At 71.2% G+C, this 230,686-nt stretch carries 182 protein-coding genes and 7 pseudogenes (1 of these 189 only partly in view); 96 read left to right on the top strand and 93 right to left on the bottom strand.

The features are described from left to right. From P8A20_RS33695 to P8A20_RS33660, 8 genes are all read left to right on the top strand, one after another. Positions 1 to 551 carry the 3' portion of a hypothetical protein gene (locus P8A20_RS33695; RefSeq protein WP_147962684.1) on the top strand. The gene continues 454 nt to the left of window position 1, outside the view, so 551 of the gene's 1,005 nt are visible here — the last part of the coding sequence; its start codon lies beyond the left edge, outside the window; the stop codon is at positions 549 to 551. A gap of 39 nt (positions 552 to 590) precedes the next feature. Further along, positions 591 to 1,037, top strand: coding sequence for an NUDIX hydrolase (locus P8A20_RS33690; RefSeq protein WP_147962683.1), 447 nt, complete (start codon positions 591 to 593; stop codon positions 1,035 to 1,037). Beyond that, on the top strand, positions 1,030 to 1,674 hold the full coding sequence (locus P8A20_RS33685) for a hypothetical protein (RefSeq protein ID WP_306104867.1): 645 nt from the start codon (positions 1,030 to 1,032) through the stop codon (positions 1,672 to 1,674). Before P8A20_RS33690 ends, P8A20_RS33685 begins: the two co-directional genes overlap by 8 nt. A 39-nt stretch (positions 1,675 to 1,713) precedes the next feature. After that, positions 1,714 to 2,490, top strand: a complete 777-nt coding sequence (locus P8A20_RS33680; RefSeq protein WP_306104866.1) for a class I SAM-dependent methyltransferase — start codon at positions 1,714 to 1,716, stop codon at positions 2,488 to 2,490. Positions 2,491 to 2,782: 292 nt separating this feature from the next. After that, positions 2,783 to 3,283: a DUF6643 family protein gene (locus tag P8A20_RS33675; protein WP_147962680.1), complete on the top strand. Its 501-nt coding sequence runs from the start codon at positions 2,783 to 2,785 to the stop codon at positions 3,281 to 3,283. 45 nt (positions 3,284 to 3,328) lie between these two features. Beyond that, a complete protein-coding gene (locus P8A20_RS33670; protein ID WP_147962679.1) occupies positions 3,329 to 4,153 on the top strand; it encodes an MOSC domain-containing protein in 825 nt (274 codons plus the stop codon). Positions 4,154 to 4,280: 127 nt separating this feature from the next. Next, on the top strand, positions 4,281 to 4,898 hold the full coding sequence (locus tag P8A20_RS33665; RefSeq protein ID WP_147962678.1) for an Rv1733c family protein: 618 nt from the start codon (positions 4,281 to 4,283) through the stop codon (positions 4,896 to 4,898). Positions 4,899 to 5,103: 205 nt separating this feature from the next. Next, on the top strand, positions 5,104 to 7,542 hold the full coding sequence (locus P8A20_RS33660; RefSeq protein WP_306104865.1) for a right-handed parallel beta-helix repeat-containing protein: 2,439 nt from the start codon (positions 5,104 to 5,106) through the stop codon (positions 7,540 to 7,542). On the opposite strand, the gene P8A20_RS33655 is transcribed toward P8A20_RS33660, so the two are convergent. Next, entirely contained in the window at positions 7,512 to 9,935 is a 2,424-nt protein-coding gene (locus P8A20_RS33655) for a hypothetical protein (RefSeq protein ID WP_306104864.1), read from the bottom strand. The two genes, P8A20_RS33660 and P8A20_RS33655, sit on opposite strands and share 31 nt — an antisense overlap. 226 nt (positions 9,936 to 10,161) lie before the next feature. Here P8A20_RS33655 and P8A20_RS33650 point away from each other — a divergent pair, with 226 nt between their 5' ends. Both P8A20_RS33650 and P8A20_RS33645 read left to right on the top strand, forming a co-directional pair. Further along, positions 10,162 to 10,992 (top strand): DeoR/GlpR family DNA-binding transcription regulator, encoded by an 831-nt coding sequence (locus P8A20_RS33650; protein ID WP_147962675.1) that lies wholly within the window; start codon positions 10,162 to 10,164, stop codon positions 10,990 to 10,992. Between the two features lie 70 nt (positions 10,993 to 11,062). Next, entirely contained in the window at positions 11,063 to 11,497 is a 435-nt protein-coding gene (locus tag P8A20_RS33645) for an SRPBCC family protein (protein ID WP_147962674.1), read from the top strand. A gap of 26 nt (positions 11,498 to 11,523) precedes the next feature. On the opposite strand, the gene cds1 is transcribed toward P8A20_RS33645, so the two are convergent. Beyond that, entirely contained in the window at positions 11,524 to 12,657 is a 1,134-nt protein-coding gene (gene cds1 / locus P8A20_RS33640; RefSeq protein WP_306104863.1) for an L-cysteine desulfhydrase Cds1, read from the bottom strand. A 327-nt stretch (positions 12,658 to 12,984) separates the two neighbouring features. On the opposite strand from cds1, the gene P8A20_RS33635 reads away from it, so the two are divergent. The 5 genes from P8A20_RS33635 (at position 12,985) to P8A20_RS33615 (ending at position 16,253) form a co-directional block, all read left to right on the top strand. After that, the gene (locus P8A20_RS33635) at positions 12,985 to 13,266 is read left to right on the top strand and encodes a hypothetical protein (protein ID WP_147962797.1); all 282 of its coding nucleotides are present in this window, start codon (positions 12,985 to 12,987) and stop codon (positions 13,264 to 13,266) included. Between the two features lie 214 nt (positions 13,267 to 13,480). Next, positions 13,481 to 14,008, top strand: coding sequence for an ATP-binding protein (locus tag P8A20_RS33630; protein WP_187282347.1), 528 nt, complete (start codon positions 13,481 to 13,483; stop codon positions 14,006 to 14,008). A gap of 168 nt (positions 14,009 to 14,176) precedes the next feature. Next, positions 14,177 to 14,752: a TetR/AcrR family transcriptional regulator gene (locus P8A20_RS33625; RefSeq protein WP_261988924.1), complete on the top strand. Its 576-nt coding sequence runs from the start codon at positions 14,177 to 14,179 to the stop codon at positions 14,750 to 14,752. A gap of 32 nt (positions 14,753 to 14,784) precedes the next feature. Beyond that, complete coding sequence (locus P8A20_RS33620; protein WP_147962671.1) at positions 14,785 to 15,366, top strand: DUF4865 family protein; 582 nt, start codon at positions 14,785 to 14,787, stop codon at positions 15,364 to 15,366. Next, a complete protein-coding gene (locus P8A20_RS33615) occupies positions 15,363 to 16,253 on the top strand; it encodes a phosphotriesterase family protein (protein ID WP_147962670.1) in 891 nt (296 codons plus the stop codon). The genes P8A20_RS33620 and P8A20_RS33615 overlap by 4 nt, the downstream gene beginning before the upstream one ends. Before the next feature lie 45 nt (positions 16,254 to 16,298). Here the strand turns inward: P8A20_RS33615 and P8A20_RS33610 are convergent, their stop codons facing one another. Beyond that, on the bottom strand, positions 16,299 to 17,513 hold the full coding sequence (locus P8A20_RS33610) for an ROK family protein (RefSeq protein ID WP_147962669.1): 1,215 nt from the start codon (positions 17,511 to 17,513) through the stop codon (positions 16,299 to 16,301). Positions 17,514 to 17,635: 122 nt separating this feature from the next. Here P8A20_RS33610 and P8A20_RS33605 point away from each other — a divergent pair, with 122 nt between their 5' ends. The 3 genes from P8A20_RS33605 to P8A20_RS33595 all read left to right on the top strand — a co-directional run bounded on the left by P8A20_RS33605 (position 17,636) and on the right by P8A20_RS33595 (position 20,077). After that, positions 17,636 to 18,859 carry an MFS transporter gene (locus P8A20_RS33605; RefSeq protein ID WP_306104862.1) on the top strand — a complete coding sequence of 408 codons (1,224 nt, stop codon included), beginning with the start codon at positions 17,636 to 17,638 and terminating at the stop codon, positions 18,857 to 18,859. Positions 18,860 to 18,938: 79 nt separating this feature from the next. Further along, the gene (locus tag P8A20_RS33600) at positions 18,939 to 19,307 is read left to right on the top strand and encodes an SCO4225 family membrane protein (protein ID WP_306104861.1); all 369 of its coding nucleotides are present in this window, start codon (positions 18,939 to 18,941) and stop codon (positions 19,305 to 19,307) included. Positions 19,308 to 19,330: 23 nt separating this feature from the next. Further along, complete coding sequence (locus tag P8A20_RS33595) at positions 19,331 to 20,077, top strand: maleylpyruvate isomerase family mycothiol-dependent enzyme (protein ID WP_147962666.1); 747 nt, start codon at positions 19,331 to 19,333, stop codon at positions 20,075 to 20,077. 219 nt (positions 20,078 to 20,296) lie between these two features. On the opposite strand, the gene P8A20_RS33590 is transcribed toward P8A20_RS33595, so the two are convergent. Beyond that, a complete protein-coding gene (locus P8A20_RS33590; RefSeq protein ID WP_147962665.1) occupies positions 20,297 to 20,698 on the bottom strand; it encodes a MarR family transcriptional regulator in 402 nt (133 codons plus the stop codon). 149 nt (positions 20,699 to 20,847) lie between these two features. On the opposite strand from P8A20_RS33590, the gene P8A20_RS33585 reads away from it, so the two are divergent. Next, positions 20,848 to 21,144: a DUF6332 family protein gene (locus tag P8A20_RS33585; protein WP_147962664.1), complete on the top strand. Its 297-nt coding sequence runs from the start codon at positions 20,848 to 20,850 to the stop codon at positions 21,142 to 21,144. A gap of 112 nt (positions 21,145 to 21,256) precedes the next feature. Here P8A20_RS33585 and P8A20_RS33580 read toward each other — a convergent pair whose 3' ends face one another. After that, positions 21,257 to 21,985, bottom strand: coding sequence for a TetR/AcrR family transcriptional regulator (locus P8A20_RS33580; RefSeq protein WP_147962663.1), 729 nt, complete (start codon positions 21,983 to 21,985; stop codon positions 21,257 to 21,259). Between the two features lie 126 nt (positions 21,986 to 22,111). Here P8A20_RS33580 and P8A20_RS33575 point away from each other — a divergent pair, with 126 nt between their 5' ends. Next, complete coding sequence (locus P8A20_RS33575) at positions 22,112 to 22,567, top strand: nitroreductase family deazaflavin-dependent oxidoreductase (protein WP_147962662.1); 456 nt, start codon at positions 22,112 to 22,114, stop codon at positions 22,565 to 22,567. Here P8A20_RS33575 and P8A20_RS33570 read toward each other — a convergent pair. Continuing rightward, a complete protein-coding gene (locus P8A20_RS33570) occupies positions 22,551 to 23,816 on the bottom strand; it encodes a geranylgeranyl reductase family protein (protein ID WP_147962661.1) in 1,266 nt (421 codons plus the stop codon). The genes P8A20_RS33575 and P8A20_RS33570 overlap by 17 nt on opposite strands. 194 nt (positions 23,817 to 24,010) lie before the next feature. Between P8A20_RS33570 and P8A20_RS33565 the strand changes: the two genes are divergently transcribed. Next, positions 24,011 to 25,375, top strand: a complete 1,365-nt coding sequence (locus tag P8A20_RS33565; protein ID WP_306104860.1) for a dipeptidase — start codon at positions 24,011 to 24,013, stop codon at positions 25,373 to 25,375. A 358-nt stretch (positions 25,376 to 25,733) separates the two neighbouring features. Here the strand turns inward: P8A20_RS33565 and P8A20_RS33560 are convergent, their stop codons facing one another. Continuing rightward, a complete protein-coding gene (locus P8A20_RS33560; RefSeq protein WP_306104859.1) occupies positions 25,734 to 26,777 on the bottom strand; it encodes an NUDIX hydrolase in 1,044 nt (347 codons plus the stop codon). 195 nt (positions 26,778 to 26,972) lie between these two features. Here P8A20_RS33560 and P8A20_RS33555 point away from each other — a divergent pair, with 195 nt between their 5' ends. Then, complete coding sequence (locus P8A20_RS33555; RefSeq protein WP_187282346.1) at positions 26,973 to 27,149, top strand: DUF8839 family protein; 177 nt, start codon at positions 26,973 to 26,975, stop codon at positions 27,147 to 27,149. A 19-nt stretch (positions 27,150 to 27,168) separates the two neighbouring features. Here the strand turns inward: P8A20_RS33555 and P8A20_RS33550 are convergent, their stop codons facing one another. Beyond that, the gene (locus P8A20_RS33550; RefSeq protein WP_306104858.1) at positions 27,169 to 28,137 is read right to left on the bottom strand and encodes an ROK family protein; all 969 of its coding nucleotides are present in this window, start codon (positions 28,135 to 28,137) and stop codon (positions 27,169 to 27,171) included. Positions 28,138 to 28,320: 183 nt separating this feature from the next. Here P8A20_RS33550 and P8A20_RS33545 point away from each other — a divergent pair, with 183 nt between their 5' ends. Next, positions 28,321 to 29,349 (top strand): LacI family DNA-binding transcriptional regulator, encoded by a 1,029-nt coding sequence (locus tag P8A20_RS33545; protein ID WP_147962658.1) that lies wholly within the window; start codon positions 28,321 to 28,323, stop codon positions 29,347 to 29,349. A gap of 4 nt (positions 29,350 to 29,353) precedes the next feature. Here P8A20_RS33545 and P8A20_RS33540 read toward each other — a convergent pair whose 3' ends face one another. From P8A20_RS33540 to P8A20_RS33520, 5 genes are all read right to left on the bottom strand, one after another. Next, on the bottom strand, positions 29,354 to 30,652 hold the full coding sequence (locus P8A20_RS33540; protein ID WP_147962657.1) for a DUF6986 family protein: 1,299 nt from the start codon (positions 30,650 to 30,652) through the stop codon (positions 29,354 to 29,356). Positions 30,653 to 30,823: 171 nt separating this feature from the next. Further along, positions 30,824 to 31,786 carry an electron transfer flavoprotein subunit alpha/FixB family protein gene (locus tag P8A20_RS33535; protein ID WP_014157751.1) on the bottom strand — a complete coding sequence of 321 codons (963 nt, stop codon included), beginning with the start codon at positions 31,784 to 31,786 and terminating at the stop codon, positions 30,824 to 30,826. A 58-nt stretch (positions 31,787 to 31,844) separates the two neighbouring features. After that, positions 31,845 to 32,630 (bottom strand): electron transfer flavoprotein subunit beta/FixA family protein, encoded by a 786-nt coding sequence (locus tag P8A20_RS33530; protein ID WP_147962656.1) that lies wholly within the window; start codon positions 32,628 to 32,630, stop codon positions 31,845 to 31,847. 201 nt (positions 32,631 to 32,831) lie between these two features. Next, the gene (locus P8A20_RS33525; protein ID WP_147962655.1) at positions 32,832 to 33,338 is read right to left on the bottom strand and encodes a flavin reductase family protein; all 507 of its coding nucleotides are present in this window, start codon (positions 33,336 to 33,338) and stop codon (positions 32,832 to 32,834) included. A 196-nt stretch (positions 33,339 to 33,534) separates the two neighbouring features. Continuing rightward, positions 33,535 to 33,861 (bottom strand): TlpA family protein disulfide reductase, encoded by a 327-nt coding sequence (locus P8A20_RS33520; protein ID WP_147962654.1) that lies wholly within the window; start codon positions 33,859 to 33,861, stop codon positions 33,535 to 33,537. A 219-nt stretch (positions 33,862 to 34,080) separates the two neighbouring features. On the opposite strand from P8A20_RS33520, the gene P8A20_RS33515 reads away from it, so the two are divergent. Beyond that, positions 34,081 to 34,803, top strand: coding sequence for a lysophospholipid acyltransferase family protein (locus P8A20_RS33515; protein WP_147962653.1), 723 nt, complete (start codon positions 34,081 to 34,083; stop codon positions 34,801 to 34,803). A 217-nt stretch (positions 34,804 to 35,020) separates the two neighbouring features. On the opposite strand, the gene P8A20_RS33510 is transcribed toward P8A20_RS33515, so the two are convergent. Genes P8A20_RS33510 through P8A20_RS33500 form a run of 3 tightly spaced genes read right to left on the bottom strand, consistent with a single transcriptional unit; the run spans position 35,021 to position 38,273 of the window. Further along, on the bottom strand, positions 35,021 to 36,106 hold the full coding sequence (locus tag P8A20_RS33510) for a threonine aldolase family protein (RefSeq protein WP_147962652.1): 1,086 nt from the start codon (positions 36,104 to 36,106) through the stop codon (positions 35,021 to 35,023). Next, positions 36,085 to 36,849: an SDR family NAD(P)-dependent oxidoreductase gene (locus tag P8A20_RS33505; RefSeq protein ID WP_147962651.1), complete on the bottom strand. Its 765-nt coding sequence runs from the start codon at positions 36,847 to 36,849 to the stop codon at positions 36,085 to 36,087. Before P8A20_RS33505 ends, P8A20_RS33510 begins: the two co-directional genes overlap by 22 nt. 26 nt (positions 36,850 to 36,875) lie before the next feature. Further along, positions 36,876 to 38,273, bottom strand: a complete 1,398-nt coding sequence (locus tag P8A20_RS33500) for a DUF6421 family protein (RefSeq protein ID WP_147962650.1) — start codon at positions 38,271 to 38,273, stop codon at positions 36,876 to 36,878. 280 nt (positions 38,274 to 38,553) lie between these two features. Here P8A20_RS33500 and P8A20_RS33495 point away from each other — a divergent pair, with 280 nt between their 5' ends. After that, complete coding sequence (locus P8A20_RS33495; RefSeq protein ID WP_147962795.1) at positions 38,554 to 39,204, top strand: glycerophosphodiester phosphodiesterase; 651 nt, start codon at positions 38,554 to 38,556, stop codon at positions 39,202 to 39,204. Here the strand turns inward: P8A20_RS33495 and P8A20_RS33490 are convergent. After that, entirely contained in the window at positions 39,165 to 39,782 is a 618-nt protein-coding gene (locus P8A20_RS33490) for a GNAT family N-acetyltransferase (RefSeq protein ID WP_306104857.1), read from the bottom strand. The two genes, P8A20_RS33495 and P8A20_RS33490, sit on opposite strands and share 40 nt — an antisense overlap. Before the next feature lie 174 nt (positions 39,783 to 39,956). On the opposite strand from P8A20_RS33490, the gene P8A20_RS33485 reads away from it, so the two are divergent. The 5 genes from P8A20_RS33485 to P8A20_RS33465 all read left to right on the top strand — a co-directional run bounded on the left by P8A20_RS33485 (position 39,957) and on the right by P8A20_RS33465 (position 43,318). Then, positions 39,957 to 40,550: a DUF5134 domain-containing protein gene (locus P8A20_RS33485; protein WP_147962649.1), complete on the top strand. Its 594-nt coding sequence runs from the start codon at positions 39,957 to 39,959 to the stop codon at positions 40,548 to 40,550. Between the two features lie 87 nt (positions 40,551 to 40,637). After that, entirely contained in the window at positions 40,638 to 41,573 is a 936-nt protein-coding gene (locus P8A20_RS33480; RefSeq protein WP_147962648.1) for a M56 family metallopeptidase, read from the top strand. A 34-nt stretch (positions 41,574 to 41,607) separates the two neighbouring features. After that, entirely contained in the window at positions 41,608 to 42,303 is a 696-nt protein-coding gene (locus P8A20_RS33475; protein WP_147962647.1) for a phosphatase PAP2 family protein, read from the top strand. Between the two features lie 30 nt (positions 42,304 to 42,333). Beyond that, the gene (locus tag P8A20_RS33470; RefSeq protein ID WP_147962646.1) at positions 42,334 to 43,035 is read left to right on the top strand and encodes an HAD family hydrolase; all 702 of its coding nucleotides are present in this window, start codon (positions 42,334 to 42,336) and stop codon (positions 43,033 to 43,035) included. 103 nt (positions 43,036 to 43,138) lie between these two features. Then, positions 43,139 to 43,318: a hypothetical protein gene (locus P8A20_RS33465; protein WP_147962645.1), complete on the top strand. Its 180-nt coding sequence runs from the start codon at positions 43,139 to 43,141 to the stop codon at positions 43,316 to 43,318. A 174-nt stretch (positions 43,319 to 43,492) separates the two neighbouring features. Here P8A20_RS33465 and P8A20_RS33460 read toward each other — a convergent pair whose 3' ends face one another. Beyond that, a complete protein-coding gene (locus P8A20_RS33460) occupies positions 43,493 to 44,983 on the bottom strand; it encodes an LVIVD repeat-containing protein (RefSeq protein ID WP_147962644.1) in 1,491 nt (496 codons plus the stop codon). Between the two features lie 181 nt (positions 44,984 to 45,164). Between P8A20_RS33460 and P8A20_RS33455 the strand changes: the two genes are divergently transcribed. Together P8A20_RS33455 and P8A20_RS33450 are read left to right on the top strand one after the other, a co-directional pair. Continuing rightward, a complete protein-coding gene (locus P8A20_RS33455; RefSeq protein WP_306105229.1) occupies positions 45,165 to 45,818 on the top strand; it encodes a DUF305 domain-containing protein in 654 nt (217 codons plus the stop codon). A 103-nt stretch (positions 45,819 to 45,921) separates the two neighbouring features. After that, positions 45,922 to 47,298, top strand: a complete 1,377-nt coding sequence (locus P8A20_RS33450) for an FAD-dependent oxidoreductase (RefSeq protein ID WP_306104856.1) — start codon at positions 45,922 to 45,924, stop codon at positions 47,296 to 47,298. Here P8A20_RS33450 and P8A20_RS33445 read toward each other — a convergent pair. The 8 genes from P8A20_RS33445 to P8A20_RS33410 all read right to left on the bottom strand — a co-directional run bounded on the left by P8A20_RS33445 (position 47,263) and on the right by P8A20_RS33410 (position 55,859). Continuing rightward, complete coding sequence (locus P8A20_RS33445; RefSeq protein ID WP_187282345.1) at positions 47,263 to 47,694, bottom strand: ArsR/SmtB family transcription factor; 432 nt, start codon at positions 47,692 to 47,694, stop codon at positions 47,263 to 47,265. The two genes, P8A20_RS33450 and P8A20_RS33445, sit on opposite strands and share 36 nt — an antisense overlap. A 21-nt stretch (positions 47,695 to 47,715) precedes the next feature. Beyond that, positions 47,716 to 48,444, bottom strand: coding sequence for a class I SAM-dependent methyltransferase (locus P8A20_RS33440; RefSeq protein WP_147962641.1), 729 nt, complete (start codon positions 48,442 to 48,444; stop codon positions 47,716 to 47,718). 29 nt (positions 48,445 to 48,473) lie between these two features. Further along, entirely contained in the window at positions 48,474 to 49,574 is a 1,101-nt protein-coding gene (locus P8A20_RS33435) for an NADH:flavin oxidoreductase/NADH oxidase (RefSeq protein ID WP_306104855.1), read from the bottom strand. A gap of 135 nt (positions 49,575 to 49,709) precedes the next feature. Continuing rightward, complete coding sequence (locus tag P8A20_RS33430; protein WP_306104854.1) at positions 49,710 to 50,129, bottom strand: hypothetical protein; 420 nt, start codon at positions 50,127 to 50,129, stop codon at positions 49,710 to 49,712. Between the two features lie 194 nt (positions 50,130 to 50,323). Next, complete coding sequence (locus P8A20_RS33425) at positions 50,324 to 52,726, bottom strand: beta-xylosidase/alpha-l-arabinosidase (RefSeq protein ID WP_147962638.1); 2,403 nt, start codon at positions 52,724 to 52,726, stop codon at positions 50,324 to 50,326. Positions 52,727 to 52,778: 52 nt separating this feature from the next. Continuing rightward, a complete protein-coding gene (locus tag P8A20_RS33420) occupies positions 52,779 to 53,678 on the bottom strand; it encodes a carbohydrate ABC transporter permease (RefSeq protein WP_147962637.1) in 900 nt (299 codons plus the stop codon). A gap of 4 nt (positions 53,679 to 53,682) precedes the next feature. Further along, positions 53,683 to 54,612 (bottom strand): carbohydrate ABC transporter permease, encoded by a 930-nt coding sequence (locus P8A20_RS33415; protein ID WP_306104853.1) that lies wholly within the window; start codon positions 54,610 to 54,612, stop codon positions 53,683 to 53,685. Between the two features lie 2 nt (positions 54,613 to 54,614). Next, positions 54,615 to 55,859, bottom strand: a complete 1,245-nt coding sequence (locus tag P8A20_RS33410; protein WP_306105228.1) for an extracellular solute-binding protein — start codon at positions 55,857 to 55,859, stop codon at positions 54,615 to 54,617. Between the two features lie 215 nt (positions 55,860 to 56,074). Here P8A20_RS33410 and P8A20_RS33405 point away from each other — a divergent pair, with 215 nt between their 5' ends. Together P8A20_RS33405 and P8A20_RS33400 are read left to right on the top strand one after the other, a co-directional pair. Then, positions 56,075 to 57,136, top strand: coding sequence for a LacI family DNA-binding transcriptional regulator (locus tag P8A20_RS33405; protein WP_306104852.1), 1,062 nt, complete (start codon positions 56,075 to 56,077; stop codon positions 57,134 to 57,136). Positions 57,137 to 57,362: 226 nt separating this feature from the next. Next, entirely contained in the window at positions 57,363 to 58,448 is a 1,086-nt protein-coding gene (locus P8A20_RS33400) for a WD40/YVTN/BNR-like repeat-containing protein (RefSeq protein ID WP_147962632.1), read from the top strand. 91 nt (positions 58,449 to 58,539) lie between these two features. Here the strand turns inward: P8A20_RS33400 and P8A20_RS33395 are convergent, their stop codons facing one another. From P8A20_RS33395 to P8A20_RS33380, 4 genes are all read right to left on the bottom strand, one after another. After that, positions 58,540 to 58,956 carry a universal stress protein gene (locus P8A20_RS33395; RefSeq protein WP_306104851.1) on the bottom strand — a complete coding sequence of 139 codons (417 nt, stop codon included), beginning with the start codon at positions 58,954 to 58,956 and terminating at the stop codon, positions 58,540 to 58,542. 1 nt (position 58,957) lies between these two features. Beyond that, entirely contained in the window at positions 58,958 to 60,451 is a 1,494-nt protein-coding gene (locus tag P8A20_RS33390; RefSeq protein WP_147962630.1) for an APC family permease, read from the bottom strand. Positions 60,452 to 60,576: 125 nt separating this feature from the next. After that, complete coding sequence (locus P8A20_RS33385; RefSeq protein WP_306104850.1) at positions 60,577 to 61,797, bottom strand: saccharopine dehydrogenase family protein; 1,221 nt, start codon at positions 61,795 to 61,797, stop codon at positions 60,577 to 60,579. A 379-nt stretch (positions 61,798 to 62,176) separates the two neighbouring features. Continuing rightward, complete coding sequence (locus tag P8A20_RS33380) at positions 62,177 to 62,854, bottom strand: uracil-DNA glycosylase (RefSeq protein ID WP_147962628.1); 678 nt, start codon at positions 62,852 to 62,854, stop codon at positions 62,177 to 62,179. A 187-nt stretch (positions 62,855 to 63,041) separates the two neighbouring features. On the opposite strand from P8A20_RS33380, the gene P8A20_RS33375 reads away from it, so the two are divergent. Together P8A20_RS33375 and P8A20_RS33370 are read left to right on the top strand one after the other, a co-directional pair. Further along, positions 63,042 to 64,034, top strand: coding sequence for an N-acetylglucosamine kinase (locus P8A20_RS33375; RefSeq protein WP_147962627.1), 993 nt, complete (start codon positions 63,042 to 63,044; stop codon positions 64,032 to 64,034). A gap of 138 nt (positions 64,035 to 64,172) precedes the next feature. Beyond that, positions 64,173 to 65,096: a sirohydrochlorin chelatase gene (locus tag P8A20_RS33370; RefSeq protein ID WP_147962626.1), complete on the top strand. Its 924-nt coding sequence runs from the start codon at positions 64,173 to 64,175 to the stop codon at positions 65,094 to 65,096. A 99-nt stretch (positions 65,097 to 65,195) separates the two neighbouring features. On the opposite strand, the gene P8A20_RS33365 is transcribed toward P8A20_RS33370, so the two are convergent. The 4 genes from P8A20_RS33365 to P8A20_RS33350 all read right to left on the bottom strand — a co-directional run bounded on the left by P8A20_RS33365 (position 65,196) and on the right by P8A20_RS33350 (position 69,248). Then, positions 65,196 to 66,266: a lactonase family protein gene (locus P8A20_RS33365; RefSeq protein WP_306104849.1), complete on the bottom strand. Its 1,071-nt coding sequence runs from the start codon at positions 66,264 to 66,266 to the stop codon at positions 65,196 to 65,198. Between the two features lie 91 nt (positions 66,267 to 66,357). Continuing rightward, complete coding sequence (locus P8A20_RS33360) at positions 66,358 to 67,869, bottom strand: FUSC family protein (RefSeq protein ID WP_306104848.1); 1,512 nt, start codon at positions 67,867 to 67,869, stop codon at positions 66,358 to 66,360. 213 nt (positions 67,870 to 68,082) lie between these two features. Further along, positions 68,083 to 68,535 (bottom strand): hypothetical protein, encoded by a 453-nt coding sequence (locus P8A20_RS33355; protein ID WP_306104847.1) that lies wholly within the window; start codon positions 68,533 to 68,535, stop codon positions 68,083 to 68,085. A gap of 68 nt (positions 68,536 to 68,603) precedes the next feature. Continuing rightward, positions 68,604 to 69,248, bottom strand: coding sequence for a TetR/AcrR family transcriptional regulator (locus P8A20_RS33350; protein ID WP_371606806.1), 645 nt, complete (start codon positions 69,246 to 69,248; stop codon positions 68,604 to 68,606). A gap of 181 nt (positions 69,249 to 69,429) precedes the next feature. On the opposite strand from P8A20_RS33350, the gene P8A20_RS33345 reads away from it, so the two are divergent. The 4 genes from P8A20_RS33345 to P8A20_RS33330 all read left to right on the top strand — a co-directional run bounded on the left by P8A20_RS33345 (position 69,430) and on the right by P8A20_RS33330 (position 72,995). Then, the gene (locus tag P8A20_RS33345) at positions 69,430 to 70,197 is read left to right on the top strand and encodes an SDR family NAD(P)-dependent oxidoreductase (RefSeq protein WP_147964255.1); all 768 of its coding nucleotides are present in this window, start codon (positions 69,430 to 69,432) and stop codon (positions 70,195 to 70,197) included. Between the two features lie 181 nt (positions 70,198 to 70,378). Further along, a complete protein-coding gene (locus P8A20_RS33340) occupies positions 70,379 to 70,858 on the top strand; it encodes an Lrp/AsnC family transcriptional regulator (protein WP_306104846.1) in 480 nt (159 codons plus the stop codon). Positions 70,859 to 70,882: 24 nt separating this feature from the next. Then, a complete protein-coding gene (locus tag P8A20_RS33335) occupies positions 70,883 to 71,572 on the top strand; it encodes an HAD family hydrolase (RefSeq protein WP_306104845.1) in 690 nt (229 codons plus the stop codon). Positions 71,573 to 71,813: 241 nt separating this feature from the next. Further along, the gene (locus tag P8A20_RS33330) at positions 71,814 to 72,995 is read left to right on the top strand and encodes a serine/threonine-protein kinase (protein ID WP_371934424.1); all 1,182 of its coding nucleotides are present in this window, start codon (positions 71,814 to 71,816) and stop codon (positions 72,993 to 72,995) included. Positions 72,996 to 73,004: 9 nt separating this feature from the next. On the opposite strand, the gene P8A20_RS33325 is transcribed toward P8A20_RS33330, so the two are convergent. Continuing rightward, positions 73,005 to 73,997 (bottom strand): aldo/keto reductase, encoded by a 993-nt coding sequence (locus P8A20_RS33325; protein ID WP_306105227.1) that lies wholly within the window; start codon positions 73,995 to 73,997, stop codon positions 73,005 to 73,007. A 54-nt stretch (positions 73,998 to 74,051) separates the two neighbouring features. Next, positions 74,052 to 74,972, bottom strand: a complete 921-nt coding sequence (locus P8A20_RS33320) for a glycoside hydrolase family 16 protein (protein WP_306104843.1) — start codon at positions 74,970 to 74,972, stop codon at positions 74,052 to 74,054. 261 nt (positions 74,973 to 75,233) lie between these two features. On the opposite strand from P8A20_RS33320, the gene P8A20_RS33315 reads away from it, so the two are divergent. Together P8A20_RS33315 and P8A20_RS33310 are read left to right on the top strand one after the other, a co-directional pair. Beyond that, complete coding sequence (locus P8A20_RS33315) at positions 75,234 to 75,755, top strand: DUF4232 domain-containing protein (protein WP_261988524.1); 522 nt, start codon at positions 75,234 to 75,236, stop codon at positions 75,753 to 75,755. Positions 75,756 to 75,896: 141 nt separating this feature from the next. After that, entirely contained in the window at positions 75,897 to 76,451 is a 555-nt protein-coding gene (locus P8A20_RS33310) for a DNA polymerase ligase N-terminal domain-containing protein (protein ID WP_261988523.1), read from the top strand. Between the two features lie 4 nt (positions 76,452 to 76,455). Here the strand turns inward: P8A20_RS33310 and P8A20_RS33305 are convergent, their stop codons facing one another. The 4 genes from P8A20_RS33305 to P8A20_RS33290 all read right to left on the bottom strand — a co-directional run bounded on the left by P8A20_RS33305 (position 76,456) and on the right by P8A20_RS33290 (position 82,842). After that, positions 76,456 to 77,277 (bottom strand): HEAT repeat domain-containing protein, encoded by an 822-nt coding sequence (locus P8A20_RS33305; protein ID WP_306104841.1) that lies wholly within the window; start codon positions 77,275 to 77,277, stop codon positions 76,456 to 76,458. Beyond that, a complete protein-coding gene (locus P8A20_RS33300; protein ID WP_306104840.1) occupies positions 77,231 to 80,965 on the bottom strand; it encodes a HEAT repeat domain-containing protein in 3,735 nt (1,244 codons plus the stop codon). The genes P8A20_RS33305 and P8A20_RS33300 overlap by 47 nt, the downstream gene beginning before the upstream one ends. A gap of 264 nt (positions 80,966 to 81,229) precedes the next feature. Then, positions 81,230 to 81,919 carry a class F sortase gene (locus P8A20_RS33295; protein ID WP_306105226.1) on the bottom strand — a complete coding sequence of 230 codons (690 nt, stop codon included), beginning with the start codon at positions 81,917 to 81,919 and terminating at the stop codon, positions 81,230 to 81,232. A gap of 173 nt (positions 81,920 to 82,092) precedes the next feature. Further along, a complete protein-coding gene (locus tag P8A20_RS33290) occupies positions 82,093 to 82,842 on the bottom strand; it encodes a hypothetical protein (protein WP_306104839.1) in 750 nt (249 codons plus the stop codon). 258 nt (positions 82,843 to 83,100) lie between these two features. Between P8A20_RS33290 and P8A20_RS33285 the strand changes: the two genes are divergently transcribed. From P8A20_RS33285 to P8A20_RS33245, 9 genes are all read left to right on the top strand, one after another. Then, a complete protein-coding gene (locus P8A20_RS33285; RefSeq protein WP_147960554.1) occupies positions 83,101 to 84,114 on the top strand; it encodes a formylglycine-generating enzyme family protein in 1,014 nt (337 codons plus the stop codon). Positions 84,115 to 84,192: 78 nt separating this feature from the next. Continuing rightward, positions 84,193 to 85,089 (top strand): ROK family protein, encoded by an 897-nt coding sequence (locus P8A20_RS33280; protein ID WP_306104838.1) that lies wholly within the window; start codon positions 84,193 to 84,195, stop codon positions 85,087 to 85,089. Positions 85,090 to 85,124: 35 nt separating this feature from the next. Then, positions 85,125 to 85,430 carry an ROK family protein gene (locus P8A20_RS33275; RefSeq protein ID WP_306104837.1) on the top strand — a complete coding sequence of 102 codons (306 nt, stop codon included), beginning with the start codon at positions 85,125 to 85,127 and terminating at the stop codon, positions 85,428 to 85,430. After that, entirely contained in the window at positions 85,427 to 86,257 is an 831-nt protein-coding gene (locus P8A20_RS33270) for an ABC transporter permease (protein ID WP_306104836.1), read from the top strand. Before P8A20_RS33275 ends, P8A20_RS33270 begins: the two co-directional genes overlap by 4 nt. Further along, positions 86,254 to 87,033 carry an ABC transporter ATP-binding protein gene (locus P8A20_RS33265; protein WP_306104835.1) on the top strand — a complete coding sequence of 260 codons (780 nt, stop codon included), beginning with the start codon at positions 86,254 to 86,256 and terminating at the stop codon, positions 87,031 to 87,033. The genes P8A20_RS33270 and P8A20_RS33265 overlap by 4 nt, the downstream gene beginning before the upstream one ends. Positions 87,034 to 87,080: 47 nt before the next feature. Then, positions 87,081 to 88,064, top strand: coding sequence for an aliphatic sulfonate ABC transporter substrate-binding protein (locus P8A20_RS33260; protein ID WP_147960558.1), 984 nt, complete (start codon positions 87,081 to 87,083; stop codon positions 88,062 to 88,064). Further along, on the top strand, positions 88,061 to 89,584 hold the full coding sequence (locus P8A20_RS33255) for a sulfatase family protein (protein WP_306104834.1): 1,524 nt from the start codon (positions 88,061 to 88,063) through the stop codon (positions 89,582 to 89,584). Before P8A20_RS33260 ends, P8A20_RS33255 begins: the two co-directional genes overlap by 4 nt. After that, positions 89,581 to 91,983 (top strand): glycoside hydrolase family 43 protein, encoded by a 2,403-nt coding sequence (locus P8A20_RS33250; RefSeq protein ID WP_306104833.1) that lies wholly within the window; start codon positions 89,581 to 89,583, stop codon positions 91,981 to 91,983. The genes P8A20_RS33255 and P8A20_RS33250 overlap by 4 nt, the downstream gene beginning before the upstream one ends. A 243-nt stretch (positions 91,984 to 92,226) precedes the next feature. Beyond that, a complete protein-coding gene (locus P8A20_RS33245; protein WP_147960560.1) occupies positions 92,227 to 94,404 on the top strand; it encodes a discoidin domain-containing protein in 2,178 nt (725 codons plus the stop codon). A 117-nt stretch (positions 94,405 to 94,521) separates the two neighbouring features. Here the strand turns inward: P8A20_RS33245 and P8A20_RS33240 are convergent, their stop codons facing one another. From P8A20_RS33240 to P8A20_RS33230, 3 genes are all read right to left on the bottom strand, one after another. Then, the gene (locus tag P8A20_RS33240) at positions 94,522 to 95,808 is read right to left on the bottom strand and encodes a COG1361 family protein (RefSeq protein ID WP_147960561.1); all 1,287 of its coding nucleotides are present in this window, start codon (positions 95,806 to 95,808) and stop codon (positions 94,522 to 94,524) included. A 163-nt stretch (positions 95,809 to 95,971) separates the two neighbouring features. Beyond that, entirely contained in the window at positions 95,972 to 97,609 is a 1,638-nt protein-coding gene (locus P8A20_RS33235; protein WP_306104832.1) for an FAD-dependent monooxygenase, read from the bottom strand. A 119-nt stretch (positions 97,610 to 97,728) separates the two neighbouring features. After that, entirely contained in the window at positions 97,729 to 100,428 is a 2,700-nt protein-coding gene (locus P8A20_RS33230; RefSeq protein WP_371934423.1) for a cellulose binding domain-containing protein, read from the bottom strand. A gap of 775 nt (positions 100,429 to 101,203) precedes the next feature. Between P8A20_RS33230 and P8A20_RS33225 the strand changes: the two genes are divergently transcribed. From P8A20_RS33225 to P8A20_RS33210, 4 genes are all read left to right on the top strand, one after another. Beyond that, entirely contained in the window at positions 101,204 to 101,431 is a 228-nt protein-coding gene (locus P8A20_RS33225; RefSeq protein WP_147961210.1) for a type A2 lantipeptide, read from the top strand. A gap of 82 nt (positions 101,432 to 101,513) precedes the next feature. Further along, positions 101,514 to 102,320, top strand: coding sequence for an HlyD family efflux transporter periplasmic adaptor subunit (locus P8A20_RS33220; RefSeq protein WP_306104831.1), 807 nt, complete (start codon positions 101,514 to 101,516; stop codon positions 102,318 to 102,320). Continuing rightward, complete coding sequence (locus P8A20_RS33215; RefSeq protein ID WP_306104830.1) at positions 102,317 to 104,581, top strand: NHLP family bacteriocin export ABC transporter peptidase/permease/ATPase subunit; 2,265 nt, start codon at positions 102,317 to 102,319, stop codon at positions 104,579 to 104,581. Before P8A20_RS33220 ends, P8A20_RS33215 begins: the two co-directional genes overlap by 4 nt. Before the next feature lies 1 nt (position 104,582). Then, positions 104,583 to 107,438, top strand: a complete 2,856-nt coding sequence (locus P8A20_RS33210) for an NHLP bacteriocin export ABC transporter permease/ATPase subunit (RefSeq protein ID WP_306104829.1) — start codon at positions 104,583 to 104,585, stop codon at positions 107,436 to 107,438. A gap of 37 nt (positions 107,439 to 107,475) precedes the next feature. Here P8A20_RS33210 and tkt read toward each other — a convergent pair whose 3' ends face one another. Next, positions 107,476 to 109,656: a transketolase gene (tkt, locus tag P8A20_RS33205; RefSeq protein WP_147961214.1), complete on the bottom strand. Its 2,181-nt coding sequence runs from the start codon at positions 109,654 to 109,656 to the stop codon at positions 107,476 to 107,478. A gap of 305 nt (positions 109,657 to 109,961) precedes the next feature. On the opposite strand from tkt, the gene P8A20_RS33200 reads away from it, so the two are divergent. The 3 genes from P8A20_RS33200 (at position 109,962) to P8A20_RS33190 (ending at position 113,715) form a co-directional block, all read left to right on the top strand. Beyond that, positions 109,962 to 111,686, top strand: a complete 1,725-nt coding sequence (locus tag P8A20_RS33200) for a serine/threonine-protein kinase (protein WP_261988807.1) — start codon at positions 109,962 to 109,964, stop codon at positions 111,684 to 111,686. Between the two features lie 82 nt (positions 111,687 to 111,768). Beyond that, on the top strand, positions 111,769 to 112,479 hold the full coding sequence (locus P8A20_RS33195; RefSeq protein WP_147958025.1) for a TetR/AcrR family transcriptional regulator: 711 nt from the start codon (positions 111,769 to 111,771) through the stop codon (positions 112,477 to 112,479). A gap of 90 nt (positions 112,480 to 112,569) precedes the next feature. After that, entirely contained in the window at positions 112,570 to 113,715 is a 1,146-nt protein-coding gene (locus P8A20_RS33190; RefSeq protein ID WP_147958024.1) for an FAD-dependent oxidoreductase, read from the top strand. Positions 113,716 to 113,752: 37 nt separating this feature from the next. Here P8A20_RS33190 and P8A20_RS33185 read toward each other — a convergent pair whose 3' ends face one another. After that, entirely contained in the window at positions 113,753 to 115,414 is a 1,662-nt protein-coding gene (locus tag P8A20_RS33185) for an IclR family transcriptional regulator domain-containing protein (protein WP_147958023.1), read from the bottom strand. A gap of 193 nt (positions 115,415 to 115,607) precedes the next feature. Between P8A20_RS33185 and P8A20_RS33180 the strand changes: the two genes are divergently transcribed. From P8A20_RS33180 to P8A20_RS33165, 4 genes and pseudogenes are all read left to right on the top strand, one after another. Then, entirely contained in the window at positions 115,608 to 116,378 is a 771-nt protein-coding gene (locus P8A20_RS33180; RefSeq protein WP_147958022.1) for a CoA transferase subunit A, read from the top strand. Further along, positions 116,378 to 117,025 carry a CoA transferase subunit B gene (locus tag P8A20_RS33175; RefSeq protein WP_147958021.1) on the top strand — a complete coding sequence of 216 codons (648 nt, stop codon included), beginning with the start codon at positions 116,378 to 116,380 and terminating at the stop codon, positions 117,023 to 117,025. The genes P8A20_RS33180 and P8A20_RS33175 overlap by 1 nt, the downstream gene beginning before the upstream one ends. Then, a pseudogene (locus P8A20_RS33170) lies at positions 117,022 to 117,663 on the top strand (thiolase family protein); the annotation flags it as partial. The gene P8A20_RS33175 and the pseudogene P8A20_RS33170, both read left to right, overlap by 4 nt. A gap of 128 nt (positions 117,664 to 117,791) precedes the next feature. Beyond that, positions 117,792 to 120,048, top strand: a pseudogene (locus P8A20_RS33165) (Tn3 family transposase); the annotation flags it as partial. A gap of 174 nt (positions 120,049 to 120,222) precedes the next feature. Here P8A20_RS33165 and P8A20_RS33160 read toward each other — a convergent pair. Next, entirely contained in the window at positions 120,223 to 120,777 is a 555-nt protein-coding gene (locus P8A20_RS33160; protein WP_306104828.1) for a TetR/AcrR family transcriptional regulator, read from the bottom strand. Between the two features lie 236 nt (positions 120,778 to 121,013). Between P8A20_RS33160 and P8A20_RS33155 the strand changes: the two genes are divergently transcribed. After that, positions 121,014 to 122,195, top strand: a complete 1,182-nt coding sequence (locus P8A20_RS33155; protein WP_306104827.1) for a 4-hydroxybenzoate 3-monooxygenase — start codon at positions 121,014 to 121,016, stop codon at positions 122,193 to 122,195. 148 nt (positions 122,196 to 122,343) lie between these two features. Here P8A20_RS33155 and P8A20_RS33150 read toward each other — a convergent pair. Then, positions 122,344 to 123,318: pseudogene (locus tag P8A20_RS33150) on the bottom strand (tyrosine-type recombinase/integrase). A gap of 203 nt (positions 123,319 to 123,521) precedes the next feature. Between P8A20_RS33150 and P8A20_RS33145 the strand changes: the two are divergent. Both P8A20_RS33145 and P8A20_RS33140 read left to right on the top strand, forming a co-directional pair. Next, positions 123,522 to 124,100, top strand: a pseudogene (locus tag P8A20_RS33145) (thiolase family protein); the annotation flags it as partial. A gap of 506 nt (positions 124,101 to 124,606) precedes the next feature. After that, a complete protein-coding gene (locus tag P8A20_RS33140) occupies positions 124,607 to 126,430 on the top strand; it encodes a SpoIIE family protein phosphatase (protein ID WP_147960899.1) in 1,824 nt (607 codons plus the stop codon). A gap of 367 nt (positions 126,431 to 126,797) precedes the next feature. On the opposite strand, the gene P8A20_RS33135 is transcribed toward P8A20_RS33140, so the two are convergent. Continuing rightward, positions 126,798 to 128,264, bottom strand: coding sequence for an L-fucose/L-arabinose isomerase family protein (locus P8A20_RS33135; protein WP_147960898.1), 1,467 nt, complete (start codon positions 128,262 to 128,264; stop codon positions 126,798 to 126,800). A 200-nt stretch (positions 128,265 to 128,464) separates the two neighbouring features. Between P8A20_RS33135 and P8A20_RS33130 the strand changes: the two genes are divergently transcribed. Next, on the top strand, positions 128,465 to 129,226 hold the full coding sequence (locus tag P8A20_RS33130; protein WP_147960897.1) for a DeoR/GlpR family DNA-binding transcription regulator: 762 nt from the start codon (positions 128,465 to 128,467) through the stop codon (positions 129,224 to 129,226). A 115-nt stretch (positions 129,227 to 129,341) separates the two neighbouring features. On the opposite strand, the pseudogene P8A20_RS33125 reads toward P8A20_RS33130, so the two are convergent. Next, positions 129,342 to 132,733, bottom strand: a pseudogene (locus P8A20_RS33125) (CARDB domain-containing protein). Between the two features lie 345 nt (positions 132,734 to 133,078). Here P8A20_RS33125 and P8A20_RS33120 point away from each other — a divergent pair. Next, positions 133,079 to 133,594, top strand: coding sequence for a DUF402 domain-containing protein (locus tag P8A20_RS33120; protein ID WP_306104826.1), 516 nt, complete (start codon positions 133,079 to 133,081; stop codon positions 133,592 to 133,594). Positions 133,595 to 133,847: 253 nt separating this feature from the next. On the opposite strand, the gene rpsN is transcribed toward P8A20_RS33120, so the two are convergent. Together rpsN and rpmB are read right to left on the bottom strand one after the other, a co-directional pair. Next, positions 133,848 to 134,153 (bottom strand): 30S ribosomal protein S14, encoded by a 306-nt coding sequence (rpsN, locus tag P8A20_RS33115; protein ID WP_147960894.1) that lies wholly within the window; start codon positions 134,151 to 134,153, stop codon positions 133,848 to 133,850. Further along, a complete protein-coding gene (gene rpmB / locus P8A20_RS33110; RefSeq protein ID WP_147960893.1) occupies positions 134,153 to 134,389 on the bottom strand; it encodes a 50S ribosomal protein L28 in 237 nt (78 codons plus the stop codon). Before rpmB ends, rpsN begins: the two co-directional genes overlap by 1 nt. 70 nt (positions 134,390 to 134,459) lie before the next feature. Here rpmB and rpmG point away from each other — a divergent pair, with 70 nt between their 5' ends. The 5 genes from rpmG (at position 134,460) to P8A20_RS33085 (ending at position 137,309) form a co-directional block, all read left to right on the top strand. Then, on the top strand, positions 134,460 to 134,624 hold the full coding sequence (gene rpmG / locus P8A20_RS33105; RefSeq protein WP_147960892.1) for a 50S ribosomal protein L33: 165 nt from the start codon (positions 134,460 to 134,462) through the stop codon (positions 134,622 to 134,624). 43 nt (positions 134,625 to 134,667) lie between these two features. Next, positions 134,668 to 134,922 (top strand): type B 50S ribosomal protein L31, encoded by a 255-nt coding sequence (locus P8A20_RS33100; protein WP_147960891.1) that lies wholly within the window; start codon positions 134,668 to 134,670, stop codon positions 134,920 to 134,922. Beyond that, entirely contained in the window at positions 134,922 to 136,076 is a 1,155-nt protein-coding gene (locus tag P8A20_RS33095) for a CobW family GTP-binding protein (RefSeq protein ID WP_147960890.1), read from the top strand. The genes P8A20_RS33100 and P8A20_RS33095 overlap by 1 nt, the downstream gene beginning before the upstream one ends. A gap of 30 nt (positions 136,077 to 136,106) precedes the next feature. Then, positions 136,107 to 136,349, top strand: coding sequence for a 30S ribosomal protein S18 (gene rpsR, locus P8A20_RS33090; protein WP_147960889.1), 243 nt, complete (start codon positions 136,107 to 136,109; stop codon positions 136,347 to 136,349). 252 nt (positions 136,350 to 136,601) lie between these two features. After that, positions 136,602 to 137,309: a DUF2470 domain-containing protein gene (locus P8A20_RS33085; RefSeq protein ID WP_147960888.1), complete on the top strand. Its 708-nt coding sequence runs from the start codon at positions 136,602 to 136,604 to the stop codon at positions 137,307 to 137,309. 38 nt (positions 137,310 to 137,347) lie between these two features. On the opposite strand, the gene P8A20_RS33080 is transcribed toward P8A20_RS33085, so the two are convergent. Together P8A20_RS33080 and P8A20_RS38830 are read right to left on the bottom strand one after the other, a co-directional pair. Next, positions 137,348 to 137,941, bottom strand: a complete 594-nt coding sequence (locus tag P8A20_RS33080) for a hypothetical protein (RefSeq protein WP_147960887.1) — start codon at positions 137,939 to 137,941, stop codon at positions 137,348 to 137,350. Positions 137,942 to 138,057: 116 nt separating this feature from the next. Next, a complete protein-coding gene (locus P8A20_RS38830) occupies positions 138,058 to 138,135 on the bottom strand; it encodes a 50S ribosomal protein bL37 (RefSeq protein WP_370443954.1) in 78 nt (25 codons plus the stop codon). Positions 138,136 to 138,539: 404 nt separating this feature from the next. Between P8A20_RS38830 and malX the strand changes: the two genes are divergently transcribed. The 3 genes from malX (at position 138,540) to P8A20_RS33065 (ending at position 141,973) form a co-directional block, all read left to right on the top strand. Further along, entirely contained in the window at positions 138,540 to 140,147 is a 1,608-nt protein-coding gene (gene malX / locus P8A20_RS33075; protein ID WP_306104825.1) for a maltose/glucose-specific PTS transporter subunit IIBC, read from the top strand. Between the two features lie 2 nt (positions 140,148 to 140,149). Next, positions 140,150 to 141,334 (top strand): MalY/PatB family protein, encoded by a 1,185-nt coding sequence (locus P8A20_RS33070; RefSeq protein WP_306104824.1) that lies wholly within the window; start codon positions 140,150 to 140,152, stop codon positions 141,332 to 141,334. 147 nt (positions 141,335 to 141,481) lie between these two features. Beyond that, on the top strand, positions 141,482 to 141,973 hold the full coding sequence (locus P8A20_RS33065) for an ATP-binding protein (protein ID WP_147960884.1): 492 nt from the start codon (positions 141,482 to 141,484) through the stop codon (positions 141,971 to 141,973). Here the strand turns inward: P8A20_RS33065 and P8A20_RS33060 are convergent. The 24 genes and pseudogenes from P8A20_RS33060 to ectA form a co-directional block, all read right to left on the bottom strand. Continuing rightward, a complete protein-coding gene (locus P8A20_RS33060; protein ID WP_306104823.1) occupies positions 141,960 to 143,747 on the bottom strand; it encodes an MMPL family transporter in 1,788 nt (595 codons plus the stop codon). The genes P8A20_RS33065 and P8A20_RS33060 overlap by 14 nt on opposite strands. After that, a complete protein-coding gene (locus P8A20_RS33055) occupies positions 143,689 to 144,276 on the bottom strand; it encodes an MMPL family transporter (RefSeq protein ID WP_306104822.1) in 588 nt (195 codons plus the stop codon). The genes P8A20_RS33060 and P8A20_RS33055 overlap by 59 nt, the downstream gene beginning before the upstream one ends. After that, the gene (locus tag P8A20_RS33050; RefSeq protein WP_371934422.1) at positions 144,273 to 152,075 is read right to left on the bottom strand and encodes a beta-ketoacyl synthase N-terminal-like domain-containing protein; all 7,803 of its coding nucleotides are present in this window, start codon (positions 152,073 to 152,075) and stop codon (positions 144,273 to 144,275) included. The genes P8A20_RS33055 and P8A20_RS33050 overlap by 4 nt, the downstream gene beginning before the upstream one ends. A 43-nt stretch (positions 152,076 to 152,118) precedes the next feature. Then, positions 152,119 to 158,118, bottom strand: coding sequence for an SDR family oxidoreductase (locus P8A20_RS33045; protein WP_306104821.1), 6,000 nt, complete (start codon positions 158,116 to 158,118; stop codon positions 152,119 to 152,121). A gap of 71 nt (positions 158,119 to 158,189) precedes the next feature. After that, positions 158,190 to 159,773, bottom strand: coding sequence for a PfaD family polyunsaturated fatty acid/polyketide biosynthesis protein (locus P8A20_RS33040; protein WP_371606641.1), 1,584 nt, complete (start codon positions 159,771 to 159,773; stop codon positions 158,190 to 158,192). A 64-nt stretch (positions 159,774 to 159,837) separates the two neighbouring features. Continuing rightward, positions 159,838 to 160,956 carry an SDR family oxidoreductase gene (locus P8A20_RS33035; RefSeq protein ID WP_147961656.1) on the bottom strand — a complete coding sequence of 373 codons (1,119 nt, stop codon included), beginning with the start codon at positions 160,954 to 160,956 and terminating at the stop codon, positions 159,838 to 159,840. A gap of 381 nt (positions 160,957 to 161,337) precedes the next feature. Beyond that, positions 161,338 to 162,069 carry a FadR/GntR family transcriptional regulator gene (locus P8A20_RS33030; RefSeq protein WP_306104819.1) on the bottom strand — a complete coding sequence of 244 codons (732 nt, stop codon included), beginning with the start codon at positions 162,067 to 162,069 and terminating at the stop codon, positions 161,338 to 161,340. Between the two features lie 206 nt (positions 162,070 to 162,275). Then, a complete protein-coding gene (locus P8A20_RS33025; protein WP_147961655.1) occupies positions 162,276 to 163,265 on the bottom strand; it encodes a sugar kinase in 990 nt (329 codons plus the stop codon). After that, a complete protein-coding gene (locus P8A20_RS33020; RefSeq protein WP_261988857.1) occupies positions 163,262 to 163,942 on the bottom strand; it encodes a bifunctional 4-hydroxy-2-oxoglutarate aldolase/2-dehydro-3-deoxy-phosphogluconate aldolase in 681 nt (226 codons plus the stop codon). The genes P8A20_RS33025 and P8A20_RS33020 overlap by 4 nt, the downstream gene beginning before the upstream one ends. Before the next feature lie 51 nt (positions 163,943 to 163,993). Further along, positions 163,994 to 165,139: a galactonate dehydratase gene (dgoD, locus tag P8A20_RS33015; protein ID WP_147961654.1), complete on the bottom strand. Its 1,146-nt coding sequence runs from the start codon at positions 165,137 to 165,139 to the stop codon at positions 163,994 to 163,996. Between the two features lie 76 nt (positions 165,140 to 165,215). Beyond that, a complete protein-coding gene (locus P8A20_RS33010; RefSeq protein WP_147961681.1) occupies positions 165,216 to 165,482 on the bottom strand; it encodes an SDR family oxidoreductase in 267 nt (88 codons plus the stop codon). A gap of 154 nt (positions 165,483 to 165,636) precedes the next feature. Further along, the gene (locus tag P8A20_RS33005) at positions 165,637 to 166,236 is read right to left on the bottom strand and encodes a transglycosylase SLT domain-containing protein (RefSeq protein ID WP_371606805.1); all 600 of its coding nucleotides are present in this window, start codon (positions 166,234 to 166,236) and stop codon (positions 165,637 to 165,639) included. A 559-nt stretch (positions 166,237 to 166,795) separates the two neighbouring features. Next, positions 166,796 to 168,121: an MFS transporter gene (locus tag P8A20_RS33000; protein WP_306104818.1), complete on the bottom strand. Its 1,326-nt coding sequence runs from the start codon at positions 168,119 to 168,121 to the stop codon at positions 166,796 to 166,798. A 163-nt stretch (positions 168,122 to 168,284) separates the two neighbouring features. After that, complete coding sequence (locus tag P8A20_RS32995) at positions 168,285 to 169,943, bottom strand: PucR family transcriptional regulator (protein WP_306104817.1); 1,659 nt, start codon at positions 169,941 to 169,943, stop codon at positions 168,285 to 168,287. Positions 169,944 to 169,977: 34 nt separating this feature from the next. Next, positions 169,978 to 170,745, bottom strand: coding sequence for an ABC transporter ATP-binding protein (locus tag P8A20_RS32990; RefSeq protein ID WP_306104816.1), 768 nt, complete (start codon positions 170,743 to 170,745; stop codon positions 169,978 to 169,980). Further along, positions 170,742 to 171,542 carry an ATP-binding cassette domain-containing protein gene (locus P8A20_RS32985; protein ID WP_306104815.1) on the bottom strand — a complete coding sequence of 267 codons (801 nt, stop codon included), beginning with the start codon at positions 171,540 to 171,542 and terminating at the stop codon, positions 170,742 to 170,744. Before P8A20_RS32985 ends, P8A20_RS32990 begins: the two co-directional genes overlap by 4 nt. After that, complete coding sequence (locus P8A20_RS32980) at positions 171,539 to 172,393, bottom strand: ABC transporter permease (RefSeq protein ID WP_147962015.1); 855 nt, start codon at positions 172,391 to 172,393, stop codon at positions 171,539 to 171,541. The genes P8A20_RS32985 and P8A20_RS32980 overlap by 4 nt, the downstream gene beginning before the upstream one ends. Then, complete coding sequence (locus P8A20_RS32975) at positions 172,390 to 173,355, bottom strand: ABC transporter permease (RefSeq protein ID WP_147962016.1); 966 nt, start codon at positions 173,353 to 173,355, stop codon at positions 172,390 to 172,392. Before P8A20_RS32975 ends, P8A20_RS32980 begins: the two co-directional genes overlap by 4 nt. Further along, the gene (locus P8A20_RS32970) at positions 173,355 to 174,872 is read right to left on the bottom strand and encodes an ABC transporter substrate-binding protein (RefSeq protein WP_147962017.1); all 1,518 of its coding nucleotides are present in this window, start codon (positions 174,870 to 174,872) and stop codon (positions 173,355 to 173,357) included. Before P8A20_RS32970 ends, P8A20_RS32975 begins: the two co-directional genes overlap by 1 nt. 38 nt (positions 174,873 to 174,910) lie before the next feature. Further along, positions 174,911 to 175,650: pseudogene (locus tag P8A20_RS32965) on the bottom strand (DUF1684 domain-containing protein). 318 nt (positions 175,651 to 175,968) lie between these two features. After that, complete coding sequence (thpD, locus tag P8A20_RS32960) at positions 175,969 to 176,865, bottom strand: ectoine hydroxylase (RefSeq protein ID WP_306104814.1); 897 nt, start codon at positions 176,863 to 176,865, stop codon at positions 175,969 to 175,971. Positions 176,866 to 176,868: 3 nt separating this feature from the next. Beyond that, complete coding sequence (locus P8A20_RS32955; protein ID WP_306104813.1) at positions 176,869 to 177,267, bottom strand: ectoine synthase; 399 nt, start codon at positions 177,265 to 177,267, stop codon at positions 176,869 to 176,871. A 116-nt stretch (positions 177,268 to 177,383) separates the two neighbouring features. Then, on the bottom strand, positions 177,384 to 178,655 hold the full coding sequence (gene ectB / locus P8A20_RS32950; protein WP_306104812.1) for a diaminobutyrate--2-oxoglutarate transaminase: 1,272 nt from the start codon (positions 178,653 to 178,655) through the stop codon (positions 177,384 to 177,386). Continuing rightward, entirely contained in the window at positions 178,652 to 179,209 is a 558-nt protein-coding gene (ectA, locus tag P8A20_RS32945; protein WP_147962019.1) for a diaminobutyrate acetyltransferase, read from the bottom strand. The genes ectB and ectA overlap by 4 nt, the downstream gene beginning before the upstream one ends. A 1,053-nt stretch (positions 179,210 to 180,262) precedes the next feature. Here ectA and P8A20_RS32940 point away from each other — a divergent pair. The 7 genes from P8A20_RS32940 to P8A20_RS32905 all read left to right on the top strand — a co-directional run bounded on the left by P8A20_RS32940 (position 180,263) and on the right by P8A20_RS32905 (position 191,793). Beyond that, entirely contained in the window at positions 180,263 to 181,213 is a 951-nt protein-coding gene (locus tag P8A20_RS32940; protein ID WP_147962020.1) for a hypothetical protein, read from the top strand. 208 nt (positions 181,214 to 181,421) lie between these two features. Beyond that, positions 181,422 to 182,390: a sugar phosphate isomerase/epimerase family protein gene (locus P8A20_RS32935; protein ID WP_147962021.1), complete on the top strand. Its 969-nt coding sequence runs from the start codon at positions 181,422 to 181,424 to the stop codon at positions 182,388 to 182,390. Positions 182,391 to 182,476: 86 nt separating this feature from the next. Continuing rightward, on the top strand, positions 182,477 to 185,776 hold the full coding sequence (locus tag P8A20_RS32930) for a PQQ-dependent sugar dehydrogenase (RefSeq protein ID WP_261988894.1): 3,300 nt from the start codon (positions 182,477 to 182,479) through the stop codon (positions 185,774 to 185,776). 247 nt (positions 185,777 to 186,023) lie between these two features. Next, entirely contained in the window at positions 186,024 to 187,250 is a 1,227-nt protein-coding gene (locus P8A20_RS32925) for an ROK family transcriptional regulator (RefSeq protein ID WP_147962022.1), read from the top strand. Positions 187,251 to 188,043: 793 nt separating this feature from the next. Then, on the top strand, positions 188,044 to 189,471 hold the full coding sequence (locus P8A20_RS32915; RefSeq protein WP_147962023.1) for a family 2B encapsulin nanocompartment shell protein: 1,428 nt from the start codon (positions 188,044 to 188,046) through the stop codon (positions 189,469 to 189,471). Between the two features lie 99 nt (positions 189,472 to 189,570). Beyond that, positions 189,571 to 190,884 (top strand): family 2 encapsulin nanocompartment cargo protein terpene cyclase, encoded by a 1,314-nt coding sequence (locus P8A20_RS32910; protein ID WP_306104811.1) that lies wholly within the window; start codon positions 189,571 to 189,573, stop codon positions 190,882 to 190,884. A gap of 15 nt (positions 190,885 to 190,899) precedes the next feature. Beyond that, the gene (locus P8A20_RS32905) at positions 190,900 to 191,793 is read left to right on the top strand and encodes a geranyl diphosphate 2-C-methyltransferase (RefSeq protein WP_147962833.1); all 894 of its coding nucleotides are present in this window, start codon (positions 190,900 to 190,902) and stop codon (positions 191,791 to 191,793) included. Positions 191,794 to 191,911: 118 nt separating this feature from the next. On the opposite strand, the gene P8A20_RS32900 is transcribed toward P8A20_RS32905, so the two are convergent. Further along, positions 191,912 to 193,873: an acyl-CoA dehydrogenase family protein gene (locus tag P8A20_RS32900; protein ID WP_147962834.1), complete on the bottom strand. Its 1,962-nt coding sequence runs from the start codon at positions 193,871 to 193,873 to the stop codon at positions 191,912 to 191,914. A 277-nt stretch (positions 193,874 to 194,150) separates the two neighbouring features. On the opposite strand from P8A20_RS32900, the gene P8A20_RS32895 reads away from it, so the two are divergent. Continuing rightward, on the top strand, positions 194,151 to 195,356 hold the full coding sequence (locus tag P8A20_RS32895; protein WP_306104810.1) for an oxygenase MpaB family protein: 1,206 nt from the start codon (positions 194,151 to 194,153) through the stop codon (positions 195,354 to 195,356). 134 nt (positions 195,357 to 195,490) lie between these two features. Here the strand turns inward: P8A20_RS32895 and P8A20_RS32890 are convergent, their stop codons facing one another. Continuing rightward, on the bottom strand, positions 195,491 to 196,654 hold the full coding sequence (locus P8A20_RS32890; RefSeq protein WP_187282371.1) for a TetR/AcrR family transcriptional regulator: 1,164 nt from the start codon (positions 196,652 to 196,654) through the stop codon (positions 195,491 to 195,493). 205 nt (positions 196,655 to 196,859) lie between these two features. Here P8A20_RS32890 and P8A20_RS32885 point away from each other — a divergent pair, with 205 nt between their 5' ends. Beyond that, entirely contained in the window at positions 196,860 to 198,038 is a 1,179-nt protein-coding gene (locus P8A20_RS32885; protein ID WP_147962837.1) for a PP2C family protein-serine/threonine phosphatase, read from the top strand. A 51-nt stretch (positions 198,039 to 198,089) separates the two neighbouring features. On the opposite strand, the gene P8A20_RS32880 is transcribed toward P8A20_RS32885, so the two are convergent. From P8A20_RS32880 to P8A20_RS32850, 7 genes are all read right to left on the bottom strand, one after another. Beyond that, positions 198,090 to 200,360 carry a serine/threonine-protein kinase gene (locus P8A20_RS32880; RefSeq protein ID WP_306104809.1) on the bottom strand — a complete coding sequence of 757 codons (2,271 nt, stop codon included), beginning with the start codon at positions 200,358 to 200,360 and terminating at the stop codon, positions 198,090 to 198,092. A 160-nt stretch (positions 200,361 to 200,520) separates the two neighbouring features. Next, positions 200,521 to 202,176, bottom strand: coding sequence for a heparinase II/III domain-containing protein (locus P8A20_RS32875; RefSeq protein WP_306104808.1), 1,656 nt, complete (start codon positions 202,174 to 202,176; stop codon positions 200,521 to 200,523). A 61-nt stretch (positions 202,177 to 202,237) separates the two neighbouring features. Continuing rightward, positions 202,238 to 203,014, bottom strand: a complete 777-nt coding sequence (locus tag P8A20_RS32870) for a hypothetical protein (protein ID WP_306104807.1) — start codon at positions 203,012 to 203,014, stop codon at positions 202,238 to 202,240. Between the two features lie 3 nt (positions 203,015 to 203,017). Beyond that, the gene (locus P8A20_RS32865; protein ID WP_306104806.1) at positions 203,018 to 203,929 is read right to left on the bottom strand and encodes a carbohydrate ABC transporter permease; all 912 of its coding nucleotides are present in this window, start codon (positions 203,927 to 203,929) and stop codon (positions 203,018 to 203,020) included. Then, complete coding sequence (locus P8A20_RS32860) at positions 203,926 to 204,870, bottom strand: carbohydrate ABC transporter permease (protein WP_147962621.1); 945 nt, start codon at positions 204,868 to 204,870, stop codon at positions 203,926 to 203,928. Before P8A20_RS32860 ends, P8A20_RS32865 begins: the two co-directional genes overlap by 4 nt. Then, on the bottom strand, positions 204,867 to 206,135 hold the full coding sequence (locus P8A20_RS32855) for an ABC transporter substrate-binding protein (protein WP_187282343.1): 1,269 nt from the start codon (positions 206,133 to 206,135) through the stop codon (positions 204,867 to 204,869). The genes P8A20_RS32860 and P8A20_RS32855 overlap by 4 nt, the downstream gene beginning before the upstream one ends. Positions 206,136 to 206,187: 52 nt before the next feature. Beyond that, positions 206,188 to 207,207, bottom strand: coding sequence for a hydroxyacid dehydrogenase (locus P8A20_RS32850; protein WP_306104805.1), 1,020 nt, complete (start codon positions 207,205 to 207,207; stop codon positions 206,188 to 206,190). Between the two features lie 199 nt (positions 207,208 to 207,406). Between P8A20_RS32850 and P8A20_RS32845 the strand changes: the two genes are divergently transcribed. Then, complete coding sequence (locus P8A20_RS32845; protein ID WP_147962619.1) at positions 207,407 to 208,594, top strand: substrate-binding domain-containing protein; 1,188 nt, start codon at positions 207,407 to 207,409, stop codon at positions 208,592 to 208,594. Positions 208,595 to 208,644: 50 nt separating this feature from the next. Here the strand turns inward: P8A20_RS32845 and P8A20_RS32840 are convergent, their stop codons facing one another. Further along, positions 208,645 to 211,623, bottom strand: a complete 2,979-nt coding sequence (locus tag P8A20_RS32840; protein WP_306104804.1) for a GH59 galactosidase — start codon at positions 211,621 to 211,623, stop codon at positions 208,645 to 208,647. Between the two features lie 362 nt (positions 211,624 to 211,985). On the opposite strand from P8A20_RS32840, the gene P8A20_RS32835 reads away from it, so the two are divergent. Further along, positions 211,986 to 212,579 carry an LURP-one-related family protein gene (locus tag P8A20_RS32835; RefSeq protein ID WP_306104803.1) on the top strand — a complete coding sequence of 198 codons (594 nt, stop codon included), beginning with the start codon at positions 211,986 to 211,988 and terminating at the stop codon, positions 212,577 to 212,579. A 51-nt stretch (positions 212,580 to 212,630) separates the two neighbouring features. Here P8A20_RS32835 and P8A20_RS32830 read toward each other — a convergent pair whose 3' ends face one another. Beyond that, a complete protein-coding gene (locus tag P8A20_RS32830) occupies positions 212,631 to 214,208 on the bottom strand; it encodes a hypothetical protein (protein ID WP_306104802.1) in 1,578 nt (525 codons plus the stop codon). Positions 214,209 to 214,476: 268 nt separating this feature from the next. Here P8A20_RS32830 and P8A20_RS32825 point away from each other — a divergent pair, with 268 nt between their 5' ends. Together P8A20_RS32825 and P8A20_RS32820 are read left to right on the top strand one after the other, a co-directional pair. After that, positions 214,477 to 215,985, top strand: coding sequence for a DUF4246 domain-containing protein (locus P8A20_RS32825; protein WP_306104801.1), 1,509 nt, complete (start codon positions 214,477 to 214,479; stop codon positions 215,983 to 215,985). Positions 215,986 to 216,248: 263 nt separating this feature from the next. Beyond that, a complete protein-coding gene (locus P8A20_RS32820) occupies positions 216,249 to 216,674 on the top strand; it encodes a spore-associated protein A (protein ID WP_147962614.1) in 426 nt (141 codons plus the stop codon). 40 nt (positions 216,675 to 216,714) lie between these two features. On the opposite strand, the pseudogene P8A20_RS32815 reads toward P8A20_RS32820, so the two are convergent. The 4 genes and pseudogenes from P8A20_RS32815 to P8A20_RS32800 all read right to left on the bottom strand — a co-directional run. After that, positions 216,715 to 217,086: pseudogene (locus P8A20_RS32815) on the bottom strand (methyltransferase domain-containing protein); the annotation flags it as partial. Positions 217,087 to 217,127: 41 nt separating this feature from the next. Next, positions 217,128 to 217,568 (bottom strand): ATP-binding protein, encoded by a 441-nt coding sequence (locus P8A20_RS32810; protein WP_187282364.1) that lies wholly within the window; start codon positions 217,566 to 217,568, stop codon positions 217,128 to 217,130. Between the two features lie 132 nt (positions 217,569 to 217,700). Next, the gene (locus P8A20_RS32805; RefSeq protein ID WP_306104800.1) at positions 217,701 to 220,586 is read right to left on the bottom strand and encodes a helix-turn-helix transcriptional regulator; all 2,886 of its coding nucleotides are present in this window, start codon (positions 220,584 to 220,586) and stop codon (positions 217,701 to 217,703) included. Positions 220,587 to 220,726: 140 nt separating this feature from the next. After that, positions 220,727 to 221,245 carry a hypothetical protein gene (locus tag P8A20_RS32800; RefSeq protein WP_147962611.1) on the bottom strand — a complete coding sequence of 173 codons (519 nt, stop codon included), beginning with the start codon at positions 221,243 to 221,245 and terminating at the stop codon, positions 220,727 to 220,729. Positions 221,246 to 221,563: 318 nt separating this feature from the next. Between P8A20_RS32800 and P8A20_RS32795 the strand changes: the two genes are divergently transcribed. Beyond that, positions 221,564 to 221,818, top strand: coding sequence for a hypothetical protein (locus P8A20_RS32795; RefSeq protein WP_306104799.1), 255 nt, complete (start codon positions 221,564 to 221,566; stop codon positions 221,816 to 221,818). 183 nt (positions 221,819 to 222,001) lie between these two features. Next, positions 222,002 to 222,502: a hypothetical protein gene (locus tag P8A20_RS32790; protein WP_147962610.1), complete on the top strand. Its 501-nt coding sequence runs from the start codon at positions 222,002 to 222,004 to the stop codon at positions 222,500 to 222,502. Between the two features lie 145 nt (positions 222,503 to 222,647). Here P8A20_RS32790 and P8A20_RS32785 read toward each other — a convergent pair whose 3' ends face one another. Then, a complete protein-coding gene (locus P8A20_RS32785) occupies positions 222,648 to 223,145 on the bottom strand; it encodes a GbsR/MarR family transcriptional regulator (protein WP_306104798.1) in 498 nt (165 codons plus the stop codon). 131 nt (positions 223,146 to 223,276) lie between these two features. On the opposite strand from P8A20_RS32785, the gene P8A20_RS32780 reads away from it, so the two are divergent. The 6 genes from P8A20_RS32780 to P8A20_RS32755 all read left to right on the top strand — a co-directional run bounded on the left by P8A20_RS32780 (position 223,277) and on the right by P8A20_RS32755 (position 230,318). Continuing rightward, positions 223,277 to 224,839 carry a GMC family oxidoreductase gene (locus tag P8A20_RS32780; protein WP_306104797.1) on the top strand — a complete coding sequence of 521 codons (1,563 nt, stop codon included), beginning with the start codon at positions 223,277 to 223,279 and terminating at the stop codon, positions 224,837 to 224,839. 81 nt (positions 224,840 to 224,920) lie between these two features. Next, the gene (locus P8A20_RS32775; RefSeq protein WP_306104796.1) at positions 224,921 to 226,345 is read left to right on the top strand and encodes an aldehyde dehydrogenase family protein; all 1,425 of its coding nucleotides are present in this window, start codon (positions 224,921 to 224,923) and stop codon (positions 226,343 to 226,345) included. A gap of 11 nt (positions 226,346 to 226,356) precedes the next feature. After that, positions 226,357 to 227,496, top strand: coding sequence for a M20 family metallopeptidase (locus tag P8A20_RS32770; RefSeq protein ID WP_147962606.1), 1,140 nt, complete (start codon positions 226,357 to 226,359; stop codon positions 227,494 to 227,496). 234 nt (positions 227,497 to 227,730) lie between these two features. Beyond that, positions 227,731 to 228,156 (top strand): FKBP-type peptidyl-prolyl cis-trans isomerase, encoded by a 426-nt coding sequence (locus P8A20_RS32765; protein ID WP_306104795.1) that lies wholly within the window; start codon positions 227,731 to 227,733, stop codon positions 228,154 to 228,156. A 218-nt stretch (positions 228,157 to 228,374) separates the two neighbouring features. After that, positions 228,375 to 229,589 carry a metallophosphoesterase gene (locus tag P8A20_RS32760; RefSeq protein ID WP_147962604.1) on the top strand — a complete coding sequence of 405 codons (1,215 nt, stop codon included), beginning with the start codon at positions 228,375 to 228,377 and terminating at the stop codon, positions 229,587 to 229,589. Between the two features lie 288 nt (positions 229,590 to 229,877). Continuing rightward, positions 229,878 to 230,318 (top strand): hypothetical protein, encoded by a 441-nt coding sequence (locus P8A20_RS32755; RefSeq protein WP_147962603.1) that lies wholly within the window; start codon positions 229,878 to 229,880, stop codon positions 230,316 to 230,318. Positions 230,319 to 230,686 lie beyond the last annotated feature (368 nt).

The following is a 230,686-nucleotide window of genomic DNA, read 5'->3' as shown; positions in this document are numbered from 1 at the left end:
GACGCGACGGAGACCGGATCACCAGGGTCCGCGTCGTGATGATCGATCCCCGGTCCGAGGAGGCCCTGTCCGCCCGGGCCGCCGATCGCTTGAGCAACCCCAAGTACGCGGGAAGAACACTTCAGCAGATCAAGGACGGGCTACGGGAGGAGACCTTCAGCTCCCTCGTCTCGCTCCATGGGATCTGCAGCCGCGTCCGCGTGGAAATCGGGCTGAGCGCCGCTGTCTCCTCCGTCATGCGCGTGGAGATGTTCGACAGCGACGTGTACGTCTCGATCTACAACATGGATGCCGGTCTGCGCTCCCACTTTCCCGGAACCCAGCGCTACTCGAACGAGTCCGTCGTCTACATGCTTCAGCGCCTCGAGGGCGAGCGTGTCTACGACCTGTGCGGAAAGAAACTCGTGTTTGACCGCCGGACGACGGACGAACAACTTCTACGGGCACTCCGGCTCAGCGGCATGTCGCAGGCGGACGAGGGGGTTCTCGCAGCTATCCGAGAACGAAATGGCCGGTTCGAAGAGGCGTTCATCAGGGACGCGCTGAGCTGAGATCTCGAACATCAGCAGCAATCAGAAAGGCGTCAGCACATGCCAGGTCAGCGATTCAGTGTGCTCGTGGCGGCGATCGCGGTGCGCGACCGCCGTGTCCTGCTCCTGCAGAGGAGTGAGCGGGAGAAGTTCCTGCCGGGCGCGTGGGGCGTGCCGTGCGGAAAGATCGAGTTCGGGGAGGAACTGGAGGACGCGGTGCTGCGCGAGCTGAAGGAGGAATCGGGGCTCAGCGGCACGGTCCGGTCCCTGGTCGGATCCTCCCGCTTCATGAGTGAGAAGGATGGCGTCAGCCTGCACAACGTCCAGCTCAACTACGTCGTCACGGATCTGGACGGCTCGGTGCAGTTGGACGAGTCCAGCCAGGACCACCGCTGGCTGAGGCTCTCCGAGCTCCGCCCGTTCGGCCTGGAGCCCTTCATCATCGACACGATCGAGCAGGGCCTGTCCTGCCTGCAATCCCTGGAAGCGGCGGGCAGACATGGATGAGGACAGACTCTACGGTTCGCTCATGGACATCGTCGCCGGTTCGCCTGGCGGCACGTTCCCCGCCACCGGGATCGCGGGGCTGCTCCACGAGGCGTTCAGCCACCGCGCCTCGCTCCTGCGGCAAATTTTCTCCTGGGAGGCCGGCCGTTACGGCGAGGTGGAACGGCGGTCGCACGAAACCCCTACCCACTTCAAGTGGAACCTCGCCGACCTGACCGCAGGTGCGGGAAATCCCATACGGGTATGGCTGCACCAGTACCGCCCACCTGAGGAACTGCGCGTGCGCTACGCCCAAGTGCCGCACAACCACCGCTACCCCTTCGTGTCCGTCGTACTGAACGGCGGTTATCGCAACGATAGTTACCGCTCGCTGCGCGGGCTGGAACTGCCGACGGGGCCGCCGGAACCGGTGGACTCCCGTACCCTGCGGCCGGGCGACACCATCGTCATGCACCCACTGGAGGTGCACCGGCTCGCCGAGATCCGGAAAGAGACCCTCACCCTGCTCGTCCAGGGCGCACCGGCCACCGACCGAAGCTTCAGCTACCGCGAGAGCACGTCGAGCTGGCTCACCCACCGCGACCTACGGGCTCAGTACCGCACCCTGCAACAGATCGAAGCCGGCACCGCCGGATGAGCCATGTGGAAGACAACGGGAACGGTGGAGGGTGGATCCATGGCAGACGCGACGTACGACGGCCCGGCCTCGCAAGACCTCGTGACTTGGGATCGGATCGCCGACCGCTACATCGAACTCGCGGACGGGCGCGCCACGTCCAGTTTCCATCACCTGACGGATTTCTTCCACGAACGGCTGCGGCCGCTGTCCGGCAGGTCCGTGCTGGACGTCGGCTGCGGTCACGGCTGGCTCGCCCAATCGCTGGCGGCCCTAGGCGCGGAGGCCAGCGGGGTCGACGGGAGCGAGTCGATGATCGCCCAGGCCCGCTCGCGGTATCCCGGTCTCACCTTCCACACCGCCGACCTGGTGGACGGCCTCGGGTCTGCCCGAGCGGTCGCCGGGTACGACGCCATGGTCGCCAGGTTCTCCCTGCAGTGCATCGCCGATCTCGACAGGCTGCTGCGGGACGCCGTCGTCGCCCTGCGCCCGGGAGGGCTCTTCCTCGCCTCCATGCCGCATCCAGCGTTCTACATGCGTGAGCGCGTGGAGGACCCGGTCACCAGAGAGCGCTACAGGAAGGTCACCGGCTACCTGGAGCACGAAACCCGCATCCTCCCGGACTTCGGTGGGCACCGGTACTTCCACCGGCCCGTCAGCTGGTACGTCAACGCCTTCGCACGGCACGGGCTGCATCTAGACGACATGCGGGAACCACCCCAGCACCCGGACACCGCAGGAGACAGGGGGCAGGACGAGTGGACCGACTTCGAGACGTGGTGGAGCACCATCCCCGTATTCCTGGGGCTCTGCTTCCGAAAGGCCCCCACCGGCTGACCGAAGCCGCCCGGTGCGATCACAAGCCCGCAGCTACAGCACGAGGGGTGTCGAAGTCGGGGCCTCTCCGGCCCACGAAGTCCCCGTCCCTGCGAACGTCACCCAGGCGTCCGTCTATCGCGGCCCGTCCGCCGCTTCGGGTCGGCCACAGGGTCCACCAAGGAAAATGCCCCGGTGTTAACAGAGGCTTTACCCGTGTCCATGCAGGTCAGGCCGACAAATGCAGCGTAAACCGGATAACCCCAAGATTGGGGCTCCCCAACCGGCACATCGTGGGCTTAACTTATGTCTCATGACCTCCCCCCGCTCCACCTACGGCAGCGGCTACTACGCCGCGCCGTCGTTCCCCGACACCCCGATCTACGACTCCCTGGTAGCCGAGCGGGGGACCCCTCAGATCGCGCCGATCCGGGTCCCGGCCGCCTACGACACCGGGAACAGCTACCTGCCGGCCCTGCCGTCGGCGCTCCCCGCCCTGCCCGCGGCCCCGTCGCAGCAGACCGGTTCCTACGGCTACCCGCAGCAGCCGGCGCAGCCGCAGTACCAGAGCGCCGGGATGCAGCAGTCGCCGATGATGCAGCCCGCGCAGCTGCAGCACGCCCCGGCGCCGTACATCCCGCAGCAGCCGTCGGCGCCGCGCGGCTACCAGCAGCCGCAGCAGCAGCCCCAGCGGCCCGGCACGGGGTACGAGGCGATGCGCCCCGCGTCACCCAGGCCGGCCCCCGCTCCGGCACAGTCGCAGTCGCCGTACGAGGACCCGTACAACCGGCCGTACCAGAGCCGGGGGTACTGACGGGCGCTGCCGAGCACGGCCGGTGACGGCTGGCAGGATGGAGGCATGCTCTCCCCCGCACTCGGCGCCGTGTTCGTTCATCCGGTCAAGTCGCTGGCCGCACGTGCGGCCGACGAGGCCGTGGTCGAGCCGTGGGGACTCGACGGCGACCGCCGCTGGATGCTGATCGACGCCGAGAACAGGGTGGTCACCCAGCGTCAGCAGCCCCGCATGGCGCAGCTGTCCGCCGAGGCCCTGCCCGGTGGCGGAGTGGTTCTGTCGGCGTCCGGGAGTCCGTCGCTGGTGGTGGAGGTGCCCGGCCCGGACCGCTCGGTCGTCGCGGAGCTGCACCGGAGCAAGGTCGAGGTGACCGTGGCGGCGGGGTCGGCGCACGCCTGGTTCGGCGCGCGCCTCGGTGCGGAGGTCCGGCTCGTCCATCTCGACGCGCCGTCGCACCGCAGGCCCGTCGATCCGGAGTTCGGCCGGCCCGGCGAGACGGTCTCGCTCGCCGACGGCTATCCGCTGCTCCTCACCACGCGTGCCTCGCTGGACGCACTCAACTCATGGGTGGCCCTGGGGGATCATCCTGAGGAAGGCCCGCTGCCGATGGACCGGTTCCGGCCGAACGTTGTCGTGGACGGCACGGCGCCCTGGGCCGAGGACGGCTGGAAGCGGATCGCGATCGGGGAGGTCGTCCTCCGCGTCGTGAAGCCGTGCGGCCGGTGCGTCGTCACGACCACCGACCAGCGGACGGCCGAGCGGGGCAAGGAGCCGTTGCGCACACTCGCGCGGCACCGCAGGGACGGCAGGCATCTTCTCTTCGGCCAGAACATGATCCCGGAGGGCACGGGGACGGTCAGGGTCGGGGACCCGGTGCGCGTGCTCGACTGACCTCCAGGACCGCGATGGGGAACTCCGGCGCGTGCGAGGTGTGTTGACCGCGTGAGGTTGCTCTCTCTTCGCCGCCCGGGGAGGCATTCGCAGCCCTGTCGGGTTATCACGGAAGGAAAGGGGGTGCATGACTGTGCGAACGGTTCTGGGAATCCGGCGGTGGCGGCGCAATCCTGTGTGCCGGGCCACCGACCGTCACGAGGCATGGGTGGCGCTGGCCGCGCTGCTGCTGATGCTGCTCGCGGCACCCCTGCTCGGCTGGAAGGCCGGTTCACTCACGGACGACGCCCTCCGGCAGGCCGTGCGGGCCCAGCACGAGCAACGCCGTCTCACCGCGGCCGTCGTGGTGCGCGCGGCCCCCGGCACATCCCGCTTCGCCCGGGACCCCGAGGCGGCCGTCGCCGAGGACTCCATGCGCCGGTCGGTGGTAGCGGACTGGCTCGCCCCGGACGGTACGACACGTACGGGCACCGTGTCGACGGCGTCCACGGAGACGGCTCCCGGCACCCCGATCGAGGTCTGGACGGACGCCCGGGGAAACCTGGTGATGCGCCCCATGGACCTCTCCTCGGCCCACACCCACGCGGTGCTCGCGGGAATCGGTGCGGCGCTGCTGGCGGGTGGTCTGACCGAATCGGTCCGCAGGCTCGTCGTATGGCGCATGATGCAACGGCGGTACGCCCGGCTCGACCGCGCCTGGGCCGAAGTCGGCCCCGACTGGGGCAGAACGGGTACGGGCAGCTGACATCCGGGGCGCGGGTTTCCCTCTCGCACGGCTGAGTAGGGCTTCGGGCCGCCGACCCGTCAACTCACACCCGTCGCGCGCGCTACGGTGGACCGGCCCGCCCGACTCCTCGGCAGGCGGGCGGGAGCGCTGCCGGTGGACCGGCGGCTCACGCGGACAGGTACGAGGCAGCGCACACGGCACGAGGTGGGGGCACAGCAGCACCATGGCACAGGGCACGGTCCAGGTGACGCACACCGGCACATCGCGATGGCGGCGCCGCACGGGCGAATACGCTTCCCTCACAGCCGCCCTGGAGGCCGCAGCGGACGGTGACGTCCTCACCATCGCCCCGGGCACCTACCGGGAGAATCTCGTCGTCCACCGCGCCGTGACACTGCGCGGGCCTGAGGGGTCCGCCGGGTCCGTACGCATCGCCCCGGCCGACGGCGTCCCCCTGACCGTCCGCGCCTCCGCCGTGATCCAGGACCTGCACGTGGAGGGCCAGGACTCCGCCGCACCCGCACTGCTGGTCGAGGAGGGTGCTCCCGAACTGTCGGACGTGCGCATCGTGACCAGGTCGGCCGCCGGCATGGAGGTGCGGGGCGCGGCACGGCCCACCGTGCGCCGCTGCACGGTCGACAACCCGGCGGGCGTGGGCATCGCCGTACTCGACGGCGCCGGCGGGGTGTTCGAGGAGTGCGAGATCGTCTCCTCGGGGCAGTCCGGCATCGCGGTGCGCGACGGCGCCCACCCGAGGCTCGAACGCTGCCGTGTGCACCACGCCTCGGGTGCGGGACTGAGCGTGACCGGGGAGGGCAGCGGCCTGGAGGCGGTGGGCTGCGAGGTGTACGAGATCAAGGGCAGCGGTGTGCAGGTCACCTCCCGCGGCACCGCACACCTCACGGACTGCACCGTGCACCGCACGTCAGCCGACGGGGTCACCCTGGACACCGACGCGGTCCTCACACTGGCGGACTGCGACATCCACGATATTCCGGAGAACGCGGTCGACCTGCGGTCCCGTTCGGTGCTCACCCTGACCCGCTCGACCGTCCGCAGATTCGGCCGCAACGGTCTCTCGGTCTGGGACCCGGGCACCCGTGTCGACGCCAACCAGTGCGAGATCCACGACAGCACGGGCGACTATCCGGCGGTGTGGGTCAGCGACGGGGCCACGGTGATACTCGACTCGTGCCGTGTGCACGACGTGCCCGACGCCCTCTTCGTCCTCGACCGCGGCTCGCGTGCGGATGTCGTGGACAGCGATCTGTCCCAGATCCGCAACACGGCGGTCTCGGTCAGCGACGGGGCCACCGCCCAGCTCGACGACTGCCGGATCCGGGAGGCGTCCACCGGCGCGTGGTTCCGTGACCACGGCAGCGGCGGCACGCTGAACAACTGCACCATCGACGCGGCGCAGACCGGTGTCATCGTGACCAAGGGCGCCGACCCGACCATCGAGCGGTGCACGGTCACCTCGCCCGCGGAGGCCGGGTTCTACGTCTCCGCCGAGGGCCGGGGCACCTTCGACAACTGCCGGGTCACGGGAAGCGAGGGCTACGGCTTCCATGTGATGGACGGCTGCCGGTCCACGCTGACCCGCTGCCGCACGGAGCGCTGCGCACGCGGCGGTTACGAGTTCCCGGACACCTCCGGCGGCGACGGGCACACGGTGGGTCCCGTGGCACAGGACTGCACCAGCGACGAGAGCGGTCTGCGCGGCGCCACTCCCCCGGCCCCGGCGGTCCTCACCGCGACGCAGACCACACCCGGGCTGCTGGGTGCGTTGCCGGGCCGGCGAACCGCCGAGCCCGCCGCCGTCACCCCCTCACCGCCCGTCGAAGAACCCGCGCGCGACGCCGGCACCGTGCTGGGTGAACTGGACATGCTGGTGGGCCTGGACAGCGTCAAGCGCGAGGTGCGGGCGCTGACCGACATGATCGAGGTGGGCCGCCGCCGCCGGCTGGCAGGCCTGAAGGCGGCATCGGTGCGCCGGCACCTCGTCTTCACCGGTTCCCCCGGCACGGGCAAGACTACGGTCGCCCGGCTGTACGGGGAGATCCTGGCCTCGCTCGGTGTCCTGGAGCACGGCCATCTCGTGGAGGTGTCCCGCGTCGATCTGGTCGGCGAGCACATCGGATCCACGGCCATCCGGACCCAGGAGGCGTTCGACCGGGCGCGCGGCGGGGTCCTGTTCGTCGACGAGGCGTACGCCCTGTCGCCCGAGGACTCCGGCCGCGACTTCGGCCGGGAGGCCATCGACACTCTGGTGAAGCTGATGGAGGACCACCGGGACGCCGTGGTGGTGATCGTCGCCGGGTACACGCACGAGATGGAGCGCTTCCTCACCGTCAACCCCGGTGTGGCGTCCCGTTTCTCGCGGACCATCACCTTCAGCGACTACGAGCCCGAGGAGCTGCTGCGCATCGTCGGGCAGCAGAGCGACGAGCACGAGTACACCCTGGCGGAGGGGACGGGGGAAGCGCTGCTGAAGTACTTCACGGCACTGCCCAAGGGCCCCGCCTTCGGTAACGGCCGGACCGCGCGTCAGACGTTCGAGTCCATGGTGGAGCGGCACGCGGGCCGGGTCGCCCAGCTCACCGAGCCGAGCACGGACGACCTGACCATGCTCTACCCGGAGGACCTCCCGGCGCTGCCCTGAGCGAGGCCGTCCCGGCCCTCGGTGCCCCCGCCCGCTTGCTGGGGCACGACGGGCCCGAGCCGTTCCAGGAGCGCGGTGCGCTCGACGGCGAAGACCGGGTCGGCCTGGTAGTCCGAATGCCCGAGGACCGGCTCGGGCAGCGGGTGTTCGACGGTGCGTCCGTAGACCAGCGGATCCTTCAGCGGGCCTCGGTCCACCTCGTGGCCGCCAGGCCCCTCGTCGATCAGGACGGGGCCGCCGATCGGGTCGGTCGCACGCCAGAGGTTGCGCCAGCAGTGCACGGACCTCTGGAGTCCTTCGAGGGGGACCCGGCCGAAGTAGGCCGGGAACCAACGCCCGTAGAGCCGCTCGATCGGGGAACCGTAGGTGAGCAGCGCGACCCGGCGCCGCACCGGGTCGGGGAGCTGCCACACCGCTGCCGCGGCGAGCACGCTGCCCTGGGAGTGCCCGGAGATGACCAGCCTGCCGCGGGTGCTGCCCGTCCACGCGCACATCCGGGAGGAGAGGTCCGGGACGGCCCGCTCGGCGTAGCAGGGAGGCGCGAAGGGGTGTGCGGCGCGCGGCCAGAACGTACCCACGTCCCAGAGGATGCCGATGGTGCGGCGGGCGGAGACGTCGCGGTAGGCGCGGCGGCCCCAGGTGACGAACAGTATGACCCCGAATCCGGTCAGCCAGGAACCGGTCGACTGGGCCGTCTCGGCGAGCGATTCGACGAAGGGGCCGGTGCCGTCCGCGGCGAGACCGGGGACCTCGCCGGTGAGCCAGGAGCAGGTCACCGCCGCGATGCCGAGCAGCAGGGTGGCGGCGGAGAGCAGTCCGAGAATTCCGGGTGCGGCATCGGTGAGTGCGGCGGTGGCACGCGTGCGCGCGATCTGCCGGGTGCGTCCGGGCTGGGGGTGCTTCTCCGCGTACTCCGCCTCGATCCCGGGTCCCGTGCGGCGGGCGCGGCGCAGGGTGCGGACCGCCAGCCAGAGGACCGGCGGGACCAGGAGCAGCAGCAGGACCGGGATGACGGAGGCCTGCCAGCTGAGGAGGACGGGCGGTCCCTCTATGTCGGCTCCCGCGCCCATGCCGGGGGTGCCGGGGCCGTCGAGCCAGTCGGCCACCCGCTGGGCGATCCCGCCGGTCATCACGCCCCCGAGGGCGCAGGCGAGCATGGCCACCGCGGGGCCGCCGAGGCCGGCCAGTGTGGTGCGGGCCTCCGGGGCGCGCCGGTAGAGGCTGAGGGCCACCACGGCGAGCGCGACGACGAGCAGGCCCTGGCCGAGGGCGAGTGAGCGGAATGCGGCCTCTCCGGGAAGAGCGCCCGTGGACACCCAGTCGGGACGCGACCAGCCGGCGTGGACGACCGCGCAGAGCAGCAGGGCGAGCGCGGTGCCGGGCAGGAAGGTGGTGACGGCCCGGTCGACCCTGTTGTCGAGGCGTCGCTCGCTGCGCCCGCGGTGGCAGACGACGGTCACGACGACGAGTCCGCACAGGACGAGGCCGGCTTCGACCAGGTACCCGGCCACCGCCGGCACGGGGCTCTCGGCGGACCGGTCGTACCGGGCCGTCGTGGCAGCGACCGCCGCCGCGGCGGTGAGGAATCCGGCCGCGGTGTGCGCGGCGCGCAGCCGGGCCACGAGCCTGCGTCCGTACCAGAAGCCGGGCCTGCCGAGGGCCGGGCGCACCAGGGGTTCGCCGGTCCGGGTGGCCGCCTCGGTGTCCTCGTCCGCGCCGGCGTCGACGTCCGTCTCCGTGTCGGCCGGTTCCTCCCATGTGAGGGGGCGCTGGGACTCGTAGGCGCTCCAGGTGCGGTTGGACAGGTACCAGAGCAGTCCCACCAGCGCGGTGGGCACGAGTGCGGCGACGGCCAGGCGGCGTCCGGGCTGGGCGAACCACCCGTCCTGCCGGGCGGACAGGAAGCCGAGCCAGGAACGCTGCACGGAGCACTCGGGGGTCCCGGCGCACTGCCAGGCCACCAGGTCGAGGGCGACCTCGCAGGCGGCCGCGGTCAGCAGCACGGTGAGGCTGAGGGCGACGAGCCGCACCAGGACGCCGTAGAGCCTGACCGCCCGGATGTGCCCCCGCGTGGCGGGCCTCATCCAGTGCGCGAGGTTGACCACCATGAAGGGGAGCAGGAGCAGCCACAGGGCCCGGGAGCCGTTGCCCGAGGTGAGGTTGGACCAGCAGTAGGCCTCGGCGACGGGCCCGTCCCGGTGGCGTTCGGGGTGCTGTTCGGCTCCGACGTCCTCGGTGCGGCGGTACACGGCGGCCGTGGCGTCACCGGTGATCCTGGTGGTACGCGGGTCACCGAGCATCTCCTGCGGAGTCGCTCCGCCGACACCGTGGACGAGCAGTTCCAGTGCGGGGCCGCCGGTCTGCGCGGCCTCGGCCCGGGGTGCAGGGGGCAATGTGGTGACTCGCTCTCTGGTCCGTCCGGCTCTCGGCCGGTGGGAGGGGGCGGACAGGGTCCGAACTGACGCGCATTCACCACCATCGCGGACGGAAGGCGTCCGCCGCACCGGCTCTCACCGAATCTCCCCAGTGGGACGGTCCGTGGGGGTGCGTGGGAGGATGGGGCGTCCCGCAGGACCGCTGCCGGACCGTGCGGACAGAGGGAAGGGCCGGGGCCCGGCGTTGAGCGACAATCAGAACCTGCTCGCGGAGCAGCGGCGCGCGCTCATCCTCGACGATGTGCGCAGGCGCGGCGGGGTCAGGGTCAACGAGCTGACCCGCAAGCTGAGCGTCTCCGACATGACCATCCGCCGGGATCTGGACGCGCTTGCACGTCAGGGCGTCATCGAGAAGGTGCACGGCGGGGCCGTGCCGGTCGTCGAGGCGAGCACCCACGAGCCCGGTTTCGAGGCCAAGTCGACACTGGAGCTCAGCGCCAAGGAGGACATCGCGCGGGCCGCGGCCTCGATGGCGCTGCCCGGCAGCGCCATCGCACTCTCCGGCGGCACGACGACGTTCGCGCTGGCCCGTCACCTCCTGGACGTACCGGGGCTGACGGTCGTGACGAACTCGGTGCGGGTGGCCGATGTGTTCCACGGTGCCCAGCGTCCGACGGCGACCGGCGGGGCGCGGGCCGGAGCGGCCACGGTGGTGCTGACCGGCGGGGTCCGGACGCCCTCGGACTCGCTCGTGGGACCGGTGGCGGACCGCGCGATCGGCTCGCTCCACTTCGACGTGCTGTTCCTCGGTGTGCACGGGATCTCGGTCGAGGCCGGTCTCTCCACGCCGAATCTCGCGGAGGCCGAGACGAACCGGCACTTCGTGCGGGCGGCACGGCGGGTGGTCGTGGTGGCCGACCACACCAAGTGGGGCACGGTGGGGCTGAGTTCGTTCGCGGCGCTCGACGAGGTCGACGCGTTCGTCACGGACGCGGGTGTGCCTGACGCCGCCCGGCAGGAGATCGAGGAGCACCTTCCCGGCCTGGTGGTGGCGGGCGGGCCCCCGGACGAGTAGTCCGCCGCCGCGCCGCACCCGCGGCCTCCGTTCCGTGCCCGGCGGGTGCCGGACGTCCTAGGATCGGGCTGTGGCCGTATTCCGTATCGAGCGCTTCACTCCCCTTCCCGCCGCCGAGGCGTGGCGGCGGGTCACCGACTGGGAGCGGCACGGCGGGACCGTTCCGTTCACCTCGGTAACCGTCCCGGCGGGCGGCTCCACCCGGGCGGGGACGGTCTTCGTGGCCCGCACCGGTGTGGGACCGCTGGGTTTCGACGATCCGATGGAAGTGGTGCGCTGGACCCCGCCCGCTGCCGGCCGGGCCGGGGTGTGCCGGCTGGAGAAGCGGGGTTCCGTGGTGCGCGGGCGAGCGGCGATCGACGTCTGCCCGACCGGCTCCGGCTCGCACGTGATCTGGGTCGAGGAGCTGCGTGTGCGGCTGTTTCCCCGCTGGGCCGATCCGTTGCTGGCGACGGCGGGCCGACGCGTCTTCTCCCGGGAGCTCGGCGTCCTCCTGGAGGACTGAGGGCCCGCCGGGGAGTTCCGTCCGGGTCAGGAGGGCCAGGTGCCGGTGGCCAGGAAGTGGTCGATCGTGCCGGTGTACGGCCGGATGTCCAGGCCCTGCTCGCGCAGCCAGTCGTCCGAGTAGTACTTGTCGAGATAGCGGTCGCCGGGGTCGCAGAAGAGCGTGACGACGCTGCCCGTGCTTCCCTTCTCCACCATCTCGGCCACGAGTCTGAACGCGCTCCACAGACCGGTGCCGGTCGAGCCTCCCGCCTTCCTTCCGATGGCGCGTTCGAGCACCCGGACCGCGGCGACGCTCGCGGCGTCGGGCACCTTCATCATCCGGTCGATGGCTCCGGGCACGAAGCTCGGCTCCATCCTCGGCCTGCCGATGCCCTCGATGCGTGAGCCGCAGTCGGCGGTCGCCAGCTGGTCGTTGCGGGTCCATCCGTCGAAGAAGCACGAGTTCTCCGGGTCGGGCACGCAGATCCGGGTGTCGTGCTGCATGTAGCGGACGTAGCGCCCGATGGTGGCCGAGGTGCCGCCGGTTCCGGCGGTGGCGACGATCCAGGCCGGCTCGGGGTAACGCTCCAGGCGCAGCTGCTGGTAGATGGACTCGGCGATGTTGTTGTTGCCCCGCCAGTCCGTGGCGCGTTCGGCGTAGGTGAACTGGTCCATGTAGTGCCCGCCGCTCTCGGCCGCGAGGGCCGCCGACTCCTCGTACAGCCGTCGGGAGTCGTCGACGAAGTGGCACCGGCCGCCGTGGAATTCGATCAGGCGGCACTTCTCGCGGCTGGTGGTCCGCGGCATCACCGCGACGAACGGCACACCGATCAGCTTCGCGAAGTACGCCTCCGAGACGGCGGTCGAGCCGCTGGACGCCTCGATGACCGGCTTGCCGCGCCGGATCCAGCCGTTGCAGAGCCCGTAGAGGAACAGCGAGCGGGCCAGCCGGTGCTTGAGACTGCCCGTCGGGTGCGTCGACTCGTCCTTGAGATAGAGGTCGATGCCCCAGTGTTCCGGAAGCGGGAAGCGCAGGAGATGGGTGTCGGCCGAACGGTTGGCGTCCGCCTGGACCTTGCGCACCGCCTCCTTGAGCCAGGCCCGGTAGTCCGGGTCGCTCCGGTCGACGTCCACGGTGTCCATGACGTCGCCGCCGGGTGTGTGCTCACCGGTGTCCATCAGGGGTCTCCTTCGGGTGACGGCGTTCCTGCGTGCGGTACCCACGATATTCCCCCCACCTGCACAAACGTTTACTTTGACGGTCCATAGCCCTTCCTTGGCCCAGGTGTTCGAGCTTGCGGGCCCCGGGGACGGGAACTGATCCCGGTCGCTGCCGAAATCGGTGATGAGGCCTGGTGCAGGGGCCCCGTCCGCGGGCAGACTTGCAGAAGCTGGCACAAGGGGGGCGAAGTGGCCGAGACAGAGTTCAGTGCTGCGGATTTCGGTGCGCAGGAGTTCGCGACGCCGGAGTTCGGCGCGGCGGAGTTCCGCGCGAGCGACGTCAGGATCCAACGGTGGGCGCGGTCGCTGACCCGAGCCGGCCAAGTGATCGTCAAGGACGGCAGGATCGTGCTGCTGACGAGCAACGGGCGGGAGATCGCCAGCGCCCCGGTGACGTCCGTGAGCGCCGGGAAGCCGTGGTTCCTGGCCGCCGACTCGGCGATAGCCCGCATCAATGGGGTGCGGTACCGGCTGACCATGGGCCAGCGCAACCGGCGGCCCGGCGGGGCCGCACCGGTCCGCAGATTCCTGGACGCGCTGAGGAGTGCCGCCGTGCGGCGCATCTGACGCTGCGGTCCGTCCCGGGCACCGCGAGTTGCGGAGCCCAACCCCCTGAGTCACGCTGGTCACACGTCACTGAAGGTGCACCGGCGGTGACAGCGGAAGCCGCCCCCGCCGGGAGCCGAGCAGGGCGGACCACGCGTGACCAGAAACAGCAGTCAGCAATCTGCTGGATCCGTTCCTTCGTCTTCTTCCGGACCTATTTCGGGGAGTCGCAGCCGTGATCAGCGAGCCAAGCAGGCACTGCGCGGTGGAGCTCCAGGCCCTGCCGTCGCGGATCGGTCAGGTCCGCAGAATAATCTCGGCGCAACTGCGCTACTGGCATCTCGATCCTCTGATCGACCATGCAGCGCTCGGCGTCACGGAACTGCTGACCAATGTCCACCGGCATGCACAGCCGGACAAATCATGCACCGTCGAGATCGAGCTGCTGCTCGACCGGCTGACGGTCTCCGTCCACGACCACGACCCCCGGCTGCCGACCATGTCCTTCGCCGATTCGTCCGCCACCTCCGGGCGCGGGCTGGCGATGATCGCCGCGGTCAGCGAGAGCTGGGGCGTACGACCGAGCGAAGACGCGGGGAAGGTCATCTGGTTCACCCTGCCCGCGCCCTCCTTCACCACCGCCGCGCTGCACCCCCTCCCGGTGTACGGGTCGACGACCGACGGGCCGTTCGGTTCGAACGCCGCCGGACTGCTGGAGCCGTCGGCGACACGGACGCGGGTCAGGTCGGCCGTCGTCGGCTGACGGGGCCGCGCCCGGCGCACCCGGAGCGCGCCGGTCCACCGTGACCGACGCGCTCCGGTCCTTCCACGCACGGCACGGGCACTCCTGCGCCGTTGCCGCTCCGCACGGATGTCGCGGTGGTGCAGCGAATCCGAGACTTCTGTACCTACTGGTATGTACAGTGTCGTGATGAGCACTCCGGAGCGGTTGATCGAAGCCACCCAGGAACTCCTCTGGGAGCGCGGCTACGTGGGCACCAGTCCCAAGGCGATCCAGCAGCGGGCGGGAGCGGGCCAGGGCAGCATGTACCACCATTTCGCGGGCAAGCCCGGTCTGGCGCTCGCCGCCGTCTCCCGTACCGCCGCGGAGATGAGGGGGACCGCCGGGCGTCTGCTGGACGGCCCCGGATCCGCGTACGAGCGGATCGCGGCCTATCTGCTGCGCGAGCGCGACGTCCTGAAGGGCTGCCCGGTGGGTCGGCTGACGATGGATCCCGAGGTGATCGCCAGCGACGCGCTGCGGGCCCCGGTGGACGAGACGATCGACTGGCTACGGGGGCGACTCGCCGAGATCATCCAGGAGGGCCTGGATCAGGGCGAGTTCTCCCCCGGCCTCGCAGCCGGAGAGGTCGCCGCCGCCGTGGTGGCCACCGTCCAGGGCGGCTACGTCCTGGCCCGCGCGTCCGGATCGACGGCCGCCTTCGACTCCGCCGTCCAGGGACTGCTCTCCCTGCTCGCCCCCGCCGCACCGGCCGGCCTGGCCTGAGACCGGCCGCCCAGCGGCCCGAGGAGAACGCGATGCACGCGATGCAGTACGAGATCACCCTTCCCGCCGACTACGACATGGAGATCATCCGCGAGAGGGTCGCGACCAGGGGCCACCTCCTCGACGCATTCCCCGGCCTCGGCCTGAAGGCGTACCTGGTCCGGGAGCGCGGTGGCACCTCACCGGTCAACCAGTACGCCCCGCTGTATCTGTGGTCGGCGCCCGAGGGCATGACCTCCTTCCTCCGGGGCCCCGGATTCCAGGGCGTCGTGGACGATTTCGGCCGCCCCGAGGTGCGGCACTGGACCGGGCTCTCCTACCGGGAGGGGCCCGACCCGGAGGCACGCCCGCGCACCGCGGTCCGCCGGCGCGAGCGGATCGGGGACGACGTCCGGCCGGCTGCGGCGATGGAGGCTGCGCTGGAGGAGAGTCACCGGCTGGCGGACACTCCCGGGGCCGTCGCCACGGCACTGGCCCTCGATCCCCTCCACTGGGAGCTGCTCCACTTCAGTCTCTGGGAACACGAGCCGCCCCGGATGCCGGGCGACCGATACGAGGTGCTGCACCTGTCCGCCCCGGAGCGCGGCCGGCTGGGGCGGGGGCATCAGCGGTGACCCGGGTCCGTACCGTGCTCGGGGACGTCCCCGCCGGGGAGCTGGGAGTCTGCGACGCGCACGACCACCTGTTCATCCGTACCCCCGCGCTGCCCGGGCTGGAGCTGGACGACCCCGCCGACGCCCGCGGCCGGCTGAAGGAATTCCACGCACTGGGCGGGCGCGCGGTCGTCCAGTGGACCCCCTACGGGATGGGCAGGCGGCCGGAGGATCTGGCTGCTCTCTCCCGGGAAGGCGGAACGCGGATCGTCGCGGCGACCGGACTGCACCGCGCGGCCCACTACGCACCCGGACTGCTCGACCGGATCATGCCGGGGCTGGAGGAACTGTTCGTCTCGGAGATCACGGACGGGATCGGCGCCACAGGGGTGCGGGCGGGCCTGATCAAGGTGGCCGGCGCGTTCCACCGCGTCGACACCCACGCGAGGCACACGATGGTGGCGGCTGCCGGGGCCCATCACCGTACGGGGGCTCCGATCGCCGTCCATCTGGAGCTGGGCACGGCCGCGACGGACGTACTGGATCTGCTGTGCGGAGAGCTGGGGGTGGAACCGCGACGGGTGATCCTCGGCCATCCGGGACGGTTCCCCGACGCCCTCGCACAGCTCGACATCGCGCGGACGGGCGCCTTCCTGGCGTTCGACGGGCCTTCCCGGGCCCACCACGCCACGGACTGGCGGCTGCCCGAGCAGTTGGCATCACTCGCGGAGGCCGGGTTCGGCGGGCAGTTGCTGCTCGGCGGCGACACCACGGTGCCGGAGACACCGGGGATGCCGTACCTGTTGCGGCGACTGCGTCCGCGTCTGGCGCGGTCCCTCGGTGAGGAGGCGCTGGAGGCGGCACTCGTCGCCAATCCGGCGCGGGCGTTCGCCCTGGCCACCGGCTGAACGGGGCCGCACTCCGACCGGCGGTACCCTCCCCCGGCCTGCCGGTCAGGCCAGCGCCGCCAGCGGGTCGTCGAGTACGGGCTGCCAGGCCATCTCGGCGGCACCCACCAGGCTGTTGTGGTCCAGCGTGCAGGAGAGGATCGGCACGCTCCCGCTGCGGCCCCACAGGCTGCGGTCGGCGACGACTGCCCGCAGCCGTTCGGGGTCGGCCTGCAGGAGGTCGCGGTGCAGCCCGCCCAGGATGACGCGGTCCGGGTTGAGGATGTTGACCAGTCCGGCGAGGCCGAGGCCGAGCCGGTCGATCAGCTCCTCCGCGGCGGCACGCACATCGGGGTCCCCGTACTCCGTGCGCAGCAGGTCGCCGGACTGCTTGAGGAGGGACTCCTCGGGGCCGGGCTCCCTGCGGGCCGCGGTGAGGAAGGCGAGAGGGTCGGTCTCGACGTCGAGGCAGCCTCGTCCGCCGCAGTGACAGGGGCGGCCCTCGGGGTTCACCGTGAGGTGCCCGACCTCCAGGGCGAGTCCCGAACTCCCGCTGTGCAGGCGGCCGTCGAGGACGAGGGCGCCGCCCACCCCCCGGTGGCCGGTGGCGACACAGAGCAGGTGCTGAGCACCGCGCCCCGCCCCGTGCCGGTGCTCGGCCAGGGCGGCGAGGTTGACGTCGTTGGCGGTGAAAGCGGGGCCGGGAATGCCCGCCGCGCGTACACAGGCGGAGAAGATCTCCCGGACCGGAGCTCCGGCCGGCCAGGCGATGTGCAGCGGGTTGAGCGCCGTACCCTCGGGTTCGGCCACGGCGGAGGGTACGGCGAGACCGGCGCCGACACAGCGCAGCCCGCTCTCGCGCAGGAGTTGGGCCCCGGCCTCGACGACTTCGCCGAGGACCTGGGCGGGGTCGGCCATGACGGCGACGCAGCCGGGCGCGGTGGCCACGATCCGGCCCCCCAGCCCGACCAGCGCGGCACGGAAGCCGTCGGAGTGCACCTGAGCGGCGAGGGCCACGGGTCCGCCGTCCCGGACGGACAGCCTGTGGGACGGACGGCCCTGCGAACCGGCCGCGGAGCCCGGGCTGGAGTCGACCTTGATGAGCCCGAGGGCCTCGAGCTCCGCGGCCACCGCGCCCGCCGTGGCACGGGTGACACCGAGCTCGGAGGTCAGTACGGCACGGGTGGGGGCGCGTCCTGTGTGCACGAGTTCCAGGGCGGGCCCGAGCGCGCTGCGGCCCCTCTCCAACTTCGTCCGCGTGCTGGTCGACTTGCCGTTCATGGGGGCGAGTCTCCCACGATCCGGGGGCGTTGCGGACGCTTCGGCACCCCGCACCGTTCACCTGCCCGTCACGGGGACGGTGCCCCTTGCGCGCGGTCTCGGGGCCACTCTATGCTCACTTTGTGCCGCGAGTAAACAAACTGCGGACGGCCCCGTCGGGGGGACCTGGCGGAGACACCGCCCCGCTTCCGCCGGCCCGCCTCCGTACCGCCCTGACCGTCTTCTTCGCCCTCGACGGCTTCCTCTTCGCCGGCTGGGTGGTCCGCATCCCGGCCATCAAGCACCAGACGGGAGCCACGGCCTCCACCCTGGGGCTCGCCCTGCTCGGCGTCTCCGCGGGCGCGGTGATCACCATGATGCTCGCCGGAAGGCTCTGCCGGCGCTACGGAAGCCACGCGGTCACCGTGGTCTGCGGGGTGCTGCTGTCACTGAGCATCGCCCTTCCCGCGCACACGGGTTCGGCCCTCACCCTCGGTCTCGTGCTCCTGCTCTTCGGTGCCGCGTACGGCGGCATGAACGTGTCGATGAACAGCGCGGCCGTCGATCTGGTGACCGCTCTACGGCGCCCCGTGATGCCGAGCTTCCACGCCGCGTTCAGCTTCGGCGGCATGGCGGGCGCGGGCCTCGGCGGCCTGGTCGCCGGCGGCCTGTCGCCCGCGACGCACCTCGCCGCCCTGACGGGCGTCGGGCTCGCCGTCACCGCGGTGACCGGCCCTGTGCTCCTGCGCGGTGGCCCTGCCGCGCCTTCCGTGGAGCAGGGGGCGGAGAACGCCCCTGAGCAGTCGAAGGGCACGAGCACCCAGGCACGCCGGATCGTGATCCTGTTCGGCGTCATCGCTCTCTGCACGGCCTACGGCGAGGGAGCACTGGCCGAGTGGGGCGCGTTGCACCTCGGTCAGGACCTTGGGGCCTCCCCCGGTCCCGCCGCCGCCGGATACTCCCTGTTCGCACTGACGATGGCCGTCGGCAGGCTCAGCGGCACCACGCTCCTCGAACGCTTCGGGCAGACCCGCACCCTGGTGACGGGCGGGGCGACGGCCGCGGCGGGGATGCTGCTCGGCGCGCTGGCCCCGGTCCTCTGGCTCGCGCTGCTCGGCTTCGCGGTGGCCGGTCTGGGCCTGGCCAACATATTCCCCGTCGCGGTCGGCCGGGCGGGCGCGCTGGCCGGGCCCAGCGGGGTGGCCGCCGCGTCGACCCTGGGCTACGGCGGAATGCTCCTGGGGCCGCCGGTGATCGGCTTCCTCGCGGACTGGATCTCCCTCCCGGTCGCCCTCACCACGGTGACGCTGCTCGCCGCCACGGCGGCGGTCCTCGGCTACTCGGCCCGCAACGCGACGAACAGCTGAGCGATTGAGTAGGTGTACTCAGGCGCCGTCGGACGCTCCGGAGCACGATGGAAGGATCAGCCATCGACGGGGAGCGGACATGAACCACCGGCTTTCGATCTCGCGCCACCTGCGCGCGTCGGCACGACTGACCTTCGGCAACACGGCTTCGCGGATCTACCTGGGCCTCGTCCTGGCGGTCGCGGTGTTCGTCGCGGTGGACACTCTGTTCGTGTCCCACGACGACGCCTCGTTCGCCGGTGTCTGGCTGTTCTTCCTCGCCGCGCCGACCGTGTTCGTCTTCCTCCTCGGCAGTTCGATGGCCGGTGCGGACGCCGGGGGCCCGGCCTGGTTCGTCTATCTCGCGCTGGTGGTGTTGGTGCTCGCACAGGCCTGCGCTCTCGGCTGGTTCTCCCGACTGGTGCGGGGCCCCCGCCGTGGCCGCTCGGCGCATCCCCAGGGCGCCTGACGCGGCTCTGGCACAATCGCGGCGTGGAGATCCCCGAGCACATGGACGTTCTCGCCGCGGAAGGCCTCGCACTCGCCTCCGCCGCCCGCGAAGCGGGAACCGACGCCCAGGTTCCGACCTGTCCGGACTGGCGGGTGCGCGACCTGCTCCGGCACACCGGCATGGTGCACCGCTGGGTGACGGGGATGGTCGTCGAGGAGAGCAGTACCTGCCATGAGGCGGCCGACGAACCGACGCTGGACGGTGAGGCACTGTTCGAGCGATTCGCCGAGGGGCACCGGCTGCTGGTCGAGGCGCTGCGTGCCGCGCCGGCCGGCCTGGAGTGCTGGACAGTCTTCCCCGCGCGCTCGTCGCTCGCCTTCTGGGCCCGTCGGCAGGCGCACGAGACCGCGATCCACCGCGTGGACGCCGAATCGGCGCGGGGCGGCACCCGGACCCGTATCGCGGCGGCTCACGCGGAGGACGGCATCGACGAACTGCTGGCGGGCTTCCACGCACGCGACAGGAGCCGGGTACGCACGGACTCCCCGCGTACCCTCCGGATACGGGCCGTGGACACGGACGCGGTGTGGACCGTGCGGCTCTCGGCCGGGCCACCGCTCACGGTGCGTGGGGCAACCGGGCTGGACTCGTCCGCCGACTGCACGCTGAGCGGCACGGCGGAACAGCTCTACCTGGCGCTCTGGAATCGACTGCCGCTCTCGTCCGTCGACTTGGAGGGAGACCGCTCGGTCGCGAGGCTGTGGGAGGAGAACTCCGCCGTCGTCTGACCGGGAAGCGGTCGGGGGCGCTGGGTGCGGGAGTGCTCTGTACAGGAGCGCTGTACGGGAGCGCTGTACGGGAGCGCTGTACGGGAGCGCTCTGTACGGGGATCCTCGGTACGGCGGTCCTCGGTACGGGGGTCCTCGATGCCGGATCCGGTTCGGCTCTCGGCCGGATTCGCCCGAGGGCCGCTTCGCTCGGCGCCCAGGCCCGGCCATCGGCCGAGCTCAGTCCTCGCCCGGGTCGAGCATCCGGGACAGTACCGCCCGCCGGAGCGGTCTGGCCTCGGCGTGACGGGATCGGCCCGCATCGGTCAACTCCACACGTACACCCCGGCGGTCCTCGCTGCACATCGCCCGGCGCACCAGGCCGTCCCTCTCCAGGCGCGCGACGAGGCGCGACAGCGCGCTCTGACTGAGGTGGACCCGCGAGGCGATCTCCTGGACGCGGAGACAGCCACCGTCGTCCCCCGCCGCGGCCTCCGCGAGGATGTCGAGAACCTCGAAGTCACTGGCTCCCAGACCGTGCCGGTCCAGGGCCCGGTCGAGCTCGCCCACGGTCCTGGCGTGCAGCGAGAGCATCTCGCGCCACTCGCCGACGAGTGCCTGCTCGGACTTCTTCGCTGCCATGGCCGCACGCTAGCAGAGGCCCGAAGCACTCGTGCGTACGCAATGGATGCGCGCGCATCCGTGGTTGGGGCCCACGGATCCGGGTGCGAGGAGCGGGGAGCGGGGAGGCGTGCTTGCCGCAGGCCCATCCTCCCTGTGACACTCCGGACATGTCACGACGCACGCAGGCGGAGCGGGACGCGATGACCGTCGAGATCGGCTACGCCTTCGTCGGCGGAGCCCTGCTGGGCGTGGCGACGTTCGCCGGGATACTTCTCCCTGCCCTGCTCATGGATCTGTCGAACGGTGCCGAACGAGTCCTGTTCCGCACGGGGGCCGTGCTCGGGGCGCTGGCGTTCGCCCTCCGGGTCGCCCATGTGCTGTGGCGGTTTCCCCGTACGGCCGAGGAGGGACGCCTGCCGCCGGCTCAGCCGAGTCGTCCGGAGCGCACGAGCCCCGACCCGTAGGCCGACAGGACGAGTTGTTCCCCTCAGGCCGTCGGGCCCCGGCCGGCGGGGCTCCCGGGCTCCCGGCCCGAAGGAGCACCGCTCCGGGCGGTGGATCCAGGCCGCCCCTGTGTCAGCCGCTCCTGCGGCCGGCGCCGGCGGACCGGCCGTCGAGCAGGCCCACCGAGCGACCGAGCTCCTGGACTGCGTGCCGGAAGAACTGTTCACGAGCCTCGACGACCCGGTCGAACTGGCCGAAGAGCTCGAATGAGATCAGCCCGGACAGCTGCGCCCACGCGGAGACCAGGGCGACCACGACAGCCGGCGGAAGGTCGGCGGCCAGGTCGGCCGCCATACGTGCCGCCTCGGGACGCAGTTCGGCGGCCGGCGGAGGAACGGCGACACCTTGGGCGCGGTGGGCGTCGCGTACGAGACCGATGAGGACCTGACCCACACGTGAGGCAGGGCCGACGGTATCCAGCGGCGCGGTGTAGCCGGGGACGGGCGAACCGTAGATCAGCGCGTACTCATGGGGATGGGTGAGAGCCCAGTCCCGTACGGCACAGGCGACCGCCACCCAGCGGGCGGGGTGGGGGGCCGCCGCGTCACGGGCACGCGCCCAGGCCGTCTCCGCGGCTTCGCCCACGGCGTCGTAGGCGTCGACGATGAGAGCCGTCAGCAGGTCGTCCCGGCTGGGGAAGTAGCGGTAGAGCGCGGAGGACACCATCCCCAGCTCCCGGGCCACGGCGCGCAGGGAGAGCTTGGCGGCGCCGTCGGCCGCGAGCTGGTTCCTCGCCTCGTCCTTGATCGCCGCGGTGACTTCGACGCGGGCGCGTTCCCTGGCTCCTCGCACGGTGCTCATGACATCAGTCTGCCATGCGATCAGAGCACCGCACACGAATGAGAGCACTGCTCTTGCTTCAGCGCACCGCACTCGTGCACACTGCTCTCAAGCGAGAGCAGTGCTCTCAGAACGGCGGGAGCCATCATGTCGCAACAGCCGTACTACCTCCAGGCAGGCACCTTCGCGCAGCGGCTGAACGGCGTCGTCGGGTGGCTCGCCCGCCACGGCGTCAGCCTCCTCGGCTCCGCCGAGATGTCGGTGCGGGGCCGCCGGAGCGGCCGGATGCAGCGCATCCCCGTGAACCCCCACCGCCACGGCGGCGATCGGTACCTCGTCTCCGCCCGCGGCCACTCCCAGTGGGTCCGCAACATGCGTGCGGCCGGAGGCGGAGAGCTCAAGGTGGGCCGGAAGGTCCACGTCTTCACCGCCACGGAGATCGCGGACGACGAACAGAAGGTGCGGATCCTGCGCGCCTACCTGAAGCGCTGGGGCTGGGAGGTCAACCAGTACTTCCAGGGGGTCACGGTGAAGTCGACCGACGCCGAGCTCCTGGCCGCCTGCCCCGACCACCCCGTGTTCCGGATCACGGTCGGGAGCTGACCCGGTCCGCCCCCTGACGGTCCATCGCGTGCAACGCGCGCTGGGCCAGCGGATGGGAACGGACCAGCTCGGCCAGCGACGTCGTCCCCCGGGTGATGCCCGCGAAGGCGTTCCAGGCGGGACGGAAGCCCGTCAGCACCGCGTGCAGGAGACCGGGGCGCCGCTCGAAGAGCCTGAGCATGCGGCGTCCGACGCTCATCTCCACGCCCAGTCCCGCCTTGATGGCGAACGCGTAGTTGAGTGCCTGCCGCCGCGCGTCGACGGCGTCGTGCGACTCCGCGATCCGCACCGCCCACTCACCCGCGAGCCGCCCGGACCGCAGGGCGAAGGAAATGCCTTCCCTGGTCCAGGGCTCCAGCAGCCCGGCGGCGTCGCCACAGACCACGACCCGTCCGCGGGAGAGCGGCGAGTCCTCGCTCCGGCAACGGGTCAGATGACCCGAGGAGACCGTCGGCTCGAACCCGGCGAGGCCCAGCCGGCCGACGAAGTCCTCCAGATACCGCTTGGTGCCCGCCCCGTCGCCACGCGCCGAGATCACTCCGACGGTCAGGGTGTCGCCCTTGGGGAAGACCCAGCCGTAACTCCCGGGCATCGGACCCCAGTCGATGAGCACCCGGCCCGCCCAGTCCTCGGCGACCGTCTCCGGGACGGGAATCTCCGCCTCGAGCCCGAGGTCCACCTGGTCGAGCTTCACACCGACGTGAGCCCCTATCCGGCCCGCGCTCCCGTCCGCACCGACGACGGCGCGTGCGAGCACCGTCTCACCGCCGGCCAGCACCACGGCGACCGTGCGCCGGTCGGGCACGGCGGTGCCGTGCTGCTCGACCCGCGTCACCGCCACGCCCGTGCGCAGCTCGGCGCCCGCCTTCTGTGCCTCCTCCACCAGACCGGCGTCGAACTCCGGCCGGTTGATCAGCCCGAAGAGCATCCGCTTGGACTTGCGGGTCCGCGCCAGCTTCCCGTTGAGCGAGAAGGTGACCGCGTGGATCCGGTCCTTCAGGGGCAGTTCGAACCCCGGGGGCAGGGAGTCCCGCGAGAACCCGATGATTCCGCCGCCGCATGTCTTGTAGCGGGGGATCTCCGCCTTCTCCAGCAACAGCACCCGACGGCCTGCGACTGCCGCCGCGTACGCCGCGGAAGCTCCGGCCGGGCCCGCGCCGACCACGACGACGTCCCATACCGAGGACTCCTGCGGTACCGACGACGACTCATCCGGCTCACGTCCGGCGTCTGCGTTCTCGCTGCTCACGATGTGCTTCTGCTCCCGATCCGACCAGTGGCCCCAACTGCTCACGGCATCCTACGGCGCGCCACGGCCGAACTCCGCTGTGGGAGGATCAGCCATGAATTCGTCGTACACGCGACACCGCGACCACGGCGTCGCCCCCGGCCGCGTACACAGCGCGCCACAGTCCTAACGTCGCACCCACCAGGAGCGTGCCCATGACCGCCCGTCCGATTTCCGAGACCGTCGCCTCGCTGATGCCCCGCGCGAAGACGGAGCTCGCCGAGCTGGTGGCCTTCCGGTCGGTGGCGGACCCCGCGCAGTTCCCCCGGAGCGAGTGCGAGGCGGCGGCCGGCTGGGTCGCCGACGCGCTGCGCGCCGAGGACTTCCAGGACGTCGCGCTGCTCGACACCCCCGACGGGACCCAGTCGGTGTACGGCTTCCTCCCCGGCCCGGCCGGAGCTCCCACGGTGCTGCTCTACGCGCACTACGACGTGCAGCCTCCGCTGGACGAGTCCGCCTGGCTCTCCCCGCCGTTCGAGCTGACCGAGCGCGACGGCCGCTGGTTCGGCCGGGGTGCCGCGGACTGCAAGGGCGGCTTCATCATGCACCTGCTCGCGCTGCGCGCCCTCAAGGCGAACGGAGGCGTTCCGGTCTCCGTCAAGGTGATCGCGGAGGGCTCCGAGGAACAGGGCACGGGCGGCCTCGAACGCTACGCCGAGGCTCACCCGGATCTGCTGGCCGCCGACACGATCGTCATCGGCGACACCGGTAACTTCCGTGTCGGGCTGCCCACCGTCACCGCCACGCTGCGGGGCATGACCATGCTGCGGGTGCAGTTGGACACCCTCGAGGGGAACCTGCACTCGGGGCAGTTCGGCGGCGCCGCCCCGGACGCGCTGGCCGCGATGATCCAGCTGCTGGCGTCGCTTCGCGCGGAGGACGGCACGACGACGGTGGACGGACTCGCGACCGACGCGGCGTGGGAAGGACTCCAGTACCCGGAGGGCGAGTTCCGCGCGGACGCCAAGGTGCTCGACGGCGTCGGGCTGATCGGCACGGGGGCGGTCGCCGACCGCATCTGGGCGCGCCCCGCGGTCACGGTCATCGGCATCGACTGCCCGCCGGTCGTCGGCGCCACCCCGTCGCTGCAGGCGAGCGCCCGGGCCCAGATCAGCCTGCGGGTCCCGCCGGGCCAGGACGCCGCCGACGCGACGAAGCTGCTGACCGCCCACCTCGAGTCGCACGCCCCCTGGGGGGCACGGGTCTCCGTCGAACAGGTCGGCCAGGGGCAGCCGTTCCGCGCCGACGTCACCAGCCCCGCCTACACGTCGATGGCCGAAGCCATGCGGCTCGCCTACCCGGGCGAGGAGATGCAGGCCTCCGGCATGGGCGGCTCCATCCCGCTGTGCAACACCCTGGCCGCCCTGTACCCGCAGGCGGAGATCCTGCTCATCGGGCTGAGCGAGCCCGAGGCGCAGATCCACGCCGTCAACGAGAGCGTCTCCCCCGAGGAGCTGGAGCGGCTCTCGGTCACCGAGGCGCTGTTCCTGCGGAACTACGCGGAGTCCAAGAAGGGCTGAGAGCCCGCAGGGGGCTCTCGGAGTACGCGCTGAGCGAAGTCGCCCGGAGCAGATCTCCGGGCGGCGGGCGGGGTGATGCCGGGGGTGTTCGACACGGGCCACGCGCGCGCCGCGGCTTCCTTCCGCCGCCTGACCGCTCTCGGACCCGCAACGGCCTGCTTCGGCGACGTCGATCCGCTGCGGGTCGACGCGCGGTCGGCAGCGCCGAGGGATCGCGGCTGAGCCGGACGGTCGTGCCCCGCCCCGGACGTCGGGGCACGACAGGCGAAGGCCAGGCACCCGCGTCCTCCGCTCCCGGGGCTCCCGTCTTCCGGGTGCCCGGCACGGACGTCACGGGCGGCAAGCCGACGGCAGGACGCTACGGGCCGCCCACGGGCACCCCGGCCTCCAGGTTGAGCACGGTGGACCGCTCACGGGCCCGCAGCGCCCTGCGCAGCCGCTCGAAGCGCGTCGGCGGGAGCATTCCCGCCGCCTCCTCCTCGGTGACGAAACGCCAGCCACGCAGCTCCGAGCCCGGCAGCAGCAGCGTCGCCGCCTCCTCGCCCCTCAGGCGGCCGCCGTCGAAAAGGAAGCGCAGGCCTCCGTACGCGGGTGGCTTCGGTGCCTCCCAGTCGACCACCAGGAGCTTCGGCACCGTGTCCAGGTGGAGCCCGATCTCCTCGGCGACCTCCCGTATCCCCGCCTGCGCCGGGGCCTCCCCGGGCTCCACCACGCCACCGGGGAACTCCCAGCCGGGCTTGTAGGTGGGGTCGACGAGCAGCACCCGGTCCTGCTCGTCGAAGAGCAGCACCCCCGACGCGACGGTCTCCGCCCGCGGTTCAGGCGTCTGCACGATGCCGCACTCCCTGGCCGCACCCGTGCGCAGCGCCTCGGCGATCCGCTCGGCCGTCTCGCACGGGGTCAGGGAGCTGGTGTCGATCGCGTGGGCGTCCGCGGAGATCCACCCGAGAGCCGCCCGGTAGGGCTCGATGTGCTCGTACGCCCATTGCCTGATCCGCTCACTGTGCCCAGGGTCGTCGGCGTATTCCTCACGCTCGGCGATCCGTCTCCGCAGGATCGTTTCCTCAGTTGAGAGCAGTACATGCCGCACCGGTATGCGCCGCGAGGCGAGTCCGCCGAAGATCTCGTCGCGGTAGTCCTGCCTCAGCAGTGTCATCGGCACGACCAGCACTCCGGGGAGTTCGGCGAGAAGCGCCGCCGCGGTGTCGACCACGAGGCGCCGCCATATCGGCAGGTCCTGGAAGTCGGTCACTTCGGCGAGCCTCTTCTGGGGCAGCAGCCGGCGCAGTTCCGCGCCCGTCAGCCCGGGGTCGTACAAGGTGCTGTTCGGGATCAGATCGATCAGTTCGCACGCGGCGCCGGTCTTGCCCGCACTGAACGCACCGTTGATCCAGACGATCACGGTTCCCCCTCTTCCGTAGCCCCCTGTGGCTTGCCCGCAACACCCCGCTCCGGAAACCCGCAGGGGGCATGCGGTTGCGCCGGCGCGTCCGCCGGGGCGCCTCACCGTGCGGGTCCGCCCGGGTGCGTCGCCGTGACGGCGGGTGGCCGGACGTCGTTGGAGCAGGCAGTCACCGGAACGACGAGGGGGTGTGCGGTGCGCCGCACGGTACTTGAGCGATTTCCCGCCGGAGGGCCACGGGGCAGCCGTCCCGCGGAGGAGTTCGCCGCGGCCCGCCGCGGCGAGGGGATGGCCGCCGAGGTCGTGATGGACCTGGAGCAGGACGCCTTCCTGGTGGTGGTCCCCCAGCAGCCGACGGACGGGGGTCACTGACCCGCGGGCCCGGAGGCGGCTACGGGGCGGCTACCGCCCGCACGCCGTTCGAGGCACCGGCACGGACCGTCGAGGCCGCTGCCGCCGCGCCGACCAGGCCCGCGTCGGTGCCCATCACCGCGGAGGTCACGGTGAGGCCCTGGACGAAGGAGAGCGTGGCGTAGTCGCGCAGGGACGCGCGCAGCGGCGCGAAGAGCACCTCGCCGGCGCCGGCGACTCCCCCGCCGATCACCGCGATGTCGATGTCGGCCAGGGTCGCGGTGGCGGCGATCCCGGCGGCGAGCGCCTGGGCGGCCCGCTCGAAGGAGGCGGCCGCCACCGGGTCCCCCGCGCGTGCGGCGGCGGCCACGGCCACGGCCGTGGTGTCGCCGTCGGGGCCCGGGCGCCAGCCGTTCTCCAGCGCGCGGCGCGCGATGTTGGGCCCGCTGGCGATACGTTCGACACAGCCGCGGGCGCCACAGGGGCACGGGTCGCCGTCCAGGTCGACACTGATGTGGCCGATGTGACCGGCGTTGCCCGAGGGGCCCGGGTGCAGCTTTCCACCCAGTACGAGGCCTCCGCCGACGCCGGTGGAGACGACCATGCACAGGGCGTTGTCATAACCGCGTGCGGCGCCCAGCCAGTGTTCGGCCGCGGTCATCGCGACCCCGTCACCGACGAGTGTGACCGGCAGCCCGCCCGTCGCCGCGGCCACCCGGTCCACCAGCGGAAAACCGCGCCAGCCAGGGACGTTGACCGGGCTCACCGTGCCGGCCGAGGCATCCACGGGCCCCGCGCTGCCGATGCCGACCGCACGCGCGCGGTGCCACGACGGTGAGGCCGCCAGCTCCGCCAGGACGTCGCTCACCGCACCCATGACGGCCTCGCCGCCCTCGGTGGCGGGCGTCGGGCGCTGCGCCCGTACGAGGAGGGATCCGCCGCCGTCCACCAACGCCCCGGCGATCTTGGTACCGCCGATGTCGAGCGCGGCGACGAGGTCGGTATGCATCGGTGTGGACTCTCCGGAGGGGTGAGGCGCAGGACCTGCGACTTCAATCAGATGGTCCTCCTAGTCTCCATTCTCTTGACAACGTTGTCCAGGGCCTATGCTCGACGCCACAGCTCCCGGCCCCTCCCCGGCACCGACGGCGAGGGGCGGAACGCCCCGTTCCCGACGACAGGACAGCGCACCGTGGCCGAGACCGCCCGCCATTCCGAGTCCCGCTACGGCAACAGGCCGACCATGAAGGACGTGGCAGCCCGTGCCGGAGTGGGCCTCAAGACGGTCTCACGCGTGGTGAACAGCGAGCCGGGAGTCACCCCCGACACCGAGCGCCGCGTCCAGGAGGCCATCGAGGCGCTCGGTTTCCGCCGCAACGACAGCGCACGCGTCCTGCGCAAGGGCCGCACCGCGTCCATCGGCCTGGTCCTGGAGGACCTCGCGGACCCCTTCTACGGCCCGTTGAGCCGCGCCGTGGAAGAGGTGGCGCGCGCCCACGGCGCACTGCTCATCAACGGTTCCAGCGCCGAGGACCCGGAGCGCGAGCAGGAGCTCGTGCTCGCGTTGTGCGCCCGCCGGGTGGACGGCCTCATCGTCATCCCGGCAGGTGACGACCACCGTTATCTGGAGCCCGAGATGAAGGCGGGGATCGCCACCGTGTTCGTCGACCGTCCGGCGGGCCGGGTCGACGCGGACATGGTCCTCTCGGACAGCTTCGGCGGGGCGCGCGCCGGCGTCGCCCACCTGGTCGCGCACGGCCACCGCAGGATCGGCTTCATCGGGGACCAGCCGCGCATCCACACCGCCACGGAGCGGCTGCGCGGGTATCACGCGGCCATGACCGACGCCGGGATCACGGTGGAGGACGCCTGGGTCTCGCTCGGTCCGACCGGCCCCGCCCGGGTCAGGGCCGCGGTCGAGGCGATGCTGACGGGACCCGAGCCGGTGACGGCACTCTTCTCGGGCAACAACCGGGTGACCGTCACCGCCGTCCGCGTCCTGGCCGAGTGCGACCGCCGGATCGCCCTGGTGGGCTTCGACGACATCGAGCTGGCCGACCTGCTCGGCATCACGGTGATCTCACAGGACGCCGCGACGGTGGGCCGCACGGCGGCGGAGCACCTGTTCCGCCGCCTCGACGGCGCCGCCCACGCCCCCGTGAGGGTGGAGCTCCCGACCCGGCTGATCCCGCGCGGCTCGGGGGAGATCCCGCCCGCGTGACCGCCTAAGGGGCCGTCACGGTCAGCCCGCCGCGGCGCGGGGAGGCGAAGCCGTCCAGGTCGGCGCGGGTCAGACCCGTCAGTGCCTCGACCTCCGCGGTGTCCAGGGCACCGCAGTCGACGCCCCTGAGCAGATATCCACTGAGCGCCTTGGCCGTGGCGGGCTCGTCCATGACGTCCCCGCCGGCCTTGGCCACGTAGGCGGCGAGCCGGGACGCGGCCTGGCCGAGGCCCTCACGGTAGAAGCTGTAGACGGCGGCGTAGCGGGTGGGCAGATGCCCCGGGTGCATGTCCCAGCCCTGGTAGTAGGCGCGTGCCAGAGCGCGGCGGGTGAGCCCGTGGTGCAGGCGCCAGGCGTCGTGGACCTGCTGGGTCGGGCCGACCGGGAGCACGTTCGTGGAGCCGTCGCAGACCCGCACGCCGGTGCCCGCGGCGGCGACCTGCATGACCGCCTTGGCGTGGTCGGCGGCGGGGTGGTCACTGGCCTGGTAGGCGGGGCTGACGCCGACGCAGGCGCTGTAGTCGAAGGTGCCGTAGTGCAGGCCCGTCGCACGGCCCCGGGCGGCGTCGATCATGCGGGCGACGGCCGCGGTGCCGTCCGCCGCCAGGATGGACTGGCTGGTCTCGATCTGGATCTCGAAGCCGAGGCGCCCGGAGGGCAGACCGTGCGTCTCCTCGAAGGCCTCGAGAAGCCGCACGAAGGCGGTGACCTGTTCGGGGTACGTCACCTTGGGCAGCGTCAGGACGAGGCCTTCGGGGAGACCGCCGGCCCGCACGAGACCGGTGAGGAAGATGTCCGTGGTACGGATGCCCCGGTCGCGCACGGCGGCTTCCATGCACTTCATCCGGATACCCATGTACGGGGCGGCGGTCCCGTCGGCGTACGCCTCCGCGACCAGACGTGCGGCCCGGGCGGCGGCCTCGTCCTCCTCGGCGTCGGGGCGCGGCCCGTATCCGTCCTCGAAGTCGATGCGCAGGTCCTCGACCGGCTCGCGCTCCAGCTTGGCGCGTACGCGGTCGTGGACGGGCTCCGCGAGTTCCTGCGGGATCCCTAGGACCTCCGCGAGCGCGGAGGCGTCGGGAGCGTGCTCGTCGAGCGCCGCGAGTGCCTGGTCCCCCCAGGCGCGGAGGGTGGTGGCGGTGAAGGCGTCGGCGGGCACGTAGACGGTGTGGACGGGCTGGCGCGTCCCGGGATCACCCGGGTACCGGCGGGCGAGTTCGGCGTCCACCGACGTGAGGGAGGCGCTGATCTCCTCACCGACCGTGCCGGCGAGGCTCGTTGCCACCTTCTCCTGCTGACCCATGTCCGTACCCTCCACGTATTCAGCAATTCCACTTCCCGGAATTTTTCATCCGCATAGTGAAGTTATAAGCCTCTCGGTCCCTGCGTCAATGGTGATCGGAAACAGCCCGGGGCCGCGCGGTGAGAACACCACGCGGCCCCGGGCCTTCGTACGGGCAGAACTCCTGCCGGGTCAGCCCTTGCGGGACTTGACCTCGTCGGTGAGCTGCGGGACGACGGCGAAGAGGTCTCCGACGACGCCGTAGTCGACGAGGTCGAAGATCGGCGCCTCGGCGTCCTTGTTCACCGCGACGATGGTCTTCGAGGTCTGCATGCCGGCCCGGTGCTGGATCGCGCCCGAGATGCCCGAGGCGATGTACAGCTGCGGCGAGACCGACTTGCCGGTCTGGCCGACCTGGTTGGTGTGCGGATACCAGCCGGCGTCGACCGCGGCACGCGAGGCACCGACAGCCGCACCGAGCGAGTCGGCGAGCGCCTCGATGATCGCGAAGTTCTCCGCGCCGTTGACGCCACGGCCGCCGGAGACGACGATCGCGGCCTCGGTCAGCTCCGGGCGCCCGGTCGACTCACGCGGGGTGCGGGAGAGGACCTTGGTGCCGGTGGCCGTGGCGGAGAAGGAGACCGTGAGGGCCTCGACGGCGCCCGCGGCGGGGGCGGCCTCGACGGCGGCCGAGTTCGGCTTGACCGTGATGACCGGAGTGCCCTTGGAGACACGGGACTTGGTGGTGTACGAGGCGGCGAACGCGGACTGCGTGGCGACCGGACCCTGGTCACCGGCCTCCAGGTCGACGGCGTCGGTGATGATGCCGGAACCGATGCGGAGCGCGAGACGGGCCGCGATCTCCTTGGCCTCGGCCGAGGAGGGCAGCAGCACCGCGGCCGGAGACACGGCGTCGTACGCGGCCTGGAGCGCGTCGACCTTCGGTACGACGAGGTAGTCGGCGAACTCCGGGGCGTCGGCGGTCAGTACCTTGACCGCGCCGTGCTCGGCGAGCGCGGCGGCGGTGTCGGCGGCCCCGTTGCCGAGGGCGACGGCGACCGGCTCGCCGATGCGGCGGGCGAGCGTCAGCAGCTCCAGGGTGGGCTTGCGGACGGCACCGTCCACGTGGTCGACATAGACGAGAACTTCAGCCATGGGACTTCAATCTCCTGCGTGCGAGGGAGGGCGGGGCGGTGGAGGGAACAGCCGGGGCTCAGATGAACTTCTGGCCCGCAAGGAACTCGGCCAGCTGCTTGCCGCCCTCGCCCTCGTCCTTGACGATCGTGCCCGCCGTACGGGCGGGACGCTCGGCCGCGGAGTCGACCGCGGTCCAGGAGCCGCCCAGGCCGACCTCGTCCGCCTCGATCTCCAGGTCCTCGAGGTCCAGGGACTCCACCGGCTTCTTCTTCGCCGCCATGATGCCCTTGAACGACGGGTAACGGGCCTCGCCCGACTGGTCGGTCACGGAGACCACGGCCGGCAGGGACGCCTCGAGCTGCTCGCTCGCGGAGTCGCCGTCGCGACGGCCCTTGACCGTGCCGCCCTCGACCGAGACCTCGGAGAGCAGCGTGACCTGCGGGACGCCCAGGCGCTCCGCGAGCAGCGCCGGGAGCACGCCCATGGTGCCGTCCGTCGACGCCATGCCGCAGATGACCAGGTCGTAACCGGTCTTCTCCACGGCCTTGGCCAGCACCAGGGAGGTGCCGATGACGTCGGTGCCGTGCAGGTCGTCGTCCTCGACGTGGACGGCCTTGTCGGCGCCCATCGACAGCGCCTTGCGCAGCGCGTCCTTGGCGTCCTCGGGGCCCACCGTGAGCACGGTGATCTCCGCGTCGTCCGCCTCGTCGGCGATCTGCAGCGCCTGCTCGACCGCGTACTCGTCGAGCTCCGACAGCAGACCGTCGACGTCGTCACGGTCCAGGGTCAGGTCATCGGCGAAGTGCCGGTCGCCGGTGGCGTCGGGCACGTACTTCACACAGACAACGATCCTCAAGCTCACGCCGGCTCTCCTACTGCATCGTCATTTCTGGGCTGCCTTGTTGCACGCAGCATAGGCGCCTCATCGGGCGGTTTCCGGTCGGGACGACCGAGCTCCCGGTCGAATATTACTCGCCAGTACACCCAGTACGTTACCCATAAGCAAGCGCTTGGAACTGTGACGTAGCCAACGGGTCCGGTCCCGCTGCCGACTTGCTCGCCCTCAGTCTCGCAGAGCGGTGAAACGGCCTTGGTGGTAGACCAGCGGCCGGCCGCCCTCCGACGGATCACCGGCCACGACCTCGGCGATCACGATGCGGTGGTCCCCCGCGGGGATCCGGGCCACCACCCGGCAGACCAGCCAGGCCACCACTCCCCCGAGCAACGGCACCCCCTCGGGGCCGCTGCGCCAGTCGGTGGACGGACCGAAACGGTCGGCGCCGCTGCGCGCGAACGTCGCGGCGAGCTCCTGCTGGTCCTCGCCGAGTATGTGCACGCCCACGTGCTCCGCCTCCTCGACCACGGGCCAGCTGGAGGAAGAGGTGCCCACCCCGAAGGAGACCAGGGGCGGCTCGGCGGCGACGGAGTTGAGCGAGGTCGCGGTGAAACCGGCCGGACGCGCGCCCGCCGCGGTGATCACGGCGACACCGGCGGCGTGCTGCCTGAAGACGGAGCGCAGGAGTTCCGGCGCAGCCGTCCGGACGTTGCGGAGATCAGGTGAGGCCGTCATCGAAGAGTCCTTCTGCGAGGGGCGTACGGGGTCCGTGGTTTCTTCAGACACCCGGACAGCGCGCACTCGCGTGGCGCACGAGGTCGACGTGGACCCGGCCGAAGAGAAGGAGTTCTGGCGGCATAACGTCAGACTGACGATGCGTGGCGTACACAGTCAAGTGCGTCCCGTCATGTGGGAGATGCGTCACGGGCCGTCACATCGCCTGCCCCAGCGCGGCGACGACATCCACGGTACGCGGCTGCCCCGCCGCCCTGCGGACGATGCGCCCGTCGGCGTCGAGCACCAGCACCGTGGGGGTCCGGCTGATGCCGAGGCGGCGCACGAGCGTGAGATGCGCCTCGGCGTCGATCTCGATGTGGGTCACCCCCTCCACCATCCCCGCCACCTCGGCGAGGGTGCGCCTGGTGGCGCGGCACGGCTGGCAGAACGCACTGGAGAACTGCACCAGAGTGGCCCGATCCCCCAGTTCCTCGCCGAGTTGGGCCGCACTCAGCGTTCCACCGGTCATCCGCTCGTCCATCCCGTCCTCCCTCTCGGAGCTCTGCGCAAGGGGTCAGCGTCCTGCGGCCGCATTACATTCCCGGAGGATTCACGTGACGAGAATCTCTCGCCCCGGGCCCTTTGGGGCTGGCCACGGCGTCGCACATGGGGCACGATCGCCCCAATGCCGAAAACCTACGGCTGCGTAACTTCCGCCGGGAGAACCCTCCCCAGGCATTGAAGAAGGGTCTTCATCCAGATGGCAGAACTCGTCTATCGGCCGGTCATCGGCGCCGCTCGCACGCTGTTCAAGGCGCTCGACCTGAAGATCGACACCCAGGGTTCGGAGCACATCCCGAAGACCGGTGGCGCGGTTCTGGTCAGCAACCACATCAGCTATCTGGACTTCATCTTCACCGGACTCGGCGCCCTGCCCCAGAAGCGGCTCGTCCGCTTCATGGCCAAGGATTCGGTTTTCCGTCACAAGGTGTCCGGTCCGCTGATGCGCGGAATGAAGCACATCCCCGTCGACCGCAACCAGGGCGAGGACGCCTACGCGCACGCGCTCGCCTCGTTGCGCGCGGGAGAGATCGTCGGCGTGTTCCCCGAGGCGACCATCTCGCAGTCCTTCACCCTGAAGAGCTTCAAGTCCGGCGCCGCGCGACTGGCCCAGGAGGCCGGCGTACCGCTGATCCCGATGGCTCTGTGGGGGACCCAGCGGCTGTGGACCAAGGGGCGTCCGCGGAATTTCCGGCGCAGCCACATCCCGATCACGATCCGCGTGGGCGAAGCGGTGGAGGCTCCCGCCGACCAGTACGCGGGGGCGATCACCCGCCGTCTGCGTGAGCGCGTGCAGGAGCTCCTCGAGGCTGCTCAGCGCGCCTACCCGGTGCGCCCCAAGGACGCGTCCGACACCTGGTGGGTGCCGGCACACCTCGGGGGCACGGCTCCGACGCCCGCCGAGGTGCGTGAGCGCGGCTGACGCGCCACACCGGCGGACGGACGGCTGAAACGTCACGCCCCGGTCCCGGTCGGCCTCATGGCCGACCGGGACCGTGAGGGATCCCACGGGTCCGGAGCGCGGTTCCGCCGGTGTCACAGGCCGGTCAGGGAGTGCTCGGCGTGACAGATGCCCGGGGAACGCAGCGATGCGGCCGACCGGAGACAACATGTCTCCGGTCGGTCGCACGAGCATGCCGCTACCGCTGTCGCGCCATCTCCTCCTTGAGCGCCAGCACGAAGGCGTCGACGTCGTCCTCCCGGGTGTCGAAGGCGCACATCCAGCGGACGTCGCCGGCCTTCTCGTCCCAGAAGTAGAACCGGAACCGCTTCTGCAGCCGCTCGGTGACCTCGTGGGGCAGCCGCGCGAAGACGGCGTTGGCCTGCACGGGGTGGAGGATCTCCACCCCGTCCACCGCCCGGACGCCTTCGGCGAGCCGCTGGGCCATGGCGTTGGCGTGCCGCGCGTTGCGCAGCCACAGGTCCCCGGCGAGCAGCGCCTCGAGCTGGACCGAGACGAATCGCATCTTGGAGGCGAGCTGCATCGACAGCTTCCGCAGGTGCTTCATCGCCCGCACGGAGTCGGGGTCCAGGACGACGACGGCCTCGCCGAAGAGCGCGCCGTTCTTGGTGCCGCCGAAGGAGAGGACGTCGACCCCGACCGTGTTGGTGAACGTGCGCATGGGCACGTCCAGCGACGCGGCGGCGTTGGCTATCCGGGCACCGTCGAGGTGCACCTTCATGCCCCGCTCGTGGGCGTGGTCGCAGATGGCGCGGATCTCGTGGGGCGTGTAGACGGTGCCGAGCTCGGTGTTCTGGGTGATCGAGACGACCTGCGGCATCGCCCGGTGCTCGTCGTCCCAGCCGAACGCCTGCCGGTCGATGAGCTCCGGGGTGAGCTTCCCGTCCGGCGTCGGGACCGTGAGCAGCTTCAGACCGCCCACGCGCTCCGGCGCGCCGCCCTCGTCCACGTTGATGTGGGCGGACTCGGCGCAGATCACCGCACCCCAGCGGTCGGTCAGCGCCTGGAGGGCGACCACGTTGGCCCCGGTGCCGTTGAAGACCGGGAATGCCTCGGCGGTGGGGCCGAAGTGGCTGTGCATGACGCGCTGGAGGTGGCCGGTGTAGTCGTCCTCGCCGTAGGCGACCTGGTGGCCGCCGTTGGCGAGTGCGACGGCCGCGAGGATCTCCGGGTGCACACCCGCGTAGTTGTCGCTCGCGAAGCCGCGTATCTGCGGATCATGATGACGTCGCGCGTCGGTCCTTACGGTTGCGGGGTCAGCCACAGACGTTTTCCGTTCACTTCTCCGGCGGGCCGGTCCCAGACTCCGGCGATGGCCTCGGCCAGCTCCGTGACGTCCGTGAAGCCCGCGAACTTGGCGTTCGGGCGCTCGGCGCGCATCGCATCGTGCACCAGAGCCTTGACGACCAGGATCGCAGCAGCCGTTGTCGGGCCCTCGTCGCCCCCAGCCTTGCGGAAGGCGTCGGCCAGGGCGAGCGTCCACGCCTCGGCTGCCGCCTTGGACGCGGCGTAGGCCGCGTTGCCGGCGGTGGGGCTGCTGGCCCCGGCCGCGCTGATCAGCACGTACCGGCCCCGGTCACTGCGCTGGAGGACCTCCTGGAAGGCCAGCGAGGTGGACTGGACGGTTCGGATCAGCAGCTTCTCCAGGAAATCCCAGTCGGCGAGGCTCGTGTCCGCGAAGCCTGAGCCGCCCCGCCAGCCTCCGACGAGGTGGACCAGGCCGTCCACGCGGCCGAACTCCTTCTCCGTCTTGAGCGCCCATTCGCGTGCGGCCCCGGGATCCAGGAGATCGACCGTGTCGCCCGTGACGGTCGCTCCACCGTGTGCGTACCTCGCGGCGTCGACCGCCTCCACCAGCCGCTCGGGGTTGGCGTCGGAGGCCACCACGGTCGCACCCGCCTCGGCGAGCCTCAGCAGGGTGGCGCGGCCCGCCGGCCCAGCCGCTCCTGCCACCGCGATCACCGCGCCCTCGAGCACGCCGCTGTCGGCCCTGTCCGTTCCGTTCATCGCCACCGCCTCCTCAGAACCCGCGCTCATGCAGCTGCCCGCCCGGCGTCCGCAGCGGTGATCCCCTTGGTGGAGGCGATCACATGCTTCAGCTTCTTCGAGAGCGCCTCATAGAACATGCTCAGGGGAAACTCGTCCGGAAGCACGTCGTCGACGAGTTTGCGCGGCGGCTGGTTCAGGTCCAGGGCGTCCGGGCCCTTGGCCCAGCGGGATCCCGGATGGGGTGCGAGATAGCTCGCGACCAGGTCGTACGCCGCGAACCAGTGCACGAGCTTCGGGCGGTCGATGCCGTCGCGGTAGAGCTTCTCGATCTCTCCGCACAGCTGGTTGGTGACCTGCGGGGCGCGGTCCCAGTCGATCTTGAGCGTGTTGTCGGTCCAGCGGACCACGTCGTGCTTGTGGAGGTACGCGAAGAGCAGCTGACCGCCGAGACCGTCGTAGTTGCGCACGCGCTCGCCCGTCACGGGGAAGCGGAACATCCGGTCGAAGAGCACGGCGAACTGGACGTCCCGGCCCTGGCCGAAGCCGTCGGCCTCCAGCTTCACGGCCTCCTTGAAGGCGGTGAGGTCGCAGCGCAGCTCCTCGAGCCCGTACATCCAGAACGGCTGACGCTGCTTGATCATGAAGGGGTCGAACGGAAGGTCGCCGTGGCTGTGGGTGCGGTCGTGGACCATGTCCCAGAGCACGAATGCCTGCTCGCAGCGTTCCTGGTCGCCGAGCATCTCCCGGATGTCGTCGGGCAGGTCGAGGCCCAGCAGGTCGACGGACGCCTCGGTCACACGGCGGAAGCGGGCGGCCTCACGGTCGCAGAAGATCCCGCCCCAGCTGAAGCGCTCCGGCGCCTCGCGTACGGCGATGGTCTCGGGGAAGAGCACCGCGGAGTTGGTGTCGTAGCCCGAGGTGAAGTCCTCGAAGGTGATCCCGCAGAACAGCGGGTTGTCGTAGCGCGTGGCCTCGAGGTCGGCGAGCCACTCCGGCCAGACCATCCGCAGCACGACGGCCTCGAGATTGCGGTCCGGGTTGCCGTTCTGCGTGTACATCGCGAACACGACGAGGTGCTGGAGGCCGTCCGCGCGGTTCGCGGCCGGCTGGAAGGCGAGGAGGGAGTCGAGGAAGTCCGGCACACCGAAGCCGCCCGCGGCCCAGCTGCGCAGGTCGGTGACGAGCGCACGGTGGTAGGCGTCGTCGTGCGGGAGCAGCGGGGAGAGCTGCTCGACCGCGGTGACCACGCGTCCGACGACCTCCTCGGCCGCCGCGACGGAAGGGGCGCCCTCGGCGTCGAAGTCGACGGAGCCGTCCTTGGACTGCCAGGGGCGGAACTCCTCCACGGCACTCTTGAGCGCGGGCCATGCCGGGTGCTCCACGACCCGCCGGGCAGCAGCTATCGCGCCGGTGGCGTTGGCATGCTCAAGAATTTCCGTCATAGCACTTCCTTCACAGGAGAACCTCGCGTCAAGCAACCGTATCCATGCTCGGCTTCTTCAGACAAGTGGAGGGCAGAAAATTATCCTGCCACCCCTCATCATCACCGTTATTTTTCCTGTCACACCTTGATGTGACCCCTTCTTCCGCCGGTATGGCAGGGCGGAGGCCGTCCTGTGGGCGCGAACTGGTTCCCTGGGGGTAGAAGCCGCACGCGAGGCGAACACGACGGACGGAAGCAGGAGTGCCTTGACTTTTCTCACCATCGGTCATCGCGGGGTCATGGGTGTCGAGCCGGAGAACACACTGCGCTCGTTCGTGCACGCGGAGCAGGCGGGCATGGACGCCGTGGAACTGGATCTCCACCTGAGCAAGGACGGCGCGCTCGCCGTGATGCACGACGCGGCCGTGGACCGCACGACGGACGGGCGGGGGCTGATCGCCGAGAAGACGATGGCGGAACTCCGCGAGCTCGACGCCGGGCAGGGAGAGCGGGTGCCCGTCTTCGAGGAGGTGCTCGACGCGATCGGCTCGCCCGTGCAGGCCGAGATCAAGGACGTGGCGGCCGCACGGGCGCTCGCCGAGGTGATGCTGCGCCGCGATCTGGCCGGCCGCGTCGAGGTGTCCTCGTTCCATGACGAAGCCGTGGCCGAGATCGCTCAGCTGGTCCCGCACGTGCGGACGGTGCTCATCGCCAGCCGCTGGGAGGCCGACGTGATCGACCGGGCGAAGGCGGCAGGCGCCGGGACGCTGGCCCTGAACATCCGCCGGCTCACCCTCGAAGTGGTCGAGCAGGCGCACGCGGAGGGCCTGAAGGTGATCGGCTGGGTGGTCAACACCCAGGACCACCTGCGCCTCGTCCGCGCACTGGATCTGGACGGGGCGACCACCGACTATCCGGAGATCCGGCGCGCCGGCCGGTTCACCGCCTGAGAGGTACGCGGGACCCGACCCGCCACGCTCCACAGCTCCTTGACCAGCAGCTCGAACACGAGGTCGTCGCGCTGCGGGACGCCGAAGCGCTCGTCGCCGTACGGGAAGGGTGTGAACTCTCCCGTGCGGCGGTAGCCACGGCGCTCGTACCAGGCGATCAGCTCCTCGCGGACCGAGATCACCGTCATGTGCATCTCGTCCGCGCCCCAGTCCTCCCGGGCCGTGCGCTCCGCCTCGGCGATGATCACCTTGCCGAGGCCGGCGCCCTGCAGCTCCGGCCTGACCGCGAACATGCCGAAGTACGCCGCCTTCCCGCGGTGTTCGAGCTGGCAGCAGGCGACCGGCCTGCCGTCCCGCTCGGCGACGAGGACCTTGCCCGAGGGGGCGGCGAGCAACACCCGCACCCCGTCGGCGTCGGTGCGCTGCCCCTGGAGGAGGTCCGCCTCGGTGGTCCATCCGGCACGGCTCGCATCGCCCCGGTACGCGGACTCGACGAGGCGCACCAGGGCCGGCACGTCTTCCTCGGTCGCGTCGCGGAAGCTCAGCTCTGCCCGTGCCGTGGCCGGTGCGATGTCCATGGGGCTCTTCTCCGGTGGTGTGCTGCCGATGGTGCCTTCCCGAGACTAACCCGCCCCTCGACCGCCCCCGCAGACCCTGGCGCGCTCCCCCAATACCCCAATGCGCCCCGGTAGCAGCTGCCGCCACGGGGCATCGATGACTTCGGCATGATCCGCCGTAGGGGGAGGTGCACCGTGCACGGACCGGCGCTGTCCGGCTGGCTGCTCATGGGGCTGTGTGCGGCCACGGGTGCGTACTGCCTGCTGCGGACCCGTGACGGCACCGAGCGGGAGCGCGGATCGGCGCGCGCCGAGGCGCTGATGGGGTTCGGGATGGCCGCGATGGCGGTGCCACCGGCCCTGTTAACGCTTCCTGAGTGGATGTGGGTGGTCCATGCGGTGGTGTTCGGTGCCGCCGCCCTGCACGCCGTCGTGCGCCTCAGGGACGGCGGCCATCATCCGCACCATGCGGTCGGCTCCCTGGCGATGGTCTACATGGCCGTGGCCATGGCACCCGGCGCCGCCCACGCCTCGGGGGGCGGCCACCTGGGACACGGGGCCCAACCGGCCGGAGGCGTCCCCGCGCTGACAGGAGTCCTCCTCGTCTACTACGCGCTCTACGTCCTGGGCTCGGCGGGCCGGCTGATCCCGGCACCGGTCGGTGTGCCGGCCGGTGCCGGCGCCCCCACCACCACGACGGGCCCGGTCTGGGACGCGCGGCCGGAACTCGCGCTGGCGTGCAGGCTGACCATGGGGATAGCCATGTTCGCCATGCTGCTCACCCTGTGAGACGGACGGCCCCGCGCCCCGTGTCGTACGTCACTTGCCGCGCGCGGCCATACCCGGGGACACCCCGGCACTCATAGGCTGACGCCCATGTTGGTCTCCCTCGTGCTGCTGCTGCTCGGTGCACTGGCTGCCGTCGTGGCCCCGGGTCTGATGGCGAGGGCCCGATGGCCCGAGCGCGAGCCGGTCGTGGCGCTGTGGGTGTGGCAGTGCGTGGTCGCGGGCGTCCTGCTGTCGTTCGGGCTGTCCATGACCTTCAGCGCGGCTGCCGCCTGGCAGGCGGTCCGCGGCCATGTCTTCGCTCCCGCGCCGCACGCCGTGGTCGAGGCGTACGCCCTCGGCGCGTACGGGCCCTGGTCGGCGGTCATCGCGGTCCTGCTCGCCCTCGGCGGACTGTGGACGGCCGCCATGCTCGTACGCGAGATCCACCGGGCCCGGGCCCGCCGCAGGCAACGGCGCACCGAACTGCTGGTCCGCGCCCCGCTGATGCCGGGCGAGGAGGCAGGCGGCGGACGACTCGTGGTGCTGGAGGGCGAACGGCCCGACGCGTGGTGGCTGCCGGGCGCGGCTCCCCAACTGGTCGTCACCACGGCGGCACTCGGCCGCCTGAAGGGGCGTCAGCTGGATGCCGTGCTGGCCCACGAGCAGGGACACGCGCAGGCCCGCCACGACTGGCTCCTGCACTGCTCGGACGCGCTCGCGACAGGCTTCCCGCAGGTGCCGGTGTTCGCCGCCTTCCGGGACGAGATGCACCATCTCGTCGAACTGGCCGCGGACGACATGGCGTCACGGCGCTTCGGGCGTCTGACGATCGCGCTCGCCCTGGTCGAACTCAACGAGGACCGCGGTGTGTTCGGCCCCGCACCCGCCTCCGGCGCCCAGATGCCGCTCAGGGTGAACCGCCTGCTGACTCCGGTGGAGCGGCTCACCGCGGGCCGTCGGCTGCGGTTGACCGCCGCGGCGGCCCTGGTGCCGGTGGTCCCGCTGCTGGTGGCATTCGTGCCCGGACTCAGCGCTCTGGGATAGCCTCACGCGCGGCTCGTGGCGGAGGATCGTACCCATGCACTCCCCTCCCGCCCCTCCGCGGCCCCGGTCCCTCCTGCTGATCACCGGCCTCGCCGGTGCCTCGCTGTCACTCGTCGTGCTCGTGCTGGTCGCGGTCCGCTGGTCGCCCCTGATGTCGCTGGACACAGCGGTGGCCGGGTCACTGCACCGCAGCGCGGTGACCGAACCGGGGCTGGTCCACGTCAACCGGGTACTGACGGACTGGGTGTGGGACCCCTGGACGATGCGCGTCCTGACGGCGGTCGTCGTGATCGCCCTGTGGTGGCGCGGATCGCGCCTGCTCGCGGGGTGGGTAGCCGCGACCAGCCTGCTCGCCACACTCGTACAGCAAGGCCTGAAGGCCGCGGTGGGCCGGGAACGTCCTCGGTGGCTCGACCCGGTGGACTCGGCGCACTACGCGGCCTTCCCCTCGGGGCACGTCATGACCGCCGTGGTGACCTGTGGGCTCCTGATGTGGCTGCTGCGCCTGCACGGCACGCAGCAGACCCTGTGGTGGGGCGCGCTCGTGCTCGCCGTGATCTCGGTGACCGGCGTGGCCTTCACACGCGTCTACCTGGGCGTGCACTGGCTGAGCGACGTGGTGGGCGGAGTGCTGCTGGGAAGCACCCTGGTCGCTTTCTCCGTGGCCGGCTACGACAGGTACACCCGTCACAGCCGGCGGCAGGCCGGTGACGAGGAGAGCCGCTTGTAGCTTCCCCCCGGGGGCGGCGAAGATCGGCTCATGCAGATCAAGGGTGTTCTTTTCGACTTCTCCGGGACCCTCTTCCGGATCGAGCCCGTCGACGCGTGGCTGCGTGCCGTCCTCGACGCGCGGGGCACGGCCATGGGGCAGGCCGACTTCGAGCGCTACGCGCGCCGGCTGACCGAGGCCGGAGCGCTTCCCGGAGGCCCGGGCCCCGAAAGGATCCCGCCGTCGCTGACAGCCGTGTGGGCCGAGCGCGACAGCAGCGCCCGTCAGCACAGAGAGGCCTACACCGGCATGGCCCGTCAGGCGGCCCTCCCGGATCCGGGCCTGTACGAGGCACTGTACGAGCGCCACATGAGCCCCGCCGCCTGGCGGCCGTACCCCGACGCGGCGGAGGTGCTGCGCTCGCTGCGCCGTGACGGCACGGCGGTCGGCGTCGTGAGCAACATCGGCTGGGACCTGCGCCCCGTATTCCGTGCGCACGGCCTGGACGAGCTGATCGACGTGTACGTCCTGTCCTACGAACACGGCGTCCAGAAGCCCGATCCGGGCCTGTTCCGCACGGCGTGCTCGCTGCTGGGGTGTGATCCCGCGGAGGTGGTCATGGTCGGTGACGACCGCCACGCGGACGCGGGTGCGGCCGCCGTGGGCTGTGACGTGCGTTTCGTCGACCATCTGCCCGTGACGGAGCGGCCTGACGGACTCCGGGCGCTGGGGCTGACGGGATCCGCCGGGTGACGGCGCGACCCCGGCGCTCGTGAAGGATTCCGGGAGAAGGTGTGAGGGATATCCCTGCCCGCAAGGGGGTCCGACGGCTCGGCAGGGGTTTAGTTTGGGGGACATGTCCCCGTACCCGAACACGTCTGCCGCCGTACGCACCGCCTCCGAGGTCAACGAACAGATCCGCACGCTCTGGCAGCGTTCGGGCGGGCTGCTGTCCCCGGACGACGAGACGGAGTACCAGCGCCTGCTGGTGGAGTGGGCGGCTGCCGCGGGGACGAGCGTGCGGCCGGCCGCCTGAGCGACCGGGCCGCCGCGTCCGGCGCGGTGCTCCACGCATCGCCGGTGACAGTGCTGCAGCGCGTCCCCTCGCGGGTCGACGGGACGGATGTGCCCCGCCGGGTGGAGACCTCCCGGCGGGGCACTTCTTCCCATCTGCCTGCGAACCGCACGAGGCGCGGGGCGAACCCCTGGATCAGCGGCCGAAGTAGTCCGGCTGCGTCTGCACGTTGAGCTCCGGCAGCCGCACCTTCTTCGCCGGGTCGGTCCGCCGGTCGTTGAGCTTCAGGACATCGAAGCCCTTGGCGATGTCGTTGGAGTAGATGTAGCCGTTGTAGTAGTAGGCCGACCACGGACCGGCCGTGGTGACCGCCTCCGTGGAGACCGGACCGCGTTCGAAGTAGGCGATCTCCTTGGGCTTGGCGGAGTCGGTGAAGTCCCACACGGAGATCCCGCCCTGGTACCAGGCCTGGACCATGATGTCGCGGCCCTTGACCGGGATGATCGAACCGTTGTGCGCGACACAGACCTCGGTGTCCGCCTGCGGGCGGTCGATCTTGAAGTAGCTGCGGAAGACCAGCTTGCGGTGGTCGCCCCGGCCCTTGATGTCGTAGACACCGTCCGCGCCACGGTTCGGGCCGATCTCGTCGTTGCAGGTCGCCGCGCCGCCGCCGCCGAGCTCGTCGGTGAACACGACCTTGTCGGCGTCCTGGTTGAAGGTCGCGGAGTGCCAGAACGCGAAGTTCACGTTGTCCTGGACCCGGTCGATGATCTTGGGGTTCTCCGGGTCCTTGATGGAGAACAGCAGACCGTCACCCATGCACGCGCCGGCTGCCAGGTCCTTCGACGGCAGAACGGTGATGTCGTGGCATCCGGTGGTCTTCGAGACGCCGGGGTTGGTCGGCGCGCCCGGGTTGCCGCCGTCCGGGAAGAGCACCGGGAAGTTGACGATCCGGGAGTCCTCGGGAGCGTTGCGCGGCACCTTGATGACGGAGATCCCGTCGTGCGGCGGCTGGCAGTCCGGGAACGTCTCGTTCGGCGAGTACGACGAGACGTACACGTAGACGTTCTTGCGCTCCGGGATGATCGTGTGGGTGTGCGAACCACACGCGGTCTCGACCGCCGCGACGTACTTCGGGTTGCGCTTGTCGCTGATGTCGAAGACCTTCATGCCCTCCCAGGAGGACTTCTCCGTGGCCGGCTGGGTGGTGCTGGCGCACGAGTTGTCACTGCGCGAGGAGTCGGTCGACAGGAAGAGCAGGTTCCCCGAGACCGAGATGTCGTTCTGCGAGCCGGGGCACAGGACCTGGGCGACGGTCCTCGGCTTCTTCGGGTTGCGGATGTCGAAGATCCGGAAACCGTCGTAGTTTCCCGCGTAGGCGTAGCTGCCCTGGAAGGCCAGGTCCGTGTTGAGCCCCTGAAGCGCGTCCTTGGGGACGTTCGCGAGGTGCTCGATGTTCGCGCTGTGGACGATCTCGTCCACACCGGGTATCTCGCCGCTCTCGATGGCGGCTCTGGCTTCCGCCTGCTCACTCACGGAGACACCGCTGCGTGTGGTGGCGGTGTCGCCCGGGTCGGGTGTCGCGGCCGCGGGTCCGGCCGTGAACAGCGTGGCGATGAGTCCGGCCGCGGCTGCCGCCACACCCAGACGTCTGCGCCGCACGCTGGTGGTGTGCAACGAGGTCACTGCGTCCTCCCTTGTTTCCGTTCTCCGAAGAACGGCTATCGGACCCCGGCAGTATCGTCCCTCTCATGTACACACCAACAGATGGCAACAGAGACGTAATGAAAGTTTTTGATCTTTGGCCGGTGGTAGGTGTTAGGACGGTCTGCAACACACTCATGTGCCCATGGAGGTAGCCGTGTTGATGCCCCGTCGGACCAGGCTCGTGCGCCCGGCCGCCCTCACGGTCACTCTCGTGGCCGCTGTTCTCGCCCTGGGCGGCTGCGACGGGGGCGGCGAGGCGAAGGCCGGGGCGGACGAGGGCCCTTCGATCGTGGCACCAGGAAAGCCCGGTGAGCCGGCCAGGACGCTGTCGGCCGAGGAGGCGGTGAAGGCCGCCGGGGTCGACACCCCCAACTCCGCCGACTTCCGCTACGCGCGCATGATGATCGAGCATCACGAACAGGCCCTGGTGCTGACCGCTCTCGTCCCCGGACGGGCGGCGTCCTCCTCGGTCGAACGGCTCGCCCAGCGCATATCCGCTGCCCAGAAGCCGGAGATCGGTGCGATGGAGGGCTGGCTGAAGAACAACGGCGGGGACGGACGCGAGGAGTCGCACGACCACTCCGCGATGCCCGGCATGGCCACCGGCAAACAGATCGAGGAGCTGCGCGCCACGCGGGGGAAGGCCTTCGACCGGATGTTCCTCGAGCTGATGATCACGCACCACCAGGGTGCGGTCACCATGGCGACCGAAGCCCTGGCGGACGGCAACAACGTCCTGGTGGAGGAGATGGCCAACGACGTCGTCGCCCAGCAGACCGTGGAGATCGACCGGATGCGTGGGCTGATGGCCTGAGGCCGGGAGGGCTCCGCAGGGTCGCGGGGCCGGGCCCGCGCGCCTCTCCCCGCCTCGCCCCTGCGGTGCCATGCTGGAGGGAGCCTGCGGGAGGAGGTACGCCGTGCTCCGTGTCGCCGTCGTCGGTTCGGGTCCCAGCGGGGTCTACACGGCCCAGGAGCTGCTGCGGCAGTCGCGGGTGCCTGATGTGCGGGTGCACGTACTGGACCGGCTGCCCACACCGTACGGGCTGGTCCGCTACGGCGTGGCGCCCGACCACGAGAAGATCAAGTCTCTGCAGGGCAGTCTGCGGACGGTTTTGGAGGACGACGACCGGATCACCTTCGCGGGCCATGTCGAGGTGGGCGGCGCCGGCGGGGTGTCACCCGCCCGGCTGAAGGAGCTGTACCACGCGGTGGTCTACTGCGTCGGGGCGGCGGCCGACCGGCCGCTCTCCGTTCCCGGGGAGGGGCTGCCGGGAAGTTTCTCCGCCACCGAGTTCGTCTCCTGGTACAGCGCCCACCCGGACGCGGCCGCCGGGGGCTTCGCCCTCCTGGCCCGCTCGGCGGTGGTGATCGGGGTCGGCAACGTGGCGGTCGACGTGGCCCGGATACTGGCTCGCGGCGCTGCGGAACTGCGGGGCACGGACGTGCCGAGGGCCGCTCTCGACCTGCTGGGCGCGAGCCGGGTGCGTGAGGTGCACCTCGTCGGCAGGCGCGGCCCCTCGGCGGCCAGATTCACCACGAAGGAGCTGCGCGAGCTCGGTGCGCTCCCCCGGGCACGGATCGTCGTCGACGGGGCGGAACTGGCGCTCGACCCGGCGTACGCCGCCTCGGCGGAGTGCGCCGGGGAGCCGCTGCCCGCCGTGGTCCGGCGCAATCTGGACGTGCTGCGCGGGTGGGCGGGTGCCCCGCCGCGCGCCGCGCTCGACGGGGAGCGCCGCATCCGGCTGCGGTTCTTCCTGCGCCCGGTCGAACTGCTGGAGCGTGAGGGCAGGGTGGCGGGGGTACGGTTCGCGCGGACGGCTCCGGACGGTTCCGGGGGCGTGCGGGACACCGGGGCGTACGAGGACGTCGAGGCGCAGTTGGTCCTGCGCGCAGTGGGATACCGGGGGACGCCTCTGCGGGGGCTGCCCTTCGACCCTGCGCACGGCACCGTGCCCCATGTGGCGGGCCGGGTGGTCAGGGACGGCAGGACGTCGCCCGGGGAGTACGTCGCCGGATGGATCAAGCGCGGCCCCACCGGGGTGATCGGCTCGAACCGGTCGTGTGCCAAGGAGACCGTCGCCTCGCTGGTCGAGGACGCGCCGCTCCTTGCCGGCCGGGAGGTCCCCGCCGATCCGCTGGAGGTTCTCCGGTCCCAGGGGCTGCGGCCGGTGGAGTGGGACGGATGGCTCTCCATCGAACGCGCGGAGTCGGCGCTGGGCCGTTCGCTCGGACGTGGGCGGGTGAAGATCCCCGACTGGTCAGGGCTGCTCGACGCGGCCCGCGGCGGCCCCTGACGGTGTCGCCGAGGACGCGTCGGCGCTGCCGAGGCGCCGGGCCTGCAGGTCCGCTCCGCGCAGGACGCTGTCGAGCAGACCGGGGAAGAGCACGTCCAGGTCCTCGGTCCGTACGCAGCTCAGCTTGGCCGTGCCCCGGTAGAACTGGTTGATGACGCCGTTCTCACGGAGCACCCTGAAGTGGTGCGTGGTGGTGGACTTGGACACGGGGAGGTCGAAGCGGGAGCATGCCTGCTCGTCCGCCGCTCCGGCCAGCTGGCGCACGATCCGCAGCCTGATCGGATCGGCCAGCGCGTGGAGCACTCCCTCGACGCGGATCTCGTCACGCGAGGGGTGGGCGAGCACGCGAGCGGTGTTCGTCGTCACGGTGGCTCCACTTCGGACAGGGGACTCCATTGTACGAGAGTCGTCGTAGTTTTATGCACGGGCAGCCACCACGAGCCGGACGCGGGGGCTGCCGTCGGGTCTCCGGCCGAACTCCTCCAGGGGCAGCAGCCGCACCGTGAATCCGGTCCTCACGAGGTCGTCCGTCACTCCCGCGAGCGGGAAGGTGCGGTAGTACATCACGAAGGGCGGGCGCCACAGGGCGTTGCGCGCCCGCATGGCCAGGTCGAAGCCGAGAAGCGACCAGTACGCCCGGGAACCCACCGCGGGCGGGGCGCCGACCGGAAAGACGAACAGCCCGCCCGGCCGGAGCGCGCCATGGACCTGGCCGAACAGCCCGGGACGCTCCTCCGGCAGGAAATGGCCGAACGCCCCGAAGCTCAGGGCCAGGTCGAAGGCGCGGGTGAACGGCAGGGCCAGGGCGTCCGCCCGGACCCAGTCCACGACCGGGCCTCCGGCGGCCCCGGTGTGCGCACCCCGGGCGACGTCGAGCATGCCCGCGCTGAAGTCGACGCCGGTGACACGCTCCCGGCAGAGCCCGCGCAGCACGTCCACGCCCGCCCCGGTGCCGCAGCAGACGTCCAGGCCCCGGCCGAACGGCCCGAGGGGCCGCACGGCTTCGGCTACGGCTTCGAGCACCCGGTCCGGAGTCCGATAGGGCGTCCGGTCGAACTTCGGTGCGAGCAGGTCGTATCCCCGCATCGTCGAGGAGAGCGCCTGTACGGCCAGCTCGCGCAGCGTGGGGCCCTGAGGAGTGAACATCGCCGCTCAGCGTACCCACAGACGCTGCGTCACACCGCGTAGCCGTACGGTTCGGGCGCCCTGACGTCACCGCCGAGCGCACGTGCCGCGTTGCGGGCGAAGTAGGGATCGCGCAGCAGTTCGCGGCCGAGCAGGACGGCGTCGGCGCTGCCGTCCGCGAGGATCTTCTCCGCCTGCACGGGGTCGGTGATCAGCCCCACGGCGCCGACCGGGAGGCCGGTCTCCTTGCGCACGCGCTCGGCGAACGGCACCTGGTAGCCCGGCTCCACGGGGATCCGCGCCTTCGGCGCCAGTCCCCCGGTCGAGACGTCGAGCAGGTCGACGCCGTGCGCGAGGAGCTCGCGTGCGAAGCGGACGGTGTCGTCGGCGGTCCAGCCCTCGCGGGGGTCGTCCGCGTTCTCGGTCAGCCAGTCGGTGGCGGAGATACGGAAGAAGAGGGGCAGCTCCTCGGGCCAGACCGCGCGTACGGCGTCCACGACCTCCAGCGCGAGGCGTGTGCGGTTCTCGAAGGAGCCGCCGTAGGCGTCGGTGCGGTGGTTGCTGTGCGGGGAGAGGAACTCACCGATCAGATAGCCGTGCGCCCCGTGGATCTCGGCGACCCGGAATCCCGCGTCGAGCGCCCGGCGGGCCGCGTCGGCGAACTGGCGCACGACCTGCTGGATGTCCTCGGCGCTGAGCTCGGTGGGCACCGTGTGACCCTCGTCGTACGCGAGGGGGCTCGGGCCCACGGGCTGCCAGCCCTCGGGGTCGTCGGTGGCGACGGGGCCGCCGCCCTGCCAGGGGCGGCCGGTCGACGCCTTCCGCCCGGCGTGGGCCAGCTGGATTCCCGGCACCGTTCCCTGGCCTTCGAGGAAGGCGGTGATGCGGCGGAAGGCGTCCACCTGACGGTCGTTCCAGATGCCCAGGTCCGCGGCGCTGATCCGGCCCTCGGGGCTGACGGCGGTGGCTTCGACCAGCACGAGGCCGGTTCCGCCTGCCGCGCGCGCCGTGTAGTGGGAGAAGTGCCAGTCGTTGGCCGTTCCGGCGTCGGGGCCGGACGCCGCGGCGCTGTACTGGCACATCGGCGCCATCCAGACGCGGTTGGGAACGGTCAGCGACCTCAGGGCGTAGGGCTCGAACAGTGCACTCACAAGGGGCTCCGATTCCGCGGGAGGCTACGGGCGGCAGGACGGCCCGGGCGCGCCGGGCCGTCGTTTCGTACGAGCTTCACCGTACTACGAAACTCGCCGTACTACGACACTTGCCGTACTACGACTTCCTTCGAACTATGAACCGGTCTGCCGAGTCCCCGGTCGCAGCCTGCGCCGGAGCCGGACAGCGGCATCGGCCTCGTACATCTGGCTCCAGCTGCGTCCGGCTCCGGATGTCCAGGTCACCTGGACGTTCGCACCGTCCGCCCTGACGGCCTCCACCGTCATGAGCCGGTCCCCGTCCCGTACGTCGCCCCGCAGGAGATCGCGGGCCGCGACGGTGACGGGCTCCGACTCCCGGGCGCTCTCCGCCTCGGCCGCCGCCGTGACGAGGACCGCGGCGAGTTCCCGGGCGGCGGCCGGGGTGCAGGACCAGGAGGTGCGTGCCGACGGGCCGCCGATCACGATGCCGACCTGAAGAGGCCCTTCCGCGGGCCCGGGGGCCACCTCCAGCGTCGCGCCGCGCCCCTCGGGGTCCTGGATCTCGATACCCATTCCTGTCGCCTCCTCGTCCTGCTCCGGTCAGCTCGGCCGGAGACTTCCCGGCGGGCCCGGACGGCCGGGCTGGATGCCGCCGTCGCCCACCACGAGGTTCTGGAGTACCACGTCGGGTCGGCCGTGCCCTGCCGGCGGGTGTCTCCGAAAGTTTCGGCTCCACCCGGCCCGCCCCTCGGGCGCCGCGTCCGCACTCACTTCGGTGCGGCCGGCTCGTCGACGGACGTGGCGCAGACCAGGCGGCGCCGGTGGTCGACGGTGCGCTCGGGCCCGGTGAGGCGCAGCCGCACCGTGTGCTTGACGTCCGCGATGTCGCTGGAGGTGGCGAAGCGCAGCTCCAGGGCGCCGGGTTCGACGATCCGGCGTCCCCCGGCCCCGGTGAACGAGACCAGGTCCGGGTGGAAGCGGAACCCGACCCTGCGGGACTCCCCCGCCGCCAGCTGAACCCGGGCGTATCCGATCAGCCGGGCCTCGGGCCGCGTGGTCTGGGCGACCGGATCGTGGGCGTAGAGCTGGACGACTTCGGCGCCGTCGCGGTCGCCGGTGTTACGCACCGTGATCGCGAGGTCGGTCTCCCCGTCGGTGGGCAGCTCGGCCGGCACGTCCGCACCGGCCTCCCAGGCGAACGAGGTGTACGAGAGCCCGTGGCCGAAGGGGTAGAGCGGGGTCGGGTCCAGGTTGCTGACCCCGTTGGCCCGGCCGAGCGGCGGCTGCAGATACGTCCACGGCTGACCGCCGGGGCCGTCGGGCACACCCAGAGGCAGCCGGCCGGAGGGGTTGACCCGTCCCGAGAGCACGCCCGCGAGCGCCGGCCCGCCCTCCTCGCCGGGGAAGAACGCCTGCACACAACCGGCCAGCCGGTCCGCCCGCCCGCCGAGGGCGTACGTACGGCCCGTCAGCAGCACCAGGACCACCGGGGTCCCGGTGGCGAGCAGTGCGTCCAGGAGTTCGCCCTGGAGACCGGGCAGCGCCAGGTCGGCGGCGTCGCAGCCCTCACCGGAGGTTCCGCGGCCGAACAGTCCGGCCCGGTCCCCGAGCACGGCCACACAGACGTCCGCCCCGGCAGCCAGCGCCGCGGCGCCTTCGATCCCGGAGGCGTCCGTGCCGTCCACCTCGCAGCCCTGCGCGTGGTCGACGTCCACGCCGGGGAACTCCTCGCGGAGCGCTTCCAGCACCGTCGGCACGACGATGCCCATGGGTGCGTCGGGGTGCTGGACCCCGACGTGGCTCGGGAAGGAGTAGCAGCCGAGCATGGCCAGCGGGTCGTCGGCGCGGGGCCCCACCACCGCGATCCGTCCGGTGCCGGCCAGCGGGAGCGCGCCACCGGGGTTGGCCAGCAGCACGCAGGAGCGTTCGGCGAGCAGCCGGGCCAGGGCACGGTTGCGCGGAGGGTCGAGGTCCACGCTGCCGCGCGCCTGCTCCGGATCCACCCCGTCGAGCGCGGCGGGCAGGACCTCCCGGTCCGGATCGAGCAGGCCGAGCTCGCACTTCTGCAGCAGGACCCGGCGCAGGGCGCGGTCCACCAGTTCCTCGGCCACGAGTCCGTCGCGTACGGCGGCCACCAGTTCGTCCCCGTAGCTGCGTACGGTGGGGAGCTCGACGTCCACTCCCGCCGTCAGTGCGAGACGGGCGGCGTCGCCGCGGCTCTCGGCCACCCGGTGCAGGGTCTCCAGGAAGCCGATGCCGAAGTAGTCGGCGACGACCGTTCCGGTGAAGCCCCAGGTGTCCCTGAGGAGGCCGGTGAGCAGGGCCGGGTCGGCCGCGGCGGGCACTCCGTCGATCTCGGCGTACGAGTGCATCACCGAGCGTGGGCCTCCCTCACGGACCGCCATCTCGAACGGCGGGAGGATCACGTCGGCCATCTCCCGGGCTCCGGCACGCACCGGGGAGAGATTGCGTGCGCCGGCCGAAGCCGAGTAGCCCGCGAAGTGCTTGAGCGTGGCGACGACCCCGGAGGACTCCAGTCCGCGGACGTACGCCGTGCCGATGGTCGCGACCAGGTAGGGGTCCTCGCCGATGGTCTCCTCGACACGGCCCCAGCGCAGGTCACGCACCACGTCCAGGACCGGGGCGAGGCCCTGGTGGACACCCACCGAACGCATGTCGCTGCCGATGCGGTGCGCCATCTCGGCGACCAGCTCCGGGTCCCAGGCCGCCCCCCAGGCCAGCGGCACCGGGTAGGCGGTGGCACCCCAGGCGGTGAAGCCGGCCAGGCACTCCTCGTGGGCGAGCGCCGGGACACCGAACCGGCCCGCCTCCACGATCCTGGCCTGGGCGCGGGCCAGCGAGACGGCGCCGACTCCCGGGTCCACCGGGGCGGAGCCGAACGGACGGGTGAGCTGGCCGAGTCCGCGGGTGGTGATGTCCTCGAAGTCCACCGGGTCGACCATGTCGTTCTGGTGCGGTGCGACTCCGTCGCCCTCGGCGTCGGCGCCCACCCAGATCCCGTACAGCTGGGCGGCCTTCTCCTCGAGCGTCATCCGGGCCGCCAGGTCGGCCACCCTCACCTCGGGGTCGAGCGAGGGGTCGCGCCACGGGCCGTCGACGGCGGGGGGCGGATCGGCCTGACGGGCCTGCGGGGCAGGGTGGATTGCCATGACGGCAGAGGTTCCTCTCATGAGTGCTGTGGTCCGGGGCGGCGTCGGTGTGCTACTTGCCGCCCACCCCCATCAGTCCGTTGATCAGCGCCCGCCGGGCCACGAGGTACACGGCGAAGATGGGTATGACGGAGAGGACGATCGCTGCCAGCACCGCGGGGATGTTCACTCCGAACTGGCTCATGAAGTTGAACAGTCCCAGTGTCAGTACGCGCCGCTCCTCCGACTGGGTGAGGATCAGCGGGAACAGGAAGCCGTTCCACGCCTGCAGCGCGGAGAAGATCGCGACGGTGCTGATCCCCGCCCTGGAGAGCGGAACGGCCAACTGCCACAGCATGCGTACGGGCGAGGCACCGTCGAGGGCCATCGCCTCGTACATCTCCTCGGAGACGTCACGCATCGTGCCGCTGAGCACGAGGACGGCGACGGGCATCGCGAACGCCGCGGTGGGCAGGATGATCGCCCACAGGGTGTCGTACAGCCCCAGCTTCCCGATCATCAGGTAGAGCGGGACGATGACCGCCTGCGCCGGGATCGCCACGCCGAGCAGGAAGGTGCGGAAGGCGAGCGACGAGAGGCGGCTGCGGGTGCGCACCGCCACGTAGGCCACCGGGACCGAGAGCACCAGCACGATGGCCACCGTGGCCACCGCCACGAGCGCGGTGTTCCCGATCAGTGTGAGGAATCCGCTGTCCAGCACGGTGCGGTAGTTCTCGAACGTCGGGTCCGTCGGGATCGCCAGCGGGTCGCCGTTCAGCGCCTCGTCCTGACGCATCAGCGAAGCGGAGACCAGGGTGTAGAGCGGCACCAGGACGACGAGGAGCCAGATCAGCGGGCCGAATCCGGCCACCGGGTTGCCCAGGAGCCTGCGCCGGCGGGCCGGGCGGCCACGGCGCGGCGCGGCAGGTGTCGTGCGGTGCTGCGGCGCAGCGGCGCGGGTGTCGATCGACATCTCGTCACATACCTTCCCGGGTGGACCGCATGGACCCGAAGCCGCTGAGGCGGACCATGAGCAGCGAGATACCGGTGGCCACGACGACCAGTGCGGTGGCGATGGCCGCCGCGTAGCCGAGGTCGTAGGTCTGGAAGCCGGTCCGGTACATCAGGTAGGGCAGGATCGTCGTGTCCGTGCCGGGTCCGCCCTTGGTCATGATGAGCACCGTGTCGAAGTAGGTCAGCGAGCCGACGATCATCAGGACCGACGAGGTCGTCATCGTGTGGCGCAGCTGCGGCAGAGTGATGTGGAAGAACTGCCTCACCGTCCCGGCGCCGTCGATGGAGGCGGCCTGGTAGAGGACTTCGGGGATCTGCCGGGCGCCACCCTGGTAGATCAGCGTGTGGAACGGCATGAACTGCCAGCCGCCGACGAAGGCGACGACGAGCAGGGCGCCGGTGGACGATCCCATGACGGCGGGGTCGATGCCGAGCCAGGGGCCGATCGTCCGGATCACACCGAAATTCGGGTCCAGCAGGGCGTGGAAGAGCATCGCGATCGCGGTGGTGGAGAGCAGCAGCGGGATGAAGAAGATCGCCGACAGGAACGCGCGGCTGCGCTGACGACCCGCCGCCCACACGCCCAACAGCAGGGCCACCGGGGTCTGGAAGACCCAGCTGATCGTGGTGAGCACGAGGCTCAGCCAGGCGGCCTGGCCGAACTCGGAGTCCCTGAACAGCCGGGACCAGTTGTCCAGCCCTGTCGGGGCCGGGGAGCCGAGCCCGTCCCAGGTGCAGAAGGAGAGGTAGACGGCGATCGCCAGGGGGACGATCGCGAAGACGGCGAAGAAGAGGATGCCGGGGACGGCCCAGGCGACCGGCGGGCGGCCGACGTCACCGACGGCCGCCTTCCTGTCTCCGTGCCTCCTCGCGACCGGAGTGTGGTGCGGCATGGTTACTTCGCGGCCTTCATCGCTTCGACGAACTGCTCGGGGGTCGTCTTGCCGGCGAACAGCTTGCTGATCTCCGTGAGCAGCGGCGTGGCGTACTGGGCTTCGAGTGCCTGGTCCCACGAGAGGGTGAAGCTCGGGGCCTTCCGCACCATCTCGTACTGGTCGGTGGCGAACTGCGGGTTGGGCGAACCGCTCAGCATCGAGGCCGCGCCGGAGGTGGTGGGGACGTCGCCGTTGTCGACGAGGGCCTGCGCGTAGGTCTGCGACGCCATCGTCCTCAGGAACGCGACGGCGGTTTCCTTGTGCTTGGTCCGGGCGTTGACCGACCAGTAGTTGGTGGGGTTGCCCACCACGTTCGCGGGGTCCCCCACTCCGCCGGCGACCGTCGGGAAGGCGGTCCAGCCGAGGTCCTTCTTCGCGAACTCGGGGGCCTTGCCCAGCTGGGTCGAGTACTCCCACGAGCCCATGAGGTGCATGGCGGCCTTGCCCTTGTTGAGGAGGGTCGGCGCTCCGCCGTTGCCGTAGTCGACGGAGTTGAAGTTCTTGCCGAACGCGCCGTCGTCGATCAGTTCCTTGACGGTCCGGGCCGTCTCGAGCACCGCCGGGTCGCCCCATCCCTGGGTGTCGCCGTCCTGGATCTTCCGGAAGACCTCGGGGCCGCCGATCCGGTCCAGCAGGTACTCCATCCACATGAGTTCGGGCCACTTGTCCGACCCGCCGAGCGCGAACGGGGTGATGCCGGCGGCCTTGAAGGTCGTGATGGCCGTTTGGAGGTCCTCCCAGGTCCTGGGCGGCTCGATGTCGTGCTCGGCGAAGAGGGTCTTGTTGTAGAAGAGCATCACGGGCTGCATGCCGCGCATGGGTACCCCGTAGACCTTCCCCTCGAGACCGCCGGCGGTCATGATCGACGGGAGGAAGCCGTCCTTGAGGGTGGCATCGTTCTTGATCGTCGACGTCAGGTCCACCAGGTCCTCGGAGTCGACGTACGGCTTGATGGAGCCGCCGCCCCAGTTGAAGAAGACGTCGGGGGCGCTGGGTGATCCCATGGCGCTGCGCAGCTTGTTCACATAGTCGGTGCCGGGAACCGACACCAGCTTGACCTTGACCTTCGAGGTCTTGTTGAAGGTGTCGACCGCGGCCTGCTGAACCTTGACGGCGTCGTCGCCGTAGACGTAGGCGGTGATGGTTCCGCTGTCGCTCCCGCCGCCTCCCGATCCGCAGCCGGCCAGCACTCCGGCCATGACCATCGCCGCACCCGCCGCGGCCCATCTCGTCGTACGTGTGCCCTGAGTGAAAATCCCCGACCGCATGACCGCACCCTCTGTCGAATGTTTCGGCGTGCCTTTCGAATGTTGCCGGAACCGTACGGTCGTGTTTCGGACCAGTCAAGAGGGCAGGAGCAAGGATTTACGAACCCTGTCCACACGCGATTTCAGGACGGCGGGGGAGCTACGATTCATGCATGAGCCCTGCAAAGGTCCAGTCCCCACAGGAGAAGGCGTCCGCCGACGAGTCGTCGGAGAGCACCGCCACGCTGGCAGAGATCGCCCGAGCGGCCGGAGTTTCGGCTCCGACAGTTTCGAAGGTGCTGAACGGCCGCGCCGACGTCGCCCCCGGCACGCGCACGAAGGTGGAGGTGCTGTTGCTGCGCCACGGCTACCGCCGCAGGCGTGGTGCCTCCCAGCAGTCCCAGCTCATCGACCTGGTCTTCCACGAGCTGGACAGCGCCTGGGCCATGGAGGTCGTCCGGGGCGTCGAGAACGTCGCCAGGGAGGAGGGCCTCAGCCTGGTCCTCTCGGAGAGCGCGGGCCGGCTCACCCCGGGCCAGACGTGGGTGGACGGTGTCCTGGCCCGCCGCCCGGCCGGAGTGATCCTGGTGCTCTCGGACCTCGACGCGGCACAGCGCGCCCAGCTGACCAGCCGCTCCATCCCCTTCGTCGTCGTCGATCCGGCGGGTGACCCGGGTGACGACATCCCGTCGGTGGGGGCTGCGAACTGGCAGGGCGGTCTCGCTGCCACCCGGCATCTGACAGGCCTGGGGCACAGGCGCGTGGGCATCATCGGCGGGCCGGCCCGCATGATGTGCAGCCGCGCGCGGCTGGACGGCTACCGCGCCGCCCTGGAGACGTCCGGCGTGCCGATGGACCCCGCGCTGGTCCGGGAGGGCGAGTTCAACCACGAGGACGGTTACACGGCCGCCCTCGAGCTGTTGCGGCTGCCCGAACCTCCCACCGCGATCTTCGCCGGGAACGACCTCCAGGCGCTCGGTGTCTACGAGGCGGCACGCGAGCTGGGGCTGCGGATCCCTCAGGACCTCAGCGTGGTCGGCTTCGACGACCTGCCCCTCACCCGCTGGATCGGTCCGCCGCTGACCACGGTGCGCCAGCCGCTCATAGAGATGGCCGAGACCGCGGCCCGGCTGGTCCTGGACCTCGGCCGTGGCAGGCAGCCCGCGACCACCCGGGTCGACCTGGCGACGAGCCTGGTGGTCCGCAGCAGCACGGCTCCGCCCGCACACCGGTAAGGCGCGGCATGACCCCCGCCTGCTGACCCGGACACGCGGAGGGGCGGACCCCGTTGACGCCCCGGGGCCGCTGCGGCCCGGCCCGGCGGATGAGGCGCGCGGCCCGGCCGGTGCTCCTCCACGACCGCTGCGGTCCGGGGCCGGTGCCGTCGCTACGGGCCGTTGTCAGTGGCGGGGTGCAGACTGATCCGTATCCGGCACAACGGCGTATCGGGAAGGTCCTGTCATGACCGACGTACTGCTCACCGTAGGCACCCGCAAAGGGCTCTTCCTCGGCCGCAGACGCGGCGGGACATGGGAGTTCGGTGATCCGCACTTCAACGCCCAGGCGATCTACTCCATCGCGATCGACACCCGCGGGGGGACACCCAGACTCCTGGTCGGCGGGGACAGCGCGCACTGGGGGCCGTCGGTCTTCCACTCCGACGACCTGGGCGCGAGCTGGGTGGAGCCGAAGCAACCCGCGGTGAAGTTCCCGCAGTTCACCGACGCGTCGCTGGAGCGGGTCTGGCAGCTGCACCCCGCCGGCCCGGAGGCCCCGGACGTCGTCTACGCGGGGACCGAACCGGCCGCGCTGTTCCGGTCGGACGACCGCGGCGAGTCCTTCGAACTGGTCAGGCCGCTCTGGGAGCACCCGACCCGGTCCAGGTGGGTTCCGGGCGGGGGCGGCGAAGGCCTCCACACCATCCTGACCGACCCGAGGGACGCCCGGGCGGTGACCGTCGCCGTGTCCACGGCGGGCGTCTTCCGCACCGAGGACGGCGGTGAGCGCTGGGATCCCTCCAACAAGGGCGTCTCGGCCGTCTTCCTTCCGGACCCCGATCCCGAGTTCGGCCAGTGCGTGCACAAGGTCACCCGGGACGCCGCGGACCCCGACCGCCTCTACCTGCAGAACCACTGGGGCGTGTTCCGCAGCGACGACGGCGGGAAGCGCTGGAAGGACATCGGCGCCGGTCTGCCGTCGGACTTCGGCTTCGCCGCCGCCGCGCACCCGCACCGCGCGGACACCTTCTACGTCTTCCCGATCAACGCCGACGCCGACCGCGTCCCGGCCGGCCATCGCTGCCGCGTGTACCGCACACGGGACGCGGGCGAGACCTGGGAGCCCCTGACCCGAGGCCTTCCGGACGGCGACCACTACGGCACCGTGCTGCGGGACGGGCTCTGCACGGACGACGCAGACCCGGCAGGCGTCTACTTCGGCAACCGCAACGGCGAGGTGTACGCGAGCGCGGACGACGGCGACAGCTGGCAGCAGCTCGTCTCGCACCTGCCGGACGTGCTCTGCGTCCGGGCGGCGGTGATCGGCTGACGGGGGCACGGGCCCGCCGACGGAGCGGGGGCGGCCGGAGGGTGGGTGCGCAGATCCACGGCGTCGAACGCCCGCCCCACCTGTCGGCGTGTCACACCTCGGTCGGCACGCAGAGCACCGGAACGGTCGACAGGTGCAGGAGCTTGTGCGGGGTGGAGCCGAGCAGCGCCCCCCGGATCGGGCTCTCGCCCCAGCTGCCCACCACGATGACCCTCGCCCCGTACCGTGAGGCGGCTTCGATCAGGGCCTGCGCCGGGCTCAGGTCGATGACCTCGACCATGGCCGGCACACCGGCCGCCTCGGCCGAGGCGACCGCGTGCTCCAGACCCGTGCGCCCGGCCTGGGCGATGGCCTCGTAGTGGGCCCGGTACTCCTCACCGGTGGGACCGGGCGGCGCCGCCCCGTAGACGAGGACGAGCCGCTCGTCGAACGCGGAAGCCACGTCGATCGCCACCCGCAGGGCACGCGCCGCGCCCGGCGACTCGTCGTATCCGAGGACCACGGACATCTCAGGACTCCTTGCCGTGCACGAGGCCCGGGTCGACGACGCCTCTGCGTTCGTTCCAGAACGACGGCGAGCGGAAGCGCAGCACGACCATGATCACCACACCGATGAGGCTGATGCAGATGCCGATGACGAGTGGGGGCCCGAGCCCGAACCAGGACGTTCCGCTGTAGGAGTTCGCCGGGTCGGACATATCCATGACCGACCGGACGAGCAGCCAGGCCAGCAGACCTGCCCCGACCACCGGGCCGAGGCCGATGAGGAGGAAGTTGCGCACGCTCTCCGTCAGATGACGACGGTAGTAGACGGCGCACGCCACGCCCGTGAGCGCGTAGTAGAAGGCGATGAGCAGGGACAGCGCGGTCAGCGAGTCGAATAGGGCGTTCTCGCTGATCTGGCTGACGACGAGATACCAGGCGATGGCGATGGCGGCCACCCACCACGTGCTCACGTCGGGCGTACGGAAGCGCGGGCTGATCCGGGCGAAGTGAGCGGGGAGCGCCCTGCGCCGGGCCATGGAGAGCGCGGTGCGCGACGCCGGGATGATGGTGGTCTGCGTCGAGGCGAGCGCCGACGTCGCGACCGCGAGCAGCACGATCCAGTCCCAGCCCCCCATGACCTCGCGGGCGAGCAGGGCGAAGATGAACTCCTCCTCCCCGGCGTTCTCCGCCAGGTACGCCGTTCCGGCGAACGCGACGACCGCGAAGCCGACGGACAGGTAGGTCACCAGCAGGATGACCGTCGACCACACACCGGCCTTCCCGGGAGCGCTCGCGGAGTCCTCGACCTCCTCGGTGAGGTTGACCGCCGACTCCCAGCCCCAGTAGATGAACACGCCCAGCAGCAGACCACTGGTCAGCGCCGCGCCGCCCGCCCCGAAGGGGTTGAGCCACTCGGCCGAGGGTCTGACGGAGTCGAAGGACGTCGTGCCCGCGTAGACGCGGTAGAGGGCGACGATCACGAACACCAGGAGGAACGCCACCTGAGCCAGGATCAGGACGTTCTGGACCTTGGCGGACAGCTCGGTCCCGATGACGCACAGACCGGTCATCACCAGGATCAGCAGCACGGTGAGCAGTTGGCGGACAAAGGTGTTCTCGGCCCAGCTGTCGAGTCCGACGGCCAGGAGTCCGAAGCTGACGGCGATGTCCGCCAGTGAGCCCACCACGAGCACACCGGTCATCGCGATCGCCCAGCCGCCGAGCCATCCGGTCCACGGCCCCATGGCGCGCGTCACCCAGGAGAACGTCGTCCCGCAGTCCTGGTCGGCCTTGTTCAGGTAGTAGAAGGCCGACGCGATGAGGAGCATCGGCACGAAGGAGGCGAAGAGGGCCCCGGGTGCGTAGATGCCCACGAGCGCGACGATCGGACCGATCACCGCCGCCACCGAGTAGGCGGGGGACGTGGCGTTCAGTCCGATGACCAGCGCGTCGACGAAACCGATCGCGTCCGGCTTCAAGGTTGCCGGAGGCGCTGATCCGGCACTGTCCTCTGCCATGCTCCCTCACTCGGGTCACAGGCCTGAAGTAAAGGCGGAATATTTCCTTCCACATGCTAGGGAGGCCGTTCCCGGCGCGCACGTCCGGCCGGGCCGTCCCGGGCCGTTCGTGCGCACCGGTCCCGTCACTGCTCGCGCATGCCCCACGGGGCGCCGTACTCGGTCAGCAGGTCGAGGAACGGCCGGGGTGGCATGGCCTCGGGTCCCAGTACCCCGGTGCCGCCCCAGGCACCGCTCGCGACGAGTTCGAGGGCGGCGACGGGGTTGATCGCCGTCTGCCAGACCACGGCCTGGGAGCCGTACTCGCGCATCGACCACTGGTTGTCGACCACGTGGTACAGGTAGACCTCACGGGGCCGCCCGTCCTTGACGCCCTTCACCCACGTGCCCGCGCACGTCTTACCGTGCATGCGCTCACCGAGCCCGGCCGGATCGGGCAGACATGCCGCCACCACGTCGCGGGGCGAGACCCTGGCGTTGCCGGTACCGCTCTTCACGGACACGGGTTCCGTACGGTCGAGACCCAGCTTGTGCAGCGTGCGCAGCACCCCGATGAACTCGTCGCCCAGCCCGTACTTGAACGTGACGCGCCGGGCATCGAGCCGGCGCGGGACGAGCAGCACCTCCTCGTGCTCGACGTTGACGCACTCGACGGGCCCGATGCCCTCCGGGAAATCGAAGACCTCCGGGTCGCTGAAGGGTTCGGTGGTGAACCAGCCCCGGCCCTCCTCGTAGACGACCGGTGGGTTCAGGCACTCCTCGATGGTCGTCCAGATACTGAAGGACGGGGCGAAGTCGTAGCCCTCCACCGTCAGATCGGCGCCGTCACGGATCCCGATCTCCTCGATCTCGTCGAACAGTTCGTCGGAGGCGTACCGGGCGAACACGTCCGACAGGCCCGGCTCCACGCCCATCCCGACCAGTGCGAGCCGTCCGGCGGCCTCCCAGTCGGCCGCGCGCTCGAACTGCGCGTCCCCGAGCTTGACGCCGCACTTCTCGTAGGGGCGGGTCGGGTGCGGCCGGGACAGGGACATGGCCATGTCGAGATAGTGCACGCCGTGGGCGAGGGCCGCCTCGAACAGGGGCATGACGAACCTGGGGTCCGTGGCGTTGAGCAGCACATCGCACCGGTGGTCCTTGAGGGCGGCGCGCACGGCTGCGGGATCCGAGGCGTCCAGCCGGAGCGCGCCGAAACGGGCACCGCTCTCCGCGAGAGCCGCGACGGCGCTCTCCGCACGGGCCACGTCGTAGTCGGCGACCGCCATGTACTCGAAGAAGGGGCGACGGGCCGCGATCCGGGTGATCGCCGTACCCACGCCCCCTGCGCCGACCAGGAGGACACGCATGGGACACCACTCCTCTGCTGCTTCTGCCGCGGCGACGGCTGCGGCCGGCCCGGCAGGTCCGGTGGAGTGGGGACGCTAACAGCCGCGCCGCCCGGCGGGGGCGACCCGTCGAAGCGGTGTCCCGCGTCCGGGCTACACACGGCCGGGGCGCCACCCGTACGGGCTCCGGGCCCTGCCCGCGGCTCCCGGGTCTTCGCACCGGCGGAGAAGAGAACGGCCCCACCGGCAGGGGGATGCCGATGGGGCCGGGTGCTCGCGGAGACACGGGGGGGGTGTGCCTCAGGAGCTCGGGTCGAAGGGTCTCCTGCCCCCGGAACGGGAACCTATGCGAGGCGCCGGGCCGGGAACCCGGCGTGTGCGCCCTTCCCCGCGGCACCGCTCACGGCAGACGCCAGTCCACCGGCTTCTCCCCGGCACGCTCCAGGTGATCGTTGGTGCGGCTGAAGGGGCGCGATCCGAAGAAGCCCCGGTCCGCCGACATCGGGGACGGGTGGGCAGACTCGACCGCGGGCAGGTCACCGAGGAGCGGCCGGACGTTGCGGGCGTCCCGCCCCCACAGCACGGACACCATGGGCTTGCCCCGTGCGGCCAGGGCCCGGATCGCCTGTTCGGTCACTTCCTCCCAGCCCTTGCCGCGGTGAGCGGCGGGTTTGCCCGGCGCCGTGGTCAGCGCCCTGTTGAGCAGGAGCACCCCCTGCTGCGTCCACGGCGTCAGGTCCCCGTTGGACGGCCGGGGAAGACCGAGGTCGGAGTGCAGTTCCCTGAAGATGTTCTCCAGGCTGCCCGGCAGACGCCGGACATCGGGCGCCACCGCGAAACTGAGTCCGATGGCCATCCCCGGCGTCGGGTAGGGGTCCTGACCCACGATCAGGACACGTACGTCGTCGAAGGGCTGCTGGAAGGCGCGCAGCACGTTCTTCCCCGCAGGAAGATAGGTGCGGCCCGCTCCGATCTCGGCACGGAGGAAATTGCCCATCTCGGCGATGCGGCCCGCCACGGGCTCCAACGCCTTCGCCCAGCCGGGCTCCACAAGTTCGTTCAACGGTCGCGCTGCCACAACCGTCACTCTACCGGCCCACACGGCTCCGGGTGATCATGCGGCCCGACGGGGTGGCACCCGACGGTAGGGTGCCGGTCGTCGTCAGTCCTCCACTCCCCCGGAGAGCATGCATGAGGCGCGCAGGCATTCGTCCACCGACAGCGGTGTCCGTGACGTGCGGTGACCGAGCACGGCGGCGACTGCCGTGAGCGCCGGCGGGTTCGTCCTCGGCGTCGACTCGGGCGGCTCCGGGCTTCGCGTGGCCCTCGCACCGGCGGACACTGGACGCGCGGCCTTCACCACCGTCTGCGCCGAGCCGGTACGGACGGGTGCGGACGGCATCGACGCCGGTCATCTGCTGGAGCAGGTGCTGCCCGCCGTCGGCAGGCTGCTGGAACAGGCGGGCCCCGGGGCGGCAGTCGCCGCCGCGGCCGTCGGAGCGGCCGGAATGGCGACCCTCGGCGACCAGTTGCGGTCCACGCTGCCGCAGGCCCTCGCCGGCTCCCTGGGTGTACGGCGTATCGCGCTCGCCGCCGACGCCGTGACCGCCTACGCCGGAGCCCTGGGCGGGCGGCCCGGCGCGGTCGTCGCGGGCGGCACGGGCATGATCGCGCTCGGCACCGACCTGACGTCGTGGCGCAGGGCGGACGGCTGGGGCCATCTCCTGGGGGACAGCGGTGGCGGCGCCTGGATCGGCCGGGCCGGACTCGATGCCGCGATGCGGGCCCACGACGGACGGCGCGGTGGTTCACCGGCGCTGCTGGCCCGGCTCGAGGCGGTCCACGGTCCGGCCACCGGGCTGCCGGGCCTCCTCTATCCGCGCACGGACCGTCCCGCACTGCTGGCCTCCTTCGCCCCCGAGGTCGGGGCCTGCGCCGCCGAGGACGAGGTCGCGGCGCGGATCCTGCGGGAGGCCGCGGCGCATGTCGCCGAGGCGGCGGCCGCGGTGTGTCCCCGCCCCGCAGGATCCCGTCCCGGCGGTTACGAAATCGCTCTGACCGGTGGGCTGTTCCGCATGGGCGAGCCCCTTCTCGGGCCGTTGCACAGGGAGCTGGCCCGGCAGGTTCCGCAGGCGCGCGTGGTCCCGGCGGAGGGCGACCCGCTGCACGGTGCCCTGGAGATCGCCCGGAGCCTCGCCGGACCGGGGCTGCGACTGCCGCCCCACCCGTCCCTGCTGTTCGTACCGGGAGTAACGTAGGCGATTCGACCGATCGACTGTCGGGACAGAGCAGGTCAGTCACCCGCTATGCCGCTCAACAGACATATACGGACAGATAACGCCTGACCGCCCCCTCCCCGAACAGAGGGGCACCCAAAACCAGTAGCATGCGGCGCCATGAGCACCCCCACTGGGCCCGCTTCCGGCCTGCCTGTACGAATGCCGCGACCTCGCCAGTCCGGACGGCACCGCCGCCCGGAGCCCGTGGTCGCACCTGAGGGCGCTGCCGCGCTCGTTCTCGCCCTTCCCGGTACTCCTTCCCCGGCCTCGCGCAGCCTGGCCGAGGAAGTCATCAGCATCGCCCGTTCCGAGCTGCCCGGCCTGAACGCGCAGATCGGTTACCTAGACGGCGACGACGCCGAATATCCCACCCTTGCCTCCGTACTCACCCATGCCGCCGCCGAGCGCACCGCGCGCTACGAGCAGGCCACCGCCGCGGGCCGTGAGGTCCCCGAGCCCTCGGGCCCGTCCGCCGTCGTGGTGCCGCTGCTCGCCGGCCCGGACAGCGCCATGATCCGGCGCATACGGCAGGCGGTCATGGACAGCGGCACACAGGCCGAGCTGACCGATGTGCTGGGTCCGCACCCGCTGCTCGCCGAGGCACTGCACGTGCGCCTCTCGGAGGCCGGCCTGGCCCGCGCCGACCGCGCGAGGCTCTTCACCGTGGCCACCGCCGCCGACGGCATCGTGCTGGCCACGGTGGGCGGCGAGGAGGCCGTACAGGCCGCCGGGATCACCGGAATGCTGCTGGCAGCCCGCCTCGCCGTGCCGGTGATGGCCGCGGCCCTGGACGTGGAGGGTTCGGTCGCCTCCATCGCGGCACAGTTGCAGAACTCGGGCTCCGCGCAGCTCGCGCTCGCGCCGTACCTGGTGGGCCCCGAGATCGACGCGGGGCTGCTGGACGCCGCGGCCAAGGAGGCCGGCTGCGCGACCGCCGAGCCGCTCGGCGCCTACCCGGCCATCGGCAAGCTCGTCCTCTCGCTGTACGCGACGACCCTGGGGATCACCCCGGCGACGCCGCAGGGGGCCCAGGCGCACTGACGCGCGCCGCAGTAGCCGTACGACGACGGGGCACGGACAGGTTCTGCCTGTCCGTGCCCCGTCGTCGTACGGCTGCGCCCGGTCGCGTTGCGGAGACCGTCAGGCGAAGACCACGCAGGAGGCGGCCGGGACCTCGACGGATCCCGCATGGACCGGGATGCCCGTCTCCGCGTCCACGGCGAACCAGCTGACGTTCCCGGAGTGCTCGTTGGCGGCGTACAGCCACTGGCCGGTGGGGTCGAGGGTGAGGTCGCGGGGCCAGCGTCCGCCGCAGCCCACCGCCGCCGCCAGGACGGGCTTCTCGGCCGTCTCGTCGAGGGTCAGGACCGAGATGCTGTCGTGCCCGCGATTGGCGGTCCACAGGAACCGGCCGTCGTGCGAGACCACCACCTCGGACGGGTACGTACGCCCCGCACCGCCCTCGTCGTGGTCGTGCGGCAGCACCTGCGTCTCGCCGAGCGGTTCGAGGACGCCCTCCGCGGCGTCCCAGCGGCACACGGTGACGGTCGGCTCCAGCTCGTTCAGGACGTACAGGTGTCCCCCGGCGGGGTGAAAGGCGAGATGACGTGGCCCGGTGCCCGGCCGCAGGGCCGTCTCGGCGTGCAGACGCAGGGAGCCGGTGCCGGGGTCGAGGGCGCAGACGCGCACGGAGTCCGTACCGAGGTCCACGCTCAGCACCCACTTCCCCGAGGGGTCGGCCAGGACCTGGTGCGCGTGCGGGCCCGACTGGCGCCCCTCGTCGGGGCCGCGGCCCTCGTGCACCAGCAGGCCGACGGCCGGACCGGGGGAACCGTCGTCCCGCACGGGCAGCACGGTGACACCGCCGGAGCCGTAGTTGGCCGTGAGCAGGTGTCCCGCGGCGAGGGCGAGATGGGTGGGGCTGCTCCCGTCGACCGGCCGCGCCTCGCCGATCAGCCGCGGTGTGCCGTCGTCGTCCACGCCGAACGCCGCGACGGCGCCGTCCGAGGTCTCACTCACCGCGTAGAGCACGGTGCCGTCCGTTCCCGGAGCACGGCCGACCGCGAGGAAGGACGGATCGGGCACGGCGTCCGTGGACACGAGAACGGACAGCGCGCCTGTGTCCCGGTCGACCTCGGCGGCGGTGACGCCGCGGCCGCCCGCCGACGTGAACGATCCTATGAATGCCCGCTGTACGTGGTCGGCGCTCATCGCGCTACCCCTCTTCACGTCCGTCCCGATCTTCCCGGCCGACGGTAGCAGGCAGCGGTTTCCGGTCCGGACCGGAAACGGGCGACCGGGGTCAGGCGCCGACCAGCGGAGAGCGCGGGGAGCTGTGGAGTGGCGCGGCGAGCTCCGCGAGCGCCCTTTCCAGGCTGTGCAGATGGGCCAGCGCGGGTTCGGCGACATGGGCCGGCGGAAGGACTCCGTCGACGGCGTCCGCGGCACGGTACCTCCGTACCCGCGACGTCAGCGTCTCCACCGACGCCTCCACCCGCCAGCAGGCAGCGGCCAGCCGGGCGTCGTGCGACGCCTCCGGGTCCGCCGCGACGGAGGCCAGCCCGCGGACCTCCCGTACGCAGACGTCGAGCAGCGCGAGCACCTGCCCGGCCCGGGCCCTGCGGGCACGGAACGGGCTCAGCGGATGTACGAGCGGGCCGAGCGACAGCCGTACCCGCCCGAGGAGCGCCTCCAGCTCGGCGACACGGGGAGCGGGGTCGGCGGTCGCCGAGCCCGCGAGCCGCGCGGCGGCCTCGGCGGTGCAGGCGTGCACGCAGCGAAGGGCGCGCTGGATCCAGGCGTCCGTCGTGGCGTGGGTCGTGACCGGCAGGACGAGCAGCACCGCCACCGTCGCACCGAGCGCCCCGACGCCGGTCTCCACGAGGCGCAGCGCGAGCAACGCCGGGTCGAGGACGCCGAGCAGCCCGTAGAGCGTCCCCGCCAGGACCGTCACGGAGAACATCATCCAGGTGTACGAGACGGCGGCGGTGTAGAAGATCCCGAAGACGCCTAGCGCCACCAGGACCGCGGAGGGCAGGGCCGAGCCGTGCAGCGGCGCGATGACGAGCAGTCCCACGGGGATGCCCGCCAGCGTCCCCAGCACGCGGCGGAAACTCCGGACCAGGGTCTCGCCGCGCGACGTGGTGTTGACGAAGACCCACCAGGTGGCACCCACGGCCCAGTACCAGCGTTCCCCGGAGAGGAACTGGCCCGCGAGCAGTGCCAGGGCCCCACCGACCGTCGCCTGGACAGCCTGTCGGGTGGTCGCCCGGGCCAGCCCCCGCGCGGCCACCGGTGCGAGGACGGGGGCCGCGGGCAGCCGTCGCTCGTAGCACCAGAGCCCGAAGCGGACGACGGAGGCGACGAGCAGGGAGAGCAGGACGGCGGCGTACAGCTCGGGCAGCTGGCCCGGCAGTGTGTGGAGGAACTGCGTGATGAAGAACGCCATGAACGCGAACACTCCGAGCGAGTGCCCGCGCGGTCCCCACCGCCTGGCGTACACGCCCGCGCCCATGACCGCGAGGAAGGCCAGATCGCGGGCCACGGGAAGGTCGTGCAGCACAGCGGCCAGGGCGAGGACGGGGAGCCCCACCACGGGCAGGAGCGCGGTCGTGACCACCTGCCCGCGCACGGTGGGGTCGGTCACGGTGAACAGGGCCAACAGCGCCGCGAGACCGCCGGTGACGGCCCCGACGAGCGAGTGCCCGGCCAGCCCGCAGACGACCACGGCCAGCCCGATACCGAGGACGGCCCTGGTCGCGTGGCGCAGCCGCAACCGCCCCGGATCCGGTGCCACGAACGCCCTCTTCAGCACAGCTTCCCGCCCCTTCACACGCAAAAGGGCGCCGCGGAATCCGCAGCGCCATCGACCGCGCCATCACACCACGGTGCCGACCTCTGGCTCAACAGACGACCACAGGGCTGTGCCATTGGCACACCAGATACTCGTTCCTATGGGCCAAGCACCGACCAATGGCCGAGGTCGGCCGCGAAATGCCTCGCAGGCGCGCGGGCGCACTTCGCGTCGTCAGCGGCCGTACGTGGTCCGGCACAGGTCGACGACCTCGGAGGACGCGACTCCCTGACCCGTCGCGCAGACCGTGCGCATGTCATAGGTCTGCCGGGGCCTGCGGGGCACGGCTGCGTGGCGCGGCGGCTCGGGGCGGGCGGGAATCACCTGTCGCGGCTGGTTGCGGGGCTCCGCGCGGGGCGGCGGCTCCGCGACCGTCGCCCCGGCAGGGGCACCCGTCCCCTTCTTCCGCTTCCTGCCGTCGGCGCGCTCCGGCTCCTCTTCCGCCTTCCCCAGGGCGTCGTGGACGGCGGGCGGCGCGGCGGGCGGCGTGGACGCCTGCACGGCCGGGGCATTGCCCGGACGCCCGGAGACCACGGGGGCAGGCCTCCGCACCTCGGACTGGACGGAGACACACCCGGCCGTACTCAGCAGGGCGACGAGCGCGAGGGACGCGGTCCGAAGGTTCATGCCCTGGTCAACGACGAGCGGCACGACCGGACACGTCACCGGCCGCCGGACCCGCGTGGACGCGGCCGTCAGTCGGACAGCCCCGACCGGGCGATGTCGAGCGCCCTGTGGACGGTACGGGTCAGGGTGTCGGGGCTCGGGTCCGCACTCCACGCCCACTGCTCGACCGCGATGCGGAGCGTGCCGTTGAGGAGGGTCGCCTGCACCCGTGGTTCGAGATCGTCGGGCCCGTGGCCGGCCCGCCCGGCGATGACCTCGGCGAAGACCAGCTCCGCGTCGTGGTGCACCTGGAGCCAAACGGCGCGCAGTCCGGGCTCGGTACGGGTGAGCCGGACCAGGTCGCGCAGGGCCTCCGCGTCAGGGACCGCCGCGGTGTCGGCGAGCGACGACGGCGTGCCCGCGACGGCCTCCGCCAGTGGCCGGTCGCGCGGCCACGACCGCATCAGCGCGGTGACGAAATCCAGCGCGTAGCTCAGCAGCGGGCGGACGCAGAGCTCCTTCGACGAGGTGTAGCGCCACAGGGTCCGCTGCGAGATTCCCGCGGCCACCGCGATGTCGTCGGCGGTCGTCGCGGCCACACCACGGTCGGCGAAGAGGCGTACGGCCTCCCGGGCGATCTCCAGCCGGGTCGCGGCCTTGCGGCGTTCGGTCAGCGGAGGACGCCCGAGGCGGGGCCCTTCACCTGCCGGGTCACCGTCGGCGGCCGAAGCCACCACAGCACCCGGGGCAGGGCCGGGCGCCTCTCCGGCATGCACGGTTCCCACGACTTTCGGCCACCTTCCTTCCGGCTGCGCCCATGGTAGCCAAACCTTTTACGTCGGTCATCGCCTCTTTGGCAGAGTCCGCCATTAAAGGTAACGTGCCTGGTCTGCCACCGAACACGAGGAGCATCACGTGAGCGTCAACCCCAGCGGCCCGGGCCGCAGTGTCATCGTCACCGGCGCAGGATCGGGCATAGGCCGGGCAACCGCCCTGCTGTTCGCCCGGGAAGGCGCGCGCGTACTGATCGCCGACGTCGCCGACGCTGCCGCCCGGGCCGTCGCCGAGGAGGTGGAGCAGGCCGGCGGCACCGCGGTGACCGTGATCGGCGACCTCCGGGACCAGGCCGTGGTCGACCGGGTCACGGAAACGGCGGTCGAGGAGTTCGGCGGGATAGACGTCCTCGTCAACAACGCCGGGATCATGGACAGCATGTCGGCGGCGGCCGACACCGGCGACGACGAGTGGGAGCGGGTCATCGGCATCAACCTGACGGCCCCGTTCCGCCTGACGCGGGCCGTGCTGCCCCACATGCTGGCCGCCGGGAAGGGCGCCGTCGTCTTCACCGCTTCCGAGGCGTCGCTGAGGGGCAGCGCGGCGGGCGCCGCGTACACGGCCTCCAAGCACGGCGTCGCCGGCCTGACCAAGTCACTGGCGGTCATGTACCGCGACAAGGGCATCCGCTCCAACGCCATCGCCCCCGGCGGCACCATCACCAACATCCGGGTCGAGGCCGACCGGGGAGCCCACGGGCCGGCTGCCCTCGCCCCCTACATGGGCAATGTCGGCTCGCCCGCGCGGGCCGAGGAGCAGGCCGCGGCGATCGTCTTCCTCGCGTCCGACGCGGCGAGCAACATCAACGGGGCGATCCTTCCCGTCGACAACGGCTGGTCCGCCGTCTGAGCACCCTCGCGGGCCAGCGTGGCGGTCGGTCCCGGACACCCGGCCCGACGACGCCGGACCTCGGGACGGCTGCGTACCATCACCCAGCCACGGGTGCCCTACGCCGCCACCCCGCCCCGCCCCGCCCCGCCCCGGATACAGTCGGGCGACCGATCACCGAGCCGGGAGGAGCGCAGCGGACATGGCGGTGGACGCCCTCGACACCCGTATCCTCCGGCTGCTCATCGAGCAGCCGCGTACCAGCGTGCGTGAGTACGCGCGCGTCCTCGGCGTGGCGCGCGGCACCCTCCAGGCCCGGCTGGACCGCCTGGAGCGGGACGGGGTGATCACGGGGACGGGGCCCGCCCTCTCCCCCGCGGCCCTCGGCCATCCGGTGCTCGCCTTCGTGCACCTGGAGGTGACCCAGGGGCACCTGGACGAGGTGGGTGACGCGCTGGCGGCCGTACCTGAGATCATCGAGGCGTTCTCGACCACCGGCGGCGGCGATCTCCTGACCCGCGTGGTGGCCCGTGACAACGGGCACCTGGAGGACGTGATCCAGCAGCTGATCCAGCTCCCCGGTGTGGTGAGGACCCGGACCGAGGTGGCGCTGCGCGAGCGCGTCGCGTACCGGGTCCTGCCGCTGGTCGAGGCGGTGGGGCGGGCGGCAGGTACCCCCTGACCGCCGTCGGGCATGCTGGGGGCCATGAACACCCCGCGCCTCCCGGCACCGCCCGTACTCTTCGACCTCGACGGCACCCTCGTCGACAGCGAGCCGAACTACTTCGAGGCGGGACGCCGGCTCCTCGCCCGGTACGGCGTACGGGACTTCGGCTGGGAGGACCACACCCGGTTCATCGGGATCGGCACCCGGGAGACCCTCACCGTCCTCCGGGAGGAGTACCGCATCGAAGCGCCGGTCGACGAGCTGCTGGCCGGTAAGAACGCCCTCTATCTGGAGCTCGCCGGGGCCTCCACCAACGCCTTCCCGGAGATGCGCGCCCTGGTCGCCCGGTTGCACGCGGACGGGGTGCCGATCGCGGTGGCGTCGGGGTCGTCCAGGGCCGCCATCGCGGCCACACTCGCGGTCACGGGACTGGACGCGTACCTGCCCCTCTACGTGTCCGCGGAGGAGGTGGCGCACGGGAAGCCCGAGCCCGACGTCTTCCTGGAGGCGGCCCGCCGGCTCGGTGTTGCTCCGGAGACGTGCGTGGTGCTGGAGGACGCCGTCCCGGGCGTGCTGGCGGCTCACGCCGCGGGAATGCGCTGTGTCGCGGTTCCGGAACCAGAAGCGGCGGCGGCCCCCGAGGTGTTCGGGAAGGCGGAGCTGCTGTTCCCGGGCGGACAGGCGGAATTCACCGCCGCCGCAGTGCTCGACTGGCTCTCCGCCGGGTGAGAACAGGCCGGTCGGGCACACCGGTTGGCCGGATCAGGTGCTCCTCCCCCCGGCCGGGCGAACGCCGCTCCGGGGGACAGATATCCTGATCATGCCGCGCACCCTGACGCTGCCCACCGAGGCGATGAGCCCGACGGGGTCACCGCCGCGGCAGTCGGAGACGGCCACAATTCGAGATTGGTGTGCACAGGTGCTGGTTGCTGGGCGGTACCGGCTGATATCCCCCATCGGCCGTGGCGGTATGGGTGAGGTTTGGCGCGCCACGGACGAGGTCCTGGGGCGGGCCGTGGCGGTGAAGCTGCTGCTGGGCGACCAGGCCGATGCCTCGTCGACCGCGCGCTTCCGCCTGGAGGCGCAGACGGCCGCGCGTCTGAGCCACCCTCACCTGGTGGCCGTGTTCGACTTCGGTTCCTGGGAGGACCGCTTCTATCTGGTGATGGAGCTGGTCGAGGGCCGGAGCCTCGGGGACCTCCTGGAGGCCCAGGAGTCGGTGCATCCCGAGCAGGTCGCGCACATCGCGGGCCAGGCCGCCGCCGGTCTGGCCGCGGCGCACCGGCAGGGCATCGTCCACCGCGACATCAAGCCCGGCAACCTGATGCTGGACGCCGACGGATCGGTGAAGATCGGGGACTTCGGCATCGCCCAGTTCGTCGACGATCCCTCGACCGCGCTGACGACGGCCGGCCACATCGTCGGCACGAGCCTGTACCTGGCTCCCGAGCGGGCCCTCGGCCGCACGGCCGACTCCGCGTCGGACATGTACTCCCTCGGCTGTGTCATCTACCAACTGCTGGCCGGGCAGCCGCCGTTCCGCTCGGACACGGCCACCGCGACGCTCTACCAGCACGTGGACACGCCTCCGGTGCCCGTCAGACAGCGCGGGGTGGACATCTCCCCCGCCTTCGACTCGTATCTGCTCGGCCTGCTGGCCAAGAAGCCGGAGGACCGGCCGAGCGCGCAGCAGGTCTCCGACTGGTTCCGTACGGACGCCTGGCGCGGGCGGCCAGAGCCGCTTCCGCATCACGCGCCGGCCGCCCCACGGCCCGCCGTACCGGCCGCATCACCGGCCCCGGCTCCCGGTGCTCCGGCAGGCGGGGGCTCGTCGACCTACCGGCTGCCGCAGGCCACCGGCCGCAGACGGGCGGCTCCCGCGCCCCGTGCGTCCAGATCCGCGCCCCGGACGGGGACCACGCGCCGGATCAGCACGGGTGAGGCCATCCGGCGCCGTCCGCGCGTGGCCAGCGCCGTGGCCGGAACGGTCGCCTTCCTGGCGGCCGTCTATCTGGGAACGATCCTCTTCGCGCCGGACACCGGGGTCGCCGACACCCCGGATCCGGGCTCCAGCCCGACGGCCGGGGTCGAGTCGCCCGCGGCCGACCCGGCGGTGGCTCCCGCCGAGGACGGCGACGGCGAGGACGACTGACCCCCGGGTTCACCAGCGGGGGTGGACCTCCGCGCGGATCCTGCGGTCGTACAGGTCACGCACCGCGTCGAGGGTGCTCTGCGGAAGAGGCGGGAGCGCGGCGGCCGACGCGTTGGCGCGGGCCTGCTCCACCGAACGCGCACCGGGGATGACAGCGGTGACGCCCGGCTGCTGGATGATCCAGCGCAGCGCGGTCCCGGCCGGGGTGGCTCCTTCGGGGGCGAGCCCGGCGAACTCGGCGGCGGCGGCCACGCCGGTCGCGTAGTCGATACCGGAGAACGTCTCACCCTGGTCGAACGCCTCGCCGTGGCGGTTGTACGCACGGTGGTCCTCGGGAGCGAAGACCGTGTCAGCGGTGTACCTGCCTGAGAGCAGCCCAGAGGCGAGCGGGACCCGCGCGATGATGCCGACCCCCGCATCGACGGCGGCCGGGAGGACCTCTTCGAGGGGCTTGAGGCGGAACGGGTTGAGGATGATCTGGACGCTCGCCACACCGGGCCTGGCGATGGCCGTGAGCGCCTCGGCGCAGGTCTCGACGCTCACCGCGTAGGCGGCGACGCGCTGTTCCGCGACGAGCGTGTCGAGGGCGTCGTACACCGCGTCCGACGAGTAGACGGCCGTGGGCGGGCAGTGCAGCTGTACGAGGTCGAGGGTGTCGACGCCCAGGTTGGCGCGCGAACGGTCGTTCCAGGTACGGAAGTTGTCCAGGACGTAGTTGTCCGGCAGCTGCTCGGCACGACGGCCCATCTTCGTCGCCACGAAGACGTCCGCGTCGGGCCTGTCCCTCAGATAGCGGCCGATGATCTGTTCGCTGCGGCCGTCGCCGTACACGTCGGCGGTGTCGAAGAAGGTGACCCCCGACTCGACGGCGGCGTCGAGGACGCCGAAGGCGTCGGCCTCCCTCACCTCGCCCCAGTCCCCGCCCAGCTGCCAGGTGCCCTGTCCTACGACCGATACGTCACGGCCGGTCCTGCCGAGTGTGCGCTGCTCCATGCGGATCATGCTACGTCGGCGGGCCGGACCGGTGGCGGTGTCCGCCACCGGTCCGCTCCGCACTCAGTCGCTCGTGGTCACGCGGACGTAGTCCACGACGAGTTGCTGCGGGAGAACGGTGCTGCCGTCCGGGTCGCCCGGCCAGTAGCCTCCGACGGCGAGGTTGAGGATGAGGAAGAACGGCTTGTCGAACACCCACGCGTTGCCGTTGAGGTCCGCGGGGGTCCGCGTCTGGTAGACCGTCCCGTCGACGGACCAGGTGATGGAGTCGGGGGCCCAGTCCACGGCGAAGGTGTGGAAGTCGTCGGCGAAAGCGGCCCCGCCGGGGAGGGTGTAGCCGGCGCCGATACCGCCCGAGCCGGAGTAGCCGGGGCCGTGCAGGGTGCCGTGGACGGTGCCCGGTTCGAAGCCGACGTTCTCCATGATGTCGATCTCACCGCTGTTGGGCCAGCCGACGCTGCCGATGTCGGCTCCGAGCATCCAGAAGGCGGGCCAGATGCCCTGCCCGCGCGGGATCTTCATCCTGCTCTCGACGTGCCCGTACGTCGCGGTGAACTTGCCCGAGGTGTTGAGACGGGACGAGGTGTACTCGCAGGTCCCGTACCAGCACTGGTAGTTGCCGGGGTTCTCCTTGCGCGCGGTGATGACGAGGTTGCCCTGGCCGTCGAGGGCGGCGTTGTCGTCGCCCGCCGTGTAGTACTGCCGTTCGTGGTTGTTGACGTTGTCGCCGGTCTCGGTCAGCCACTTGCCGCCGTCGACGGCGGACCCCGCGGGCCCGTCGAACTCGTCGGCGAAGGCCACGGCCTGCGCCGTCCGGGAGGCCGTGGAGGATGCAGCCGTGTGGGGGTCGGGTGCGGCCGAGGCTCCGGCGGGAAGTGCGGTCATGGCCAGGGAGCAGCAGAGCAGCGCGAGAGCGGTGTACAGAGACGCGCGGCGCCTGTGTGAAGGACGGCGCGCGTCATGGTGGGGGGAAGCCACGGTCATCACATCATTTCGGGGTGGGGGGATGGGGGGCGGCAGTTCCAGGGGAACGGGGGACGGCAGTTCCGTGGGGGTCCGCCGGCTCCCCACGAGCTGACGGTCATGCGCATGACAGATCCGACCGAGAGGTGAACGCTCGACGCGTTCTCCTCACGCGTATCTTTCAACACTTGATTTAAGGCAGCGGTCCGAGGCCCCGTCAAGGATCTGGTCCAGACCGGGCCCGTACGGATGGAAGTCCTCACATCAGGGAACGAACAAACCGTGCGTATCCCTGCCGAAGCATCCCTTCCCGTCACCTTCGTGCTGTCCCTGGCGCTGGCGGGCGCCATGACGGCTTCCCCCTCCGCTGCCGCTCCGGCGCCTCCCACCTGCCGGGAGAGTGGCCTGAGGATCACCGCCGCACCCTCGGACCGGCCCGGGACACTGCGCATCGGTGTCACCAACCGGAGCGGGCGGGCCTGCGTGATCGACCGCGTCCCCACCGTCGTCTTCGGCGATCTGGACGGTCTCGCCCTGCCGGTACCCGACGGCGGGAGCGGGCCGTACCGGGTGGCGGCCGGGAGCTCCGCCCACGCCGCGGTCCGCACCCTGGACCCGGCGGCCACGGAACTGCGGGTGGTGGACCGGCTGACGGTCGCGGCGGACCCCGCGCACCGCGGGCGGGCCTTCGGCGCAGCCGTTATGGGGTCCGCGGACGGGATCCGCGTCTGGGAACCGGTGACCACGTGGTGGCACGGCTCGCGCGCGGCGGCCGACGCGGCGCTCTACCGGTACACCCGCTGAGCTGCTCCCTGCCCGGGCCGCACGGCCGTCGTGCGGCCCGGCGACGGCGGCGGCACAGTGGAGGCAGGGACTGTGCGGGGCTGCCCCGGACTCGGCCCGGCAGGCGCGCACCGTCCGACCGCACCGGCGGAAGGACCAGTCGTGGACAGCGAGAGCAGACGGCGTTTCGTGGTGCAGATCCACGACGCCCGGCGCATGCATTTCGACTTCCGTCTCGAGGTGGACGGTGTCCTGAAGTCCTGGGCGGTACCGCGTGGCCCGTCGGACAATCCCAGCGACAAACGGCTGGCCGTGCCGACGGACGACCATCCTCTGGAGTACCGCGAGTTCGAGGGAGTCATCCCGCAGGACGAGCAGGGCAGCGGCACCGTGATCGTGTGGGACCAGGGCATCTACCGCCCGACCAGCCACGACCTCGCGGGCGCCCCCGTCCCGTTCGCCGAGTCCCTGGAGAAGGGGCACGCCACGTTCTGGCTCGACGGGGCCAAGCTGCACGGCGAATTCGCGCTCACCCGCTTCCACATCGACGACCAGGACGGGACACGGGGTCCGGAGGCCTGGCTGCTGATCAAGGCGAACGACCGCCTGGCCGTGCACGACCGCCCGGGAACACCCGATCCGCACCACGCCCGCTCGGCCCGCACCGGCCGCACGCTGCACCAGGTCGCCGTGGCGGAGCGGGAGGGCGCGGGCTGAGTACTCACGGCGTGGAAAGCCCGTCGCCGGTAGCGGCGAGCCGGTCGAGGAGGCCGGTGTAGCGGGAGCGCTTGTCGGGGCGGGCCCGGGCGGCGGCGTGCCTCAGTGCGGGAACCGCCGGTCCACCCATCAGCAGCAGCCCCTCCGCCGCCTCCCTGCGGACCGTCGGGTGGGTGTGGCCGAGCAGGGCGACCAGCGAGGGAACGGCGGGTTCCCAGGCGGCACGGCTGAGCGTTCTGATCGCCATGCGGCTGATGTCGGGCTGCGGGTCGTCCAGCAGGACAGCGGTGTGGAGCAGATGGACCGGGCGGGCCAGCATGGTGCGCGAGATCCGGTGCGCGTGCAGTCTCACCCCGGGCCTGGGATGCGTGAGCAGTTCACCGACGACCTCCCTGAGAGCGGGGTCGCTGTCCGGGCCCCGCCCGCCGTGCTCCTCCACGAGACGCGCGAGGGCCCTGCGGATCTGCTCCGGGCCTCCCGCACGCGCGAGGCGGAGCAGTTCCGCCCGCCCGGGACGGCGGACCGCACCGGCGGGAGCAGGCGTCCGGGGAGCCGGGGCCGGCCCTTCGTCCAGGAGGAGTCCGTCGGCGAGGTCGTCGCGCCCCTCCGCCCTCAGCCGCTCCCGGACGCACCTCATGTCCGGAGAGCCGAGCAGCCTGAGGCCGGTCACCAGATCCAGGTAGCCCCACCCGCCCGCCTCGATCCGGGGACGGAGGTGATCGGCCAGCACATCGGGCGGCGCCGTACGCAGTGCCCGGGCGGCTTCGGTCCGCAGGCCCTCAGGTCCGCTCTCCCACCATCCGAGCAGCAGCGGGATCAGGGGCACGACGTCCCAGGGACCGAGTCGCCGTGCCAGGCCGGCCGACCCTGTCGGGGATGACCTCCCCGCCGGTCAGCTCCGCCGGATCGACCGTGGCCAGCGCCCGGGCCGAGCCCGGTCCTGACGTCAGGGGAATGCGGCCCCGCAGATACGCGTCGAGGACCGCACGGGCATGCTGCGGCTCCGGCCAGTCCAGGAGCCGGCGGGCGGCGTCGGCCCTCCGGCCGGCGTCGGGCCCGTCGAGCATGCTCAGCAGCCGGGCGCGCTGCGCGGCGGAGCGTGGCTGGTCGAGGTCAGCGTCGCGTACGGCTTCCGAAGGCGCAGCCGCCGTCTCGGCGAGCGTCCACGGCGGCACGTCGAGGGGCTGGAGGTCCGTCATCCAGTCGAGCAGGAGGGCCCTCACGCCGTCCTCGCCGACATCAGGGCAGACCGCCACGAGAGCCGCGAGACGCTGGCGCGAATCGGGCGGGCGCGGGTGGACGGCGCGCCTGAACTCCTGCAGCCCGGCTCGCGTGCGGAGGAGGGCGCGCAGCGAGGACCTCCATGCCTCGGCGTCGTCCGAGGGCGCGACCGGCGCGCCGAACGCCTCACGCAGTACGGCCGTCTCGGCGTTCCGGGCGTCGGCTTCGAGGCGGGCGGCGGCCAGGGCCCGGTCCAGATCGGCTCTGACCGGTACGGCTCCACAGGCACGGAGCAGCAGCAGCGCCCGCACATGGAGCGGCGGCGACAGGGCGCGTACGGCGTCGGCGACCGCCATGCGTTCCGTGCCGGGCAGCCCGGGCGCCACGGCCTCGATCAGGGGGAGCAGTCGCGGCCGGTACGCCGTGTCACGCGAGAGCCCCTCCACCAGGACCTGTACGGAACCCCTGAAGTGCGCCAGTTCGTCGGCCGTCCACGGTGCGGGGCACATCCGCAGGACCAGGCGGAGGACCCTGGCCCGGTCCGTCTGCGGCACGGACCGGGCCAGACTCAGCCAGTGCGCCAGCATCGGCCGGAGCTCCCACGGACTGGATACCGGCAGGTCGTCCGGGCTCCGCGCCAGGCGCAGGGCGACTGCGGTGTTCCAGCCCTCGCCGATCAGTTCGGCGGCATGGGACTCCGCGTCGGACGGGTGGCGCGGCATCGTGATCCCGTGTCCGGCCGACAGCTCCGCGAGATCGGCGACGGCCCCGCTTCCGAGAAGGATCCGGCGGTCGGCCATTTCGGCGAGGAGACCGGGCACGACCGGGGAGTCCTGTTCGGCCAGGGCGAGGACCGTGCGGGAGGCGAGGGTGCCGGAGAGGCCCCGCAGCAGCAGCGTGCGCTCCCCGGGGTCCTGACAACGTTCGGCTGCGGCGAGCAGCGTCGCCGTGCAGGCGTCACCCAGCACCGCCCGGAGTGCGGCGACCAGCCCGGCGTGGAGTCCCGGGTTGTGGGCCCGGCCGAGCGCGCGCAGGAGGCAGGGCACGGCGGCGGGTGTCCCGGCGCGCACCAGGGCCGAGGCGGCGGTCTTCCTGATGTTCATGGTGGGGTGGCGGAGCAGGGCGGTGATCGCCGGGCAGGCCCAGCGGGCCTCTGCGTGCCCGAGGGCCAGCACTGCCTGCCGTACGGTCTGGATGTCGTCGGCCCGGGTCAGCGCGATGAGCGTCGCCGACAGTGCCTGGGCGTCCTCGCCCGCCGCACCCTCGGCGAGAAGCGCGATCACGTGTTTGCGTACGTGCGGGTCGCGGTGGCGCAGCAGCCGGTGCACGCGGGGGCGGGCGTGGGCGGACGGTGCGCGCCGGAGGACCTCGAGGAGGATCGACTGCTGACGGGCCGGAAGACCGGGCCGGTCCAGCAGGTCGAGTACCGTACCCGCCAGCAGCGCGTCCCCCGCCTCCTGGGCGTCGCGGGCTCCGAGCAGGCAGACGGGTCTGATCCTGCGCCGCCCGTACAGCCGGCCGCCCAGGGCGCGTACGGCGTCCACGATCTCCTGGGGAACGACGGGTTCCTCGGCCCGGGCCGCTTCCGGGTCCGTCTCCACCGTGTCCCAGGACGCCGCGAGTTCACCGACGACCCGGAGCAGCAGTCCGGTGACCGCGGGCAGGGTCGCTGTGCTGTCGTGGGCCGCGAGCGCGCACAGCGCGGCGACCGGGTCGCCGGGTTCAGGGCCCGCGGTGAGCAGGGCGAGTTCCCGCTCGTCCGGTGCTCCGAGGTCGGCGGCGACGGCCGGGGGCAGCGCGGTGGGGCCGACACGGGCGAGGAGGTGACGCCGGAGCTCCGGGTCGGTCTGGAGCTGCCACAGGAGTTCCAGCGCCCGGTGGCGGACGGGCCGCAGGAAGGGAGCGATGCCCCGGCCGTCGGTGTCCGGGCCGAGCGCTTCGGTCAGCACCGCGACCGTACGGGGTCCGCCGATCGCCTCGAGCGTGTCGAGGGCGGCCGCCGGGGCTTCGGGCAGGATCGCGAGCACGGTCTCCTCGGCTTCCTCGTACCGGAGTTCACGGATCGCGTCGAGGAACGGCGCGGGCAGACGCGCGGAGGGGAGCAGTCGGGTGACGGCCGCCCCGACGGGCAGGTCTTCTGTTCCCTGCCCGGCGAGTGCGACGAGCAGGGCGAGCCGTCGAGGCCAGTCCGGGGCGTCCGCGGGGGTTTCGAGGAGCAGCCGCAGCGTCGAGCGGCGGCAGGTGTAGAGGATGGTGGCGACCGTACGGGGCTCGATCGAGTGATCGGTAAGCGCCAGGCCGACGAGGGCCGGCACCTGTGCCGCCCCGGGGAAGTGCCCGCGCCGGTGGAGTCCCCGCAGACAGCTGATCGCGGGCCCGCCGAGCAGCAGCGGGTCCTTGGCGGCGACGTCCAGGAGCGCGCCGATGTCATCGCGTTCCGCCAGGTCACCGAGGAGTTCCATGGCCAGGCGTCGTACGGCCGGAGGCACGTCGGGGTCCGCCGCCGTCCGCGGCAGCAGTTCGCCGTGTCCGTGCCGGGCCGCCGCGACAAGAGCGGGAGCAGTCGGCTGCCCCGCGTGGGCGGAGTCGAGGAACGGTGCGAAACAGGCCGCGGGCAGCGGGTCCGCGGCCGCCCAGGGTTCGGCGAGCTCTGCCAGGACGGCGGCCGTGACCACCGGATGAGCCGGGTTCGCACCGAGGAGACCGGCCAGGGCGTCCTTGGCGGTACCGGGAGCGAGCAGCCCTGCGTGCAGGCCCTGCCGCATCAGACGGACCGCCTCGATCAGGAGCACGGGTACGCCGGTATCGGCGAGTCCGGCCACCAGCCGGTCCGGGCGGTGGGCGTCCAGGGCGTCGATTCCGCGCACGGCCTGGAACAGGGGCTCTCCGGGCTGCTCGTCCCGAAGCACCGAGGGGTCGGTGAGGAGTTCGGCACGCAGCCAGGCGACCCGCACCTTTTCCTCCAGCGGGGCCGCACGCCAGGCGGGCAGCCGCCGGCCCGGCAGGTGGATGCCGAGTCGTCCGTGGATCCCTGCCAGCAGGAGCGACTCGTCCGGCGACCGAGGCACGTCCCGTGGCAGCAGCCGCGCCAGGTCGGCCGCGTCACCGTCCGCCGGCGGGAGCCGGTCCAGGCGCTCGGACAGCAGGGTGAGCCCCAGATACCTCGTACGGGCGTCCTCGTGTCCGATGAGCGGCCCGAGCTCGGAGACCGGGGGGTGGTCCGCGGCCTTGCCGTGCACCGGACCGCCCGTGTGTCCCTGCGGTGTCCGCACATCGGCGGGGGTCGTGGTCACCGTCGGATGGTAGGCGTCGATGGAACGGCTCGGCCAGCGGGTTCGGTTGCCGCCGACGGTCCGTCCGGGCATCGCCCTCGACACGGGACGCCCGTCGACCGTGCGGCGAGGAGGGCGGGCTCCAGGTCCGCCGCTCCTCGCCGGGCGGGATCCTCGGCCGCCGCTCCTCGCCGGGCGGGATCCCGGTCCGCCGCTCCGGACCTGGACCGCCCGCGGGGCCCGGGCCCTCGGCCGTGCGTCAGGGCGGGCCCGGGAGCCCCGCTCTCAGGATTCCTTGACGGAGGCCAGGTGGGCGAAGACCACCACGTTGTCCTCGTAGTCCTTCTTCTTCTTGTCGTAGACGCCGCCGCAGGTGATCAGGCGCAGCTGGGCGGTGCCCTTGTCGGCGTACACCCGGTCGTCCGGGAAGTCCGCCTTGCTGAACGTCTCGACCGAGTCGACCTCGAAGGTGGCGACGACGCCGTCCTCACGGGTGATGTCCACCATGTTGCCCTTCTTGAGGGTGCTGAGCAGCAGGAAGACGGCGGGGCCGGTCTTGGTGTCGACGTGCCCCGCCACCACCGAGGTACCGCGCTCGCCGGGCGTGGCACCGTTCTTGAACCAGCCCGCCAGGTTCGCGTCGTTCGCCGGCGGCGCGTTCAGCTGGCCGGAGGGGCCGATCGTCAGCGGTGTGAAGGGGGCGTCGACCGCGATCGACTTGATCGAGATCCGCTTCGGGTAGGACGGGGGCAATTCGAGCGGAGGCGTGGAGACGGAGGCCGACGGGGTGGGCGCGGCAGGAGCGGAGGCCGCGGGGAGGGACACCACGGAGGGGGCCGGCGGGACTCCGGCCGACGCGTCGAAGGAGTTGTAGACGAGGAGGAAGCCCAGGCCCACCGCCACGACGGGCCACAGCAGGGAACGGCCGATGGCCGGGGAGGCGGAGTCTGGTTCGGACGGCTGCGGGGCGGCCATGCTCATGCTGCCTTTCGTGTGCGGGGGCTGGAGCTGCGCGGGAGGCGAGAGCTGTCCAGGTGCTGGGGGCTGGAGCCGTGCGGGGCGAGCGCCGTACGGGAAAACCGGCGCGGCCACCGCCCAGGGAAGGACGGCGGCCACGACACGATTCATTCAGCGGTGCGCGACGCCGTTCAGGCGGCCGCGGCACCCGAGGCGTTGCGACGGCGCAGCTTGTACGCGGCGGCACCGAGCCCACCGAGCATCAGGACCGAACCGGCGGCCAGGCCGCTGCCGGAGAGCGCCATCGCGCCACCGCCGGTGTGGACGCCGCCCTCGGGCTTCTCGTGCTTCCAGGTCTTCTCACCGTCCGTGCCGCTGCCGGAGCCGGACTCCTTGTCCTTGTCCTTGTCCTTCTGCCAGTCGTCGGCCGTCACGCCGGCGAGCGCACCGCCACCGGTGTGGACGCCGCCCTCGGGCTTCTCGTGCTTCCACGAGTCCGGCTTCTCACGGTCGTCGTTGCTGCCGGAACCGGACTCCTTGTCCTCGTCCTTGTCCTTGTCCTTCTGCCAGTCGTCGGCCGACACGCCGGCGAGCGCACCGCCACCGGTGTGGACGCCGCCCTCGGGCTTCTCGTGCTTCCACGAGTCCGGCTTCTCACGGTCGTCGTTGCTGCCGGAACCGGACTCCTTGTCCTCGTCCTTGTCCTTCTGCCAGTCGTCGGCCGACACGCCGGCGAGCGCACCGCCACCGGTGTGGACGCCGCCCTCGGGCTTCTCGTGCTTCCACGAGTCCGGCTTCTCACGGTCGTCGTTGCTGCTGGCGGAGGAGCCGCTGTCCTTGTCCCAGTCGTCCGCCGAGGTCACGGCGTATGCGGCGGGAACGGAGACCGCGAGGACCGCCGTGACGGCGGCCGATGCGAACAGGGTGCGGGCAGAGCGCATGGGTACACAATCCTTTCGCCACGCCCGCGCTGGCCGGCTGGTTGTCGGCTCATCGGATCACGGGTGCGACGTGATCCACCGTCAGCTGAAATCCGGAGCCGCACCACTCGGGAGACCAGCATTCGAGCGACGGCGTGGGCCCATCGTGTGACAGGGAGCCGGTTGTCACCCGTTGGACGGCACGCCACGCCGGGAGGAGGTTTGGACGAAGATGATCATCGGTGTAGGGGGTCTCCGCGGTGCTCGTAGGATCACCGCATGAACGACATCGCCCCCGAAGGCTGCTGCTCCCCGGGCCGCCGGCAGTCTGACGCCCCGTCCGCGAACGCCGTGACCAACCCGGCGGACGCGCTGGTACGCGTGCGCCGGGCGGATCAGGCGCGAGGGCCGGCGCCGTCCCCGCGGACTTCGGGCGGGGCTGTCGAGGACGGCATGGTGCTACTGCCGGGCGGGGCGTTCCTCATGGGCACCGAGGACCCCGAGGGGTTCCTGGCCGACGGCGAGGGCCCGGTCCGCGAGGTACGCGTCTCCGCGTTCCGCATCGACACCCACGCGGTGAGCAACCGGCGCTTCGCCGAGTTCGTCGCGGCCACCGGTCATGTGACCGAGGCCGAGCGCTTCGGCTGGTCGTACGTCTTCGCCGGCTTCCTGCCGGCCGCGCTCCGGCGTGGCGCGGGCCGCCCGGAGGGCACCCCGTGGTGGTGCGGGGTGGAGGGCGCCCGTTGGGACACACCCGAAGGGCCCGGCAGCGGGATCGAGGACCGCGGGGACCATCCGGTGGTGCACGTGTCCTGGAACGACGCGCGTGCGTACAGCCGTTGGGCCGGGTCCCGGCTGCCGACCGAGGCCGAATGGGAGTACGCGGCCCGGGGCGGCCTGGAGCAGGCGCGCTACCCGTGGGGCGACGAGCTGACCCCGGGAGGTGAGCACCGCTGCAACATCTGGCAGGGGCAGTTCCCCACGAAGAACACCGCCGAGGACGGTTACGCGGGCACCGCTCCGGCCGACGCCTACCAGCCGAACGGCTTCGGCCTGTACAACATGGCGGGAAACGTCTGGGAGTGGTGCCAGGACTGGTGGAGCACCACGCACCCGGCCGGGCGCCGGAGCGACCCGCGCGGTCCTGGCGCGGGGGACGCCAAGGTGATGCGGGGCGGCTCCTACCTGTGCCACCGCTCGTACTGCAACCGCTACCGGGTGGCCGCCCGGACGCGCAACACGCCCGACAGCACCACGGGGAACCTCGGCTTCCGCTGCGTCCGCTCGGCTTGAACCCGTCGTCATTGCGGCAACATGAATATTTTTCCGGGTCATTGACTTAAAAATCGCGCGGTCATCATGCTGGGCGCCATGCACTCACACGGTGGACCTCTCTCGCGGCTGAGGCGCGGGCACGAGGAACGCGTACTCGACCTGCTGCGCCGGCACGGGCCACAGAGCCGGGCCGAACTCGGGCGCCAGGCCGGGCTTTCGCGTACCACGCTGTACGACATAGTCGGGACCCTGGTCGCGAGCGGTGCCGTCGTGGCGGCAGCCGCGGCACCCGGGCCCCGCAGGCGCGGCCGTCCGGTGGAGCACCTGACGCTCAACCCCGCCGCCGGCCAGGCCGTCGGCATCGATTTCGCCCGACGGGCCGTTCATGTGGCCGCCGCGAACGTGGCTCACGAGGTGATCGGTTCGGCGAGCCGGGCCCATCCGCCGGGGCTCTCCTGGGAGCGGCGGGTGGAGCTGGCCGAGCGGCTGGTCGCCTCGCTGGCCGGGGGCACCCTGCGACTGTCCTCCCTCGGCACCACCGGCGCGGTCGGCGTCGGCGTCGTCGGGCCGGTGCGGACGGCCAAAGGCGAACCCGAGGAACCTCTGGCGACCCTGGCCGGGCTGCTGGGCAAGCGCTTCGGGGCCCCGGTCCTGCTCGACAACAACACCCGGCTCGCCGCCCTCGCGGAGTCCACCTGGGGCGCGGCGGCGGGCAGCCAGGACGTGCTCTACCTGCGGCTCTCGCACGGAGTGGGCGGCGGCCTCGTGGTGAACGGTTCGCTCCACAGGGGGGTCGACGGCCTGGCCGGCGAGCTCGGGCACATCACCGCCGACCCCGAGGGCGGTCCCTGCGAGTGCGGGGGCAGGGGGTGCCTGGAGACGATCGCGTCGATCGGGCCCGTCCTCGCCTCCTACCGCGCGCTGGGCGGCCGGGCGGACGACGTCCCGACGCTGCTGAGGGCGGTCGGGCGGACGACGTCCCGACGCTGCTGAGGGCGGTCGGGAACGGCAACCCGGCGGCGCACGAGGTGCTACGGGTCGCGGGGGCCAGGACCGGAGCGGTGCTCGCGGGGGTCGTCAACGCGGTCGGCCCGGGCGTGATCGTGCTGGGCGGTGAACTGGCCCGGGCGAAGGACGCGCTGCTCGACCCCGTGCGGGAGGCGCTCGACGCGCACGTCCTGCCGCTGGCCCGGGGGCGCGTGACCCTGTTGCCCGCCGGGCTCGGCGAGGCGGGCGGCGCGCTCGGCGGGGTCGCCCTCGCCCTCCATGAATCCCCTCTGCTCGCCCGCTACCCGGAACCGGGCAGCGAAGACCTTCCCGAGGACGCCGCATGAGTTCCACGGAGACACCCCTGAAGCGGTCCGAACCCGTACGGGACAGTGCGGAGGACACCCGTGCGCCCCGGCGGAGGGGCGTCCGTGTCCCCCCGTTCGCGCTGAACCTGATCGCCCTGGCGGCAGGCGTCGGCGTGTGGGCGTGGCTGGCCTCACTGGAGGTGCAGGCACTTCCGGGACCGGTGGCGGTGGCGGGCAGGGCGGGCGAGCTGATCGCGGACGGCACGCTGGCCGACGACGCGCTGGCCAGCCTGCGGCGTGTGCTGACCGGCTTCGCGCTGGGCACCCTGCTGGCCGTCCCCGTGGGCTTCCTGATGGGCTGGTACCCGGTCGCACGCGGGCTGCTGGAGCCGTACGTCCAGTTCTTCCGCACGGTGCCGCCGCTCGCGATGATTCCGCTGGCCATCGTGCTGCTGGGCATCGGCGAGGTGCCCAAGGTGTTCGTGATCTTCCTGGCGGCGTTCCTGTCGAGCGTCGTGGCGGCCTTCCAGGGCGTCGTGGGTGTCAACAGGACCCTCATCGACGCCGCGCGTGTTCTGGGCGCCCGGGACGGGACGATCTTCCTCAAGGTGGTGGTACCCGCCTCCGCTCCGTTCATCCTCGTCGGGATGCGGATCGGGCTGGGATCCGCCTGGGGGACCCTCGTCGCCGCGGAGCTGATCGCCGCCCAGGAGGGCCTCGGCTTCCGGATGCAGTCGGCCCAGCTCTACTACGACCTCCCCACCATCTTCGTCGGCCTCATCACCATCGGTCTGCTCGGCCTGCTGATGGACCGGCTGCTGCTGCTCGCCGAACGCCGCCTCACCCGTTGGCAGGAGACCCGTTGAACGCCAAGATCTCCTTCCGGAACGTCTCACAGACCTTTCCGCTGAAGAAGTCCACCTTCACCGCCCTGGACGAGGTGTCCCTCGACATCGGCGACGAGGAGTTCGTCACCGTCGTCGGACCGTCGGGGTGCGGCAAGAGCACCCTGCTCAACCTGGCCGCCGGACTCGCCACCCCGACCTCGGGCGAGGTCCTCGTCGACGGGCGGACCGTCACCGGCCCGGGACCCGACCGGGGGGTGATCTTCCAGCAGTACGCGCTGTTCCCCTGGCTGACCGTGCGCGGCAACGTCGAGTTCGGACTGAAGCTGGCGTCCGTGCCCGCCGCGGAACGGAGACTGCGGGCGGAGCGCGCCATCGGCCTGGTGGGCCTCACCGACTTCGCCGACGCGCTGCCCAAGACCCTGTCGGGCGGGATGAAGCAGCGCTGCGCGATCGCCCGCGCCTACGCCGTCGACCCGCAGGTACTCCTGATGGACGAGCCCTTCGGCGCACTGGACGCGCTGACCCGGGTCCAGCTGCAGGACCAGCTCCTGGAGACCTGGAGCCGGGACCGGCGCACCGTCCTGTTCATCACGCACGACGTCGACGAGGCCGTGTACCTCGCCCGCCGTGTCGTGGTGATGGCGGCGCGGCCGGGCCGGATCCATTCGGTCGTCGACGTGGACCTGCCCTACCCCCGCACCGAGGACATCCGTCTCTCGCCCGAATTCGCACGGATCCGCAATGCCGTGTGGACCTCCGTGTACCACCAGACCCCGGCCGCCCCGGCCGCCTGAGCCCACCGTCACCCGCTCCCCCGAATCTCCCTAAGGAACCCTGCGCCATGCGTCTACCTCAGCGCGCCCTGACAGCGGCCGTCGCCGTGTCCGCCCTGGCACTCTCCGTCACCGGATGCTCCGGTGACTCCTCCGCCGACGGCGCCTCCACCGTCCGCTTCGGCTACATCAGCGACTACAACGGCGCGAGCCTGCTGGCCATCGCGGACGAGCAGGGGCTGTGGAAGGAGGAGGGGCTGAAGCCCGAGTACTCGACGTTCACCAACGGCCCGCTCCAGATCCAGGCGCTCGGGTCGGACAACCTCGACTTCGGTTACATCGGCCCAGGTGCCATGTGGCTGCCCGCGTCGGGCAAGGCGAAGGTCGTCGCGATCAACACGCTCGCCCGTGCCGACCGGGTCATAGCCCAGCCCGGCATCACCTCCGTCAAGGACCTCAAGGGCAAGAAGGTCGGTGTGCCCGAGGGCACCTCCGGCGCGATGGCACTCGAACTCGCCCTGCAGAAGGCCGGGATGTCGGACAAGGACATCGAGAAGGTGCCGATGGACCCGTCCACGATCGTCTCGGCGTTCGTGTCCGGGCAGATCGACGGGGCGGGCCTCTGGTACCCGCTGATCGACACCGTCAAGGAGAAGAAGCCGAAGCTCAACGAGGTGGCCAGCACCGCGGACTTCAAGGACCGGGCGTTCCCCACGGCGTTCGTGGCACCCGCGAAGAGCGACGCGAAGCTGAACACCAAGGTCGTCAAGGTCCTCCAGAAGGCCAACGACTGGCGCGCCGCACACCCCGACGAGGCCATCGACGCTGCCGCCTCGCTGCTCAAGGTCGACCGCGCCAAGGTGGCGGCGGACGCGGCCAACGTGGAGACGCTGTCCACGGCGGACCTTGTGGCCAGGACCGAGGACGGCACCGTGGACGGCTGGCTGGACGGGCTGGGCGCGTTCTTCGTGGACACGGGCCAGCTCAAGAAGGCTCCTGCGGCGGACACGTACTACGAGGGCGACCTCTACACGAAGGCGTACAAGAAGTGAACCTGCTGTTCCTGATGACTGATCAGCACCGGGTGGACACCCTGGGCTGTTACGGCAATCCGCACGTCGCCACGCCGAACCTGGACCGACTGGCGGCCACGGGTACGCGCTTCGACCGGTTCTACACGCCCACCGCGATCTGCACGCCCGCCCGGGCGAGTCTGCTCACCGGACAGGCACCGTTCCGCCACCGGCTGCTCGCCAACTACGAGCGCAACGTGGGCTATCTGGAGGACCTGCGGGAGGACGCCTTCACCTTCCCGGAGGCACTGGCCGCGCGCGACTACCGGCTGGGACTCATCGGCAAGTGGCACGGCGGGACCCGGCGCAACGCCGCCTCGTACGGCTTCGAGGGCCCCGACCTCCCGGGCTGGCACAACCCGGTCGACCATCCGGACTACCTGGCCTACCTGGACGAACACGGGCTGCCGCCGTACCGCATCTCCGATCCCGTCCGGGGCACCACCCCGGGCGGGAACCCGGGGAACCTCCTGGCCGCGCGGCTGCACCAGCCGGTGGAGGCGACGTTCGAGCACTATCTCGCCACCCGCGCCATCGAGCACCTGGAGCGGTACGCGGCCGGCGAGGAGCCGTTCTTCCTGGCCACGCACTTCTTCGGCCCGCATCTGCCCTATCTGCTGCCGGACGCCTACTACGACCTCTACGATCCGGAGCTCGTCGAACTACCCCCGTCCGTCGCCGAGACCTTCGAGGGCAAACCGCCGGTGCAGCGCAACTACAGCGCTCACTGGGCCTTCGACACCATCCCCATCGAGACGACCCGCAAGCTGATCGCGGTCTACTGGGGCTACGTCACCCTGATCGACGAGCAGATCGGGCGCATCCTCACCCGTCTGGACGAGCTGGGGCTCAGCGAGGACACCTCGGTGTTCTTCACCGCGGACCACGGCGAGTTCACGGGCGCCCACCGGCTCCACGACAAGGGCCCGGCGATGTACGAGGACATCTACCGCATCCCCGGCATCATCCGGATCCCCGGGGCCGCCCCGCAGGTCAGGGACGAGCTGGTCAGCCTCACCGACTGCACCGCGACGATCCTCGAACTCGCGGGCTGCGACCCGTCCCCGGCGGTGGACAGCCGGAGCCTGGTGCCCCTGGTGAAGGGGGAAACCCCGGACTGGCCGGGCGAGTTGGTCGCCGAGTTCCACGGCCACCACTTCCCATACCCGCAGCGGATGATCCGCGAGGACCGCTACAAGCTCGTCGTCAACCCCGAGTCGGTCAACGAGCTGTACGACCTGCGGGCGGACCCGCACGAGCTCGCCAACCGTTACACGCACCCCGAGTTCAAGGAGGTGCGGGCCCGGTTGATGCGGCGGCTGTACGAGCTGCTGCGGGACCGGGGCGACAACTTCTACCACTGGATGACGTCCATGTACGACATCGGCGTCTCCGACTACGACCCGAGCCTCAGCGCCTTCGAGAACGACGACGAGAACGTCGACACGACCTGGACCGCGACCGCGGGTCCGGGCGGGACACTCACGGAGACCCCATGAGACGCGCACGAAGGACCACCCGCCCCCGTCTCCTCCCCCGGTGGGCGGCGGGGGCGGCCGCCCTGGTCTGGCTGCTCACCCTGGCATCGGCCCCGTCGCACGGCGCCCAGGCACGTCCGTCGGCCCCGTCGCACGACGTTCAGGCCCGTCCGGCCGCCGGAGCGACGTACACCAACCCGGTCTCCGCCGGGGCCGTCGACACCTTCCCCGATCCCACGATGATCCGCGGAAAGGACGGCCTCTGGTACGCGTACGGCACCCAGAACCCGGTCATGCAGAGCAAGGGCGAGGACGGGGAGCGCATGCTGCCGATCCTGCGCTCGGCCGACATGGTGACGTGGGAGTACGCGGGCGAGGTCTTCACTCCGGAGGACAAGCCGGCCTGGCACGACGGTTCACGTCTCTGGGCGCCCGAGGTGCGGTACGCCTTCGGCCTGTACCACCTCTACTACTCCGTGCCCGGGCGCAACACCGTCGGCCTCGTCACGTCGCCGTCGCCGACGGGACCGTGGACCGACAAGGGTGCCGTGCTGCCCTCACCGAGCGGCTGCCCGGCGGGCAACATCGACCAGGCCCAGTTCACGGACACGGACGGCACTCCCTACCTGTACTGGGGCAGTTACGACACGATCTGCGTCGCGAAGCTGAACGCCGACCTGACCCGGACCGAGGGTGAGGTGACCCAGGTGGCCCGTGGCCGCCGGGTCGAGGGCGGCTTCGTCGTGCGGCGCGACGACTTCTACTACCTCTTCTACTCCGACGCGGGCTGCTGCGACGGCGCCTACAGCGGCTACCAGGTGAAGGTGGGCCGGTCCACCAGCCCCACCGGCCCGTTCACCGACGACGAGGGCACCGACCTGATGGCCCTCACCAGCAAGGCGGGCGTCGTCGCCGGGGCGAACGGCAACCGGTGGATCGGCCCCGGCCACAACGCGATCCAGACCGACCTCGCCGGCCAGGACTGGCTGGCCTACCACGGCATCCCCGCCGAGTCCCCGGACCTCGCGCCCGCGTCGAACGGCACCCTGAAGCTGACCCGGCGCCCGATGCTCATCGACCGGCTCGACTGGATCGACGGCTGGCCCGTCGTACGGGCGGGCGCGGGACCCTCGGACGGGCCTACCGCCGCGCCGGTCACCTCATGGGCGGCGGGCGGCACCTTCAACACGGGCGGCCTGAAGGACTGGCGCGCCGAGGGCGCCCGCACCTCCGGATGGTCCACGGCGTCCGACCCCGCCGCACGCGGCTACGCGCAGCACACCCCCGGGCCGTCCCGCACGGATGCCGCCTACCTCCTCGCCGGCGGACGCGCGCCCGCGGACCTGCGGGCCGAGGCGGATCTGAAGGTGACGGCCGCGGGCGGCGCGGCGGGTCTCACCGTCGCCTACCGGGACCCCGGCAACAGGATCGTGGCCTGGCTCGACCGGGCTCGGGGGGCTCTCGTCACCGACGTACGCGTGGGCGGCAGAAGCCGCGGTGAGCAGGCCACGCCACTGCCGGCCGGATTCTCGTGGGGCACCTGGAACAACGTGTCCGTCGAGATACGCGGGAGGCGGCTGACCGCAGAGGTCACCGGTGACCGGCTGCGGGACCCGGTGGCCCTGCAGTCCCGCGCCCTTCCGGCCGCGGCCGTACGCAAGGGTGCGGTCGGCGCGGCGGCGAAGGGCTCCGGTGCCGCGGCGGACAACGTGGGTGCGGCAGCCCTGTACCGGCCGGTGACGAAGCGGGTGGCCGTCGCTCCGCCGGGGCGGCTGCTCCCGGGCCACAGCGACGAGTTCGACACCGCCACGGTCCCGGGCACGAGCACTCCTTCCCCCTGGCAGTGGGTACGCGGGCCGGCCGCGGGGGTCTCCATGACCGGCGGCGCACTCTCCTGGCCGACCCGGAACGCCGAGCTGTACCTGGGCGACAACACCGCCTCCGTGCTGCTGCGGGACGCGCCCGAAGGTGACTTCACGGTGGAGACGAAGCTGCGGTTCGCTCCCGACCGGGCGGCCCAGCAGGCCGGTCTCGTCCTGTACGAGAACGACGACCGGTGGTTCAAGCTCGTCCATTCCGTGCTGCCGCTCACCAACGGCGACGGGGCCGTGCTCCATGTCAGCGAGTTCGGGAAGGAGGGCGAGCGCCCCACGACGACTCCGCCGACGGCGGTGGCCAACGCCCCGATGTTCGGGGGCCCCACCGCGGACACCATGTGGATGCGGATGGCCTACCACCTCGACACAGAGCACGGGGAGCACGAGGTACGCGCGTCCACCAGCCGTGACGGCGTCCACTGGTCCCCGGGCGGCACCTGGACCCTCCCGGTGCGCGGCGCGCTGAGGATCGGCCTGGTGTCCCACAACCGGTCCGGCGCGACTGCGGAGTTCGACTACGTACGGACGTACGCCGCCAGGTGAATCCATCCGCCGATTCCTGAACCGATGTCCCGTCAGATCTCACGCTCCGTCACCGAGGAGGACACCAGCAGGGGTCGTCACTACGGCGCAGTCATCAGTTCTTGTCGACAACAGGCCCTGACGCACCCGTTGTTGCACATCTCTTGACGCGTTCGTAACAAGGGTGGAGTATCTCGCACAGCCGGAGAGAGCGCTCTCCGGCTGTGCGCGTCGTGTACCCGCCCCACGACAGAGGAGACTCCCGTGTACGCACCCCCCGACCTCCGCAGACCCCTCCCGCCGACCGGAAGGCGCGTCGGTGTGCTGGCCGTCGTCGCCGGCCTCGTGCTCTCACTGCTGGCCCTGGTCCCCCAGCCCTCCGCGAGCGCCGCTGCCTCACTGCTCTCCCAGGGCAAGGCAGTCACCTCGTCCAGCCAGGAGAACGCCGGCACCCCCGCCTCCGCGGCGGTGGACGGCGACAACGGGACGCGCTGGTCCAGCGCCTTCTCCGACCCCCAGTGGCTCAAGGTCGACCTCGGAGTCTCCGCCTCGGTGAGCCAGATCGTGCTGCGGTGGGAGGCGGCCTACTCCACCACCTACCGGATCGAGTTCTCCTCGGACAACAGCACATGGAACACGGCCTACTCCACAACCACCGGTCCAGGCGGCACCGAGACCCTCAACGTCTCCGGCACCGCCCGCTACGTCCGGCTGACGGGCACCGCGCGCGCAACCGGCTACGGCCACTCACTCTGGGAGTTCCAGGTGTTCGGCACGACCGGCGGCGGCGACCCGCAGATCCCCGGCGGCGGTGACCTCGGCCCCAACGTGCTGGTCTTCGACCCCTCGACACCGAACATCCAGGGCAAGGTCGACGAGATCTTCAAGAAGCAGGAGTCCGCACAGTTCGGCAGCGACCGCTACGCCCTGATGTTCAAGCCCGGCACCTACAACAACATCAACGCGCAGATCGGCTTCTACACCTCCATCGCGGGCCTCGGCCTGAAGCCGGACGACACCACCTTCAACGGTGACGTCACCGTCGACGCCGGCTGGTTCAACGGCAACGCCACCCAGAACTTCTGGCGTTCGGCCGAGAACCTCGCCCTCAACCCCGTCAACGGCACCAACCGCTGGGCCGTCTCCCAGGCCGCCCCCTTCCGCCGCATGCACGTCAAGGGCGGACTCAACCTCGCGCCGAACGGCTACGGCTGGGCCAGCGGCGGATACATCGCCGACAGCAAGATCGACGGCCAGGTCGGCCCCTACTCGCAGCAGCAGTGGTACACGCGCGACAGCTCCATCGGCAGCTGGGGCAACGGCGTCTGGAACATGACGTTCTCCGGCGTCGAGGGCGCACCCGCCCAGAGCTTCCCCGAGCCGCCGTACACGACCCTGAACAACACCCCGGTCTCCCGCGAGAAGCCGTTCCTCTACCTCGACGGCAACGACTACAAGGTCTTCGTCCCCGCCAAGCGCACCAACGCACGCGGCGTCTCCTGGAACGGAACCCCGCAGGGCGAGTCCATCCCGCTGAGCCAGTTCTACGTGGTGAAGCCCGGCGCCACCGCGCAGACCATCAACGCCGCGGTCCGCCAGGGCCTGCACCTGCTGTTCACCCCGGGTGTCTACCACGTGAACGAGCCCATCGAGATCAACCGGGCGAACACCGTGGCCCTCGGTCTCGGCCTCGCCACGATCATCCCGGACAACGGGGTGACCGCGATCAAGGTCGGCGACGTCGACGGCGTCAAGCTCGCCGGACTCCTCGTGGACGCCGGTACACAGAACTCCTCGGTGCTCGTGCAGGTGGGCCCCCAGGGCGCCTCGGCCGATCACTCGGCCAACCCCACCAGCCTCCAGGACGTGTTCGTCCGGGTCGGCGGCGCGGGCGCCGGCAAGGCGACCACCGGCATGGTCGTCAACAGCGACGACACGATCATCGACCACACATGGCTCTGGCGCGCCGACCACGGCGACGGCGTGGGCTGGGAGACCAACCGGTCCGACTACGGGCTGACGGTCAACGGTGACGACGTGCTGGCCACCGGGCTGTTCGTCGAGCACTTCAACAAGTACGACGTCCAGTGGAACGGCGAGAACGGCAAGACGATCTTCTTCCAGAACGAGAAGGCGTACGACGCTCCCAACCAGGCAGCCATCCAGAACGGTGACATCAGGGGCTACGCCGCCTACAAGGTGGCCGACTCCGTCACCACCCACGAGGGCTGGGGCATGGGGAGTTACTGCTACTTCAACGTCGACCCGACCATCCGCCAGCAGCACGGCTTCCAGGCCCCGGTGAAGCCCGGAGTGAAGTTCCACGACCTGCTCGTCGTGTCGCTCGGCGGCCAGGGACAGTACGACCACGTCATCAACAACACCGGATCACCCACATCGGGTACGTCGACCATCCCGTCCCAGGTGGTGTCCTTCCCCTGAGCCGGGGTGAGATGAGCGGAGTCGGCTCATCGGACGGCGCGGGGCCCGGCAGGAGTGTTCCTGCCGGGCCCCGCGTCCTGTCACCGGCCCGCCGCGGCCGGGGTCGTTCTCGTGCCGCTAGTTTCCGGCGGCCGCCCGCCTCCGGACGGCGTAGAAGATCCCGCCGCCCGCGAGCAGCGCCGCCGCCGACGCCCCCAGCACGGGGAGGGTGGAGTCGGAGCCGGTCGCCGCCAGGCCGCCGGCGGTCGTCTGCGTGTCGGATCCCCCCGTGGTGGAACCACCGGACGCCGACGAGGACGCCGACCCGCCCGAGGCCGTGTCCGAACCGCCGGACGTGCTACCTCCGGAGGCAGCCGTGCCTCCCGTGGACGCGGAACCGGCGGCCGAGGAGCCCTCCGTCGAGGAACCACCCGAAGACGAGCCGCCTGTCGTGCCGCCATCGGCGTCGATCACGATCGCGGCGGTGTCGTTGGCCGCGTTCCCGTCGAAGGGCCGGGCCTCCCCCGCGAAGGAGATCTTCCCGGTCGCGCCCTCGACGGCCTTGTCGATCCGCAGGACGAACGGGTAGGTCTCGCCGCGCTGCTCGTCCACCCACGACTGCGAGGTCCCGCAGCTGTAGTGGGTCGGCGTGACCGGGCTGCAGAAGTCGTGCGCCTTCACGACCGTGGTGCCCGGCGGGATCCTGACGTCGACGGTCGCGGCGCCCTGCCCCAGGTCGCGGTAGACCCAGGCCGGGCCCTCGTTGACGAACTTCACCGTGGCGGTGACCTTGTCGCCCACCTCGCCGCGGAGTTCGGCTCCGGCCAGCGCGAAGTCGGCCGTGTTCTCGGACGCCACCTCGGTGGACACGTAGGTCTCGTCATGGCTCGCCCGGTCACCCTCGGTCGCCGGCGCCTTCTCGATCAGCTCCAGCGGGGCACCCGTGCCCGGCTCGCCGTCGGACGGGGCCTGCCCGGAGGCCTCGACGCTCATGGAGACCTTGTCGCGCAGCGCGTTGTCCCGTGCCTGGAGGCCGAGGGGCCGCTCCGGCACATAGACGACACCGGGCTTCAGCGGCTGCTCGATCGCACACACCGCGACCTGCCGCTCAGGCTCCTCGTCGGCGGCCGGCTCCTTCGAGTACAGGCAGTTCGAGTAGGTCTCCGCGGTGTCGAGCCCCCGGGTGACCGAGTACGTCACCCAGACCTTCCCGGCCTCTTCGGTTCCCTTGTTCAGCACCGAGAACGGCACGTCCACGCCACTGCCCGGCTGTGCACCCGTGACCGGCGCCAACGGGCCGATCCCCAGGTCGGGCTCCGCTGCGACGGCGACGGCCGGCAGGGAGGCGAGACCGGTCAGCGCAGCGGCGGCGAGTACGCCGGCCGCGGTGCGTGAAGGGCGGCGACGGGCAGAAGCGTGAGTCATCGAAGTTCCCTCATGATGGCGTACAGATGCGGAAAGGCCGTCTCCGACGCGGCACTTCCTGCTGTGGCAGACGGTCACGGCCGTCGAACGGTTGCACGCGCACACGGTTCGGCCCCGATCACCACGCTCCCTTCACACGCCTCGCCGTGCCGTCCGGCGGAGCTCACGCACCGGTCCGCCGGACGCCGAAGAGCTGCTCCAGATACGCGGGCAGCGCCGGGCCGTCCGCCGGGACGGTGCGCAGTCCGAGGTGGCCGTCGGGCCGTACGAGGAAGGCCTCGCCGCCCCGCGCGCCGTAGGTGCGCCGGAACTCGTCGAGTGTGTCGTGGACGACGGGCAGGCCCGGAGCGGGTGCCTCCAGCCCGGGGGCGAGAACCGCACAGGCGTTCAGCAGACCGGGGGCGGCCCGCTCGGCGGAAACCGCCACCACGTCGGACGCCCTCAGCCGGTCCTCCTGGTCGGCGTAGAGGAGCAGGGTGTGCTCGCGTTCCCGGAGCAGGGTGAACAGCCGGACGGGGAAGGACGCCAGCGCGTACGCGAGTCCGCCGCAGTCGGGCGCCCGGTCACCGGGTGCGGGGCCGTCGGGGGCGGAGCCGTCCGGTTCCACGATCGGGCTGCCCCGGTAGCCGACGAGGAGCTGCGCCTCGCGCAGCAACGTCGTCGTGGGGTCGTCCGGGCCGGTCCGGATGCCGCTCCGCACATGGCGCAGGGTGCGCGCCACCACTTCCTCACCGACCGGGCGGCGTTCGGCGTCGTAGCTCTCCAGCAGGTCGGCACCCGCGCGGCCCCGCACCGCGGCCGCGAGCTTCCACGCGAGGTTGAACGCGTCCTGGACACCGGTGTTCATCCCCTGGGCGCCCGTGGGCGGGTGGATGTGCGCGGCGTCCCCTGCCACGAAGACCCGTCCGCGGCGGTACCGGTCGACGATGCGGTGGCTGATGCGGAACACCGAGGACCAGCGCAGCGAGGAGGCGGTCGTGGGGCGGGGAGAGAGCCGGTCGAGCACCGCCTGGATGTGTTCGATTCCGGGTACCGGGCCGTGTCCGCCGCTGAGGCCGTGCGCGATGCCGTCCGTGTCCTGCCCAGCGGTCCGGGACAGTTCGGGCGGGGTCGCCATCGACATCCGGTAACGGTGGTCGCCGGGCAGCGGGATGCACACCAGGATGTCGTCCGGGTGCCCGTCGACGGAGCGCGAGGCCCGGATCCCGTAGCCGGACGGCAGGTCCCAGTCGACCTCGACATCGCCCAGCATGTACTCCTGGGGCAGGGCCGCGCCTTCGAAGGACAGGCCGAGCCCTTTGCGTACGACGCTGTGGGCGCCGTCGCATCCCAGGAGGTAGCGGGCCGTCAGCTCCTCGGTCCCGCCCGTCGGCAGCGAGAGGACGGCCCTGACCTCACCGGCGTCCTGCTCGAAGGAGACGAGTTCGGTGCCGCGTTCGACGTGTCCTCCCCTGCGCCGGAGCAGGTCCTCGAGCAGCCGCTCGGTCTCGTACTGCGGGAGGGCGGCGAAGCCGTACGGCACCTCGGGCGGGAGTTCCAGTTCGATGCGCGGGCCTTCCTCGCCGTTCACGTAGAGGAGTTGCCCCTTGAGCGGGACGGCCGTCTCCAGTGCCTCACGGACCATCCCCATCCGGTCCCAGATCTCCAGGGTCCGGGGCTGGACGCCCACGGCCCGCGCATAGGGAAGCCGTTCCGGGAGACGGTCGACGACCCGGCACGACACCCCGCGCCGGGACAGTTCGGACGCTGCCGTCAGGCCGACGGGCCCCGCCCCCGCGATCAGCACATCGACGTCGGCCACGGGTACCTCCCTGGGGCGGTGCGTTCAGTCCAATGCACCACACGGGGGTCGGTATGTCCATTTCGTGATGCTGGCGGGCCGGTGCCGGGAGAACCGCTCCCGGCACCGGCCCGCGGGCGTCAGGAGGCTGTGCAGGCCTCACCGCCCAGCGTGAACGCGGCCGGCGCGGTGGCGGCGCCCGTCGACGTGCCGGTGAAGCCGAAGCCCGCCGAGGATCCGGGCGCGACCTTGCCGTTCCAGCCGACGTTCGTCGCGGTCACCTTCGCCCCGGTCTGCTGGTGGGTGGCGTTCCACATCTGGGTGACCTTCTGGTCACCCGGGAAGGACCAGCCCAGCTGCCATCCGTCGTAGGCCGCGCCGCCGGTGTTGGTGAGCGTCACCTCCGCCTGGAATCCGCCGGACCACTGGTTGGTGACCTTGTACGTCACCTTGCAGTCGGCGTCCGCCGGCTCCTCCGGTTCGGGGTCGGTGCCGGGGTCCGTGCCACCACCACCGGTGTCGGAGGACTCGCCGACCTGGATGCCCCGGCCGTTCGTGGAGACGTAGACCCTGCCGTAGACCCGCGGGTCCCCGGTGATCGCAGCGCCGGTCCAGGCCCACTGGTGCGCGTCGTCGTTGATCCGCGTCCAGGTGGCGCCCGCGTCCGTGGACCGGAAGATGCCGCGCACCCCGCCGATCTTCGCGCTGACGAAGACGGTCTGGTAGGAGGCTCCGGTGGCCGCCTTGCCGAAGCCGACGCTGTCGGCCTGCTGCACGCCGGTGAACTTGGTGAAGCTCGTGCCGGAGTCGGTGGAGCGCCAGAGGCCGTAGGCGCCCGTGGAGGCGCCGCCCGCGAGCCAGATGTCGCCCTCGGAGCCGGGCAGCGCCTTGAAGCGGACGTTGCCTTCGGCCGGGAGCCCCGTCGCCTTCGCGGTGAACGTGGCTCCGCCGTCGGTCGACACGTAGAAGGTGCCGGCCTTGAATCCGTAGAACTTCTTCGGGTTCTTCCGGTCCGACTCGACCGTCGCCCCCGCGGGGATCCCGGTGGAGGCGGTCCAGGAGTTGCCGTAACCGGTGGTGCGGTGGACCGCGGCGCCTTCGGGGCTCCAGACGAAGCCGCTGCCGTCCGCCGCGGCGGCGACCGTGCCCCCGCCGGTGACCCCGGAAGGTTCGGATCCCTGGAACCAGTTGGCGCCGTTGTCGGTGGAGAAGCCGATGTGCGGTGCCGCGTCGGCGTTGCCGACCCGTACGACCGTGCCGGGGGAAGCCTCAGCGAAGTCCAGGCTGGTGGTCGAGTCCAGGTTCGGCGAGGTGAACATCATCGCGGGCACCGCGTCGAGGTCCGTGTGCCGGAAGCCTCCGATGTCACCGAGGGCGCTCAGCAGCGGCGCGCCGGAGGGCGGGCTCGCCAGGTCGTTGACGGCCGTCTCCTCCAGGCCCTTGATCATGGGCGTGATCTTGAACTTGCCGCCGGAGTCCCAGGAGGTGAGGTTCTCGGTGCCGTAGACCGTCGCGCCCGTGCCGTACATCATCCGGTTCGAGTCGAACGGGTCGATCTCCAGGGACTCCGTCATCCAGCCCAGCTTGGGCGCGGTCTCCGGCGGTGACGGGTTCGCGCCCCAGCTGAGCCAGGGCACGGAGGAGACGTCCAGGGTGTACCGGTCGGCCCGGTTCGGATAGCTCGTGAAGTCCCAGGCCTTGGTCCAGGTGGCGCCGCTGTCCGTGGAACGGAAGATCTGGGTGTCCGGCCACCAGGAGCTGTAGGCGGTCGCCATCAGGGTGCCGGGCTTCTGCCGGTCGACGGAGAGGCCGCTGAAGCCGTAGTAGGTGTCGGCCTCCGCGACGGGGCTGACGTCGCTCCACGCGCCGGAGCGGGTGTCGTACCGCCAGACCTGCCCCTTGGCACCGTCGTACGGGCCGCCGGTGTCACTGAGCGTCAGGTAGAGGTAGCCGGTACCGGAGTCGAGTACGCCCTTGTGGGCGAGGTAGCCGGTCGGCTGGCCGGCGATCCGGGACCAGGTGGCGCCGCCGTCCGTGGAGCGGTAGACGGTGTTCTGCTTGTCGGCGACACCGACGTAGATGTCCTGGGTGGCGCTGCCCGCGCTGCCGGAACGCTCGTCGAAGGTCACCCAGACGATGCCCTGGTTGTCGTTGCCGTATCCGCTGGTGTCGGTCGGGTCCTGTGCGTAGTTGCCGGGGTTCGGGAAGGCCGTCACCTGCGACCAGGTGACCCCCGAGTCGGTGGACCGCCACAGCCCGTTGCCGCTGGGGGCTCCGAGGTAGAGCACGGAGTTCTTGTTCGGGTCGACCGCGAGCCGCTCCCCCATCCCGCGTCCCGGCATGTTGCCGCCGAGCTTGAAGGGAAGGGTGGCCGCCTTCCAGGAGGCGCCACGGTCCGAGGAACGCAGGACCGCTCCGTTCGTCGGGTCCCAGCTGTTGGTGTACGTGCCGACGGCGGCGTACACGTTGTCGGGGTCGGCGGTGTCGGAGGCGAGACCCACCACCCCCGACCACCCCCACCGGTCCCAGTCCACCCAGTCCAGCAGCGGCTTCCACTGCTTGCCCGCCTGGTCCCAGCGGTAGGCGCCACCGATGTCGGTGCGCGCGTAGGCGAGGTTCTTCTCGGACCGGTTGAAGACGATGCCCGGCACGAAGCCGCCGCCGTCGATCCGCGCGTTCTTCCAGGTGTAGGTGTCCGCCGCGAGGGACACATCGGATGCTTCGGCCGTGGCGGGACCGTCGTCCGAGCGTGCGACGGCCGGGGGTCCGGTGACCGCCAACCCGGCGGTGAGAGCAAATGCCGCCAGTAGGGCGGCGATCGGTCTGGCGCTCAAGCGCACGGAAACGTCCTCTCCGAGCTGGTCCGCCGCTCAGCGGCGGTACGGGACTGACACAGAGGTGGGAGCGCTCCCATAGAGCAACCCGATGGTAGCGCCGCGTGTCGCCCGAGTGAAGAGTGGCGCAGTCGTTTCATCGGATGAATCGCCCGTCGCCTTCGCACCCGCCACACACCCGGCCTCGCGCCGACCTGCCGCACCCTCACCGACCGGGTGGCCCGCGACAACGGGACGACACACCCTCTCCACACATCCGAAGGCCGCGTGACGTACCGGACACGGGAAACCGGAAAACGCTTCATAAATTCGCCACCCATTCACCGGAATGGGTCCGCCGGAAATAGAGATCCGCTCATCTTTTACAGTGGCGTGAATACCGATACTTTCCGACTCTCTCCCGCAAGGCTCCTCACCGCGGACCGGAATCAAGGGTCGGCCGAATCAAGGAAATCTGCACACGGCGTGCGCACACCGATCACCGCACTCGGCACAGAACCGCAGGTCCGGACGGGGCGCAGAGTCGATTGGGGCCGGAGTGCCCCACTTGGGGGGCGTGAAGTTGCGACGACACCGAATTCCTCCGGTGAAGCTCGTGAAGAATCTGCCGCCACGAAATGACCGATTCTGCACGTACGTCGATTACAGCGGGCCCTCAACCACAGATCCGCCTCGGTTCGATTGGCTGTACGAGGCGAAGGCGTGCTTTGATCCTGGGCCATACGGAGGCCGCAGCACGGGTTTCCGCATATAGGCAATTCACTTACGAAGGGCGCTCATCATGAACTACACCCCCCAGGTCGAGACCGCCGAGATCTCCGACAGCGACCTCGACAACGTCTCGGGCGGCCTCGTCGGCGGCCTCGTCGGCAACGTCACGGGCACCGTCGAGGGCATCGTCCCGGTCTCCGGCGTCGTCGGCTCGGTCACCGGTCTCGTCGAGGGTGCCACCGGCGTGAACACCGGCGCGGTCACCGGTCTGGCCACCGGCCTGACCGCCGGTCTCTGAGACACGGCAGTACCCGTCCGAGCCCCGGAACCCGTCGGTTCCGGGGCTCGGCGCCGATCGCTGACAGTGAGGGACGAGTTCCGTGCAGTTCCGCCAGCAGGCCCTTTCCAAGCTGCAGTCGCCCGAACAGCTCGACCTTCCGGTGCGGTTCGCCCGCCCGCAGGGCCTGCTCGTCCTCTGTGTCACCGTCCTCGTGATGGCCGCGGCCTGCTTCTGGGCCGTGACGGGCTCCGTCACCGGCACCCTCGACGCGCCCGGCATCCTCACCCACGCGCGCGGCAGTTACATCCTGCAGAGCCCGGTCGCCGGGCAGATCACCGAGGTGCTCGCCGACGAGGGCGAGACCCTGCCCCGCGACTCCCCGCTGCTCAAGGTCCGTACGGACCGGGGTGAGCGCGTCGTCCGTACGATCAACGCCGGCCGGCTCACCTCCGTGACCGCCACGATCGGCGCGGTGGTCACCACCGGCGCGGACGTGGCGAGCGTCGAGCGGATCGACGGCGCCGACGATCCGCTGGTCGTCCTTCTGTACGTGCCCGGCAGCAGTGCGGCCTCCGTCCCGGTGGGCGCCTCCGTCGATCTGACCGTCCAGTCCGTGCCCGCCCAGCAGTACGGCGTGCTGCGCGGCAAGGTGGCCGCGGTCGGCAGGGCTGCGCAGACGCAGCAGCAGATCACCCGCTTCCTCGGCGACGCCCAGCTCGGCGAACAGTTCTCCCGGCACGGCAGGCCGTCGGCGGTCCTGGTGAAACTGGAGCGCTCGGACTCCACGAAGTCCGGTTTCCGGTGGTCGTCGGCCGACGGACCTCCGTACGCGATCGGCTCCATGACCCTGGCCACCGGTTCCGTCCGGCTCGCCGACCAGCGCCCGATCGATTGGCTGCTCCCGTGACCGCTCCGCACCCGTCCCCCACCGCCCAGCAGCTGCCGCCCCCGGGCCGCGGCAGGCACCGGCCGGAAGCGGGCCGGCGACGGACGGGCGGCGCGCCGAAGGCCGGCCGGACGAAGACGGTGCGCACGCCCACCGTGCTCCAGATGGAGGCCCTGGAGTGCGGGGCCGCCTCGTTGGCCATGGTGCTCGGTCACTACGGCCGCCACGTGCCGCTGGAGGAACTGCGGATCGCCTGCGGTGTCTCGCGCGACGGGTCCCGCGCCAGCAACGTGCTCAAGGCCGCGCGAAGTTACGGCCTCCAGGCCAAGGGCATGCAGATGGAACCGGCGGCCCTCGCCGAGGTCCGGGCCCCCGCGATCCTGTTCTGGGAGTTCAACCACTACGTCGTCTACGACGGCATGGGACGCCGCCTCGGACGGCGGGGCGTGCACATCAACGACCCCGACAAGGGGCGCCGGTTCGTGCCCGCCGAGGACTTCGACACCAGCTTCACCGGAGTCGCCCTGGTCCTCGAACCGGGTGAGGGCTTCCGGCGCGGCGGCCGGAAGCCCGGTGTCATGGCCGCGTTGCCGGGCCGCCTGCGCGGCACCACGGGCACGATGCTGGTCGCCCTGCTCGCCAGCCTGCTGCTGGTGGCCGTCGGCGCCACGCTGCCGGCCCTGAGCCGCACCTACATCGACATGTTCATGATTGGCGAACAGACGTCCTTGCTGGGCGTGCTGTTCGCCGCGATGGGCTCCATGGTCGCCCTCACCGTCGTCCTGACATGGCTGCAGCAGGCGAATCTGCTGCGTGGGCGCATCATCTCGTCCACGCTCGGCAGCGCGCGCTTCTTCCGGCATCTGCTCCGGCTGCCGGTCACCTTCTTCTCGCAGCGCAGCCCGGCCGACCTCGTCCAGCGCCTGCAGTCGAACGACGCCGTGGCCGAGACCCTCGCACGGGACCTCACCGCGGCGGGAGTGGACGGCATCGTCGTCCTGCTCTACGCGTTCCTGCTGTGGACGTACGATCCGCAGCTGACCGTCATCGGGGTGGGCATCGCCCTGCTCAACGTGGTCGCCATGCGCATCGTCGTGCGGCTGCGGGCCACCGGCACCCAGAAGCTGCGGGCCGACAGCGCACGGCTGACGAACACCTCGTACACCGGGCTCCAGCTGATCGAGACGATGAAGGCCACGGGCGGCGAGAACGGGTACTTCCGCCGGTGGGCCGGGCAGCACGCGACGACGCTGGAGGAGCAGCAGCGCCTCGGGGTGCCGAGCGCCTGGCTGGGCGTCGTCGCCCCTGCCCTCGCGACGCTCAACAGCGCGCTGATCCTGTGGATCGGGGGCCTGCGGGCCGTGGAGGGGCACCTCTCGATCGGTCTGCTGGTGGCCTTCCAGGCCCTGGTGACGCGTTTCACCGCGCCGGTGACCCGGCTCAACGGGGTGGCGGGCCGGGTCCAGGACTTCGCGGCCGACGTGGCCCGGCTCAAGGACGTCGAGAACTTCCCGGTCGACCCGCTGTACTCCCGTCGCGAACCGGCCGCGAGCACCAGGCGGCTCAAGGGGCATGTGACGCTGGAGGACATCACCTTCGGCTACAGCCCGCTCGACAAGCCCCTGCTCACCGGCTTCTCCCTGTCCGTGGGACCGGGGCAGCAGGTGGCGCTCGTCGGAGGGTCCGGCAGTGGCAAGTCGACGGTCTCGCGGCTCATCTCGGGGCTGTACAGCCCGTGGGAGGGCACGATCCGCATCGACGGGCAGCGCCTGGAGGACATCCCCAGGGGCGCTCTTGCCGCGTCGGTGTCCTTCGTCGACCAGGACGTCTTCCTCTTCGAGGGGACGGTCCGGGACAACGTGGCGCTGTGGGACCCCTCGGTCCCGGACGACGCCGTGACCGAGGCGCTGCGGGACGCCGCCCTGTACGACGTCGTCGCGCGCCGCCCCAGCGGCATCCACAGCCGGGTGGAGCAGGACGGCCGGAACTTCTCGGGCGGGCAGCGACAGCGCCTGGAGATCGCCCGGGCGCTCGTGCGCCGCCCCAGCATCCTGGTCCTGGACGAGGTCACCAGCGCGCTGGACGCCGAGACCGAGCGCGTCATCATCGACAACCTGCGGCGGCGGGGCTGTGCCTGCGTCGTGATCGCCCACCGGCTGAGCACCGTGCGCGACAGCGACGAGATCGTGGTCCTGGACCACGGGACCGTCGTGGAGCGCGGCAGGCACGAGCAGCTGGCGGCCGCCGGCGGGCCCTACGCCGATCTGGTCAGGGAGCACTGACATGTCATCCGTTCATCCGCTCGCGGGCACGGAGGCCCCGGGGCCGGACCCGGTCATCGGCGCGCTGGGAACACTCGGCGAGCCGGTCGACTGCACCGGGCTGCGGAGCCTGTCGCTGGAAGGGCCCCAGGTGCTGTGGCTCGTCGTGGCCGGCGCCCTCGACCTGTTCGCGGTGGACGCGGTGGAGCAGGGGCACTGGCACTTCCTGGGCCGTCTGGAGCCGGGGACCCTCGTGCTGGGCCCGGTCGTGGGCCCGCAGCACACCCTGGTCGGGCGCCCCCTCCAGGAGTGCGTGCTGCGCCGGGTACCGCTGCGCGAGCTGTACCGGCAGGAGTACGACCAGGGGGCGTACGAGGCCCGGTCCCGCAGCCACTACGACACCGGGGACGCGGCGCTCAGCCTGCTGGAGCACGCCTTCTCGCTCGGCGTGGGCCGGAGTCAGCGTGTGCTGTTCGAGGCGCCGCTGGACGGGCGGACCGCCGTCGACAGCTCGGTGGGCGACGACGACGTCCTGTGGCTGCCGGTGTCGCCCGGCAGCGTGCAGTACGGTGCCGCGTTCAGTGCCGAGGCCTCGGGTGACCTGCTCGTGGACCCGGCGATGTGGCAGGGGATGGTCAATCAGCAGTACCGGCTGCTGTCGGCGCTGGACCGCTGGATCGAGCAGCTGGAACGTGCCCACGAGGACCGGACCGCCGCGGGCATGAAGGCGGGTGAGGCCGTCCGCAAGGAGGCCGACCACGCGCTGCTGACCTCGATCGGCCGGTCCGCGCGGGGCACGTCGCCCGCGAAGGGCGCCTCGGACGACGCGGTCCACGCGGCCTGCCGCCTGGTGGCGCGGGATTCGGGGATCGTCCTCGCCGAGCCGGCGACGGGCGGCGCGGTGAGCGACCGGATCGACCCGGTCGAACGTGTCGCGGTCGCCTCGCGCGTCCGCACCCGGGCGGTGCGGCTGGACGGTCGCTGGTGGCGGGAGAACTCCGGTCCGCTGGTGGGCAGTCGGGCCGCGTCCGGGGCGCCGGTCGCGCTGCTCTGGCGCCGTGGCCGCTACGAGGCGGTCAACCCGCTGACCGGGCGGCGCGCCCGTGTGGACAGCGACTGTGCCGAGGACTTCGACGAGCGCGCCGTGATGTTCTACCGGCCCCTTCCGGAAAAGCCGTTGAGCAGAAGGCAGCTGCTGCGTTTCGGTCTGTTCGGTACCAGGGGCGACCTGCGGAACCTGGTGCTGGCGGGGCTCGTGACGGTCGCGCTGGGGTCGCTGGTGCCGATCGCGACCGGCAAGGTGCTCGGCGTCTACGTGCCGCAGGCGCAGAACGCCCTCATCGTGCAGGTGTCGCTGGCCGTCATCATCTCCGGTGTCGTCTCGGCGGCGTTCATGCTGCTGCAGAACCTCACGATCCTGCGGATGGAGGGGCGCATCGAGAGCACGCTCCAGCCCGCGGTCTGGGACCGGCTGCTGCGGCTGCCGACGAAGTTCTTCGCCTCGCGCTCCACCGGGGAACTGGCGAGCGCGGCGATGGGGGTGAGCGCCATCCGCCGGGTGCTGTCCGGAACCGGTCCCGTCGTGGTGCAGGCGGGCACGCTCGGGGTGATGAACCTGGGTCTGCTGCTCTGGTTCAGTGTCCCGCTGGCTCTCACCGCCGTCGCGATGCTGGTGGTCATCGCCGGTGTGTTCCTGACCATGGGCATGTGGGAGCTCCGCTGGCAGCGCCGTCTGGTCGAGCTCGGGAACAAGCTGAACAACCAGGCGTTCCAGACCCTGCGCGGACTGCCCAAGCTGCGGGTCGCCGCGGCGGAGAGCTTCGCGTACGGGGCGTGGGCCTCGGAGTTCGCCCGCAGCCGTGAACTGCAGAAGCGGGCGGGCCGCATCAAGAACATGACGACGGTCCTCAACGCCGTCTACCTTCCGCTCTGTTCACTGGTCGTCTTCGTCCTGCTAGCCGGCCCGGCTCGGGGTTCCCTGACGGCCAGTGAGTTCCTGACCTTCAACACGTCCGTGACGATGCTGCTGACCGCTGTCACCCAGCTCACCGGGGCGTTCGTGTCGGCCGCCGCCGTGCTGCCGATGTTCGAGCAGATCAAGCCGGTGCTCGACGAGGCGCCCGAGGTTCGCGGCACCAGCACGCAGCCGGGTTCGCTGTCCGGGGAGATCGAGGCCAGAGGAGTGTCCTTCCGCTACTCCGAGGACGGCCCCGTCGTCCTCGACGAGGTGTCGCTGAGCGTGCGTCCGGGCGAGTTCGTCGCGATCGTGGGGCCCAGCGGATGCGGGAAGTCGACGCTGCTGAGGCTGCTCATCGGCTTCGACAGGCCGGCCTCCGGCAGTGTCCTGTACGACGGTCAGGACCTGACCTCGCTCGACCCGGCGGCGGTGCGCCGCCAGTGCGGGGTCGTCCTGCAGAACGCCCAGCCGCTCTCCGGATCGATCCTGGACTGCATCTGCGGTGCCGAGGTCTTCACCCAGGAGGAGGCGTGGGAGGCAGCCGCGATGGCGGGGCTGGCCGAGGACATCAAGCGGATGCCGATGGGGCTGCACACCATGATCGCGGGCGGCGGCTCGATCTCCGGGGGCCAGCGCCAGCGGCTGATGATCGCCCAGGCGCTCGTCCGGCGCCCCCGCATCCTGTTCTTCGACGAGGCCACCAGTGCGCTCGACAACGAGACCCAGCGCACGGTGATCGAGAGCACCCGGTCCTTGCGGGCCACCAGGGTCGTGATCGCGCACCGGCTGTCCACGGTCCTGGACGCCGACCGTGTGATCGTCATGGCCGACGGCCGTGTCGTCCAGGAGGGCCCGCCCGCCGAGCTCCTCGCGGACACGGGCGGGCAGCTCCATGAACTGGTGCGGCGCCAGATGAGTTAGGGACCGCTTCCCGCGGTGGAGGCCTTGGGCAGGTGGTCTACGGCCGTCGCCCGCCCGGCCTCGGGGGCTCCACCGCGTCGCGGATGCTGGCGCGTGCCGCCGCGGCGACCGCTTCGGGGGTGATGCCGAACTCCTCGTAGAGCCGTTCGTAGTCGGCGGACGCTCCGTAGTGCTCGAGGCTGACGATCCGTCCGGCGTCGCCGACCACCTCGCGCCAGCCCTGGCCGACGGCGGCCTCGACGCTGACGCGGGCGCGCACGTCGGGCGGCAGCACCTCGTCCTGGTAGGACATCGGCTGCTCGGCGAACCACTCGCGGCAGGGCATCGACACCACCCGGACGGAAAGCCCCTCGTCGGCCAGCACCTTACGGGCGTCGAGCGCGATGTGGACCTCGGATCCCGTCGCCACGAGGATGACGTCGGGGGCGGTTCCGGAGGCTTCGACCAGGACGTAGGCGCCGCGTGCCGCTCCTCCGGCAGAGGCGTGGACGCCGTCGGCGCGGTCCAGGACCGGCAGGTTCTGCCTGGTCAGGACGAGACCGGCGGGGCGGTCGGTGTGCTCCAGGATCGTCCGCCAGCAGGTGGTCGTCTCGTTGGCGTCTCCGGGGCGTACGACGTCGAGCCCGGGGATCGCGCGCAGCGCGGCGAGGTGCTCGACGGGCTGGTGGGTGGGGCCGTCCTCGCCCAGTCCGATCGAGTCGTGGGTCCACACATAGGTGGCGGGAAGCTTCATCAGGGCGGCGAGGCGGACGGCGGGGCGCATGTAGTCGCTGAACGTGAGGAACGTGCCGCCGTAGGGGCGGGTCAGGCTCTGCAGCGCGATGCCGTTGAGCACGGCGCCCATCGCGTGCTCACGGATCCCGAAGTGCAGGGTCCGTCCGTAGGGGCCCCCGCCGAACTCGGCCGTCTGCCGGTCCACGGGGATGAAGGAGGGCTCGCCGTCCATGGTCGTGTTGTTGCTGCCGGCGAGGTCGGCGGAGCCGCCCCACAGCTCGGGCAGCACCGGCGCGAGGGCGGTGAGCACCTGGCCGGAGGCCTTGCGGGTGGCCATGCCCTTCGCGTCCGCCGGGAAGTCCGGCAGGGCGTCGGTCCAGCCGTCGGGCAGTTCCTGCTCCCGCAGCCGGTCGAGCAGCGCCGCCCGCTCCGGGTTGGCGGTGCGCCATTCCTCGTAGGTCCGCTGCCAGCGTTCGCGGGCGCCCTTGCCCCGCTCCCCGACCGCCCGGGTGTGGGTGAGGACCTCCTCCTCGACGGGGAAGTACGCCTCCGGGTCGAAGCCCAGGAGCCGCTTGGTCCCGGCGACCTCCTCGTCCCCCAGGGCCGCCCCGTGCGCCTTGCCGGTGTTCTTCTTCGTGGGGGCGGGCCAGCCGATGATCGTGCGCAGCATGATCAACGAGGGCCGGGACTGTTCCGCCTTCGCCGCCTCGATCGCGGCGAGCAGCGCGTCGACGTCCTCGACGTAGTCACCGGTACGGGTCCAGTCCACGGTCTGCACGTGCCATCCGTACGCGGCGAAGCGGGCCGGGACGTCCTCGCTGAACGAGATGTCGGTGTCGTCCTCGATGGAGATGTGGTTGGAGTCGTAGAACGCCACGAGGTTGCCCAGCTGCTGATGCCCTGCCAGCGACGCCGCCTCGGACGCGACGCCCTCCATCATGTCGCCGTCGGAGGCCAGCACGTACACACGGTGGTCGAAGGGGCTGGTGCCCGGCGCGGCGTCCGGGTCGAGCAGGCCCCTCTCCCGGCGGGCGGCCATCGCCATCCCGACGGAGGCGCCCATCCCCTGGCCGAGCGGTCCGGTGGTGATCTCGACTCCGCGGGTGTGCCGGTACTCCGGGTGGCCGGGGGTCGCGGAGTCCCAGGTCCGCAGTGCCTTCAGGTCGTCCATCTCCAGGCCGTAGCCGGCCAGGTAGAGCTGGATGTACAGGGTGAGGCTGCTGTGGCCGCAGGAGAGGACGAAGCGGTCCCTGCCCAGCCACTGGTCGTCGGCGGGGTCGTGCCGCATGACCTGCTGGAACAGCAGGTAGGCGAGCGGCGCCAGGCTCATCGCCGTGCCGGGGTGTCCGTTGCCGGTCTTCTGGACCGCGTCGGCGGCGAGCACCCGTACGGTGTCCACCGCGCGCAGGTCCAGGTCGCTCCACCCCGCCCGTACGGCCACGGGCAGCGCCAGCCCGGGGTCCCGGGATGCGGCGAGGCCGGAAGAGGATCGTTCGGGCGCCATGGTGTTGTCTCCCTCGGATGTCGCTTCTCGGTTCGACGGGGCCGGTGTGAGCGGTTCGCCACCCCTCGCATCCTCCGTTCCTCCGCCGCCCTCCGCACCCGGAGCGGGCCCGGCGGTGCGGTGGGCTCCGGTGCCCGCGGGACGGAGGGCCGCCGTGCGCGGGTGACGACGCGTGTGCCCTGCCGACGGATCGCCTACCCCCGCCCGGGCGGTGCAGGCGGGTCCGTCGCGGGCGGGCAGGTACGGGGCCCTCACATTCCGCGATGCCCGGTCCGCCGGGCGGCGCATGTGGCACAGTCGGGCCGGTGGATGAGCTGCGGCCCCAGGACCCCTCGCGCATAGGCACCTATCGACTGCTCGCCCGCCTCGGTGCCGGAGGGATGGGTCAGGTCTATCTGGCCCGCTCCCCCGGTGGGCTGCTGGTGGCGGTGAAGGAGATCCGGGACGAGATCAGCGACCACCCGGAGTCCCTGGCCCGCTTCAGGCGGGAGGCCGCCACCGTGGAGGCCGTGCGCAGCGCGTACACCGCCCGGTTGATCGAGTCGTCCCTCGGCGCCCCGCCCTACTGGCTGGCCACCGAGTACGTGCCGGGGCCCACCCTGCGCGAGGCGGTCCGAGAGGGCGGGCCGTTCCCTCCCGGCAGTGCCCTGAAGCTGTGCGCCGCGCTGGCCGAGGGCCTGGCGGCCGTCCATGCGCACGGGGTGACCCACCGGGACCTGAAACCGCAGAACGTGATCCTGTCGCCGCAGGGGCCGCAGCTGATCGACTTCGGCATCGCCCGGGGGGTCGGGCAGACGGTGCTCACACGGGACGGGACGGCGCCGGGAACCCCGGGGTTCGCCGCACCCGAAGTGGTCCTGCGCAACGAGGTGGGCCCCGCCGCGGACGTGTTCGCACTGGGTGCGACGCTCGCTTACACGGTGACGGGCAGGCCTCCCTTCGGATCCGGCGACGCGGCGACGGTGAGCTACCGGGCCGTGCACGAGGACATCGACCTGGACGGCGTCGGCCCTTCGCTCGCCGCGCTGATCCGGGAGTGTGCCGCCAAGGACCCGGCGGACCGGCCGGATCCGGCGGCCGTGATCGCACGGTGCGCGGTGGATTCCGCGCTCGCGACGGACTCCTTCTACCGTGCGCTCTCCCGGACCGGCGGCACGGCCGCGCGGGGCGACGACGAGACAGCCACGTTGCCCGCCGACGCGGCGGAGCGGGACGGGGTGGTCCTCCCCACGCGACCGGGCGGAGGCACCCCGGGTGAGGGCGCATCCGTGTCCGCGGGCCCGTCCGGTCCCACCCCGTACGACGGAGCGGACCGTCCGGCGTCCGAGGCCCGTTCCGGCCGCCGGGGGGCGCTCGGACTCGCCGTGGTCGCGGCTGTGCTGGCCTCCTCGGCGACGGCCTGGCTGCTCTCGGGACAGCCGCCGGACGGTGGGGCCGGAGCGGGGCCGACAGCGGGCGGTGAGGTGTCCCGCCGGCCCGCCACCACCGCACCGGCCTCGGACCCGCCCGACCACATCGTGAGCGACGGGAGGACACGGGAGCGCTGGACCCTGGCCGAGGATCCCGCGCAGGCGGCCCAGGGCATCGGCTCCTGCGGCCTTTCCGGCCTGGACATGGCCTCGCTGCCGGTGGACCTTCAGTCGTCCGTCTCGCACACCACGGGCTCGGACACCGCCAGGGTGGAACTGCGCCCGAGGAACGCCGGGAAGGGGAAGCGGCCCGCGCCGTACCACGTGGCCGTGGGTGTCCTTCCGCCGCACGGGATCGATCCCGCCACGGGCCGTCCCACCAGGAAGACGGGCGAGGGCGTCGGCTTCACCGGCAGGCCCGTCGACATCTTCTCGAAGTGGTCCTCGGGCGGCACGCTCACCTTCCGCTATCCCGACGACTTCCGCGCCCACCTCGACGGCCGGACCGTCGACGCCGTGCCCGTGGGCGACGACCCGGGTGACTGGACCGTGGTGCTTTACCACGTGGAAGGCGGACCCGACGGGATCACGCCTGTCGTCTGCAACGGCTTCCACGCCTGAGAAACCGGGCCGAGGCGCCGAGGGCCTGCCTCCCAGGTCCGACGAACTTGTTCGTGACGAACATGTTCGTTACGTTCGGGGGGTGACCCCGCGAACCCCCGCACCCCGCAGCCGCCGCGACCGCCCCGCGAAGCCGGCCCTCACCCACGAAGCCATCGTCGCCGCAGCGGTGCGGATCATGGCCGCCGAGGGCCTGCAGCGCGTCACCATGCGCAGGCTGGCCCAGGAGCTCGACACCGGTCCCGCGTCGCTGTACGTGTACGTCGCCGGTACGGCCGAACTGCACGCCGCGATCCTGGAGGATCTGCTCGGGGAGGTCGATCTGGCGGCCGCGGCCGACGACGGCGACTGGCGCGACCGGCTGGCCCAGGTGCTCCTGTCGTACACCCGCGTCCTGTTCGACCATCCCGGCCTCGCGCACTCCGCGCTCGTCGCCCGGCCCTCCGGGCCGCACTACTTCGCCCTGGTCGAGACGGTCCTGTCCCTCCTGCACGAGGGGGGCGTACCCGACGGGCAGGCGGCCTGGGGGGTGGACGTACTCCTCCAGGTGGCCACCGCCACCGCCGCCGAACAGTCCGCCCGCGCGGGCGATCCCGGCTCGGAGGGCGACCACGACGCGCTCGTCGAGGCGCTGGGGCAGGCGCCCTCCCGGACCTATCCGCGCATCGCGGCGCTCGGCGCCGACCTGAGTTCCGGCACCCCGCAGCAGCGTCTGGCCTGGATCTTCCGCGCTGTCGTCAACGGCACGGCCGGCACCCCCCGGAGCACCGACCGGGGCGACGCCCCGTCCTGAGCACAGGGCGACGCGGCCCGGAGCCCGCACACCGCACACCGCACACCGCACACCGCACACCACCGAACGGCAGAGAGCGCAGGCAGCACCATGACCACCAACACTCAGCACCGCCCCGTGACCGTCGTCGGCGCCGGCCTCGGAGGCCTGGTCCTCGCCCGCGTCCTCCACCGACACGGAATCGAAGCCACCGTCCTCGACCTGGAGGCCGGCCGTGACGCCCGCACCCAGGGCGGCATGCTCGACATCCACGAGGAGACCGGGCAGGCGGCACTCCGCGCCGCGGGGCTGTACGACGGGTTCCGGGCCCGGGTCCACCCCGGTGGCGAGGCCCTCCGTGTACTCGACAAGCAGGCCCGCGTACTTCTGGAGCAGAAGGACGACGGCAACGGCGGGCGTCCCGAGATCGACCGGGGCGACCTGCGCGACCTCCTGCTCGACTCCCTGCCCGAGGGCACCGTCCGCTGGGGCGCCAAGGTCATGGGAGCCGAACCGCTCGGCGGCGGCCGCCATCGCGTGACGCTGGCGGACGGCACCACGTTCACCACCGGGCTGCTCGTCGGGGCGGACGGCGCCTGGTCGAGGATCAGGCCACTGCTCTCGGAGGCACGGCCCGCCTACACCGGTATCTCCTTCGTCGAGCTGGATCTCCTCGACGCCGACGCCCGCCACCCCGAATGCGCCGAACTGATCGGCGGCGGCATGTTCTTCGCCCTCGGTGAGCACAAGGGTTTCCTGGCGCACCGCGAGACGGACGGAAGCCTGCACGTCTACACGGCGCTGCGCGCCGACGAGAGCTGGCTGTCCACCATCGACTTCACCGACACGGAGGGTTCCAGGGCCGCACTGCTGGAGCAGTTCGCCTCCTGGTCGCCGGCCCTGCGCGGGCTGATCACCGGGGCCGACGGTCCGCTGACCCCACGGCTCATCCACGCGCTGCCCGTCAGCCACCGCTGGCAGCGCGTCCCGGGGGTGACCCTGCTCGGGGACGCCGCGCACCTGATGTCCCCGTTCGCCGGGGAGGGAGCCAACCTCGCCATGATCGACGGCGCCGAGCTGGGGCAGGCCGTCGCCGCCCACCCGGGAGACACCGAGGCCGCCCTGTCGGCCTACGAGGCGGCCCTGTTCCCGCGGAGCGAGCGGACCGCCCTGGAGACCGCAGAGGGGCAGGAGACCCTGTTCCACGACCGGGCCCCGCAGACGCTCGTCGACATGTTCTCCTCCTCCGGGGCGTAGACGGGCACCCGCGGCGCCACCGGGCGCCTGTCCGGGCTCACACCACGGCGATGTGGGAGAAGCGCGCCGCGGTGTGCAGTTCGGACTCGATGCTCCCCGCAGTGAGCCGGAGTTGCGGCAACACCTGCTCCAGGCATTCCTCGATCGTCCGGCTGCTGCTGTGCATGGCGACGTTGATGGACGCGACCGCGCCGCCGTCACGGTCGCGCACGGGTACGGCGATCGAGCGCAGGCCGGCTTCCAGTTCCTCGTCGACCAGCGCGTATCCCCCGGCACGCACGCCTTCGAGAACGTCCTCGAGTTCGCTCCGGCGGGTGAGGGTGTGGGGGGCCAGCTGGCGCAGCTCCGCGTGGTCGAGGAGGGACCCGAGTGCTGCGTGTGGCAGGTCGGCCAGCAGGACCCTGCCCAGGGATGTGGCGTAGGCAGGGAAGCGGGTCCCGACGGTGATGTTGACGTTCATGATGCGGCGGGTGGCGGCACGTGCGACGTACTGCACGGAGTCGTCGGCGAGGACGGCGAGCGACGCGGATTCCTGGATGCGCCCCGCCAGTCCGGCGAGGTGCGGCTCCGCGATCCGCGACAGGGTGGTGCGGGACAGCGGCGGATATCCGAGCGAGAGGACGCGTGGTGTCAGCCGGTGTTCGCGGTCGTCCACCGTGACGTAACCGAGGTGTTCCAGGGTGATCAGGGCGCGGCGCGCGGAGGCGCGTGAGAGACCTGTCGCGCGGGCCACGGCACTGAGCGTCAGAGCCGCGCCGTCGCCGCCGAAGGCGGTGATGACGGTCAGGCCCCTGGCGAGGGACTCGACGAACTCCCGGCCCAGTTCCTGTTTCGAGGCCGCGGTCCAGGACGCGAGGGCCCCGGAGGCCGTGGCGACGTCGCCCTCGGGGGATGCCTCGCGCAGTCGCCGCTCCATCGCCGAAGCAGCCTCGCGCAGCCGGGGCAGGAGGTCCCGGCGCAGGTCCCGCGCGGTGTACCTGCTGGTGTGGCTGACCACGTTGAGCGCGCACGCGACGGCTCCGGCGGGGTCCCGCACGGGCACGGCGAGGGCGATGAGGCCGGGCTCGATCAGCTGGTCGTCCAGTGCGCAGCCCTCGGCGCGCGCCGTGTCCACCCGTTCCCCGAAGTGGCCGTCGTGCGGGGCCGGGGGCAGGGGCGGGAAGCCGGATCCTTCCGGGTCCAGGAGCCGCCTCTCCTTCCACGTCTGCCACTCCGCGGCTCCCCAGTTGGTGGCGAAGAGCGCGCCCGGGGCGGTGCGTTCGGCGGGCAACAGGTCGCCGATGCGGAAGCTCAGGGACATCGGGCGGCGCCGGGTGGCCTGGTGCACGAAACGGATGTCCCCGTGGTCGGGCACAGCGAGCGAGACCGACTCGTCGAGTTCGTCCGCGAGGGCGTCCACGCTGTCGCCGAGCAGGCCGGGGAAGCGGATCGACGAGAGATAGGCGTTGCCCAGCTCCATCAGGCGCGGCGCGAGGGTGACGGACCTGCCGTCGACGCGGACGTATCCCGTGCGGGCCAGCGTGAGCGTGACGCGGTCGACGGTCGAGCGGGCCAGGCCGGTGGCGCGTTCGAGTTCGCTGAGGCTGAGGGAGCCGTCCGCGTCGGTCAGCCGGCGCAGGACGGCGATGCCCCGCATGAGCGGGGCGACGGCCTCCGCGGGCACCTGTGTGCCGGGCTGAGCGGTCCGGGTCGGTGGCATCTGGGTCTCCGTCGGGTGGGTCCGTGCAGGAGAGACACGGTACGGCGGTGGGCGGTGTCCGGACGCCGCGGGGCGGTCCCGGCCGCGGACCGCCGCGCCCGGGCCGTTGACAGGGCTCCGATCCGGGCGGCACACTCCTGGCATCACAGTGAAGGAAACTTCACTGTGCGAACACTAGGGGATGGGCGGTTCCATGGACAAGGTGGTCGCGTCAGCGGCGCTGGCCGTCGCCGACGTGCCGGACGGCGCCTCGGTGGCGGTGGGGGGCTTCGGGCTCAGCGGTGTGCCGAACGTGTTGATCGATGCCCTGTACGCGCGCGGCGTCAGCGGACTCGGTGTCGTGTCCAACAACTGCGGAGCGATGGACACCGGCCTCGCCGTGCTGCTCTCCGCCGGCCGGATCAGCCGGGTCACCGGCTCGTACATCGGCGGGAACAAGGAGTTCGCCCGGCAGTACCTCGGGGGTGAGCTGGAGCTCGAACTCATCCCGCAGGGCACCCTGGCCGAGCGGCTCCGGGCCGGCGGGGCGGGGATCCCCGCGTTCTACACCCCGGCCGGTGTGGGGACGCAGGTCGCCGACGGCGGAATCCCCTGGCGGTACGACGGCGAGGGCGGGGTGTCCGAGGCCTCCCCCGCCAAGGAGGTACGCACCTTCGACGGCACCGAGTACGTCCTGGAGCACGGCATCCGCACCGACTTCGCCCTCGTCAGGGCGGCGAGGGGCGACCGGCACGGCAACCTCGTCTTCAACAGGTCCGCGCGCAACTTCAACCCGCTCGCCGCCATGGCCGGCCGCGTCACCGTCGCCGAGGTCGAGGAACTGGTCGAGCCGGGCGACATCGACCCGGACCACGTGCATCTGCCGGGCATCTTCGTGCAGCGGGTGGTGGCGCTGACCCCCGGGCAGGCCATGGACAAGAAGATCGAGAAGCGGACGATCACGGAGCGGGAGGCACGGGACTGATGGCCTGGAACCGGAACGAGATGGCCGCCAGGGCAGCGGCGGAGCTGCGCGACGGCGAGTACGTCAACCTCGGCATCGGACTGCCGACGCTGATCCCGAACCATCTGCCCGAGGGCGTGCACGTCGTCCTGGAGTCCGAGAACGGCATCCTGGGCACCGGCTCCTTCCCGTACGACGAGGACGTCGACCCCGACCTCATCAACGCGGGCAAGGAGACGGTCACCGTCCGGCCTGGCGCCTCGTTCTTCGACTCCGCGCTCTCCTTCGGCATGATCCGCGGCGGCCACATCGACACGGCCGTGCTCGGGGCCATGGAGGTGTCGGCCCGGGGCGACCTCGCCAACTGGGCGGTGCCGGGCAGGATGGTGACCGGCATCGGCGGGGCCATGGACCTGGTGCACGGCGCCCGCCGCGTCATCGTGACCATGACGCACACGGCCAAGGACGGCAGCCCCAAGATCGTCGAGGAGTGCACCCTGCCCCTGACCGGCAAGGCGTGCGTCCACCGCGTCATCACGGATCTCGCCGTGCTCGACGTGACCGACGACGGCCTGGTCCTGGTGGAGACCGCCCCCGGGGTGAGCGCCGCCGAGGTCCTGGAGAGGACGGCCGCCCCGGTCCGTACGGCGGAAAGGGCGGCGTCATGAGCTTCCGTCCCCGCGACGTGTACGTCGTCGACGCCGTCCGCACCCCGGTCGGCAGGTACAACGGGGCGCTCGCCCAGGTGCGGCCCGACGACCTGGCCGCCCACGCCATCCGCGCGCTGCTCGACCGCACCCCGGAGCTCGACCCCGCGCGCATCGGTGACGTGGTGCTCGGCAACGCCAACGGCGCGGGTGAGGAGAACCGCAACGTCGGCAGGATGGCCGCACTCCTCGCCGGTCTGCCGGTCTCCGTCCCCGGGGTGACCGTCAACCGGCTCTGCGCCTCGGGCCTCGAAGCCGTCGTCCACGCCGCACGCGCCGTGGCGCTGGGCGACCACTCGCTCGTCGTCGCCGGCGGTGTCGAGTCGATGACCCGCGCCCCGTACGTCCTGCCCAAGAGCGACCGCGCCTTCCCTGCCGGGCACACCGAGATGTAGTCGACCACCCTGGGCTGGCGCATGGTCAACCCCCGGATGGACCCGCGGTGGACGGTGCCGCTCGGCGAGAGCGCCGAACTGATCGCGGAGAAGCACTCCATCAGCCGTGAACAGCAGGACGAGTTCGCCCTGACCTCGCACCGGAAGGCCTCGGCGGCCCGGTCCGCGGGACTGTTCGACGGGGAACTCGCACCGTTGACGATCCGGGGGCTGAGGAACATCCGTGTCAGATCGTGCGCTAAGGGTTCGCTGGGTTTTTTCGTGCTTTGACCTGGGGTGATTGAGCGTCGGAGCCTTCGTGGGTCGTTGTTGTCGATCTTTGGAGAGCTGCTGTGGCGGTCGATTTCCTGACGGATGAGCAGGCGGCCCGGTATGGGTCGTTCCGCGAGGCTCCTTCACGGGCGGAGCTGGAGCGGTACTTCTTCCTGGACGACGCGGACCGGGAGGCGGTGCAGGCCAAACGGCGGTTGCACAACCGGCTCGGGTACGCGGTTCAGCTGACGAGTGTGCGCTTTCTGGGCCGGTTCATGCCGGACCCACGGCAGGTGCCGGCGGAGGTGGCCGAGTATCTGGCCGGGCAGTTGGAGATCGCGGACGCCTCGTGCCTGAAGCTGTACGGCGAGCGGGACGGTACGGCTCGTACGCACGCCGGGGAGATCCAGGAGGCCGGGGGCTGGCGGGACTTCGCGGAGGTCCGCGAGGAGCTGGCGGGGTGGCTGGACGCGCGGGCGTGGACGACGGGGGACGGGCCGAAGGCGTTGTTCGACGTGGCGGCGGGGTGTCTGCGCGAGGGCCGGGTGCTGCTGCCGGGGCGAGCCGTCTGGCCCGGCTGGCGGGGTCGGTGCGGGAGGCGGCGAACCAGCGGTTGTGGGACACCTTGTACGGGATGCTCGGCGTGGGGCAGCAGGCGGTGCTGGACTCGCTGCTGACGGTGCCGCCGGGTGAGCGGGTCTCGGAGCTGGACCGGCTGCGCCGGGGGCCGGTGCGGGTGTCGGGTCCGCAGATGAAACGGGCGCTGGAGCGGGCGGAGGAGATCGCCGCGCTCGGGATGGGCGCGGTGGATGTGTCGGGGATACCGCCGCGGCGTCTGGCGGAGCTGTCGCGCTATGGGGTGGACGGCAAGGCGTCGCTGCTGCCAGCACTCTGACGCCCGCCGCCTGGCGACGCTGCTGGCCACCACCGTCCACCTGCCGTCGCGGGCGGTGGATGACGCGCTGGACCTGCTGGAGGTGCTGATCGCGACGAAGCTGCTGGCCCGGGCGGAGCGGGAGAGCGCGAAGGAGAAGCTGAAGACACTGCCGCGGGTGGAGCGGGCGTCGGTGAAGCTGGCGACCGCCTTCCAGGTCGTGTTCGACACCACGCGCGAGCAGGTCGATACCGGCACCGGGGAGATCGCGCCGCCGAAGGTGGCGAGCCTGGAGGCGATGTGGGCGGCGATCGAGCAGGTGGTGCCCCGCCAGGAGCTGGCGGCGGCAATCGCCGCGCTGTTCGAGCTGACCCCGCCGCTGGACTCGGATGCCGATGAGGCGTGGCGGGCCATGCTGGTGGGCCGGTTCGGCACGGTCCGCCCGTTCTTGAAGCTGCTGGTCACCGTGGTGGACTTCGATGCCACCCCGGAAGGCGAGGCCGTACTGGGCGCGCTGCTGTCGCTGCCGGAGCTGATGGGCCGAGGCGTACACGTTCTGCGTGCTGGAGCAGCTGCACCGGATGCTGCGCAGCAAGCAGGTCTTCGCCCGCAACTCCTCCAAGTGGGGTGACCCGCGGGCGAAGCTGCTAGCCGGGGAAGCGTGGCAGCAGGCACGCCCGACCGTGCTGGCCTCGCTGAACCTGCCCGGGGAGGCGGGCGGTCACCTGGCGGCGCGGGCCGCGCTGCTGCACGGCACCTATCGGGAGGTCGCCGCCCGGGTCCCGGACAACGCGCAGATCGTCTTCGACGACGACGGCCGCCTGCACTTCGCGGCCCTGGAGCCGGAGCCCGAGCCGGCCTCCCTGCTCGATCTGCGGGCGGCGGTGAACGCGATGCTGCCGCGGGTGGACCTGCCCGAGGTGTTGCTGGAGGTCTTCTCCTGGACCGGAGCCGATCAGGCGTACGGCGCCTTCCAGGACGCCGCCCGCGGCCGGGTCGACCTCGCCCGCATCGAGCGGCACTGGGAGGACATCCTGCGGATCATCGGCTCCATCCACACCGGAGCCGTCCGCGCCTACGACGTCATCCGCATGCTGTCCCGCGACGGTCGCCCCACCCCGCTCGGCGACGCGATCGCGCACTACGGGCGGATCGCGAAAACCCTGCACATCCTGCGCCTGGCCGACGAGCCCGGATACCGCCGCCAGATCAAGGTGCAGGCCAACCTCCAGGAAGGCCGCCACGCGCTCGCCCGGAAGATCTTCCACGGCCGGGCAAGGCAGCTCTACCAGCGCTACCAGGACGGCATGGAGGACCAGATCGGCGCGCTGGGCCTCGTCCTCAACGCACTCGTACTGTTCAACACCCGCTATATGGACGCCGTAGCCCAGCTCCGGAGTGACGGTTTCGAGGTCCGGGACGAGGATCTCGCCCGGCTCTCCCCGTTCGTGCGACATCACATCAACGTGCTCGGCCGGTACTCCTTCCAGCTCCCCGACCTGCCCGGTGGCCTGCGGCCCCTGCGCGACAAGACCGCCGTGGACGAGCTGTGACGGGGCAGCGGTGGGGCCGGCGCCGGACGGTGCATCCCTATCGGACCGGGCGCGCGGGACAGGCTGGACGGAAGGGATCAGGTGTCAGCGCGGTACGCCGAGGCCGTCGAGGACGATGCCCACGGCCCGGTCGAGTGCCTCGCCTTCGCTGAGGTCCGTGGCGTATGCGAGGGCGCGCAGGAGGAGGGAGACGTCGTCGCCGGTGACGTCGAGGCGCGCGGCGCCGGCGGCCTGGGCGCGGTGGAGTGCGCCTTCGAGGGCCGCGCGGAAGGCGTCGGCGGCCTCGGTGACCGGCCGGGACAGGCCCTGGCCGTCGTCGTCGTGCGGGGGCAACAGATCCAGCAGGGTCATCTTCACCGGCCCGGCCGCCGCCAGGGACCTCATCAGGGAGGCGAAGGCTTTTCCGGCGTCCTGGCTTTCGGCGAGCGCCAGCGCCTGGGCGGTCAGCTTCTCCAGGTAGCGGCACGCGGTGGCCTCGATGAGGTCCTGCTTGGTGGCGAAATTCCGAAAGACGGTGGCGATGCTGACCCCGGCCCGCTGCGCGACCTCATCGGTGGAGGCGGCGGCCCCCTTCTCAGCGAACACATGCTCGGCGGCCAGCAGGACCTTCTCCCTGTTGGCGGCTCCGTCGCGGCGCATAACCGACCCCTTTTGCAAACGTAGTGGACACTACGTATGATGCGTAGTGGATACTTCGCTTAAGGGTAGGGGGTTTCGCCCCGCTGCGCCAAACGCGCGGGACGCCCCATGTCCGACAAGCGCCCTGAACAGAACGGGCCGATGAGCGCACAGCCCTCCCAACCGCAGGCCCTCAGAGCGCCGGCGTGGCAACGGCCCTCCCCACGGGCCAGCAGAAAACACAAGGAGAACCAACCATGTCCGTAACGGACGAGAACACCACTGTCGTGATCGTGGGCTCGGGTGTCGCCGGGCTCGCCCTCGGCAACTTCCTCCTGCGCAGCGGGATCGACTGCGTGGTACTGGAGCGGCACAGCCGCGAATACGTCGAGCAGCGCCAGCGCGCGGGGGTCATCGACCCCAGGGCCGCGCGCATGTTCCGTGCGTGGGGCCTGGAGGACCGGGTCCTCGACGGCGCCCCCTTCGCGCCGGTGCTGAACTTCCGCGTCGACGGCGAGACGCGGCCCTTCCGGTACGTGACCGACGACCACGTCGACGGACGCTTCTGCCCCCAGCAGGTCCTCGTGCGCAACCTCATCGACGTCTTCGTCAGCGACGGCGGCGACCTCCGCTTCGAAGCCGAGGACGTCGAACTGGAGGACCTCACCGGCCCCCGGCCCCAGGTGCGCTACCGCGACAGCACGGGCGTGACGCGGACCATCACCTGCGACTTCATCGCCGGCTGCGACGGAGACCACGGCGTCAGCCGGGCGAGCATCCCCGACAACGTACTCACCCGCCAGTCCCACGAGTACGGGTACGCCTGGCTGACCGTACTGGCCGACGCCCCCGCCAACCACCAGTCCATGATGGCGATCCACGACCGGGGATTCGCCGGCCAGTTCGCCCGCGGCCCCCAGGCCAGCCGCTTCTACCTCCAGTGCCCGCTGGACACTGCCGTCGAGGAGTGGACGGACGACCGGATCTGGGAAGAGATCGAGGCACGCTTCGGCGAACCGGTCACCGCGAAGGGACCCATCACCAGCAAGACGCTGGTGCCGCTGCGCAGCGTGGTCTACGCCCCCATGAGCTACGGCCGCCTGTACCTGCTCGGTGACGCCGCGCACATCGTGCCGCCCATGAGCGCCAAGGGCATGAACCTGGCGCTGCACGACGCCGACCTGTTCGCCACGGCCGTCTGCAAGCAGGTCAAGGAGCAGGACGCGGGCCCGCTGGAGGCGTACTCCGCCACCTGCCTGAAGCACGTGTGGAACTACCAGGCGTACGCCGCATGGTTCACCGACCTCATGCACGACGCGGGAGACGTCTCCTACCACGGCGAGTTCCGGCGCAGCCTCGCACGCGCCGAGTTCGAACGCCTCTACGACTCCGAGACCGCCAACCGGCTCTTCGGCGAGTTCCTCACCGGCCTGAACTGAGCCCCCACCTCCTGGCCGAGTAAACAGAGTTTGCAGGCCTGAGCAGCCGGGCCACCAGCACCTGCGGGGGCCGGAACGGGGAACCCCGTTCCGGCCCCCGCAGGTGCTGGTCATGAACACCATGCCCTGACAGTTCGGTGGCGCAGCTTCATCCTCTGCTGCCTCCCGGAGCGAGCAGACTGGTCAGTTCGGCGATTGCCTCTGCAGAGGGCTTGAAGTATCGGCGCACGTTCTCCGGCCTTTTTATGCCTCGACTTCGCCATCAGCATCAGCAGCGACGCCCCCTGCTCCCCCAGATGCGTCAGAGCGGAATGGCGGTACTCGTGCAAGTCCCAGCCTGTACCGGGCCCCCGCACAGCCGTGTGCTCATCCAACAGTGCACGGGCCTGGCCGTAGGAGAGGCGGGCCAGACCATTGTCCGGGCATACGTCACGCGGGTTGACGACCTTCCCCGGACCGGGGCGGCGGTGGGTGACGAACACCGGGCCCCGGGACCGGCCACGCAGCAGGCGGGGCAGAAGCCGGGCTGTACCAGCGTCCCAGTAAACGGTCTCCAGACGAAGTCCTCACGGGCCTGGCCCCGGCGTCGGGCCTTGCCTCGGGCGCCCTTGGCCTTGACCGAACAGCGGCGGCCACCGAGGTCCAGGTCCTCGATGTTCACGCCGAGGACCTCCTCCGTGCGGGCGGCGGTCTCATACAGCATCCGCCACAGCGTCTTCTCCCGCAGGTGGACCTCGCGCCGTCCGGTGAGCCGGTCCACGGCCATCTTCGAGCGGGCCGGGGTCTCGGAGTCCGGCACTGCCAGCCGCTTCGTCCAGGCCGGGACCGCCGGGCCGTCGTATCCGTACTCCGCGCACCAGCCCAGCCAGGAGAGCACCGCCGCCCGGCGGACGTTCCAGGTGTTGACCGCCGCGGCGCCCCACAGCAGTTCCAGGGCCTCGCCGATCTCGTCGTCCGCGACCGACCCCAACGGGCGAGCCTCCCCGATCTGCTCGGCTGTCTTGCCGACGCCGACTCCGTAGCTGCGGACGGTGTTCGGGTTACGGAGCGAGCCGAGGAAGGCGTCAGCTGCCGCGCGGACGGTCAACGCCTTCCCGGCCGGCAGTTGCACGACAGTGGGCACCGCTTCCCCCTTGCCACGGATAACAGGGCCGCTTCATGTACAGCCCGGCGGACGTCACCGCAGGTGACGAACCAATCTCCCGCAGATAATGGGGCGTATCTGTGGAACGACTTCAGACCGGCCCCACAGCCGATGCTCCGTCAGCCGCCCACCAGGGCCAACGAACGCTTAGCGCACGATCTGACACAGATGTTCCTCAGACCCCGATCCCTCGCCGCAAGGGCGACCCACTGGTCGTGGACCGGGACGAGTGCGTCAGGGACGACGCGTCGCTGGAGGCCATGGCCAAGCTGCGCCCGTCCTTCCGTGACGACGGCGGCACCGTCACGGTGGGCAACTCGTCGCCGCTGAACGACGGCGCGGCCGCCCTGCTGCTGGCCGACGAGGAAGGCCTCCGGGCCACCGGCCGGGAGCCGCTGGCCCGGATCACTGCATCCGCCGTGTCCGCGAACGAGCCGCACTTCTTCGGTCTCGCTCCCGTCGAGGCGGTGAACAGGGCACTGGACCGGGCGGGCAGGGGCTTCGCCGACCTCACGACCCTCGAACTCAACGAGGCCTTCGCCGCCCAGGTGCTGGGCTGCGTGGCAGAGTGGCCCGACCTCGACCCGGCGATCCTCAACCCGCGCGGCGGCGCGATCGCGATCGGCCACCCTCTGGGCGCGTCCGGAGCCCGCCTGGCGGGGTCCGTCGCCCACCAGCTCAGGGCCGCCGGGTCCGGGGTCGGTGTCGCGACGCTCTGCATCGGCGTGGGCCAGGGCTCCGCCCTGGTGCTGGAGAGGTAGCGCGGCGGGAGGCCCTGTGGCGGCCGGTCGCGCGACCGGCGCGCACAGGCGTCCCACGACGTGCGCGGGCCTTCTGCCGGGTTCCGGCCGCGCGAGGGCGGCAGGCGTCTCCCGGCCGCGCATGACAACCGTGCGGTCGCTGTGCGCGCCGGGGCGGCCGGCATCCGCGGCGGTCCGGAGGAGGAGGAACCACCGGGCGTCCGAGCAGGCGGGACGGCGGACCTCCCGGCGGCCGGTCCCTTCCCGAGCGGCGGAACGGGCCTGCCGGATGAATGATGAACAGATGCTGTGGTGCTGCGGGAGCCCTCAGGTCCTCTTCGCCGTGCGGAGCGGGCCGCGGCTCCCATCACGAGGCGGACGTCACGGGCGCATGACCTGCCGGACCGCGTTCCCGGCGGCCGCGCAGGTGCCGCCCGTCCGGATCGCGCCGTCCGCCTGCCGGGGGACACGCCGTCGGCGCGTTCGGCCGGAGGAGTCCGGCGCCCGGGAACGGCGAGGGCCGACCGATGAGGTCCGAGGACGGGCTGCTGGAGATCGGCTTCATGCGCACGGTGTTCGACAGCCTGGGCGCGGGAGTCTTCGTCACCGATACGTCCGGCCGGCTCACCGCGTGCAATCCACGCGCCGCACAGCTCCTCGGACGGCCGCGGGACCAGATGCTCGGTAACGACCTGCACGATCTGATACACCGCCGACGTGACGGCAGCACGGTCCCGCGGAGCGAGTGCAGTCTGCTGGCCGTGCTGGACAGCGACCGGCCGGCCGAGGGAACCGACGAACTCTTCCTGCGCGGGGACGGCACCCTGGTGCCCGTCATCTGGGCGGCGACTCCGCTGCGGCACGAAGGACGTTCCGAGGGCGCCGTGGTCGTCTTCCACGATTTCAGCCTGCACCGTGACGCGGCCGAGCAGACCGCGGCCTACCTGGCCGCCCTGGAGGGGCTCACCGCCCGGCTGACGATGGTGGCGGAGGTCTCGACCGTCCTCATCTCCGCGTCGGACACGCCGGAGATGTTGCGCAGGCTGGCCGGGCTGCTCGTCCCCGACATGGGCGACTGGGCGGCGGTCGACCTGCGTACGTCGGAGCAGACGGGCGAGATGCGGCGCGTCGTCGTCCGTACCTCCGGTGACCAGCACACGGCCGACGGGCTCGCGGGGCCGTTGCCCCCGCTGCCCGAGTCCACCCGCTCCGCTGCGATCCAGGCACTGCGGAGCGCCGAGCCCGTCGTGCTGGACGCGGACACCCTCGCGGAGCAGCCGGACAGTGCGCTGGCGAGCGCGCACCGCGACCTGTTCGACCGGCTCGGAGGGGCCTGTGCCGTCGTGGTGCCCCTGCACACCCGGCGGAAGGTCTTCGGCGCGCTGACCGTGGCCCGTCTCGACCCCGCGGCCTCCTACACGGAGGCCGAGATCTTCGTGCTCTCCGACATCGCGCGGCGCGCAGGCCTCGTCATGGAGGCCGCCGAACTCTTCGAGCAGCAGCGCCATGTGGCCGAGACCATGCAACGCCAGCTCCTCACCCCGCTGCCGCAGGTGGACCACCTCACCATGGCGGCCCGCTACCGGCCCGCCGAGAGCGCCGCCGAGATCGGCGGGGACTGGTACGACTCCTTCCTCCTCGGCGACGGTGTGCTGACGATGGTCATCGGGGACGTCGTGGGCCACGACCTCAAGGCCGCCGCCCACATGGCCGAGGTCCGCAACATGCTGCGCGCCCTTGCGTGGGACCGGACGGAACCGCCCAGCCTGATCATGCGCCGCCTGGACGAGGCCATGACCCATACCAGCGACGCCCCGATGGCCACCTGCGTCTTCGCCCGCATCGAGGGCCCGGAGGGCGGGCCCTGGCAACTCCGGTGGGTCAATGCCGGCCACCCTCCGCCCCTCCTGGTCACGGCCGACGGGCGGACCAGGTTCCTCGAAGCCGGTCACGGACCTCTCCTCGGTCTGAGCTCGGCCCTGCACCTGGGGCTCGGCTGGCCCGACGCCCGGGCGGACCTCCCGCCCCGTTCGACCCTGCTCCTCTACACCGACGGGCTCGTCGAGAGCCGCACCCGTGACATCGAGGCAGGGCTCGACTCCCTGCGGAGGCATGCCTCGGCCCTGGCCGACCGTGACATCGAGGACTTCCTCGACGAACTCATGGCCCGCATCGACCCCAGCGGTGACGACGTCGCCCTGCTCGTCCTGCGCATCCCGGCGGCAGGCGTCGGCGCCGGTGACGCCGAGGCACCGCCGCAGCACGCGCACAACCCTGCCGCCCCCGGCCGCGGGGCGCCGGGCTCCCGTATCGAGGACACACCCGTCAGGGACACCTCCGAACCCTCCTGACACACACGGCGGGCCGTCGGGCAAGGGGGCTGGGCACACCTGTGATGCGGGGACGGGCCGCACCGACTCCGCGGCCTGCCCCTGGAAGGGTCGTCGGTGAACGACCGACCGGCCCGCGGACGCGGGCCACGCCCCAGGGGGAAGTCCCATGCGACGCAAGCGCCTCGCCACCGCAGTCCTGCTCGCCGCCGCACTGAGCCGTCTCCAGGGCGCGGTGGACGCGGCTCTGTGCGGGAGGGGCCGCGGATGAGCCGGGCCCGGCCCCGCACAGGCTCGCCGCACACGTCCCGGCCGGGAGCCCCCCTTCCGTTTTGACGTGTGCAGCGGTGTGGCGGCCGGCAGCGGCCGCCCGTGCGAGGGGAGGGCCTCAGAGGTCGCCGGGGCCGTCGACCACACGGAAGGGGACGCCGAGCAGATCGGCTGCGGCCTTGAAGTCCTTGGCCCGGTGGCCGGTGCAGACGGTCCAGTGGTGGCCGATCCCGGTCGAGGACCAGGCGTCCGTCCACTCCCCCGGGTCGAAGCCGAAGTCGACCCGTGAGGTGGTGTTGCCGATCTCCAGCAGGGGTCCGGGAACGACTTCGCCCTCGGAGACGATGAAGCTGAACGTGCCGTCCGCCTCCTGTCCCATGCCGAACGCGGTGACCGGCCCGTGCCTGACGTCGAACTCGACGCCGACTCCCCAGCCGCGCTTGCCGTGGTAGACGCCGAGGCCGCGCAGCAGCGGGTCCTTGGACGACATGGCCAGATGGGCAGGTCCGTCGTGGCCCATCTCCACCACGCCGTCACGGAAGTTGAGGGCCTGGAGCTCGGTGAACGACCCGCCCGCACCGAGCGTGTCGGCGATCAGCATGGCGAGGCTGGTGCGGAGTTCGTACTCGCCGGCGACCGGGATGCCGCGGGCCGTCAGCAGGGAGGCACCGAGGATCATGCCCGCGCCCAGCCGCTCGTGGATCTCGCCGTCGAGACCGCGGTGGTAGTACGCGAGACTGTCGAGCTCGAAGTCCTCGACCAGCCGGTCGAGACCCACGGAGACGCGGGCCGCCCAGTCGAGGTCCTCCTCCTTCACCGAGCCGTCGAGGGTGAAGACCCTGCGGGCCAGGGCGACACGTCCGGCGGCCTGCCCGTCGGTCACCGCGGCGACCCTGACCCGGAGGTCGTCGGGTTCGAGCACCTCCACATGGCCCCCGAACTGGCTCGACACCAGGGTCATGTCCGTGGAGACGTCCAGCATGCCGGGATAGAGGTGCCCCATGAGGCCGTGCCGTCCGTGGCGCATCGCGCCGCGCACTCCGGCGGCCGAGATCCACCTGGCGATCCGGGCCCAGGCGTTGTCGTCGTGCAGGTGCCCCGAGACCGAGCGGAAGGGGATGCCGCTGCGCCGGAAGACGTTGGCGACCTCGGGCAGCGGGCACTGGCCGCAGTAGGCGAGCCACTTGCCGGTGTCGGTGTCCGCGTGGTCCATCGCCTCGGTCGGCTGGAGGTCGATGACCAGGACCGGAGTGTGGGTGCGCTGGGCTATCGGCAGCACCATCGACGCCGTCAGATACGTCGTCAGGAACGTGACGACGATGTCGCAGTCGGCCTTGCGCAGTTCCTCCGCAGCCCTGGACGCCTCCTGCGGATCGGAGATGAAACCTGCGTCGACCACCTCGCAGCCCATCTCCTCGAACCGCCGGGTGACGAGGAGCGCCGATCCCCTCAGTCGGTCGAGAAGGCCGGGGAACTGCGGCCAGTACGCGCCGAGCCCACCGGACACGAGTCCGAGACGGGTGGGGCGCCGCCGCACCGGGGTGAGCGCCCCGTCGAGCGCGGCGGAGGAGACGTCGTCAGTCATCAAGCATCCCTTCCTGGATGTTTCATTACTGCGAGAGCGAACATCGATGAAACATTCGACAGACGACTGAAACGTATCAACGAGGGAGTCACCGGGATAGATCCCGGACACGTCGCGTTGTCGGAAGGGGCTCGGGGCCCCGGCCGGACAGGCGTGAAAGTGCCTGCGGAGCACGATGTTCACTGTGGTAAAAACGGACGATGTCAGAGGAGAACCCTGCCGAGGGAGACCACCGGAGGGCGTCGATCGTCACGGCGCTCCGGAAGGGGGTGCGTCGCGTCGACGACCTGGCGCGCGCCTGCGGCGTCAGCACGATGACCATCCGGCGCGACCTCCAGGTGCTGGAGCAGCGGAACGAGATCCGCCGGGTCCGTGGCGGAGCCGTTCCCGTGGATGCCTGGACGTTCGGCCACCGGCTCGGGCGCTCCACCGCGGCCAAGAACGCGATCGCCGCGAAACTGCGGCCTCTCCTCCCGGACAAGGGCGGCGTCGGCTTCGACGGTTCGACGACCGTACACAGCCTCGCCCGTCTGCTGAAGGAGCATCCGGTCGACGACCTGACGGCGGTCACGACCGCCTTCGAGACCTTCCACGAGCTGTCCGGAACGCCTGGTTGCAGGGCCTACGCCACCGGCGGGACGGCGGATCTGCACACCGGGAGCCTGGTGGGACCACTGGCTCAGGTGACGCTCCAGCAGTTCGCCCTGCACACGTGCTTCCTGTCCGCGACCTGTCTGGACGACTCCATCGGGTCGACCGAGTTCACCGCGGACGAGGCAGCGGTGAAACGCGCGCTGACCGACGTCTCCCAGCGAACCGTCCTGGCGGTCGACTCCTCGAAGCTGGGCCGCCGCGCCGTGGCCAAGTGCCTGCCCCTGGACGAGATCGACATCCTGGTGACGGATCTGGATCCGCTCGACGAGCGGCTCGATCCCTACCGAGGCCTGGTCGAGCTCCTGTGAGGTGCGGCGGTCCGGTGAGTACGCCCGGGCACGCCCCGCCCGGCCGGGCGGACGCAACGGCCCCGGCCCCCCGACCCGCACGCCTCGACGGCGCGCCGGCCAGGGGGACGGTTCCTCACTGCTTACGGACGGACGCCTTGCTGGCGCTGCCGTTGATGACGAACTGCGATCCGGGTTCGACCACGACGTCACCGTCGGCCGACCCGGTGATGGTGACGCCGGTCAGCGTCGCACTGCCCCGGGCGCCTCCGTGTGCCAGGATCCCGGCCCCGTTGACGGAGTCGGTGATGCGGACGTTCGATATCTGCGCCCCCGGCACGGAGCCGCCTCCCGACTTGAACTGGATCCCGTCGTAGGTCGAGTCATGGATGTCGGTGTCGCGGATCGTGACGCCGGGGATGTCCTGGCCGGCGGCGAACAGTGTGATCGCACCGAACTCCTGGGCCTCGCCCCAGAAGGCTCCGCCCGTACGGTGCAGGGCGTTGTCGGCGATGAGCGTCTGCCCGGAGAAGGGCAGCGGGTCGTGGTCCGTCGCCAGCATGATGCCCGGGTAGTTCATGGTGTCGGAGATGACGTTGTTCTCGATCGTGTTCCCGTACCCGCCGTACACCGCGATGCCGTTCGCCCTCCAGGGCAGCTGGATCGTGTTGTTGCGGAAGTGGTTGTCGTGCCCGACGTCCACCGAGGGGTTCTTCACGTACTTGCTCGACCAGACGGCCAGCGAGTCGTCCCCGGTGGTCCGGAACGACGAGTTGAACACCGTCGAGTTGCGGGTTCCGTTGGCGAAGTTGATGCCGTCGGCGTAGGTGTTGCGGATGCGCATGCCGGTGAACTCGACACCGTCGGCCGGCCCCAGAGGTCGGGGATGTTGTCGTAGTCACGGCCGACCCACACCCCGACGTTCGCGTGCTCCAGCCACACGTTGGTGATCTCGGTGTCGTCACCGAAGCGCCCGTTGAGCCCCACCCCGCCCTCGGCGTTGCCGTCGCCGCCCCGGATGGTGCCGGAGCCGAAGATGGCCAGGTCGGAGATCTTGGTGTTGTCGTCGATGTCGAAGCCGAAGTTTCCCTCGTGCGGGTGGTTGATGCCGCCCGCGTTCTGGGGCTGGGTGAGGGTGTACAGCTGGGAGTGCCACATGCCCGCACCACGGATCGTGACGTCCCTGATGCCGACCTGGTTGAACTGACCGCGGTTCAGCGGGTCGTCGGTCAGGATCTTCTGCTCCTGCCGCCACTGCCCCGGCGGAATCCAGACGCAGCCGATGTCACCGTTCTGGTCGGCCGTCACCGCCCGCTGGATGGCGTCGGTGTCGTCGATCCCGTCGTTCGGGACCGCGCCGTAGGTGGTGATCGAGGTGCATCCGGCAGGCTGGGACGCCGCCGGCGCCACCTGCTCGAGGTCGACGAGGTCGATGATGTAGAAGGAGGCCGAGTCGGCCGCGTCACGCTGCAGCCGGAACTTCGTCCCTGCGGGGTAGGTCCGGCCGAGCAGGGCGTTGGACTCGTCGAAGAGCCTGCGGGCGTCCGCCTGTGGCTGGTTGGTCAGGCCTTCGGGGCTGTCCGTGTCGCCGTACAGCCAGCTGTGCTTGGAGGAGAGGGTCAGCTTCCTGGCGAAGGCGTTGTCGACGTACAGGCTGATCGTGGCCTCGGTCCCGCCGCCGCCGGGGGCGTCGGGGACGGAGTTGCGGACCACGATCGAGTTGGTCGGCACCGTCGAGGTGATCTCGACGTACTCCCCGGTGGAGTTCAGCCGCACCGACTCGCGGCCCGAGGACTCGGTTGCGAAGTTGGTGTGCCCGAAGGTGCGCTCCTTGTCGGCCTTCAGCAACGTGCCCTTGTAGGAGCCCTGTTCGGCTTCGTACTCGGTGTAGGGAACCGCGGCCCCACGGCCGACCACGATGGCCCGGGAGAAGACGTTGTTGTTCTCGTCGGTCTCGGTGACGACTCCGGTCGCGTCCGCGGTGGCGCTCAGGTTGGCACCGCCGCTCTTCGCGGTCCAGCTCCCGCTGATGGGCACGCTGACCGTGCCTCCCGCGGGAACGGCCCCGGTGGTGCCGTTCAGCGTGGTGTTCTCCACCTGGAGGCGCGTGACGGTCGAGGCGCTGACGGCCGCGGTCCCGCGGTTGTGCACGGAGACGGTGAAGGTGACCGCCGCCCCGACGGCGGGGTTCGAAGGATCGGAGGTGATGCCCAGGACCTCCAGGTCCGGGCCGGGGCTCTGCGTGACCACCAGCTTGTCCGAGGCGGTGCGGCTGTTGTTGCTGTTGTCCTGCTCGACGACCACGTCACTGGGGTCGACCACCGCCGACACGCTGTACGCGCCCATCGGCCGCTTGCCGACGGCGACCTGCACGGTGGCGGACGCACCGGCGGCCAGGGCACCCACGGGTGCGCTGCCGGCGACGACGCCCTCCAGGCTGACGTCGACCGCCGTCGCCGTGGAGGCGGCCGTACCCGTGTTGCGCACGGTGGCGTCCACGGTGACGTCGTCCTTCTCCGAGGGCGTGGCAGGGGACCATGTCAGGCCGGAGACGGTCAGGTCGGGGTTGGGAGCGGCGGTCCCGACGACCTGGATCTCGGCGACCTGGGCCCCCGGGGCACCGGAGTTGGAGGAGAACGAGAGCCGGACGTCCGCGTACCGTCCACCGACCGGGAGGGTCACCGTGTTGCCGTTGCCCGAGGGGCTGAACACGTGGTCGGCGCGGTCCTTCAACGACGTGAAGGCGGTGGCTCCCTGGGCGCGCCCCAGCACCTGGATGCTCTGGGTGCGGGTCGCCCATGCCTGGTCGGGTGAGAGCTTGACGACGACGGCCTCGATGTCGGCGTCGGCGCCGAGCTTCACCGTCAGCGTCGAGGGGTGGCCGTCGGATTCCCAGTACGTACCGAGCTTGTCGTCGTTGGCGTTGGCCGCCACATAGGTCTGCGCGTACGACGACGCCTCGATCGGCTTGTTCAGCGCCAGGTTGGAGCCGTTCGCGGGCGGCGGGCCCGAATCCTCCTCGCCGTGGACCTCCACCTGGGAGAGCTGCGCGGCGTTCCAGCCGGTGTTGGCCGTCACCTGTACGCGGACGTACCGCACCTGCTTCGCCGGGAAGTCGACGGTGACGGTGTTACCGGCCGAAGGGCTGAACGTCCGGGACGCGGCGGCGGACAGCGCGCTGAAGCTGCTCCCGTCGGTGCTCCCCTGGACGCCGAGCGTCTGGGTGCGCGCCTCCCATGCGGCCGGCAGCTTCAGCACGACCTGGTCGACGTCGAACGTTCCCCCGAGGTCGATCCGGACCCATTGCGGGTAGGCGCCGGTGCTCTCCCAGTAGGTCTGCTGGCTCCCGTCGGTGACGTTGGACGCCGGATGGGCGCCGTGCGCCCCGCTGGTCGTCACCTGCTTGCCGAGCGCCAGATCGGTACTCCTGACCGCGGCCGAGGCGGCCCCCGGCAGGAGTCCGACGGTCATCAGCGCGGCTGCCACCGCACCGACGACGAACCGCCGTCCGAGTCGTTTCCATCTCATGCTGTCCTCTGTTCCGTGGGTCTGCGGGACCGGGAGGACGCGGCGACGCGTCACCGGCCGTGCGACGCGTGCGGCATCGACGGTCGGCGACGGGCGGGTGCGGGCTGCCGGTACACCGATGGGGGGACGATCAGGAACTCAGGCAGGCGAGGAGCGAGACACCTGCCGAGAAATCGCGCGTGGCGCTTGGATTTTTGAGTGATCCGGTCAGTTTTTTGCGGCGTCGAGGTGACAGGTTTCTAGCAGGCCGCACTTTTGTCAACGGTCCGCGCACGGGCCGCACATGAGCACCCACGCCGCGGGGGCGCGGTTCGCCGGCCGGGGCCGCCGGGTAGGCGTCCCGGCATGACCACCGAGCGCGCGTCCGTACTCGTCGAAGTCCGGAAGTACGACGGCCGCCTGAGCGGACGGTGGACCGCCGCCCGGCTCGGCGAGGACGAGCACGGCGTATGGCTGGGAACACCGCAGGGCGCTCCGACCACTTCGGATTCGGGTGACTGGGCAGCCCGGTTCGCCCACGTGGTGCTGGTCCCGCGCGACGCGTGGTGGATGGCGTCGTTCTGCGCGGCTCCGGGCCCCGAGGTCTACTGCGACGTCTGCACGGTCCCCCGCTGGAGCGAACACGGCACGGTGCTGCGCCTGGTGGACCTGGATCTCGACGTCGTGCGCCCCCACGGCGGCGACGTGCACGTCGAGGACGAGGACGAGTTCGCCGAACACCGGGTGCGCCACGGCTATCCCGACAGCGTCGTCACCCATGCCCGGCAGACCTGCGCGTGGCTGACGGGGGCGGTGCGCCGGGACGACGGCGCCGAACCCTTCACCTCGGCGTACCGCCCCTGGCTCGCCCTTATCGCGTAGCCCGGGGGCGGTGCGGCCCGGGCCGCACCCCGTCAGGCGGGAGCACCTCCGGCACCGCGCATGACGCATGCGCCGATCGCCATGCCACCTCGGACAGTCGGGCGCAGCCCGCGCCGCCCGCCGGGACACTCACGACGAACGGCGCGGGGCCCCGGGCACCCACCGGGGCCCCACCGCCACAGCACGCCTCATGTCCGCCCGGAGGCGGCGCGGCCGCCGGCCCTCGCGCGCCCCTCCCCCCGGAACCAGGCAGTCACCAGGACGACTTGGTCACTCCCGGCAGCAGACCGGCGTGCGCCTGCTCGCGCATCCGAACCCGGGACAGCCCGAACTTCCGCAGATGCCCTCGGGGCCGCCCGTCCACGGCATCCCTGTTGCGGACACGCGTGGCACTGGCATCACGCGGCTGGCGCCGCAGTTCCTCGACGGCCGCCCGCCGGTCCCGCTCCCCCGTCCTCGGGTTGCGGATGACCTCCTTCAGCTCCGCGCGCCGTGCCGCGTGGCGCGCGACCGTCGTCCTGCGCTTCTCGTTCCTCGCGATCTTGCTCTTCTTCGCCATCAGACCTTCACCCCTCGTGCCCTGATCCGCGCCACCGCCGCCTCGATGCCGATGACGTCGATGGTCCTGATGGCCCTGACGCCGAGCGTCAGCCGCACATACCGGCCCTCGCTCGGCAGCCAGTAGCGCTTGCGCTGCACATTCGGGTCGAACCGGCGCGGGGTGCGCCGGTGCGAGTGGGAGATCTTGTTGCCGAATCCCGGCCGGGCGCCGGTCAGTTGGCAATGGGCGGACATGGGAGTACCTGCCTCTCGTCGACATCGGCCCCCGTATTGAAAATGGAAACCATTCCCATATAGTAGCGCCATGGCCCGCAACGAACTACGCCCGATCATCAAGCTCCGCTCCACCGCAGGAACGGGCTACACCTACGTCACCCGCAAGAACCGGCGGAACAACCCCGACCGCCTGGTGCTGCGCAAGTTCGACCCGCTCGCACGCCGCCATGTCGACTTCCGCGAGGAGCGCTGAACCCCCGCTCCGTCCACCTCGTCCCGATCCGGAGGAACTCACCATGAAGCCAGGAATCCACCCCGCGTACGGCCCCGTCGTGTTCCGCGACAAGGCCGCCGACTACGCCTTCCTCACCCGCTCCACCATCAGCAGCGAGCGCACCGTCGAGTGGGAGGACGGCCGGACCTACCCGGTGGTGGACGTCGAGATCTCCTCGGCGAGCCACCCCTTCTACACCGGCACCGCACGCGTCCTGGACACGGCGGGACGCGTGGAGCGCTTCGAACGCCGCTACGGCCGCCGCGGGGAACGGTGATGGAGAGCGGCCGGAAGCTGCCCGTGGTCCTCGTCGGCGGGCTTCACTCCGACGCCCGCCGCGAGGTCGTGGAAGGGCTGCTCCGCCAGGTGCCCCGAAGCGTCGCGCTGCACCATGACCTGAGCACCGCGGTCAACGGCACCGTCCTGCGGACGGTCCGCGACGCCTCCGGCGAACTGGCGCGGGGCGAGACACCCCTCGTGAACGACTGCGCCTGCTGCGCCCTGCGGGAGGACCTGCTCCCCGAACTGGAGCGGCTCGCGGCAGAAGGGATCACCGGGCTCGCCGTCGTCGAACTCTGGGACTCCGTCGAGCCGAAGACGATGGCCGAGGTCATATCCGTCCACGGCCGGGGATGGGCCGAGGTGACCGGCGTGATCACCGCCGTCGACCCCGCACTCGTCCTGCCCTGTCTGACGAACGGTGACGATCTGGCGGAGGCCGGGCTGGCGGCGGCGCCGACCGATCAGCGCACGGTCGGCGACACATGGGCACGCCAGCTGGAGTACGCCTCCGTCGTCGCCCTCGTCGACAGCCATGACGCGGACGTTCAGGACCGGGCACTCATCGGGCAGTTGCACCCGACCGCACCCCGGGTTCCGGCAGGTTCGGCGGCTCTCGTCGAACTCGCCCTGGCCGGCTTCGACGTGGAGGCGGCCGGCGCCGCTCAGCACCCCTCCTGCGCCCTCCTCCCCCAGGAGGCGGAGGAGGCCGGTGTCAGCACCCTGGTGTGGCGGGAGCACCGCCCGTTCCACCCCGAGCGCCTCTTCGAAGCGCTGGAGGACCTGAGCTGCGCGGCCGCCCGGAGCCGCGGCCGCTTCTGGCTCGCCGACCGGCCGGACACCCTGCTGTCGTGGGATGCCGCGGGCGGGGCGCTGTGCGTCGAGAACACCGGGCCCTGGCTCGCGTCACTGCCGGACGCAGCCTGGGACATGGTTCCGCCGTTCCGCCGCGCCGCCGCGGCGCTCGACTGGCACCCCGAGGTCGGGGACTGCTGCCAGCACCTGGTGTTCGTCTCCCCCGGCCTCGACCGGGAAGGCCTCACCGCACTGCTCGATTCCTGCCTGCTGACGGACGCCGAGTACACGGCCGGCCGCGAGGCGTGGAAGAGGCTGCCGACCGCCTTCGGCCCCCTGCTCGACCCGATCCACTGACCACGCACCACCACCCCCGGAGGAAAGCCGATGCCACGCCGCCAGGAGAACCGGAGCCCGCTCAAGGCCCGCCCCAACCCCCTGGACACCGCCGGAATCACCTACGTCGACTACAAGGACACCGATCTGCTGAGGAAGTTCGTCTCCGACCGCGGGAAGATCCGCAGCCGCCGGATCACCCGGATCACCGCGCAGCAGCAGCGCCAGGTGGCGACCGCCGTCAAGAACGCCCGGGAGATGGCACTGCTTCCGTACACCGTCTCCCGCACGTGACCGGTCCCGGACGGGGCGTCCCGCCGCCCCGTCCGCGGAACCTGCGACGTTCTCCGGCGGGCCCGCGGGTCCGGTGACACTCCCGCGGCCGGAGAACGGGGCGCGAACGCCGGCCGCGGGGCCGACGGAGGGACGCCTCGAACATCCGTCGGGCGGGGTGCCGGACTACCCGAACCACCACCCATGGGTTAGGTTAGGCATACCTAAGTAACCGTATTGAGGCCTCCCCGCCCGCTCCTCTGGAGAACTTGGATGCGTCCTTTCAACTCCCGCGTCACACAGCCCACCCCCGCCGAACGCGTGCTGGCGATCCTCACCGCGGCCCATTCGATGACGGTGGTGAGCGACGGGCTCGATCCCGTCGAGGTACACCGGCTCGACGGGACAGCCGCGATCGGCCACATCCATCTGCACGAACCGGACGGGCACGGCGCCGCCCCGTCAGGGGAACGCATCCCCGTCCGGCTGGAGTTCACCGACATCGCACCGACTCCCGTGCGTGAACGCACGCGTGCCCGCGTCACGGTGACGGGCCTGCTGTCGGCCCCGTACAGCACGGAGGCCACGGAGAGCACCTGCATGGAGTTCGGCCAGGCGGTCTTCGAGGACCACAGGGGCCGCGCCTTCGTCACGCTGGACATGCTCCAGGAGACAGCACCCGATCCGATCGCCACCAGCGAGGCCGCGATGCTGACCCATCTCGTGGACGACCACGGCGAACTCGTCCCCCTGCTCCTGCGCCTCGTGCAACCTCAGCCGGACAAGGGGGTGACGCGCATCCTCCCGCTGGCGATGGACCGTTACGGAGTGACCCTGCGCCTGGAGTATCCCGGCACGCACCGCGACGTGCGTCTGCCGTTCGCGAAGCCCGTGGCCCGCCTCGACCAGGCGGGCCCCCAGATCCACGCCCTGCTGGCGGCCGCCCGGCGCGCCTCCCACCGCAATCAACTGCTCACCTGACCAAGGCCGGTCCACCGCCGCTTTCCGCCCGGGGGTGCCTACGGGGCCGGCGTGCCCGCGGGTCGCCGGGCCTCCAGCACGACCGCGGACCCCGCGGCGTCCCGGTCCTCGTACATGGTGATCACCTGGCCGGGGCCCAGGTGCCGCCAACGCGGCGGATTCAGCGGGGCAAGTCGCACGACGGCCCGCCCACCGGGCTCCAGGACGGGCGTCGACTCCACCCAGAGCCTTGCGATGTCGAGGACCGGTTCGCCGGCAGTCGTCAGGTTCCCGATGTCCCACATGGGCCGCAGTACGCCATGACCGGGGATGGCCGTCCGGCGCCCCGTGCCCGGGGCCGGGCGAAGTGAGAGATCGGCGCGGATGACTCCGTTGAGCGTCTCGAAACAGCGCCAGTGGCACCAGGCCGCGCTTTCCTCCAGCCGCATCTGCTCCGCAGCGGCTGCCAGTTGCTCCCAGAAGGCCGGAGGCGGGGGAGGGACGTCGGCGAGTTCCTCCAGCACCCCGAGAGCCACCTCCCACTCGTCCCGGACGAGGTGGTCCCAGACGTCGTCCACCGTCATGTCGTCCTCGGTGGCCAGCTCCTCGGGAACCAGCAGGGCGGCCGCTTCCAGCAGTTTCACGACGTCCATGTTTTCGATTCTGGACCCTGCGCCGCCGGCCCGACGGTCCGGGGCCCTTGCGGCATGCCACGGGAACGCGTCCGGGGGGTGGCACAGGCCACCCCCCGGGACACATCGGCACGTCCTCAGCTCTGGGGACGGCTGCCGTGGTTCGCGCCGTTCTTGCGGCGGGCCTTCTTCTTGCGACGTCGCTTCGAGGACATCGAACCTCCTCATTCAGTAGCTTCTGCTCACTATCCACCGGATTGTCGGCTCCGGCGATCACTGAGCCCCTTACCCACCGGCGCGGCGGCAAACACCCGGCGTGAATGCAGCCGGGTGGCGTACGTCACGGCAGGCGACGGTCCGTTCACTGCGTGCGTCGGCACCCGCGCACCGGGCCCGGTCCGCCTTCCGGCATCCATGGACAGCCGCCGACCTGCTGTGATGTGATCCCTGCGGCGGAACGGCCCTGTCCGGCGTCGCTCATCGGGCGATCCCCGGGTGCGCCGCAGGAAGACGACCCACCTCCTCGTCGACGCCCCCGCCGCACCGATCACCCGTGGGTCCACGCGTCGCCACGGCGAGCGCCCGGGTCCGTCCCCCCATGCTCGAAAGTTCGGAACACATGCAGAAGACCAAAGCCGCGCTCTGGGAATTCCTCCAGGGACTCGGCAAGACGTTCATGCTCCCGGTGGCGCTGCTCGCGTTCTGCGGCATCATGCTGGGCATCGGCTCGTCGCTCTCCAGCGAGGCCGTCACCGACAACCTGCCCTTCCTGAAGGCCGAGGGCTTCCACCTCGTCTTCACCTGGATGGGCAACACGGGCCTGGTCGCCTTTACCTTCCTGCCGGTCCTCTTCGCGATGGCGATTCCGCTCGGCCTCGCCCGGCAGGACAAGGGCGTGGCCGCGTTCTCGGGTTTCGTCGGCTTCGCCGCCATGAATCTCGCGGTGAACTTCTACCTCACCGCCCGGGGCGTCGACCTCGAGGACGAGGAAGCGATCAAGCACTACGGCATAGCCGATGTGCTCGGCGTCCAGTCCATCGATACGGGACTCCTCGGAGCCGTGGCCGTTGGCATCGTTGTCAGCCTTCTCCACCAGCGCTTCCGTACGCAGCGCATGCCTGATGCCCTGGCCTTCTTCGGTGGGCTGCGCTTCGTCCCGATCATCTCCGCCCTCGTGCTCAGCGTGCTCGGTCTGCTCATTCCGCTGGTCTGGCCGGCCTTCAACGGCTGGATCACAGCCGTGGGCCGGGGAATCGGTCACACCGGTGTCTTCGGGCCGTTCTTCTTCGGCATGGGAGAGGTGCTGCTGCGGCCGATCGGGCTGCACCACATCCTCGTGGCCATGTTCCGCTTCACCGACGTCGGCGGTTCGGGTGCCGTGTGCGGGGACAACGTCTCCGGCGCCCTGAACATGTTCTACGCGCACCTCGACTGCGCGGGCGCGCCGAACGCCGCGGTGACCGACGCGACGCACTTCCTCTCGCAGGGCAAGATGGCGGCCTACCTGGGCGGCCTCCCCGGAGCGGCGCTCGCGATGTACCACTGCGCGAACAAGAGGATGCGGCCGGAGATCAAGGCCCTGCTCGTCTCGGGCGTGGTGGCCTGCGTGGTCGGCGGCATCACGGAACCGCTGGAGTTCCTGTTCCTGTTCGTCGCGCCGTGGCTGTACGCCATCCACGCGGTGCTGGTGGGGCTGGGCTTCCTCACGGCGGCCGTGCTCGGCGTCTTCATCGGGAACACCGACGGCAACGTCATCGACTGGCTGGTCTTCGGCGTTCTCCAGGGCTCGTCGACCAAGTGGTACCTGGTGCCGGTGATCGCGGCCGTGTGGTTCGCCGTGTACTACTTCCTGTTCCGCTGGGCGATCACCCGCTTCGACCTCAGGACACCCGGCCGTGACGAGGAGCCCGAGGAGGGCGCCGGGGACGTCGAGGACTCCGCTGCGGACGCGGCGCAGGCTCCTGCCCGCGAGCTGGTCGCCGGGAAGTACGACGCCGTGGCCATCCTCGACGCGATCGGGGGCGCCGACAACATCAGGTCCCTGGACAACTGCATCACGCGTCTGCGCATGACCGTCGAGGACGCCGCACTGGTGGACGAGGCGCGGCTGAAGAAGCTCGGCGCGGTGGGCGTGATCAAGCTCGACGGCCACACCGTGCAGGTCGTCATCGGACCGCAGGTCCAGTCGGTGAAGGACGCCATCGCCACCATGATCCCGGTGGGCTGACCATGTCCTCCCTCCCTCCCTCCGGCCCCGCTCCGGACGACCCCTACGGCTTCGGTGTCCCGGTGGACCGGCACGGCACCTGGTGCACGCAGTGGGACTACGTCGAGGACCGGTTCGGGGTACCGGACCTGCTGCCGTTCACGATTTCAGACATGGACTTCGAGACCGCCCCGGAGATCATGGCCGCGCTCCGGGGGCGGCTGGACCACGGCGTGCTGGGCTACTCGCGGTGGCGCCAGGACGACTTCCTCTCGGCGATCGTCCACTGGTACACGACACGGCACGCGACGGCCGTCGACCCCGGGTCGATCGTCTACGCGCCCTCCGTCGTCTACCAGTTGTCGCAGCTGCTCCGGCTGTGGTCGGAGCCGGGCGACGGCGTGGTGGCCCACACGCCCATGTACGACGCGTTCCCCGCGACCGTGGCGGCCCACGGGCGCAGGCTGCGGTCGTGCCCGCTCGACGACTGGGCGGAGCTGGAGCGGCTGCTGGCGCTTCCCGACACGGCGGTGCTGCTGCTGTGTTCCCCGCACAACCCGACGGGAAGGGTCTGGTCCGCGGACGAGCTGGACCGGATGGCGCGGCTGTGCGCGCGGTACGGCGTCGCCGTCATCAGCGACGAGATCCACTCGGACCTGGCGCACGCCCCGCACGTCCACCGTCCCTGGGCCCTGCACGGCGACGGAAGCCGGTGGGCGGTGATCACTTCGGCATCCAAGTCGTTCAACATCCCCGCGCTGACGGGCAGTTACGGGATCATCGGCGATCCACCCTCGCGCGACGCCTATCTGCGACAGCTCAAGGAGGCGGACGGGCTGTCCTCCCCCGCCGTGCTGTCACTGGTCGGGCACATCGCCGCGTACCGGGAGGGGGCGCCCTGGCTGGACTCCTTGCGCGCGTACCTGGCCGGCAACCTCGCGGTGGTCGGCGACCGCCTGGAGCGGGCGTTCCCGCAGCTCGGCTGGGAGCCGCCCCAGGCGGGGTACCTCGCCTGGATCGATCTGCGGCCGCTCGACGTCGACGACGACGCGTTGCAGCGCGAGCTCGTCGAGGTGGAGAAGGTGGCCATCATGCCGGGAGCGGCCTACGGCTCCCCGGGAAGGGTCCGGCTCAACGTCGGGTGTCCCCGGTCCAAGGCGGAGCAGGGAGTCGACGCGCTGGTCCGGGCGCTGCGCCGGCTCGGCTGAGACGCGGCGACGCCGGCCGAGAGGGGTGTCCGCCAGGTGAGCCCCTCCAATTTCTGTACGTCCTCGGCCGGTCTGAAACGGGTGAAGGCGGGTACACGGCCCGATGTACGAGCTGCGTGGTGCGGCTGATGTGACGGGGGATGTGTCATGGGACTGCTGGCTACAACACACGGAACCGAACAGGACAGGCCGGAGTCCGGCCCGGCTGTCGTGGCGGACAGCGCCGCGTACGACATGGACTCGGAGCAGATCTGCCGCGCCCGTGACTTCGTCAGGGCGTTCCTGTCCGACGCGCGTTCGCGGCACGGTGTGAACGTACCGGCGCGGTCCATGGACATCGCCCAGCTGGTGGTCAGCGAGCTGGCCACCAATGTCTGCAAGTACGCGCCCGGGCCGTGCCTGCTGGATCTCGAGGTGGACGGCGGTCTGCTGGGCATCACGATGTGGGACTCGGGCGCCGTGCTCCCCGCCGCGCTGGGGGCCGATCCCGGCCGCGCGGGGCAGCACGGCCTGGAGATCGTTCTCGCGGTCTGCCAGAGCTTCGAGGTCCGCCGCGAGCCCGTGGGCAAGCGTGTCCGTGTGCAGATCTCGCTGCTCGAAGGACGGGACGCCGAACCGGCCGGCCCTACGCCCTGGTGACGTCCGGCGACTCGCCTCCTCCCGCACGTTCGCCGGGCGACGCGTCACGAGGGCCCGGCAGGCCGGGGACCGCCGACCGCGGTTCGTACTCCGAGACACCGAACCGGGCGTGCAGGCGGCGCAGGGGCTGTGGGCACCACCAGTTCGCCCTACCCGCCATCTTCATGATCGCGGGAACCAGGAGCATTCTCACCAGGGTCGCGTCGAGCACGACCGCGAGGGTGAGGCCCACTCCCAGGAGCTTCAGCGGGGTGAGGGGTGAGGTCGCCATCGCCGCCATCGCGATCGCCAGCACGAGCGCGGCCGCCGTGAACAGCCGGCCGGTCTGTTCGAGCCCGAACGCCACGGCGGAGGTGGTGTCACCCGTCCTGCGGTACTCCTCCATGATCCGGGACAGCAGGAACATCTCGTAGTCCATCGAGACCCCGAAGGCGATGCAGAACATCAGCACGGGCAGCAGCGTGTCCGTGGTGCCGGTGACCAGGAAGTCCCCCACCAGCCAGCGCAGGTGTCCGTCCTGGAAGACATGGACGATCGCCCCGAACGTGGCGGTGAGGCTGAGCAGGTTGAGCAGGACGGCCTTGACCGGCACGAGGATGCTGCCGGTGAACAGGAACAGCAGGGTGAAGATGACGAGCACGATGATCGCGACCGCGGATCCGAGCCGCTCGCCGACCACCGCTACGGTGTCCACGAGGGCAGCGGCGTCACCGCCCACGAGCGCGGGAACCGGGGCCGGCACCGCTCTCAGTGCGCGGACGAGTGCGCCGCCCTCGGCGGAGAAGGGCTCGGCGTCGGTGGCGACCGAGAGCCATCCGCCCTCCGGACCCGAGAAGCGGGCGGACGCCGGTGTGGGAGGGGCCTGCGGCCTCCCTCCCGCGTAGGAACCGGTCGCGGTGTCCACCCTGAGCACGTGGGAGGTCAGGGAGACCTGGCGGGCGTAGTCGTCAAGGCTCCTCGCCGGCGTACCCGTGAGGCCGGGCAGCACGATGCTCGCCATGGCCGTCGCCCGGCTGTCGAAGTCGTCGCGCACCACGTCGGTGGCCCGGTGCACGGGTGAGGCGGCGCCCAGCGCGCGGTCGTCCGAGAGTCCGAACTCGACGCGCTGGAACGGACTCGCCAGGCACAGCAGCACCGGAACCACCATGACGACGGTGAGGACCGGCCGGCGCATCACCGTCCGGGCCGTGCGGTAGAACAGTCCCGCACCGCCCACGCCGGCGGACGGTGGCGGTCCGCGCCTCCCGGCGACCCGGTCACCGGCCACGAGGAGGCACACCGGGAGCACGAGCACGGCGGTGAGCCCGGCCAGGGCAGCCACGCTCATGCCCGCGTAGGCCAGCGAGCGCAGGAAGTGGAGCGGGAACACCAGCAGCGCCGCCATCGACAGTGTGACGGTCAGGGCGGAGAAGAACACGGTCCGGCCCGCCGTGCGGACACTGACCAGGACCGCCTGCCGGACGTCACGGCCCGCGGCCAGTTCCTCCCGGTGCCGGGTGATGATGAACAGGCCGTAGTCGATGGCCAGTCCGAAGCCCAGGGCCGTGGTCAGGTTGACCGCGAAGACCGACACCTGGGTGAACCCGGTCAGGGCGTGCAGGACTGCCAGGGTCCCCACGACCGCGATCCCGCCGACGGACAGCGCGAGCAGGGCACTGAGCAGGTTGCCGAAGATCCATACGAGGATGAGCAGGACGATAGGTGCCGCGATCAGCTCAGCGCGGACGAGGTCGTGCCGGGCTCTGCTTCTCCAGGTCGCGTTTGGCCACCGCACGCCCGGCGGCCGAAGCCTCCAGCGGCGCCGTACCGGTGGCGGTCTCCCGGCGGATGTCCTCGGCGGTGGCCGCGACCTCGTGTTCGCCCCCTCGCAGCCGCAGGCTGATGAGCGCGGTGCGCCGGTCCCGGGAGACCAGCGCCGGGTCGGCTTGCGGCCAGTACGAGTCGAGGTGCCGCACGCGTGCGTCGGTACGGAGCCGCTCGGTCAGCCGTCGGCCGGCGGCAGCGGCCCGCGGCTCGTCGACGGAGCCCGGCGCACCGACGAGCAGGACCAGATCGGGGCTTCCCGACCGGAAGTGCTCGCGCAGCAGTGTGTCCGCGCGCGCGGAATCGGAGTCGGCGGGCGTCCATCCCCCACCGGAGAGCTTGCCGAACACGCCCGTGCCGACGGCTCCGAGACCGATCGTCACCAGCAGGGTCAGCGCGAGGAACGCGTACCGCCACCTGGACAGCAGGTGCACCAGACGTTCGGGGCGTGTCCTCGGCAGGACGGGCGTACCGGGGGCGTCGTGCGGTGTCCGGGTCATCCCTCACCGCCGGAGCTGACGGTGACCTTGTCCCCGCTGCGGGCGACCAGGACGTGGTGGAGCCGCCCGGAGGCGGTGCGGGCGGAGCGCAGGTCCTCGCCCACCTCCACGGTGCACGGGTGGACGCCGGCGAGGCGGCCGACGTGGTCCTTGACCGCGATGACCTCCAGATGGTCCCTGCCCCTGGAGCCCGGTGGCAGGCCCATGGCCGCAGCGACGGAGCCCCTGAGCCAGTCCACCTCGTCGATCTCGTCGGCGAGGATCTCCGTGATGCCGTCGGTGCGCCTGCACAGGCCCACCCCCGCCCCGGCACCACGGCGGGTCAGGAAGTCCCGGCGTTCGACGAGCGAGGCGCCGGCGAAGGGGCCGACGGGGAGCAGGATGTTCACCAGCCGCAGCGCCGCGGCGACCCGTCCGTCCACGCACATCTGGATGTCGACCGCCGACATCGGCCTGGGACCCACCCCTTCGGAGACGAAGCCGGCGAACCGTGCCTCGATCTCGACCAGGCCCGTTTCCGGCGGCTCCTCGAACAGCTCCAGCCCTGCCAGACGCAGGGGGTAGCCGACGACGTCCTCGCCGATCTCCGGGGACCACCGCCACAGGCTGGCGGACGGAATCACCTGGAGGAGGGCGTCCATGAGTCCCTGGTTCAGGCATCCCCTCGGCACCGTGCCACGGGCGAGGTCGGCGACTCCGGAGGATCCCGCCGAACCGACGGCCAGCGACGTCAGGTACTGGAAGGCCGGTCCGTGGAACAGTTCGGCCGAGGCGTACGGATCCGGCTGCGCGACGGCGTCCGGCAGCGGGGCGAAGCGTTCGGGGCGGCGGTCCGGCCGGTCGCCCACCAGCACCGTGCCGACTGCGGCTTCCTCGAACCGGGACAGCGCGGGCGTGGCAGCCTCACGCCACATCAGCAGCTTCACCTCCAGTCCCGTCGTCGTCCCGGCCACCTCGGTCCGCAGCCTCACGGGCCCGGCGAGCGGGATCCAGCGCCTGAGCCGGACGTCGCGTACGGCGGCCACGGGGCGGCCGGTGTGATCGGTCGCGGCCTGCGCGAGCCGGTCGACGACGGACATCATCGGCAGCGCGGGGACCGTGAAGGTCGGACAGTGGTCGCCCGTCCAGGTGTCGGCGGTGGGATCGAGCGTCCGCTCCGTCACCCCGGACGAGCGCTCGCCGTCCGATGCCCCTTCTGATGGGCGGTCATCGCGCTCACTGCCGGGCGGCGTTGGGTTCCCGTCCGGTCCGGCGTCGGGGCGCGCGTCGTCCGGAGCAGCCCGGGCGTCATCGGCGGACACGACACGGACACCGAGCCCACGGGCGTGGTAGAGACAGATGTCGTCCCCCCAGAGCCGTGCCTCGGCGACCGCGTACGGGCCGCGGGCGTCCTCCGCGATCTCGGTGATCTCCAGATCGATCCTGACAAGGGCGTTGCCCGGGGTGATCTGCCCGCGGTACTTCCAGGTCACCTCGCGGTGCGGCAGGACGGGTTCGAACCGGGGATGCGCGACGCCCGCGGTGAGACCCCGTTCGATCAGACAGAACTGGAGCAGCTGGCACATGGCCTCGATGCCGAGCGAGCCGGGCTGGACCGGGTCCTGGAAGAAGTGGGCCTTGAAGAACCACTCCCCCGCGTCGACGTCCTTCTCCGAACGGATCCGCCCCAGTCCCGCACGTCCTCCCTCGGGCCAGTAGCCCGTGATCCTGTCGATCATCAGGAGCATCGGGCCGGGCAGTGCCGCCGCACCGGCGAAGTACCGGGCCGGGCCCGTCGTGAGGTCGACCGTGCGCGCGCAGGGCTCCTCCAGTGCGGCCCGGCCGCCCTCCGGGACGGGCAGCCCGGTCTGGTGGTCGAAGGCCGACGGCGGGAAGAAGCCGAACACCGTGGACAGTTCGAAGACCTGGACGCCGTCGGCGAAGCACCGGACCGTGAAGGCCACGATGATCATCCCCCCGGTCCGGGAGAGCGAGGTCAGCTCCGCCTCGGTGCGTACGGTCCGGGTCGCCGGCGTGACCTCACCGGTGACCGTCCCCCTCCCGTCCAGGTTGCGGAAGAGCAGATCTGTGTCGGTGGTCAGCGGGCAGCCCACATAGGCGGCCAGCCAGCCGCACGGTTGCAGCGCGGTCTCCATGAGCACCGCGAACGGCATGGTCCGCCCGCCGCTCTGCTCGAAGTACCAGACCTCGTCGGGTACGTCGTACTCGACGGCCACCCGGCTGCCCTGCTCCATGCCGCGCTGCTGTCCGTGCACCGAGACGACGCGGGTCATGAAGTGGTACGGCGGCCCGGGCAGCCGCGAGATCCTGCGCGTGCCGTCGAAGATCTGCGCGGCGGCGCCGAACGCGTCGCTCGGCCTCCCCCACGCGCAGGCCAGCAAGGACGGGTAGTCGAGCACGAGTCCCTCGGCCCGCACCGCCGTGCCGGGATCGCGATGGCCGACGAGCCCGCCGAGAAGGGCCGGCGGTACCGGGGTTCCGCTCGTCTGCTCCCGGTGCCCGCCGAGCTGCCGCCAGTGCGACAGAGGCCAGTCCGGCACCAGCCGGAGTGACGCGTTCCTGCCGTGGAACGCCTTGACCCCGTCGACTGTGGCGAGGATGTCGGCGTACAGCGTCGGCTCGGGGCCCGCGGAGACCCCGTGCACGAACACCTCGTACACGATCCGCCGGCTGGCGGGCGTCGCCTGCCCACGGCAGTGGGCGGTGCAGGGCCGGTCGGTGACCGGCTCGAAGCGCCACCCGTCCCTGCCGGCGGTGAGGCCGAGGGCGGCCAGGTGGAAGGCCATGGCCTGCAGGCCGGCCTGGAGCATCAGGGTCCCCGGCATGCACGGGTCGTTCTCGAAGTGTCCTTCGAAGAACCAGTCGTCCGGCCTGACAGGAGTCTCCGCACGGAGGTAACCACGGCCCCAGGGCCCTCCGGCAGGGTCGAACGCGGTGACCTCGTGAAGGAGCAGCAGGCGTCCGCCGTCCGGCCGGGGCGAGCGCACATGGGACCTGGTGACGTCCCAGCCCGGCCCGAAGCAGTCGGCGGGCCGGCCGTCCGCGAAGGCGCGTACCTGTCCGGCGGTGAAGGAGGACCGTGTGCAGTGCACCGCGGGGGCGTCCTGGGGCATGTCGGGAGCCGGCGGCGAGGTGGCGGGGTCCCAGCGCACGCCGTCGGTGTCCTCGAGTTCGGCCTTCGTGAAGAAGCCCGCCCGGCCGTCGCGGACGCTCAGGCGGAGTTCGTCGCCGACGAAGCAGTCGTAGCGGAAGAAAAACAGCCGGACACCGCCGTGCCGGGCGTGCCTGTCGATGTGGATCTCGTACCGCAGTGTCTCCCCCGCCCCGGGCGGACTGCCGTGGTAGGTCAGTTCGCAGCCGAGCAGCCTGTAGGCCCGCTCCCCCCGGTTGAGCAGGTCGATCCCGAGCCGGCTGATCAGCAGCAGGTCCGCCTGGCCCGCCTCGATCATCAGGCCTGCCGGCATGCGCCCGGTGGGGTCGAGGTACCAGCTGTCGAGCCGGATGTCGGTCTCGGTGCGGATGGTCCCGGTGGCGTGTTCGGGGCCGAGGTCGGCGAGGGCCGCGGGGACGGCTTCGATGCCGGTGACCCGGTCGGCGAGCAGCATCGGCGGTCCGGGCATCCTGGTCTGCAGCTCGTACGCGTCCTGCTCGGCGAACCTGGGTCCGAACAGCGCGGATACGGGTCCCGAGGCGAGGTGTTCCAACTGCGCCCGGTCGAAGACGGTCACGGGCGGGAGGCCGCCGGTCCGCCCTCCGCCGAGGAGGAGAGGTGCGGGGACGGGTGCGGGCGGTCCGGCCGGACGCACGAGCGGCCGGGGCCGGTGCGACGCCGACGCCGCGTGGACGAGCGCGGTGGCGAGCCGGGCCCTGGTCTGCAGGAACCTTTGGTGCGCCTGGAGGTGGAGGGCGAGGACGTCCTGGTGCAGCGCGGTCACCCGCTGGGTCTGCTGTGCGACCAGCGTGCGCAGGTCCGTCGCCCGCGTCGCCTCGTCGGCGGGAGGTGCGGCGGGCCCGGCGGGGACAACGTCCGTGGGGACAACACCCGTGGGGCCGGCGTTCCCGGGGACGGGCTCCGCGGTGGCGGCAGCCTGCACGGGCGCCGGCACCGGCACCAGCTGAGGCGCCCTGGGCATGGTCACCGCCGGCTGTCCGGGCGGGGGCGAGCTGAGTGGCGGCAAGCTGATCTCCCGGTGCGCGGGGACGGTGAGGGTGGGCACGTCGTGCGCCGGTGGCGCCGCTGCGGCGCGTAGTTGCCCGAAGAGGGCCTCGGCGCGTACGGGTACGCCCGCGGCGACGAGTTCCGCCACGGCCAGGTGCAGCTGCCGCAGCCCCCTGCCCTCGGCGTCGAGCGCGACGGCGACATGTTCGCGGTCACCGAGGACCCGCTTGATCCACCCCGTGCACAGACCACGGGGCCCGTGCTCGACGAACACCCGGACTCCGTCGGCCCACGCCCGTTCGACCGTTCCGGCGAAGTCGATGGTGCCCACGCCCTGGGCCGTGACGGCGTCGGCGGCGCGCTCGGCCGTCGGCGTGTACGCCCGGGTGGTCGCCCCGCTGTAGAAGCGCACCCCGGGCACGGCGGTGGTGGGGCGGTGGTGGAGCCTCCACCAGCGGTCGCGTACCTCGCGCAGTTCGGGGGCGTGGGCGGCGAGGTCGTAGTCGATCGGAATCGCGTGGGCGGCCCCGAACCGTGCCACGACACGGGCGCACGCCTGTGACTCGCCGCCGACCACACACACGCCGGGGGCGTTGACCGCCATCAGATGGACGGCGCGCTCGTCCGCCAGCTCTCCTCGGACCCGGTCGAGGGGCGCGGTGACGAGATAGCTCGCCCACCGGTCACCGTCCACACCGAGCCGTTCCCAGGCGCGGCGCACGCCTCTCAGCTCACCGGTGAGCTCGCTGGTGAACAGGCCGCTCTCCCGGGTGTCCCGGTGCAGGGCCTCGACGTCCCTCCAGGCTCCCAGGGCGACCAGGGCCGCCGACTCCCCGGAGGAGTAGCCGACGGCGGCGTCGGGGCTCAGTCCGAGGAGGCCCCGCGTCAGCCCGACGTGGAGGGCGGCCAGCCGCGCCGCCCCCCAGATCCGGTCGAGCACCGGCTCTCCGGCATCGGGCTCCGGCCCCGGGAGGGCCTTCCCGTACGCGGCGGTGGCCGCGTCGCCGAGTGAGGGCAGGGCCAGTCGGACCTCACGGCCCATGCCGGGGTACGCGGCCGACCCGTTGGTGAACACGAAGGCGACCTCGCCCCCGACCGGTGCGGCCCGGTAAGCCGCGCCGGGCGGTTTGATCCCGCCCTCGACGAGCCAGCGGCGTACGGCCTCGCCCTGCGCCCGGGGGTCGCTGTCGGACACGTAGGCGAGCCGGGCGGGCCCTTGGGCGGACTCGGTCCCCGACTCCAGTGCGGTTAGGACCTCTTGGCGGTCGCGCCCGGAGAACACGTGCAGCCGCGGCTCCGGTCCGGGTGACCAGGCCCCGGCGTCCGCGGCTCGCAGCCGTACCCGCGCCGGGGGCGCCTCCAGCGGGGACACGATCACGTGGGCGGTTCGCAGGCCCGGCGCGACGGCCGCCGGGCCCCCCGTACGCGGCAGCACCCGGTGTCGCAGGGCGGTCACGGCGGCCGCGACGGCCAGCAGCCCGTGGGCGGCGTGGGCCCGGCCGAACAGCCCGGCCGGGTCGAAGTCCGCGTCGTCGCCGTCGCCGATCACCAGGTCGGGCTCGCCGCTGACGTCGCCGTCGAGGAGGGCGAGGACGGTGTCGCCGTCGCGGCGTGCGTCGGGGAGGCGCTTGAGGACCACCGCGACGGCGCCGTCCCCGGCCGGGTCCTCCCGTCCGAGCTCCCGGAGGGCGGCCCGGTGGACCGGTTCGCAGGAGAGGTCGACGGCGCCGACGAGCGCGGCGTCGGCCTCCCCGGCCCGGAGCGCGCGTGCCGCGAGGTCCAGTGCGACCAGCCCGGAGGCCTCCTCGGCTGAGACGGTGCAGCCGGGGCCGCCGAGATCGAGCTGGGTGTTGAGCCGGTTGGCCACGAGGTTGGGCAGCGTGCCCACGACCCGTTCCGTGTCCATGGGTGCGGAGAAGGCGTCGCGGACGCGTGCGGCCGTCGCCTCGTCGGCGGGAGCACCGGTCTCCTCCAGCCAGGAAGGAGCCCTCCAGCGTGCGGTGGCACGGGCGTTCTCCGTGTCCACCCCGGTCCCTACGAGGACCATGGTCCGCTCCCGCGGCAGGGTCACGCCCCGCGCGGCCTCCCGTGCCGCTTCGAGCATCAGGACCTGCTGGGGCAGTGCCCGCCCGACCGCCACGGGCGGGAAGCAGAGACCTGGCAGCGCCACATCGATGTCCGTGGCCGGACCGACCAGGCTGCCGTCGAGAAGCGCGTGCCGGAAGGCCTCGGTGCCGCCTCCCCCACCGGCACGGACCGTTGACGCGACGACAGCCAACGGCTCGTCCGGCGGGCGCCGGGTGCCGGGTACCAGGGTCACGGCGTCATCCCTGCCGTCCCAGGCGTCGACGACCAGATGGGCGTTGGCTCCGCCGAACCCGAAGGCACTGACCGCAGCCCTGCGAAGGCCGGGCCACGGTTCGGTCTCGCCCAGCACCCGCAGCGGTGTGCCGTGCAGTCCGGGCAGCGGCTCCTCGGCGGCGAGCGTGGCGGGGCGGATGCCCGCGCGCATCGCACCGAGCACCTTGAGCAGTCCCCCCATGCCGGCGGCGGCCAGCAGGTGTCCGACGTTGGACTTCACCGAACCGACGGGCAGGTCAGGACTGTCCGCGAAGACCCGCCCCATGCTGCGGGCCTCCTCCGCGTCGCCGACGGGGGTTCCCGTGGCGTGGCACTCGACGAGCGAGACGCTCCGCGGTGCGACACCGGCCGTGCGGTACGCCTGGAGCATGGCCCGCTCCTGGCCCTCCCGGGAGGGGCTGAGCAGTCCTCCGCCTCGCCCGTCGCTGGACAGCCCCACCCCCCGGACGACGCCCAGGACGGTCTTCCCCCGTGCGAGGGCGTCGCGCAGGCGCATCAGGGCCACGAACCCGGCGCCCTCACCGGGGAGCAGCCCGTCGGCGTCCCGGTGGAAGGGACGGCTACGACCGGTGCGGCTCACCGCGTTCAGGCCGCAGAACCCCACGTGCAGGAACAGGTTGTCGGCGCGGTTGACCGCGCCGGCCACCATGACGTCCGCCGTTCCGTCGTGCAGGCGGTCGCAGGCCAGCTTGATCGCGTACAGGGACGAGGCGCAGGCTGCGTCGAGGGCGAAGGCTCCCGCGCCGAGCCCGAGCGCCCGGGCCGCGAAGTGCGCGGGAAGTCCTGAGGAGAAGCGGTTACGGGCGTCGGGTCTGTCGCGTGCAGCCCCGCGCAGCAGGGAGGGCGCTCCCCCGGACAGCCATACGTGCTCGGCGAAGGCCGTCCCCGCGCTCGTCGGGTAGGACAGGTTTCCCAGGACCAGTCCCGTGCGGGGCGACCCCTCCTCGTGTCCGGCCTCGCGCAGCGCCTGCCGGGCGCCGTACAGCACCCAGTGGAACAGCTGGTCCAGCCCGAGGATCTCCTCCGGGGCGACCCGGAACCCGGTCGGGTCGAACGCCGCCCCGAAGTCCCTCACGTATCCGCCGACATCGTTCCACGTCCGGTCGAGGTGGTCGTCGACCGTGCCCATGGCCCAGCGGTGCGGCAGTCGCCATCTGCCGTCCGGGACAGGTGAGAGGCTGCACCGGCGGGCGGCGACGTTGTCCCAGAAGGTGTCGGGGTCGAGCGCGTCGGGGAAGACGCACCCCCGGCCTACGACGGCGATCGGGTCGAAGCCCATACCGGTCTCATTTCACGAAGTCGTACGGATCCGGGGCAGCGGGTCAGGAGGGTCGCCGTACGAGTTCCACGCCGAGGAGCTCCACCCTGGGCGATCCGTCCGGGTCGATGAGCGCCGCATCGCAGCGCGCCCCCGTCTCGTGGACCTTCCGGGCCCTCACCACGCATCGCACGGTGCCCGGCACCGGACCGCGCCGGTGCACCCGGCACTCCGCGACAGCCATCGGCAGGGTCGCGTCACCGAGTGCTCTGTCCGCCCACAGCAGGGCGAGTTGCAGGGCGCCGTCCGTGGCGGCCGCGTCGAGCTGCCAGTGGTCACCGCCCCAGCCGAGTTCCGTCAGACCGGCCACCGTGGCCTCGGCCCCGTCGGTCCCGACCCCATGGACGGTGCGGAGGGCGTGGAAACGCGGGCCGTGGAACAGCACCCGGCCGTCGTAGATCGCGGTGTCCTCGGGCGTGACGAGACCCTGCGGGACGTCCCAGGGCGCCGGCGGCGGCGGGCACGCCAGGAACTCCATCTGGACGCGGTGGTGCGGTGTGCCGTCCTCCCCGGCAAGTTCGGCCTCCAGGTCCGCCGGAGATCCGGTCGCGGCCCTGCGGCCCCTCAGGGTGAGCCGATGGCCGGCGCCGTCGAGGTCCGGCAGCGCGATCTTGCTGAAGACGCGCAGGTCCCGCAGCACCAGATGGCCGGCGTCAGGCCGCCAGGCCGCTGCCGCTGCGGCGAACCGGTCCAGAGCGACGGCCACGGGCAGGACGGGGACGTCGGCGACGGTGTGGTCGGTGAGATGGGGATGGGTGTGCGCGCCGACGTGGAACCGCGCCGCGACCGGTTCGGGGGAGGCCGCCGTGGAGCCGAGGTCCTCCCCGGCGGCGATGACCACCCTTGTGTCGGCGCCCGTGGCGTTCAGCTCGGCGGTGAAGGCGGCGGCGCCCCGCTCGACGGGAATGAGCGGCACACCCGACCGGCCGAAGTGGGCCGCCAGCGCGGGGGTGACCATTCCGCCGTGCCACGGGCCCCAGGCGATGGAGCGGACCAGGCAGTCGGGCCGCCGGGCGCGCTCGGCGCAGGCGACGTGGTTGAGCACCTCGTTGGCGACGGCGTAGTCGCTCTGCCCGACGTTCCCGAACACCGCCGCCACCGAGGAGAACAGGATGATCGTGTCGAGCGGATCGTCCTCGGTCGCCGAGAGCAGTGCGCGCAGGCCTCCCACCTTGGTGGCCAGGACCTGGTCGAACTGTTCGTCGGTCTTGTCGGCGATCAGCCTGTCCGCCAGCACTCCGGCACCGTGCACGATTCCGGTGACCGGGCCCCAGTCCCGGCGGACCCCGTCGAGCACACTGCGCACCGCCTCGCCGTCCCGGACGTCCACGGGGATGTAGCGGACCTCGGAGCCGGCGTCCTCCAGGGCCTCGACCGTGGACCGGACCTCGCGGACCGCGAGGATCCTCCTGGCCTCGGCCCCGATCCCGGCGGGGGTGGCCGTGCCGGAGCGTTCGGCGAGGGCCCGGGTGAGCGCGGGCTCGTCGGTCGCCGCCGACAGGCCCGGCGGTTCCTCGGAGAGCTCGGTGCGGCCCAGGAGCACGATGCGGGGCCTATGGGCCCTGGCGAGGTCGAGCAGCGCGGCCGCGGTCACCCCGCGGGCTCCGCCGGTGGCCACGACGACCGAGCCCGGGCCCGTCCGGGTGGCCGGACCGGGCTCCGCGGGCACCGGGGTCACGACCGGCGTGGTGCGGGAGCCGTCCGCACGCAGGCCGACCTCCGCCGCGGGCCCGCCGTCGAGGAGTTCTGCCACGACGGCCTCGGCGACGGCGTCCGCGTCACGTTCCCCGCGCTCGCAGTCGATCGCCTTGACCGTGGCCGCGGTCCATTCCCTGGCGGCGGTCCTGGCGAGCGCGGCGATGCCTCCGAGCCAGGCCCGTTCCGGCCTGCTGCCACGGAGCCCGAAGTCTCCGCCGGTGTCCTGCACGGCGACGAACAGCCCGCCTCCGGCGGTGAAGTGGGGCGCGACCGACCTCATGGCTTCGAAGACGTCGCGCTGCACCTCCAGCGCGGCCTCGGGAGAGCCGGCCGGGGCGAGACCGCCGAGGTGCACGACGGCTCGCGAGGCCGGGGGGACGCCGGGGACGACGGTGGCCGGGAAGCCGTGGCCGGTCAGTCGCGCCGCCACCCTCTCCGCGATCCCGTGGCCGTCGTCGGTCACGGCGATCGGCTCGTCACCGAGACCGGCCAGGGTCAGCCCGGGCGCGGGGGTGGGGACCGTACGCACGGCGAGCCGGCTGAGTTCGGCCGGCCGGAAGGACTCCCCCCGGGGCTCCACCTCAGCGGTGGCTGCGGGAGCGGTGGCGGTGTCGGTGGCGGCCGGCGCTACGACGGCGGAGGAGACGATCGGGGCTGCGGGAGCGGCAGTGGTGGCGGTGAACGCGTCGACGATCTGCCGAAGCGTGCGCAGCTTCAGGAGCTCGCCGACCTGACCCTCCTCATGGCCACCGGCCTTCTCCCGCATGGCGGAGAGGATCTCCACCCGCTTGATCGAGTCCACTCCCAGATCGGACTCGAGCTCCATGTCCACATTCAGCATCGCGACCGGGTAGCCCGTCCGCTCCGCCACCACGGACAGCAGCAGTTCCTCGAAGTCCTCGACGGACATGTCCCGAGGCGCGCCGGGAGCAGCGGGCACTGCTGCGGCCGCCTGCTGCGGGAGCACGACCGGGGAGGTGTCCGCCGCCCGGGCCGGGGCGGGTACAGCCGCCACGGGAGTCGCGGCGGGCATGGCGTAGGAGTACGCGGGGGGCGTGACGGAAGCCGCTGCCACCGTCGGCACGGCGGCTTCGGGAAGCGTGGGCAGGACGGGCGGGGCGACGGGAGCCAGGGTCCTCGTGGGCGGGCCGGCCTGTGCGCCCAGCATCGCGGCGAAGGTCGTCTCCGTCATCTGCAGGAAGGCCATGTGGCTTTCGGTCAGCATGCGCTGGCAGGCCTCGTGGGCCTGTGCCGTGTAGCGCTGCACGTTGTCGATCGCGGTGAACCAGTCGGCGTCCGTACCCGCGGCGGGCGCTTGGGGCACGGAGAGCGCGGGAGCGGGGGTGGCGAGGGTACCGACGGAGGGCGCGGGTTCGACGACAGCGGGGCCGACGGGGGCGACGGTTGTCCGATCGGGGATCTGCGCGGCCGGCGGGGGTACGTCGGCTACGCGGAGCGGGTTCGGCGGGGGCAGCGCCGCGGCTCCTCCGGCGGGCGGGTAGACCCTGCCCTGGTTCCTGCCGTTGATCTGAACGGTCATCCTGGGCTTGCGCTCCTCGGCTGCTGCTGCGGGCGGCGCGTAGGGCGCCCACATGTGGTCGTGGTCGAGTGGGACGCCCCGGGCGGCGAGCCGGCCGAGCGCGTCGTGCAGGGAGGTGATTCCGTTGCGGCCCTTACGGTCCAGGGCGACGGCGAGGTGGTCACGGTCGCCGAGGATCTGCGTGACGAGTCCGGTGAGCGCCTCACCGGCGCCGACCTCGACGAACGTCCGTACTCCCGCCGCGTACATCGCCTCGATCCCGGCGCTGAACAGCACGGGCGCCGCGAGGTGGCCGGCGATCCTGCGGCGGATCTCCTCGGGTTCGGTCGGGTACACCGCCGCGTCGGCGTTGCCGTACACGTCGATCCGGGGTTCGCCGACCGTGATCCCGCGCAGGTGGGCGAGCAGCGGTTCGCTCGCGGGGGCGACGAGCGGGCTGTGGAAGGCGGTCGCGGCTTCCAGCCGCCGGGTGGTGATCCCCTCGGCGGTGAGCTTCCGTTCGACGGTCCCGACCGCTCCCGAGGCTCCGGAGATCACGGTCTGGGCGGGGGCGTTGTGGTTGGCCACCCAGACCTCGGTGACCCCGCATCCGGCGATGACCTCCTCCGTCCGGGCCTGCCCGGCCGCCACGGCCAGCATGGCCCCCGGCGTGGCCACCGCGTCGCGCATCAGCTCGCCCCGCCGGCGGGCGAGGCTCACGAGCGCATCGGCCTCCAGGGCGCCGGCCGCGTGCAGCGCCACCAGTTCGCCGAAGCTGTGTCCGGCCACGCAGTCGGGCCGCAGGCCGAGACCTCGCAGGACCTCGACGAGAGCGAGGCTGTGCACCGCCAGCGCGGGCTGCGCCCACTCGGTACGGGTCAGCAGGGCCTGCTGCCCGGCCCGGTCCCCATCGCTGAAGGCAGGTGGCGGGAAGACCACGCGGTGGAGCTCGCGGTCGCCGGACTCCGTGGTGCCCAGCCGGTCCCACACCGCCTGGGCGTCCGGCGACAGCATGGCGACGTCCGCGCCCATGCCGACGTACTGGGCGCCCTGGCCCGGGAAGAGGAACCCGATCCGGCCGGGCGTGGCCGCGCCGGTGGCGTAGTGGACACCGGTCGGCGTGGAGAAGCCCCTGTCCGGCTGCCGGCCGATCAGTGCGAAGGCCTGCTTCAGCTTGTCCGACAGGTCGTCGTGGTCCGCGGCGACGACCGCGAGGCGCACGGGGTCGTGCGCACGGAAGTCCTGCTGGCTCCTCCGCGCGATCCCGGCCAGGGGTTGGTCACCGTCGAACCCGCGTTCCAGGAGCGTGGCCGCCGACGGAGCGCTGAGCAGCACCAGTTCGGTGGGGGCGGTCCGCGTACGCCAGGCCGTACGTGCCTCGGATCCCGGGGAGGGGGTGTACTCCTCCAGCGTGACGTGGAAGTTGCTGCCGCCGAAGCCGAAGCTGGACACGGCTGCCCGGCGCGGCCGGTCCGGTGAGCGCACCCATGGACGCGACCGAGTGTTCAGGTAGAACGGGCTGTCGTCGATCCTCATCGCGGGGTCGGGCCGGTCCACCTTGATCATCGGCGGGAGGACCTTGTGGTGCAGGGCCAGGACGCTCTTGAGGAGGCCGACGGCACCGGCGGCGCCCTTGGTGTGGCCGACCTGGGACTTGACCGAGCCGAGGGCGCACCACTGCCCTTCCTGCCGGCCGGACTCCTCGAAGACCTGGCGCAGCGCGGCGAACTCGGCGGCGTCACCCGCTCCGGTGCCGGTGCCGTGCGCCTCCACCAGTTCCACGGTCTCCGGTCCGTAGCCGGCGTCCTCGTAGGTGCGTCGCAGGGCCCGGGCCTGTCCTTCGGGGACCGGCGCGTAGATCGCGCCGCTCCTGCCGTCCGACGAGGTGCCGATCCCGCGGATGACGGCGTAGACCCGGTCACCGGCGCGCTCGGCGTCGGCGAGCCGCTTCAACGCGTACATGGCGATGCCCTCGCCGAGCATCGTGCCGTCGGCCGCGTCCGAGAAGGGACGGCAGTCGCCGCTGGGTGACAGGGCGGGCGTCTTGGAGAAGCACATGAAGGTGCCGGCGTCGTTCGACGCGTCGACGCCTCCACCGATGACCAGGTCGGCCCGGCCGAGGGAGAGTTCGCTCACGGCCGTCGAGAGGGCCGCGAAGGAACTCGCGCATGCCGCGTCCGTGACGTGGTTGGTGCCGTGCAGGTCGAAACGGTTCGCGATCCGGCCCGCGATGACGTTGCCGAGCAGTCCCGGAAACGTCGATTCCTGCCACGGGGTGTAGTGGCCGGTGATGCTGTCGCAGACGGCCTGCGCCTCGACCTCCGGGATCCCGTTCTCCCGGAGGGCCTTGAGCCAGACCGGGCGCTGGATCCGCGCGGTCATGTGCGTGAACAGTTCCGTGGCACCCGCCCCGAGGATCACGGACACGCGGTCGCGGTCGGTCCCGCCGAGTCCGCCGGTATCGGTGAGCACCTGCTCGGCGACGGTGAGTGCGAGGAGCTGCACGGTGTCGGTGGCCGCGAGGGAGTTGGGGAGGATCCCGAAGGCCATCGGGTCGAACTCGACGTCGGAGAGGAAGGCCCCTCTGCGGGCGTAGGTCTTGTCGGGAGCCGTCGGGTCGGGGTCGTAGTAGTCCTCGACCAGCCAGCGGGTGGCGGGGACTTCGGTCATCAGGTCACGGCCGTTCACGACCGTGCGCCAGAAGCCGCCGGCACCGTGCTCGCCGGGCATGAGAGCGCCGATGCCGACCACTGCGATCGGTACCTGTCGGGGGCGAGAGGCGGGCATGCTCTCCACTTCCTTGCTGTTCGGTGCGGGGCGCGTCCTCGGCGGTCCGGCGAAGGGCACACGGAACCCGGTCAGGCGAGGCGGCACGGGGTGAAGGCGGACGCCGAGGGCGGCACCGGCACTCCGTAGGTGCGCAGTTGGTGCGCGCGGGTGGCGACCGCGGCGCCTTCGAGCAGGTTGAGCGCGATCTGGACCACGGTGCGGTTGGCCGGTTCCGCCAGAAAGCTGTCCGCGGTCCACCGGTTGAAGGCGCCCATCGCGGGGCCGCACCAGATCTGGTAGTCGGCGCGCCGGGTCGGCTCACCGGTGATCGCCCACCGGCTGGAGTTGCCCAGGTACCAGCGGAAGACCAGGGCCATGCGGTGCCGCGGGTCCTTCTCCGCTCGGTCCGCCTCCGCCGGGTCGCGCTGTTGCCAGAAGCGCCGCGTGCTCGCCCACACCTCTTCGACCGGGGCTCTGAACACGTCCCGTTCGAGCTTGGTGCGCAGCTGCGTCGGCAATGCCTCCAGCGAGGGATGGGCCTGGTACGCCTCGTAGAGGTGGCCGGCCCGCTGCGCGAACAGGGTCCCCCGGCGCAGGACCTGGAGCCTTACGCCCGCCTCGAACATGTCGGCGGACGGGGCCATGATCACATCGGCGATGTCGGCTTCGGCCAGCATCGCCTTCGCGTCGTCCGAGAGGCCGGCTTCCACGGCGACCTGGTTCACCGACCCCGTCACGACGTACTCCGCGCCGAGGGCGAAGGCGGCTGCCAGCCCGTCCGGCGTGCCCAGCCCACCCGCGGCACCGATCCGGACCGCCCGTGTGTAGCCGAAGCGCCGGGTGATCTCCTCCCGCAGGCCCTGGATCCGCGGCAGCAGGACGGCGAGAGGGCGGTTGTCGGTGTGCCCTCCGCTGTCGGACTCCACCGTGAGGTCTTCGGCCACGGGCACCAGCGCGGCCAGCGCGGCTTCCTCCGCGGTGAGCTCTCCGCTCTCGACCAGGGGACGGAGCAGACCGGGTGGCGCCGGGGAGAGGAAGCGGGCGGCGACCTCGGGCCTCGACACCTTGGCGAAGAGCCTCGTACGCCGGACGATCCGCCCGTCGGGCCCCCTGCGCAGTCCGGCGGCCGAGCACAGCACCACGGCCGGGGTGAGGTCCATGTACGCCGACGCCGAGACGCAGGGGACGGACCGGCGCAGCAGCAGCTGGGCGACCTGGTGCTCCAGGCCGGGCTCGTTCGGCGAATGGATCAGGTTTACCCCCCAGTTCGGCCTTCCGGGCAGCTCCGTCGCCAGTTCGTGCACCGCGCGCTCGACCTCGGTGAGCGCGAGGCCGCCGGCGCCGAAGAACCCGAGCATCTCGGCGCGCGCCGTCGCGACGACCATCCGGGTCGTGGCGATGCCGTTCGCCATCTCCCCGGCCACGTAGGGGAAACGGACACCGTGGGCCTCGCAGAAGGTCCGTCCTCCCAGCCACTCCGGATACAGCGGCGGCAGCGTGCCGACGACGTCGCCCGTGGGCCTCGGGCCCGTCACCAGGCCCAGCTCCCGGCCGGTGGGACCTGCGACGATGTGCGCGTGGTCCCGGACCTGCCGGACGCAGGCCGCGATCCCTTCCGGTGCGAAGGCCGGTGAGGCGGTGACGGTCCCGTCGGGACGTGCCAGTACGGACAAGGGTGGGTCTCCCATCAGGAAGAGGTGCGAACCGCGTGTTCTCGGGTGCGAGGCCGCGTACGGGCTAGGGTGCTCCGGCGGTGGTGGCGGTCCGGCTCGTGCTGATGCCTGCCGTGAGGTAGTCGAGATCGACGCGGATCCCCGAGGAGAACGGGCCCAGCAGGCTCCGCACCCGGGTGTCGTCGAAGCGACGCCGGTGGCTGAGGTAGGGCGTGAACCCGGGGTAGAGGTCCACGGCCGCCTCCAGCCGGGCCCGCTGGTCGGGCCGCTTCCTGACGAGCCGCACCCTCACCGGTGCGATGCGTTCGACCAGGGCGGTGAGGACCGTGGTCGCCACGTCATGGTCGTGGACGACGTGGTAGACGTCGGCCCGCCCCGAAGGTGGCCGGTTCGCCAGCCGGACCATGACGGCGGCCGCGTGCTCCACCGGCATCAGGTTCAGATGGCCCCGGGGGTCGCCCGCCAGCCGTACCACCGGACGTCGTTCCTCGGGAACGTCCCTCTCCGGGAGCCCGCCGCCACGCGCCGAGGACTCCACGATCCGCGCCAGGAACTGGAGCGGGTGCTGCGGGAGTCCGGGGGACGGCGGCAGGTCCGTGACCAGGACGCTCGGCCGCATGACGACGACCGGCCGTCCGTGGAGCCTGGACCAGTCGCGCACCAGGACCTCGGCCTCGTACTTGGACCGCTCGTAACTGTTCTCGAAGCCGTGCCGGTCCTCCAGCTCGTCCTCGTAGACGACGCCTTCACGGCGCGCGCCGCCCACGAAGGCGGTGCCGATGTGGTGGACCAGCGGCCGACGGGCTCCGGAAGCGGCCAACTCCAGTACGTGCCTGGTGCCTTCGACGTTCGTCAGGCGGAGGCTGCCGAGATCGTCGTCCAGGTTGATGTTGCCCGCGCAGTGCCAGATCACGTCCAGTTCGTCGGCGAGCCTCCGGTATTCGGCTGCGGGCAGCCCGAGTTCCGGCCGGCACAGGTCGATCTCCACGACGCGAAGCCGGGTGGGGAGCTCCGCGATCAGCGCGGCGGGCGCTCCGCTCAGCTCCATGAAGCGGGTGATCCGGCTGAGCGCACAGCCCGATCCCGCGTGGCCGAGCACCGTCAACGAGGCGTACCGGTCCAGCAGTCGGCGGACAAGGCGCAGCCCCAGGAACCCGGTGGCCCCGGTAAGAGCGACTCGCACTTTCAGTGACTCCAGAGTTCAGAGATCGGAGAAACCGGTCGCCCGGGCGGGGAACCGTGGAACGTGTGGAGTCGCCCGAAATCCCCCCGGCCGTTCTTCCGCGATGGACAACCTTCGACACGCGAGCCGGGAAACGGCACGGCTGACGCGTTTGCCGAACTTCACCCGATCGGCCCTACGGGCAGTGGCCCGTATCTGTCGAAGTACGTTGATTCCGGACGCGGTCGTCATGCGGAACGACCGCCCCGGCCGGTGTCCGTACACCGGGTGGCCGTCCGCCCCTGCCGGTGCGGGACGCTCCGTGGACGCATTCGGTGCCGGTGCCGCCGGTCGACCCGGTGCTCAGCCTCCGTGCTCAGCCTCCGTGCTCAGCCTCCGTGCTCAGCCTCCGTGCGCGGCTGCCGCGCCGGTGGCCGCCCCGCCGGTCACGGCCTCCGCGTCGGCGCCGGCCTTCTCGAGGAGCTCCGTCATGGCGGCGTGCGCGCGCTCCGGGTCGGCGTCCCTGACGGCGTCCAGAACCGCCCGGTGGCTGGGCACGGGATCGTCGCCCTGCCGGTGTGTGTGCACGAGGCGGTCGCGCTCGCGGAGCCCGGGCTCCAGCAGCAGGTCGAACCGGGCGAGCAGATCGTTTCCCGTAGCCCTGAAGAGCGCGCGGTGAAAGGCCGTGTCCGCTCCGGCCGCCATCTCGGCGTCACCCCGGGTACGGCCCATGGCCGCCAAGGCCTCCTCCAGGGCGACGAGATCCCGCTCGCTCCTGCGCGCGGCGGCGTGCCTGGCCACGGCCGGCTCGATGATGGCGCGCACCTCGGCGAGGTCACCGAGCAGCTTCGCACCGTGGCCGCCCGCCACCCGCCAGCGGATCACGTCGGCGTCGAGGAAGTTCCACTCGCGGTCCGGCTGGACGAAGGTGCCGCGCTTCTGACGGGAGTCGATGAGCCCCTTGCCGGCGAGGACCTTCAGGGACTCCCGCATCACGGTGAGACTGATGTCCATCTCCTCGGCGACGGACCGCACGTCGATGGTGTCCCCCTGGGCGATCCGTCCGGAGACGATCCGGTACCCCAGGGCCTCCACGACCTGACCGTGGATGCCCCTGCCGACGTAGGCCGCCATGGCCCGCCTCCTCGTCCTGGTGAAGCCCTACGGGCGTTGCGCACGGGCGCCTCGTGGGGACCCCGCACGCCCTGCCGGGAAGCGGACCCGGGTGTCCGCGCTCCCCGGGCCCGGGGAGCGCGGTGCGAAGCGACACCATTGAAGCACCAGGACATTTGCCGACCGGTGTCCGCGGCGTCGTTCCGGCCGCCTGGACCGGCCCCGGGTCAGCGGATCGCGGTGCCCGGCGCGGCGGCCAGCAGGCCGAGTTCGTCGCGGCGCGGCAGTCCCTCCCAGTCGCCGTCCGAGGCGACCGCGAACGCGCCGAGCGTGTTCGCGCGGGCGAGCCGTCCGGCCGGCGGGAGCCCGTCGAGCAGGCCGGACAGATATCCGGCGCAGAACGCGTCGCCGGCTCCCACCGTGTCGCGCACGGGCACACGCAGAGCGGGTACGGAGTGCCGGACACCCTGCCGGTCACGGTAGGCGGCTCCCTCTCCCCCGCGTTTGACGACCACCTCGCGCACCCCGCTGTCCAGGAGCGCGTCCACGGCTCGTTCCTCGCCGTCGGGGGAATCGGAGAACGCACCGCTCACGACCGGGAGTTCGTCGTCCGACGCGATCAGGACGGTGACGTGAGGCAGCAGCGGCCGAAGCGCCGTGCCCGCCTCCTCGGCCGTCCAGAGTCGCTGCCGGTGGTTGACGTCGAGGGCGACGGTCCATCCGCGCGCGTGGGCGTGGGCGGCTGCCGCGCGCGCCGCCTCCAGGGGGCCGGGGCCGAGCGCACAGGTGATGCCGGTCAGGTGGAGCACCCTGGCGCCGTCGCCGAGGGCGGGCTCGATGTCGGCGGGGGTGAGCAGCGAGGCCGCGGAGCCGCTGCGCCAGTAGTGGACCCGCACGAGGTCCGCGACGCGCTGCTCACGGAGCATCGCGCCGGTGGGGGCGGTGGCCCGGGTGGCGGCACGGGTGATGTCGACGCCTTCCCCGCGGAGTGTGCGCAGGACGAGGCGGCCGGGTTCGTCGTCCCCGACGAGTCCGGCCCAGGCGGCGCGGTGCCCCAGCCGGGCGAGGCCGATGGCTACGTTCGACTCGGCGCCGGCGACGGTGGTGCGGGCCTGTGCGCCGACCGCCAGGGAACCTGGGAGTTGGGCGGCGAGCATGGTCTCACCGAAGGTCAGGACGTCGACAGGGGCGGGTGTCCGCCCGGGAGCGGCGCTCACGACTCCTCCTGGGTGCCGGCGGAGCACAGGGCGACGAAGCGGCGGGCGCGCTCGCGAAGGGCGGCCAGGTCTCCGCCGTGTACGGCGTCGCCGACGAGCGGCGATCCGACACCCACCGCGACCGCTCCGTGGGCGAGGTACCGCTCGGCTCCGGCGAGGTCCACCCCGCCGACGGGCACGATCGGCATGTCGGGGAAGGGGTCGCGCAGGGCCTTGAGGTAGGCGGGTCCGCCGAGCGAGGCGGGGAACAGCTTGACGGCGTCGGCGCCCGCGCGCCGGGCGGCGACGGCCTCCGTCGGGGTGAGCGCACCGGCCAGTACGGGCAGCCCCGCCCGTACCGAGGCGGCCACGGACTCGGTGAGCGCGGGGGTGACCATCCAGCCGGCCCCGGCCTCGTGGGCGCGTTCGACGTCTTCCTCGGTCAGCACGGTGCCGGCACCGACGACGGTTCCGGGGCCCACCTCGGCGGCGGCGCGGCGTATGACCCCGAGGGCGTCGGTGGTGTTGAGGGAGACCTCCACGAGGGCCACGCCCTCCTGCGCGAGGGTCAGGACCGTGCGCAGCGCGGCGTCGGGGTCCGGGCCGCGCACGATGGCGGCCAGGCGGGTGCGCCGGAGCACTTCGGCGAAGGTGTCGCTGTTCGGCGGGGACAGGGGGTGCATGTGATTCACGTCCATGGAGTCGTTCTGCGGGTCGGCCGCGTCACCGTTCGGTGGCCGGGGCCGGGTTCACCATTCGGCGAAGGATCCGTCGGCATGGCGCCAGATCGGGTTGTGCCAGTCCTCGACGGTGTTGTCGGCGGCCCGGACCGCGCGTTCGTCCACGTCGATGCCGAGGCCGGGTGCCGTGCTCCGCAGGAAGTGTCCTTCGTGGAAGTCCAGCGGTGTCGGGTCGGCGAGGTAGTCCAGCGGTCCGGCGCCGACGTTGTAGTGGATGCCGATGCTCTGTTCCTGGATCAGGAAGTTCGGGGTGCTGAAGGCGACCTGGAGGCTGGCCGCGAGTGAGACCGGTCCCAGCGGGCAGTGCGGCGCGAGGAGCACGTCGAAGGTCTCGGCGAGCGCGGCGATCCGGCGGACCTCGGAGATCCCTCCCGCGTGGGAGAGGTCGGGCTGGATGACCGCCACTCCGGCCATGAGGGCGGGGAGCACGTCGGTGCGCGAGAACAGCCGCTCCCCCGTGGCCAGCGGTACGGGCGATCCCGCGACCAGGTCGCGCAGCCGGTGGGTGTACTCGGGGAGCACGGGCTCCTCGACGAACAGCGGGTTGTACGGGGCGAGATGCGGCAGGATCTTGGCGGCGTTGGCGACGGTGAACCGGCCGTGGAAGTCGACGGCGAAGTCCCGGTCGTCGCCGAGCGCCTCGCGTGCGGCGGCGGCACGGGAGACGACCTCACCGATGTCGCGGGTGGTCGCCAGCCGGTTCATCCGCCCGGAGGCGTTCATCTTCACCGCGGTGAAGCCGGCCTCGACCTGTTCCCGCACCGCCTCGGCGATCTGGGTGGGCTCGTCCCCGCCGACCCAGGTGTACGCCCGCACCCGCTCGCGTACCGGCCCGCCGAGCAACTGGTGCACGGGGGCGCCGTAGACCTTGCCCGCGATGTCCCAGAGTGCCTGGTCGAGTCCGGACGCCGCGCTGGAGAGGACCGGGCCGCCGCGGTAGAACGAGCCCTTGGTCATGGTCTGCCAGTGGTCCTCGATCCGCAGCGGGTCCTGCCCGACGAGGAGTTCGGAGAGTTCGTGCACGGCGGTGCGGACGGTGGCGGCGCGGCCCTCGACCACCGGCTCGCCCCAGCCGACGACGCCGTCGTCCGTCTCGACCCGGCACAACAGCCAGCGGGGCGGCACCGCGAAGGTCTCGATACGGCTGATCTTCATGTTTCTCCTCGGAACGGCCGGCAGCGGACGGCGGTCCGCCTGCCGGGCACGGGCGACCTCGGTGAAGGGGTGCGGGTCAGCAGGAGGTCCGGCAGGCGCTCCGTCCTCCGTCGACGACCGGTGGGGCGCCGGTGACTAATGGGGTGTCCTCGCTCAGGAGGAGGGCAGTCGCACCGGCGACCTCCTCGGGCCGTCCGAGCCCCCGGGCCACTGTCTGCTCGACGCTGCCGCGCCGGTCGGCCTGGCCGACCCGCGCGGCCCGCGCCGCCGGACATCTGCGGGCCTGTGGGCTGCACGGGCGGCTCCGGTACTGCGGCCTGGACGGCGTTCGGACGGTCGGCAGGCGCCCGGGGCACCCGCAGAGTTATTAAATATGAATTATTGCCTCAGGCCAAGGGGCCGCCCCGCGGAACGCCGGACCGGAGCCGCACGCGAAACGGCACGGCCGCACCCCTGTCAGGAGTGCGGCCGTGCCGTGTGCTGCCGGTGCGCGGTGCTCAGTAGGCGGAGTCGACGTTGTCGATGGAGCCGTACTTGTCGGCGGCGTAGTTGGCCGCCGCGGTGATGTTGGCGACCGGGTCGGTGAGGCTCTTGGCGGTGCCGTCCACGTGGTACGCCTCGAAGGTCGGCTGGATCACCTGGAGCAGCCCCTTGGACGGCGTGCCGTTCTGCGCGTTGACGTCCCAGCCGTTGGCCGCGTGGGGGTCACCGCCGGACTCACGCATGATGTTGCGGTGCAGCCCCTCGTAGGTGCCGGGGATCCCCTCGGCCTTCATGATCTTGAGGGACTTCCGGATCCAGCGGTCCAGGTCGTCCGTGTCGGTGGCCTTGCTCGCCTTGTGCGCCCTCTCCGCCATGGCGTGCGCCTGCGCGGAGATCCCGGCCGCCGAGACTCCGGCGGCGGACGTCGCCACACCGTGCGAGGCCGGCTCGGCGGCGTGCGCGGGGGACGGGGCGAGGGTCAGGGCCGCTGCTGCGGCCCCGGCGGCACACAGTCCGGAAACGGAGAACCTGCGGATCCGGGCGTTGCGGGCGGCGGGGGTCAGGGACTGGGCGGACGTACGGATGGAAGATCTCCTTGCGACGGGGTCGGGGATGCCACGGGGCTACGGGGGCCAGAAGCGAGGCAGGGTCCGTACGTACGGACCGTGCGGCGTGTCCGGCCGCCCCGGAGCATCTGCTCCCGTGGGCTCGATCCATGGTTAGCGGCACATCGGAGCGAGGGCAACGACCGGCATTACTACGCCTCCCCGTAGGCCGGGGCGTACGGACCGGTCTGGGCGGTCAGGCACCGCCGGACCCGGCCCGGCGCCCTACTACCGCGCCTCGTATGTGACCTGCGCCCTATGGGTGGGCTCACAGGTAGGGCCCGGATCGGACCAGGCGGGGGGGGCAGGGCACCGCCCCGGGACGTCCGCACACACCGACGGCGTCACGCGGACACTGCGGGAGCGCGTGGGCTGACCGGTCCTGGGCTCGGTTCCGGGGACGGGGCGGGAGAGGTCACGGCATGGCCCCCGCGTCTGCCCGGCGTCATCCGGGCCGCCCTCGGACGTCCCGTCTCCCAGGACCGGGGGCGGACGCGCGTGCGGATCAGGGCCCGCGCCGACGGTGCGGGCCCTGTCGGTGATCTCGCCCCGGGCCTGGGCGGGTCGATCAGACCTTGTCGAGGTCGCGCTCGGCGGTCTCGGGGAGCGCGAGAACACACGCCAGCGAGACGAGCGCCATCGCGCTCATGAACCAGCCGCCCACCGACGGGCTGTACGCCTCCGCCAGCGCGGTCACGATCAGTGGCGCGGCCGCGCCGCCGAGCACGCCACCGAGGTTGTAGGAGAATCCGGCGCCCGAGTACCGCATGTTCGTACCGAACAACTCGGGCATGTAGGCACCGGCCGGCCCGTAGATGATGCCCATGCAGAGCAGGGCCCCGCTCAGCGCGACAGCGATCAGCACGTAGTTCCTGGTGTCCAGGAGCGGGAAGAGCACCGCGCCCCAGACCACACCGAACGCGGCGCCGGCGATGATCAGCTTGCGGCGGCCCACACGGTCCGACCAGCGGGCGACGAAAAACGTGGACACGCCGAGCACCACGACCGCGACGAGCGTGAGGCCGAGCATGTCGTTCTTGGGGATCTCCAGCGTGCCCGTCGTGTACGTCATGCAGTAGGTGGCGACGGTGTAGAACATCACGTACACGACAGTGATCATTCCGGCGCCCAGCAGCATCTCCTTCGGGTGGCGGCGGAAGGCCTCGACGAGCGGGGCCTTCGTCGTCCCCCGTTCCTCCACGACCTTGGCGAAGGCCGGAGTTTCGGAGATCTTCAGCCGGATGGCCAGACCGACCGCGACCAGCACGAAGGAGAGCAGGAAGGGGATGCGCCAGCCCCAGCTCTCGAACGCGCCGTCGTCGAGCACCGACGACATCAGCAGGAAGGTCACCGTGGCCGCGAAGTAGCCGACCGGTGAGCCCATCTGCGGAGCCGCGGCGTACAGGCCCCGCTTCTTCTTCGGCGCGTGCTCGACGGCGAGGAGCGCCGCACCGCCCCACTCGCCGCCCAGTCCGAGGCCCTGGACGACGCGCAGGAGCACCAGCAGGACCGGCGCCCACACACCGAGGGTGGCGTAACCGGGCAGCAGACCTATCAGCCCGGTGGAGAGGCCCATCATCAGCAGGGACACGACGAGGACGGTCTTCCTGCCGACACGGTCTCCGTAGTGACCGAAGACCGCGGCCCCGATGGGCCGTGCCGCGAAGCCGATGGCGAAGGTCGAGAGGGTGGCCAAAGTGCCGGCGGTCTTGGACAGTTCCGGGAAGAACGCCTCGTTGAGGACGAGCGCGGCCGCGGTGCCGTAGATGTAGTAGTCGTAGAACTCGATGGCCGTGCCGATGAAGCTGGCCGTGGCGATGCGTCGCATGCCGCCGGGGGACTCGGCGGTGACCGCGTTCGCGGGCGCCGGTGCCAGGTGGGCAGGTTCGGTCATGGGTCTGCTCCGGGTTCGGGATAAGGGCTCGCCGTCGCGGAAAGCGAACGGGGTGTGAACCTAAACCGGCGCCGGTCACCTGCGGTTTGTCCGCCCGGACAGCGTTCCGGGCATCGGACTGTCCGTGCGGACAGCCGCGTCGGGCAGCGGGGAGCCCCGGCCGTCATCCACCGGGGAACGGGCTTGTCCCCGGCTCCTCTCGGGAGAGCCGCAGTTGCAGCATGGCCGCGATCCGGTGCTCGGGATCGTCCAGATCGAGGCCGGCGAGAGCGACGGCCTTGCGAACCCGGTAGCGCAGGGTGTTGGGATGGACGTTCAGGTCCTTCGCCACCCGGCCGACATCGCCGAAGGCGTCGAGGTAGAGCAGCAGGGAACGGCACATCTCGGTGCCGTGCGCGTCGTCGTGGCGGGCGAGTACGTCGAGGCCCGGATGGCGGATCTCGCTGTGCCGGTCCAGCAACCCGAGCACGTCTCGGACCATGAGGGACGCGGTGAGCGCCGTGTGGGTGGCCACCTGCCGCTCGGGGGTGCGGGCGAGGACCTGGAGGCCGTGGTGACCGCGTAGCTTCACGGCGGGTATGTCGTCGAGGCGCGGAGCGGTGCCCGCCACCACGGCCTGGACGGGCGTCCGGAGGTGGTGGCGCAGCGCGCTCACCAGATCCTCGGCCCACCGCGTGAGCAGCCCTTCGGAAGAGGGTGCGGCGGCACGCTCCGGCAGCATCGCGTACACCTGCCCGCAGGCCTGCGCCACCATGGCGCTGCGCCGGTACGAGGCCGCGTGTACGGAGATGATCTCCGCTGCCTCCGCACGGCGGGCGTCCTGCGAGACTGCGTCCCCGCTCTCCGGCTCCCGCAGGTCGAAGGCGACGACCGTCGCGGAGGCGTTCGGCGCGATGCCCAGGTGCGCGGCGAGCGCCCCGGAGTTGAAGCGTCCTGTCAGCAGTCCGTGCGCCAGTCCCGCCCGGGACGGAAGGCGTGCCCCCGGGTCACCCTGGAACCAGTGGTCGACCAGTTGTGAGGCTGCGAGCCGCGCCGCACCGCGCATCACTTCCTCCGTGCGCCCGGCAAGGCCGCGGGTGCCCTCCTGCACCCAGACCGTGCCGAGGGGCCGGCCGGCGGCGTTGATACCGATGACCATTCGCCGGCGTGCCCCCATCTCGGGCAGTTCCTCGACGTCGACGACCTCCTCACCGGTGCGGGCCCGCCTGTAGACCCCCCATTGCCGCAGATGCGCGAGGTAAGGCTCGGGACAGGTCCGGCCGAGGATGGAGCGGCGCCGCAGTTCGTCCGCCTCGTCACCCGAGTCGGAGTAGGCGAGCACCCGGTGTGCGGCGTCCTCGATGCTCACCACGCCGCGGGTGAGCGTGGCCACGGTCTGGGCGAGCGAGAACAGGTCGCCCCGGTGGCCGGAGGTCCCGTCCGCGGCCCCGCGTTCCAGCACGCCGCGTATGTCGGCCTCGGCCCGGTCCCAGCGGACGGAGGCGGCGATGCCCATCAGCGCGATGCCCGCCCTCTCGGCTGCGGCCTTCACCTGCGGGGTCAGGGCGCCGTCCTCGCCGGGCGCCGCCCTGACCGCGACGGCGGCGGCGCCCGCCTCCGCCGCCGACCGCACGACGGTGATCGCGTCGGCGCCGCGTGCCCCGACGGCGAGTACCAGCGCACCGGGGAGGTCTGCGAGCACGTCCCCCGGTTCGGCGATGACCACCTCACCGATCGGACGGTCACGGGCTCCGGCCCACATCATCTCGGTACCCAGTGCGTCGGCGAGACGTCGCAGCGAGGTACCGGTCGCGTCGGTGCCCCCGATTCCGGCTGTGTTCACGCGGTCAGAGTACGGTCGGTGTCCCGCCGGCCGGTCACGAGGTGGGCAGACGCGGCACGCTCTCGATGAGACGGCGGGTGTAGGCGTGCTCCGGTTCGCCGAGCACCTGGGAGGTTGCGCCCTGCTCGACGACACGACCGCGTTCCAGCACGGCGGTGTGCTCGCACAGCGAGGCCACGACCGACAGGTCGTGGGAGACCATGACCAGCGTCAGGCCACGCTCCTGCTTCAGCTCGGCCAGCAGATCGACGACCTTCACCCGGGTGGTGACGTCGAGTGCGCTGACCGGTTCGTCGGCCAGGAGGACGCGTGGATCGCAGACCGTGGCGCGGGCGATGGCGATGCGCTGGCGCTGCCCGCCGGAGAACTCGTGCGGGTAGCGGTCGACGGCGTTCGCCTGGAGACCGACGCGTTCCAGCGCGGCGGCCACCTTGGGCGCGGCGGTGGAGCGACTGTCCAGGCCGAGGGAGCGCAGGGGTTCCGCGACGATCGCGCCGACCCGGCGGCTGGGGTCGAGCGAGGAGTACGGGTCCTGGAAGACGCACTGCACGCTGCGCCGGAAACGGCGCATCTGTTCACGGTCGCGCGGGTTCAGGTCCGCCCCGTCGAAGCGGACGGCGCCGGCGGTGGGGCGGGCCAGGCCCAGCAGCAGCCGCAGCAGCGTGGTCTTGCCCGCTCCGGACTCGCCGACCAGCGCGAGGCTCTCCCCCGCCTCGACGGCCAGGGACACGTCCGAGACCACGTCGGCCGCGCTCCCCCGGTAGCGCACGGCGGCGTCCTTCAGCTCCAGCACGGGCGTCATGGCGCGCTCCTCAGGTCCAGGGCGGACTCCAGTTTCCGGGCACTGGCGACCAGGGCCCGGGTGTACGTCTCGCGTGGTGCGCGCACGATGTCGTGGACCACGCCCTGCTCGACGGCACGGCCGTCCTTCATGACCAGCACCCGGTCGGTGACCCGGGACACGACGGCCAGGTCGTGGCTGACGAACAGCACGGCCATCTCCCGCTCCCGGACGAGGCCGTCGATCAGCTCCAGCATCTCGGCCTGCACCGACACGTCCAGGGCGGTCGTGGGCTCGTCGGCGACGAGGAGCTTCGGCTCGCAGGCCAGCGCCATCGCGAGCGCGACCCGCTGGCGCTGTCCGCCGGAGATCTCGTGCGCGAACGCCCGGGCGATGCGGTGGGGCTCGGGCAGCCGTACCTGTTCGAGGGCTTCATGCACGGTCGCTCGCAGGCGCCTGCCGCTCAGGCCGGTGCGGCGGGCGAGGGGCTCGGCGATCTGCCGGCCGAGCCGCATCAGCGGGTCCAGTGCGGTCAGCGGCTCCTGGAAGACGACCGCCGCGTCCCGTCCGCGGACGGCGGTCAGGGTCTTCTCGGCGGCGCCCACGGTCTGGGTCCCGGCCAGTTCGACGCTGCCGGACGCGGTCATGCCGTCGGGCAGGAGCCCGAGGACCGCGAGGGTCGTCAGGGACTTGCCGGAGCCGGACTCGCCGATGAGGCCGAGCCGTTCACCTCCGGCGACCGTGAAGGACAGGTCGTCGACCAGGGTCCGCCCGTCGTCGGTCCTTACGGTCAGTCCGCGTACGTCGAGGAGAGTCACGCGCGCCTCCGCCGGGTGGCCGGGTCGAGGGTGTCACGCAGGCCGTCGGCGATGAGGTTCACGCCGATGACGAGCAGTACGAGCAGGATGCCGGGTGCGAGCGCACCGGCCGGCGCCGTGGTGAAGGTGGCCTGGGCCTCCTGGAGCATGCGGCCCCAGGAGGCGTTGGGCGGCGGTGCTCCGAGGCCGAGGTAGGACAGCCCGGCCTCGGCGAGCACGGCGAGGCCGAACTGCAGGGCGAGGTTGACCACCAGCGTGGGCCAGATGTTGGGCAGGACGTGGGAGAGGACCGTACGCGGCCAGGAGGTGCCGGAGGTACGGGCTGCCGTGATGTAGTCCTGTGCCAGGACGCGCTTGACCAGGATGCGTACCAGGCGCGCCACCACCGCGCTCTGCGCCAGGCCGATCGCCAGGACCGCCGAACCGAGTGTCGCCGAGCGGGCGGCGACGATGAGCATCGCGAGCAGCAGGGTCGGGAAGGCGATCAGGATGTCGAGGAACGCCGAGAGCGTGTCGTCGATCCAGCCCTGTGCGTACGCGGCGAGCACGCCCAGGGTGATCCCGATGGCGGCGGCGATGAGCACCGACCCGAGACCCGCCTCGACGGCGATGCGGGAGCCGGTCATCACCTGGGTGAACAGGTCGCGCCCGAGCTTGTCGGTGCCCAGGAGATGGCCGTCGCCGGGTCCGGCGAGCCGTCCGCCCGAGGTGTCGTCGGCGTCGTAGGGCAGCCAGAGGAGCGAGACCACGGCCAGCAACGCGATGATGCCGGCGAGTACGCAGCCGACGACGAGGGTGACGGAGCGCCGGGTGCGCCGCTTCGTCGGGGTGAGCAGGTCCGTCCCGGTCATCGGGAACCTCCCGAGAGCCGGCCGCGCAGCCGCGGGTCGATGATCCGCTGGGCCAGGTCGGCCACGAAGCCGATCAGCAGCACCGCGAGGGTGGACACGAACAGCACGCCCTGGATGACCGGGTAGTCGTGCTGTGCGATGCCGGTGGCGAGCATCGAGCCGAGGCCCGGCAGCGCGTACACCGACTCCACGACGACCGCGCCGAGCAGCGTCGAGGCGAGTTCGATGCCGAGGACGGAGATCACCGGCACGGAGGCGTTGCGCAGCCCGTGCCGCCGCATGGCACCCCCGAAGGACGAGCCGAGGGCGCGCGCGGTCCTCAGGTAGTCGCTGCCGAGGACGTCGAGTGTGGCGGAGCGGACGTAGCGGATCAGGGACGCGCTCATCACGAGGGCGATGGTCACGACCGGCAGGACGAGGGAGCGGACCGCCTCGGCCGGATCGGCCCAGCCGTCCTGCGGGAAGCCGCCGGAGGGCAGCCAGCCGGCGTTCAGTGCGAACACCGCGATGAGGATCATGCCGAGCCAGAACACGGGTATCGCGATGCCCAGTTGGGACACCCCGTTGAGCAGCGCGCCGTACCAGGTGTGCCGCTTGTGGGCCGCCGTGAATCCGGCGGGAACCGCGATCAGCACGGCCAGGACGAAGGCGGCCAGGGTGAGCGGCACGGTGACGTCCATCCGGGCTGCGACCTCGGGGCCCACGGGCAGTGAGCTGACGAAAGAGGTCCCGAGGTCGCCGCTCGCCAGCTGCCCGATCCAGTGGGTGAACTGTTCGGGCAGCGGGCGGTCCGAGCCGATGGCGTGACGGGCCGCGGCTATCTGCTCGGGGCTGGCACCGACCGAGGTGAGCGCGTTGGCCGGGTCGCCCGGCAGCATGCGCAGCAGCACGAACAGCACGACGCTCGCCAGCGCCAGCGACACGGCCAGGAAGGCCAGTCGGCGCGCCAGGTAGCGCGCCATCAGCCCTTCTTCTTGATGTCGTAGGCGTAGAACTGGGAGTTCAGGCCGTTGAGGGGGTAGCCGGAGAGCTTGTCGTTCGCGACGACGATCTGCGGGTAGAGATACAGCCAGTCGCTCGCCGCGTCCTCGGCGGTCTGCCGGTTGACCTTCTTCAGCAGCTCGGTCTGGTCGGCGGTGCTGGAGGCTTCCTCCGCCTGCTCGACCCACTTGGTGACCTGCGGGTTGTCGTAGCCCCAGTAGAAGTCGGGGTTGCCGTACCAGACCAGGTCGCGGTCGTTGACGTGCTCCTGGAGCGTGGCCGAGAAGTCGTGGTTCTTGTAGACCTTCGTGTACCACTCGTCGGGCGTGATCGTGTTGATCTTGACGGTGATGCCGACCTTGGCGAGCTGGGACTTGATGAAGGTCGCGGCCGTCGGGTGCGGGTCGTAGTTGGGGGTGTCGAGGGTGAAGCTGAAGCCCTTGGCGTAACCGGCCTCGGACAGCAGCTTCTTGGCCTTCGTCACGTCATGGGCGTTGACGTCGGTCAGGTCCTCGTACCAGGGGTCGGTGGGCGGGACCATCGAGCCGATCTGCTTGCCGTAGCCGCCCCAGACGGACTCCAGGAGCTTCTTGTCGTCGATGGCGGCGGACACGGCCTGGCGCACCTTGACGTCGGTGAAGGGCTTGGCCTTGTCGTTGAACGCCAGCAGCAGCTTGGTGGTGGAGTTGCCGTCGTTGACCTTGTAGGTGCCGTTGCTCTTGAACTGCTCCAGCGCGTCGGGCGACTGCTCGCTGGTGACGACGTCCACGGCGTTGGTCAGCAGGGCGTTGTTGAGCGCGGACGCGTCCTTGTAGTAGTGGAAGACGACCTGCTTGTTCGCGGCGGCGTCTCCCCAGTAGCCCGCGAAGCGGTTCAGGCTCAGCGCGGAACCGCGGGTCCACTTGTTCAGGGCGTACGGGCCGGTGCCGTCCTCGGTCGTCTTCAGGTTCTCGGCCTGGGAGTTGATGATCCAGACATAGGAGAGGTTGTAGACGAAGGAGATCGACTTCTTGGACAGCGTGATCTTCACGGTCCGCTTGTCGGGGGTGGCGATGTCCTTGACGACTTCGAGGTTGCTCTTGCGGGCGGACTGGGAGTCGTCGGCGAGGACCTTCTCCAGGCTGTACTTGACGTCCTCGCTGCCGAGTTCCTTGCCGCTGTGGAACTTCACGCCGTCGCGCAGGGTGAAGGTGTAGGTGAGGCCGTCGGCGCTGGTCTGGTAGTCCTGGGCCAGGAGCTTCTCGACGTCACCGTCGTCGGTGAGTCTGAACAGACCCTCGTAGACGTTGCCGTTCAGGGCCTCGGTGACACCCTGTCCGCCGCCCGCGGTGTTGTCGAGGTTCTGCGGCTCGTAGAGGGAGCCGATGTTGACGACGGCGTCCTTGTCCCAGGTGCCGCCCGAGGCGCTGGTGCCGCCGGAGCCGCCGCAGGCGGTCACGGTCAGGGCGAGAGCGGCGACGGCGGCGGTGGCGTACAGGACGTTCTTCTTGGTGCTCATGGGTCAGGACTCTTTCGGTGCGGGGAGCTGCGGGGTGATCAGTGCTGGGCGTCGGAGCCGTCGCGGAAGACGGGGAGCTTCTCGCCTGCCTCGACGGGCAGGTGGAAGCGGTTCTGCCGCGGCGGCATCGGACAGTTGTACTGATCGGAGAATCCGCAGGGCGGCACGAAGGCCTGGTTGAAGTCGAGGACGACCCGGCTCTCGTCGTCCGTGCGCCGCACGAAGAGGAAGCGGCCGGCCCGTAGGTGATGTCACCGTTGGTGGGGTCCCCGAAGACGAGCAGCAGGGTGCCGTCGTCGTCGAAGGCGCTGAGCGTGTACGCGCGGCCGTCGACGGTGAGCGTGATGTCACCCGGGACGACCAGGTCGCGGCTGCCGCCGTTGTCCCGGATGTGCTCGAAGGCGATGCGCCGGGCGCCGGGGACGGGGGTGTAGGAGGCTTCCAGGACCCAGGCTGGGTCGTACGGGAAGGTGTCGACCCGGTCGAAATCACGGATGGCGGGCGCGTCGGCGTCCCAGAAGCGCAGGCCGTGCTCGGGCTGGCCGGTGACCAGGTCGGTGCGCCGGAGCGTGGTCACCGTCACGGTGTCCGGCCGGCTCGCGCGCGCTTCCTCCGCGTCCGGCTCCTCCCCAGCCGGCGCCCAGCGGGTCTCGACCAGGGCGAGGTTGCCGGTCGGGGACGTGAGCGAACGGTGACGCTCCGCACGCCAGGCGTCCCACTCCTCCGCCGGGTCTACGGGTGCGCGGTCGGGGGACGTGTGGGACACGGCAGTACTCATTCATCTCGGCGAGGGCGGCCCTCACAGCCTGCGTTACACAGGGCGTGAATAAGTGGCCAAAGCATCACCTTTATTGACCATAAGTGCATCTAATGTCAAACGCCTGTTTCACATGGTGAGACGCGCCTCTCGGGAGGACGCTGCGGCGCTCCGGCCAGGAGCAATGCCTGCTGGGCACCGGCCCGAGGCACCGCGCCACCGGAGCAGGCGGGCCGGAACATGCGGAAGGGAGCACCCACCCGTCGCCGGTGCGAGGGGTGGGTGCTCCCTTCGAGAGGTACCGCGCTCGTCGGTGCCGAGGCTCCGTCGCCGGTGTGCCTAGTACCCGACCGGGGTGAAGTCGCGGGCGCCGATGAAGTCGGGCCTGCGGACGGGGGCCGCGAAGGGTTCCTGGGCGGTGTTGTCGACACTGTTGAAGACGATGAAGACGTTGCTGCGGGCGTAGGGGGTGATGTTGTCCCCGGAGCCGTGCATGGCGTTGCAGTCGAACCAGGTGGCCGAGCCTGCCTTGCCGGTGAAGAGTTTGATGCCGTGGCGGTCGGCCATGGCGGTGAGGACCTCGTCGGAGGGGATGCCGGCGTCCTGCATCTGGAGGGACTTCTTGTAGTTGTCCTTGGGTGTCTCGCCGGCGCAGCCGACGAAGGACTTGTGGGAGCCGGGCATGATCATGAGCCCGCCGTTGGTGTCGAGGTTCTCGGTCAGGGCGATCGAGACGGACACGGCCCGCATGTTGGGCAGGCCGTCCTCGGCGTGCCAGGTCTCGAAGTCGGAGTGCCAGTAGAAGCCGGAGGCTCCGAAGCCGGGCTTGACGTTGATCCTGGACTGGTGGACGTAGACGTCCGAGCCCAGGATCTGGCGGGCGCGGCCCACCACGCGTTCGTCGCGGACCAGTCGGGCGAAGACCTCGCTGAGTTTGTGGACCTCGAAGACGGAACGCACGCTCTGCGTCTTGGGTTCGATGATGGAGCGTTCGTCGGCGCGGACCAGCGGGTCGGCGACCAGCCGGTCCAGCTCGGCGCGGTAGCCGGCCACCTCGTCGGGGGTGACGAGCTGGTCGATGGCGAGGAAGCCGTCGTGCTCGAAGGACTGCAGGTCCTTCGCGGCGATCGGTCCCGGCGCGCCCGGCGCGGACCAGATGACCGGGTCCTGGCGGGGAGTGGTCATCTCGGCGGCGCCGCGCGAGGGGTACAGGTCGGCGCGTACATCGGTGGTCATGGTTCAGCCCTCCTCTGTCAGCAGCGGGTATACACCGTTCTCGTCGTGGTCCTCCCGTCCGGTGACGGGGGGATTGAAGACGCACACGCAGCGGAAGTCGGTCTTGGGGCGCAGTGTGTGGTGCTCGTGCCCGTTCAGCAGGTACATCGTCCCGGGGGAGATCCAGTGCTTCTCGCCGGTCTCGTCGTTGGTGAGCTCGGCCTCGCCCTCGGTGCACAGAACGGCCTCGATGTGGTTGGCGTACCACATCGACGTCTCCGTGCCCGCGTACAGCACGGTCTCGTGGAGCGAGAAGCCCACCTTCTCCTTGGCGAGCACGATGCGCTTGCTCTCCCAGGTACCTGAAGCGGACCTGACGTGCCGGTCGGTGTTCTCGATGTCATCGAAGGATCGGACGATCACGGCGGGGCGGTGCCTTTCTTCGGTGCCTCATCGGGTGCCCGGGGAGGCGGAGCGGTGGCCCGGTGTGCCTGGACAGCGCCTCCGGGCCGTGCGTTCGACCGTGCTGCCACCGCTCTTCAGGCGGTGTCCCGCACAGCCTTGGCGAGGATCTGGAGGCCTTCGTCCAGCTCGGCCGAGGAGACGGTGAGGGGCGGAAGCACCTTCACGACCTCACTCTCCGGGCCGGAGGTCTCGACCAGCAGGCCCAGCTCGAAGGCGCCCCTGCACACGGTGGTCGCACGCGTGGGATCGGCGAACTTCATCCCCCAGACCAGTCCTCGGCCCCGGACCTGCACGCCGGCCTCAGGGTGTTCTTCCCCGACTGCCAGCAGTGCCTGCTCGACCTGTTCGCCGCGGGCCAGGGTCTGCTTCTCCATCTGACCGTCGGCCCAGTACGCGTCGAGCGTCGCGGCAGCGGTGACGAAGGCCGGGTTGTTGCCCCGGAAGGTCCCGTTGTGCTCGCCCGGCTCCCAGACGTCCAGCTCGCCCTTGAACAGGCACAGCGACATCGGCAGACCGTAACCGCTGATCGACTTCGACAGCGTCACGATGTCCGGGACGATCCCGGCCTCCTCGAAGGAGAAGAAACCACCGGTCCGCCCACAGCCCATCTGGATGTCGTCCACGATCAGGAGCATGTCCTGGCGGTGGCACAGATCCTGCAGCGCGCGCAGCCACTCGGCGCGGGCCACGTTGATGCCGCCCTCGCCCTGCACCGTCTCCACGATCACCGCGGCCGGCTTGTTCAGCCCCGACCCCTGGTCCTCCAGCAGCCGCTCGAACCACAGGAAGTCCGGGACCTGACCGTCGAAGTAGTTGTCGAACGGCATCGGCGTGCCGTGCACCAGCGGGATACCGGCACCGGCCCGCTTGAACGCGTTGCCCGTCACCGCCAGCGAACCCAGCGACATGCCGTGGAAGGCATTGGTGAACGAGACCACCGACTCACGGCCCTTGACCTTACGGGCCAGCTTCAGCGCCGACTCCACGGCGTTCGTGCCCGTCGGACCCGGGAACATCACCTTGTACGGCAGATCACGCGGACGCAGGATCACGTTCTCGAACGTCTCCAGGAACGCCCGCTTCGCCGTCGTCGCCATGTCCAGACCGTGCGTGATGCCGTCACGCTCGATGTAGTCGATCAACGCGCGTTTCAGCACCGGGTTGTTGTGCCCGTAGTTCAGCGAACCTGCACCGGCGAAGAAGTCCAGGTACGAGTGGCCGTCCTCGTCCGTGAGCCGGGCACCCTGCGCACGGTCGAAGACCGTCGGCCAGCCGCGGCAGTAGCTCCGCACCTCCGACTCGAGGGCCTCGAAGACACTCAGGGCATGCGGGTTGTTCGTCGTCATGACACGCTCCTAGTGCGCCGGGCGTCCGAGAACTCGGTCTCGTTCGACGAGGCGGGTGGTTGGGCCAGCGGCCCGATCCGATACAGGTGTTCGGACTCGTGTGCGTCGGGGAAGAGTCCTGCGGGGAACAGCAGCTCACGCTCCACCGACGCCCCGTGTCGCGCGGCGAAGGAGAGGAAGAGCCGTTGTGAAGCGTCGTTGTCTGCGCTGATCGTCGTCTCCATTCGCTGGAGGACGCCCCTGGACCGCAGACGGGCGGTGAGGTGATCGAGCATGGCCCCGGCCAGACCTCGGCCCCGTCGACGGTCGTCCACGGCGATCTGCCAGATGACAAGGCTGCCGGGAGCGTCCGGGCGTATGTAGCCCGTCACGAAGGCCACGGCCTCTCCGCTCTCGTCACGGGCGACCACGGAGGTCCCCGCGAAGTCACGGCACCACAGCAGATAGCTGTAGGACGAATTCACGTCGAGCACGCGGGAATCCCGCGCGATTCGCCACGCCGAGGCCCCGTCATGGATCGTGGGCTCCGCCATCTGCTCCCTCGGCCTCACCATCGGTCCACACCTCCGTCTCACCGCAGTACACGAGGCGGGAATACTCCCGCAGTAAGCGTGTGACGCTCTTAGGGTCGAGCGCGAACCAAAATATGTGCGAAGCGAATTGATTGACGAAAATACTTTTTCGGAAAAGCGGATTCGATACGAAGGTAATCGCCTGGTCAGCAGCGCCAAGTCGTCGCCTCGGAGCGCCGCCCCGAATCATGTTAGACCAGCGGCCCTTTCCGGGCCACAGGAGAACTGTGGCACGGATCTCGACCGAAAGTGCGAGCTCGACAGCGGCTTTCCGGGGACCCCGACATCCACCTCGGACAGCCGGTGAGTTCTTTTTCCTTTGCCAGGACAGTTATGACCGCCGGTAATGCCCGCCGATCACTCGATCAAGATCAGTACGCTTTTCTGCCCGGCACCGACTCCGTTCGGGTGAGTTCTTTCGGAAATCCGGTCACCGGTCGGCTTGCAGAAATTCACCTGATGGATGCATCTCGGCTGCGGATGTTTAATTCCGGCTCCTCCCGCCGGCCCCGAGGACGGACCTGCCCGCGCGCCGAGGGATCCGGCGGCGGAGGGCCGTTGCCGCCGGCAGGAGCACCGGACGCGGGCACCGGCACGGCAGATCCCGGCGAGGTGGCGCGACCACGGTGCGGCGGGGCCGTCGCAGCGTGGACCGGTACCGGACGCAGCCCCGGAGCACACAGCCCCCTCTTTTCACCGCTGCACCACATCTTTTGATGAAGCATCAGGAAGTTCGGGAGATTCGTACCGAACCTCTGGACAGTCCCCCACGCGTCGTCCTAATCTCTCGGCCCACCGAGACATGCGTTTCGGCCAGGTAACACCGCAGCCCATCGGCGTTCCCCCCGCGAACGCTCCCCACCTCACGAGTCCCTCCACGTCTCTCCCCCCATGGCCGGGCCACCACCCGTCACGAGGCACCGCGCGATCGCTGTCACGGCGGTCGTCGCTCACGCACCGTTCAGCACCCCGTCACAACGGGGGAAACCGGCCGGGTCACCGACTCCGCCGTGACCGCAGCGGAAGGGAAGCGACATGAAGATTCGCACGTTCATCGCCACGGCCTCACTGGTGGCATCGGGGAGCCTGGTGGCCTTCTCCGGCTCCGCCCAGGCAGCGCTCTACACCACATGTGTCGGTGACGGCGGGGCCGTGACCGTCAGCAACGACCTGGTCGTCCCGGCCGGGAAGTCCTGCACCCTCACCGGTACGAAGGTCAGGGGCACGGTGACGGTGGAGGCCGGAGCCGATCTCGTGGCGGCGGGTGCCACGTTCAACAGCTCGGTCACCGTCGCCGAGAACGCCTATCTCGACCTCACCGACACCACGGTCAAGGGCACGCTGACCACCGACTCCGCGTTCGGCGCGCACCTGGAGAGGAGCACCCTCAAGGCGGTCGACGCCGACGAAGGCTTCGTCTACGTGGTCGACTCGACGCTCGGCGGGGCCGTCAGCACCGAGGCCGGCGAGCTGTACGTCTCCGGCAGCACCCTCAACAGCTCGTTGACGGGCGAGGGCAACCAGTACAGCGACGTGTACGACACCACCGTCAAGGGCGCGCTCACCGTGAACGGGAACACTCTCGGTGGCGTGTTCTGCGCAAGCGAGGTGTACGGCGCCGCGGCGTACACGGGCAACGCCGACAACCTCCAGATCGGCGGCCAGGGTCTGCTCGGATCATGCACGGGCGCCTCGTACTTCGGCGGAAACCTGGCGGTCACCGACAACACCGCGAAGTCCGTGCTCGACAACGCCATCGTGCGTGGCGGGCTGACCGCGACCGGCAACGACCCCGTCCTGGTCGTGGGCGAGTCGGCACGCGTCCGTGGTGCCGTCACCGGAGAGACCGCCGCCGGTGCGTCGTCCTCCCGCTCGGCCAGGGAGGCGGCGCCGCAGGACCGCGGTGCCGACCTCGCCGAGAAGGCCGCCGCCCGCTCGGCGGCGGCGGTGGCCGACGCTCACGCCGCGGGCGCGTCCCGCCTCTGACGCCGGACGGCCCGGGCGGCGGCACGCACGGCGACACCGCGGGGGACGGCGTCCGCGCCGGCCTCCCGTGACCGGGCACCGCACGGCCGAACGCTCACCCAGCGCTGTTCCGGGCCACGGAGCCGCCATCGAGGGGCGCATCCCGGAACGGCAGTCCGGCCGTGCGCCCCGGTTCACACCTTCCTCGCCTCGTTCCCCAGGAGTGACCGTGAGTCATATACACAAGTCCTTCGACCGCAGGGACTTCCTGCGCGCCACCGTCGGCACCACCGTGGCCGTCGCCGCGGCTTCCGTCACCGGGGCCGCCGCCACATCGGCGGCCGCCGCGCCGGGCGGCCTGTCCATCCCCAAGGACCGCATCGGCATCCAGCTCTACAGCATCCGCGACAAGGTCAGCGCGCTCGGCTTCGCGGTCGTCCTCCCCGAACTGGCCCGGATCGGCTACACGGAGATCGAGTTCGCCGGGTACACCCAGTCCACCTCCATCCTGGGCCGGCAGATCACTCTCCCCGAGATCCGCCAACTGCTCGACGACCACGGGCTGCGTGCCGTCGGCAGCCACGTCGGCATCGGCAGTCTGCGCACGAACCTCCAGGCCGAGCTGGACGCCGCGCAGATTCTCGGTATGCCGCACGTGGGCACGGCCAACGCCCCCTCGAACATCAACACGGTCGAGGGCTACCGTGCCGCCGCCGACGAGTTCAACACCTGGGGTGCCGCGGCGACGGCACGTGGCCTGAAGCTCTACCAGCACAACCACGCGGGCGAGTTCGCGTTCGCCACCGATCAGCCCTCGGTGCGGCTGTACGACGTGTTCCTCAGGAACACGGACCCGCGCCACGTCTATCTGGAGCTGGACATCTACTGGGCGTACGTGGGCCGGCACCGCTGGCCCGGGTTCGACCCGGCCGCGTACGTGCGCAACCAGCCGTACCGCTACCCGCTGTTCCACATGAAGGACGGCGACGCGAACGCGGCGAACGTCAACGGTTTCGACATCGTCGAGTTCGGTGCCGGTGACCTCCCGTACGAGAGGTTCGTCCGTGACATCGGGCCGCGGGCCTCGCACATCGGCATCTGGGAGCAGGACACCGCTCCCAGCACCCTGCCGAACCCCCCGGGTTCGCTCGGCGCGGCGGAGCGCAGCTTCACGGCGCTCTCGGGGCTCCTCGGCTGAGAGCACTTCGCAGAAGAGAGGCGCCCGCGCGCGAAGGCGCCTCCGTGTCCACTCGTCACCACCAGCGATCGAGGAGACGCATCACCGTGCACCTCACCCTGAGACGCCTGATCACAGGGGTCCTGCTCCTGGCTCTGCCCGCGCTGGGCGGTGTGGCGCTCGCGCCCGCCGCCCAGGCGCACCCGGGCCACGAGCACGCCCTGGACTGGTCGAACTACGAGAAGGTCACCCTGACGAAGGACACCGGCGAGCCGATCGACCTCGCCGTGCTGCCCGACAACCGCGTCCTGCACACCGCCCGCAACGGCGACGTACGGCTCACCGACCCCGGTACCGGTGTCACCAAGGTCGTCAACCACGTCGACGTCTACCAGAACTCCGAGATGGGTCTGCAGACGGTCACCCTCGACCCGGACTTCGCGACCAACAAGTGGGTCTATCTGTACTACTCGCCGCCGCTGAACACCCCGGCCGGCTCCGCACCGCTCCAGCTGCCCGCCGGTCAGGACGACTCGTACTGGAAGCGGTGGGAAGGTTACGACACCCTGACACGCTTCAGGTGGACCGGTGACAAGCTGGACCTCTCCACCGCGCAGGAGATCATCCGGGTCGACTCCAACCGCGGCCAGTGCTGCCACGTCGCCGGTGACGTGGACTTCGACGGGGAGGGCAACCTCTACCTCGCGACCGGCGGCAACACGCCGGCGTCGGGCCCGAACGTCAACGGCTACACACCGATCAACGACGCGGCCGGCTACAACCCGGGGCTCGACGAGCGCCGCGGTGCGGGCAGCACCGACGACCTGCGGGGCAAGATCCTGCGCATCGACGTGCAGGAGGACGGCAGCTACACCGTCCCGGAGGGGAACCTCTTCGAGCCCGGGACGGCGAAGACCCGTCCCGAGATCTTCGTGATGGGTCTGCGCAATCCCTTCCGGCTGGCGGTGGACCGCGAGACCGACGCGGTGATGTGGGGTGACTACGGTCCCGACGCCGGTACGGCCGACCCGAACCGCGGGCCTATGGGATACGTCGAGTGGCAGACCACGACCAAGGCCATGAACAGCGGCTGGCCCTACTGCACCGGTGACAACGGCAAGCCGTACCGGGACTTCGACTTCGCCACCCTCACGCCCGGGCCGGCCTTCGACTGTGCCGCACCGGTCAACGACTCCCGGTGGAACACCGGCCTCAGGGAGCTGCCCCCGTCGACGCCCGCCACGCTCTGGTACGGCGACAAGGACAGCGACCAGCCGTGGCCCGAACTGACCTCCTTCCGCGGTCCCGGAGGCCCCGGCGGCCAGGCCCCGATGGGCGGTCCCGTCTACCACTACGACGCGGAGAACCCCTCCCCGGGCAAGTTCCCCGAGTACTGGGACGGGAAGGCGTTCTTCGCGGAGTTCTCCCAGGACTACGTCGCCGCCTTCACGCTCGACGGCCCGGACGGCCCCGTGAGCAAGCTGGAGAACCTCCTGCCCAACAGCGAGCGTGCACAGAACGGCATCCCGCAGTGGGACAACCCGATGGACCTGGAATTCGGTCCGGACGGCGCGCTCTACGTGCTCGACTACGGCGACGGCTTCTTCCGTCAGAACCCCGACGCCGGTCTCTACCGGATCGACTACGCCGAGGGCAACAAGGCGCCCACCGCCGTGATCAAGGCCGACATCACGTCCGGCCAGGCCCCGCTGAAGGTCTCGTTCGACGCCACCGGCTCCAGCGACCCGGAGAACGGCGGTCTCACCTACCAGTGGGACCTCGACGGTGACGGCACCTTCGACGCCACCGGACCCGAGGTAAGCCGTACGTACCCGGACAACGGGCAGTTCCAGGCCCGGCTGAAGGTCACCGACCCGCAGGGCAAGTCCGGCCTGTCGAGCCGCCAGATCACCGTGGGCAACACGGCGCCGACGATACGGATCACCTCGCCGCCGGACGGCGGGTTCTTCAACTGGGGTGACGCCGTGCCGTACGGCATCGCCGTGGAGGACCCGGAGGACGGCACCACGCCGGACTGTGCCAAGGCGGCGTGGACCTTCGGCCTCGGGCACAACCAGCACGGGCACCCCGTCAACAGCGGCACCGGCTGCACCGGCGGCGTCGTGACGCCGGCCGACGCGGGGCACGGTGACACCGAGAACGTCTTCGGCGTACTCGGCATCACCTACACCGACAAGGGTGCGGGCGGTGTCCCTCCGGCCACCGGTGACGCCCAGGTGGTGCTCAACCCGGCCCTCATGCAGGCCGAGCACCACGACTCGGCGGAGGGCGTCACGATCACGGACGACACCACGGCGTCCGGCCAGCGCAAGCTGACCTCCTTCGACGCGGGTGACTGGATCGCGTACGACCCGGTGTCGTTCGCCGGGATCAACGGGCTGAAGACCCGTGCCAGTGGCGCGGGCACCCTGGCGCTGCGCTGGGGCGCGGCGGACGCCGAGCCGTTCACCACGGTTCCGGTTCCGGCGGGTGAGGGCTGGCAGACCGTCACCACGGCTCTGGCGAACGCTCCTTCGGGGAGCGGAGAGCTCTTCGTCACCAGCTCCGGGGGTGTCGAGCTCGACTCGCTGACCTTCCAGGGCGCGGGTGTCGCGGACAGGACGGCCCCGAAGGTCTCGGCCGCGCTCGACCCGCCGCGGCCCGACGGTGACGAGGGCTGGTACACCGGCAATGTGTCCCTCACCGTCTCGGCGACCGACAACGGGACGGTCGCCGGCCGCCAGTACTCGGTGGACGGCGGTACCACCTGGCTGTCGGCCAACGCTGCGGTCACCCTGTCCGCCGAGGGCGCGACGACCGTCCGGTACCGGGCGACGGACAACGGCGGCAACGTCTCCGAGGTGGGTTCGCTCACCGTACGGATCGACCGCACCGGTCCCACGGTGGCGGTGGGCGGACTCGACGCGGACGGCGCGTACGGGAACTCCGACCGCCCGACGCCGGTCTTCTCGGCGCAGGACACGGTGTCCGGTGGGGCCACCGCCACGGCCACGCTCGACGGGAAGCCCGTCGCGTCCGGACAGGTGCTGGAACTGTGGCGGCTGCCCCTGGGGAACCACGACCTCACGGTCAGGGCACGGGACAGGGCCGGCAACACCGCCACGAAGACCGTCTCCTTCACCACCCGGACCTCCTACACGGACATCCGCGCGCTGATCACGCGGCTGCGGGCGGACGGATCGATCACGGCGCAGGGGCAGCAGCGGCTGACCGTACGGCTCGCCCAGGCCGAGGCACACGCCGACGCGGGACGCACCGGTCAGGCCGCGGCCGTGCTGGAGTCGTTCGCGGGCTACACGTCCGACACCGCCCTGGTGCCGGACGGGGCGGCGGGTGAGGCTCTGGCGCGGAGTGCCCGGGCGCTGAAGGGGGGCGCCGCCGGCTGACCCGGAACAGGAGGAGCTGCCCCGCTGCCGACGGCGGGGCAGCTCCGTACCCGGGCCTGCGGGCGGCGGAGTCCCGTCGTGGGAGTTCCGCCAACGGTGCGGCGACTTTCGACGCGCTGTGAAAAAGTTGCCGCACGTCGTCCTGCGGGCCCCCGCGCGCGGCCCTGCCTGACGGTACGCCGCCCGGCCCGTACCGCCCCCGCGACGGCTCCCGGACCGTTCGAGGGTGTCCAGAGGAAGTGAGTCCGTGAACCTCCAGTACCGCGTGCTGAGTCAACTGCGTGACAACGGACCGCTGTCGCGCGCCCAACTCGCCGACCGGCTGGAGGTTCCGCGCCCGCGGCTGCTCGGCGAGCTGGACCGCATGGTCGCCGCCGGGCGGGTCCGCGAGGCGGGCCCCGCCGCGTCACGCGGCGGGCGGCGCTCCACCCTCGTCCAGCTCGACCCCGGCGTGCGGTTCGCCGCCGTCGACCTGGGAGCCAGCTCCATCGACATCGAGATCACCGACGGCTCGCTCGCGCCCGTGGCGTCCTGCTCCGAACCCGCGGACATCCGTTCCGGTCCGGTGGCCGTGCTGGGGCGTGTCAGCGAACTCCTGCGCGCCATGGCGGACCAGGGCCACTGCGCACGGCTCGACGCCATCGGAATCGGTCTGCCGGGGCCGGTGAGTTTCCGGGAGGGCGTGCCCGTCTCGCCACCGATCATGGTGGGCTGGAACCGCTTCCCGGTACGCGACACCCTCGCCCGGGCCCACGGCTGCCCGGTCGTGGTCGACAACGACGTCAACGTGATGTCACTCGGGGAACAGCACAGCGGGGTCGCGAGGACCGTCGACCATCTGCTCTTCGTGAAGATCGGCAGCGGAATCGGCTCCGGCATGCAGCACCACGGCCGCATCTACCGGGGCGCGGAGGGGTGCGCCGGCGACATCGGACACGTCCAGGTCGAGGCCGAGGCGGACGGGCCCGTCTGCTCCTGCGGCAACACCGGCTGTCTGGAGGCGTACTTCGGAGGGGTGGCGCTGTCCCGGGACGCCACGGAGGCCGCGCGGTCGGGCCGTTCGCCCGCGCTGGCCGTACGGCTCGCCGAGCGGGGGGTCCTGACCGCGGTGGATGTCGCGGAGTGCGCGGACGGGGGCGACAGCACGAGCGTGGGTCTGGTCCGCGCCGGCGGCCACCGGGTCGGGCAGGTCCTCGCCACGCTGGTCAGCTTCATGAACCCGTCGATGATCGTGATCGGCGGCGGGCTGACCGGGCTCGGCTATCCCCTGCTCGCCGAGATCCGCAGCGTCGTGTACAAACGCTCGCTGCCCCTGGCCACCGGCAATCTGCCGATCGTCATGTCGGAACTCGGCCCCCGCGCGGGAGTTGTGGGCGCCGCGCTCCTGGCGAGCGAACTCGCCTACGGCGAGGCATCGGTGGCGGGGGTCGTCGGCAGTGCTGCCGGCGCCGGGGCCCGGAGCCACTCCCGGTAGGGCTGAGCGTCACACCGGCGGCGGAGTGGGTCCGGCGGCCACGGCGTCGAGGACCCGGTCCAGGCCGGTCGCAAGGGATGTCGCCGGGTCCACGTCCGTACTCCCGTGCACGGCCTCGGCCGGCGCCGGGACTCGGCCCGTGGCCGGCGTCCTCGTCACACGTGGGCCCGCAGGTGGGCGAGGATCACGACAGCCGGTCCGGAACGCCTCGTGAGCCCGGACCCCACCCGGGCCCTCGCACCCTTCGACCGGGTCCGGTCGCCCTGAGGGCCGAGCCCGGGAGCACCACCGCCGGCGACCTCGACAGCTCCGCACGGCGAGGCAACCCCCCGAGCGCGCCGCAGTATCGCCTCCGGCGCGTCGCCGCGCTCTCGGTCCTGTCGCGTTTCTGACGTCGTGTCGTGACACCGGGCGTACCGCGCGCAGAGGAAGGAGGCTGTGGACACTCGCCCCCTCCTGCCCCGAGCAGCCCTTGCAGCCCATGGCGCCAGGCGCTTTCGCGGCCCTTCACCGCGCCGTCCCGTCGTCGGTCCCGCACCGCCCGAGCCCGTCCCTGAGGGTCGTCGTGCGCCACGGGCCACGGCTGAATCTATTCGGTGCCCGGACAAACATCGGGCGGTCGCGATCATCGTATCGAGTTAATGTCGCCGCCTTCCCTTGGTCCGGGGGCCGAAGCCGCGATTAGTGTTCCCCTGGATCTGGACGGGTTCCCGTTCATTCACCACTTATCACTCCTTTCGCCCGACGGCGTCCGCATACGTGTGCCACCGACCTGACCAAGGAGAGCGTGCCGATGACTGTCGACTCGAACCCGGACGTGTCGAACCCTGACGTGCGACTGGAGCTGCCCCGGCAGTCCAGTCTGGGCACGGCGGCTGCCCGTAACCTCGCCAACACCACCAAGTCCGCGCCGCAGATGCAGGAGATCTCCTCCCGCTGGCTGCTGCGCATGCTCCCTTGGGTGGAGACCAAGGGCGGGGCGTACCGGGTGAACCGCCGCCTGAGCTACACCGTCGGCGACGGCACGGTGGAATTCGTCCAGGACGGTGCGGACGTCCGCGTCATCCCCCGTGAACTCGGCGAACTGGCCCTGCTCCGGGGCTTCGACGACGTGGACGTCCTGACCGCGATCGCCGATCGGTGCGTGCAGCGCGAATTCCGCGCCGGCGAGACGCTGGTCGAGCGCGGGGCGCCCGCGGACAAGCTGCATCTGATCGCCCACGGCCGCATCACCCAGACCTCCGTCGGGAGTTACGGCGACGAGGTCGTCCTGGACGTACTGGCCGACGGCGACCGGTTCGGGGAGAGCGCGCTGCTGGACGAGGAGGCCCGCTGGGAGAACACCGCCACGGCCGAGACGTCGGGCACCCTGCTCACCCTGTCACGTGCGGACTTCGCGGCCGTGCTGTCCACGGCATCGAGCCTCCGGGCCCATCTCGACGCGTTCTCGTCGCGCTCCCACCAGCGGCAGAACCATCGTGGCGAGGCCGAGATCGCGATGTCGGCCGGCCATGTAGGCGAGCAGGAACTGCCCGGCGCGTTCGTCGACTACGAACTGAGGCCGAGGGAGTACGAGCTCTCCGTCGCGCAGACCATCCTGCGGATCCACACGAGGGTCGCCGACCTCTACAACGGGCCGATGAACCAGACCGAGGAACAGCTCAGGCTCACCATCGAGGCGCTGCGCGAGCGCCAGGAGCACGAGCTGATCAACAACCGGGAGTTCGGTCTGCTCCACAACGCCGACTTCAAGCAGCGCATCCAGACGCACTCGGGCCCGCCGACCCCGGACGACATGGACGAACTCCTCTGCCGGCGCCGCGGCACCAAGTTCTTCCTCGCGCACCCCCGGACCATCGCGGCGATCGGGCGTGAGTTCAACGCGCGGGGGATCTATCCGGACCACGCCGACCTCGGTGGTCAGCAGGTCCCTGCCTGGCGCGGGGTTCCGATCCTCCCCTGCAACAAGATCCCCGTCACCAAGGAGAAGACCAGCTCGATCCTCGCCATGCGTACGGGCGAGGAGAACCAGGGCGTCATCGGGCTGCACCAGACCGGGCTGCCGGACGAGTACGAACCGGGCCTGTCGGTCCGGTTCATGGGCCTCGACGAGAAGGCGATCACGTCCTATCTCGTCACCACCTACTACTCGGCCGCGATCCTCGTGCCGGACGCGGTCGGCGTGATGGAGAACGTCCAGATCGCCCGCTGGCCCAGGTAGCGGTCCGTGCCCGGAGGGCTTGGGACCGATGCCTCCGAGCACGGTCGCGCCGGCCCCGGAGGCATCGGGACACCGCACACCCCCACCAAGGAGCCATGGATGCCCGCACCTGAGCTGCCACCACCACAGTCGAGCCTGCCGGAGGCCGCTTCCCGCTTCGGGGCGCACCTGCTCGCCGCCGCGGCGCACGTACTCGACGCCGAGGACGTGAGCGGCGGCCCGTCCTGCGCGCCCTCCCTGCCCGCCCCGCCCGTGACCTCCGCGTCCGCCCTCGCCGCCCGGCCCCTCCCCGGCGCCCCGGCAGCCGAGGCGCCGGCACCGAGCGCCGGCCTGGAACGGATCCTGCGTGGCCCCAGCGGTCTGGGCACGGCGGGCCTGCGCCTGTTCCCGCGGGACGAGCCGCAGACACCGTCGTCCGCGCCGGCGGCCACGGAAGGGACACCGGTCCCGGGCCTTTACCACCACCCCGTGCCCGAGCCCGACCCGGTGCGGGTCGAGGAGGTCAGCCGAAGGATCAAGGCGTGGGCCCTGGACGAGGTCTCGCTGTATCCCGAGGACTGGGAGGAGCAGTTCGACGGCTTCTCCGTGGGCCGGTACATGGTCGGCTGCCACCCGGACGCGCCCACCGTCGACCACCTCATGCTCGCCACGCGCCTGATGGTGGCCGAGAACGCGGTGGACGACTGCTACTGCGAGGACCACGGGGGTTCGCCCGTCGGCCTCGGCGAAAGGCTTCTGCTGGCGCACACGGCACTGGACCCCCTGTACACGACGAGGGAGTACCAGCCGCAGTGGGCGGAGTCGCTCCACGCGGACGCGCCCCGGCGTGCCTACCGCTCAGCCATGGAGTACTTCGTACGGGCGGCCAGCGCCTCCCAGGCGGACCGGTTCCGGCACGACATGGCCCGGCTGCACATGGGGTACCTCGCCGAAGCGGCCTGGGCCCAGCTGGACCACGTCCCCGAGGTGTGGGAGTACCTGGCGATGCGCCAGTTCAACAACTTCCGCCCCTGCCCGACCATCACCGACACCGTCGGCGGCTACGAACTGCCCGCGGACCTGCACGCCCAGGCCGGCCTGCAGAAGGTCATCGCGCTCGCGGGAAACGCGACGACCATCGTGAACGACCTGTACTCCTACACCAAGGAACTCGACGCTCCCGGCCATCACCTGAATCTTCCGGTGGTGATCGCCGAACGGGAGGGCCTCTCCGACCGGGACGCCTATCTGAAGTCGGTCGAGGTCCACAACGACCTCATGCACGACTTCGAGAGCGAGGCCGCGGCCCTGGCCGAGGCCTGTCCGGCGCCCGGCGTGCACCGCTTCCTGCGGGGCGTGGCCGCCTGGGTCGACGGCAACCACAACTGGCACCAGTCCAACACCTACCGCTACAGCCTGCCCGATTTCTGGTAAAGAACGGATTCATCTGTGACCCACACCGAACTCGCACCCGCCGCCACCGCAACCTCGGGCTCCGTGCGGATCCCCCGCCCGGCGTCCCCCTACCAGGGGGACATCGCCCGCTACTGGGACGGTGAGGCCCGGCCTGTGAACCTGCGTCTCGGCGATGTCGACGGGCTCTACCACCACCACTACGGCATCGGCGAGGTGGACCACGCCGCTCTCGGCGACGCCGAGGACAGCGAGAGCGAGAAGAAGCTGATCGCCGAGCTGCACCGGCTGGAGTCGGCGCAGGCCGAGTACCTTCTGGGGCACCTCGGTGACATCGGCGGCGACGACACCCTGGTCGACGCCGGCTGCGGGCGCGGCGGCTCGATGGTGATGGCTCACCAGCGCTTCGGGTGCAAGGTCGAAGGTGTCACGCTCTCGGCCAAGCAGGCGGACTTCGCCAACGGCCGTGCCCGTGAGCTCGGCATCCAGGACCATGTCCGCGCCCGGGTCTGCAACATGCTCTCCACGCCGTTCGAGACCGGTTCGGCCGCGGCTTCGTGGAACAACGAGTCGAGCATGTACGTCGACCTGCACGACCTCTTCGCCGAGCACTCCCGCGTCCTCGAGGTCGGTGGTCGTTACGTCACGATCACCGGCTGCTGGAACCCGCGCTACGGCCAGCCCTCGAAGTGGGTGTCCCAGATCAACGCCCACTTCGAGTGCAACATCCACTCGCGCCGGGAGTACCTGCGCGCCATGGCCGACAACCGTCTCGTGCCTCAGGCCGTCGTCGACCTCACCCCGGACACCCTCCCCTACTGGGAGCTGAGGGCCACGTCCTCGCTGGTCACGGGAATCGAGGAAGCGTTCATCAACTCGTACAAGGACGGGTCCTTCCAGTACCTCCTCATCGCGGCGGACCGCGTCTGACCTCGGACTGACGGGGAGGGCCCGACCTGGCGGGGGCCCTCCCCGTCGGCTGCGCGCCGTGCCGGCACGTCCGTCGCCACGCAGTCCTGCCGGCACGGCCGGCCCGCCGCTCCCGGGGTCAGCCCACGAGGTCCGGCGCGCGCAGCATCTCGGGCGGGATGCCCCAGGCGTCGACGAGATCGACGGCGAGGGGCCGGACCTTGCGGCAGAGGTCGTTCACCTCACGGCTGATCGCCTTGGAACGCTGGACGGTCAGCCGGCCGTGTTCCATGAACCAGGCCCGGTCCGCCTCGATCGTCGACAGGGCGAACAGGTCGCACAGCAGGCCGAGCGCGACCTTGTTGCCGCCCTCGGGCTGCGTACGCACCTTGTCGACGAACGCCTCCAGCACCAGCCGCTCGACGTGCGCGTGGGCCACCGCGATGACGTGGTCCTGCACCTGCGAGAACACGACCCCGGCATTGCGCTTCTGGTCGATCCCGCGCTTGAGCCGACGGGCCACACCGGCGAGCATGTGCTCCTCGCGGTAGCGGAGCATGGCCAGTTGGTATTCGGAGTCGAGCAGACCGGCTTCCTGGTCCCACTCGTCGCCGCCGGGCAGCAGGTCGCGTACCCGTTCGAGCAGCTTGTGCGCCGAGGTCTTCTCGATGACCGTCTCGACGGCGAGGCCGGTGACGTGGCGGACCATGCCGAGCTGGTCCAGGTCCTCGAACTCGCTCGCGTAGTGGGTGAGCAGGCCCTTGGCCACGAGCTGCAGCAGGACGTGGTTGTCGCCCTCGAAGGTGGTGAAGATGTCGCTGTCGCTCTTGAGGGCGGCGAACCGGTTGACGGCGAGATAGCCGGCCCCGCCGCACGCCTCACGGCACTCCTGAACGACCCGGGTGGCATGCCAGGTGCCGAGCGCCTTGGTGCCGGCGGCCCGCGACTCCAGGAGGCGCCGCGCCTGCGCGTCGTCCTCGATGCCGGAGAAGACTTCGTGCAGTTGCGTGCGCACGACGTCCTGCGCGAAGTGCAGCGCGTACGTACGCGCGAGGAGCGGCAGCAGACGGCGCTGGTGGAGACCGTAGTCGAGAAGCAACTGCTCCTCCGTGTCCGAGGCCGCGTCGAACTGCCGGCGCCGGACGGCGTACTTCGTGGCGATCGCCAGGGCGACCTTGGCCGCGTTGACCCCGGCGCCTCCGACGCTGACCCGGCCCTGCACCAGGGTGCCGAGCATGGTGAAGAAGCGCCGGTCGGGGTTCTCGATCGAGCTTTCGTACACGCCTTCGACGGTGACGTCGGCGAACCGGTTGAGCAACGCCTCGCGCGGCACCCGCACCCCGTCGAACCGGATACGGCCGTTGTCGACGCCGTTGAGGCCCATCTTGCGCCCGTCGTCCTCGATCTGTACGCCGGGGACCACTTCTCCGCCGGACCGGATCGGCACGACGAAAGCGTGCACGCCCTCGGCCGTCCCGTCCACCTCCAGCTGGGCGAAGACGACCGCGAGCTCGGCGTGGCGGGCCGCGTTGCCGATGTAGTCCTTGCGCGCCTGGTCGCCGTCGGTGGTGATGACGAACTCCTGGGTGCCGGCGTCGTACACCGCGAGGGTGCCGAGCGCCTGCACGTTGGAGCCGTGCCCGGTCTCGGTCATCGCGAAGCAGCCCATCAGCTCTCCGGTGATCAGGTCCGGCAGGTAGGCGTCGTGGTGACGCCCTGTGCCCAGATGCAGGATCGCGCCGCCGAAGAGCCCGAACTGCACGCCGACCTTCACCAGGACCGACAGATCACCGAAGGCCAGCGTCTCGAACGCGGCGATCGAGGCTCCGACGTCACCGCCGCCGCCGTACTCCGCCGGAAAGCCCATGCCGGTCTGACCGGTCGCGGCCATGTCGACCACGAGCTCACGCACCCGCTCACGGTACGCGTCGACGCCGAGTTCGTCGGCCTCCTCGAGGACGGAGGCATGCGTCACCAGGTTGGTCCGGACGAGGTCCCGGATCCCGGCGTACTCGCCGTCGAGCACCTCGGTCAGCGCCCGGACGTCGACCTCGGGCTGCACGTATCCGCTCGCAGCAGCGGATGTCTTGTCAGTGGCCATGTCCTTTCGCTACCCCGCCCGTGAACGATCAAGCGGCCACCCGGGGCTGTCGGAGCCGTACGGGCGAGCACGACGAGGCCGGGTGGCCAGGATCGGGCCGCGGCCGGAAGACCGGGCGCAGCAGCGCCTGTCATGACCATTGCCGACGGCCACCCGCGTCGCTATGTTAATTGGGAATCACATCGGGCTTCATGATCTGAAACGCGGAGCCAGAACAGTCGATCCTGCATCAAGGGCACATGACTCCATCAGGTCGAGCATGGAAGCAGGTAAGTTAATGCACAATCTCGACAGGCGAAAAGTCCTGTCCCTCGGTGTCGCACTCGGCCTCGTGGGCGCGGCAGACCCCGCCAAGGCGTGGGCGTGGGCGTCGAAGGACTCGGTGGCAGGCAGCGGCACCGGTGTCGATCCGGAGTACGTCTGGGACAGCGCGACGGATCCGCTGATGGTCTCGCTGCTCCAGAACGGTCAGGTTCCGGCGGTCAACACCGCGATGGCGGGGTGGGTGAACAACGGGGACGCGCTGCCCGCCGGGCTGCCGGCCGAACTCACCGCGCATCTGCGGACGGTCAACAAGCTGCCGCCCTGGGCCGACCCGGTCAAGCTCGCACGCGCGGCCGACTTCAACAGGCGCAAGGACACCTACCTGTTCGTGCTGTACGGCCTCGGCAGCGGGATCATGAGCACGGTGATCCCCCGCGAGGCCAGAAGCGTCTACTGGTCGGTGGGCGGCGCCGACATGAAGGACCGCGCGGCCAAGACGTTCACGTTCGGCTACGACCTGTCCCAGCTGGACGCCTTCAAGCCGACGGGGCAGTTCGTCGTCACCGCCAACAAGACCCGGCTGGTGCACGGCGCGGTGCGACACCTGCTTCCGCAGTCGCCCCACTGGCGGGCGGTCACCGACCAGTCCGTCCCCATCAGCGCCGCGGACATCCTGGTCACCTTCCACAGTCTGGGAACCTTCGTGCGCAGGAGGCTGCTCGACTGGAAGGTCCCGATGTCCGCCGCGGACCAGGAAGCCTTCCTGCATTCCTGGCAGGTCGCCCTTCATCTGCTCGGCGTACCGGACGAGTACATCCCCCAGACCTGGGCGGCCGCGGAAGCGCAGTCGGCGCAGGTGCTCACCCCGATCCTCGCCCCGACACCGGAGGGTCTCGACCTGGCCGAGGTACTGCTCGGCCTGACCGCGGAGATCGATCTCGGTGTCACGCGTGGGTTCCTGAACGAGTTCGTGCGCTACGTGCTCAGCAACGAGGTCGGCGACTGGCTGAAACTCCCGCGCGACTACGCGGCGGCGGCCCTCGTCCGCACGGTCTGGCCCGCCTTCATCCTGTTCCGCGAGGGCCTGTCGCCCGTCATGCCCGGCACCTTCTACATGTTCGACCAGTTCGTGCGGGGCCTGGCCATGCTGTTCCTCAACAAGGGGAGCTCCACGACCACCACGCCGATCACGATCCCGACGGGGAACCGGCCTGGCTGATTCCCGGTACCGCCCTGTGGGTGTCCGGCCCTCGGCAGTCGTACCGAGGGCCTTGGGCCGGGCACCCCGGGTGACTTCCGCGTCAGGCGCTTCACCGGGACGGCACCCCGCCCGAAGACGCGGGACGTACCGGTTCAGAAGCCCAGGGCCCCCATGACCAGCGCGGTCACGGCGTCACGGTGGTCCGGGCCGTCCTGCCACCGCAGCCCGCGACCGGCCTCGACCGCGACGCCGAATCCGGCGTGCACCAGCACCCGGGCCTGGCGCGGGTCCAGCTCGGGACGGGCCAGCCGCAACTGCTGCTCCCAGACCGCGATGTGTTCGCGCTGTGCGAGGACCAGGGGGCGCCGCAGGTCGGCGGGCAACCCGACGAGCTCGGCCTCGGCGACGCTGTTGAGCGCGGTGTACTCGAAGCTGTAGGCCACATAGGTCGCCGCCAGCGCGCCGATGGCCTCGCGCGGGCCGGACACCTCGTGGAGGCTCTGGTCCACCTCCCGGGCGAGGAGTCCCGCCGCCTGGAGACACGCCGCCGCCAGGATGTCGACCTTGCCGGAGTAGTGACGGTAGAGCGCCGACGGGGCCAGCCCCACCGCCTCCGCGATCTGCCCGTTCGTGACGCTGGCGAACCCGTCACGCGCGAACAGGGGGATGGCGGCCGCGAGGATCTGCGCGCGTCGCGTGCGTGGTACCGGGTGGGCGACCACCTCGACCGTGCGGACACCGCCCCGGGACGCCGCGGGAGCAGCCGAGGCCACCCGCAGCGCGGACGCCAGCAGCAGTTCCTCGGCACGGCGTTGAGCGATCGACGTGTGATGCATGGTGATCGACCCGATGGCGCCGAGGGCCGCCACGGCCCTCAGACGCCCGTCGGGCAGTGGGTGCTCGCGCTGCACCGCCTCGTCCACCCGCCCGATGACATGCCTGAACTTCGCCCTGAGCTGCCGGCGGTCCTCGTGGTTGAGGTACCGGGCCTCCCACCGGTACACGCCGCCCGATGCGCGGTGTGCGACGGTGACCCGGGTGACGGCGGTGAGCACATCCGTCGACGACGCCCCGGACGGTACCTCGTCGACGGCGACGACGAGCCGGTCCGCCATCAGATCGGCGCATTCGGCGAACAGTGCGTACTTGTTCGGGAAGTGCCGGTACAGGGCCGCCGCCGTGATGCCCACGCCGGCGGCGATCTTCTCCATGGACGCCATGTGATAGCCACGCTCGCTGAAGACCCGGCCGGCCGCCTCGACGATGAGCTGCTTGCGATTGCGGGGCCGGGTGGCCGCGGTCGGATCGGCGGTCACAGCCGAACGGGCGGTTGCGGAGACGTGGCCATGCGGATCAGTCAACCACACGCCGCCCGAGGCGCTCGGGCCCCCTCGGCTCGCGACGGAGTCCACGGCCCTCGGCCGCCGACCGGACGGGGACGTCGCGGCCAGGCGCGAAAGACCCGCAGGTGAGGTTGACGAAACCCGGGGCATGAGTGGCGACAGACGAAGGGAGGTTGCCATGGATGGCAGAAATCTGGAACTCGGCGAGCTTCTCACCGCAGCGGAGTCCGCGCCGCCGGGGGAGTCCGTCGGCGTGATCGCACACGATCTGCGCAAGCGCTTCGGGGCCGACCGCGTGTCGTTCCTGTTCGTCGATCTCATGGAGCAGCGGCTGCTGCGCCTGACCGCGCCGACCGACGGTGACCTGGAGGACGCCGAGGAACCGATCGATCTGCAGGGCACCGTCTACGACACGGTCCTGCGGAGCCAGTGCCAGCACGTGGACGCGGACGACGAGGGCGGGCGGCGGGTGATATCGCCGGTGAGCAATCGCGGCGACTGCATCGGTCTGCTGGAGGTGACGCTGCGGTACGCCGACGACTCCGTGCTCGGGCAGATCAACGACGCGGCCCACGCGCTGGCCTACATCATCGTCACGGACCGGCGCTTCACCGACCTGTACCACGCCGGCCGGCGGACCACCCGGACGAGTCTGGCCGCCGAGATCCAGCATCAGCTGCTCCCCTCGGCCTCCTGCTGCGAAGCCCCCCAGTTCACCCTCGCCGCAGGTCTCGTCCCGGCCGACGACATCGGCGGCGACACCTACGACTACACCCTCGACCGGGACACGCTGTACCTGTCCATCACCGACGCGATGGGCCACGACACCGAGTCCGCCCTGCTGGCGACGCTGGTCACGGGTGCGCTGCGCGGAGCCCGCCGCACCGGCTGCGACGCGCTCCGTCAGGCGCATCGCGCCCACGAGGCCCTGCTGTCCCACAGTCGCGGGCTGGCCACCGGACAGCTGCTGTGCATCCGTCTCGACACCGGCACCTGTGAACTGGTCAACGCCGGACATCCCTGGCCTCTGCGCCTGCGGGCAGGTGCCTCCGAAGCCGAGGAGGTGCCGCTCGTCGTCAATCTGCCGTTCGGGGTCGCCGCGCCCACCTCGTACCAGCTCCAGGAGCTGCAGTTGCACCCCGGAGACCGCCTGGTCCTGCTCACCGACGGCATGCAGGAGCGCGGTGCCGCCGCTGTCGATCTGGCTTCCCTCGTGAGCGAAACCCGTGACCTGCATCCCAGGGAGGCCGTGCGCATGCTGACCACAACGGTCCTGGAAGCCTGCCGGGGCAACCTCAACGACGACGCCACCGTCATCGTCCTGGACTGGCACGGCACCGAGGGGTCCGCCCGCTGACCGCTGCGGTCGGCACGACCGTCGACGGACAGCGGGAGGGCGGTGGTCCGGTCAGCCCGACTTCGGCGGCTTCTGCGTGTCGAAGGCGAAGAGGGTGTTCCCGGCTGCGGCGACGACCACCACCCGCCCCGCGACGGTCACGCGCGGGCTTGCGCCCTGCTCACCCGTCAGGCCGTCGACCTGCGGATCCGTCGTCCACAGGGGTTTGCCGCTGTTCGGTGACAGCGCGACGACCCGGCCGGTGGCAGAGCTGAAGTACAGTGCGCCGGATCCCGCCACGGGCCCCGAAGCGCCCTCCACGCCCGTCTGACGCGTCCACTTCTCCCGGCCGGTGGTGGGGTCGAGCGCCGTGACGAGACCGGCCTGACCGGCCACGTAGACGACGCCGTCCGCCATGCCGGGTGTGCCCGCGTATGTCCTGTCCAGTCGCGAGTACGTGACCTTGCCCGAGACCGGGTCGATCCGCGCCATCCCGTCGTAGCCGGTCAGCGCCGCTCCCTCCAGGTGCTCCTGGAGGAGGACGAGGCTGCCGTCCCGGACGCCCATCGGCACGGCGGGGCCGTCGACCGCGATGGGGCTGCCCCACGTCCCGGAGGTTCGGTCGACGGGCCGGAGGGTGGGGTTGCGCACCTCCGAGGCATCCACCTCGGTGTCCGTCGCGCACATGGCGAAGAACCGCGGGCCGGCCGGCACGGGAGCGCACTGCGTGCCCTCGGGGAACGACGTCGTCCAGGCGACCTCGCCACTGTGCGCGTCCCGGGCCTCGAAGCGGGAGTTGGAGGCGTCGACCGTCACCACGGCGGAGCCGGCCACCATGGCGTCCCGGCTCCGGCCCGTGACGGCCATCGACTGGGCGCCGGAGGGCACGGACCACAGCTCACGGCCGTCGTCCGCGTCGAAGGCCACCACCTCGCTGGGAGGGTCCTGCGGGGCGTCCTCGGCGGCGAAGCGGTAACCGAGCACCGTGTCGTCGGTGGCGCCGATCAGGTGCATGCCCTGGACCGGGACGCCCGGGCTCTTCGCCGTCCAGACACGCGAGCCGTCCTCGGGCTTGATGCGGGCCGCGACGACACCACCGCCCCCGCAGAACAGGGCGTCGCCGTGAGTCACGCAGCGGAGTTCGTCGGGGATGTCCTCCCGGCCTCCCAGCACGGTCCTGCGCCACGGCCCGAAGCCGTCCGGGAGTGGGGCGGCGGACGCGGCGACGCCGGCGCCCTTGTCGCCGTCACCGCCGCCTCCGGCATTTCCCGCCTTCAGCGCGGCGACTCCCCCGCCGATCGCCGCCACGGCGACCGCGGCCGCGAGGACGGGCCGCCATCGGCTGCGCAGGCGGCGTCCGGCGGAGGTGTCGGCGCTCCCTGCGGCGGCACCGGCCAGGGGGTCGCTCGGGGCAGCGGGCGGCGGGGCGGACGACGACGGGGCAGCGGGCGGCGGGGTGTCCTGCGTCACATGGTGCTGGGTGATCATGTCGCGGGTGCGGCCCGCGCCGGACTCGTGCACGCCGGTCCCGCCGAGGTCGTCCGGAAGGTCCCTCAGCAGCACGAGGAGCTCGTCCGCCGTGGGGCGCCCCTCGGGCTCCTTCTCCAGGCACGGTTCGACGACCGCACGCAGGGCCTCGGGCACGACACCCAGCGACGGCTCCTCGTGCACCACCTGATACGCGGTGAGGTAGGGGCTGTCCGCGTCGAAGGGCCCGTGGCCCGTCGCCGCGTAGACCAGCAGCGTCCCCAGGGAGAAGACATCGGATCGCGGGCCCACACCACGCGGCGCCTGCAACTGCTCCGGCGACATGAAGGGCGGCGTACCGATGACCCGGCCGGTCATCGTCAGTGTCTGCTGGTCCGCAGCGCGTGAGATGCCGAAGTCGATGACACGAGGGCCCTCGGGCGAGAGCACGACGTTCGAGGGCTTCAGGTCACGGTGGACGACTCCCACCCGGTGGATGTCGCGCAGCGCCTCCGCCAGACCGATGGCGAGCCTCCTCAGCTCCGCCCCGCCCAGCGGGCCCTCCGCGGCGATGCGCTGGGCAAGCGTCTGCCCCTCGATGTAGGTCGTCGCCATCCACGGCTGCTCGGCCTCAGGAGCGGCGTCGACCACGGCGGCGGTGAACGCGCCGCTCACCCTCCTGGCCGCCGCCACCTCCTGCCGGAAGCGGATGCGGAATTCCTCGTCCGCCGCGAACTGCTGGTGGATCAGTTTGATCGCGACGGGCCGCCCCGAACTCGTACGGGCGAGAAAGACCGTGCCCATACCACCCGAGCCGAGCCTGGCCTCCAGCGGATATCCGCCGATCTCGGCCGGATCGCCCACACGCAGCGACACGCCTCCCCCACCTCCCGTCCTCCGTGCGTCTCCGACGACACGGGCCCGCACAACTGTCCTGCACACAAACTAACCGCAGAGCGGTACGACGGAGCAAAGCGGGGGACGGACAAGGAGCCGAGGACAGCTCCCGTGCGGCACGTGACGGGCCGCCCGCCGCTCAGCCGGGGTGGCCGGGACCCGGGGGGCCCTCCTCGCCACCGGCGGAGCCGACGGTGAATCGAAACGGCAACCGGGCCCTTTGGTGGACGGCGTCGAAGCCGAGCCGCAGGAGGTGAACCGTGTCGGGAGCACCGTCGTGGTCGGTGGTGTGCACCGTTTCGATCTGCGCGACGCAGCCGTCCGGAAGACGCAGGCGGGCCCGTGCGGCGGTGCCGGTCCACACCACCCCGTCCGAGCTGAGTCCGGGGCGCAGCCGGCTGACGAACACCTCCTCCAGCGACAGCGGGCGGTCCGCCTCGACCTCGTCGACGAGCAGCAGTTCTCCGGTGTCCCGGTGCCAGGAGAAGGCTCGGCGCAGCGCTGTCAGGCCGTTCACCTCGTAGGCCGAGGTGAGGTCGAGGGTCAGGTCCGCGCCGTGCGCGTGGACGTCGAGCTTCAGTACCTCTGCCGCACGTGCGGAGCCCGGGGACTGCTCACGGCCGTCGACGCGGGGAACGGAGTGCGCGCGTGAGGAGGCGTGCAGGAACGCGTAGCGGGTGGCCTCGTCGAAGTACCCCTTGCGGTACTCACCGGCGCCCAGGTCGGCGAGCAGCACCTCTCCCCCGGCCGCCAGTACGAACTGGCCGAGGTCGTTGTGGTTGTGCGGCTCGGCGTTGTGGGCGCCCTTGGCTGCGAAGGCCACGCCCTGCCCCCGGTCGACCAGCCAGGCGAGGTCGGGCAGGTACGCGGTGGGCGGCTCGGGTTCCGGCGCCGGGCCGGGGGCGGGTGCGCCCCAGCGCAGGGTCCGGGAGAGGTCGGCCCAGTCCCGTGGGAGGTCCGCCGCGCCGTCGGTGGCCTCCACGGCCTCGGCGGGGACGCGCACCCCGAGCCTGCGCGCGAGCTGCCCGGCGAGACCGGCCGGCACACGTGGCCGTTCCGCCGCGTCCGAGAAGGCGGGGAACAGCCCGCCGCCCAGGTGCACCGCGCCCGGGAAACGGGCGATGGCCGGCACCTTGGGGTGCGTGAGCAGATCCTCCCCGGTGAACTCCCTCAGCCCTTCGGCGAAGTAGACGAAGTGTGCGAACCCGAACACCCAGTAGTCCACCCCTTCCGCACATCCCCCGTCGTCGCCGAAGCCGCTGAGGTAGGTGAGCTGGGCGCGTCGGCACCGGTCGACGACGCGCGTCAGGCGCGGCCCCGGCTCCCACAGGGCCAGGGCCGCGAGGCCCGCGCAACCACCGCACACGGCAGCCCAGTTGTGTGCCCAGCTCTCCCAGAGAAGCGGGCGTTCGTCGTCGGCGAGGAGGGACAGCACCCGATGGTCCACCTGGTCGCGCACGCGGGCGGCGACCCGGGGGTGGAGCCGGTCGCCGCAGACCTGGACCGTCTCGGCGAGCATCTGCGCGGTGAGCGCGGCGAACAGGTCCAGGCACTGGTCCATGCCCCGGTCCAGTCGGGTCGCATGCATCTCGTGGGCGGGCAGCGCCCAGGTGTACTCGTCGCAGACGGACCACAACGCGTCCTGCAACGGCCCGAGTCCGGCTTCAGGGTCGAGAAGCGCCTCGGCGGCGAGGGTCGTCACCAGCGCCCGGCGCCGGAAGTACAGCTCCTCGTACGCCAGACGGTCACCGTCGTCGTCGAAGCGGCGGTACGCGGAGAAGGGCAGGTCCGGCATGCGCGTGCTCCGCGCGGATTCCGCCGCCGACCGGATGCGGGCGTGCAGCCCGCCCTGCCGGTCAGCTGCCGGCGCTTGCTGCGGGTCCGATGCCCGACCGGAAGCCGTCGGTGACATCACGCCTCCCCTCTCGTGCGGCGGGATCGCTCGCCGCGCCCCGGTCGCTGAAGTACGCCATGACGCGGCAGTTGCGCCACACCACGAACAGCACGCACCCGGGCAGCACCGCGAGCCCCGCCAACGGCGCCTGGTTGACGAGCAACAGGGCCACAGCCCCCAGCGCGAGGTTCATCAGGGCCAGCAGCCCGTGCCGGAGTACCGCGTACGGCGCCAGCAGGAAGAGCCGCCGCCCGATGCCGGCGCCCCCGGCCACATGCGCGAGCGCGACCGGCCAGGCCGCGGCGGCCACCAGCGCGACCACGACCGCCACCGGCACGACCGCCGCGCCCGGTGCGAAGGTTCGCAGTGTCACGACATCCACGACGGCCGCGATCACGAGCAGCACGAAGGGTGCCGAGACCAGCACCGCTCGCCGGTAGAGCCGCAGGTACGCGCGGGCGAACAGCCGTACCGGCGCCTGCTCGTTCCCGGTCGTGCCGCCGAGATACGCGAACGCGGCGGCGAGGGACGGTCCCGGCAGCATCAGCAGCAACAGCCCGAAGAACACGGGGTGCCGCCAGGGTTGAGGGGACGCGTGCAGCGCGGCCAGCAGGGGCAGATTGGTCACTGCGATCCCGAGGTTGACGACCAGGACACGGTGGACGTGCGCCCATATCAACTCCCAGGAACCGTAGGCGACGTTGAGCCGCGGATGCCGGCTCGCCTCCGTCCTCCCCATCCCTCAGCCCTTCACACCGGTCGTCGCGATGCCCCGCACGAAGTAGCGCTGGCCGAGCAGGAACACCGCCAGGACCGGCGCCAGGGAGAGCACCGAACCCGTCATGATCATCGCCGACTCCGCGTCGTACTGCCCGATGAAGGCGCGCAGCCCCAGCTGCACGGTCCACAGGCGGTTGTCGGTGAGGTAGATGAACGGACCCATGTAGTCGTTCCAGGTGTTCACGAACGTCAGCAGGGCCAGGCTCGCGAGCGCCGGCTTGGACAGCGGAAGCACGATCCGCGCCCAGATTCCGTACTCGGTCAGGCCGTCGAGGCGGGCCGCCTCGCTGATCTCGTCCGGGATCGTCAGATAGAACTGGCGCATCAGGAAGACACCGAACGCGCCGAACGCCTGTAGCAGGATGAGTGAAGTGTACGAGTTCACCAGGCCGAACTTCTGCATGATCACGTACTGCGGGACCATGTACGCCTGCCACGGCACCGCGATCGTCGCGATGTAGCCGGTGAAGAGCAGATCCCGGCCGGGGAAGCGCATCTTGGCGAAGCCGTAGGCCGCGAAGCTGCCGGTGAGCACCTGCAGGAACGTGATCACGATGCTCAGGAGGAACGAGTTGCCGAGGTAGGCGGCGAACGGCACCCGTGTCCAGATGGTGGTGAAGTTCTCCCATTTGAACTCTTCGGGGATCCACTGGATCGGCACCGTGAAGACATCTCGGTCGTCCTTGACCGACGAGATCAGCATCCAGATGAACGGCAGGAGCACCGCGAGGGCCACCACCGCGAGAAGTACGTACAGGGCGATCTGCCCGACGGCCGCCCCCGCCCCGCCGCGGGCACGGGGCTCCGCCGGGGGGCCCGCGGGAGCCGGGTCCGTGGGTGCGGTGCTGTCCTTGCGCAGCACAGTGGTGCTCATCGCTCGCTCCTTCGCTGCATCCGGAACTGGATCACCGTGATCACCAGGCAGATCAGGAAGAGCATGAGGGAGACCGCCGAGGCGTAGCCGAAGCGGCCCTGCGTGATGCCCTCACGGAAGATCAGCTGGGAGAGTACGAGGGTCGAGCGGCCCGGCCCGCCCTCGGTCATGACCTGCACGAGGTCGAAGACCTTGAAGCTGGAGACCGTGATCATGACGGTGACGAAGAAGGTCGTGGGCCGGAGTCCCGGCAGGGTGACGTGCCAGAACCGCTGCCACGCACCCGCGCCGTCCATGCGGGCCGCCTCGTACAGCTCGGCCGGGACGGTCTGCAGTCCGGCCAGGAACAGCACCATGTAGTAGCCCATGTCCCGCCACACGCTCGTGATGATCAGGGCGGGCATCGCCCAGTCCTGGGAGCTGGTCCAGCCCGGCGGGTCGTCGATGCCGAGGAAGGTGAGGAACTGGTTGACCGGTCCCGACTCGGGGCTCAGCAGCATGTTCCACACGACGGCGACGGCGACGAGCGAGGTGATGTACGGGAAGAAGAACGCGGTCCGCAGGACGTGCACGCCGCGCAGCTTCTGATTGAGCAGCACGGCAAGGCCGAGCGAGACCACGAGGGTGAGCGGGATGTGTCCCGCCGCGTAGTAGAGGGTGTTCTGCAGCGCGGCCCAGAAGTTGGAGTCGTTCCACAGCCGCTGGAAGTTGTCCAGGCCGGCCCACTTCGGGGTGGAGTAGGAGTCCCAGTCGGTGAAGGAGATCGCGAGCGCGCCGATCACCGGGACGAGGGTGAGGGCGGCGAACCCGACGAAGTTCGGCAGGATGAACGACCAGCCGACCAGAAGGTTGCGGCGCCGCCGACGCTTCTGGGCGGCCTGGTGGGCCGCGGAAGCGCCGCCGGACGGCTGCTCGGTGACGGGGGGTGCGACGGCACTCACTGGACTTCGTCCTTCACACGCTTGTCCATCTCCTTGACGCCCTCGTCGACGGACTTCTCACCGCTCATGATCATCTCGTGCTCCTCCTTGAGGATCTGGTCGATGTCGGAGGTCTTGTCGCTGACCGGCATCTCCAGTTGCACCGTGGTCGGCTGCATCGTCCTGCGGGAGAGTGCGTCCGCCGGCATGCCGTCGACGGAGAAGAAGGTGTCGAGGATCTTGTCGCTGGTGTACGCGGGCGTGACGCCGATCTTGGCGACGGCGGCGGCGCCCTTCGGACCCGAGGCCCAGGTGACGAACTTCTTGGCGGCGTCCGCGTTGCGGGCCTTCTTGTTGACGGCGAACGCGGTCGGCGAGCCGAAGGTGACGTTCTTGCCGTCGTTCTGGGCCTGCGGCATCGGCGCCATGCCCCAGTTGATGTCGTTCTTGCCCTGCGCCTTCTCGGCGAGCAGGGCGGCCGCCCACCACGAGCCCATCGGGACCATGGCGGCCTTGCCGGTGGTCAGCTGCGAGTCGTAGGTGATCTGGTTGCTGGAGGCCGTGGCGAACGGCAGGGTCGCCTTCGCCTTCTGCAGGCCGAGGGCCATCTCGTACTGGTCCTTGAAGAACGCGTAATCGCCGCCGAGCTGGTCGCCGCCCGTCTGCGCGGAGGAGATCGCCTGGACGACGGAGCGCCAGGTGTGCAGGTAGGTACCGTAGACCTTGTCGGACCCCGAGCCCTTGGTGAACTTCTTCGCCAGCTTCGCGTAGTCGTCCCAGGTCAGCTCGGACAGGTCCTCCTTGCCGACCATGTCCTTGTTGTAGAAGAGGACCCAGAAGTCCGAGCGGTACGGCAGCGCGTAGTACTTGCCGTCGAGGTCGTAGTCGTCGAGACCGGAGTACGACGCCTTGTCCAGCCCGGCCGCCTCGTCGGTCAGCGGCAGGAGCTGGTCACGGGTGGCATAGCGGGCGTAGTCGGTGACGTTCTTCATGGTCAGGACGTCGGTGGTGTCACCGCCCGCGAGCATGGTGGTGACCTTCTCCGGGTAGTTGTCGGCGAGGATGTCGACCGGCTGGACGTCGATGCCGGGGTTCTCGGCCTCGAAGCCCTCGATCAGGGCCTTGAACTCCGGTGTGGTCTTGTAGTTCCACAGCGCGATCTTCACGACGGTCCCGCCCTGGGACGACGAGGTGCTGTCCGTGCCGCTGGCGTCGCAGGCGGTGGTGGTGAGGGTCGCGGCGACGATCAGCGGCGCGATACGTGCGAGGTTCTTCGTCAACTTCATAGCGGCGGCTCTCCTTTGAGCGGTTGGTGACGGTCGGACAAGCGGGTCTGGGTCAGGCGCTCAGGCCAAGGGCCCAGCTCTCCGCGGTGATCTCTGCGCGCAGCGGCCTGTCGGCCACCCAGCGGGCGAGTTCGTCGAGGACGTGGTCGGTCAGCCGGCCGATCTCGGTGCCCAGGGACCCGGCGATGTGCGGCGTGATCATCACGCGGGCGAGGCGGCGCAACGGCGAGTCGGTGGGCAGCGGTTCGGGGTCGGTGACGTCGAGGATCGCGAAGAGCCGGCGGTCGGCGCACTCGGCGGCCAGCGCGTCGGGGTCGACGAGCGAGCCGCGGGCGGTGTTGATGACCGTCGCGAAGTCGGGGAGCAGACCCAACTGCTCGGCGCCGATCAGGTGATGGGTCTCGGGCAGCTCGGGGGCGTGCACGGACAGCACGTGGACCTGCGGCAGCATCTCCTCCAGCGGTACGAGCCTCGCACCGGCTCGCGCCACCTCCTCCGGGTCGGCGTACGGGTCGGCCACCAGGCAGGTGGTGCCTCGCAGCACCCGCAGCAGTTCGACGACCTGGCGGCCGATCCGCGAGAACCCGACGATGCCGACGGTCCGCCGGAAGTTGGACAGGTCGCCGTAGCCGGTGACCGAGCCCCAGCCCCCGTAGGCGTGCCGCTCGTCGGCGGCGAGGAACGGGACCTTCTTCCCGGCGAAGATGATCGCGGCGAGGGTGTACTCCGCCACCGGCACGGCGTTGGCGTCGGCGGCGCTGGTCACGCGGATCCCGCGCCGCCACACCTCCTGTCCGACCAGGTCACGCACGCTGCCCGCCCCGTGCAGCACGGCCCGCAGGCGGGGTGCGGCGGCGAGTCGCTGCGGGGTGAGAGCGGGCGCGCCCCACGACGTGAGCAGCACTTCGGCGCGGGCCAGGCGTTCGCGTGACCGTGCGCTGTCGAGGTCGTCCGTCCAGCAGGGCTCGTCCAGGGCGACGAGGTCGGAGAGGCGGCGCAGCCGGTCCTGATCGAAGTGTGCCTCGAAGCTGGACCTGCTCATCACGACCAGAGCGCGGGCCTTGGTCTGCATACGGTGCGGGCTCCTCTGTCTCCGGGCTCCCGCTCAAACAGCAGGTGCCATTCGTGTTTCCGGCGAGTTCCAGCCAGAAGACGCTGAGTCAGAGATAGTGGTCACCCACACAGACCCACCAGAGCTCGACCACAGACGAAACGATCCGAACAGACTCGAACATCGCCCGGGCTCAGCACCGGACGGGAGGGGATGCGCCATGACGTCGACACGGCCCACCGGACCCGACGGACCCCCGGGACCTGCCGCGAGGGCCGACCAGCTTTTCGCGCTGCAACGCCGCGAACGGCTGATGGACCAGCTGCGGCTGCACGGCGCTGTTCGCGTACGCGATCTCGCGCAGGACCTCTCGGTCAGCGAGCTGACGATCCGGCGCGACATCGCGGCGCTGGCCGATCGCGGCCTGCTGACCCGGGTGCACGGTGGGGCCACGCTGCCCTCCGCACTGGAGCAGGAGCCGGTGCGCCGCAGGCGTCTCGCGATGCCGGCGTTCACGATCGGGATGGTCGTTCCCTCACTGGACTTCTACTGGCCGCAGATCGTCAGTGGCGTCCGCAACGCCGCGGCGGCGCACGGCGTGAACGTCCAGCTGCGGGGCTCCAGCTACGACCCGGCGGAGGACCGCCGGCAGATCGTCCGGCTGACCGAATCCGGACGGGTGCAGGGAGTGCTCCTCGCGCCGAACCTGGAGGGTCCCGGCATGCACGAGATGATCGACTGGATCGGCAGGCTGCCGGTCCCCGTGGTCTTCGTGGAGCGCAACACACCTGACTGGACCCCGACGCCGCACCAGCTCGAATGGGTACGCAGCGATCACGCGACCGGGCTGGAGATGGCGGTCCGGCATCTGCACACGCTCGGCCACCGCCATATCGGGCTCGTACTGTCCAAGGGCAGCCCCACGTCGGCGCACCTGGCCGTGGGGTGGGACCGCGCCTGCGCCGGGCTCGGTCTGTCAGCCGACTTCCTGATACGCGAGAGCGTCGCCCTCGACGTCCCGGGGCACCGCCGGATCATCGGCGACATCCTGGAAGGCTGCCGTCGCTCCGGCATCACCGCGCTCATCGTGCACAGCGACCCCGACGCGCTCTCGGTGGTGCAGTACCTGACCGAGCAGGGCGTCCGCGTCCCCGACGACCTGGCGATCGTCAGCTACGACGACGAGGTCGCCCATCTCGCCGACCCGGCCATCACGGCCGTCCGGCCACCCAAGGCGCTCGTGGGACGCACGGCCGTCGAGATGATGCTGGCGCGCCTGCTCGAAGGCCCTCGCCGTCCGGCCCAACGCGCGCTCATCCTGCCGGAGCTGATGATCCGCGCCTCGTCGCTCCCGGCCGGACCGAACTCCGTTCCCCCGCACACGGCGCGGCGCCGCGAACCGGCCTGAGCGGTCCCGGCGACACCTCCGCCGGGACCGCTCGGGCGCACACCGACCGCCTACCGCGCGGCGTCCTCCTTGCGCACCAACTGCTCGTACGCCGTTCGCAGCCTGCTCGCGAGCTGCTCGGCGCCTACGGTGTCGAGGCCCGCCCGCCCGGCCACGGCGGACTTCGCGGCGGCGGCCGCCCGCGCGAACACGTCCCACGACGCGGCCGTGTACGCCCCCCGCTCCGGCGCCGCGGTCTCCGCGAGGGCACGGCGGACCGGCGCCGTGTCAGCCCTGCCGCCCGCCGTGCGGGAGGCGGAGAAGGTGTTGAACGCGTCGAGGACGAGCGTCCCCGACTTCAGGACGAACCTCACCCGGTGCTTGCCTTCCGGCAGACCGCGCAGCGTGTACGTCGCCAGACGCTTGTCCGCGACGGCGGTCTTCGAGTCCCTGGCCACGAGCTCGCCGTCGACGTACACGTCGAGGACGGCGCTGCCGTCGTTGCCGCCGATGACATCGACTCCCGTACCGCGGAACGGGACGGTGAAGGAAGCGCCCGCCGTCGCGCTCGTCGACGTCGAGCGGTACCAGTCCATCGCGTCGCCGAGCGAGGCCTTCCTGCTCCACGCGCCCTCGTACGCGATCGCACTGTCCATGTTGTCCAACTGCGCTCCGGCGTAGGGCGTGTAGCCGTCGATCGTCTCGACCTTCAGGTTGTCGAAGCCCGTCCTGTGGAAGTCGCTCCCGAGCTTGACGCGGCCCTCGGTCTGCGGGGTCGGGTCGTCGTAGACCGCCACCGCCTCGCCGTCGACGTAGGCGGTGACCTGTGCCCCCTTCGCCTCCACGGCGAGGCGGTAACCGCCGGCCGCCGCGACCTCGCCCTGCGCGCGGGCCGTGCCGTACTCGTAGAAGGTCCAGGCGCCGTCGGGGCCGATGCGCAGGTTGTAGGCGGCGTCGCTGATCGACATGCCCTTCTGCTGGCGCACGCCCAGGGCCGCGAGGCCGCCGTCCGGGTCGGGGAAGGAGACGTCGACCGACGCCTTGTAGTTCTCCCAGCGGAAGTCACCGACCGTGGTGTTCGGTGTGTTCCTGTTCCAGGCGCCGGTGTCCTTCATGGACTGGTCCATGTACTGGTACAGCACTCCGTCGCCGCCCACCTCCCATGCGCCGGTCTGGTCGACCATGTAGCGGGGCTGGTTCCCACGCGAGGCGAGGTAGGGCTGGAGCGTCCTGCCGACCTTGACCCTTCCCTCTTCCTCGTACGCGAAGTCGTCCGCGTACAGGTACGTGTCCCGGGTGTCGCCCCGTTTGCCGCTCCCGTCGGTGTCGAGGACGGTGCGCTCCCCGGACTCGGGCAGGCGCTGCTTCGTGGACGCGTCGGCGCTCCTGTCGAGAGTGGTGAGTGTGGTGATGGACCGCGGCTTCACTGTGTACGTGTACGCACCATCGGCGCCCGGCCCGATCTCGTCGGCCAGCCGCTTGAAGTTGGCGTCGTAGCGCTGCCCGGCGTCGGCCGCCCGGGTCTCCCAGACCTCCATCGTGCGGTCACGGCCGAGCCGTAGATTCTCGGCTTTGATCCGATAGGTCTTCGGCTGGTCGCTGTCATTGACGACGACGGTCGAGAAGTCCTTCTTCCCGGGATCGGCGAGCGTCATGTAGCTGGGGGCGCCGTTGGAGCCGTCAAGATTCTCGGTGCCGCTCACTCCGCTGTAACTGGCTTCGGGCACCGTGCGCCAGATGCCGGCCGTGTTCGTGTCGTTCTCCCAGCCCGTCCTCGCGAATCCGGTGAACTGCTGCATCACGTACAGCGCCGCGTCGTAGTGGAGATGTCCCGACCACGGGTCACGCGCGCTGACCAGTTCCTTGTGGCTGTACTGGGCACCCTCGTAGAAGGATCCGATCGCCGGCTGGAAGATGTAATGCGTGCGCTTGGAGTTCGCGTAACTCTTGACGAGCCGGTTGGCGATGTCGAGAGCGCTCTGCACGCCACCGATTCCGGTACTGGCGCCGTCGGGACCCTCGGTGTTGTTGACCCTGTAGTCGGTGTAGCCGAACGAGCCGGTCCCTTCGCTGTACCAGACCTCCTTGTCCTGGCCGTAGGTGTTGTCGCCGGTCGCCAGCTTCGTGTACGGCAGGTAGGTGGGGCTGTCCACGGCACCCTCGCGCCGGTCCTCCGTGGTGTAGTGGTAGCCCGCCGCGTCGACGATCCCGAAGAGATCGGCGTCGCTGAGCATCGCCGGGCCCATGTTGAGGGTGTTGTTCTCGTCGGAGGCGACGATCTTGATGCGGTGGTAGGCCCTGGCGACGGCTTCCCGCGCGCGGGCCGGAATCCCGTAGCGCTCGTCGGCGAAGTCCGTGTCGTTCACGACCGCGTTCTTGTACCACTTGACGAACGGGATGTCCGGCGTGCGGGTCTCGTTCTTGTCCGGATCGACATAGTCGATCATGTACCCGTACTTTTCGTGGACGTCGAGAATGGTCTCCTTGTACCAGCGGTACATTTCATCCGTACCGGTGCCCTTGTTCCATTCCAGCTGGACCCATCGGGGCATTTCCCAGCGCAGGATCGAGACCTTGAGCTTCGGGTTGACCGTCTTGGCGTCGGCTGCCAGCTGGAAGCCGGGCGAACGGGAGGCGTCGGCGAGTTCGTCCCGTGTGCGCATGGTCGCCGGGTCGGCGCCGGTCGAGGTGTTCGTGTCGGACCCCATCTCGACCTTCACGTGATTGACCAGGGGGTTCCCACCGCCGAACAACACACGGACCAGCTGCCAGTACCGCTCGGGGTGCTCGGCCTTGTAATCCATCAGCAGATTGGTCGTACTGTTGCAGCTGAGTACGCCGAGGCCCTTGTACGTCAGGCCGTTCACGTTCTCGGCGCGCACGTCGTCGCCGTCGACCACGACCTCGACCGGGTCCTCCGCCGCGTGCGTGGGAGGCGCGGCTACCAGCCCCGTCCCCAGCGTCACGGCAGCGGCCGCGGCGAGCGCAGCCCATCTCGGCCTTCTCCGCGCACGCGTCTTCGTCTGTGTGCGCGTGTTCTGTGTACCCATCCAGCATCGTTTCCTTTGCCTCGTCTGCCTCGTCCTGGCTCGGGCGCGGGAACATGACACAACGACGCCGCTCGAACCCTCTACGGATCGCCCGCACACGACCACATTCATTCGCACTCGAACATCGGGGCCGGTGACCGCAACAGCCGTCGGCAGGAAGGCCGAACGACGAAAGTGAACACGCACGGTCGTGCCCGTGCCGGTGGGGATCCGCGCATCGTCGCCTTTGGTCGCTGAGGTACGCGACTTTCCGGGGCAGCTCCCACGTGGGCGTGATCGCGACGATGGTCATCCAGGCGAGAGACGGCCGCGAGCAGTGGCGGCCGGGCGGCGCACGAGATGTGACCAGAGGGAGACACCCCGTGGAGAGAACGCAGTTGCAGACGGCCGAGCGATTCGTCGTGAGCCAGAAGCTGACCGTGACGACCAATCAGTACGTGGTGAGCTCGGTTCAGCCCGACGGGTCGGCCGGTGAGGTCGTCGCGTTCGCCCAGCAGGAGCTGATGGCATTGAAGGACCAGGTGATCATCTACACCGACGAGTCCCGGGACCGCGTCCTGTGCACCTTCGAGGCCGACAAGGTCCTGGACGTCGGCGCCGTCCACACGGTGCGGGACGAGGACGGGAACCCCATCGGTTCGTTCCGTGAGAAGATCCTGACCTCTCTGCTGCGCTCGACCTGGGTCCTCGATCAGCCAGGGCTGGCGGAGCTCACCGGACGCGAGCGCAACGCGGCACTGGCTGTACTGCGCAGGATCTGGGACTTCCTGCCGGCCACCGAGTTCGTACCGTTCGCGTGGCCACGTCACTTCGACTTCGCCGAAGGTGGCAGGCGCTGGATGGCGGTCGAGAGGAAATTCCGGCTGCGCGACCGCTATCGGGTGGACATCGCGAACGTGGGCCTGGACCGCCGGCTCGCCATAGCGCAGGCCGTGGCGCTGGACGCCTTGCAGTGACGTCGGCGCGTCCGTGCCCGTTGCGGCGTGCCACCGTGGTGGCGCCGCAGGTCATCCCGAGGCCAGCTGCTCCGCGATCTCCTTGATCCAACCGGAGCTCCTCGACGGGTCGTTCAGGCTCTCCGCCCACGCTTCCGGCTCCAGCTTGTGCTTGGCGGGACCGGACTTGAGAGCGACGAGCAGGGCCCTTGCGGACTCACGCATCTCGGCCGTCGTCCCGCCGCTCCCGGAGATCTCGGGACCCGCGGCCAAGGCGTAGATCTCGCGTGCCATGGCCTGGCGTTCGCCCTTGGACACCTTCTTCCAGAACTTCAGGGCATGCTTCAGCGAATCCCCGCGGGACGCGGCCTCCGCCGGTGTCCCGCCCTCCGGCGCCCAGCGCTCGGGGTGGTGGACCTCCTCGTAGCGCTTGGTGGCGGCGCGGAGCGCCTTGTACATGGTGACGCCGAGGACGAGGCCGGCCCCGGCCCCGGCGAGGCCCCACCCGACCGGGTTGCTCGCCAGCCCGACCGTTCCCGCCGCTACCGCCGTCACGACGCCGGCCGCGGCCTTGGTGGACTCGCCCCCGCCCCCGACCGTTTCCTTGCCGATCTTGGCGAGCTGCTTCTTCCTGGCGTACCCCTGCACCGTGCTCAGCCTCTCGATGTCCCTCTCGGCTCGCTGGAGGTTCTCCGCGGCGTCACGGGCTTCGCCCATCGCCTCCCAGGCGGCGTCGACGGCCTCGGAGACGAGTTCCAGCCGTCCCCCCTCGCCCTCGTGCTTCCAGTAGGCGTCGAGCGCGACGTAGGCCTCGGCCGCGGCCCAGTTCGCGTGCTCCCGCGACTCGTTCAACCGTGCCAGTGATCCCGCGTGCACGAGGTGGGGATCTCCCAGCTTCTTGACCTGCCGGTACTTTCGGGCCGCTCCCCCGACGCGGAATGCCGACCGCATGCCCTTGATCGCACCGACGGAAGCGCTGGCGATACCGCTCGCCTCGGACGCCACCGCGGCGTCCGCCGCCTTCTGGATCTTGGTCACCTCCTTGGCGACGGCCGCGCTGTAGCTTCCCGATCCGGCGGCACCGACGACCGTGTCGGCGCCCTTGGTCCTGGCCTTCTTCTTCGCCGTGTGATGGCCGGCCCCGGTCTCGTGCTTCCTCGCGTCCTTCATGTTCTTGTACGCGTCCATGCCGCTGACCACGGTGCCGGCGGCCTCCGTGAGGAGGTTCCCCGAGGCGGCGGACGTCCCCGAGGCGGCGGCGGAGTGCTTGAGGCCCTCGTTGGCCGCGGTCGCGGCCTGCTGGGTGAATGCCGCGTTGGTAGGTGTCTGGAAGCCCTTGACGAAGGTGTCGATGGGCTCGAGATTCTTCTTGAATCTGTCGAGCAGCCCGGCGATCCGGTCGCGGTAGTTCTTCTTCGCCGCGGCAGGCGCACCCCCGTTCTCCGCAGCCCTCCCACCGGAGCTGTCCCGGGCGCGCTGCACCGCCACGGCCGCGGCCCGGTTGCCGACGCGGGACTGCAATTCGAGGAAGGCGCGCTCCGTCGAACGTGGGGACGAGCCCCCGGCCCGGCTCTCTTCCCGGCGCTGCAGGGCCGGCGTCAGGACGGCTGCGGACGGCCGCGCCGAGGTACGGCGGATCGGGGTGCTCATGGATGTACCTCTCCTGAACCGGGCCGGGCGAGGCGAAGGTAGCCGTGGCCGGCCAACAGAAGGGGTGCGGCGGGGAAACTCCCCGCAGACGCTGTGGGACGTGTGGTGGTGGATCCCGTCGGACGTCGCATCCGCGTGGCGAGGAGGTGTCCCCGGCCGGCCGTCCCTCACCTGCTCGGCGACGACGGGGACACCGGTCGCGGCTGCGGTGTCGGTCCGCTGACGTATCGTTCCCGCCACCGCACACCGACTCGGAGGACCAAGAGAATTGTCCGGCCTGCCTGCGTTCCCGCTGCCCTTTCACACCTCCCGCTCCATATCGTTCGCGACGCCCCGGACGCTGCGGGAACTTCAGATGATGCGGTGCAGCTCCCACATCCGGGCGAAGCCGGGATGGTTCGACAAGATGCACGATGCCGGCATCGTCGCCAGGTGGACGCGGGAAGCGGCTGCCCAGGGGCTCACCGAGGCACAGATCCAGTACGTGCTCGCCGAGCTCGTGCATTACGCCGCGCTGCGTGACGGGCGGACCGGCATCGAGGTGTCCGCCGTAGACGGGGTGTGGCATTCGGACACGCTGGTCGACGAAAAGCTCAGGTCCCGGCTGCGCGAGGCGGTCCGGGTTCTGGAAGAGGTCCCCGAGGCGGATCGGGACTGGCATCCGGGATCCGGCGGCCAGGTACTGGATCTGGTTCATCCCTCACTGTTCTGCCTGGTGAGAGAGGCGGGCAACGCACCCGAGCGGGCCTGGCGTAACCCCACGGACCGCTACTCCGCCTACGAGTTCTCGGAGAGGTTCCAGTGGCTTCCCACGGACGTCGATGTCAGCGCCGACGGCGGTGTCGACTTCCGTTCGTACGTCAACAACGTCCACCCCGGGATTCATCACGAGCTGGCGACCGTCCTGCCGGACGTGTTCGCGCGCATGCGTCCTCTGCTGGAGAACGTCCTCACGGATCTGCGCCATCCGCGGCCCCTGCGGATCGAAGCCGATCCCCACGGGTGGTACGACTCGGAGCCGGAGTATCCGCACAAGTCCTCCTACAGCGACGAAACGGCCTACGCGGAAGCCCTCCGCGTCTGGGAGGAGGCCCAGGACGACTGGTGGGAGAACCGGCGCCCGGTCATCCCGGACGCCCCGGCCTTCACCCCGCCGGAGCTGCCCGGTGAATCCGCCCGGGTCGATCTGCGCGGCCGCGGTCTCCAGGTCATCGTCAAGCTCGCCACCATTCATCTCACCCCGGACGAGCCCGAGTACCTCGGCGGTTCCTGGCACGTCGAGGGGATGGTGAACGAGCGGATCGTCTCGACCGGCATCTATTACTGGGACAGCGAGAACATCACCGAGAGCCGGCTGAGCTTCCGGGCGGCGCTCGACGACCCGAACTACGAACAGAACGACGACACCGGTCTGCGCGAGGTCTACGGCCTGGAGAACGAAGACGCCCTGAACCAGGCTCTGGGATCGGCGTCGACGCCGGCCGGGCGCTGCCTGGCGTTCCCGAACATCCTGCAGCACCGCGTCGGGTCCTTCCGCCTCACGGACCCCACGCGGCCGGGATATCGAAAGATTCTCGCGTTCTTCCTGGTCGACCCGTCGGAGAAGATCGTCTCGACATCCGATGTACCCCCGCAGCAGCCGTGGTCCGACGCCTCGACCATGACGCTCGAACAGGCCAGGGTCTATCGCGAACAACTCATGCAGGAACGCAAGTTCTTCGTCGCCGAACACAACGAGCAGCTCTACGAGCGCGAATTCTCCCTCTGCGAGCACTGAACCCGGACCGCGGCGTCGAGCATCACGACCTTACGGACACCGGACGCCCGCGGCGGATCCGGCGACAGGGCCGAACCGACCGCCGGCGGCCGAACCGGACACCGCCCGTCACGCGGGCCCCGAGGTCGCCGATTACGTGGCCCAATCTCATTGCTGCACGGCCGAGTTGAGCCGCGCAGGACTGTTGACGTGGGCACGCCCCAATGCTCTGATGATCTTGATGCTGGCCCACGGCCCTCACGGTCGTCCCTGAAGGAGTATGCATGCGTCCCTCCCTGCGGCGTACGGTCACCGGTGGCGCCCTCTCGATGGCATTCCTGGGGGCCGGTCTCGTCGCCGCACCCTCGGCCTCCGCTGCGGCGGCGTACAACGGCGCCTGCGGAACCGGGTACACCGTCGTCAACTCGGCCGCGGTGGGCACCAGGGGGATGACGTATCTGACCTACAGCGCGGCCACGGGGAAGAACTGCATCGTCACCATTCGCAACACGTCGGGTACGGGCGTCTACATCTACGCGGGATTCCAGCTCGCCGACCAGGGAGACACCGCCGTGGACGACCACGGCACGTACACCAGCTACGCGGGTCCCGTGTACATCAGCGGCAAGGGAGCCTGCATCGACTGGTCCGGCGCGATCGGCCCCGCGCCCGAGCAGTACGTCATCCGGTACGCGACGAACTGCGGCTGATCCAGCGGGCGGTGGGGCCGGCGCCGGAGGGGCGTGTCAAGTGGTGCGAGACCACCTGCTGGTTGAGCACGTCGCAGGTGTCCGAGCTGATGTGTCCGGTCCCGGACCGGAACATCACGGCCTTCCTGTCGGGCGGGAGCTTGTGCACCTCGGGCACCCACAGCTCGATCACGAACCGGCCGCCGGGTGCGAGGTGGCGGGCCGCGTTGCGAAAGCACTCGACCTGCTCGGGTTGGGTCTGCAGCACGGAGATCGCGTTGAGGACCAGGCAGACGAGCCGGAAGCGGCCCGCACCGGGAGCGGTCGCGGTGGCCATGTCGCCGAGGACGACAGGGGGCGCCTCCCAGTCGGCCTTCGTGCGCAACTGCTCGACCATGGGCCGGCTCAGCTCGATTCCGGTGACCGCGACACCCGGATCGTGTCCCTCCCGACCCGGGCGCTCCCTCTCGGAAATCAGCTGACGTCCCCGCCGTGCCGGGGCTTCGGAGCCCCCGGTGGGACGAAGCAGGCGGTGACCGTCTTCCCCGAAGCCTGCGGATGCGTGGCCCAGGCGTCGGCGAGAGCGTCGACGATCGCCAGTCCGCGCCCCCCGGTCGTCGTGACGTCCTCGGCCTGCTTGGCGGGGGGCAGGGGGTCGGAGTCGTGGACACTGACGTGCAGGCAATGACTGTCCCAGGTGAGGACCAGTTGGGCGTCGCTGTGCGCGTGCACGTGCGCGTTGGTGATCAGCTCGGAGACACTGAGCAGGATCGCGTCCACCACCTCGGGAGCGTCCGCGGTCCATGCCAAGGACGTCAAATGATCCCGCGTCCACCGACGGCCGGCCCGCACCCCTTGCGACACCGGAAACGACTGCGCCCATCCCATCGCCCGCAGTGACGTGTCCTTCGCCATCAGCCCTCCCTCGCTCATTCCGCCGTCCTCTCTCCTACCCCCGGCTTCGAGGCACACCCCGGCAAGTGCCGACGCCCCGCAGCCGAACCCGGGACGGGGCGAGGTGTGCGCCCGCAAGGGTGCTTCCCGGTGTCAGGAACGGGCCATGAGCGCGGCCAGACCCGCCCGGGTGGCGACACCGGTCTTGCGGAACACCCGGGACAGATGGGTCTCGACGGTACGCGGGCTGAGGAAGAGCCTGGTGGCGATCGCCTGGTTGGTGAGGCCCTCCGCCACCATGTCGGCGACCTGTCGTTCGCGTGCCGTCAACGAGGCCAGCCACGGAGGCGCGACGGATACCGTGGGCGAGGTGGAAGTCCGCGTCAGTTCCGCCAGACCGACCAGCAGGCCCGCGCCTCCGCCGGTGGCCAGCCGTCGGCCCTGCTCCCACATGGCCGCTCCGCGCGTGCCGAACCCGGCGGCTGTCGTCACGGGGGCCGCGAGCAGCAGTGACCTCGCCTCCCAGAACACCGCACCGGAGCGTGCGCACAGCGCAGCTGCCTCGGAGAGCAGCGTCGCGGCCCTGGCGGTGGCACCGTCGTGCAGTGCGAGCTGGGCCGCGCTCCGCATCGCGGAGGCACGCTGCACGGGCAGACCGAGCCGCTCCGCCTCGTCGTGGGCCCGCCCGGACCATGCGGACGCGGAGTCGACGTCCCCTGTGGAGAGGGCCGCCGTGACGAGCAGTTCCAGGAAGAGAGGACGCATCGAGGGCTGAAGTCCACGCAGGTCGTCGCCGCCGGCCCGGAGGAAGGCGTCCCGGGCGCGGTGCGGATCGCCGCCGGTGATCGCGGCGTAGCCGAGCATGCACCACGCCATGGAGGCCCGCCAGTTGTCACTCGGCCCCATGGTCGCGACGGCCTCCTCGGCCACCGCCAGTGCCTCCGGGTCACCGGGGGCGGACGCCGCGATACGCACCTGGGCCTTGTTGGCCAGGACGAAGGCGAGCAGTTCGCTGCTGCCGATGCCTCGGGCGATGTCCTCGGCCTCGTCCGCCAGCTCCCGGGCCGACGGCAGGCGGCAGGTCTGGATACGTACGTGTGCCTTGCAGAGCAGCAGGAGTGGCAGGAGGTAGATCTGCCCGCTGTGCCGGGCTATCCCGAGGCCCCGGTCGGCGTGGCGCTCGGCATCCGTGAAGCGACCGAGGAATGCCTCGGCCCAGCCCAGTCTGCCCAGCGGTTCGCACAGCGCCGTGAGGTCGTCGTCGGGCAGACCGTCCAGCAGCCCGGCCGCCTGCGCGGCGTAGGCGCTCGCCGCGGCCACATTGCCCTCGTACGCCTCGCCGAAGGCGGCGACCGCCAGTGCCCCTGCTTCCCCTGGCTCGTTGCCGAGAGCGCGAGCATCCGCGAGAGTACGCACTACTTCGTCCCGCATCTGCGGATAGGAGGCGTTGTGCGGTGCGGACGAGCTCAGTTCGAGGCCGATCGACACCCTGTCGGCCGGCGAGGGTTCCGGCTGCCTGCTCAGTTCACGGCGCAGGAGTGCGATCGCCTCGGGGTATCTGCCGAGGTGCCGCTCGGTCGAGGCGCACAGCACGACCGCAGAGGTCCTGAGGCCGCTCTCGTCGGGGCCGGCCGTGCTGATGACCTTGTGCAACAGGTCGCGGCTCTCCCGCAGCCCGCCGGCCACACCGAGTGCCCGAGCACGCCGCAGCATCAGATCGCGTCGTTCGGGGCCGTGTTCGACCGTGTCGGGCAGCAGCCGGAGGGCGGCCTGGAGCCAGTGTGCGCAGCTCGTCGGGGCAGTCGAAGCGGTCTGCTCCGCTGCCTGCCTCAGCACGGAGTAGGCCCCCGGGTCCCACGTCGTCACCGACCGTTCGATGTGCTGTGCCTGCTCGACGGCCGGTGCGCCGGTGCGGGCCAGCTCGGCTGCGGCGGCATGATGGATCTCGACGCGCCGCCGAGCGGCGGTGGACTCGTGGACCAGTGCCCGGATCACCGGGTGGCGCAACACCATTCGGCCTGCCGGGCCCGACCGCACGAGGTCACGCCGCGCAAGGGTGTCCAGGTCGTCGTCGAGCTCGGCATCGGTACGTCCGGTCGCTCTGCGGATCACCGGGGACACGGCGTGGTCGCCGAGCACGGCGATCGCCTCCAAGGTCCCGCGTTGCGACGGCGTCAGCGGGGCCAGCTCGTCGAGCAGCAGCGCTCCGAGTCCGGTGGGCGGTTCACCGAGGCCGATCCCGGCGGGGGCCGAGGAGGGCGTACCCCGTGGCGCGGCCTTCTCGCGGTGCGCGTGGAGGAGGGAGAGGAAGTAGAGCGGGTTTCCCTCGCCTGCGGCGTACAGGTGCGCGGCCCGGTCGCGCGGCAGGTCGGGGGCGAGCCCTTCGACGCAGTCCTGTTCCGCGAGCGGCGCCAGACCGATCCGGAGTACCGCCTCGGTATCGGCTTCGCGCGTGAGCGCCGCGGTGAGTGCGGTCGGAGTCTGCCGGTCGCGGCGGGCGGCCACGAGGACGACCGGGCCCGGCACGGGATGCCGTACGAGGTGGTCCAGGAGCTCCAGGGACGCCGGGTCCGCCCAGTGCACGTCGTCCAGCGCCACCACCAGGCCACCGGACCGGCCGAGTCGCGCCAGCAGCCCTGCGACCGATCGGTGGAGACCGAAACGGTCGGCAGTGGCGGGCACCGGGCCGGTGGGCGGCCCTGCTCCACGGCCGCCGAGGATGCGGGAGACCGCGTCGGACAGGCCGGGTTCGCGCGGCGGGCGGTCGTCGAGATCGGCGAAAGCGTCGGCGAACGGATGGAACGGGAGGTGCCGCTCGTACTCCGCCGCCCGGCCGCGCAGTACCGTCACCCCGCGCCGCCGTGCCCGCAGGCAGAACTCCGCCATCAGCCGGCTCTTGCCGATCCCTGCCGCGCCGGTGATGTCGACGTAGGACGGGGCCCCCTGGCCCAGCCTGTCGATCACCGTGTCGAGCAGTCCCAGCTCGGCCGTGCGGCCGACGAGGGAGCTCCCGCTGTCGTGACCTGTGGCAGCGTCCACCGACGCTCCCACGTGTGTGATCTCTCCACCGAACTCCACGGCATTGTCTACCACGTCGGGCGGACAGCCGTTCGGCAGTCGTACGAAAGCCGCGTCCGGCACGTCCGCCGAGCACGCCGGGCCTGCGGCGCCCCGCCCTCTCAGCCGAGCAGCGCGGTGGCGATCGAGACGGGGATGCCCACCAGGAATCCGAGGGCGAGGGCTGCCAACTGGGCGGCGATCAGGACCGCGACGTAGTCGGCGTCGTGGCTCCAGGTGCCGTCCCGCGCGCAGGCACGGAACGACAGCGCCAGTGCGAGGAACGGTCCGAGGATGAGCCCGGTGACGGTGACCCACGTCCCCAGCGCGTCGCCCGAGAATTCGTGGGCTCTGCCTCGCGCCGTCCGCACCTCCAGGGTGCTGCCCGGTTCGTGCGATCGGGCGGCCTCGTCCAGGGTGATCCGATGTGAGGGCTCGCCCGCCGTCCGCGGCGTGTACGTGCCGCTGCAGTCGGTGCCGTCCGGATTCCCCTGCGCGTCAGTGGCCCCGTAGCACGAGGTGATCGTCATGACGCCGTCCACGGGGCCGATTCGCAGAACGGCCGCCAGGTGGGGTGCGGGGAACAGCCAGATCAGCCACCCGGCGATCGTGAGACTGACCACCGCGCCGGTCAGGTTCACCCTCCGTTGCCATGTCCCTGGCCTTCGCGTCACACCGCCTGCCCTCCGTGAAAACGGCCGTCACACGTGTACGTCTCCCGGGCCGGCCACGACTCTCCCACCCACCGTGGTGTCGCGAGTCCGTGGTTTCCCTGACGAGTTCTACGCAGTTCCGGGTGTGCGGGGTCGACCGCCCAGCTGTTACGTAGCGAAGTACGTGGTTCCACCGACGCCCTCGGCGGCGGATCCTGCGAGCATCGGTCCCCGCGCCGCAGCACGGCCGTGTGCCCGCAACTGCCGGCGTTCGGATCATTCGCCCTTCGGACAAGAGGTGCCCACGTGTCACGCCGCGTCCTTGTCTCCCCCCTCCTCGGAGTGGTCCTCGCGCTGACTTCTCGCCGCATGCGGATCCACGGCGGACAGGGACGCGGCTGCGCCAAGGACTTAACCGACAAGGGCGATATCTCGGTGGGCTGTGTGGATGCCGAGGGGCTGGCGCGGGTGCGGGGCGAACTGCCCGCCTGCGACAGCACCCTGCTCCACGGCTCAGGAGCCCGCACCCCTCGCGGCGATGAAGGGCCTCCTCCTGACTGACTGACCGTCAGCCCGGGGCCCGAGGGAAGAGGTCCGGCCCTCGGCCTTCCGTCCCTGTGCCGGCCGACGCAGGCGCGGCCCGCGTGGGACCGGGCCGCCACGCCTCGGTTCGAGCCACCGAGGACGCAGCCGGGTGGGGCCAGGACATGCACGCGAACGCAGATTCCGACCGAGGGAGCATCAGTGCGAAACAGAACGGCTGTTCCAGGGCTCGGCATGATCCGCGGTGATCACGCCGTCATCAACCCGGCGATGGGCGCCATGATGCAGGTGCTGAGGGGATTCATGCTGATCCTCTGGGTCTTCATGCTCGTCGCCACGGTCGTGAACCCCTCGGCGGTCAATGACAACGCCATTCCCACGACGGCCGTGGTGGCCGTCGTGTACGCCCTGAAGTTCGGATGGCGCCGACTCACCGCCGTGCTCGGTGTGACCAGGTGTTACCTGTGCGCGGACGGCGTGGCCGTCACCAACCGGTTGGGCCGGGTACGCGACTCCGTGGCGTGGAGCGAGGTGACCGGGGTGCAGCAGACGGCGGTGGTGGGTCTCGTCATGGGCTGCCACCGCATCGAGATCTTCAGGAGCGGTTCCGCCTCACCGCTCTGGTTCGTGGCGCCCGGAACGAAGTCCGCCCTGGTGCAGGCCCTTCTGGCCGAGGGAAGGCGCACCGGCGCCCTCCAGTGATCGCCGCGTGCGGGCGGCGGCGATGCCCGGGACCTGGAGCGGTCTCCCGTCCCCGAGGCCTGGAGCGGTCGCCCGTCCACGGGCTCGGGGTGCGGCTCGCGCCTTCTCCCCGGCGGGCCGGCCGTGGTCCGCCCCAGGCCGGCTGTTACGACCGCGTCCCGCGAGATGCCCGTGCGGCCGTGTATTCCGACAGCAGCGACTCGAGACTGCTCACCATGAAGCGGTAGTACTCCTGCATCTCGCTGAGCCGGAGCTGCTGCACCGCCGTCATCCCCGTGCCCCGCCCCTGCGCCCGTTCGGCAAGCTCGCGCAGTTGTGCGGTCGTGTCGACGATGTGCTGCAGGCACCCGATCCAGGCGTCGTCCCTCCAGCGGTAGACGAAGTGCCGCTGCCCGGGCTCCTTGTAGCGCTCCACGGTGCCGTTGGTGACGAGCAGCCGTGTCATCTCCGAAACCGACCCCTTGCTCGCGTCGAGGGCGTCCTGGAGTTCCGCGAGGGTCATCGGGCTCTCGCTCAGCATCAACAGGCGGGCCGCCCGGCCGGCCATCGGCGGCCAGCCCATCGCCCGGCCGACACGCATGCCGAACTCCCCGACGAGTGCTTCGTGGGCGTCGGCGTCGATGCCCTCGGGCGCCTGGGACACCGAGGTCCTCCAAAAATCAGAATAAGTTGAACGTTCAGTATTGACTGAACCCTGCGCCCGAGTGGAGAGTGCCAGGCAAGCCTGCGGACCTCCGAGGCCATGACCGATCACCCTACGGCGGGAGACGAGATATGACGAGCGGCGGCTGGGACGTCATCGTGGTGGGGGCGGGATCCGCGGGCGCGGCGTATGCGGTGCGCTCGGCGGAGAAGGGAAAGCGCGTCCTGCTGCTGGAAGCGGGCCCCGATTACCGGTCGGCACAGATGCACGAGGCGTGGCGTTCGCCCAACCCGGTGGTCGCGCTGATGGACCCCACGGCGGCGGAGGGGCTGCTCTGGATGGGGCTGATGTCGTCCCGGACCGACAAGCAGCGGTCCGCGCCGTACTGGCGCGGCCGGGGGGTCGGTGGCAGTTCGTCGATCAACGGGCAGATCGCGATCCGGCCGCCCATGGCGGACTTCGACGACTGGGCGGCCCTTGGCTGTTCGGGGTGGTCGCCGGAGGATGTCCTGCCCTACTTCGCGAGACTGGAGGACGACACGGAGTTCGGCGACGAGCCGCACCACGGCCGTGGCGGGCCGACGCCGATCCATCGGATGTCTCAGGACCGGTGGGGCGCGGTCGACGGTGCTCTGGCCCGTTCCGCTCTCGCGGCCGGCTTCGGCTGGGCCCCGGACGTCAACGCGCCGACGGCGACGGGTGTTTCGCCCTACCCGATCAACTCACGTGACGGCCGGCGGGTGACGGTCAACGACGCGTACCTGGAGGCGGCCCGGGAACTGAGCACGCTCACCGTCCGCGGAGGCGCTCTCGTGGACCAGGTGATCTTCGCCGGGAGCCGGGCGACGGGAGTACGGCTGCTCGTCGACGGACGAGTGGTGACCGAAGAGGCCGACACCGTCGTCCTCAGCGCCGGTGTGATCCACTCCCCCGCGATCCTCATGCGCTCGGGCATCGGCCCCGCGGAGCACCTGCGCTCCGTGGGCATCGACGTGCGCCACGACCTTCCGGTGGGGCGCGGCATGCAGGACCACCCGATGTCTCTGGTGTCGATCCCGCTGACGGATGCCGCGGCGGTGAAGACACCGCACGATCGGCACACCAACGTCTGCGTCCGATGGACCAGCGGCGCCGACGCCCCGCAGAACGACTTGATGTTCGTCTCGCTCAACCAGAACGTGCTGACCATGGCCACCGCCTCGACCGGCACCGGTTCGGGCGCCTTCGGGATCTGGCTGAACCAGAACCACTCCCGCGGTGTACTGACGCTGGTCTCGGCCGACCCCTCCGACCAGCCGTCGGTGCGGCAGCGGATGCTGTCCGACGAGACGGACCTCGCCCGCATGCGCCACGGCGTCCGGACGCTGGTCGACCTGGCACGCCGGCCCGAGGCGGCGGAGATCACAGCCGGCTCGCTCGAGAAGGAGAACGCGGATCTGTTCCGCGTACTGGAGAGCGACGGCGGACTCGACGACTACTTGCTGGCCACGGTCGTGGACGCGCAGCACGGCACCAGCACCTGCCGCATGGGCGCGACCACCGACCCCGGCACGGTCGTCGACAGCGAGTGCCGCGTCCTCGGAGTGGACGGCCTTCACGTGGTCGACGCCTCGGTCTTCCCCAGCGTGCCCCGGGCCAACACGAATCTCGCCACGATCATGGTCGGTGAGCTCATGGCCGACCGGATCGCCTGACACACCCCCAATCGTCCGTTTCCTTTCAGCGGGCCGTGGCAGTGGTCACGGCCCCGCCATGTCCACGGAGGAGATCTCCCGATGAAGACCTTGCAGAACCTTGTCGGCGGCATCTGGGAGGACTCCCTGAGTGACGCGCTGCTCGATGTCGTCAACCCCGCGACCGAGGACGTCGTCGCCCGCGTTCCCGGTGGCTGTCGGCGCGACGTCGACCGCGCGGTGGCCGCAGCGGCGCGGGCGCAGCCCGCCTGGGCGGCGCTGCCCGTGGCCGAGCGTGTCGCGCACATCTCCGCCTGGGCCGACACCGTCGCCGAGCACGCCGACGAACTCGCCGGACTCGAGTGCCGGGAGATGGGCAAGCCGACCGGGATCGGCCGCACCTTCATCGACGGTGCGGTCGCCGGCCTCAAGGCCGCGGCGGCCCAGGCGCTGTCGTACGGCTTCGAGGAGACGATCGGCCACCCGGACGGCAGCGCGACGAGGGTCCTGCGTCACCCGCTGGGAGCCACCGCGGTGATCACACCCTGGAACTTCCCGGTCCCCATGGTTCTCGGCGCGCTCGGCCCCCTGCTGGCGGCCGGCAACACCGTGGTCGTCAAACCCTCCGAGCTCTCACCGATGTCGGCCGTGAGGCTCTTCGAGCTGCTGAACCTGCCGCCGGGGGTGGTGAACCTGGTCCTCGGCGACGCGCGTGCCGGAGTGCCTCTGGCCGAGCACGAGGAGATCCGACTCGTGCACTTCACGGGATCTGTCGAGGCGGGCCGGAAAGTCGGAGCGGGGACCGGCAGGCTGTTGCACCGCGCGGTGCTCGAACTCGGCGGCAAGGACCCCGTCGTCATCGACTCGGGAGTCGACCCGGCCGCGACGGCCGCCGCCGTCGCGTTCGGCGCGTTCGTGAACACCGGGCAGATCTGCACGTCCATGGAACGTGTATACGTGCACCAGGAGATCGCCGACGAGTTCATCGACGCCCTGGTGCAGGCGGCACAGACGTACACCATGGGGGACGGTCACGACGAAGGCGTGATGATGGGCCCGCTGGTCGACGGGCGTCAGCGCGACATCGTCCGGCGGCACGTCGCCGACGCGGTCGAGCGCGGTGCGACGGTCCGCGCGGGAGGGATCGACCCGGACGGCAAGGGCTTCTTCTACCCAGCCACGGTCCTGACCGGCGTCGACGAGTCGATGCTGGTGATGAAGGAGGAGACGTTCGGCCCGCTCGCGCCCGTCGTGGTCGTCGCCTCCTTCGAGGAGGGCCTGGAGCGTGCCTCCCGGTCCCGCTTCGGCCTCGCCGCGACGGTCTACACCGACGACCCCGACCACATCGCCGCGGCGGCCCGGCTCCCCGCAGGTGTCGTCTGGATCAATCAGTGGCAGGGCGGCGGGCCCGAACGCCTCTACGAACCCGCCGGTGACAGCGGCATGGGCGCCACGGGTTCGACCGCGGCCTACGACGCCGCCACCAGGGCGGCCACCGTCCACATCGCCCCGCGGCCGACGCCGTGAAGACCGCACCGGTGAACCCCAGGAGCATCATCGAGCGGCGGATCCGGACCGCGGAACGCGGACTGGTGGATCTGTCCCACCGGATCCACGCCCATCCGGAACTCGCCTTCGAGGAGGTCCGGGCCAGTGACTGGGTCGCCCGGCACCTGAGCGAAGCCGGTTTCGAGGTCGAGCACGGCTGCTACGGCCTGCCCACCGCGGTCCGTGCCACCGTGGGCTCCGGGCCGCTGCACATCGCGGTCTGCGCGGAGTACGACGCGCTGCCGCAGATCGGCCACGCCTGCGGACACAATGTGATCGCTGCCGCCGCGGTGGGCGCCGGCCTCGGCCTGGCGGGCCTCGCCGACGACCTCGGAATCACACTCACCGTGCTCGGGACACCGGCCGAGGAAGGCGGCGGCGGCAAGGTCCTGATGCTCGAACGCGGAGCCTTCGACGGACTCGACGCCGCCATGATGGTGCATCCCGCGGCGGCCGAGATGGACGCCATGCCCGGCTCGGCGGTCTCCATGTTCGACGTGTCCTACCGCGGGAGGCCCGCGCACGCGGGTGCCTATCCCGAACGCGGCCTCAACGCCGCCGACGCCATGACCGTCGCCCAGGTGGCCATCGGACTGATGCGCCAGCAGACAACACGCGGGGACCGTGTCCAGGGCATCGTCACAGAAGCCGGCAGCGCGGCGAACATCATCCCGGAGGCCAGCCGCGGCCGATGGGTCGTCCGCTCGGACACGCTGTCGGAGCTCGCACCGCTCACGGCACGTGTACAGCGCTGCTTCGAGGCCGGGGCGCTCGCGACCGGCTGTGACCTGTCGATCGCCCCGGCCGGCCCCGACTACGCCGACCTGCGACCCGACCCGCGGCTACTGGCGCTGTACCGGAGCAACGCGGAGGCCCTCGGCCGGACCTTCGCCGACCTGCCCGGCGGCGCGGCCGTCGGAGCCGCCACCGACATGGGCAACGTCTCCCACGTCGTGCCCACCATCCACCCCATGCTCGGACTGGACTGCGCACCCGCGGTCAACCACCAGCCCGAGTTCACCGCCGCGTGCATCACACCGGCAGCCGACCGCGCCGTTGTCGAAGGCGCCATCGCCATGGCCTGGACCGCCGCCGACCTCGCCGCGTCCTCGCGAACGGGCCGCTCATGAGGCGTGGTCGGAAGCCGCGGCCGCAACGTGGGTGAGGCCCGGCTTCCGATCCGGTAGCGGTGAGGCCCGGCTTCCGGTCCGGTACACCCCTCGGATTCGGGAGCCGTGTCCCCCCGGCACGGGTCGCACCTCCGGGCACGGGCCCTACCTGTAGCGTGATCGCCTGCCGCATGGAATGTCCATGTGTCGACCGGCCCGTACGGGAGATTCCGGTGGCGAGCGATGGGACCCGTGATGAGCGAAGCGACGAAGCCCAGGGTCGAGGTCCCGGAGGGCGACGCACCCACCGAGCTGACGGTCCGGGACCTCGTGGTCGGGGACGGACCCGAGGCGCAGCCGGGCAGGGTCGTCCAGCTCCACTACGTAGGTGTCACGTTCGCGTCCGGGAGGGAGTTCGACTCCTCCTGGGAGCGGAACCGGCCGTTCAAGTTCGCCGTGGGCGGTGGCAGGGTCATCAAGGGCTGGGACCGGGGAGTGAGGGGAATGAAGGTCGGTGGCCGGCGCGAGATCATCGTTCCCCCGCGTCTCGGTTACGGCAAGCAGTCACCCTCCGCGCTGATCCCGGCGGGCTCGACGCTGATCTTCGTCGTCGACCTGCTCACGGTCGTCGCGCCTACGACCTCGACGAGGACCGGTTCCACGGACCCGTCAGGAAGCTGAAAACCGCTGCGGTCCAGTGGAGTTCAGCTGTCCGGAGAGTTCAGCTGTCCTGGGGTCGAAGGCACGGACGAACCGAACCCTGAGGATCAGCCCCTTACGCGACGGCGGACAATGGGCTCTCCAAGGACTCCGGAAGCCGGGGCCGGAGCAAGGTCGCGGATCATGTCGCGGCTCCGCCACCGGCACGACGCGCCGGACAGAACCTCAGGAGGGGAAGCGTGACCGAGACCGACAACGCCCGATCCGCCGCCAGTGAAGCGGAAGCGGCACCCCGGAGCCGACTGCAGCGCCTGATGCGCTACATCCCCCTGGTCGCGCCCGTCCTGCTGTGGGCAGTGCCGTGCTGGGTCCTCCTGCATACCGGCCAGCACTGGCCGTTCCCCGTCACGCCGATCGGCACCGCGCTGTTCGCCCTCGGTCTGATCGGTATGCCGCTCGCGATGGCGCGTGGCCACGGCCGGCGCCAGCAGGACCGTGCGGCGATCGTCGGTGACACACTGCTGGGCAGCATCTGGATCCTGTTCACCTGGTCCGTGCTGCTCGGCGTCCTGCTCCGGCTCACCCTGACCGTGGCCGGCGTCGGCGACGGACAGGACCGGGCCCGCATCGTCACCTGGGCCGTCGTCGGCGTGGCCGCCGTGCTGCTCGCCTGGGGATACGTCGAGGCCCGACGCGTGCCGCGCGTACGCCGACTCGACGTGCGACTCCCCCGGCTGGGAGCCGGGCTCGACGGAACCCGGGTCGCCCTCATCACGGACACCCACTACGGTCCGCTCGACCGCGCCCGGTGGTCGGAGCGGGTCTGCGAGAAGGTGAACACCCTGGAGGCCGACCTGGTCTGCCACACCGGTGACATCGCGGACGGCACGGCCGAACGCCGTCGCGCCCAAGCGGCCCCACTGGGCACCGTGCAGGCGACTCGGGCCCGTGTCTACGTCACCGGCAACCACGAGTACTACAGCGAGGCCCAGGGCTGGGTGGACCTGATGGACGAGCTGGGCTGGGAGCCACTGCGCAACCGCCATCTGCTGCTCGAACGCGGTGGTGACACCCTCGTGGTCGCCGGCGTCGACGACGTCACCGCGGAGTCCTCCGGACTCGAAGGCCACCGCGCCCACCTCGCCGGAGCCCTGGACGGCGCCGACCCAGACCTCCCGGTCCTTCTCCTCGCCCACCAGCCCAAGTTCATCGACCGTGCGGCAGCGCACGGCGTCGACCTCCAGCTCTCCGGCCACACCCACGGCGGGCAGATCTGGCCCTTCCACCACCTGGTCCGCCTCGACCAGCCGGCCCTCGCCGGCCTCAGCCACCACGGCGCCCGCACCCTCCTCTACACCAGCCGCGGTACCGGCTTCTGGGGCCCGCCCTTCCGCGTCTTCGCCCCCAGCGAGATCACCCTGCTCGTGCTGCGCTCCCCGCAGCAGCCCGCCTGACCTCGGTGGCGCCTCGCCGGAACCCGGCCGAAGACGTCGGGTCGGCTCGGGACAGACCTGTTGGCGTCGCTCGGATCAGTGGCAGAAGGAGCAATATGCACTCATCGGCGACCACGACATCCAGCAGATCCACCGCGCGCTCCACGCCGCACCGGGCCGTCACCACCCTCCGGCGCCCCTGGCCATCGAGGTGACGGTTGAACGACGTTGCAGCGTTGTCGGCCGGTGTCGAGACCTCGCCGGGGCCCTGGTGCGCGGGGTGGCGGCTGGGCAGGCTAGTTTGCTCGGATGAGTCTCCTTGATGATGTGGCCGAGCGCGACAGCTGGCGGTGCTGGGTGTGCGACGAAGCAGTCGACCCCGACGAGTCGGTAAACGACCCGCGGGGGCCCAGCGTCGACAGCCGGACTGCCGACCGGAAGGCCAAGGTCGCCGAGCGGCTCGCGCACCGCGGATGCAACACCCGCAAGGGCGCGGTCAAGGTAGTCATCGCCTGGCCGGACCACCTGCACGTGGTCGAACCAGCGCCACTGCTCACCGTTGCCGGGAGACTGGAGCGCAAGGGGGGCCGCGAGATGGTGGGCCGTTGTCCGACCGAGCGGGACGCCCAAGAGGCGGCGAATTGGCTGGTGGACCGTTTCTCCCGACTGGTACCGGGGCTGCCGGTGACCGCCGACATCGAACCGGGCGGCGGCCAGTTCCTCGTCATCCTGAACACGGGCCGCCGCTGACCATCTCCAGCGCCCACTCGCGTCGAGGTGAACCATCGGTCCACATCGACCTGTCCTTGCAGAACCGACGAACGTTGCTCGCCTGTGCCCAGCTACGGGTCGATGCTGCCGTCGCAGCGCCGAGAGGTGTTGTTCCGGAAAGCTTGAGCGGCCGCGGTTTCGTTCAGCTCGCCCCGTGACCAGGTCCACCGTGAACTCGCTGGTGCGGTTGATGCGGAGGGCCGCGATCGGCTGCCGACAGTTTTGACGTACTCGAAGGCGATCCAGCGGCCGCTGCGGTCGCCGATCTGGGACGGGAGCGCCAAGTCGGCTCTGAAGTCGACGAAGTGCCGGCTCAGCCCGCTGGTTGGGTCGGTGACGGACACCGA

Origin of the sequence: Streptomyces sp. Alt3 (genome assembly GCF_030719215.1) — a bacterium.
GTDB classification, from domain to species: Bacteria; Actinomycetota; Actinomycetes; order Streptomycetales; family Streptomycetaceae; genus Streptomyces; species Streptomyces glycanivorans.
This window is presented reverse-complemented; position numbering and strand designations above follow the sequence as displayed.

Bases quoted from the DNA above. Each gene is read 5' to 3' on its own strand.
- P8A20_RS33690 (WP_147962683.1), top strand. From the start codon at position 591: ATGCCAGGTCAGCGATTCAGTGTGCTCGTGGCGGCGATCGCGGTGCGC.
- P8A20_RS33685 (WP_306104867.1), top strand. From the start codon at position 1,030: ATGGATGAGGACAGACTCTACGGTTCGCTCATGGACATCGTCGCCGGT.
- P8A20_RS33680 (WP_306104866.1), top strand. From the start codon at position 1,714: ATGGCAGACGCGACGTACGACGGCCCGGCCTCGCAAGACCTCGTGACT.
- P8A20_RS33675 (WP_147962680.1), top strand. From the start codon at position 2,783: ATGACCTCCCCCCGCTCCACCTACGGCAGCGGCTACTACGCCGCGCCG.
- P8A20_RS33670 (WP_147962679.1), top strand. From the start codon at position 3,329: ATGCTCTCCCCCGCACTCGGCGCCGTGTTCGTTCATCCGGTCAAGTCG.
- P8A20_RS33665 (WP_147962678.1), top strand. From the start codon at position 4,281: ATGACTGTGCGAACGGTTCTGGGAATCCGGCGGTGGCGGCGCAATCCT.
- P8A20_RS33660 (WP_306104865.1), top strand. From the start codon at position 5,104: ATGGCACAGGGCACGGTCCAGGTGACGCACACCGGCACATCGCGATGG.
- cds1 (WP_306104863.1), bottom strand. From the start codon at position 12,657: ATGGACACCGGTGAGCACACACCCGGCGGCGACGTCATGGACACCGTG.
- P8A20_RS33625 (WP_261988924.1), top strand. From the start codon at position 14,177: ATGAGCACTCCGGAGCGGTTGATCGAAGCCACCCAGGAACTCCTCTGG.
- P8A20_RS33620 (WP_147962671.1), top strand. From the start codon at position 14,785: ATGCACGCGATGCAGTACGAGATCACCCTTCCCGCCGACTACGACATG.
- P8A20_RS33610 (WP_147962669.1), bottom strand. From the start codon at position 17,513: ATGAACGGCAAGTCGACCAGCACGCGGACGAAGTTGGAGAGGGGCCGC.
- P8A20_RS33600 (WP_306104861.1), top strand. From the start codon at position 18,939: ATGAACCACCGGCTTTCGATCTCGCGCCACCTGCGCGCGTCGGCACGA.
- P8A20_RS33590 (WP_147962665.1), bottom strand. From the start codon at position 20,698: ATGGCAGCGAAGAAGTCCGAGCAGGCACTCGTCGGCGAGTGGCGCGAG.
- P8A20_RS33585 (WP_147962664.1), top strand. From the start codon at position 20,848: ATGTCACGACGCACGCAGGCGGAGCGGGACGCGATGACCGTCGAGATC.
- P8A20_RS33580 (WP_147962663.1), bottom strand. From the start codon at position 21,985: ATGAGCACCGTGCGAGGAGCCAGGGAACGCGCCCGCGTCGAAGTCACC.
- P8A20_RS33575 (WP_147962662.1), top strand. From the start codon at position 22,112: ATGTCGCAACAGCCGTACTACCTCCAGGCAGGCACCTTCGCGCAGCGG.
- P8A20_RS33565 (WP_306104860.1), top strand. From the start codon at position 24,011: ATGACCGCCCGTCCGATTTCCGAGACCGTCGCCTCGCTGATGCCCCGC.
- P8A20_RS33550 (WP_306104858.1), bottom strand. From the start codon at position 28,137: ATGCATACCGACCTCGTCGCCGCGCTCGACATCGGCGGTACCAAGATC.
- P8A20_RS33540 (WP_147962657.1), bottom strand. From the start codon at position 30,652: ATGGGTCAGCAGGAGAAGGTGGCAACGAGCCTCGCCGGCACGGTCGGT.
- P8A20_RS33535 (WP_014157751.1), bottom strand. From the start codon at position 31,786: ATGGCTGAAGTTCTCGTCTATGTCGACCACGTGGACGGTGCCGTCCGC.
- P8A20_RS33525 (WP_147962655.1), bottom strand. From the start codon at position 33,338: ATGACGGCCTCACCTGATCTCCGCAACGTCCGGACGGCTGCGCCGGAA.
- P8A20_RS33520 (WP_147962654.1), bottom strand. From the start codon at position 33,861: ATGGACGAGCGGATGACCGGTGGAACGCTGAGTGCGGCCCAACTCGGC.
- P8A20_RS33515 (WP_147962653.1), top strand. From the start codon at position 34,081: ATGGCAGAACTCGTCTATCGGCCGGTCATCGGCGCCGCTCGCACGCTG.
- P8A20_RS33505 (WP_147962651.1), bottom strand. From the start codon at position 36,849: ATGAACGGAACGGACAGGGCCGACAGCGGCGTGCTCGAGGGCGCGGTG.
- P8A20_RS33500 (WP_147962650.1), bottom strand. From the start codon at position 38,273: ATGACGGAAATTCTTGAGCATGCCAACGCCACCGGCGCGATAGCTGCT.
- P8A20_RS33495 (WP_147962795.1), top strand. From the start codon at position 38,554: ATGGGTGTCGAGCCGGAGAACACACTGCGCTCGTTCGTGCACGCGGAG.
- P8A20_RS33490 (WP_306104857.1), bottom strand. From the start codon at position 39,782: ATGGACATCGCACCGGCCACGGCACGGGCAGAGCTGAGCTTCCGCGAC.
- P8A20_RS33480 (WP_147962648.1), top strand. From the start codon at position 40,638: ATGTTGGTCTCCCTCGTGCTGCTGCTGCTCGGTGCACTGGCTGCCGTC.
- P8A20_RS33475 (WP_147962647.1), top strand. From the start codon at position 41,608: ATGCACTCCCCTCCCGCCCCTCCGCGGCCCCGGTCCCTCCTGCTGATC.
- P8A20_RS33470 (WP_147962646.1), top strand. From the start codon at position 42,334: ATGCAGATCAAGGGTGTTCTTTTCGACTTCTCCGGGACCCTCTTCCGG.
- P8A20_RS33465 (WP_147962645.1), top strand. From the start codon at position 43,139: ATGTCCCCGTACCCGAACACGTCTGCCGCCGTACGCACCGCCTCCGAG.
- P8A20_RS33455 (WP_306105229.1), top strand. From the start codon at position 45,165: ATGCCCCGTCGGACCAGGCTCGTGCGCCCGGCCGCCCTCACGGTCACT.
- P8A20_RS33445 (WP_187282345.1), bottom strand. From the start codon at position 47,694: ATGGAGTCCCCTGTCCGAAGTGGAGCCACCGTGACGACGAACACCGCT.
- P8A20_RS33440 (WP_147962641.1), bottom strand. From the start codon at position 48,444: ATGTTCACTCCTCAGGGCCCCACGCTGCGCGAGCTGGCCGTACAGGCG.
- P8A20_RS33430 (WP_306104854.1), bottom strand. From the start codon at position 50,129: ATGGGTATCGAGATCCAGGACCCCGAGGGGCGCGGCGCGACGCTGGAG.
- P8A20_RS33425 (WP_147962638.1), bottom strand. From the start codon at position 52,726: ATGGCAATCCACCCTGCCCCGCAGGCCCGTCAGGCCGATCCGCCCCCC.
- P8A20_RS33420 (WP_147962637.1), bottom strand. From the start codon at position 53,678: ATGTCGATCGACACCCGCGCCGCTGCGCCGCAGCACCGCACGACACCT.
- P8A20_RS33415 (WP_306104853.1), bottom strand. From the start codon at position 54,612: ATGCCGCACCACACTCCGGTCGCGAGGAGGCACGGAGACAGGAAGGCG.
- P8A20_RS33410 (WP_306105228.1), bottom strand. From the start codon at position 55,859: ATGGTCATGGCCGGAGTGCTGGCCGGCTGCGGATCGGGAGGCGGCGGG.
- P8A20_RS33405 (WP_306104852.1), top strand. From the start codon at position 56,075: ATGAGCCCTGCAAAGGTCCAGTCCCCACAGGAGAAGGCGTCCGCCGAC.
- P8A20_RS33400 (WP_147962632.1), top strand. From the start codon at position 57,363: ATGACCGACGTACTGCTCACCGTAGGCACCCGCAAAGGGCTCTTCCTC.
- P8A20_RS33395 (WP_306104851.1), bottom strand. From the start codon at position 58,956: ATGTCCGTGGTCCTCGGATACGACGAGTCGCCGGGCGCGGCGCGTGCC.
- P8A20_RS33390 (WP_147962630.1), bottom strand. From the start codon at position 60,451: ATGGCAGAGGACAGTGCCGGATCAGCGCCTCCGGCAACCTTGAAGCCG.
- P8A20_RS33385 (WP_306104850.1), bottom strand. From the start codon at position 61,797: ATGCGTGTCCTCCTGGTCGGCGCAGGGGGCGTGGGTACGGCGATCACC.
- P8A20_RS33370 (WP_147962626.1), top strand. From the start codon at position 64,173: ATGAGCACCCCCACTGGGCCCGCTTCCGGCCTGCCTGTACGAATGCCG.
- P8A20_RS33365 (WP_306104849.1), bottom strand. From the start codon at position 66,266: ATGAGCGCCGACCACGTACAGCGGGCATTCATAGGATCGTTCACGTCG.
- P8A20_RS33355 (WP_306104847.1), bottom strand. From the start codon at position 68,535: ATGAACCTTCGGACCGCGTCCCTCGCGCTCGTCGCCCTGCTGAGTACG.
- P8A20_RS33340 (WP_306104846.1), top strand. From the start codon at position 70,379: ATGGCGGTGGACGCCCTCGACACCCGTATCCTCCGGCTGCTCATCGAG.
- P8A20_RS33335 (WP_306104845.1), top strand. From the start codon at position 70,883: ATGAACACCCCGCGCCTCCCGGCACCGCCCGTACTCTTCGACCTCGAC.
- P8A20_RS33330 (WP_371934424.1), top strand. From the start codon at position 71,814: ATGGGTGAGGTTTGGCGCGCCACGGACGAGGTCCTGGGGCGGGCCGTG.
- P8A20_RS33325 (WP_306105227.1), bottom strand. From the start codon at position 73,997: ATGATCCGCATGGAGCAGCGCACACTCGGCAGGACCGGCCGTGACGTA.
- P8A20_RS33320 (WP_306104843.1), bottom strand. From the start codon at position 74,972: ATGACCGTGGCTTCCCCCCACCATGACGCGCGCCGTCCTTCACACAGG.
- P8A20_RS33295 (WP_306105226.1), bottom strand. From the start codon at position 81,919: ATGGCCGCCCCGCAGCCGTCCGAACCAGACTCCGCCTCCCCGGCCATC.
- P8A20_RS33290 (WP_306104839.1), bottom strand. From the start codon at position 82,842: ATGCGCTCTGCCCGCACCCTGTTCGCATCGGCCGCCGTCACGGCGGTC.
- P8A20_RS33285 (WP_147960554.1), top strand. From the start codon at position 83,101: ATGAACGACATCGCCCCCGAAGGCTGCTGCTCCCCGGGCCGCCGGCAG.
- P8A20_RS33280 (WP_306104838.1), top strand. From the start codon at position 84,193: ATGCACTCACACGGTGGACCTCTCTCGCGGCTGAGGCGCGGGCACGAG.
- P8A20_RS33270 (WP_306104836.1), top strand. From the start codon at position 85,427: ATGAGTTCCACGGAGACACCCCTGAAGCGGTCCGAACCCGTACGGGAC.
- P8A20_RS33260 (WP_147960558.1), top strand. From the start codon at position 87,081: ATGCGTCTACCTCAGCGCGCCCTGACAGCGGCCGTCGCCGTGTCCGCC.
- P8A20_RS33250 (WP_306104833.1), top strand. From the start codon at position 89,581: ATGAGACGCGCACGAAGGACCACCCGCCCCCGTCTCCTCCCCCGGTGG.
- P8A20_RS33240 (WP_147960561.1), bottom strand. From the start codon at position 95,808: ATGACTCACGCTTCTGCCCGTCGCCGCCCTTCACGCACCGCGGCCGGC.
- P8A20_RS33225 (WP_147961210.1), top strand. From the start codon at position 101,204: ATGAACTACACCCCCCAGGTCGAGACCGCCGAGATCTCCGACAGCGAC.
- P8A20_RS33210 (WP_306104829.1), top strand. From the start codon at position 104,583: ATGTCATCCGTTCATCCGCTCGCGGGCACGGAGGCCCCGGGGCCGGAC.
- tkt (WP_147961214.1), bottom strand. From the start codon at position 109,656: ATGGCGCCCGAACGATCCTCTTCCGGCCTCGCCGCATCCCGGGACCCC.
- P8A20_RS33190 (WP_147958024.1), top strand. From the start codon at position 112,570: ATGACCACCAACACTCAGCACCGCCCCGTGACCGTCGTCGGCGCCGGC.
- P8A20_RS33185 (WP_147958023.1), bottom strand. From the start codon at position 115,414: ATGCCACCGACCCGGACCGCTCAGCCCGGCACACAGGTGCCCGCGGAG.
- P8A20_RS33180 (WP_147958022.1), top strand. From the start codon at position 115,608: ATGGACAAGGTGGTCGCGTCAGCGGCGCTGGCCGTCGCCGACGTGCCG.
- P8A20_RS33175 (WP_147958021.1), top strand. From the start codon at position 116,378: ATGGCCTGGAACCGGAACGAGATGGCCGCCAGGGCAGCGGCGGAGCTG.
- P8A20_RS33160 (WP_306104828.1), bottom strand. From the start codon at position 120,777: ATGCGCCGCGACGGAGCCGCCAACAGGGAGAAGGTCCTGCTGGCCGCC.
- P8A20_RS33155 (WP_306104827.1), top strand. From the start codon at position 121,014: ATGTCCGTAACGGACGAGAACACCACTGTCGTGATCGTGGGCTCGGGT.
- P8A20_RS33140 (WP_147960899.1), top strand. From the start codon at position 124,607: ATGAGGTCCGAGGACGGGCTGCTGGAGATCGGCTTCATGCGCACGGTG.
- P8A20_RS33135 (WP_147960898.1), bottom strand. From the start codon at position 128,264: ATGACTGACGACGTCTCCTCCGCCGCGCTCGACGGGGCGCTCACCCCG.
- P8A20_RS33130 (WP_147960897.1), top strand. From the start codon at position 128,465: ATGTCAGAGGAGAACCCTGCCGAGGGAGACCACCGGAGGGCGTCGATC.
- P8A20_RS33120 (WP_306104826.1), top strand. From the start codon at position 133,079: ATGACCACCGAGCGCGCGTCCGTACTCGTCGAAGTCCGGAAGTACGAC.
- rpsN (WP_147960894.1), bottom strand. From the start codon at position 134,153: ATGGCGAAGAAGAGCAAGATCGCGAGGAACGAGAAGCGCAGGACGACG.
- rpmB (WP_147960893.1), bottom strand. From the start codon at position 134,389: ATGTCCGCCCATTGCCAACTGACCGGCGCCCGGCCGGGATTCGGCAAC.
- rpmG (WP_147960892.1), top strand. From the start codon at position 134,460: ATGGCCCGCAACGAACTACGCCCGATCATCAAGCTCCGCTCCACCGCA.
- P8A20_RS33100 (WP_147960891.1), top strand. From the start codon at position 134,668: ATGAAGCCAGGAATCCACCCCGCGTACGGCCCCGTCGTGTTCCGCGAC.
- P8A20_RS33095 (WP_147960890.1), top strand. From the start codon at position 134,922: ATGGAGAGCGGCCGGAAGCTGCCCGTGGTCCTCGTCGGCGGGCTTCAC.
- rpsR (WP_147960889.1), top strand. From the start codon at position 136,107: ATGCCACGCCGCCAGGAGAACCGGAGCCCGCTCAAGGCCCGCCCCAAC.
- P8A20_RS33085 (WP_147960888.1), top strand. From the start codon at position 136,602: ATGCGTCCTTTCAACTCCCGCGTCACACAGCCCACCCCCGCCGAACGC.
- P8A20_RS33080 (WP_147960887.1), bottom strand. From the start codon at position 137,941: ATGGACGTCGTGAAACTGCTGGAAGCGGCCGCCCTGCTGGTTCCCGAG.
- P8A20_RS38830 (WP_370443954.1), bottom strand. From the start codon at position 138,135: ATGTCCTCGAAGCGACGTCGCAAGAAGAAGGCCCGCCGCAAGAACGGC.
- malX (WP_306104825.1), top strand. From the start codon at position 138,540: ATGCAGAAGACCAAAGCCGCGCTCTGGGAATTCCTCCAGGGACTCGGC.
- P8A20_RS33070 (WP_306104824.1), top strand. From the start codon at position 140,150: ATGTCCTCCCTCCCTCCCTCCGGCCCCGCTCCGGACGACCCCTACGGC.
- P8A20_RS33065 (WP_147960884.1), top strand. From the start codon at position 141,482: ATGGGACTGCTGGCTACAACACACGGAACCGAACAGGACAGGCCGGAG.
- P8A20_RS33055 (WP_306104822.1), bottom strand. From the start codon at position 144,276: ATGACCCGGACACCGCACGACGCCCCCGGTACGCCCGTCCTGCCGAGG.
- P8A20_RS33050 (WP_371934422.1), bottom strand. From the start codon at position 152,075: ATGGGCTTCGACCCGATCGCCGTCGTAGGCCGGGGGTGCGTCTTCCCC.
- P8A20_RS33045 (WP_306104821.1), bottom strand. From the start codon at position 158,118: ATGCCCGCCTCTCGCCCCCGACAGGTACCGATCGCAGTGGTCGGCATC.
- P8A20_RS33030 (WP_306104819.1), bottom strand. From the start codon at position 162,069: ATGGCGGCCTACGTCGGCAGGGGCATCCACGGTCAGGTCGTGGAGGCC.
- P8A20_RS33020 (WP_261988857.1), bottom strand. From the start codon at position 163,942: ATGGACGTGAATCACATGCACCCCCTGTCCCCGCCGAACAGCGACACC.
- dgoD (WP_147961654.1), bottom strand. From the start codon at position 165,139: ATGAAGATCAGCCGTATCGAGACCTTCGCGGTGCCGCCCCGCTGGCTG.
- P8A20_RS33000 (WP_306104818.1), bottom strand. From the start codon at position 168,121: ATGACCGAACCTGCCCACCTGGCACCGGCGCCCGCGAACGCGGTCACC.
- P8A20_RS32990 (WP_306104816.1), bottom strand. From the start codon at position 170,745: ATGACGCCCGTGCTGGAGCTGAAGGACGCCGCCGTGCGCTACCGGGGG.
- P8A20_RS32980 (WP_147962015.1), bottom strand. From the start codon at position 172,393: ATGACCGGGACGGACCTGCTCACCCCGACGAAGCGGCGCACCCGGCGC.
- P8A20_RS32975 (WP_147962016.1), bottom strand. From the start codon at position 173,355: ATGGCGCGCTACCTGGCGCGCCGACTGGCCTTCCTGGCCGTGTCGCTG.
- P8A20_RS32970 (WP_147962017.1), bottom strand. From the start codon at position 174,872: ATGAGCACCAAGAAGAACGTCCTGTACGCCACCGCCGCCGTCGCCGCT.
- thpD (WP_306104814.1), bottom strand. From the start codon at position 176,865: ATGACCACCGATGTACGCGCCGACCTGTACCCCTCGCGCGGCGCCGCC.
- ectB (WP_306104812.1), bottom strand. From the start codon at position 178,655: ATGACGACGAACAACCCGCATGCCCTGAGTGTCTTCGAGGCCCTCGAG.
- ectA (WP_147962019.1), bottom strand. From the start codon at position 179,209: ATGGTGAGGCCGAGGGAGCAGATGGCGGAGCCCACGATCCATGACGGG.
- P8A20_RS32940 (WP_147962020.1), top strand. From the start codon at position 180,263: ATGAAGATTCGCACGTTCATCGCCACGGCCTCACTGGTGGCATCGGGG.
- P8A20_RS32915 (WP_147962023.1), top strand. From the start codon at position 188,044: ATGACTGTCGACTCGAACCCGGACGTGTCGAACCCTGACGTGCGACTG.
- P8A20_RS32910 (WP_306104811.1), top strand. From the start codon at position 189,571: ATGCCCGCACCTGAGCTGCCACCACCACAGTCGAGCCTGCCGGAGGCC.
- P8A20_RS32900 (WP_147962834.1), bottom strand. From the start codon at position 193,873: ATGGCCACTGACAAGACATCCGCTGCTGCGAGCGGATACGTGCAGCCC.
- P8A20_RS32895 (WP_306104810.1), top strand. From the start codon at position 194,151: ATGCACAATCTCGACAGGCGAAAAGTCCTGTCCCTCGGTGTCGCACTC.
- P8A20_RS32885 (WP_147962837.1), top strand. From the start codon at position 196,860: ATGGATGGCAGAAATCTGGAACTCGGCGAGCTTCTCACCGCAGCGGAG.
- P8A20_RS32875 (WP_306104808.1), bottom strand. From the start codon at position 202,176: ATGCCGGACCTGCCCTTCTCCGCGTACCGCCGCTTCGACGACGACGGT.
- P8A20_RS32870 (WP_306104807.1), bottom strand. From the start codon at position 203,014: ATGGGGAGGACGGAGGCGAGCCGGCATCCGCGGCTCAACGTCGCCTAC.
- P8A20_RS32865 (WP_306104806.1), bottom strand. From the start codon at position 203,929: ATGAGCACCACTGTGCTGCGCAAGGACAGCACCGCACCCACGGACCCG.
- P8A20_RS32855 (WP_187282343.1), bottom strand. From the start codon at position 206,135: ATGAAGTTGACGAAGAACCTCGCACGTATCGCGCCGCTGATCGTCGCC.
- P8A20_RS32850 (WP_306104805.1), bottom strand. From the start codon at position 207,207: ATGCAGACCAAGGCCCGCGCTCTGGTCGTGATGAGCAGGTCCAGCTTC.
- P8A20_RS32845 (WP_147962619.1), top strand. From the start codon at position 207,407: ATGACGTCGACACGGCCCACCGGACCCGACGGACCCCCGGGACCTGCC.
- P8A20_RS32840 (WP_306104804.1), bottom strand. From the start codon at position 211,623: ATGGGTACACAGAACACGCGCACACAGACGAAGACGCGTGCGCGGAGA.
- P8A20_RS32830 (WP_306104802.1), bottom strand. From the start codon at position 214,208: ATGAGCACCCCGATCCGCCGTACCTCGGCGCGGCCGTCCGCAGCCGTC.
- P8A20_RS32820 (WP_147962614.1), top strand. From the start codon at position 216,249: ATGCGTCCCTCCCTGCGGCGTACGGTCACCGGTGGCGCCCTCTCGATG.
- P8A20_RS32810 (WP_187282364.1), bottom strand. From the start codon at position 217,568: ATGGCGAAGGACACGTCACTGCGGGCGATGGGATGGGCGCAGTCGTTT.
- P8A20_RS32780 (WP_306104797.1), top strand. From the start codon at position 223,277: ATGACGAGCGGCGGCTGGGACGTCATCGTGGTGGGGGCGGGATCCGCG.
- P8A20_RS32775 (WP_306104796.1), top strand. From the start codon at position 224,921: ATGAAGACCTTGCAGAACCTTGTCGGCGGCATCTGGGAGGACTCCCTG.
- P8A20_RS32765 (WP_306104795.1), top strand. From the start codon at position 227,731: ATGAGCGAAGCGACGAAGCCCAGGGTCGAGGTCCCGGAGGGCGACGCA.
- P8A20_RS32755 (WP_147962603.1), top strand. From the start codon at position 229,878: ATGAGTCTCCTTGATGATGTGGCCGAGCGCGACAGCTGGCGGTGCTGG.